This window comes from Marinoscillum pacificum (assembly GCF_024714495.1).
Lineage (GTDB): Bacteria > Bacteroidota > Bacteroidia > Cytophagales > Cyclobacteriaceae > Marinoscillum > Marinoscillum pacificum.
Genome location: NZ_JAMZMJ010000002.1, coordinates 115,344 through 346,029, shown reverse-complemented (window position 1 = coordinate 346,029; position 230,686 = coordinate 115,344). Strand labels below are relative to the sequence as shown.

Below are 230,686 nucleotides of genomic sequence, written 5' to 3'. Positions count from 1 at the left end.
GTAGAAAAAACGGTGAAATACTACGTTGAGAAAACCGGCGAATGGAAATTGGAAGGCAATGATAAATATTGTCTGGATGCCAGGAAGGTTGCCGATGATATTTTGAAAAAGTGATCCTTTATTGCCAAAGCTATCTTTAATAGTGAAGGGTAACCTATTAGAATTTGAGCATGACCGATCGGAGTTGTTAGTTTATACTAATTCGATCACATCATTAAGATACTAATAATTGAAAATGCAAATTGATAAAGCCAGTACTTGCTGGCTTTTTCTATTCATGCACACCCTTTTTTGTGTGGTGTAATTGTCAGTAAGTCAATGTGTTAATTGGTTTTTGGATTTTTGGCATCATAATTGGCTAATTCTACTCGTAATCAAACGTGTAGAGTCATGAAAAGAGCAGTTTTACTTTCGATCCTTTTAGCCATCTTATTCCTACCTAAAAGTAATGCGCAGCATTTCAGTTTTGTGACGTCATTTGGTGTGACCCAATCCTGGGGAATGCCATACGAAGTGGTGCATGCCATTGAGCATGATTATTGGGGCTACGATGTAGTTCATACGAGCAGAATCAATCAGCATGGCAAGCTGTTTTTTGACGTCCTGCTTCAGCGAGGTGATGTGTTTGTGAATGTAAGCATTGGTCGATATGGAAGAATCTATAATCGAGTAATTACTTACGATTATCCATTCTACAATCACGTGTGTAATAATTTCTGTGGATATCACTCAAATTTCTACAGACGGAATGTAGTGGCTTGTGGTAGTCACCATCATCATGGACATAACCATGTGACTTATGTAAGACATCACAACTATTACAGCCATCCTGGAAACGGAAATGCATATGGTCATTACAAAGCCAAAGGCAACAAGCATTATGATACTCATCAGAATAATAGAAAAGACTACAGAGATACCAATTCCTATAAGTCAAGAAAGAATTCTAATGACTATCAAAGTAGATCTTCTTCCAGGTATGTGGTAGAAAACTCTAAAAACAGAGGAAATAATGATGCTTACAGATCTAATAGTACAGGTGGTGGAAATGGTAGAAGCTACAACAGCAGAAGCTCATCGAAATCTGATAATTCTAAGGCTTCAACCAAAAGCACTACCAGGTCAACTGCTTCTAGCAGTAACGGAAGATCATATACCGGTTCTTCTGGGCGAACCAGAGCAAACTAGAATGAATTAAAAATATTGTTTACAGTGTGTGAGTTTTGATTTAAAGCATCCGTCTTTTAGGCGGATGCTTTTTTATTTGAACGGTTAGGTGATTACGTCAGCATAAGGGTATTACTAGAGAAGAGCTATGGAAATTTTGTAGCTTTCAAGAATTTTTAGTGAATTAGTGAAATAACAACCTAGTAATCTTATGAGAAAAATGATCGGGCTATGTGTGTTGAGCATATGGTCTTTAGCTGTCGCGGCGCAGGGTGGAGGTACAAAGACACTCACCTTTCAAACTATGGAGGGGTTTCAAAAGCAAGCTGGAAATTGGCAAGTAGTTGGTGAAGTAGAAATGAATCCAAATGTGGATGTACATCATCAGGAGCCAGTGGAGACAAAGAAAAAGAAGAAGAAAAACCAGCCTGAGCCACCAAAAGCTGTTACGACAGAGCCTGGTACAGGTATCCTGGTGAATCTACCTACTAATGATAAGAAAAGTAACTTGCTGACCACCTGGGAGCATGGTGATATTGAGTTGGATGTAGAAGTAATGCTTCCAAAAGGATCTAACTCAGGCTTGTATTTGCAAGGAAGGTATGAAGTGCAGCTATATGACAGCTGGGGAGTTAAAAATCCTGCTTTCTCGGACATAGGAGGTATTTACAGAAACTGGGAAAGTGCTCCAGAAAAGAGCTATATGGGAAAAGCCCCACTGACTAATGCTGCTAAAGCCCCAGGATTGTGGCAAAATCTGGTAATCAGTTTCAGGGCTCCTAAATTTGATGCTCAGGGTAATAAGATCGCTAATGCACGAATTGTCAAAGCAACTTTGAATGGTGTTACCATTCATGAGAACCTGGAAATTCCATTACCTACAGGTGGACCTGTTCAAAACAATGAAGTTGCCATGGGCCCAATTTTGATCCAGGGAGATCATGGTGCGGTTGCCTTCAGAAACTTCAAGTATAAGTTGATGCATGATTTGGATGCTGAATTGACTGATGTAAACTATGAAGTTTTCCATGGTGATTATGAGTCTTACGAGTTGGCTGAGAAAGCTACCAATGCAGATATTTCTGGTAAGCAGGATTTATTGAACTACGATATTGCTCAGCGTGATAATGGTTTTGTGATCAAGTATACTGGCACGCTTAAGCTAGCTGAAGCGACCGATTATACGTTTAGAGGTTCTTTCGGTGGTCAAGCCTGGCTAAAAGTGGATGGCGAAGAAGTTGGTAGAGGATGGAGAGGTCTCTCTGGAACTAAGAAGTTATCTGCAGGAGATCACAAAGTGGAGATCATGTATTTCAAAACCAGATCATGGGTGGATCCATATTTTGGATTGTTCCTGTCGAGTTCAAACGGACACGAAAAGGCTTTGCATGCTATGAGCTCACATCCTGTGAACGTTTCGTCTGTAGCGCCGATTTTCATTAAGCCACAAGGTAATCAGCCAAGATTGTTGAGAGCATTTTTGGATTTTGAAGGTGATAGAAGTAGAAGAATCACTCATTCTATTGGTGTAGGAATTCCTTCAGGAATCAACTATGTATACGATTTAGCTTCAGGTAATCTTGCTTGTGTTTGGAAAGGTGATTTTGTGAATGCTACTCCTATGTGGCATGATAGAGGAGATGGTTCATTCCGTCCATTAGGGATGATTCAGTACTTATATGAAGGTTCTTCAGTAGCTGGTTCTGTAAAGTCAAAAGGATATACACTGGATACTAAAACTGGCTTACCAACTTTCATCTATGAAGTGGATGGTAAAGAGGTAAAAGACAAGGTTTATCCAGACGCTGATGATACGAAAGTAATCAGAGAAGTAAGCCTGGGTGAAGTTACTGGATCCTTTGAAGTAGCTGAGGCTGCAAGTATTTACCAAATGGATAATGGAATGTATGTGATTGGTGATAAAGACTATTATATAGAGATATTGTCGGGTCAAACACCTCAGATTGTAAAGGATGGCTCAAAGTCAAAATTGATGCTTCCTATTGATGCTAATCCTGTAAAATATTCGATCATCTGGTAATCACTGAAATTATGAAAAATTTAAATTATTTAGCTTTTGCATGTCTTTCACTGATTTCGTTTTTGGGTTATGCCCAACCAGTGGAAGAAGATTATTATCCTATCGTAACTATACCTGCTCCAGAGGGAGTATTGTTGGAAGTAGGCGGGTTAACAACCTTGCCTGATGGTCGAATTGGTTTGTCAACCAGAAGAGGAGATGTTTGGGTAATTGAGAATCCATACATGATCAATGGTGAAGTGCCAAGATTTACACTTTTTGCTTCAGGTCTACACGAATCATTGGGTCTTGCATATTACCAAAATGCCTTCTACAGTGCGCAGCGAGGTGAATTAACTAAGTTGGTAGATAGAAGTGGAGACGGTAGAGCTGATGTATATGAGACTATTTTCTCCTGGCCATTATCGGGTCATTACCATGAGTACTCTTTCGGCCCTAAAATGGACAATGAAGGAAATATGTACGTTACTGCCAATGTTGCATTCGGTGACGAAGAGTGGTGGAGAGGTGAGAGCCGTGTAAAATGGAGAGGTTGGACCATGAAAATTTCTCCTGATGGTGAAATGACACCATGGGCTACAGGTATGAGATCTCCATGTGGAATTGGTATGATAGACGGTGAGATGTTCTACGATGACAATCAAGGAGACTGGATTGGATCGGGAGCAATCTGGCATGTTAAACAAGGTTCATTCACTGGTCACCCAGCAGGATTGAGATGGGCTGATGAGGCGAATTCTCCGATCGAAGTAAATCAAGAAACATTCTACAATACTTTTGATGAGCGTAGAATTAGAAAAGATGGTAGAGCAGTAAAGCCGGCTAACATTCAGGACGAAGAGAATCCGTTGACTATGGTGAAAGCCAAAGAAACATTCCCGGAGATTACTTTGCCTGCAGTTTGGTTGCCACACGCTATTCTTGGTGTGTCCAATTCAGAAATCTTGAAAGATGAAACTGGTGGCGGTTTTGGTCCATTTGCTGGTCAGGTATTCGTTGGAGATCAAGGTCAGAGTAAAATCATGCGTGTTGATCTGGAAGAGGTTAACGGAGAATTCCAGGGTGTTGCCTTTGACTTTAGAGAAAACTTCCAGTCTGGTGTATTGCGTATGACTTTCGGTAAGGACGGTTCATTATTCGTTGGAGAAACCAACAGAGGGTGGGGATCTGCTGGTCCTGAAAACTCAGGATTTGAGCGAGTAGTGTGGTCAGGTAAAGTGCCAATGGAAATGAAAACCATCAAAGCAATGCCTGATGGATTCGAAATTGAGTTTACTAAGCCTGTTGATATCGCTTCTGCTAAGAATCCAGACAGCTACCAGGGACAAAGCTTTACCTATAAGTATCACTCGGTGTACGGTAGTCCAACAATTGAAAATGAGCCTCTTGAAATTAGAGGTGTAAAAGTTTCTGACGATGGATTGAAAGTAAGGCTAGTAGTAGACAATTTGAGACAGTATTTCATTCATGAAATCAATACTCCGGGTATCAAGTCAGCTGAAGGAGAGTTGCCTGTTTTACACCCAAGAGGATATTATACATTAAATAATATTCCAGAGGGCGCTAAGCTTAACGACTCTGAGTTGTCAAAAAGACCTAAGAAAACAGCACAAGCTAAATCTATCAAAGCACCAAAGCCTCAGCCAATGAGAGCTCAAAATGAGGTGTTGTCTTATGAGCAAGTGATGCCTTTGTTGCAAAAGAACACTTGTACTGCTTGTCATAAAGTGAATGACAAAGTGGTAGGACCTCCATTTGCTGAGATTGCTAAAAGAAGATATTCTAACAAGAGAATTGTAGAGTTGATTTACTCGCCAGAACCACAAAACTGGCCGAACTACGCGACTCCAATGGCTCCAATGCCTCAGGTTCCGAAAGAAGAGGCTGAAAAGATTGCAGCTTGGATCAATTCATTGAGAAGTGGTGACTGATGAAGGTTGGAGTTTCCATCTTTTGTGAGTCCACAACCAATATTCTGGAGCAGCAAGTATTTGCTGCTCCAATTTTTTTGTGTGCATTTCTGTAATACTGCCTTCAGGGCTTTGTTTAGGATGCTCTTCTAATAGCTCGAATGTGAGCTCATAATGTCCTCTTCTAGTTTTTACAGCACTTCCATAGATTACAGCGTAGTTGTAGTCTTTGGCATATTTCTCTGCACCGAAGTGAACGGCTGTTTCTTGTCCTAAAAACTGTGTCCAATAGACCTTCTGGTGTTTTCTAGGGCATTGATCTACAGCAAATGTTGTGACCGTAGGTTGGTTTCTATATTGGTCAAAGTAAGATCTTGTCTTCTTTTTGGGGACCAATACTAATCCAAATTTGGAACGAGACTCTGCGAATACCGTTTCCATAAATCGGTTGGTAATAGGGGTGTAAATCCCTAGAAGCTTATGTCTTATTTGTGGATCTGTGGCTACTGCAAAATATTCCCAGTTTTGATAGTGCCCTCCAGTAAGAATGATGCTTCGGTCTTTTAATTGAGCCGACTCGAAGAGTTCGGGATTCACCACTTTGAATCGTTTGATAGCTTCTGACTCTGAGATGCTAAATAGTTTGAGTGACTCCACCAGTAGGTCGCAAAAATGCTTGTAGAACTTTCGTTTGATCGTTTTGCGCTCAATTGAAGATTGGTCTGAAAATACTTTTGCTAAGTTTTCATCTACCACTTTGCCTCTGTAAGGAAGTGCTTTCATAAAGAGAGCAAGAAGGTCTGAAAGGAGGTAGAGTACCGAAAATGGTAAGTGAGAAAGTGGTTTTATAAAAACGTAAAAAATGATTCTGGTCATGGGCGGCACAATCTAATAAAGATCATTATTTTGCCATATGTTTAGAATTGAATTAAATCATAATAGTATGAGAAGTAGTATCCTCGTGGTGTTGACGATCTTTAGTCTCAATGCCTTTGCTCAGTTGCCAGAAATTGATTGGGACGAGCTTAGCAAAACACAGCCCTGGGCAGTTACCGAATTATATAAAGATGTACCAAAAGTGACTCCTGGTGAAGGAGCTTCAGCTCCATCTGATGCTGTTGTTTTGTTTGACGGAAAAGATTTAAGCATGTGGCAAAAGGCGCAGTTTGGATCTCCTGTAAATATGGAAGGATTTGAAGCAATGATTCCGCTTATTGATCCAAATTTCAAGGGAGATGCTGCTGAGTGGACGGTGAAAAAAGGTGAGCTAGAAGTAAAGCCAGGAACAGGTTCGATCGCAACAAAGAAAGCATTTGGTGATGTGCAATTGCATGTGGAATGGTTAGCTCCAGTAATGCCTGCAGATAAAAAAGGACAAGCTGGTGGTAACAGTGGTGTCATCTTTATGGGGATGTACGAAGTTCAGGTTTTAAACTCTTACGAAAATCCTACTTATAGCAATGGGCAAGCGGCTTCTATCTACAAGCAGCATATTCCGTTAGCAAACGCTTCCAAAGCTCCTGAAAACTGGCAAGAGTACGACATCATTTTCATGGCTCCTAAGTTTTCTGAAAAAGGAACGCTGGTAAGCCCTGCTAAAGTTACCGTTATTCATAATGGAGTTTTAGTTCAAAATAATGTGGAGCTTTTAGGGCCTACATGTTTCATTGGAACGCCGTATTACATTGCTCATCCGGAGAAATTGCCAATTATGTTGCAAGATCACAGTGATAAAATGAGATTCAGAAATATCTGGGTAAGAGAACTTTAAGAGAATTAACGGGGGAAATATTTCAAATTGGAGGGTTATTCACCTGCAATCCAATTGTTATTATAATACGTTTATTTTACCTTTATCAGGTGTTCGCTCCGGCTTAGCGGCCGGAATCGCTTCAAATGTCGATGACATTGAGTAACCATTCAACCATCAACCACAATTTGAAGCATTAAAAAAGCAATCCACTTAGTGGATTGCTTTAATTTTTAATTGATTTTTCAACATTAGGCGGTTACCGCCATTTCCTTTCTATAGTGTTTCCTGATTTCCCAAATTTGATTGATATCATCAATCAGTTTTTTCAGTACCTCAGGGGTAATTGATTGCTTTGGATCATCTCCAATACCTTTCTTAGGATCGCAGTGAGTTTCCACGATTACTCCATCAGCTCCATATGCCATAGCAGCCATAGCTGCAGATGGTACATATTTAGCTCTACCTACAGAGTGAGATGGATCCACGATTACTGGAGCCCATGTCTTTTCTTTAAGTAGTGGAGTGATACACTCATCTGGATAGTTTCTATAACCGTCCATGGTAGGAGAGGTACCTCTTGGGCAAAGCATAATGTCTGGGTTTCCTCCAGCGGCAATGTATTCTCCAGCTGCAATGAATTCATTGATAGGACCCATGCCCATTGATCTTTTTAGCAACACTGCGATTTGCTTGTCTGCAGTAGCCTGACCAACTTGCTTCAATAAAGAGTAGTTAAGAGCATTTCTAGCTCCAATTTGCAATACATCCACACCTGCCTCTACAGCGATCATTAGCTGATGCTCGTCCATTACTTCCGTATCTACCGGCAGACCAGTTTGTGCTTTAGCTTCCATCAAAATTTTGATAGAGCTGTCATCACCCTGAAATGAATAAGGCATGGTACGAGGTTTCCAAACACCACCTCTAATAGCTTTTGCTCCAGCTTCTTTCACAGCATGAGCTGACTCCAGGAACAAGTTTGGATTTTTTGGATCTATAGTACAATGTCCAGCAATAATAAAGGGAGATTCCCCTACAATGCTGTCTCCGATTTTGATCTTGTGATGTGCCAGTTCTGAATGTGCATCCATCAGTTTAAATGGCGAATCAACGGCATCAAATCTATCTACATAATCAAGGCCCAATATTCTATTGACCATGATTGTCTCTCTCTCCTCACCTAGAACTGCATAGATTGTTCTATGATGCCCTTCGATAGGTTGGATTCGGCAGCCATATTCTTCTACAATGGAAACTATTTCCTCAAACTGCGCATTTGTTAATTTTGGCTCCTTAGGAATTATCATAACCTAGTAAGTTTGCGTTGAACGAGCAAAAGTAGTGCTCTTGACGTATAACCCAAGGAGATTTCGAAAAATGTGAATTAAAAATTCTGAATATTTAGATTTGGCAAAACATTCGAAGGATAAATTTTACATTTTCATAACTTTTTAAAATTTTATTGCGATGAAGATAACATTAGGACATATAGCAGATGAAGAATATTACGCTGTAAGTGAACAAGGAATTCGTGTGAATATTGATATGCTGGCAGCAGATGAAAAGAAAGCTATGTCTCCAATGCAATTGCTACTTTCTGGAGTAGTTTCTTGTGCGGCCGTTGATCTGGTGGCTATGGTAAAGAAACGTAGAAAAACGATCGTTGAATTTTCTGGTGAGATAGAAGGTATCCGACGTGATGAGATTCCTAAGAAGTTTACAGAGATCAACATCGTTTACCATTTTGTATCTCCTGATCTGCAGGAAGAGGAAGCACAGAAGTTGGTCAATCTAGCAGTAGAGAAATATTGTTCTGTAGCGTCATCACTAGACCCTTCTATTAAAATGAGTCATGGTGTGAAAATAACCAGACCTTAATAATGAGTGAGACACTGAAAGTTGCGTTGGCTCAGATGGCTCCTGTTTGGTTAAACAAGCAGGCTACTCTGGATAAAGTGTGTGAGAAGATTCAGCATGCAGCTGATCAAAAAGCGCAGCTGGTAGTGTTTGGTGAATCATTGGTTCCTGGATACCCGTTTTGGGTGGAGCATACAGAAGGAGCAGTCTTCGAAAGTGCTGTTCAGAAAGAAATTTATGCGCACTATGTGAAGCATGCGGTAGATGTGGATGCTGGTGAGCTAGACCATGTTTGTGAAGTCGCAAAAACAGGAAAAATTGCTGTTTATCTCGGAATAATTGAGCGATCAAAAGAAAGAGGCAATAGTCTGTATTGTTCACTTATCTATATTGATTCTGTAGGAGAGATTCGATCGGTTCATCGTAAAATAATGCCTACCTATGAAGAACGATTGGTTTGGAGTGTAGGTGATGGAAATGGATTAAAGGTGCATGATTTGCCGCCATTCACTGTTGGCGGACTCAATTGCTGGGAAAACTGGTTGCCATTGGCAAGAACAGCACTGTATGCACAGGGAGAAGATCTACATGTTTCTGTGTGGCCTGGAAATTTGCGTAATGTTCAGGATCTTATTCCCGTGATTGCTAAGGAGTCCAGATCATATGTAATAGCTGTGTCAGGATTGTTTGATGAAACGCTTATTAGTGACGACTTGCCACAGGCTCAACTAATGAAAAAGAACATGAAGGGGACATTGGCTAATGGTGGTAGCTGTATTGCTAGTCCTGATGGAAGTTGGTTAGTAGAGCCAATAGTCGACAAAGAAGGTGTCTTCTGTGCTGAATTAACTATCGATAAGGTTCGTGAAGAACGACTGATGCTAAATGTGTCTGGACACTACAGCAGACCAGATATTTTTACTTTGGAAGTATATCAGGAGAGACAGACTATACTCAAGAAAAAATAAAACCCTGACGGTTACCGTCAGGGTTCTTTGATTAAAATACTTTCTATATTAATAATTAAGCAAGCTTAACATCAATTGCATTTAATCCTCGCTTACCTTCTTTAAGGTTGAAGGTTACATCATCATTTTGTCTAACCTCATCAACTAGACCTGAAACGTGTACAAAGTATTCTTTGTCTGTTCCATCTTCTTTAATAAATCCGTATCCTTTCGAATCATTAAAGAATTTTACTTTACCAGTGTTCATTAAAAAAAAGAATAAAATTAAAAATTGTACCAAAGGTACTGAAATAAAATTGTTCCAAATAAAAAAGTGGAACAATGTTTGGTTATACGTAAAAAGAAACCAAATGATTGTGATTATGAAAACTTTATTTACCTCAGTAATATTTTTTAGTTTAATGGTACTTGTCTCTTGTACAGAGACTTATGTTGGTCCGCAGGGTCCTGTGGGACCTCAAGGTCCTCGTGGATATGATGGTGTTGACGGAGTGGATGGGGAGAGTGCCTACGTGTTTGAGTGGACAGGAGTAACATTCAGTGCTCCGGCATATGAAGTGATTCTTCCTTATCCAGATAGTTTTACTGGAGTATCATCTGACGTAACGTTGGTATACTTCCTTTGGGATACCTATGAAACGAATGATGGTGAGTTGGTAGAGGTTTGGAGGCAACTTCCACAGACAATTTTGACTGATGATGGAACGCTTCAATATAATTATGACTTCTCTATGTATGACGTTCGATTATTCATGGATGCAGAATTTCCACTGGATATTTTAGGAGCTATCGATACAGACGATTGGATCGCAAGAGTGGTAATAGTACCCGGTAATATATGGAATGGAGGGCGCGTTGATTTCTCTGATTACAATGAGGTTGTAGAAGCTTTAAACCTTCCAGACATTAAAGGTAATTATACCGGACAACCAGCTAGACGATAAGGTTAAAATCTTATCGGTTGTCACATAGGGTAGGTCATTTGCTGGTTAGCAGATGGCCTTACTTTTTTAAGTTGAGTTCCACAAATTACAATACATTCAGCTATTCATTGTCTAAATAATATGATTTATAACATGCTGATAATTAGGTGTTTAAAATTTCATCATCCGTTCGTGTGTTAATTTTGGCCGTTTGTCGAAATATAATGTCCATTCGCAAACAAATGTGTGTTCTCAGGAGATAGTTATGTACATACATGATCATTAAGTGTTACTTTTACGCTACCAACCCTTTAGGCAGTTTTTAAGCAACCGATTAACCATCAACTTAAAGACAGACCGTTTTGCTAAGAAAAATCGCAGCAGGAGTATTTATTGCTTCTGTTTTAGGCGCCATTGGAGCTATGTTCTGGTGGACAGAAATACAATATTTGTTGCCAACGCCTATACCTGAAGGGTATAGAGAGGTATACATCAATCAAAAGGTATATCCGGGAGATTCTACGTCTACAGAACTTTCCAAGCCTGTATTTTATCACTTCTTCACGACCAATTGTCCGTGTTCAAGATTCAATTTAACGCATTTTAATTCGCTCAGACGCCAATATGGTGATAGCCTTGAATTTGTGGTGGTTATTCCAGCAGAAGATGATATTTCTAAGGCAAGACCATTTTTTGAAGGAGAAACGAAGATTATCAGAGATGTAAACCAGGAGTTTGCGGTTTCCCTAGGAGTATATTCAACTCCACAAGCTGTCATCATTAATACAAATCATCAACTCTATTTCAGAGGAAATTATAATAAAGCAAGATACTGTACAGATCCGCTGAGCAATTTCGCTCAAATGGCTCTGGACTCACTGACTTCAGGTGTTGCTCCGCCTGAATTTGGGCCGCAAGCTACAATCGCATATGGTTGTGGTATTGACTATACACTTAGTATGTAATAAAGAAACTATCATTTACGCTAGACAAAAAAATGCAAAACTTAAAACTATCAAAGGAAGAGGAAGCTAAAGTAATGGCTGACCTTAACAAGAGATCTGATCTTTTCACTTTCAGGTTTCTTATGATTTATTCTGTGTTCGGAATTTTTATTTCGTTCTATTACGACACCTGGCTTATTGGATTCGGAACGGCTGCCTTGGCGCTTGGTTCTTGGTTCATTCTCAAGGCACTGTTGCCTTCAGCAAGTTTACACCGATATGTAGCAAGTGGCTTTTTCGGGGTTTTCGTTGGGACTTTTATTTATCAAATGCATGGGTTGTTTGAGATGCACTTTTTCGCTTTTATCGGCAGTGCTATTCTCATCGTCTACCAAAACTGGAAATATCAAATTCCATTGATCGGATTTGTAGTAGTGCATCATGCGGTGTTTGCATTCATGCAATACACAGGGGTTCCTGATATCTATTTTACTCAGCTAGAGTATATGAGTCTTCATACGTTTGTTTATCATGCTGCTCTTGCACTGACTGTTGTGATCGTTTGTGGGTATTGGGCTCATCACTTTAGAAAGTTGACAATGGACAATGCTATGAAGGAAATTGCTTTGAACAAGCGTATTTCAATGACTCAGCAATTGAATAAGAAATTGGAGTTGGCTACTCAAAAGTTAAAAACTCAGAATAAGGAATTGGAAGATAATAAGTCCAAGTTACTATCATTAACAGAGAAGCAGGCGGCGATGTACGAGAAACTCAGAACTGGAGGGGTAGTATAGAATTAAGCGAAGAAAGCCAGACTTAAGTCTGGCTTTTATTTTTGTTAACAGTTTCCATCTACATCGCAACTGTCTCCCGAGATGGTTTGCAAAGGAGTTGTGGTATTTTCTGCTGACCACTCTCCAAAACTCTTCTCCAGGGTTTGTTGGAATACCTCCGTTTGTTGTGCTCCTGAGATACCATATTTTCTGTTGAAAACATAGAACGGCACTCCTTGTATTCTCAACTGCTGTGCTTCATAAATATCGAAACGAACAGCCTCTTCAAATTCATTTGCATCTAATGATTTTCGAAGTTCTACACCATTCAAACCGATAGATTCTCCTATACCTACAAGTGAATCAGTATCATCGATATTCACACCATCAGTAAAATAGGCTTTAAGTAAAGCTTCTTTAGTTTCCAGTTGTAGCTTTTTTGCTTTTGCGAAATGAAGCATTTGGTGTGCTTTCAAGGTATTGGCAACCACTGCCTTGTCAAAATCATATGTCAATCCCACTTCTTTGGCCATGTTAGTCACATGGTCGCCCATTTGCTTCGCTTCCTGCACGCTGATCCCCTTGTGAGAAGCCAGGTTTTGATGTGCGGATATTTCCGTATTGGTTACTGTGTTTGGGTTGAGCTGAAAGCTTTTATATTCAATTTCTAGTTGATCAATATGGCTGAATTGCTGCAGAGCTTCTTCAAAACGTCTCTTTCCAATGTAACAAAACGGACAAACGATATCACTCCAGATTTCTATTTTCATGTACCTACAATTATGTGATTGTAATGGTAAGTGATAAATCAGTCAATTAGTTCAATAATTTTTTTACTCTGTCCTGAGGTTGTTGGCTGGGTTTATTTGGACGATTTTATTGGTTTGCCATAATATGGCCAGTGTTCCTAAACCTACAGTGATCACTACACTAACAAGAATCTCCAGGCTTCCAATCCCATCACTAAATTTATTGAATAGACGGATCAGTACCAGGTCATAAAACGTATAGGCTACAGGCACTGCGATCACTATAGCTATAGCCCAAAGTTTGAAAAACATCCCTGCCAGCGTTTTCAATAATTGAGAATGATTGGCTCCAAGTATTTTTCTGATAGCGACCTCTTTGGTTCTGTTTTCTGTAGAATAAATGACCATGCCTAGTAGCCCTAAACATGAAACACTAATGGCAAGAAATGCCAAATAGCCGAATATTTTCAGCACTACCCGGAAGAACTCATAAGCCTTTTCTATTTCGTCAGTAAGAAAAGAGGCGGTAAACTGCTCGTTAGGATAAACTTCGTTCCAGGACGTTTCCAGGCTTTCCAGAGTTTGTGCCAGATCACTGGATGTAATGCTGACGAGTGCTAAATGGCAATTCTCGGATAACGATATGACCATTGGGTAAATCCGTGAGTTTAATGGCTCGTGATGATAGTTTTGTACCACTCCGCTGATTCGTGCTGGTCCAGTTATAAGCTGAATCAGTAGGCTGTCACTGTCTGGATTAATGACTCTAATGTCCTTCATAAACGCTTCATTGACGACAACATCAGGAATCTGCTTATTTCTGGGATCAGGCGTATTGCCCCAAACCATCTTAATGTCCATATGCTCAATGAAGGATTCACTAGTTTGAATCGAGTAGAACCGCATGGAGTCCTGAATTGATTTGAAATAGACATATTCTTTATTGGAAATGTCAGTGCCGGGAATACTATTCGTAAAGCTAACATTTCGAACATCAGGATTGGCTAATAAGGTGTTTTTTAGGATGTCCTGTTTTTGATTACTAATAGGAATTACTAAAATATTCTCTTTGTTAAATCCCAGATCATGGGTGAGTGATAGTCGGTATTGTTGGAATAGTGATCCAATTCCTATCATGAATATGAGTGTGAGACTGAATTGTGCAGTTAAAAGTCCTTTTCTCAAGCCTGAGATGGATACTTGCCCCTCAGTCATATTGTTTTTTAAAGCGGACAATGGAGAGATTTTAGCAAAATATAGTGCAGGCACTATCCCTGTAAGTGCGCCAACCAACACCCCAAAAATGATGAAGGCTATACTCATCTGCCAGGTTAGGTCCATCGATAGTGCGGAGCCGTCTGCCAGCGTACTGACAAATTCCCTTTTAATTAGCTCAAATATTCCGACAGATAAGACTGTGGAGATCAGGCATACAATTATGGTTTCTACCAGAAATTGCTCAATAATTTGCTTTCGCTGACTTCCGATTACCTTTCGAATACCAATCTCTTTGGATCTGTGAAGTGCTCTGGCAATTGACATATTGGTATAGTTAAAGCAAGCCGGTAGAAGTATAAGCAGAGCAATGCCAAAGAATAATAAGAATCCACTATGTTCAAAGACTACTCCCAGGTCATCGGATATGTCTTCATTGGGATTTATATCAACAATGGCCTGTAGTTTGAAGGTTGCTTTTTCATTTTGCTCTATGAAATATTCATTTCCTTCTTTTGCCAATTGTGCTATACTGGAAGCAATTTGACTTTTCGTAGAGCCTTCGGCTATTTTGAAGTAAAAGTAGTTCCCATGAAAATCTGTCCATTGATCTGCTAATGATCGATTTTTTGAAGGATTTATTGTAGATGTGCCAGCAAGAACGTCGAATTCGAAATGGGTATGTTTGGGAAATGGTGCTAAAACGCCAGAAACCTTTAGTGGTCCCCATTTTTCTGTAGTGATGATTTGGTTAAGAGCATTATCCGTACCGAATAATTTTTCTGCAAATTCATGTGTAATGATGACGCTGTTGGGTGTTTGAAGTGATGTTTTACTTCCATATGCTAGTGGAAAATCAAATACAGATAGAAACTCACTGGTGGTTATGTAGCCTTGAAATTTGAGATCTCCTTTATTGGTTTGAGCGTTAGCATAAAACTGATCATTAATAGGAATGACTACCTCAAGGTTAGGTAATTGGTCTTTTGCTAGTTTGCCCAATGCGGTAGGAGATGAGGCAAATGTTTCTTTGTTGCCATCATGTTCTACAGTAGTGATCACTCGGTAGATTCGATCTGCGTCAACGTGATGTTCATCGAATTTGAGAAGGTCTACATATACGGCCAGGCACAGTACCATGATACTCATACCCATCGCAAGACCAATTATATTGAGAACGGTGAAGGTTTTTTGTTTTTTCAGGTTCCGTATAGAGATTTTGATATAGTTGCGAAGCATGGATAACTCACGGCTGGTACTGTATGATGTGAGCGTAACGTCTTGTTTTCGTTTTTTCAATGCATAGGAAAAACCTAGCGAAAGGGTGTGCTGCCAATAGATCAGGTTGGCTTTTAATTGACCTTTATTCTGGATGTTTTTTCCATATATTTCATCAAGGTCTCCTCTGAGATCTTCTGCAAATGCAGCTCCACAAAGCTTCTCAAAGAGCCAGGTGGCTAGTTTGGGTGGTTGAGTGCTCATTGGATGGAGAGGTTGATTTTAGAGTTAGCCCATAGTTCATCGCGAAGTGATTTCATATTGTTCAGTTCACCTATTGCTGATTGTGTCAATTCAAAATAGCGCTTTCGTCTACCGCCACGTTCGGAAGTCGGTTCTCCCAAAAAGGATGTGATGTATCCTTTCTCTTCCAGGCGAGTGAGGGTGGAGTGGAGTGCTCCTATGCTCAGTTTGCGATTGGCTCTGATGGTGATGTCTTCCATGATTGCCACACCATAGGCTTCAGACCCAAGGTTGGCAATGGTCAATAAAACGAGCTCTTCAAATTCTCCTATAAACCCTTTCATTTTAATGATTTTAGTTTCTTTCTATTTTTGAGAATATATAAAGTTACGAAGAGGAAATAAATATGTTTCTATTTTTAAGAATTAATGTTGATTATTCTTGAAGTAAACATGAAAAAGCCGTCAATTGATTACTGGTTGACGGCTTTTTTGTTGGTTAAAGTTTTAATTGCTATTCATATCTCAATGAATTCACTGGGTTGGATTTCGAAGCTTTGATGATTTTAAGTCCAATAGAGACCAATGCTATGGAAATAGAGACTAGTCCACCTAGGGCATACAACCACCAGGCAATAGGAGCATTGTAAGCAAAGTTTTCTTCGAACTTCTGATTGAAGAAAAAGGTGATAGGTAAGGAAATCAAGAATGCCATACCAATGAGAATGAGAAACTCTTTGGTTAAAATAGTGCTCAATTGGAACGTATTGGCACCCAAAACCTTCCTTATTCCTATCTCTTTGGTTTTTCTGACAATTGTGAAAGAGATTAAGCCAAATAGTCCCAAGCATGAAATCAGAATGGCTACTACAGTGGCAATAGATGTGAGTTTGGAGGTTTGTCGTTCTGTCTCATAGAATCTTCGAATCGTGTCATCCATGAATTTCACCTCTAAAGGTTCATCAGGATATAGTTCATTCCATGTAGGAGTTATTTTGTCGATGACTGTCTGAATGTTGTCTTTAGAGGCTTTGAAGCTGATTGTTTCTCCATCATCTTTGAAACTAAACATCATTGGCTCTATTTGATGGTGTAGCGACTGAAAGTGATAGTCTTTGATCACACCAACCACAAAGTCATGATTAGCACCCCGGTCAAAATCAAAGGCTTTGCCAATAGCATCGGCAGGATCTTTAATGCCCATTTTCTTAACAAAGCTTTCGTTAACAATGTAGTGGTTCAAGGTGTCATTTGGAATTAATTGATTTCCGGCTACAAAGTCTATATCGTAAAACTCGAAATATCCTTTTTGGATATTTTTCATATGAACACTGTGAGCTGATTCTGAGGTGTCAGTCTTGAAGTTGATGGTTGTAGTCATCATCCCGAATTCGGCAGGCAATTCTCCTTGTACAATATAGTCTTTCACTTCAGGCATCTCGTCCAATTTATTGAGCAGGATTTTCTGTTTTGCTACATCCTCATAGTACGGAGTACTTACTGTCATGATGCCTTCATTAGTAAAACCAAGTTCTTTATCGAGCATGTAGGAGATCTGCCAGGAAATGATGAGCGTTACAAAAATCAAGAGTTGAGAAAAAAGGAATTGTAGTAGGATCAGTGCTTTACGTACAAATACACCACCCAATTTTTGGTTAGAAGTATTTGATTTGAGTGCATTGATCGGTTTGAAAGATGCGATAACCCATGAAGGATAGAGCCCTGCCAGGATGGATACTACAGCCATGATGACGATCAGGGAAATCCAAAACACCGGATTGGAATAGTCCACCGTAAGTTTTGGCGGAAGGAAATCAGCGAAATACTTCAGACCGAAGTGTGCTATAGGAATGGCAAGAAATGTAGAGGCTATCGTGATAATTCCACTTTCAGTTAAAAACCGTCCTAAAAGCAATGATTTGGCGCTTCCAAGTACTTTTCTCACACCTACTTCCTTAGACTTCATGGTGGACTGAGCAGTTTCCAGATTGATGAAATTAAAAATGGCAATAAGCAGTATGACGAATCCCACAACGCCTAAAATGATAAGTGTTTTACGATGAGCGGGACTTCTCTCAGAATTGAAAGTACCAATGCTAGTGTCAAAGTGCAACTTTGGAAGAGGTTGCGCTTTGTAGGATGTAATCCAGCTTCCATCATCGTCTTCATCAAGTGATTTGGCGTGTTTATCAACTTCCGTAAGAAAGTTGTTTAGTTGAGTGATATCTTCTTTTTTGTTTAATAAAAGGAATACTTGTGATGCACTGCTTGTGCTTCCCCATCCCTGGTTGAACTTGTCTTTCAGCCATGTTGCTTCAATAGTCGGGAAGGAGATGAAGTCTGTGAAGTTGAAGTTTGAGTTAGCTTCGTTTTGCTTGACAATTCCCGTAACATCTACTCTCAACGAATCTGAGTAGATCAGTTCTTTATTGAGGATGTTTGACCAGTTTTTGGTTCCAAAGTATTTGTAAGCCTGCTCATCCGTCAGTACCACTGTGTGAGGTTGGTTGAGTGATTCTTTGTTGCCGGCAACCCACTGGTATTGTTGGATGACATCAAAATAACCAGGAGTTGCAAAGGTTAATTTGCGCTCTTTACCCATTTCCTTAATATCCTGCTCGGTCTGCAGTTTTACTTTTGAGGACCAGGTTTTGAAGTAAGCAATTGCTTCCAGGTGTTGGAAATGCTCCTCTACGTAAGGGCCAAGTGGTGCAGCAACTCCACTGTTCGTTCCATTATATGCCCCACTGAAAGATGTATAGATTCTGTAAACACGATCCGCATTTGGAATGTGTTTATGAAAACTAAGTTCATATCTGACAATCGTGATAATACCCAGAAAGGTGGCAATGCCGATGCTTAAACCTAGAAGGTTGATTGCTGACGTAGTTTTATGCTTTAACAGATTGCGCCAAGCAATTTTGAAGTTGTGTTTAAAATGAGTCATGATCTTGAGTGATTTATTTCTATTAGTCGATTTGAGTGCGAAGGAGCGGAAACTACTAATCACCATCCACCAATAAATGATACTGGCTATTGCAGATCCCTTTGCTTCTACCAGGTCCTGATAGACTTCAAATAGATCTCCCTCCAGTTCTTCCAGACGTTCTTCTGTGCAGAACCAGCGAAATAGCTTTAGTGGTAATTTTGGTGGATCCTGGTAACTCATGATAAATGATCAAAAGCTATCGTTGGGATCTGATCGCGTAGACGATTTCTGATATCGTTAGCTTTATCCAGGGCTACTTTGCCTGATTGAGAAATGGTGAATATTCTTTTACGTTTACCGCCACGCTCACTAGTCATTTCTCCCATTCTGGAGTTTAGTAAGCCTTTTTCCTCTAGTCGATAAACAGCCGCATGTACAGAACTCAATGTTACTTTTCTCCCTGTCTGTTTATTCAATTCTTTCTGAATAGCCACACTGTATGCATTGTCATATAAGATGCCTACTGTCAGCAATATCAACTCTTCAAATTCCCCAAGATTCGTTCCTTTCATGTAGTTTTATTTACTTCGTATTTGTAAGTTTAATAAATAAACTTCGTATTTGTAAGTATTATATGGATAAAAAAATAGGCATCCACTTGTGGATGCCTATTTGATGTAAGTTGTTGATTCTTATTTAGATGTGTCTATTTTGGTGTTGTCTTCCAGAATATTTCCTTTTTCATCCACATAGATGATGTCATATCCTAGTCTTGCCAAACCTTCTTCGATACTAGCTTTATCACCTACCACCACGATGTTCATCTGATCATAAGGTAAGTTTTCCTTCGCTAATTCGTTAATGCGATCCACAGTCATGTTATTGATGATCTTATTTTGCTGTTTGACATAATCTGTATCCAAATCATAATGCACTATTCTTCTCAAGAATCCTGTCTTTTGCCATGGGGCTTCATATGACCTGGATTCTCTTTGACCGATAGAATTTTTCATGAATGATAGATCACTTTCATCAATTCCTTTATCAGCATACAGTTTGATCTCATACATGAATTCAGCCACCGCAGAGTCAGTCACATTCGCTCTCACACCTGCACTAGCAGTATATGGACCTGGATCATCATCACTGCTGAAGTAAGATCGAGCTCCATATGTATACCCCTTATCTTCTCTCAGGTTTAGATTGATGCGACTGTTGAATGCGCCACCCAGATTATAGTTCATCAGGTAATTCTCAAAATACTCTCCTGTGGCATCATAAGTCATATCTGTTAAATAACCGATTCTGATCTGTGACTGTGGAGCTGATTCCTTATCTACTAAGAAGATTTTAGTTCTATCAATGTCTGTAGAAGCTTGTGCATCTGGAATAGTTACATTTTTAGCTTCCCAGGATTTTAGGAACTCCAACTTAGGCATGATTTCTTTTTTAGAAACATCTCCCACGATCACCAATTCAGATACAGTAGGTGAGTAGTATTTAGTGTAGAAACTTTTTACATCATCCAATGTGATATTTGATACTGTTTCCTCAATACCAGAAGCAGGCACAGAGTACACGTTGTTATCTCCATAGATCAAACGTCTATACACATTGCTAGCGATAGAAGCTGGCTGTTTTTCTTGAGATTTTACTCCTTCTAATTGCTGCTTTTTCACTCGCTCAAAATCTGCTTCTGTAAAAGCAGGACGTTTTAACACTTCTTCAAACAAAGCGATCGTTTTGTCTAGATTTTTTGTCAGAGTTCTAACAGAAATAGTCGTCGTATTATCATCTGCATAAGCATTAATACTACTACCTAATTTCAGTAGCTCTTCAGATAATTGCTCTGCTGTGTAGTTCTTAGTTGACTCTGTCAGCATGGAAGCTGTCATTGCAGCTAACCCTGATTTATCCAGCATATTGGCTTCTAACTTGTGCCCACCATTGATGGTTAATTCAATTGCCACAGTAGGGATTTCTTTAGATTCAGTACCAATCACTTTGATGCCATTCTTTGTTTCGGCAGTCCAAACTTCGGGTACAGAAACTAATGGGCTTGCGCCTGGAGTAGGCTTTACGCTTCTATCAAAACTGTCCTTAGCTTTATTATAAGTCAGGCCGCTGTAATCAGTCGTTGGGAATGGATTGTCACCTTCTGATTGTGGAGTGAAGTTGTCTGGTTTAGCCGGCTCACCATCTTCAGATGCTAAAACACTCTGGATTACGGCAGGCTTACCTTTGATGTACTTGTTGTACACTCTCATGACATCTTCTTTAGTCACTGCACGGTATTTCTCCAGCTCCTTTTGAATGTAATTAGGGTTGCCAGTGTAGGTTTCATATGCTGCCAATTGAGATACTTTACCACTTACCGTAGCTAGTCCATTCACTGCTCTTGATTCGTATCGAGCTTTGAATTTCTGAATGTCTTCATCTTTTACTCCGTTATTTTCAAACTCCTGAAGTGCAGTTCTCATTTCATCTTCAAACTCGTTCAAGGATTTTCCTGGAAACGGTAAAACGAACATAGTGAACTCACCAGCTAACTCACTCGTGCTGTTGAACACACTTGCTTGAATCGCTTTCTGTGTCTCTACAAATGACTTGTAGAAATAGCTACTTCTTCCTGTACCAATGATTTCTGCCAAACAGTCTAATGCAGGCTCGTCTGGGTGATATTGAGGTACGGTAGGGAAGGTCACAAGAAGTGCGGGGAAGCGAATGTTTTTATCGTAGTAAGAAACATAACGATCTTGGTCAATGGTGACTGGCTCAAGTTTCAATGGTTCTACTTCTGGTCCTCTAGGAATGCTTCCAAAGTATTTTTCTACTAGTTTGATTACTTCATCAACTTCCACATCTCCGCCCACTGTGACAGTGGCGTTGTTTGGTCCATACCATCTTAGGAAGAATTTCTTCAGGTCAGTAACATCTACTCTGTCCAGGTCTTCCAGTATACCGATGGTCAACCATGAGTACGGGTGACCGTAAGGGTACAATGATCGGGCATTGATTTCTCTCCACTGTCCGTAAGGGCTGTTGTCATAATTCTGACCCTTTTCATTTTTAACCGTTTCTCTCTGTACTTCGAATTTCTTCTGAGTCACAGCATCCAGCAGGAAGCCCATGCGATCGGCTTCTAACCATAGCGCTGTTTCTAATTGATTCTTCGGAAGTGTTTCGAAATAGTTCGTTCTATCACGGTTTGTAGTTCCGTTTAGGGTACCTCCCGATTCACTGACTATTTTGAAATGTTCTTCGTCCGCTACATTGTCCGAGCCTTGAAACATCATGTGTTCGAAGAAATGGGCAAAGCCAGATTTGTTGAGCTCTTCACGAGCAGAACCTACGTGGTATGTGACATCTACATGAACTAACGGATCTGATTTGTCTTCGTGAATAATTAATGTGAGGCCATTGTCAAGTTCGTACTTTTCGTAAGGGATGACAATTTTCCCTTCTTTTTGCTCCACCTTCTCTATGAGTTTGGTTTGTGCATAGTTCGTCACTGCGATGGCAACCATCGATGTGATCATGAGTAGTTTTTTCATAAGCTATTTTTGTTAGTTAGTCATTAATGCCTAGAAGGCGTTAATGTTAGGTTTATTTAAAGGCTAACGACAATTTAACTGAAATGTTGAAAGTAGAACTACTTAATTAGTTGGTAGTCAATGGTGGGGTGAACCTGTTTTGCCTCTAACCCTAAAGGGAGCCAGATCCATTTGTTAGATTATTTCTCTTGTTCGCAATGGCGAATTGATTACAGGGTAAAGCGTCATCACGAGTAAAACGAAGTGATCTCACGCAAAGCGAAAAACATCGATTACTTTACTTCCATACTTAAGATTGCTTCACTACGTTCGCAATGACGGGTTAAAGATTTCTCGCTAAAACGTCATGACGAGTGTAACGAAGTGATCTAACCCCAAGAAATGTGTTGGAAGACGGAGATAATTGGACCTGTTTTACCCCTGACCCTAAAGGGAGCCAGGTCCATTATTTAGATTCTTTCTCTTGTTCGCAATGATGGGATAAACATTTACTCGGTAAGCGTATTCAGGAGCAGATCGAAGTGATCCAACGCTAAGTGAAAAGCAACGATTACATTACTTCTATACTTAAGATTGCTTCACTACGTTCGCAATGACGATTTAAATACAGGGTACAGTGTGATTTCGAGTAAAACGAAGTGATCTCACGCTTAGGAGTGAATTGAATTTATAATCAATTGGTGTGCTTTTGTACTTGTATGATTGCATTAGTTCCCAGGCTAAGAAGACTTTGTTTATTCAATCACAAGCGTTAACTTCAATAGTATGGTAAAAGGGGGAGTTGTGTATATTCTTACGAATCATCATCATACTACTTTGTACATAGGAGTAACCTCAGATTTATATTCCAGAATAATGGAGCATAGATTAAAGAGTAACCCCACGAGTTTTACTGCTCGCTATAATTTAAATAAGTTGGTTTACTATGAAGCATTGGCAACAATAGAAGAAGCTATTGCACGTGAAAAACAATTGAAGGCAGGTTCAAGAAAGAAAAAGGTAGATCTAATCAATTCTATCAACCCTGATTGGCGTGATCTTTTTGAAGAAGTGTCTAAATGGTAATTGGTATAATAGTTCAGAGCATAGGGTTATCGAATATTCAGTATCATAATGAGCAGACTGAAGTGATCCAACTTCAAGTGATGGTTACAGATGGCCGTTCTTCTAGTCTTAAGATTGCTTCACTGCGTTCGCAATGACGAATTGGTAATTACTGGGAAAACGTCATCACGAGCAGAGCGAAGTGATCTCACACTTGGAAGTGAGTTGGGAAATGGAGTTAAATGGATCTGTTTTACCCCTGACCCTAAAGGGAGCCAGATCCATTTGTTAGATTATTTCAATTGTTCACAATGACGTCTTGGAATATTTTTGACTAAGTGAACTTTAAGGTAGTCTTTCAGCTGAATGATATTCCTTTCTTCTATACTTAAGATTGCTTCACTACGTTCAATGACGGCTAAGACAACAACTCAATAAAACGTCATCACGAGCAAAGCGAAGTGATCTCATGCTTGGAAGTGAGTTGGGAAATGGAGTTAAATGGACCTGTTTTACCCCTAACCCTAAAGGGAGCCAGATCCATTTTTTAGATTGTTTCAATTGTTCGCATTGAGGACTAGTGAGGCTATAGAATTCATAGAAAAAGCTCCCTCAAGATTGAGAGAGCTTCATTATTCTTACTCGTATTTTAAATTCTTAACCGGGTTTTGTACGGCGGCTTTGTAGGAGATGATGCTCACGGTAAACCAGGCGAGGAATAGCACTAGCATGATTGGTACGACAACCATCAGAAAATTAATTCCGGTTCGATAGGCGAAGTTGTCCAGCCAACCAGACATCAAATAGATGCCAATTGGTAGTGATAAGGTCACTGCAACTAACAATAGCTTGGTATAACCTGATAGTTGTTTCACCATTAGCTGTGGGAGAGAGGCTCCCAATACCTTTCTGATTCCCAGCTCTTTTTTACGCTGATCGGTTGTGAAAGCCGCAAGCCCAAATAAGCCGAGACATGCAATGAAAATCGCTAATCCAGAAAAGATGGTGAAAAGTGTTCCTAGTTTCTGTTCCGAATCATATTTCGCTTCAAATTCCTGATCCATAAAGGTGTACTCAAAAGGAACATTCGCATTGAATTCGCTCCAAAGTGTTTCGAGATGCGCAATAAGATCAGTAGTTTGTTGTGCATCATACCGAATAGCGATATTACCAGTAGAGTTTACATTGATCAGGACCATAGGGTCTATATTGGACTTGAAGCTATCGAAATGAAAATTGTCCATGACCCCAATCACTTTGAATTCCTTCATTCCCCAGACTTGAAACCCATTGATTGTTTTTAGCTGTTGTCCTACTGGGTTTTCAAATCCGAACTTGTCCAATGCAGCCTGATTGAGAATGACGGCATTGGAATCAGTAGCCAGATTTTCATCAAAGTTTCTACCATCGATCAGGTTAATGTCGAGCGTAGGAATATAATCTTCATCTACACCCCAAATTTGTAAACTGACCATTTCTTCTGTTGTTGTTGATTCTTTCGGCAGTAAAGGGGAGTCTGATCTGCTGTTTCCTGTTGGAAGGAAGGAGGTGGTTGTGGCATTGATGACAGAAGGTTGATTTTTAACTTCCTTTTTAAATGCTTCCACTTTATCACCCATTAAGTAGGTGTTTCTGAGGATTAGCACCTGATCTTTGGAAAAGCCTAGTGATTTGCTTTGGATGTATTTTAATTGTGATCCTATTACCACTGCTCCAAAAATGAGAATGATGGAAGCACTAAACTGGACCACTACCAGGGTGTTTCTCATCCAACCGCTCTTAACACCAAGTCGTAATTCTCCTTTTAGTACTTTGAGTGGTTTGAAACTGGATAGGAAAAATGCTGGATAAATTCCTGCTAAAATTCCTACGATGATGGTTCCTCCAATCGCCCAGGGGAATAGGAACAAATCTCCAAAATAGGGATTAGATAAGCTTTTGCCAGTAAGTTGATTGAAGAACGGAAGTAACAGATAAACAGCGATGGTAGCTATCAATGCTGCAACGATGGCATTGAGCAGCGACTCAATCATGAACTGATTGACAAGGAATGATTTTCTTGAGCCGAGTACTTTGCGCATGCCTACTTCTTTAGCTCGTGTAGATGATCGCGCGGTAGAAATATTCATGAAATTGATGCAGGCAATGATCAAGACGAATAGCCCTGCTGCTCCAAATAGAATAATGTACTGAAAGCTTCCATTTGGTTCTATTTCATAAGAGAGGTCTGAGTGCAAATGAATACTTTCTAAAGGCTGTAACTCATAATCTACATAAGAACCGCTTTCCAGAAATTGCTCCCAATTTGTATCACTATGTTCCGCTAGCATCGGACCAAAATACTTAGGATACACCGTCTTGAATTTTTCATACAGCACCTGATAATCCACCCCTTCATGCAGTAGGAAGTAAGTTCTAAAGTTGTTACTACCCCATTCGGTATTGGTGCTGTTTGCCCAATTGGCCATAGAGCCTAACATAGCATAATGGAAGTGTGAGTTCTCCGGAATGTCTTTGTAAACTCCTTTGATGACATAGGTTTGATCATAGAACTTGATCGTTTTGTCAAGGGATTCGTTTACTCCATAAAGTTGTTTTGCAGTACTTTCTGAAACCACCACAGTGTTGGGTTCAGAGAGGTCCAATGTGCCTGCAAGTGTGGTGAACTGAAAAATATTGAAAGCCTCCTGGTCTGCGTGGGCGAAACTGGCCACTTTCACCATTCGCTTGTTGTCTAATTCCAAAATGATATTATCCAAACTTCGCATTCTGGCAGCTTCTTCTATTTCTGGAAAGTCCTTTTCGAATGCTTCCCACATAGGAGCAGGAGAAACAGCCATGTCGAATTGATTGCCCATAAACTTGAGATGTGCCGCAGCTCGATAGATACGGTCCGAGTTTTTCCAGTGCTGGTCATAGCTCATTTCATCTTTGATGAACATGCCAATGAAGAGGCAAGTAGTGATACCAAGTGCAAGCCCGAATATGTTGATGAACGAGTAGAATTTCTCTCGTTTCAGGCTGCGAACCGCAATTTTTAAGTTCATGTTTAACATAGATTGAGTGTTTGATCTTTTAAAAGGTGATTTCAGGGCATACAGTCTGATGAAAAGTACCGGCTGATACCAGTATTTGAGTGTTTTGAATTTTGAGTTTCTTTCGTTGAGACGAAAGCGGTATTCTTCCAGGTCGCCTAGTATTTCCTCAGCAAATCGAGGTTTACAGAGCCACAAAATGAGTCGTTCGGGAAGGGTGGTTTTGTGCGAATTCATCGCCACAACAAAACAGCTTTTAGTCCTTCAAAGCCATAGTCTGGGATTTGGTCCCAAAGATTATTGCGCAAGTCTTTGCTTACTTGCAGCGCATTCTTTCCAGCCAGTGTCATAGAGAAGATGCGTTTGCGTCTTCCACCTCGCTCGGCAGTAGCCTCTGCAAGTTGAGATTCTACAAAGCCTTTTTCTTCCAGCCTATTAAGTGCTGAGTGCACCGCACCAATAGCAGCAGATCTACCAGTTTGCTCCTGAAATCGCTCCTGAATGGCCAAGCCATAGGCATCTTCTTGCATGACTGCAATCAGCAATAAAATGATTTCTTCAAATTCTCCAAGTTGGGATCCCTTCATAGGTTTATCGTTTGGTAATTCAAAATTTTGCCAGTTTGTGATTAGTCAAGACTATTAATTTAAGTGGTCTGTTTTGATAAGGCCTCATCCTGGCCTTACGCTCCTAAATCCTCACTAGCCGTGCGCCTCCTAAAAGAGAAGGACTTTCTATGATGGACTTAAATTAATAGCGAGGCATGAGAAGCTTCCATAGAATCTTCTGAACTGACAGTGCGTTGCATAGTTGTTTCGCTTTTGTAGAATAAGTATACGGAGTGTGTTAGACTTTTGTTCTACAAAGGTGAAATTTGATAAGGAATTACTTTACGAAGGCTATTACTTCAAGTCTTGAGCGCTAAAGGATATGATGGGGTTCAGTCTCAAGTTGTTTTTTTCATACTGACCAAAGTATATAGAGATTCCCTGATCTAGTTCTTTTGCTGATGTTTTTAATTCTTCAACTCTCAGCTCTCGATTTTCGAGAATATCAAAGTTTTGATCTGAACGACTTAATACCGCTCGTCCTCCGATTGGATCATCCGCTGTTGAGATTCCTGAATAAATTCCTTGCAATACTATTGGGTTCTTTCTGTTTCCTATTTTATAGATATGGTGAAAAGTTTTGCCGCTAGCGCCTGTGAATAGAGTAGTTAAACAGCCATTTGAATAGGTGATTTCTCCAGAGTATGTGGTATTCGGACCTCTGAGTTTAAAGTAAGCTTTTGATCCTTCTTCGAAGATTTCAACCGGCGATTGATAAATGATGCCGTCCAGGCTATTTTGACGCACATAAGAAACCCAGGTTCCAAAGCAGCTTTTAAGCACTTCGTGGATTGGGTTTTCAAGAAAGGCTTTATAATCATTATAATTTTTGAACCCTGCAGCATTGAGTAGTGCTTTCTTTCTGTTTTCTTGTATTGTGATAAACTCATCTTGTGTCTTTATGGCCTCACTATACTTAGTGTAAAGGAATTTACTGCTCAGTTTAAATTCCAATTTAGATTCCATATTGTTAAAGCCGGAGTGACTCAGTTCTTCTTTAGTTTTTTCTGAGAGTATTTTAAATAGGTTTATTAGCTCTTCTTTATCCATTAGCCTTTTCTGAAAAGTTTCCGAAATCAAAGTAATGAAATCGGAAATCATCGTCAAGTTTTCGTAACAAACACCTCTTTCTTATTCAGGACTTTTGCTATGCAAGCAACACAGAAAGTCTTGATCCTCTGAAGTGATTCGGGGGAGTTACTCTGAGGGTCAATTCATTTCTGTTCATCCCCTTTTCTGGTCACGCATAGCGTGCACGCTTTCTAAATAGTCAAAATGTAATTGACATGAAAAAGTTGGGGTACTTATTACTTATCCTTTTTGGAACGACGTTCTTATCGAGCTGCTACGATGAAGCAGATGAAATAATGGAAATTGATCAAACATCAATACCAAATTATAATGGTGAAGATGATGATTCAGATCCAATTCCACCACCACCGCCGCCACCACCGTCTGTTGGAGGTTAAGGGGATAGTTATAATAAGAAAGTCGCTATTTGCGACTTTCTTATATTTAACTACCTTAAAGGTGTGGTTCGAAGTGTATTCATAATTATTGTTTTCTTCTTTTCTAAAACCTTTTATTGTTCAGCGCAAGGAGATGAAACGAAAGCTTTGGAATTTTACAGACTTGCTTATGATCATCAGATAAATAAAGCATATGATTCGGCTTTATATTACTATCAGCAAGCTATTCATCAAGCCACAGATCATCGAATACTAGCTCAATTATTGATAAATTCATCAATTATTCAGAAGCAAATAGGGAATTATGAATCAGCTCTGGATAATGCAATTAAAGCATTGAAGTATCTACCTGATACTACTCTTGAAAAGTCAATAGCCCTTGATAATATTGGTTTGATCTATTATCATACCAATGAGTTTAACAGGTCTATTGAATACCATAAAAGGGGCTTGTCGATTAGGCAAGATCTAGAAGCTCAGAAAGAAATATCAAAGAGCTTAAATAATATTGGAAAAGCTTATATAGAGCTGGGAGAACTGGATAGTGCGATTAAAAACTTACAAGAATCTCTATCGATAAAGCTGTCGCTTGATCAAATTAAAGATGCTTCCAAGGTTTATCATAATTTGGGGTGGGCATTTTTAGAAAAAGGAGACTTAGACAAAGCAGAAGAATATATTGACAAAGCATATCGAATAAAGAAAACTAATGATTTAGATGAATCACTTGGTTTTACTGCCAATCTATTAGGTAAACTTTACTTTCAAAAAGAAGACTATGATAGAGTACTTCCGATGATTGAAGAAAGTAAGTCGATAGCAAGAAATTATGGATTGTTAGAGTTACGATCTCACTCTTTGAAGTTGGAAGCAGATTTGTACAGACAAATGAAGTCATATGACAAGCTTTCTGAGGTGCTTGATTCCTACGGGCAAGTTAGAGATAGTCTACTCAACCGAGAAAAAGCTAGGGCTTTGATTGATTTGCAAATGCTTTACGAAACAGAAAAGAAGGACCAAGAAATCGATTATCTACATCAAGTTGAAACACTACGGAAAGAAGAAATTTTACTTCAAAAGAAAATGACCTATTCTGCGTCTATATTGGCTTTGTTTTTCTTAGGGTTGGTTGTATTGATTCTATTTCTTCTTTTCAAAAACAAGCGTAAAAAGCAACACATTGAGGAGTTGAATACAGAGATGCAGCACCGTATCAATAATAATCTGATGCTTTTGTCCGGAGTAATGAAGATGCAATCTTCCGGTGTGGAAAATGCCGATTCAATCGCATTATTAAAACAAACGGAAGCTCGTCTGAATGCCATGGCTATCGTGCATCAGAAGCTTTACGCAAATAAGAATCAGAGAAAGATTAACCTTAACGATTATCTTTCTGAATTGTGTCAATATCTGCAGTACTCTTTTACTAGTGTTCACCATTTGCAGATTAAGGTGGAGGTTAAAGGTCTTAAAATTGATGTCGACCTAGTTGTCTATATTGGATTGATTGTCAATGAACTAGTGACCAATGCCATAAAATATGCTTTTGCGGAAAGTGTCAATCCGCTAATATCAGTGACGCTCAGGCCTCTCACTGGTAAATCTGTTTTTTTGGAGGTTAGGGATAATGGAGTTGGACTAATTGAAGAAAATGCGTCCTCATCTTTCGGAACCAAGTTAATTCAGACTTTGACCAAGCAATTGAAAGCAGAAAAAGTTAATTTTAATCAGAACGGTGCTGTCTTTCAATTTAGCATTCCATTGGCCTATGAAACCTGAAATATTAATTGTAGAGGATGATTTGATCATTGTTGAAACAATAAAAGCTGACTTACTGGAGGCTGGCTATCATGTGATAGCTGTATGTCAGTCAGGTGAAGAAGCTTTGGAAGTGGTAGAGAAAAATTTGCCTGATTTACTGTTAATGGACATCAAGCTTCAAGGGAAACTCGATGGTATTCAAGTAACTGAGAGAATACTTAAAAAATACAGAGTACCTATCATCTACCTTACGGATATAACTGCAAGAGATACAGTGAAGGACGCCATCAGTACCAGACCAGCGAGCTATCTGGTAAAACCATTTCAAACCCATCAACTTTTGATTGCTGTAGAGGCCGCATTATTTAATGGAAATAGCGAATACTTGGGTAACAAAGCAGGATATTTTAGACAAGAGAAAGAGCACATCAAGGTGGTATATGAAGATATACTTTTCCTCAAAGCAGGAGGTGCTTATTGTGAAGTACACACCAAATCGGGAGAGAAAATTCTACTAACCAAATCACTCAATCAAGTGCTCAAGAAGATTCCTTACACAGATCTGATACGTGTACATAAGAGTTATTGCATCAATAAAAACTATGTGGATCGGCTGATGGGGAAAATGCTGTATGTGGGTGAGGAGCGAATCAAGATTGGAGAAACGTATGAGCATGTACTGACAGAACACTTCGATATCATATAATTCTGGTTGGGAAAATGATTGCTAGGGTTAAGAAAATGATATGATCATAGATTACTCCATATTGATACATTTATAAAAATTATATCCACCATTTTGAATACCTACGAATACGACGCTTTTTTATCCTTTGCAGTTGAAGACAAGATACAGGTAGCTAATGAGCTGCATCATAAGCTAGAAGAGAAAGGTCTGAAGGTCTGGTACTCTGGTAGAGAACTTATCATTGGTTCGAGCATTCAGGACAAAGTACGAGAGGGACTTGATAAATCTCAGTTTGGTATTTTACTCATTACTTCAAATTATTTTAAAGCAACCTGGGCACTCAAAGAAATGGGGGTGCTTTGGGGAAAAGAACGAAGTGATAAGAAAGTGATAATTCCTGTATTTCATGATATTACTCCTGAAGAGGTAGGCAAATTCGATCCTGCTTTATCTGAACGATGGGGTGTGAGGACTGACAAAGGGTTGGATCTTGCGGCTGAGCAGATAGTCAAACACATTCGTGGAGGAGAAACTAAGACGCTCGAAGAAACAGAAACTGATAAACCTGATACGGGCCTGAAAAAAATAGTGTCAATTGCTCTGGCTATCATCTGTCTTGTTTTATTGAGTTTTGCCGTTTGGTACTATACCCGAACTGGTTTTTCTGATGAACTGATTATGGCTACCATTGAGGAAAGGATTGAGAGCTTTGAGCAGACAGTGGAGCAAGAGCGCGCTGAGTTGATCAAATTTGGAGCAACAGGCACTGATCAACAGGCTGTTTTGTCCTTTTTAGAGCGATTCCAAGATCTTGATTCTCAATATCGAAATTACTACTTCTTTACTAATGGCTATCAAGATTGGGAGTTTGAAAAGAATGTGAGCCCAGCAAGTGGTGTTGATTTTGATGCTTGGCGGCTTTCTGATGATTATGGATTTAAACATCCTGTAATTAGTGAACTTTCGATATCAAGTGGAAATAGAAAGGATGTTTCCTTCATCTATTTTAATACACAGCCTGTGAGTTTTGAAGTCATTTCCGAGCATGAAGAAGGAGATCGAATGATTGTCACAGTGGCCTATGAACAAGCTATCCGGTTAGCCAACTTTCATTTCGAGTATGGTCCTCAGACCTCCTATAGAAAGCATACTACTTATTCTCTTTTCGGTTTTCGGCCAGAAGAGGAATATGTGTTTGAGGAGAAGCGTGGCAAATGGCAGTTCGTAACAGTGCAGTAAGACTACTTTTATCTGACATCCTTTTCCCAATAAAGTAACTAACCCTTTATCACCTTACAGTTCAGAAAGAAAACTAAGGGGTTAAGAAAACGGATTCCTTAAAACTGTTTGATCTCATGGATCTTGGTAGAAACAATTTTTACCAATGCAGACCTATAAAAATCAAGGAGGAGATTCAAGCATTTCTAGATTTCAGATTGATACAGACGAGCTACTCGTAGAGTTTGATAATGGAGATAAGTATCTCTACAACAGAATTCGCCCAGGAGTGATTCATGTTCGACAAATGCAGCAATTGGCTGAGTTGGGGCAAGGATTGAATTCTTATATCAAACAATATGTCAACAAGAACTTCTACCAAAAACTATGAGGTTCTTACTCTTCTATATACTGCTCTTCTGTTTCACAGGGATAAGTTCACAGTCATTAGCTCCTGTGAGTGTGGCTCAAGGTTCGTTCAAAATCGCGGGACTTACAGAGGAAGAACAGTACTTCGGTTTTGCTGAAGGAGATCAGGTAACTTTCTCATTCCACGAGGAAAAAGGTAAGGACCTTAGAGAGATTGAAGTAATAGAGTATCCAAACACCTCGCGCTACAGGGACTTTAAGTTTAGCAAGGTGAATCATACTTTGATCATACCCAAGACGAGCGTATACTGTTTCAAACTGACCAATGGAGCTATAGGTGGGCGTACATTGAAATATGAAATATCTAGGGTGCCTGCATCTGCAGCTACTGTATCATTCAATACTGTTGTCAATTGGCAAACTCACCATGATACCACTTGGGTGGAGGAAGTAGAAACGTACTTGGCTAGGGATGAGTATGTTCCTCAGGTTATAGTTCCATCATCGGATTTTTATATCAATAGTGGTTCGAATGCAGATTTTAAAGGAGGAAAATCCAGAGTGGTCATTCCAATTAGTATTCCTGAAAATACAGTAAAATGGTACTATTCATTTTCTGCATTTCGTGAGGCTGAACAAGTGGATAATCTGCATGCAACCTTTAGCCTTGCAGGTCAGCTTACACGCATAATTGATCAAACAGGTACACTAGACTTTGGAGTAGAGTTACTTACTCTTCCACCTGGTGCTGACTACTGTGATATTTATCTATTAGACCATAATAATAGTATTCTTTTCACTCGAAAAGAAGCTTACCAATACTTCACTGTAGGCTCGAGAGAAAATCTCAAGAGTGGGATTTCAGAAATAACTGGAGGGTCCGGTCGAGTGATGAATTTAGGACTAAGGAACCCTGATTATCAGTATGGGATCAATGTGGTTCTCGAAGTGGTAGCCATAATACACGAAGAAGAGTATGCTGAAAGGATTATAACATTACCTAAGGTGAATACATATGAAACACCTTTTTTGAATAATTAAACTAAACCAATATGAAACACCGCTTAATCATTTTTATGCTATGCTCGACATTAGTGTCAGTAAGCTACTCTCAGGACAATAAGGCCACAGAGAGTCAATCTAAAATTGACCTATTTACCTCCAAAACAGGTTCAATGATTAAATATCAGGACTTCTCTTTATCAGGACTTCCCCTACTATATGGAACAAGTGCAGAGACTAAGGTTCGTAAAATAGAAAGTAGTGGTCAAATAGGCTTTTTTCTTCAGATATCAAATGAAGGTAAGTACGGAGATAAAAGTGCCTCCATAGCTTATGAAGATGTTTTGGAGATGGTAAAGGCTTTAGAAGCGCTAAAGGCAGAGTCTGCCGCAGACCTACAGAAGAATCCAGAATATCTAGAGAATAAGTTTGTTACTGATGATGGATTTCAACTAGGCTATTACTGCAGCAAGGGTAAACTTCAGTGGTATTTGGTACTTGAAAAATATGGTTCCGGAAACACCATTTTTCCAAGACAACTATCCAGTATTGAAAGTCTTTTATCAGAGGCTAAATCTAAAATTGAATCACAAAACTAAAATATCATGGCAGTTAAGTCTTTTAATATTGAAATTGAAGGTTATTGGAGGGAGAAAAACAAAGGAGGAATAACTCCTCAATCCGGTGTCTACTTTGTTTATGAATGTACCTATAACCAGAATTTACAGAATTTGGCAATTCATAAGCTCATTTACATTGGGGAGGCAGCAAATGTTCGAAAGAGAATTGACAATCATGAAAAAAAGAATGATTGGGAGAAACATGTTAGGCCTGGGAATGAATTGTGCTATTCAACAGGTCCTGTCGGATCGATTGATAGGGAACGAGTGGAAGCAGCTTATATTTTTGAGCATAAACCTCCTGAAAATATAGAATACAAAAACTCATTTCCCTATGATCAAACTTCGGTTATATCATCCGGTAAAACAGCCAAGATTAATACAAATTTCACAGTTTATAAGACAGAGTAATGGAAAAGAAATCTGTACCTGTCCAACCTCACAGAAGGTCTACACCGTCGCCTACACCAAGACCAAATCCGAGCAAACCCAAACCTGGTCCTAAAACGGTGCCAGTAAAGCCACACCGAAGATCACCACCAAAATGAGAACAGGATGAGAATATTAACATTGATAATAGTAATTGTGCTTATTTCCTGCACAGAAACTGAGCCTCCATGCTTCGACACCAACTGTGCAGATTATGAATCTAGAGCAGCCGCTCAAGCGGATTATGAGGCCAACCCGGAGTGTAGATCTGACTTAGATCGCGACAATGATGGTAAGGCTTGTGAAGATTACTTTAGAAGTAATGATGGAGGCACAGGTTCTAATGGCGGAGGATGTCCAACCACTGCCAACTGTGGTTGCTCCAATAAGAAAAAAGCGGATTGTGCATCGGCATGCTGTCAGTGGGTGGTGGGCTCAGGTTGTAAATGTAAATGATATGAGCTTTCGGTATCAAAAGCGAGTAAATCTGGGGAAAGGAGTCGGGCTCAATTTAAGTAGGAGAGGAGTCTCGGCGAGTGCTCGGACTAAGTTTGGTTCAGTAGGTACTAGAGGTTTTTCCATACGTACCGGTATACCAGGACTGAGTTACAGATCCAGTTGGGGAAAGAGCAAAGAGGGAGTAGTTATCCTCCTGGCACTTGGTTTAGTCTACGTAGGAGCTGTAGTCGTCTATAATGTTGCGTTATTCTTGATCTATCTGGTTAAATTAATTTACACAAAACTCACTGTCTAAAATGAAAACACTATTTAAGAGTAAGGCCATTGGTCTCCTGTTTCTTGTTTTAGTAGCTTGTACCGCGGGTTATTCTCAAGACACCAAAGTCTTTGTGACCGATACCGGAGCCAAATACCATCGCGAAACTTGCAGGTACTTAAGACTGTCTAAATCTGAGCTGACACTGGATAGTGCCAAAGAAAAAGGGTACACTGCTTGTAAAGTTTGTAAGCCAGTAACTACTCCTAGTTCGCTAGAGACAGAGAAGACTTCCGTAAGTCCACAAACCACTACTCCAACACGATCGAGTTCATCTACAGGTACTTCCAGGCAATGCAGTGCTATTACCCAAAAAGGAACCCGATGCAAACGAACAACGACTAGCTCCAGTGGGAAATGCTGGCAGCATTTGTGATTATTTGATAGTTAAATGTTTATTACTTGACCAAAAGCTTATTAGTGAGTAAAGATTCAGAAACCAAATCTAATGGTTCAGAAAAGTAAGTGCTTAGGCTATTGTTAATACCATTTTGTTTGATCTACGAATTAAACAGAATAGATATGAAATATTTGATATTAGCCTTAATCACCACCTTGCTTTTTTCTTGTAGCAATCCTCTTGATAAAACAATATTCACTCCTTTAACAGTAGAGCAATTAAAACAAGCGATTGCAGAAGACTCTACTTTTACCGACACCTACAAATACACTAGCCTTGTAGTGGATTCTTTGCTTAAAAGTGAAATTGATAAGGTAAAGTGGCTTGACCTTACTTACCAGAGGCTTCATGACTATGTGAACTTTATAGATGATACTGCTCACTTCAATAAGGTTTATTCAAGGCTCAAAATCGAATGGGATTCGATTTATGGTCCAAACTTGAATTTAGTAGATTCACTTTCGGAGTATTGGAGTAAATATGAATACGATAATTCAATTGACCGGTATTTATTTGTTGAGCCAGTGGAGTTATACAAAGAGCGTTACACCTATTCAAATGAAAACTAAGCTGTAAATATTGGCTTTCGTCTTACACCATTGAAAGGACGTATTGATCAAGTAAGGTTTGGTTATAAGATAGTTTCAAAGCTTCAGGAGGATGATGACTTGTTGTCGACAGCATTGGGCGAATATGGAATGAGTTGGTGTAGGGCGACAACACCTTTTACAAAACCAGTCGTTTTCTATTGGGAGGCAAACTACAAAAATGAAAAACTACTGAAGTACATGACCTTTAGAGAGCTCCTACGTGATTATAATGTACCAGTTAAGTTGGATGAAATAAGAGTGGGTGGGGTTAATATGAGCGATGATGACCTGAATATCCCTGAGTCGATTAAAAAACATTGGAAGTATCAGTATCATGAAAGTTTGAGTGACCTGTATGTAAGTGATGTTTTGAAGGAGTGTATGGATCTTGATCATATGTCCTTGTATCAATATGAGGCTCAACAAGTAGATGAGATTCAGAGGAAACATGATAAGCTTTGCTATGAGTTTTTTAAGTTGGGTCAGAATATCTAGCTCATACAAACCCCACTTTTTCACGTGCCATTCCAGGTTTCCTATGTAAGGTTAGTGTTTATCTGAGGTTTTTTAGAGTGCCTTTGGCACTTCAGAAACCAAATCTACTGGTTCAGAAAAGTAATGAATAGTCTCATAGCTATAATGAGTTCATTTGAAGTACACCAATCTATTTCAAATGTCAATTTTAAATGGCCTAAGTGTCTGGGAGCAAAAGCCAGGCATGAACGGCAATCACCGCCAAACCTCTGAGATAGATCAGAGGACTATCTCCAATAATCAGGAGATATTCGAAACCATCTCTAGAGAGCTGAAAGAAGCTCAGCAGGAAATACTTGTTGTTGCTGCATGGTTTACAGATTCAGACCTTCTTCGCATACTTAAAGAAAAGGCAGAAGCGGGTCTCAATGTTCAAATCATTGTTTCCGATAATGAAGATAACCGTAAGCTCGAGTTTGACAGCTTTCCAGATGCGGAATCCAACGTCCTGAGAGTTAAAAATGTTGGTTATGGAATGATGCATCAAAAGTACTGTGTTATAGATCGAGAAAAGGCTATTCACGGTTCCTATAACTGGACAGTCAATGCGAAGAAGAATAACCACGAGAGTGTCATTATCACTAATCACCAGCAAACTGTGGATGAGTTGGTTAAGAACTTTGAAAACATCAAGCAGCGGTTGAAAGAAATAAGCGAATTGGGACTGGAAGATGCTAAGGCAATTAAAGCTCACTTCAAAAGCTCTGAAGTTTCAGAAGAGACAGAACCCATTGAAACGAAGCGATCATCTGTAGAAGTAATAGATCAGCGCAAGCGTGACTATGAGCAGATCCTGGATACCATGATTGCAGCGGAGGTGAGTCATTACAATCGCTCCGAGATTGCAGCTCAAGGTTATGAACTAGCCAAGACTACCAATGGTGATTATCAGATCTTGGGCAATGCTTTTGATAGTGTGTATTCCTCTTTTATTGCCGATATAGATGCGCTAGAAGACAAAAAGCATCGCTTGCTCAATCGCATCGATGAGCAGCGATCCAAAAATATTCAAAGCCTAAAAGAAAATCAGGAATTGGAGATTAACTCCATTTCTAAAAAGTACGAGACCAAGGAGCAGGTGCAGCAAGCACAGGTTGCTACAAGTAAGGTGTTGATTGCTCAAAATGATTCTAAAATAGATAAGTATCAAACACAGGAACTGGTAGAGATTCAGGAGCAGATAGATTTCTACAAAGAAGAAATCAATAAGCAAGAGCGTGATTTTATTACTCCGGGTATCAAGTGGTTTGAGCTGATTCCTGCTGTGATCATCAATTTGGGATTGTTCATTTACTTATTCCTGTTTTACTCTTCTGCAGCTTATATTTTGATGTTTAGTGAGTTGGATGCCAAGGAAGAACAATTGCGAGGTGATACTTCCCTACCTCCTGAGGTATTTAATCCCAATGCTTTGGGAATGGCGTTTGATAAGGGAGGTACAGCCATTCTGTTCATATTGCTATTTGTATTTGTGCCAATGACCTTGGCTATTGTAGGAAGGTTGAAAGGCAGTAAAAAAGGTTTGCCAGAATGGTCAGTTTGGGTGTTGATTCTAGTTGTGGATGCCTTTATTGCTTTTGTGGTTAGTAAGTCCATTCATGAAGTGGAATATTTGACTGGAAAAGCAGATGAAATATGGCATTGGTTAATGATTTTCGGCAACCCCAATTTCTATTTGGTTTTCATTATGGGTGCACTTGGGTTATTTCTGTTCAAATTTTCATTTGATAAACTAATAGGAATATTCGAAGATCGAAACCCTCAAATTGCGGAATTAAGGAGTAAGAAGCTGATAGAACAGTACCGAGAGAAAATCAAAGAGTACAAAGATACCTATCAACAAAAAGAGGATGAAATTCATCAGCTATCGCTTGCCAATATAGAACACCTAAAAACAGTGCAAAGTGGTGAGTCCGAGATCAATCAGCTTCCAGAATACAGGGAAGCTGAGATTGCCAGACTCAAATCAGAAACCTCCATTATTATAGATGGCATTACACGTATTACGGATGTGTACGTGAGCTACATCGAAAACGACAATTACCTCATCTCTATTCATGCTGTCAAAGACCGAATAAGTACTTTTCTCGAGGGATGGTATCGATTTTTACATGAGCAGTATTCCATCACCAAAGCCAATAATATCACCAAGCTTTCTTATGAAGCAGCAAGTGCTTGGAAGCAAGAAAAACTGGTTTCAAAGAATTTAGATAGCCGAATAAAACAATGAAAATGAAATATTATATCGCCATTTCTGTAGTTGCAATGGCTCTGTTTACAAGCTGTGCCTCTAAGCAAGCAACCTCGGAAAGACCTGTTACAGATACTTTTCAGATCGTTCATTACAATGTGATCATAGCACCAGATTTTTCAAATCGATTGAATAGCAAACTCTATCCGAAACCTGTCAATGACATGGAGATTGTTCAGGATGTATTGGGTAGAATATATCCTGATATTTTGAATGATAAAAGATCAGATAATCAACAAGACGTATTTAGTGTAACGATGATAAACAAAGGCCTTATCAGTTTGTATGATATCGATATGTCTAGGATGACCATTGATTTTAGCAGGTTTGATAAGCAACTCGATCGAATCAACTTTATCAAAGATCGCTCGGATGAAAAGCTAAGTGTGGCCAAAACGGAGTTTTTACAGGAATACAAACGAGTAACCCAAGCATCTATAGCAGATACTCATGGAGCTGATTTGTGGTCTTTCTTTAATTCAGGTTTGAGTGATCTCAAAGTGAAAACTAAGTCTGAATACAAATCTTTCAATGGACGTACTTATGAGCATAAATTTAGAAATATCTTAATTATGCTGACAGATGGTTACATCGAAGCTTCTCTTTACGGTGAGGATGCATGTCTCACCAAAGGACAATGTTACTATTTGAGCTCTCAATCCATCAAAGATTTTAGAAAGGCATTCAAAAAGTCTGGCATAGGAGATATGCAACAATTCTTCCAGGAGGAAGAGTATGGTATTATTCCAGTAAAAAATCCTGTATTGAAGGACGTAGAAGTATTGGTGATGGAAATGTACGATCGTTCATTATCACCTGCTGGAAATGCAACTGTACACCCGACAGATGAAGAGGTACTCCAATTGTTTTGGTCGGATTGGTTAGAGAAGTCCGGGGTGAAAAAGTACGAATTGCACAAGACAGTAAATTCTACAAGAGAAGTGAATCAGGTCATTTCCAGCTTTTTAGGAATTGAAAAATCCGCTAGTTGATTGCATAGTCTTCTACACGAAATAGATAAAACATGAGAACAATAATTTTGAGCTGTTTGCTAGGTATGTTTATATGGGCCTGTGGACCTAGTAAATCTGAGATCGCACAAAGAGAAAAGTTTGTAGCTGATTCAGTGGCAAGAGTTGACTCTATCAAGAGGGAGCAGCTACGTATTCATTTAGAAAAGATCGAAGTAGGGAAAGGAATAAAGGAAAACTATCTGAAGGAGATTTTGGCCCTAAATGAAAAAGAAATACAATTGGCTGAGATGAAACTGAAGAAACTTAATGAATTTCAACTTGGAAGGTCATTGTCCCTAAAAGAGCAGCAATTATCAAATCAACGTTATCAAATTGCAGGTTTGAAGGAGTTGTCAGGCAAAATAGAAAGAGAAATTGCTCAAGTTAAACTTCATCAGAATTTCGACTTCCAGAAAACTCCTAAAGGAACCTTAGAGGCTTTCTTTAAAGCAGCCAATGATGGCGATACAAAAAATATGAGGTATTTATTGGATCCATATGGAGAGTTCTCCAATGATGTAGCGAACATTTGTTTCGTGGAAATTTATCCTAAGGAAGCAATTGCCAATTGGAGGAGAACTTTTGGGAAGGGTAGAATCATGAGTGAACCTAAAATGGAAAATAACCTAGCTCATATTGAAATAGCCTATGGCGAACAATCCAATAAGCTTGAAGAAATGACCATGGTTGAGCGAGAAGGATATTGGTATTTTCTGGATTTTTAGCTCAGTAATAAGTTGGGCTTAGAATAATTGATGTCAGTAATGTGAGAACGTATTATGATCTGAAAAGCGATTAATCTAAGACATAATTCCTAATATTGAAGTAGTCAAATAAAATGTCAGATGCATGGTCAAATATTGAAGTGGAATTGTGTGTCTCGAGTTATTTCGAGATGCTGGAAAAAGAGCTGACTTTTCAGAAGTATTCAAAGGCTGAATATAGACGCAAACTATTGCCACTTTTGACTAATCGATCTGAAGGATCAATTGAATTCAAACATCAAAATATTAGCGCGGTATTAGTAAATCAAGGTCAACCTTACATAAAAGGTTACCTCCCAAGATTTAACTACCAGAAAGCATTAGAAGATAAAGTCATTGAGTATCTCCAATCTAGCTCAACTATTGAAGCGATCATCTCTTCGTTCGTGAGTAAGGAAATTTCAAGTATGAAGTTGAATCCATCCATTTTCACCAAAGCTCTTGTTGATGCTCCAAAGTCAGGTTTTATCAATGAACCAATGCCGCACTATGCTCGAAAACCGATTAAAATCAATTACTTAGAGCGTGAGCAACAAAATTCCAAATTAGGTGAATTGGGCGAACAGTTCATTTTAGAGTATGAAAAATGGAAATTGGTTCAATCAGGTAAAGAATCGCTTGCAGATAAAGTGATATGGGTTTCTAAGGAAGAGGGAGATGGTGCTGGGTTTGATATTCTGTCAAGAAACAGTAATGGAACAGACAAATATATAGAAGTTAAAACCACACGATTAGGAAAAGAAACACCGATTTACTTTTCTAAAAACGAACTGCAGTTTTCCCAACAAAACTCCAGAGATTATCACTTATTCCGTCTTTTCGACTTTGGCGAAAAACCTCGATTCTTTACCAAGAATGGTGTATTGGATGAGATATGCCACTCAGAAGCCGTGAACTTCAAGGGATACTTTTAGCTTACTCCAAACCCCCACTTCTTTCTGTGCCACTTTCATGCTTTTTAAAAGGATACAGGGTTAAGTTGCCTTACTAGTTCCCAAGTCAAATTTTGTCACGAACATCATATTCACGCACATTGACACACCTTTTTTGCTTACTGAATGCGCGCTATGAGTATCTCTTCCTTTTCTGATATACCTTTACTATCCAAACAACTTAGACGCATTAGACAATGAATATCAAATCAATCATCGTTTTTGGAGTAGTACTATTCGCTGCCTCTCAGCTATTTGCTCAGTCTTCTATTGATGTATTACAAAAAAGCAATGCATCGTACCTTGAAGGCATGGAAAAGCAAGGGTATGAGTTTCGTTCTCAAATCGTAACAGAATTCAATGCTGAGAATGCAGAGCAAAATGTGAATATCCGGTTGAAGGAGGGCTTTACCTACCAGCTGGTAGCAATGGGTGATGCTGATGTGACAGTACTTGGAGTAGAAGTGAAGTCTTTCAAAAAATTAGGTTCAAGCAACCTGGAAAGTGAAAAGCCTGCTGACAATCAAGAGTATTTAACTTTTGTACCCGAAAAGTCAGGAAAGTATAAAATCTCACTAAATGTGAAGGATTTTTCTTCAGCTGGAAAAGGTTTTGTAAGCTTCATGGTCTTAAGAAAGTAATAGAAACTATCCAAAATAAATAGTCAAAGTGCGATCTCAAAAGGTGTCATTTCGACTTTGGAGAAATCTGTCTCATTTTATCGTTTATTTATAATCGAAGAAGAGAGATTTCTCTGGTCGAGCACCTCGATACCTCGAAATGACATTTTATGGAGACTTTTGAGATCGTTTTACTTCTCTGAATGAAGTGTCATGTTTTTTAATGAGCTAGTGCCATTTCTGCCGGTACCAGCGCACGCTTCTGCAAGATGTTGACAATCATATCCGTAATTTCATCGATGCTGGTTGTCTCCATGTTATACGTTACGTCGTAAATACTTTCATTTAGTTTACGATCTACAAGGTGTTCTGCCCAGGCTTTTCTATCAGTATCCACTCGTTTTATCGCTTCTTCTGCTTCTGAGATAGAAACTCCTTTCACTTTAGCAATGACTTCAGCTCTGAATTGTACTGGAGCGGTCAGTTTGATGTGTAAGCTGTTCGGTAAGTTCTTAGTCACACCAACACCGCCTCTACCGATGATTACCACGTTGCCTTTTTTGGCGTAGGTGCATATGATGTCTTTTACTTTATCCAGAATCGTTTTATCTCTAATCCGATAATGATGGTTGAAACCAGAGAGCAAATCATTCACTATGTCAGAGTGATGCAATTGTATACGGTGATCTACATCCGTAGCGCTAATGCCGAGTTCGGCTGCAGATTCGTCAAGGATTTCTTTGTCTATATATTTCCATGGATGAGATTTCAAACCTCCAGAACCCAGGTTGTTGAGTTTCTGGATAAGTAGTTTCACCACAGCTTCTTCATCACAACCGTAATTGCGAGAAATAGTGATAACCGGTCCCGCAACTGACTGATGTGCAAGAACTCGCTCACGCTCATCTAGATATGTTTTTAAATTAATCTTCATAATTAAAACTATTAGTGTTGAGAAATCATGAGACAGATCAATTTGATGGGTCTTATGCTTTCATAAATGTTATTGATCAATAGAGCACTCTATCATTATTTTTTAGAGTCATTGATAGAATGTCAAATACATTTTACGATAGCACTCTGAATTTTTTCTGGATTTTTAGTTGATGGAGATATTTTCTCAAGTGAGCCAGCGAACTTTTGAATGAACCGGATAAAAAAAAGCCCACAATTGTGGGCCTTTATGTACTAGAGAGAATAGACTAATTTCTTATTTATCCGGCTGAGGAGTCATTCTCAAATAAGGTTTGATCACTGTGTGCCCTTTCGGGAACTTGCCAGGGATATCCTCAGTCTTTACTGCAGGTGTGATGACCACATCTTGCCCCTGTACCCAGTCAGCAGGAGTTGCCACGCTGAAGTTAGCTGTCAATTGCAAAGAGTCAATTACTCTTAAGATTTCAGCAAAGTTTCTTCCTGTACTTGCAGGATAAGTGATGCTCGCTTTGATCTTCTTGTCAGGTCCTATAAAGAATACAGATCTAACGGTAGCTGTAGCAGATGCATTTGGGTGAATCATGTCATAGGCAGTTGCTACTACTTTGTCCGGATCAGCAATGATTGGGAAGTTTACTTCACAACCTTGCGTTTCGTTGATGTCTTTGATCCATCCCTGATGAGATTCCAAATCATCTACGCTTACCGCCAATACTTTGGTATTTCTTTTAGCAAAATCGGGTGCTAAATGCGCTGTTCTACCAAGTTCGGTTGTACAGACTGGAGTGTAATCTGCAGGGTGAGAGTATAATACGCCCCAGCTATCGCCGAGCCACTCGTGAAAATCTATTTTTCCTTCGGTAGTTTCTACCTGAAAGTTAGGAGCATCATCTCCGATTCGTAATGCCATAGTGTATTTAAATTTTAATTAAAATCTTGAATTATCTGAATATGTGTAACGGAACGGAATGGGGGTTAGTTCGTCTTAAATCCAATAATTTCACCCACTGGAATAATTGTTTGAAGTACGAATGAAATGTGTGGTGACTGGTAGGCCAGGGTGTCTCTAAGCTCCCGCGGTTTTCATTATCTTTTCCAAAAGAAACGAAGCGGCCGGCATGTCGAAGGAGAGTACCTATCTAAAGAGTAGTTTCAAAGTTGTAAAGAGACGTTAATTGCTTCTCCACACTATTAAAATGATCACGGATCTAAGCAATAACGTGTGAGGTAGTTATGCTTATTTAAAAATGGGCATTCGTTCATTTTAGCTTTTCCGGGCTAAAATTGGATTTACGAATAAAAGACTGTCTGAGCCTAGGTTATTGATTTTCCATCGCGCAGGAGTGAATTGGCGAGTTTCTTTTATTCACCAATTTTTGGATTGGAAAAGCGTTAATAAATGAACGCAGCCTTGATTTTTGGCTTCCATTTGCATCAAGGCAAATGGAAGGGCTGAATACTACATGGTCAGAATCTTCATTTCCTTTTCCAAAAGAAAAGGAGCAACCAGCATGTCGAAGGAGACTATATATTAAGGAGATCGTGTCAAAGTTGTAAAGGGACGTTAATTGCTTCTCCACACTATTAAAGTGATTACGTATCTAAGCAATAACGTATGAGGTAGTTATCCTAATTTAAGGATGGGCATTCGTTCATTTTAGCTTTTCCGGACTAAAATTGGATTTACGAATAAAAGACTGTCTGAGCCTTGGTTATTAATTTTCAATCGCGCAGGAGTGAATTGGCGAGTTTCTTTTATTCACCAATTTTTGGATTGGAAAAGTGTTAATAAATGAACGCCGCCCTTGATTTTTAGCTTCCGTTTGCATCAAGGCAAATGGAAGGGCTGAATATGGTCAGAATCTTCATTTCCTTTTCCAAAAGAAAAGGAGCAACCAGCATGTCGAAGGAGACTACATATTCAGGAGATCGTGTCAAAGTTGTAAAGAGACGTTAATTGCTTCTCCACACTATTAAAATGATTACGGATCTATCCAATAACGTATGAAGTAGTTATCCTAATTTAAGGATGGGCATTCGTTCATTTTAGCTTTTCCGGGCTAAAATTGGATTTACGACTAAAAGACTGTCTGAGCCTTGGTTATTGATTTTCCATGGAGCAGGCGTGAATTGGCGAGTTTCTTTTATTCACCAATTTTTGAATTGGAAAAGCGTTAGGAAATGAACGCCGCCCTTGATTTTTGGCTTCCGTTTGCATCAAGGCAAATGGAAGGGCACGACACCACATGGTCAGAATCTTCAATTACCCAATATGCATACTGTAACATCCAAAGCTGCTTTTTGAAAGTTAAATTGGATTACTCTCGGGTTGATCGAAGAAAGTCCAGGCATTGGATTTCCTGTTAAAAAAGAAAAGCGCTCCAGGATGAACATCCTAAGAGCGCTTTCACACCGTCAACATATGATTTTTCAGGTTGCAATGATTTTAAAAGAAGTGGTGTGTCGAACCCGCCAAAATCCGACTACACCAAATCACCGCAACACAATTTACATTTATGCTTATCGTCTATAAGCTGTTGTATCTGATCAACGAGACATCTACTCGTTTAGTATTCTCGTTTGATAGTAGAACGGTAAAAAACTCTTTACCCCTACCGTATGGGTTAGTTATTTTTTGAAAGGGTCCGACCATTGTTCTGCAGTGTAAACATTTGTTCCCGATAAGGTCTTGATGAATGCGCTTAATGCTGCTATTTCTTCATCAGTCAAGTTCAACTGCTGAGGGATGCCATTGGCCATAAGCCGTCTGTCCAGGTTATTGTTGTCATTGGATAATTCAATTTCATTGTAGTGAGCAATTACTTCTTCTAAACTCATATCTCCAGTGTGCATGAGTGGCCCATTTAATTTTCCGGTATCATTGAAAATATCCCGAAGAGATGGAGCCCTGGTTACGTCCGTATCTATATCCCCAGCGATGGAATGTATCACGCCATTATTTCTGGTATCTGGATCAATATCAAACTCTGGTGCTCTATGGCATCCATCACATCCTGCTCCACCCCCAATGCGAACACCATTGAGGTCAAAATCCGGTCTGGCCGTGAATAATTGTTTACCCATATTTTCTTCTTCAGTGAAGTTTGGAAAGGATTGATTGTTTGTGTTGACCTGAGCTCTTCCTACATCATACTTACTGTCAAATGACTGAATGCTACGGATAAACTGAGCAAGCGCTAGTTGGATTCGCTCTTCAGTGATTTCTGAGTCACCATAGACCAATTTGAAAAGCTCTTGATAATGTTCTATTGCTTCTAGTTTCTCTATTAATCCTTCAAAATCCTCGTTTCCTTCTTCTCCACTAAAGCCCATTTCTGTGTGATCTTGTATAGGTTGGGTAGTTTGTTCTTCAAGGCTCAATGCTCTTTCATCCCAGAAGAAATTTTCCTCATCGGCAAATCGAGAGTTAACTAAGCGCATTGAGTGTCTTCCTGTAGAACCATTCACCCCACCGGATGCTTGCAAGCCATCACTAAAGGCAAAGGACTGTTGATGACACGAAGCACAGGCCACAGAGTTGTCTATAGAAAGCTTCACATCATAGAATAATACCCTGCCTAGCGTAGCACCTTCATTGGTTATGTTATTGCTTCCCGTATTGTCTTTATTGATGTATGCCGGAATCGTAAGACTCTCATAGTCGAATAAATTGTCTAGATCTATGTTGTCACCAAAGGATGCTGCGATGACATCTCCATTTACTGTTGTGTCTGTATCAATCTCCTGATCTTCAGATTCGGTGCATCCATAGAATAGAATGGTCGCAAGTATTAATGCTTGATATTTCATAATCACTGGGTTTTCATTTAAACGGGTTGATAGAGGATTACCCTACCTTAATGCTTGACTATCAGGTGATGTGGTTGTAACTTCAGGATATTTGAATAGGTAATTATGAAACGGATCCAATTATTTGAATTTGAAGATTTTTCCTGGTTTCCTGATTTTCTCAGAATCTGTATGACTAATTATATAGCGACATTTCATCGATTGCTTGACTCGGCATCTCATTTGGCCGCATTGTTGAAAGAGGTAATGGATCGAACAGGTACAAGACAGGTAGTGGATTTGTGTTCTGGTGCAGGAGGGCCAATGCCTATGGTGCATCAGCTATTGGCAAGTCAATATCCCCAACTGGAGTTGACATTGACCGATTTGTATCCAAATGCGAGTGCCATAGCTCAAATTGGTCAAAGTGGGCCTATACACTATCAACCAGAATCAGTAAATGCCGCGCATGTGTCTAAGGAAATGACTGGAATCCGAACGATGATTTGCAGCATGCACCACATGACTCCAGATGTCTTGCGAGCAATTCTTGCTGATGCGCAAAGTTCCAATCAGCCATTTTTGGGCTATGAAATCAGTGATAATTCATTTCCTAAATGGATCTGGTGGATTGCATTTCCTATCAATATCCTCACGGTGTTGTTTGTGACACCTATGGTTCGCCCGATGAGCTGGCAACAATTGGTATTCACGTACTTGATCCCGGTTTTGCCAATTTTCATTGCCTGGGATGGAGCAGTCAGCAATGCCAGAACATATACTTTAGAAGATATGGGTTTAGTGCTGTCAGGTCTTCCAGAGTCATTGTATCAATGGGAAAAGGGAGCCCTCGCTGGAAAAGGTGGGAAGAAACTTTATTTGAAAGGTATACCTTTTTAGGAAGTTCTCACCCCAATCATCACTCCGGTTGACCAACCTGCCATGTGTGTGAAGTTGAAGTTAGGAAGCCCTTTTAAGTAGTTGATTAGGTTTGCGGCTTTTTGGGCATGTCCTTCTGGCCAGTTAGGTTGTTCATCCAGATCGTCGATGATATAGAAACCACCTACTTTAACCATATTCAAAACCTCATCGAGGTGATTGTACTTTCCTGGCCAGGTGTCTGCAAAAATCAAGTCAAACTGTTGGTCTTTGTGTTCGTCTATCCATGATTCCCCATCAGTGCAGTGGATAGTCACATGATCGTTGTTTGGATAGAAAGATTTAACGATTGTGGTTAATTCCTCATTATTATCAAGACTAACTAATGAAGATTTGGAATCCATGCCGTCCACGAGCCACGCAAAGGATAACCCAATTCCAGTTCCAAGTTCCAGGAATTGACCTCCTGATTTAGAGGCAATCAGTGTTCTTAACAAATAGCCAATTGCTCTGTCAGAGGGTTGAGTAAAGCCAACTTCCTGACATTTCTCTTCCAGAGCAATTAGGTGTTTCGGTAAAGTCTGATCTGACATTAGCCTAATAGGAATGCTTTGAATTCGTCGTAGCTGTTTCCAATTTTAGTCGCTACTTTTTCTTTTGTCATCAAGTCAGATACAAAGTCTGGAAGATCCATCTTTTGATCCAATGCTTGCTCTACAGTAGATAAGAACTTACTATAGTGAGCGGTTTCTAAGAAAACACCAGTTTCTTTCTTTTCTAGTTTTTCTTTCAAAGCCTGATAGCCAATAGCACCATGAGGATCAAGGATGTATTGATTGCTAGCATAGCAAGATTTCATCACGTCCAAAGTCTGTTGGTCGTTTATGGTGAAGCCTTGAGTATGCTTGATGATGTCTTTGAAATTTTGTTCGTGAAGCTCCAGCATTCTAGGATGATTGCTAGGATCACTTACATCCATGGCATTAGATAAAGTTGGTACCGTAGGTTTTACCTCATAGTTGCCATCTTTCAAATATCTAGGCACCGTATCATTTGCATTTGATGCCGCAATGAATCGGTGAATGTCCAAGCCCATTTTCTTAGCTAGCATACCGGCCGTGATATTGCCATAGTTTCCAGAAGGAACAGCCACAACAAGTTTCTTAGCATCTTTCAGTTGCTTATATGCTTCAAAGAAGTAGATAGATTGTGGCAACCAACGAGCAATGTTGATCGAGTTGGCTGAGCTCAAGTTTAGTTTGGAATTGATGTCAGCATCCAGAAAAGCCTGTTTTACCATCGCTTGACAAGCATCAAAATCTCCTTCTACTTCCAAAGCGGTAATATTGCCTCCAAGTGTAGTCAATTGCTTTTCCTGAAGATCACTCACTTTTCCGGAAGGGTAGAGGATCACTACATTCACTCCAGGTACATTGTGGAAACCAGAAGCAACCGCTCCACCAGTATCACCTGATGTAGCTACCAAAATGGTAACTTCTTTATTTTCGGTTTCATTAAAGTATCCCAGACATCTAGCTAGAAATCTCGCTCCAACATCTTTGAAAGCATAGGTAGGTCCATGGAATAACTCCAATGTATGAATATTCTTCTCAACCTCTTTAACCGGAATCTCAAAGTCCAGAGCTTCATGAAGAATTTCATTCAGCTTTTGTTCTGGAATATCTTCTTTAGTGAATTGTCTCAAAACCTCCATTCCAATCTCGGGAAGAGAATAGTAGTCGAGGGTTTCAAGGAATAGATAATCCAATTCTGGCACTTCCTCAGGGAAGTAAAGTCCTTTATCAGTTGGTAAACTCTTGATCACTGCTTCTCTGAATGAAACAGCTTCTGATTGTTTATTAGTTGAATAGAATTTCATATAGCTATAGACTGTCGATTAGATAACCTGACAGCCGTTAGGATTAATTCGTGATAAATTAAGCAAGACACGAAGGTCAGCTTTTTGATAGATTTTTTCTACTTCAGTCATGCAAGCTTTTGCGGCATCAGCACTTCTGAATAGTGCAAACATACTTGGTCCTGATCCTGAGATATTGAATCCTACTGCTCCATGATCCAAAGCATATTGCTTCACCTGACCATAGTGCGGAATCAATTTCTTTCTAACTGGTTCAGCAATTCGGTCAGTGATCGCGTGACGCATTAGTTTATAATCTTCAGCATGCATGGCATGAATCAAAGCTCCTACATTTCCCCATTGCTCTCGAGCATCTTTTACTGATAGCTCTTTAGGAACCAATCCTTTAGCTTCAGAGGTCTTTACTTCTACATCTGGGAAGATGATCAGAACTCTTAAGTCCTCAGGAGTAGGAATTCGGAATAGCTCCAAAGGCTCATAACTTCTTACCGCTTGAAAACCTCCAAGTAGGGAAGGAGCAACATTGTCTGCATGGATCATTCCTGAAGCAAGAGCTTCACCTTCTAAAGCGAATTCTAATAGTTCTTCGTCTCTGTATGGTTCACCCAATAGTTTATTGGCAGCATATACAGCACCTGAGGCACTGGATGCACTGCTTCCAAGTCCACTGCCTGGTTTGAACAATTTTTTGATGTGTACATCAAAACCCTGCTCACTTTCTAAGCTGTCAAGTAGTGCTTTGATTGCTACTGTAGCAACGTTTTTCTCTGGATTGGTTGGCAAATCTGCACCTTCACTTTTTAGAATGTTCAGCTTGCTGTCATTCCTTTTGGTCAAAGTGATGATGTCACCAAGACGCTCTATCGCAAATCCAAAGGTGTCGTATCCCGGTCCCACGTTCGCTACGGAGGCCGGCGCAAAAACCTGTACTTTTTCCATTTAGATATCTGATTGAGAAAGTCTTAAAACATCAGCAAATATTCCCGATGCAGTTACTTCTGCACCAGCACCAGCACCTTTGATCACCATTGGATGATCGTTGTATCTGTTCGTGTAGAACAACACGATGTTGTCTTTACCTTCCAGGTTATAGAACGGATGCGTTGCATCAACTGCTTCCAGTCCTACAGAACCATGTCCGTTTTTATATTTTGCAACAACTTTTAGTCTGGAGCCTTTAGCCTGAGCATCATCGTACAATTTCTTGAAATGAGCTTCTTCAGCTTCTACTTTCTCATAGAAATCTTCGATGGTTGTGCTTTCCATACAGCTTTGTGGCAAGAATGAGTTCAACTCAATATCATCATACTCACAGGTGTAGCCACTCTCTCTGATCAGAATCAAGATCTTACGCTTCACATCAGATCCGAATAGATCCAGACGTGGGTCTGGCTCAGTAAATCCAAGCTCTTTCGCTTTTTTGATCACGTCTACAAACTTGGTAGTGCCATTGTATTCATTGAAGAGGAATACCAGTGTTCCTGATAATACCGCTTCAATTTGATGAACCTGATCACCACTTCTTACCAGATCGTTCAAGGTAGAAAGTACCGGTAATCCAGCGCATACGTTGGTTTCAAATAAGAATCGGCTACCAAATTTCTTGCTCATAGATTTCAGGTTCAGGTAATCTACCTGAGGTCCTGTAGCAGCAATCTTGTTTGGTGTTACTACCGAAATACTCTTCTTCAGTATTTCTGGATACAATGCAGCGATTTCATCAGATGCAGTGATATCTATGAAAATACTGTTGCGAAGGTTCATCTCGTACATGTGACGTAAGAAATCCTTCTTATCGAATTTGGCTCCATTCGCTAAAGTTGATTCCCATTTAGAAAGTGGCGTGCCATCCTTCTCGAAAATCATCTTTTTGGAATTGGCCATTCCGATGATCTTAATATTCAACTGGTGGTTTTTCTTCAGGTAAGTGAACTGCTGCACCAATTGATTGATAAATGCTTTACCAACATTACCTGTTCCGATGATGAATAGGTTAATGCGTTTAGTAGCGTAAAGGAAGAAGCTTTCATGAAGCACGTTTAGCGCTTTACTCAAATCATCTTTAGAGATTACCGCAGAGATGTTTCTTTCTGAAGATCCTTGTGCGATGGCTTTGATGCTTACACCATTTTTACCCAGTACGTTAAACATCTGGCCACTAACACCCACTTGATCACGCATGTTGTTACCCACCAATGCGATGATGGACAAATTCTTCTCTACCAGAATTGGATCTATGTGGTTACTTGCTATTTGCTCAGTAAACTCTTCTTTTAGCGCTTTTAATGCTGGATTAGCATCCTTCGCATCGATACCGACAGTAATCGAGTGCTCAGAAGATGCTTGAGTGATCAAGATCACATTTACTTTAGCAGTTGACAAAGCTCTGAAGAAACGATATGAGAACTTCGGGATACCTACCATTCCGCTACCACTCAATGTTACCAATGCAATGTCTTTGATGCTGGATATACCACGTATCAATTGCTTGTTGTCATCCCATTCCTTCGTGATCAAAGTTCCTTTCTGATCAGGTTTGAAGGTGTTTTTGATAGTCATTGGAATACCTTTTTCCAATGCAGGCTGAATACTAGGAGGGTAGATTACTTTCGCTCCAAAGTGCGATAGCTCCAAAGCCTCTTCATAGGAAACGTGTTCGATGAAGTTAGCACGCTTCACCATTCTTGGGTCAGCAGTCATCAAACCATCTACATCTGTCCAAACTTCAAAATGGTCAGCCACTAATACACCTGCAAGGATAGCTGCTGTATAGTCAGATCCTCCTCTACCAAGAGTAGTGGTTTGGTTGTCTTCTGTAGAAGAGATAAAACCAGGGAAAAGGCTTACTCTAGTGAAAGAAGCCTCAGCTTCTTTAATTTTTTGTGTCGTCAATTTGAAGTTCACATTGGCATGACCAAAGTGATCATCTGTTTTGATGTATTGACGGCTATCGAAAAGGGTAATATCAATTCCTTCTGTTCGGAAAAATTCGGAAATGATCAATGAAGAAAGACGCTCACCGATACTCAAAATGTAATCGGAGCTACGCGTAGTTAATTCACGAAGTAAGAATACACCTTTACAGATGTCTTCAAACTCCTCAATAATCTTATAAAACTTGTCGTCAGGCTTGTTTTCAATCAAGTTATAGTAAAGTTGCTCGTGTTGCACTTTTACTACTTCGAAGTGCGAAATGTACACCTTGTCACCAGAGGCAGCTACTTCACCAATTTTTACTAATTGGTCCGTTACTCCACCTACGGCGGATGTAACTAATACTACCTGATCGACTTGAGACTGAACAATTTTCGCGACTTGTCTGATAGCTTCTTCACTACCAACAGACGTTCCTCCAAATTTTAATACTTTCATCGCTTATTTTTTCGCGTGGTTAGATTTTAGGCTTCCGAACTGCAAACCTACTTTTTATGTCCTAAAAAATTCGATTCTTTAAATGATGTAACCGAAAAGGTCGGGTTTTTCATTGAGATACTCACCTAAAAAGTTTCTTTCTTTCATTCTCGTGAGTAGAGGCTGGAAGTCTTCCTTAGACTTGAGCTCAATCCCAATTAGTGCAGGACCTTGTTCACGAGACGTTTTCTTGGTGTACTCAAAGTGTACGATATCATCATCTGGTCCCAGTACTTCAGCTACGAACTCTTTAAGGGCACCGGCACGCTGAGGGAATCGGATAATGAAGTAATGCATGAGTTCTTCATACAATAGAGAACGTTCTCTAATTTCTTCAGTTCGGGTAATGTCGTTGTTGCTGCCAGAAAGTATACATACTACGTTTTTGCCTTTGATTTGGTCTTTGTATTGATCCAAAACGGCAACGGATAGTGCTCCAGCTGGCTCCAGAACAATTCCGCTTTCATTGTACATGCTGATGAGTGACGAGCACAGCTTGCCTTCGTCTACTAGCGCTACCTCGTCAAGGTTTTCTTTGCAAAGAGGGAAAGTCGTATCACCCACTTTTTTGACGGCAGCACCATCAACAAACTTGTCAATTTTTTCAAGAGTCACCACCTTGTTTTGTTGGAATGACTCATACATCGCTGGAGCTCCTGCTGGCTCTACACCGATGATTTTTGTTTTTGGACTTAGGAGTTTCATTACGCTGGAAACTCCTGCAGATAATCCGCCACCACCAACAGGTAGGAATAGATAATCTATTGAGAATTCAGCATCCTTAAATAACTCCAATCCTACAGTTGCTTGTCCTTCTATGACTTTAGGGTCGTCAAATGGATGAACAAACGTACTGTTGTTGGCATCACGGTATTCCATAGCCGCTTGATAGGCGTCATCAAAGGTGTCGCCTTTCAGAACTACTTCTACCTGGTCTTTGCCAAACATCTTTACTTGCTGCACCTTTTGTTTGGGAGTAGGTGCTGGCATGAAGATCACACCTTTTACTCCTAATTTGAAGCAAGAAAATGCTACGCCTTGTGCGTGATTTCCTGCACTAGCACATACCACACCTTTTGAAAGTTCTTCCTCGGTAAGACTGGTAATCTTGTTGTAAGCACCACGAATTTTGTATGAACGCACGATTTGGGTGTCTTCACGCTTTAGGTGAATGGACGCGCCATATCGTTCACTCAAGTTGAAACTGTACTGAAGTGGTGTCTGATAGATTACCTTGCTCAGATTGTTATGAGCTTTCTTGACGTCTTCTATCTCTGGACGAAATGTGGTTTGAACTGCCATTATGAAATTGAAAATTGATAATGTAAAATGGAGAATGAATTTTCATTAATCATTTTCATCTTTTGCCCTTTAATTCCCTAAAGGGAAGATGAAAAAAATCAATTTGGCACCCTTTAGGGACGGGGTAAATCAAATTGATTTTGTTTCTTAATAACTATGTTTCATTCTCCATTATCAATTATTTGATTAGTTGTTTTCTGGTCTAAGCTTTCTAACAGCTTTACCTGCTTGCCACATTTCAGACTCTTCAAGCTCTTTCAATTCAGCTTCAAGTTTCTCTCTGTAGTCAGGTTGTGAGTTAGAGTCAATAGACTTTTGAGCTTCCACACCGTCGATTACTGACTTGTATAGTTGCGCAAATACTGGCTTAGTAGCTTCGTAGAATGGTCCCATCCAATCCAATGCACCTCTTTGTGCAGTAGTAGAACAGTTTGCATACATCCAGTCCATACCATTTTCAGCGATCAATGGATACAAAGACTGAGTAGCCTCTTCCACAGTTTCGTTGAATGCTTCTGATGGAGAGTGACCATTTTCTCTCAATACTTCATACTGAGCTCTGAATAGACCCTGGATAGCACCCATCAAAGTACCACGCTCACCTGTAAGGTCAGAAGATACTTCTTTGTAGAAGTCTGTTTCGAACAAGTAACCTGATCCAACTCCGATACCTAGTGCGATTGCTTTTTGACGAGCATTACCTGTAGCATCCTGGTGGATAGCGAAACTTGAGTTCAATCCTTTACCTTCTACGAACAATCTTCTTAGAGATGTTCCAGAACCTTTAGGAGCAACAAGGATTACGTCCACATCTTCTGGTGGTACGATACCAGTTTTCTCTTTGTAAGTAACACCGAATCCGTGAGAGAAGTAAAGTGCTTTTCCAGGAGTTAAGTGTTTTTTTACTGTTGGCCAAAGAGCAATCTGACCAGCGTCTGATAGAAGGAACTGAAGAACTGTACCTTTTTCGCAAGCTTCTTCTAATTCGAAAAGAGTCTCGCCCGGCACCCATCCGTCAGCTACGGCTTTGTCCCAAGTTTTAGATCCTTTTCTTTGTCCAACGATTACGTTGATGCCATTGTCTTTTAGGTTTAGTGCCTGACCTGGGCCTTGTACACCATATCCAAGAACGGCTACAGTCTCGCCATTTAGGACTTCCTGTGCTTTTGATAAAGGAAACTCTTCTCTTGTTACTACTTCCTCTTCTACGCCTCCAAAATTGATTTTTGCCATTGTTTTAATTGGTTTGAAAAAATGTATTTAGAATTCTTTTATGCTTAATAAATTAGACTCAGCGTCTTCCAATTGCTTGATGAATGCTTCTGTCTTACGTTTTGATTTAGATATTGCCACTCGGCCAGATCTCACAAATTCCAACAAGCCATGTGGCTCCAGTTTTTTGTATAGATCATGAGTTTCTTCCTTGTGACCAGTCTTCTCGATGATGATATGATCCTTTTCTATCACTAGTATTCTAGCTCCATTGTTACGGACCAAATCTTCGATTTTACTGCCATTTAGAAAGACCTGAGTAGGCACTTTGTACAAAGCAATTTCCTGATAGTAGATGTCAGTTTCGTCATAGACAAACGCGCCAAGTACATCGATTAGCTTTCTGATTTGCTTTACCACCTTTTCGATTCTTTCTCTGGTACTCGTAAGTACAATAGTGAATCGAGAGACACCAGCTACCTCCGTAGTAGAGACATTTAAGCTGGTAATGTTGATCTTTCTTCTGGTGAAGATGATCGTGATGTGATTGAGCAAACCTGCTTTATCTTCAGTCAATACCGATAGGGTAAATTCCTTTTCTACCTGATCGGAAGTGTCTTCGCTATATAATGATTTCGTCATTAGTTCTTTCGGTTTAAGGTTCCAATCGGATATTAGATACAGACTCCCCGGTTGGTACCATAGGGAACACGTTTTCTTCTTTTTCTACCAGTACTTCCAATAGAGCAGGACCATCGCTGCTTAACCAGCTCTCGATCGCCGCATCCAGATCAGCTCTTTCAGATACTTTATTAGTTGCAATGCCGTATCCTTCAGCTATTTTCTGGAAGTTTGGATTGGTCAATTCAGTGAAACTGTAGCGACGATCATGGAAAAGTTGCTGCCACTGTCTTACCATTCCTAAGAAGTTGTTGTTCAGCACCAAAATCTTCACAGCGATATTGCTCTGGAAGATGGTGCCCAATTCCTGAATGGTCATTTGGAAACCTCCATCACCAATTACAGAAACGACTGTCTTATCGGGTCTTCCCATTTTAGCTCCCATAGCTGCAGGAAGGGAGAATCCCATGGTGCCCAGACCACCTGAAGTTACATTCGCATCGGTATCTTCAAAGGCATAGTATCTAGATGCGATCATCTGATGCTGCCCAACGTCTGTAACCAGAATCGCTTTACCTTCTGTTTTGTCAGAAATCCTGCGGATTACCTCAGCCATTCTGATCTCACCTTCGGTTGGGTATTTCTCTGGTTGAATGACTTTTTCGTCTTCTACCTTATCCAGTGCTCTAAATTCCTGAACCCAGTCTTTGTGACTGTTTTCAGAAGTTTGTTTGATCAATGAACGCAATGCTTGTTTCGCATCCGCGTTGATGGCAACTTCCGTTTTCACATTCTTATCGATCTCAGCTGGATCAATCTCAATGTGAATCACTTTTGCCTGCTTCGCATAGCGTTTCAAGTCACCAGTTACCCGGTCATCGAAGCGCATACCGATCGCAATCAATACATCACATTCGTTGGTTTTGACGTTTGGTGCATAGTTCCCATGCATTCCCAAATAACCAACATATAGTGGGTGACTAACTGGCACAGCTGAAAGTCCCATAAGCGTAGACGCCATTGGTATTCCTGCTTTTTCGGCAAAGTCAATCAATTCTTTTTGTGCTCCAGAAAGCAATACTCCATGACCTACCAGAATGAATGGCTTTTTCGACTCGTTGATCAGCTTAGCAGCTGCTGTTACTTTGTCTTCTTCCAATTCCGGGTATGGGTGGTAGCTTCTGATTTTGGTACATTTCTCATAGGTGTACTCAAATTGCTGTAATTGAGCATCTTTAGTGATGTCTATCAATACAGGTCCAGGTCTTCCAGACTTTGCAATGTAGAATGCTCTAGCCATTGCCTCAGGGATTTCCTCAGCACGGGTTACCTGATAATTCCATTTGGTTACCGGCATGGAGATGCCAACCACGTCCGTTTCCTGAAAAGCATCAGTTCCCAAAAGGTGAGAAGCTACCTGGCCAGTTACTGCCACCATAGGAGTGGAGTCTATCTGAGCATCAGCTAGTCCTGTAATTAAGTTTGTGGCTCCTGGGCCAGATGTTGCAAAACAGACACCTGTACGGCCAGTGACTCGTGCATATCCCTGAGCAGCATGTGCAGCACCCTGCTCATGTCTTGTAAGGATATGCTCTAACTTGTCAGTGTAGCCATATAGTGCATCATAGATCGGCATGATTGCGCCGCCAGGATACCCGAATATGACGTCTACACCTTCTTCGATTAAGCATAGTAATACCGCCTCAGCTCCCGATACCTTGATCGTGGCTTCTTTTGGCTTCTTTGCTACCTCTAGCGTGGATGTATTCATATTCTTATTCATCTGTTACGCAGCCTTCTGAGGCTGATTTTACGGAGTTGATGTACTTCTTTAATATGCCTTTTGTCGCTTTGTAAGCTGGTTGTACCCATGCTTTGCGACGAGCTTCCATTTCTTCATCGGAGATCAGAACTTCCAGCTTGTTTTCAGTCGCATCTATTCTGATGATGTCTCCATTTTTGATTAATCCAAGTGGTCCGCCTTCCTGTGCTTCTGGAGTAATGTGACCTACTACGAATCCGTGAGAACCACCAGAGAAACGACCATCCGTGATTAGTGCCACATCTTTACCAAGTCCAGCACCCATCACAGCTCCGGTTGGTTTCAGCATTTCTGGCATCCCTGGAGCTCCTTTCGGACCAGATTGGCGAATCACAATTACTTCACCTTTTTGAACTTCTTTTCCGATTCCTTCTATTGCTGAGAATTCATCTTCATAAATTCTTGCAGGACCTTCGAAGACCTCACCTTCTTTACCAGTGATTTTAGCTACTGCACCTTCTGGAGCAAGGTTCCCATATAGAACCTGTAAGTGGCCTGTTTTCTTGATAGGTGTGTCGAAGGAATAAATCATTCCTTTGTCATCTGTTAAGTCAGGGACAGCTTCCAGATTTTCAGCGATGGTTTTACCTGTTACGGTCATACAGTCACCGTGAAGGTAACCATGATTTAGCATCAGCTTCAACACTCCAGGTACTCCACCGATTTTGTGAAGGTCTTCCATGAGGTATTTGCCTGAAGGCTTCAGGTCAGCTAAGAATGGTGTCTTGTCACTGATTCGTTGGAAATCATCCAAGGTGATGTCCACATCAGCAGCTTTCGCCATTGCGATTAAGTGTAGTACTGCATTGGTAGATCCTCCTAAGATCATTACTGTTGAAATCGCATTTTCAAACGATTTCTTGGTCATGATGTCACTAGGAAGGATGTTTTTCTCCATCAGATTTCTGATAGCAGCACCCACTGTCTGAATTTCTTGTTGTTTCGGATCACCCTCTGCAGGGTTTGACGAACTGAAAGGTAAGCTCATACCCATCGCTTCGATTGCAGAAGCCATGGTGTTGGCTGTGTACATACCGCCACAAGCACCTGGTCCAGGGATCGAGTTCTTGATGATGCCTTTGTAGTCTTCATCAGAGATGTTGCCACCAAGCTTTGCACCATATGCTTCAAAAGCAGAGACGATGTTGAGGTCTTCACCTTTCCATTTTCCTGGCTTAACTGTTCCTCCGTAAACCATGATAGACGGTCTGTTGAGGCGAGCCATTCCAATGATAGAACCCGGCATGTTTTTATCACAACCTACTACTGCTACGATTGAGTCGTAAAACTGCGCCTGAGCTACTGTTTCTATAGAGTCAGCAATGATATCTCTTGAGATTAGAGAGTATTTCATTCCTGTAGTTCCGTTGGACATTCCGTCACTTACCCCGATGGTGTGATAGATCAATCCTACCAGATCAGATTCTTTGACACTTTTTTTAACCTGATGTGATAATATATTAAGGTGCATGTTGCACGGGTTTCCTTCGAATCCTGTGCTAACAATTCCTACTTGTGCTTTTTTAAGGTCATCCTCAGTAAGTCCTAGTGCATATAGCTGGGCCAATGATCCAGCCTGACTTTCATCCTGAGTGATTGTTTTACTGTACTTATTCAGTTCGTTCGCCATCTTATACTATAGTGAGTCCGCGGTACTCGTCAAACATTACTTTTTGCTGGTAGACTTCCAGTAGGTTATGTCCTATGGAGTCGTCCCATTTCTTCTTAAATTTTTCTCCGTTTACTGAGCTGATGTGTGTGATTTCTGTAGCTGTTCCACAGAAAAACGCATGATCGGCTTTGTAAAACTCTTCTGGGGTAATGTCTTTTTCAGTTACTTTCACTCCAAGTTCATCGCAGATTTCCATGATGGTGCTACGAGTGATTCCTGGAAGGATGTTGCCGAGTTTTGGGGTAAATAACTCACCGTCTTTTTCATAGAAGATGTTGCTTCCTGGACCTTCAGATATATGTCCGTCGTGATCCAAAAGGATTGCTTCATCAAAACCTAATTTCTTAGCTTCAGCGGATGCTAATGTGTTTGCAGAGTAGTTTCCGATGATTTTAGCTTCTACTGGTGTAGACTTAGGGCTTGGCTTTAGGTATGAAGAAATCATGGTATTGAGGGGTTCGAAACCAGGATACTTCGCCCATTTCCAGGCCGTCATGAAAAAGTGTGATTCTTTAGAAGGAGCCAAAATCATGTTGGGTCCAGCAAATACCAATGGCCTGATATAGGCATTGGTTAAGTTATTTCTATCGATCAGTTCGTAAGCAATCTTGGTCAGGTCTTCAACTGAGTAGGGTACATTCAGGAAAACCTTTTCCGCAGAATCTTTCAAGCGCTGAAAGTGAACGTGTGGTTTGAAAATATTAAAACCATTGCCGTTGTTATAGGAGCGAAGGCCATCAAAGACCCCGGTTCCATAATGAAGTGTTTGGGCAAATAAGCTGACTTTTGCGTCTTTAGCCTTGACCCACTCTCCATCCAAGAAAACCTCTGTGCGATCGTCGTAATACATAATTTTAATTTGGGTTAAAAAAAAGCGCCATTCTGTTTGGAATGGCGCTTATAGTTTCTTTTCTATTTTAAGCTAAATACAGCCATTCCCTTCTCCTGTCATAATAATGACTAGAATAATAATTGGTGTAATGACAATATTTGCAAGGATTCTTTTCATCTGTGATTCAAAGCTAATAGATAACCCTTCAAAAGAACAACTAACGTCTGTTAAATTTTAACAATAATGGTAATTATTACGATGTGTAAGAGTTTTGAAGTTCAGTAATTGCAATAAATAGCCGTTTTTAAATCGTTTGCTGCATTTTTTAATTACGATGGCTAAGGGTTGCTGACTAAAATTCTAAACGTCATTCCTCGAATCACGTGTACTTGTCGCAATGCTTAAGAGTTAATTCTTATGTGATTATAGGGGAATCTCACTTTGACGATTAGTTCTGCTTCATGTGATTCCTGCCCTACCTCGGCAGGCAGGCTCCGCAGGAATGACGAATTCGGCTAATGTATTTTAGGTATGCTTTAATTTGAGTCGTCATTACGAAGGAACTGAAGCAATCTTACCTATTGAGTTGGTTATGCTTGTTTGTAAGATCACTTCGCTGAGCTCGTGATGACGGTTGGGTTCAATTATGCTTCTTGGGCATGGAGCTTGATGGGATTCCTGCCCTACCTCGGCAGGCAGGCTTCGCAGGAATGATGTTTTGTCTCTTACCGTCATTCACTGAATTCCTTCAAGAATAAGATTCCTTTGGGTGATTAGAATGGAATTATAGGGGAATCTCATTTTGACGTGTAGGTCTGCTTCATGGGGTTCTTGCCCTGCCACGGCAGATTTCGCAGGAATGGCGATGGATTAGGTCGTCATTGCGAAGGAGCTGAAGCAATCTTACCTATTGAGTTGGTCAAGCTTGTTTGTAAGATCACTTTGCTATGCTTGTGATGACGGTTGGGCTCAATAATGCTTGTGGGGAATGTGGCTTGATGGGATTCCAGCCCTGCCACGGCTGGCAGGCTCCGCAGGAATGACGATGGATCAGGTCGTCATTGCGAAGGAACTGAAGCAATCTTAAGGAATGAGTTGGCTAAGCTTTATTGTAAGATCACTTCGCTGCGCTCGTGATGACGGTTGGGCTTAATAATGCTTGTGGAGAATGTTTGAGGTAGAGGATTTGATAGATGTGATTCCTGCCTCCGCAGGAATGACGTTTTAATAATCCGTCAGTAGATTGCCGCGTCTAGTTAAAAAAGCTAGTCTCGTAATGACGTATAGGGAGAATATAAATAAAACTTTCATGATATGGGATGTCACTAACCTTGCATGAAAGTCGTATAAATATTAGAGGTCGACTTTTTTTGGTGTCTTAGAACCCGTGAATAAAACTGATGGCAGAATTTAAGAACAAACCATTGGTGCCATAGAGCCCGAACAGAAAATTTTACTCTTTAAGTAAATCCTAGCAGTTCATCATTCGAGACTTTCACAGAAAAAAGGCTGCCAATTGGCAGCCTTTATATGCATCTGAATTTATGACTTAAACGTTAAGCCAAAACTTCTTTTACTCTTTCTGCTGCATCTTTCAATACAACTGCTGAAACTACTTTCAAGCCAGACTCATCAATAATCTTTGCTCCTTCTTCAGCGTTAGTTCCTTGAAGTCTTACAATAATAGGTACATTGATTTCACCAATGTTTTTGTAAGCTTCTACAACTCCGTTTGCTACTCTATCACATCTTACGATACCACCGAAGATGTTGATCAAGATTGCTTTTACGTTAGGGTCTTTCAAGATGATTCTGAAACCAGCTTCTACCGTTTGTGCGTTTGCTCCTCCTCCTACGTCTAGGAAGTTTGCAGGCTCACCACCAGATAATTTGATGATGTCCATAGTAGCCATTGCCAAACCAGCTCCGTTTACCATACATCCTACGTTACCGTCTAGTTTCACGTAGTTCAATCCGCTTTCGCCAGCTTCTACCTCCAAAGGATCTTCCTCTGTGATATCTCTAAGCTCAGCTAGATCTTTATGTCTATAAAGTGCATTGTCATCCAGATTTACTTTTGCATCTACAGCAAGAATCTTGTTGTCAGATGTTTTCAACACTGGGTTGATCTCAAACTGAGAACTATCTGTAGCAACGTATGCTTTGTATAGAGAGAAGATGAACTTCACCATGCCTTTGAATGCTTCGCCTTCCAAGCCAAGAGCGAATGCTACTTTTCTAGCCTGGAAACCTTGAAGACCTACTGCAGGATCGATCCACTCTTTTACGATTTTCTCTGGAGTTTCTTCTGCAACAGTTTCTATGTCCATTCCACCTTCGGTAGAAGCCATGATTACGTTGCATCCTTTAGCTCTATCTAATAGGATAGATAGATAATATTCTTTTGGCTCTGAATCACCTGGATAGTATACATCCTGAGCGACCAATACCTTATTTACTTTTTTACCTTCTGGACCTGTTTGGTGTGTTACCAAAGTTCCGCCAAGAATAGCTTCTGCTTTTGGTCCTACTTCGTCAAGGCTTTTAGCCAATACTACACCATTAGAACCAGTCTCCTGAACTTTACCTTTTCCACGACCACCAGCATGGATCTGTGCTTTTACCACATACCACTCAGTGCCGGTTGCTTTGTTTAATTCTTTTGCCGCTTCTACAGCCTTTTCAGGGGTGTCAGCTACGATACCCTCCTGGATAGTTACACCATAGCTCTTTAGTACTTCTTTCGCTTGATATTCGTGGATGTTCATGCTGTCAAAATTTTTGTGCGAATCTACTGTAAAAGGCTTGTTTAATCAACCTTTCTGTGTTAGAAGTTCTTAACAATGTGTAGATACAATCGTTTCGTTAACTTCAGGGTATTCAGTTCGTTTTTGATTCTATATTTGCGACATGCTAAAAGCACAAGGTATTTTAAAGGCTTACGGGACTCTTCCCGTATTAAAAGGAATAGATCTTGAGATAAAAGAAGCAGAAGTAGTTTCTATAGTGGGAGCTTCTGGTGCTGGTAAAAGTACCTTGCTGCATGTGTTGGGAACATTAGATCATCCAGATAGTGGTGAGATTTTACTTAACAATACCAGTATCTTCAAATTGAGTCAGCAGAAGTTGGCAGCCTTTCGTAACGATCACATTGGTTTTATTTTTCAATTTCATAATCTCCTGCCTGAGTTTACGGCATTGGAAAATGTGATGATTCCTGGTTTGATAGGAGGGAGAAATTCCAATGAAGTAAAAAAACGTGCCTTGGAATTGCTTCAAATGCTTGGGATGCTTGCTCGTAAAGATCATAAGCCATCGGAATTATCTGGGGGAGAGCAGCAACGTGTTTCTGTTGCCAGAGCACTAATTAATGATCCTTCTATTGTATTTGCCGATGAGCCAAGTGGAAATCTTGACTCGAAAAATGCAGAAGAATTACACAATCTATTTTTTAAGCTACGAGATGATTTAAAGCAAACTTTCGTCATTGTAACTCACAATAAAGATCTGGCAGAAATGGCAGATCGTAAATTGGAGATCGCTGACGGAGTAATCGTAGCTTAATGTCTAAAGGAGTACAATACATGCTCTTGGCGACCTTTATGTTTACCTTGATGAAGGTGAGTGTGAAATTGGTTCCACATATTCCTGCCATAGAGGTCATTCTTTTTCGATCCGTTATATCCCTGGTGATCAGTGTTTACTATCTGCAGAGGCAGCGTGTAAGTGTTTGGGGAAATAATAAGCCCATATTGGTGATGCGTGGTGTGGCTGGGGCTATTGCTTTAATTACCTATTTCAGCTTATTGCAGCAGATCCCACTAGCGACAATGTCTACGTTGCAGTATCTCGCTCCAATTTTCACAGCAATTCTTGGAATCTTTTTAGTGAAGGAAAAAGTAAGGCCTTGGCAATGGGTATTTTTTGCTATCAGTTTTGCTGGAGTGCTGGTTGTTCGTGGATTCGATGACCGTATCTCTGTGCTTCATTTAGGAATGGGAGTAGGGGCCTCCTTATTTATGGGATTGGCTTATAATTTCATTCGCATGCTCAAAACTTCGGAACATCCATTGGTCATCATATTTTATTTCCCTCTGGTATTGATGCCGATTGCTGGTGTTTGGTCAGCTATGGTTTGGGTGCAGCCTCAGGGTTGGGATTGGCTGGTGTTGCTTGCTGTAGGGCTATTCACACAGATAGCTCAGTTCTTCATGACTAAATCCTACCAGGCAGAGGAGCTCTCCAAGGTTTCGATTCTTACTTATATCGGGTTGATCTATGCGATATTGTTCGGTTGGTTCTTATTTGATGAGACGTTTAACTGGATGACTTACGTGGGTATGGGGCTTGTGATACTGGGAGTCGCTCTGAATGTCATTTCGAAAAAAGTAAAACTCTAATATTTATTTGGTCTTTTTTGAAATGGAGGCTATGTCGGGAAAGTGTCATGCATTGCCGGGAAAATAGGAGCTAATCTTCTTCTTACTAATTAATTTGCTTCATAATTTCTTTAAATGATCGTAGAAGGGTCTTTTGCTTGTTTCTAGTGAACGTCTTTAATAGTGATTTTTTCATCTTCATTTGATGGTAACGTGTAATTCATGAATTCATCGCTAAATATAACGGCTGATAAGCCATCATTTATTTTTCAACTGACTTCTAAACTGTTAGTTGCTACGGTTTGGAGTAGTGCCATGCTTTTTGGTTTATACATATTAGCGTTTTACTTCATCGCTCTTATTCAGGGAAATACCACTCAGTGGAATGAGATTTTGCCTGGATTGTATGATGAGCAAACAAGGGGAGCAACTGCCGGAATAGGGCTTCACTTTGCCGCAGGAGGGATCATTCTTATTCTTGGCTGTATTCAACTGCTGGATGGTATCCGAACAAAGTATCCAGTCTTTCATCGCTGGGTAGGTAGAGTGTATGTGGTGGCTTCTATTATTACTGCCTTAGGAGGCCTAGCCTTCATTTTCTTGAAAGGTACTATTGGAGGTCTCTGGATGAATGTTGCCTTTACAGGCTATGGGGTGTTAACTTTTCTTGCAGGAGTTTTTGCCATTAAATATGCGCGTTCTGGTGATTTTGAAAAGCATCGAGTCTGGGCTATTCGTTTGTTTGCCTTAGCAATTGGATCTTGGTTGTACAGAATGGAGTACGGTTTTTGGTTTCTGATTATGGATCGTGCTGGACATGCTAGTGATTTTACGGGACCGTTTGATTACTTCATGGATTTCTTTTTTTACATCCCAAACCTCTTAATTGCGCAATTATTTATCAGTAGAAAAAAGCTTATTCAGAATCGGTATGTGGAGGGTATGGCGGTGATTGTTTTGCTTTCAGTAACCATGTTTCTTGTCTTAGCTACATACTTCTTTACTAAAAAGTATTGGGGTCCTGCTATTCTGGAGGTGTTTATATAAATGTGAGTTCTGATCAAGTGAATATTCCTTAATTAGCTGTCCGTATTTTTTGGGAGGGTATTTAATAGGTGGTTTTCGTTAGTTATATTAGACTTAAATCCCTGCAGAGATGATCCAGAGAAGAACCTTCAGTAAATTGAAATCAATTGTTGCGCTTGTTGTGGTATTCTTATTGGTTTTGGCCACCAACCTGATGGATAAGCAACATTTTGAAGTTGTGGAGCGGGCGCTAACAACAGTGTATGAAGACCGATTATTGGTTAAAGACTACTTGTTTAAAATTTCCAGACAACTTCAAAAGAAACAGGAAGCACTGCATTTGGCCGAGTTAGCGGAAATTCAACAGACCAATAATTTATCAAATACGGCTATTGATTCATTGATTGGAAAATTTGCTTCGACAGCAATGGTTGCACATGAAGAGTCCTATTTTGAGCGATTGAAACGGGAGTTAGCGGTTCTTGAAAAGTATGAGTCTGAACTGCTTGTGAGTGATAATCAGGGTGTAAGTTCTGAATATATTCGACAGTTGGATGAACAACACTTGGAGGTGAATGAAATTCTCGATGTTTTATTTGAAATACAAATCAAAGAGGGGAAGAGGCAAATTGACTATTCTAATCAGGCAATTGACCGAAGTAATTTGATGACTAAATTGGAGATCGGAGCTTTAATTGCAATAGGGTTAGTTATTCAAATTATTCTGCTGTACCGGAGCAAATAAAAAACCCTGACGAAATCGTAACGGGTCTTGAATGTATTCAGAATGTTTTTAGATTATTTATTCCGCTTGATGATTCGCTAATTGTTGTAGGTACTTAACTATATAGATAATGAGAAAAATTGGCTTCTGCTTAGTGTATCAGCTCATTTGTAGTAATTCATTTGTGTTTATTCAAACACTGTAAATTCTGAATTTTACTTTGTTGGACAATGTACAAGAAGTAGTATTTATAAATGAAGTTTCGAGGGGTATTGATGGACATAGTGAGATTTTTTATGCTGAAAAATTAACATTTTATAAGTTCGTTATTTTTGCTTAGTTACCAATCTACTCATGGTACGTTTCGGCTTATGATCTCATTGTTTAGTAACAAGTGCTTTTCAATCCTATTTAGTTTTTCAATTCTGTTGCTGGTAGTTATACTCGATGTGCAATCTCAGGTAAGAGATGGGCTTGTGTATTATCAGGGAGAAAAAGAACTCTCTCTTGAGGGGGATTGGGAATTTTATTTTGATACCTTATTTATCAAGCTACCTGATGGCTTATCTCCTACAGGTTTCATTACTGTCCCCGGGAAGTGGTCTGCACATGGTTATCCTTCTACGGGTAAAGGGTGTTACAGGCTCATTATAACGACAGATGATGTGTATGATGACTTGGCTGCTGCCGTACCTGAAACACACGGTGCTTCTGAGCTCTATCTCAATGGGAAGAAAATAAGCAGTAGTGGTGAAGTGCACGCTGATCCTAAGCGTACCAAACATAGGTGGGTGCCAGAGGTGGTTCCTCTTAGGCTGCAAAAAGGGGGGAATGAGCTGGTGTGGCAGGTAGCTAATTACAAGCACAGCAAAAGTGGAATGAACAAGGCGATTCGCATAGGACACTTTGATCGACTTTTTGATGAAAGGGAGCTACAGGTGATTACCACTATTTTTTTGATGGGAAGTGTTTTGGCTTTGAGCTTGTTTTTCTTCGGGATGCATCTATACTGGAAAAAGGATCCACCTACATTGTATTTGTCATTAGCGTTTTTGAGTTATGGGTTGAGATTTGGTTTGTATGATCTTCACTTGATCAATAAGGTTTTGGATGATGTGCCGTGGATATATCTGGTGCGGGCGGAATACATCACGACCTATTTGTCGTTTTTCTTCTTCATTCTATTTTTTCGTTCCATGTTTCCTAATGAAATGGGGCGGAAGCTTTACATTTCTTTAATATCCTATTTTGGGCTGGGCATGGTGTTTATTCTTCTTGCTCCCGTTTATTACTTTTCTCAGATGCACAAATTTACCATTGTGGTCATGTTGGTGTCATTGATGATTATACTATGGATAATCTTCTTGGCCTATAGAAGGAATAAAATCAAATCTCACCTTGCGTTATTATTTGTGATATTTTTTCTATTTGCACCACTCCCTGCCATTTTTTTCTATTTAAACTGGATACCTTATGTGCCCTTTGTTGAAGACCTGAGTACGCTGGGCATCATGCTTACACTTGCTTTTATGATGGCGGTGAGGTTTGTGGGTTTGTTTAATCAGGTGGAAGGTCTGCAAATTCAGGCGGAAAATCAACGAGAAGTAATAGCCAAATCCCTACAAGAAAAGGAAGTGCTATTGGGTGAAATTCATCACCGAGTCAAAAATAATTTACAGACAATTAATAGCCTTTTGTTATTACAGTCTAAGTCGATTAAAGACGAAAAAGCTGTAAATGCCATTCAAGAGAGTCAATATCGTATTCAGACGATGGCGCTTGTACATCAGAAGCTCTACCAAACCAATGACAAGGGAATGGGAGTAGATGTGCAGAATTATTTCGAGGATTTGGTGCAAACTATTGTACAATCTTTTGATACCACTCGTCATGTAAAGGTTAGGCAAGAGATTGATGATTTTGTCCTCGATCTTGATACCATTATTATTCTTGGCTTAATCACTAATGAGTTAATCGTTAATTGCTTAAAGTATGCTTTTGATGACACCATTTCGGAACCGGAAATTCGATTGAAACTGACAAAAGAAAAAGACAATCTTTATCTGGAAATCATGGACAATGGTCTGGGCTATGACATTAATAATCCTGCCAGAGATAGTAGTTTTGGATTAAAACTTGTGAGTTCGCTCAGTCGAAAACTCAAATGTAAACCAGAAACTCAGTCGGCTTTAGGTAATGGTACAAAGACCTCATTTACAATTAAAAAGTACACTGTAATAGATTGATGGCATATAAAATACTTATAGTAGAGGATGATCCACTGATAGCAGATTCGCTGGAAGTCATAGTGGAAGAAACTAACTACACATGCTGCGGCAAGGCGGAGAGTGTGACAGAGGCACTGAACCTGATATCGGATACCACTCCTGACCTGCTTTTGCTAGACATCAATCTTGATGGAGCAAACGAGGGAATAGAATTGGCGGAGATCGTACAGAAGCGAGAAAAAATTCCGGCTATTTTCATCACAGCATACTCAGATGAAAAGACCGTTGATCGCGCATCGAAAACGAATCCTTTGGGGTATTTGATTAAGCCTTTTCGTGAGGCTGAGGTTCGTGTGGCGTTGAAGCTGGCTTTTGCCGCCATTGAGCGGGAGCAGTCTAACATGGAGAATTTAATGGATGCTGATGGTACCGTATATGTGAAAGATCGCAATGGTTACCTCCGGGTCAATATTCCAGAGATTATGTTTATTCAAGCCAATGATGTGTACTCTCACGTGATTACGAATAATATCAAATGTATGATCAGTAAACCACTTAAGCAGGTTGAAGAAATTGTTAAAGCTTATGGATTTATGCGAGTTCACAAATCGTATGTAGTCAATAAAAAAGCGATCCAACAGATAAAAGACCAGCATATAATTATAGGGGAGCATGCCATCCCAATAGGTCGGGTTTACAGAGAGGAGCTGATGCAGCAGTTGAGGCTCCTTTAGTTTTTCCTTCGAAAAAGCATCTTCTAATGAAGTCAGCGACCACCGTTGGATTTTTTTCTGTCGTTTACCTAGTTTCTGATGTCGTTCACTGATTAGCGATTGTGGTCACCAGTAGACATGGATACTTTCGGTTATTCCTTGTTAAAGATAATCTAAAGTCAACATGAAAAAACTATTACCACTTATCCTGTCATGTGTGCTCACTGGGTCGCTGTATGCTCAGAGGGCATTTATAACCACTTGGCAGACCACTACGGAAAATGAGTCCATTACCATCCCCACGAGAGGTAGCGGATATGCCTACACGGTGGACTGGGGTGATGGTACTGATGCCACTACGCATGTAGGAAGTGCCACCCATACTTACACGGATTCAGATACCTATACAGTGAGTATCATTGGAACCTTCCCACGCATCTATTTCAATAACGGTGGATCAAAAGACAAAATACTCACCATAGAGCAATGGGGTGATATCCAGTGGACGAACATGAACCGTGCCTTTAAGGGATGCTCAAACCTGACGATACCGGCCACTGATGCTCCAGATCTGAGTAATGTGACTGATATGTACGATATGTTTTTCGGTGCTTCGAGCATGAATTCCGATATAGGTCACTGGGATGTCAGTAATGTGGAAAACATGCGCGGAGTGTTTTTGCTCGCATCATCATTTAACCAGGATATCAGTAGCTGGGATGTGAGTAACGTTACATTCATGGAGTTCATGTTTGATAAAGCAAGCTCCTTTAATCAGGATATCAGTAGTTGGGTTGTGAGTAAAGTAACTTCTATGAAGGGTATATTTCAGCTAAGTTCCGCTTTTGATCAAAATTTGGGAGCATGGAATATTGAGAAGGTAGAGAATATGAGTTTGATGTTTAATGAAAGTGGGATGTCAACTGCGAACTATAATGCGACTTTGAATGGCTGGGCAGATGACAATGGAGGTACTGAAAGCATAAACACTGATGTGGAGGTGGGTGTAAGTGGCTTACACTATTCATGTGAGGCCGTAGAAGCTAGAAATATACTGGTCAATACCTATGGTTGGACATTTAATGGTGATCAAAAGCAATGTCCGGCTATCATCCAGTTTCAGCTAGATGAAGGCATCACAGAGCCGGTGATCGATGAGATAAACCAGACGGTGTACTGTGAAGTAGATTTTAGCACCTCTCTTAATGGTTTGGCTCCTGATTTGGAAGTGTCGGCAGGCGCGAGCCTTTCTCCGGCCAGCGGCATGGCCTTGGATTTTACTACGCCTCAGGTATACACTGTAACCTCCGAAGATGAAACTTTAGTGCGCGAGTGGACAGTGAACATCGTATACCCATCTGATTCTGCCGCAGCTATTACCAGCTTTACACTGCCCGGTCAGATAGGTGAGACAGTCATCGATACAAGTGCGCATACCATTACCATCATTATGCCTAAAGGGTTAGATTTGACTTCCATCGCCGCGGAGATTGCTACTTCCCCCGGAGCTTCTGTGTCACCTGCCTCAGGGGTGGCTAATGATTTTTCTACCCCTGTAACATACACAGTCACGGCATACAATGGTGTCACCCAGCAGGATTGGGTAGTTAGTGTAAATCAATTTACCCCTTTTGTCACGACGTGGCAGACCACCTCGGATGATGAGTCTATCACTATACCTACGTATAATGAAGGGTATAGCTACACCGTGGATTGGGGTGATGGCACTACCGATGCTACTACATATGAAGGAAATGCCACGCATACTTACACTGACGCCGGCATACACACCATTAGCATTATTGGAGACTTTCCGCGTTTTAGATTTTATGATAAAGCAGATAAAGACAAAATACTCACTGTGGAGCAGTGGGGAGATATAGAGTGGGAAACCATGTTTTTGGCTTTTGGTGGGTGTTCCAATTTGACCACAGTACCTGAGGGTGAGGCTCCTGATTTGACTAACGTAACCGACCTTAGGAATATGTTTTATAAGGCCACATCTTTTAATAGTGACCTTAGTGCGTGGGATGTAAGTAATGTGACAAATATGTCCGACATGTTTCAAGAAGCTTCTTCCTTTAATGGTGACCTCAATAGCTGGGATGTGGGTAATGTTACCGTCATGTCGAGAATGTTTAGGTATGCATCTTCTTTTGACCAGGACCTTGGAGCATGGGATGTTGGGAGCGTTACTGATATGTCCTATATTTTTGATGAAAGTGGAATTTTAACTACCAATTATGATGCTACGCTAACTGGCTGGGCAGATGACAATGGAGACACCCAAACCATACCCACTGATTTGGAGGTAGGCGTAAGTGGCTTGAATTATTCGTGTGATGGCAATGAGGCTAGAAGCATATTAGTCAATACTTATGGTTGGACTTTTGATGGTGATTCTCGGTTAGGTGAGGACCCTCCGGTGCCGGATGAGGATGTTTTACCGGCAATCACGCTCGTATGCGAATCGCTAAGTGCTCTTGAGGCTCCTACTGCTACAGGCGAATGTGGAGAAACGATCATTGGAACCCACGATGCAGCCTTCCCTATCACGGAAAGTACCACAGTCACCTGGACTTATACAGATGATGCAGGAAATGAGGACACTCAGGTGCAGGAAATAATTTGGGAGTATGCACCGCCAGAGTTGGCGGCTGTTGCCGATCAGACAGTAGACGAAGGTTCACTACTCACCTTTACGGCTTCTTCTACACCATGTGCTCAATCTGAAGGTGTGACTTACGTCCTTGATCAAGTTTCTTTGGATAAGGGGATGACCTTAAATGATGCAACCGGAATATTTGAATGGACGCCATCTGCGGAGCATATTGGTGAGCATGAGGTGACCATCACTGTTGTGGAAAATGGCGATACGGATTTTACCGATTCGCAAGTCTTCACCGTAGTGGTTAATGATATCAACTGGCCACCCGTTATTTCAGCTCTTACTGACCAGTCAGTTTTAGGATATTCGGAGTTTGCAACTACTATTGAGGCTACAGATGCTGATGGCGATGCCCTGGTCTTTTCGATAGATGATGTTTCGGAGAGCAAAGGGATGCTCATAGACGAAAGTCAGGTTTTGCGATGGACGCCCACTTTCATTCATCAGGGAAGCCATGCTGTGGAAGTAGTAGTGATGGAGGAAACGGATCATGAGTTAACCGATACGCTGAGGTTTACTGTTGATGTAGAAGAGATGAGGGTGTGGGATGGTAATGCCTGGAGCATTGTGAACTACAACAGAGTACACGTGATAACGGGTGCATATGACACGGATGCTCATGGTGCACTTGAAGTTGAAAGGGACTTAATTGTGGAGGCATCAGGTAGTTTGCATATTGGCGCAGGGTCTCCGGTAGCTGTGTTTTCTGCGGATGTTTATAACTATGGCGAAGTTCTTGTCGCCCCAGGAGGTGAGTTGATTCCTTTCGGGGGGACGTTTTATGGTGATAACTATATCGTCGAACGCAATACTACATTTGATCAGTCCACAGGACAGTACAGCATGATTGGTTCGCCAGTGAAGGATGCTTCCTTTGATATGCTCGGAGAAAACGCATTGGTTTATTTCTATGACGAGTCAGAGGCTTATGACCCTGGGGGTACAGAGGGTCTCAATCGATTCAAAGATCCATTGGCTAATGGAATGTCAGTAATGGAGGCTGGAGTAGGCTATTTCAGTGCGTTTACCGGAGATGAAGATGGGCTGGTGACGTTTGTGGGTACTCCATATAGTAGCCAAATCACCCGAGAGTTGACCTCTACAGATCATGCTGCAAATGAAGATGCTTATGAGGGCTATCACATTCTGTCCAACCCATTTACCGTGTCATTATCCATATATGAGTTTCTCTCAGAAAATGAAGACCTGGAAGGAGCTGTCTATGTATGGGATGATAATGGCTCTGATGAGGGCAGGGGAAGCAATTCAGATTATATAATCCATAATGGAGACGTGGCTGTGCAAACCTCACCTGGAGGACGCTCCTCAGAGTTGGAAGGTCTTTCTACCGGGCAAGGTTTTTTTGTAAAAATGAAAGAGGGTGTTCGGGAAACTGAGGTTGTTTTGAGTCCTGAGATGTATGGTGATGCGGATAACGAGACTTTCTTCCGTCAATCATCCCAAGCCATAGCGCGGCTGAATCTTACTGGATCTGACGGTTTTTTCAGGCAAACTGTGATTGGTTGGGTAGACGATATCAGTATGAGCCAGGCAGACCGAAACTATGATGCACCAGTGTTTGATCCAGCATCGGCCAATTTGCTCTACACGTTCAAAGATGGTAAAGAGCTGGCCATTCAGGGAGTGAACCATACCGCAGATCGGATTCCAGTAGGAGTGCATGTGTCTGAGGCGGATACGTATACCTTTTCTCTGGATACCGAGGAATCTCCAGGGTACTACTTATATCTTCATGACCTACAGACCGGAGCCTATCAGCTATTAAATGATCAACCTTACACGTTTACCACGAGTGCTGGAAAGTTCTCGGGCAGGTTTGAACTCGGCGTAGCGTCAAGTATCCTCAATACACTTGATTTTACCGACATGATATATGCTCACGGAAAAACGCTGAAAATACGACGTGGACGTGGTGGCAAAGGAAATGGTAGAGGCCAACGTGGCTATCGTTTGATGAGCCTGGATGGCCGTCAGGTATGGAGCGGTGAGGTGGCTGATGAGCTTTCAGTGACTTTTGATCATCTTCCTGTGGGAGTTTATATCATCACTGACGGATCATTTTCCAAGAAAATATTACTCAAATAAAAATTCAATCAAGAGCTATATCAACAGAAAGCTCTTGAATTCTATAACCGAAAGAAATTATGAAAGAATTAATCGAACGAACAGTTTTAGTTGTATTGGTTTTACTAGTAGCTATGCCCGTGATGGCTCAAGGGGCACCTCCAGCCACGCCAATAGATGGTGGGTTGTCCATTTTATTGGCAGCCGGTGGAGCCTACGGCATTAAGAAGCTCAGGGATAGTAGAAGATCTTAGTTGACTATCAATTTGGCGGTGCAAAGGGGGGCTATCGAGGCTCCTTTTTTAGTCTAAAGTATCTTGCTTGTATTTGGGTGTAACGTTTGGTTGAAAATCAGCACAATAGAAGAGAGATTTGTAAAATAGACTTGAAACGTGGGTCTTGGAACGGTTAACAATTGTTTGACTATTCTAAGTCAGGCAATTGATCGAAGTAATTTGATGACTAAATTGGAGATCGGAACTTTAATTGCAATAGGGTTAGTTATTCAAATTATTGTGCTGTACCGGAGTAAATAAAAAACCCTGACGAAATCGCCAGGGTTTTCAAATTCTATGCTTTGTATGGAATTAACCTTTAGCAGCGATGAACTCAAGAAGCTCAACTACTTTAGTAGAGTAACCCCACTCATTGTCATACCAAGAAACAACTTTCACGAAAGTTGGAGTCAACTGGATACCAGCACCCGCATCGAAGATAGAAGTTCTAGAATCACCTAAGAAGTCAGTAGAAACTACAGCATCTTCAGTGTATCCAAGCACACCTTTCAATGCACCTTCTGAAGCTTCTTTCATTACTTTACAGATCTCCTCGTAAGAAGTTTCTTTTTTCAACTGTACAGTCAAGTCAACTACAGAAACGTCTGGAGTTGGAACTCTGAATGACATACCAGTTAATTTACCGTTCAACTCAGGAATAACTTTTCCTACTGCTTTAGCAGCACCTGTAGATGAAGGGATGATGTTTTGGCCAGCGCCACGTCCACCTCTCCAGTCTTTCATAGAAGGACCGTCTACTGTTTTCTGAGTAGCAGTAGTAGCGTGAACTGTAGTCATCAAACCACTTTCGATACCGAATGTATCATTCAATACTTTTGCGATAGGAGCTAGACAGTTAGTAGTACAAGAAGCATTAGATACGAAGTTCATATCTGTAGTGTACTTCTCCTGGTTTACACCCATAACGAACATTGGAGTATCGTCTTTAGATGGACCAGTCATGATTACTTTCTTAGCGCCAGCGTCCAAGTGTCCTTGAGCAGAGTCTTTAGTAAGGAAGATACCAGTAGCTTCGATTACGTACTCAGCACCTACATCACCCCATTTAAGGTCTGCAGGGTTTCTTTCAGAAGTAACGCGGATTTCTGATCCGTTTACTACAAGTTTACCGTCAGTTACTTCAACAGTTCCTTTGAATTGTCCGTGAGTTGAGTCGTACTTAAGCATGTAAGCGATGTACTCAACATCAAGTAGGTCGTTGATACCTACGATTTCGATATTTTCTCTTTCGGCAGCTACACGGAATACCAATCTTCCGATACGTCCGAATCCATTGATTCCGATTTTGACTTTTGACATGTTATTTGGTTTTTTACGGATTATTCAAAATAAATCTCTGCAAATCTATAACTAGATTTTTTGGAAGCAAATATGTTGTAGGTTTAGTTTGTCAGGGATTGAACAATTATTAATGACTTTTGTCAATCAGCGATATCCATCCACTTCTTATTCCCTCCATTCATGTAAATGGATTCTATATTCTTTTAATTCCCGTCCAACTAAATTTTCTTTAACTTCATATTAGCTTAAATCAAATAAACTCTAACAACTAATGAAAAACTTGAAATTAGTGGTTGTGTTATTGGTTGCTGTGATCCTCGGATCATGTGGCCAGACAGAGCCCAAAGAGGAGAGTGCAAAGCTCTCTGTTGATTTTGAAAAGTACCAATTGAGTAATGGTCTTGATGTGGTACTTCACGAAGATCATTCTGATCCTATTGTGGCGGTTTCGATCGTGGTGCATGTAGGATCTAACCGTGAAAAACCAGGGAGAACTGGCTTTGCTCACTTCTTTGAGCACATGTTGTTCCAAAAATCAGAAAATGTGCCTGAAGGTGGATTTTTTAAGAATATCAATGAGTGGGGTGGAACCTTCAATGGAGGAACTTCTAATGACTTCACTATTTACTTCGAGACGGTTCCTAAAGATGCGCTGGAGAAAGTGCTTTGGATGGAGTCTGATAGAATGGGCTTCTTTATTAATGCGGTTTCTTTAACTGACCTGGAAGGTGAAAAGCCTGTAGTGCAGAATGAAAAGCGTCAGCGCGTGGATAACCAGCCTTACGGTCATACAGATTATGTAATCAGAAAAGCTTTGTATCCAGAAGGTCACCCTTACAACTGGACAGTGATTGGAGAACTTGAAGATTTGCAAGGAGCGACCATTGAAGATGTGAAGGAATTCTACGACAAGTGGTATGGTCCTAACAACGCAACCTTGGTGATTGCTGGAGATTTCAAGTCTGAAGAGGTAAAAGGACTAGTTGATAAATACTTTGGAGAAATTCCTTCAAGAGGGGATGATCAGCCAATGAAGCCGATGCCAGTTTCTCTAGATGAAACGAAAGTTCTTTATTACGAAGATAATTTTGCGCAATTGCCAGAAATCAGAATGACGTTCCCGACTGTAGAGCAGTACAATGCTGATCAGTGGGCTCTAGATGCACTGTCTGAGATTTTAACAGACGGTAAGCGTGCTCCTTTGTATAAAGTATTGGTTGAAGAGGCTGAAGTAGCGCCAGAGTCTGGTGTAAGTGCATGGCATAGCGCTAATGAATTGGCTGGTACTTTCACATTCAGGGTGAGAGCTAATAAAGGTGTAGATCTAGATACGGTAAGAACCTTAATTGGTCAGGCGCTGGATAAGTTTGAAACCGAAGGATTCTCTGAGAAGGATTTGGAGCGTATCAAAGCTCGTCAGGAAACCAATTTCTACAATGGTATTTCAAGTGTATTCAATAAATCACTTCAGTTGGCATTCTATAATGAGTACACTGGTGATCCAGGTTACATCACAAAGGATATCGAGAATATCAAAAATGTGACAAAGGATGATGTGATGCGTGTGTATCAGAAATACATCAAAGGTAAGAATAGTGTAGTGACCAACTTCGTTCCAACAGGAGCTGCTGATTTGGCACTTTCTTCAGCTATTCCTGCACAGATCAAAGAAGAAGGATTGAATGAGTTCAAGCCATCTGAAGTAATGGAGCAAGAAGGTGATTTCACTTATACAAAAACTGAATCATCATTTGATAGAACAGTGGAGCCGGAGTTTGGCGAAGATCCGTTAGTTACTCCCCCTACAATCTGGACATCAAAAACTGCTAATGGTATTGATGTTTATGGCATCGAAAGAGATGAATTGCCTTTGGTGCAGTTTAGTTTCAGAATCATGGGTGGTTTGTATCTTGATAATCCAGATAAAGTAGGTGCCGCTAACATGATTACCGATCTAATGATGGAGGGTACAGCTACAAAGACTCCTGAAGAGTTAGAAGATGCGATTGGTCAGTTAGGTTCTTCTATCAATATGGGTACTTCTGATGAGTATATTACCATTTCTGGTAACTGCTTGGCCAGAAACTATGCAGCTACTATGGATCTTGTTTCTGAAATCTTATTGGAGCCAAGATGGGATGCGGCAGAGTTCGAAAGAATTAAAAGTGCTACTATTAACACCATTCAACAGCGGGAGGCCAATCCAAATGCGGTAGCAAGTACTGTGAGAAATAAGCTATTCTACGGAAAAGATCATATTTTATCACATCCAATTGTAGGATATACTGAAACTGTAGAGGCTATTACCCTGGATGATATCAAGGCTTACTATGAGAAAAACTTCTCTCCATCGGTAACAAATTATCACGTTGCTGGAGCTGTGTCTCAGTCGGCTGTGATGAAGTCATTGGAAAAGCTGAGTAGCTGGGAGTCTAAGCAAGTGGTAATGCCGGAATTCGACGTACCTCCTGTTCCAACTGAACCTCAAGTGTTCTTTGTGGATATTCCAAAAGCGAAGCAGTCAGTAATCAATATTGGTCGATTGGCTGTGGATGGGAGTGATCCTGCATTTAATCTAATCAACATCGCTAATGACCGTTTAGGTGGTGGTTCTAGTGGGCAGCTTTTCCAGGTATTGAGAGAGGAAAAGCAGTTTACTTACGGAGCGTATTCTTTTGTTTCTCGTCAGTCTTACGATCCAGGTATTTGGATGGCTTCTTCTAGTGTGCAGTCTGCTGTGACGGCTCCGGCTTTGGAAACATTCAAAGAAGTGATTGGAAACTATGCTGCTAACTATACTGAAGAGGATTTGAGAAAAACTCAAGTGTCTATGATCAAAGAGAATACTCGAAGATTTGAGACCTTGTTTAGTTTGATCGGTATTCTTCAGAATATCAGTACTTATGACCTTCCTCAGAACTATCTGGATGAAGAGCAACAAGCTGTGAAAGATATGACTGTTGAGAAAGTTCAGGCGACTGTTAATGAGTACATGAACCTTAATAACATGATTTACCTAATTGTGGGTGATAAGGAGACTCAGTACGAGCCACTGAGAGTAGATGGCCCTGGGGATCCAATATTAGTTGATAAATACGGTGAGCCGGTAGCGCAATAAACTGTTAAGAATAGATAGAAAATTTAGCCTCGGAGACGGGGCTAATTTTTTTTGCAAAATTTTTCTTCCAGTATTTGGGATTGTAAAAGTCGGTGTTATATTTGCACTCCCAAACACAGAGAGGCGATCAAAAGTTTCTCTTTGGAAGACAAAATGGTCCGTTCGTCTAGGGGTTAGGACGCCAGGTTTTCATCCTGGTAACAGGGGTTCGATTCCCCTACGGACTACACCAAAAAGGCTCTTTAGCGTTAAGCTTCAGAGCCTTTTTTCGTTTGGCAATAGGGAGGTCTTCCCTGTATTTTCGCAACTCGCTATTTTTTTTAGACACTTTTTAAAGAGTATTTGCGATTGTGAAAGGGGATGTTATATTTGCAAACCCAAACACCAAAAGGCAGTATTGCTTTGATGATGTTAGAACAAATGGTCCGTTCGTCTAGGGGTTAGGACGCCAGGTTTTCATCCTGGTAACAGGGGTTCGATTCCCCTACGGACTACACTCAAAAGGCTCTTTAGCGTTAAGCTTCAGAGCCTTTTTTCGTTTGGCATTTGGGGAAGCCCTCCCTGTATGCTTGCACCTCACTAAAAACCTTTCACTGGAAGGTTTCTGGACGTTCGGTCGTCCTACGGACTACAAAGCCTGATTCACACATGAATCAGTTTTTTTGTTTTTAAGCAATTTTCAAATTGATTATAGTAATTCCTTACTGAATTCTGGAGTCTTGCAATGCGTGCTTTTTCTAATTCTTAATCATAGACAAGAGACTTTAAACCCTACCTAATTAGACAAGATGGTCCGTTCGTCTAGGGGGTATGGGCAGCCGGCCAGGCACGCCAGGTTTTCATCCTGGTAACAGAAGCCCTCCCTACATGCTCGCACCTCACTAAAACCTTCCACTAGAAGGTTTCTGGACGTTTGGTCGTCCTACGGACTGCACTAAAAGGCTCTTTAGCGTTAAGCTTTAGAGCCTTTTTTCGTTTTTGCAGTAGGGAAGGTTTCCTGTGCAGCGCAGTATCAATACTTCAGGTAAGAAGCTTGTTTTATCAGTGGTCGTCCTTCGGAATTATGTTGTAAAGTGCTTGAGTGTTGGGTTCTAGAGATGTATTATGCTTCGATTGTAATTATCTGTTTGTCTTAAGTGGTGAAATTATCACAATTAGAATTTGCTCAGAGTCTTTCTTGATCCTGAGAGTCAATGAGTAATATGGTTAACAAAGCAATCTGATGATGTGCTCCTTGCTTCGTCTAGGGTAAATATTCCTTTTAGAAGGACTGAATTATTCATTTGATAAATTGAGGTGACTGGTTTGGATTGGTTGACCAGTTGTATATTTTTTGTGATAGCATCTCATTTAACTGAAATATTGATATTTTATTTATCCCTTCATTAGGGGTTGAATTAATCAATAGATTGCTATTACTTCTATGAAAAGTATAACATAATTCGCTAATTATTAAAATTATGGTAATGTAAGTTTGTTGCTTGGTCTTCTATATCATTTTATGATTATTTAAAAATAATGTTAAAGTTTTGAGAAAATAATAATTTGTAATAAATTGGTCAACCAGTTGGTGGTTTACTAATTATACATTGAGCTGCATGGACTTATTAAATAATTTTAGAGAAATAGTAATAGAGAAACCTGGTGACAAAATTATTAAGCAGATCAAGGAGTTGATTTCTTCTGGTCAATTAAAGCCTGGTGATAAACTCCCATCTGAGCGCATGCTCAGTGAGCGGTTTGGTGTTGGTAGGACGTATGTTCGTGATGCTATTAGAAAACTGGAGTTTTATGGTATTCTTAAAACCCTACCACAAAGTGGAACTGTTGTAGCCGGTTTTGGTATTGCAGCTTTGGAAGGTCTTATTTCTGATGTATTAGAATTGGAGGGAAATGATTTCCATGCGTTAGTAGAGACCAGAGTGCTGCTGGAAGTTAATTCTGCACGGTTTGCTGCTATGAGAAGGTCTAATCAAGATATTGTGTCTATTGCAAATGCGTTGACAGATTATGAAAATGCAGTGTCTGCAGGTAAGGATACAGTAGAATGTGACTTACTATTTCACTTGAAAATTGCTGAAGCTAGTAAGAACCCAGTCTTGAAATCTTTAATGTTGATAGTTACTCCTGATATTTTGACTTATTTCAAAGAAAACAATGTCTGTGGAGGGGAGCGTCCTGTAAGCGCACTTGACGAACACTATCAAATATTAGACTTTATAGAAAAAAGAAGTCCAGATGAAGCAGCAGATGCTATGAGGCACCATCTGAGTGATATTTTGAACTTTTCCGTTAAAAACAATAAAACAAATGATGAATCTGATGATGCAGAAAAAAAAGTGAGTTAGCGAAAGCTAACTCACGGAGACTCATTGCTAGGAAATACATTCAATCGGCAAACTGACCTGTATTTTCCCAGTAACTGTTCTGATCTACAAATATAGAGTAAATCTGATTTCTTCAGAACAATACCTCCATTTCCGCTCTATTCAGGATACCCTAACAAAAATGATGATTATGAAAAACTGTTTACTGATTAAGCGGGCAGGTTTGCGCTGCTTGTTTTCAGTGGTAACACTGATGCTATTGTACGCACAAGTACATGCGCAGGAAAACCAGTCCTATACTGGGCAGGTTACCTCAGCTGAAGGGGAAACTCTTCCAGGGGTAACTGTGATGGTGAAAGGTACCACTAACGGTACAATTACTGACATGAATGGTAATTTTAATGTAAAAGCAACCTCTGGAGATGTGTTGACTTTTTCATTTGTAGGATTTTTGACTCAAGAAATTGAAGTTGGGAGCCAGACCTCTCTTAATGTAAAAATGAACCTGGATTTAAAGCAACTCGATGAAGTTGTGGTTGTCGGGTACGGAACACAAAAGAAATCCTCAATCACAGGTTCCGTATCTAAGGTGGTCAATGAAGATTTGGATCAAATGGCTGTTTCCAGAGTGGATGACGCCTTAATTGGTCAGGTGTCCGGAGTGAATATTCAAGCTACGGATGCTGAGCCTGGAGCAGCCCCTACCATTACGGTGAGAGGGTTTGGGTCTGTTACGGCTGATTCAGGACCTGCCGTAGTTGTTGATGGTGTCATTGTGAATTCGGACTTCCTTGGGAATATGAATATGAATGATATTGAATCCTTTGAAGTGCTAAAAGATGCTGCTTCCGCTGCCATTTATGGAAGTGAAGGCGCGAATGGAGTGATTATCATCACCACAAAGAATGGAAAAAAGGGAAAACCATCCTTTAGTTATGAAACTTTCTTCGGACGCAAAGAAGCTTTTGGAAGTGAAGAATATAAGAAGGATCTCACAGATTGGGCGGAGTTGGAAGCCGCTGCTAATGATGGACAATTAAGTGATGGTACATTACAGGCTCTGGCTATTTCAGAAGCGTTAGGAGGTTTGGATCGTGATTGGCAGGACGTATTTTTTAATGGTGGAAATATTGTGAGTCATTCTGTATCTGCTAGAGGAGGCACTGATAAAACTGATTACAGTGCTTCATTGAAATACCTTCATGATGAAGGTGTGGTGATATTTGATGATTATAAATTATACACTGGATCAATTAAAATAAATACAGAATTAATTGATGGTCTTAAATTCGGTGTTAATGCTACTCCATCATACGTAAAAAGAAGAACCTTACCCACTTCAGTTCACAATCCCATAAGACAATCTCCATGGCTGCCTATATACCATACGGAAGAAACGTTACAATTCATTGATAGAGAAGAATTTCCAGACGTGCAAGTGGGGGACTACTTCAATGAAGATCATCTTCTAAGTGCTGATTACAATGGAGATGGTTCCACAGGTAGAGCAAGGACAACCGGAGATATGAATCCTTATGCACAATATGCAGAGAGGGAGCACTATGAGTATCAGACGAACTTATTGAGCTCTACATATTTAAGTTATGATATTTTGGAAGGGCTGACTGTTAGAACTTCACTTGGTCTTACACTGGAGCAGCGTAAGCGGACCAGATGGGATGGTACTAATCATCATTCTGCTGGTAATAGTAGGGCACAGTATAATCTTCAGAATAGGTTCAGAACCAGAGTAATTTCAGATAACACAGTATCATACAATAAAACTTTTGGAGATCATGACCTTAGTCTACTGGGAGGGGTTACAATTCAGAGAAGAACATCCGAAGAGAGTACCATTACAGGAAATGGTTACACAAATGATCTCTTGAAAAATCTAGAAGGTGCCACCAATATAGCAGAGTTTGCAGAGATCAATATTCTTCGAAAGAAGATAGGGTACTTTGCTAGGGTAAATTATGCTTATAAGGATAGATACCTATTCAATGCTTCTTTCAGACGAGATGGAAGCTCAGTGTTCGGTGTAGATTCCAAATGGGGAAATTTCCCAGCCGTATCAATAGGTTGGAACATGCATAACGAGGGTTTTTTAGCTAATAATGATCTTTTGAGCATTATAAAATTAAGAGCGAGTTATGGTCTCACCGGTTCAGAAAACTTTAGTGTAGGTGACGATATCATCAATACCTGGCCTTATCTGGCTTTGCTGCAAAACTCTAATTACATCAGTGATAACAGTGTTGTTCCAGGTGTTTCGCCATTGAATATTGCTAATACGTTGTTGCAGTGGGAAGCTTCTTCGGAATTGACTGTAGGTGTTGATTATGGACTATTCAAAAACCGGGTTACAGGTTCCATTGATTTTTATAGAAGAGTGAGTGATAATCTCCTTTTAGAAAACCCTGTATCTTATATTACTGGTTTTAATACAGGTATTGTCAACCTTGGAGAAGTCGAAAACCGAGGTTGGGAATTTGAGTTGAGAACAATCAATATAGATCAAGATCCTTTCAAATGGAGTACAAGCTTCATAGCATCTACTAATGAAAATGAATTAACTGCTTTTGGGGATTCGGATGGAGCCTTATTGGAAGATACTTATGGACGGAATTCTCAATATATCAACCTGGTAGGTAACCCTATTTCTTCGTTTTATGGATATGTGGTTGATAGATCAAAATCTGTTCCAAATGAATATGTAACCACTCCGTGGCAGACGATTAATGGGTTTGCTGAAGATGCCATTGTGCTTGATCTCAATGGAGACGGTATTATAACTAATGAGGATAAAACAATACTGGGCGACCCATATCCAGATATTATTCTGAGTATAACTAACGATTTTGCTTATGGACCATTTGACTTATCGTTTATGGTTCAGGGAAGTTTTGGTGCTGAAGTTAAGAATATTGGTGATCAGTACTTCTACACATGGTGGCAAGGAACAACGACCAATCCTCAGGATCTGGTAGATGCAGGAATTGTACCTCATCAAAGTTTCTTGCAAGAGAAAGTACTTACCGATGAAGTTGTACAATCTGCCAGTTATTTGTCCTTAAGAAATGTCAATATAGGCTACAATCTACCAAAAGCAACGGCAGCTAAGTTTGGTCTTTCCAATGTTCGACTTTACGTTTCTGGTCAAAACCTAATCTACAGAACATCAGATGAGTATTCTGGATTTAATCCTGAATTTATCGATGACGACAATCCAAGAAAGTACGGAGAACAACGAGCAGGAACACCGCTGTTCCGCACCATGACAGTAGGTCTTAATGTTAACTTTTAAAACTCAAAAAAATATGAAACCTATTAAAATAATGATCATGGCCATTTTTGGGTTGGTTGCCAGTTCATGTGATGATGAATTTTTAAACCCATTGCCTGACTCATCGGTAACAGTTGATGCATACTTTGATTCAGATGAAGATGTGTTGGCGGGAATCATTGGAATATATGATGCCATTCAGGGAGTAAACGAAAACACAGAAACCAATGATACGGATTTCAATAGAGGAGTGCAATTTGAATATCTGTTGACTGAACACCGGTCAGATAATACAAGAAGTGCTACTTTGGAAGGGTCGAGAGCTGATTTTCACAGATATATTATTGATCCCAATAATGTGCAATCTGAAGATTATTGGGCGTCTATGTATGAGGTGATTTTTCGAGCGAATAATATCATGAATTATATGGATGTAGCCAATCCGGGAAATGTAGCTAAGTACACTGCAGAAGCTAAGTTTTTGAGAGCCTATGCTTATTTCAATTTGGTTAGGTTATATGGTGGAGTACCTTTAGTCACAGAGGTTGTAATAGCAGAAGAGACAGATAAGTTATTCACCAGAGCGTCTGTAGATGATATCTATAGTCAAATCATAGAGGATCTTCAGGAAGCGATATTGTCTCTGGATTACTCTCACAAAGCAAGAGCTTCAAAAGGTGCCGCTCAAGCACTACTGGCCAAGGTTTATTTGACTCAGTCTACCCCTAATTACGAGGGAGCTCAACAGTTATGTGAGGAAATTATCAACAGTCAGGAATATTCACTTGAGGATAATTTCTATGATGTATTTTACTCTGAGCTGAATAACGAAATCATATTCGCTATACAGTATCAATCTGGTAATTCAGAAGAGAGTCAGGGCTTTTCAGCGGAGTTCACTTCTACTATTAGAGCTGGTAGACAAGATGGGTTGAATATTCCGGAAAACAATCTCATTGCAGATTTGCAAGCCTTCGGCGGAAATAGAACGGATGTTTCGCTTACCAATGTATTAGGTAATTATGAAGTTGGTAAGTTTTTACCAGATGGCTTTGACTGGACTCAGAATTATGGAACTAACACCGGAGATGCTGGAAATGACTGGATAGTTTTGAGATATGCAGACGTATTGTTGATGCATGTTGAAGCAATTCTTGCAGGTACTCCATCTACAGGTAATGCCAATGCACTGAGTTCATTTCAGGCAGTTCGAAATCGTGCTGGGATAACCAATCCGGTTACATCTATTTCAGTAAATGATTTATTACTAGAAAGAAGAGTGGAGTTTGCATTTGAAAATCATCGTTTTTTTGATTTAGTGCGTTTCGGAGTAGCAGATGCTGTTTTGAGTGGATATGCAGATGATAATGGCTATACATTCACAGGAACGGACCTTTTGTTGCCAATACCTTCAAGGGAAATCAATTTGAGTGGAGGTGTTTTAAATCAAAACCCAGGTTATTAATCAAAAAAAACCCAAATGATGAAGACAATTAAACAAACATATTTTTCCAGGTTAACTTCATTCTTGATAGTGCTTGGTTTATTAGGTGGAATAGTAGGTTGTGAAGAAGACCTACCTGGAGCCAACTCCAAAGAGGATACTATTCCCCCAGAGGCAGGTTTTTCCTATTCATCAGATATTGATGATTTTCGGACTATTCGTTTCACCAATCTATCTACAGAGGCCACTGACTTTTTGTGGAACTTTGGAGGTGATAATACTTCTACTGAGGAGCACCCAACATTTGTATTTGAAGCAGGTGAGGGAACCTATAGTGTTTCACTCACTGCATCTGACAAGTTAGGCGCCACCAATACCTATACACAAGATGTGTTAGTAGAAGAGGGGCCTTTTCAACCAGTTATTTTAGAAGCGGGCTTTGAGGATAATGAACTACCTGATGGTACAGGAGATGGTCGTGATTCCTGGAGAAATAATGATTTAGGAGGTGTTATTCAAATTACTTCTAGTCCTGTCGTTAATGGCTCTCAAGGAGCTAAGCTTACCGGGTCTGTAAGTGATCAGCGTATAGGCTATCAGGAACTTATGGTAGAGCCTGATGCTAACTATGATGTCAATTTCTTTTATACCTTGTTAAGTACCCCATCAGGATACTTAACTGTAGACATACTTGACGCATCTGATGGAACCATTACTTCGCATGAGCAGGCACAGGGACTAGTTTTAGGATCTGTAACAGTGAACAACCAGGAAGATCCTGATGCTTTTGTTTCAGCAACGGTGTCTTTCAACTCTGGTACAAGTGACAAAATAGCGATCTATTTCTATAATGGAGGATCTGTAGAGGCGAGGTTAGATGATTTCAGTATAGATATTGGTAGTGGTGGAGCTATTCCACCTTCTGTGGGTTTCACTGCTAAGCAAAGCGAAACCAATTATTTGGAATATAGCTTCACTAATAGTTCAATTAATGCAGATTCCTACTTGTGGGATTTTGGTGATGGCAATACCTCTACAGAACAAAATCCAACATATACTTATGCAGCGGCAGATGTGTATACGGTTACTTTAACAGCAAGTAGTGATGGAGGGTTAAGTAGTGAGCTTAGTACTGTAATTGACATTCAAGCCCCTGTTACCGCTGCTTTTAGTTATGAGATAGATGCGTCAGATTATCAGACATATTCGTTTACGAGTATTTCTGAAGATGCAGTGTCATTAATGTGGGATTTTGGTGACGGTTTCCAGTCTACATTAGAAAGCCCAATGCACACTTATGCAGCAGATGGAGAATATACGGTGACGCTCACTGCAACTAGTATTACCGGCGCTACCGACATAGCAACGGAAAATATTGTGGTTGCACAAGGTTTTGTTCCTATAATACTGGAAGGCGGTTTTGAGGATGGACAGTTGGATGGTGGTACTGGGGATGGCCGTGATTCATGGAGAGTGTCTGGAGGAGATCGGCCAGATGGCATGGGAGGAGTGATACAAATAACTTCAAGTCCTGTGAAATCTGGTGGACAAGCTGCTAAGTTTCCGTCAGATAACACAAGAGCAGCATATCAAGAAGTACAGGTAGAGGCTGGAAAGAACTATACAGTGGATTTTTGGTACACATTAAAAGACAGTCCTTCAGGCTCATTGACGGTGGCTATTTTAGATCAGCCGGTAAGTGATCCAGCTAATATAGCCGGAGCAACTATTGCTTCCACCACGGTAACAGATCAAACAGATCCTGAGACATACGTCAATTCCAGCGTTTCCTTCAATTCAGGAACGAGTGAAACAATCGTTATTTATATAACTAATACAGACGTAGAAGCACGAATAGATGATATTTCTATTGTAGAAAACTAAGATGAAGATGTTTAAGCGAAATAGTATTGATTACCTGGCTTTTAAGCCAGGTAGTTTCTTCTTTCAATTATTGTTATTAGTCTGTGTAATGTCCGCATGCAGTTGTAAAGAGCAATTGCCCGATGGGCCACCTGTATCAACGATTAATGATGATGAAAAAGAGGATGAACCACAGGAGCCTGTTGGTGAGACCAATTATGTTTTACCTAATATTGACCTTAGTCATTGGAAGGTTACCATTCCAGTAGGTGGGCCAATGGAAGTAGAGCCTCCTGAAATACTGGATTACGCTACGAATGAAGATCTTAAGCCATTTATGTACAACGACTCAACAGATGGAGGATTAGTATTTTATACTTATCCAGCTAGCTCTACGGCTAACTCATCTTACTCCCGCTCAGAACTAAGAGAGCAGATGGAGCCTGGTAGCAACTCTGTTAACTGGACATTTAAAGATGGAGGCAAAATCAAAGGTAAACTGTCGGTTCCAGAAGTTTCTCTGGATTCAGAAGGAAAGGAGCACAGAACGATCATTATGCAAATCCATGGTCGACTTACCAATGAACAACGTGATTTAATTGGTGAAGATGATAATAACGCGCCTCCAATTTTGAAAATCTACTGGGCATTTGGAAAAGTACGAGTAAAAACGAAAGTGCTAAAGAACCTGAATTCGACATACGAAGAAATGCTGCACACCGACGCTTGGGGAGATGATGAGGGTGTTTACTTTCAAGAAGAAGTCGGTCATGATCCATTTACTCTTGAAGTCAATGTGTCGGAAGGTCGAATGACTGTTACTCTAAATGATGACGAAACATTGGTCTACGATGATATCCATATGGAGAAATGGGGCGTTTTTGAAAACTATTTTAAAGCTGGTAATTATCTGGCTAGTACAGAGGCGGGTGCTTATGCAAAAGTGAAATACTATGAGCTTGAAGTTTCTCACTAAAAGAAAGTAACAATTACATGCATATAACATTAGGTAAGGATAATATTCGATTTAATTATTTAAATATCTTCTTCATACTTCTTGTAATCTGTGCTTGGGGGATGTCTTGTACTGAGACTCCCCCGGGTATAGTAAAGAACGTTGATGAGTTCAATATGGCCATTCAAAATGCTACTCCTGGAGATGTGATCACTCTGGCTAATGGTGAATGGGAGGACGCAGAGATCAAATTTGATGCGAGAGGAAGTGAGGCCGAATGGATAAGGGTAAAGGCTGAAACTCCTGGTCAAGTGGTGTTTACAGGTCAATCTTATTTAGCTTTTTCGGGTGAATACATCGAGATATCAGGATTAGTGTTTAAAGATGGTTATACTCCTACAAGTGAGGTGATTTCTTTCAAAACCAGCAAAACTTCATTGGCTAATCACTGTCGTGTGACTAACTGTGTGATAGACAATTACTCCAACCCAGAGCGGTTTGACTCTGACTACTGGGTAGGCATGTATGGAAAAAACAATCAATTTGACCATAACTCACTCATAGGAAAGAGCAATGTGGGAGTTACTATGGCTGTTCGCTTACCAACTGAAGCAAGTCGCGAGAACGGTCACATTATAGAATACAATTACTTTGGCCCGAGAGGTGTATTAGGGTCCAATGGAGGGGAGACGCTTCGTATAGGAACGAGTCACTACTCTAGAACCTATTCTAATACCATCGTTCGAAACAACTATTTTGATCGGGTCAATGGCGAGCATGAGATTGTATCCAATAAGTCTTGCGGCAATTTGTTTGAAGGGAATGTATTTTTTGAATGTCAGGGTACCCTTACCATGCGTCATGGACATCATACCACAGTTCAGAACAACTATTTTCTCGGTAATGGAAAGCCAAATACAGGGGGTATACGAATTATCAATGAATATCAGACCGTGAAAAACAACTACCTATACGGTTTGACAGGCCACCGCTTTAGAGGTGCATTGGTGATCATGAATGGTGTCCCTAATTCACCAATCAACCGATACAATCAGGTGGTAGACTCTAAAATGGAGAATAACCTGGTAATCAACAGTGATTACATTCAGTTGTGCGCAGGAAGTGACGAAGAGCGATCCGCAACACCAGTAGGAACCACTTTCAAAAACAATTTAATCCTTGGCGAGACTAACCTGCAACCATTTACGATCTATGATGATGTTTCTGGAATTGAGTTTGCTGGAAATGTCATGAACGAGTCAGCTGAAGCTCCTTTCGATCAGGGTTTTCAAAAAGTGCCGTTGCAACTTTCTAAGAACGAACATGGATTGATTGTGCCGTCAGAAGAGCTGTTAGATCAGATCGGTTTTGGATCTGTGAAATTACCAGTTAGCAAAGAAGAAGTAGGAGCAAGCTTCTATCCGAAAGACGGAGGTGAGCGGTCTTTTGATACTGGCGAGTTAATCAAAGTGGCAGCCGGTGAAGATGCCCTGATCCAGGCGATTGAATCAAGCAATCCTGGGGATGTACTCGAACTGGAAAATGGAGGGACTTATCTAATGACCAAATACGCTTTTGTTCATCACCCTATCACTATTACGTCACCTGCTGGTGAAAAAGCGGTTATTCTTTCTGAAAAACAGAGCTTTTTCAAAATAGAAAATGGTGGAGCCTTACAATTGATGAACCTCTTGTTTGATGGAGCAGAATCCCCAGACTATGCTGGTAATAATGTAATTAGCACAAGCAAGTATTCTATGAATCAGAACTATGCTCTGGTGGTGAAGGATTGTGAAGTAAAGGATTTGGATAAAAACCATTCTTTCGACTTTTTGAAATCATACAAGCACACGTTTGCTGACTCCATTATTATCGATCAATCACAATTTACCAATGTGACGGGTGCTGTAATGACGCTCGATATGGAAACTGAAGACCTGGGTGTTTACAATGTAGAGAATATCAAAATCCAGAATTCCACCTTTTCTGATGTTCAACACGAGGTGGTTAATGTATACCGTGGAGGGACTGATGAGAGCACCTTTGGGCCAATGGTATTGATTGAAAATGTATCGATATCCAACTCAGGTAAAGGCAAAAGGAATCAGTCAGGTGCTGTGTTGAGATTCCATGGAGTGCAGCGTTTGACTGTTAATCAGGTGAATATTTCAGATAGCAAAGGCATAGACTTGTATATGACCAATGGAGAACCTATTACCAGTTTGTCCAATATTCAATTCGTCAATTCTGCAGGTTTGAATACCAACAATGAGCCCTTCGAGCAGCAAAACATCCAAAACCTGAGCAAGTGAATAAATATCTGATCATAGCGTTCATATTGATGACTCATTTGGTGTCAGGTCAGGATCATCCTGGTTTGATACTTACACCTTCTGCAGTCCGAGAAATGAATAGCGCACAAGCCCCGCTGTTTGAGAAGTCTTTGCAAGAAGTGGTTGATGAAGTGGCTGTGGAGATGCAAAAGGGAATAGATGTACCTGTACCCAAAGATCTGGCAGGAGGCTATACCCACGAAACGCATAAGCGAAATTTCTTTACCATGCAGAAGGCCGGAGTGCTTTTTCAAATTACTGGAGATGAGAAGTATGCGGTGTATATCAGAGATATGCTACTTCAATATGCACGAATCTATCCTACTCTCGGTAAGCACCCAGCTACAAGATCCTATGCTCGTGGTAAGTTTTTCTGGCAGTGTTTAAATGACGCCAACTGGTTGGTTTACACTAGTCAGGCATATGATTGCATTTATGATTGGTTGGATAAGCAGACGGTTAAAAAACTCAATAAGGAACTTTTTAGGCCATATGCAGAATACATTTCTATTCAGAATCCTCAGTTCTTCAATCGCATACATAATCACAGCACTTGGGGTAATGCCGCAGTAGGCATGATTGGTTTGGTCATGCAAGATGCCGAACTAGTCAATTGGGCACTCTACGGTCTTGATGTAGACGATTTGCATCAGCAAGAGAAGGATAACGATGGAGGCTCTCTGGACTTGAAGACTCAAGGTGAAGCTGGTTTTATTGCTCAAATTGATCATTCGTTTTCACCTGATGGCTACTTTACCGAAGGTCCATATTACCAGCGCTATGCCATGTATCCATTTTTGATATTTGCCCAGGCATTAGCTAATAAGAAGCCTGATCTGGATATTTTGAAATACCGGGACAGATTATTAATTAAGGCGGTTTATGCCTTGATTAATCAAACCAATGGCTTAGGGGAGTTCTTTCCATTCAATGATGCGCAAAAAGGCATGTCATTGGCTTCTCGCGAATTGGTTAACGCAGTAAGCATGGCTTACTTTTTCGGTGACCAGGATCCATCATTACTATCGATTATTGAAAAGCAAGATCGGGTACCGCTAAACGACGCTGGTTTATCTGCTGCCAGTGCCATAGCCCAGGGGTTATCACAGCCCTTTGATTACAAGAGTCTAGAGCTTAGTGATGGTGCAAAAGGTGATGAAGGAGGTATAGGTATTTTGAGAGCAGATGATATGACGCTGGTAATGAAGTATGCTAAACACGGAATGGGTCATGGACATTTTGATCGATTAGGGTTTATGCTTTATGATGGAGGCGATGAAGTCATTCAGGATTACGGATCTGCCCGCTGGGTAAACATAGACCATAAGGATGGTGGTGGTTATTTGAAAGAGAATCACAGCTGGGCCAAAGAAACAATTGCCCATAATACGCTTGTGGTAAATAAAGATTCTCATTTTGATGGTAACGTGCAGGCTGCAGACTTGACTTCAGGAACTCGTTATTCGTTCACATCAACGGACAGTGTGAGTATAGTGAGCGCACGAGAAGAAAACGCCTATAAAGATGTCAAAATGCAGCGTACCATGGCACTACTGACCATTGAGGAACTTGAACGACCACTAGTGCTTGATTTACTTACTGTACAGGCTCCAATGGAGACCAGATATGATTTACCACTCTATTATCAGGGCGAGTTAATGAGTGTGAATCAACAGATAGAAGCAAACACTACACTTAGTCCTATGGGGCAGGAGTCTGGGTATCAGCACTTGTGGGCTGAAGGTCAAGCGGCGGTAAATGGAGACATGTTTCAAATGACCTGGTTTAATGGTAAGCACTTTTATACGGTTACTTCTGCCACCACAGAGGGTGATGAAATGATTTTTACCAGAATAGGAGCTAATGATCTAAAGTTTAACCTCAGGCGAGATCCTGGTTTGATTCAGAGACGAGTTGGAGGAAATACAGTGTTTGCCAGTGTTTACGAAACCCATGGTTTCTACAGCTATTCAGATGAAATTCCACTCAACTCATTTACATCCATCAGTGATCTATCGGTAGATCATAATTCTGAAGGTTACGTGGTGGCAGCTATTGAACTCACCTCAGGTAAGGTTTATCGCTTTGCATTCTCCCTTAAGGACAATGATCCAAATCACGAACATTCAGTAGAGACTTCAAAAGGCGAGATAAAGTGGAAAGGTATTTATGATTTTAAACGGAAATAGAATAACAGAGATATGAACAGAAAAAGCGAAAAATACATTTTGACCGAGCAAATGGATTGGGAAGAACTTGGAGGAGGAGTGTCCCGCAAAATTCTCGGTTGGGACAATCAGATTATGATGGTCAAAGTCAAGTTTGAGAAGGGAGCTAAGGGCGCACCTCATCAGCATTTTCATACACAAGCTACCTATTGTGTTTCAGGAAAGTTTGAGTTTGAAATAGATGGAGTCAAGCAAATAGTGAATGCTGGAGATGGCGTTTATATGGAGCCTAATCTACTTCACAGTGCTGTATGCCTGGAGGAGGGAATGTTGATTGACACATTCAGTCCTATCAGAGAAGATTTTATAGATGGCTCAGGCGTGTCTTATTTCGGAGATCAAGACGACTAATGCTATATAACATTTGGTAAACCATATAAATATATAGCAATGAAATTAAAAGGTTTGAGGTGGTGGGTGATTGGCTTAATCTCACTGGCCACCATCATCAACTATATTGACAGGCAGACATTGAGTGTACTCTGGCCGCAAATAGCAGAGGATCTCTTTCCGGAGAAATCCCTGGATGAGCGAAAAGAGCTATATGCGAACATCACGATCATTTTCATGTTTTCGTATGCTTTTGGTCAGGCTGTATTTGGCAAAATTTTCGACTGGATAGGAACCCGATTTGGTTTCGCACTATCTATTGGTGTTTGGTCGATAGCCACTGCACTTCATGCTTTGGCTAGCTCATTCGTCAGTTTTTCTTTGTTTAGAGCCATATTGGGAGTGTCTGAAGCGGGCAATTGGCCAGGAGCTTCTAAGGGTAATGCAGAGTGGTTCCCTACAAAGGAGCGAGCTTTTGCTCAAGGGTTGTTTAACTCTGGTGCTGCCATAGGTGGGATCGTTTCCATTCCCACCATATCCTATCTAGCTATTACTCTACAGAGCTGGCAAGCCATTTTTGTAGTGGTAGCGGCTTTAGGTTTTATCTGGCTTATTCCCTGGCTAATCATCGTGAAGGCACCACCTAAGTATCATGCTTGGATTACTGAAGAAGAACGAGCTTATATACTGACAGGACAGAAAAGTCCATCTAGTAATGGAGACGAAGATGACGGATACAACCCATCAACTGGAAAACTACTATCACATCGCCAAAGCTGGGGAGTGATTATAGCTTCAGCAGCGATAGATCCTATCTGGTGGCTTTTCATTTCCTGGATACCTATCTATCTGTTTGAGGTATATGATATGGATGTAAAGGGACTTTTGATTTATGGCTGGGTACCATATGTAGGTGCTATGCTGGGTGCCTGGTTTGGAGGACTATTAGCACAAAACAGGCTAAAGTCTGGCTGGACAGTAGATCAATCCAGAAAGCTGGTTATCACTATTGGTTGTCTCATTATGCTGCCTTCTCTGCTGGCATTGTCTAATCCAGGAGGACCGATTACTGCAGTATTAATTATGGCAGTTATTCTATTTGGATTTCAGACAGCTATTGGAAATATACAAACGCTTCCAAGTGATTTTTTCAGTGGAAAAACAGTGGGAACGCTGGCTGGATTTTCTGGAATGGCAGCTAAACTGGCCGCTGCAGGCTTAACCTTCTTTGTACCGTGGTTGACCAGTGGGGGTAATTACAATCCTGTCTTCTTTATCGGTGCCACTCTTGCTTTGGTAGCCTTGGTAGGTGTGTGGGTACTATGCGGAAAGATAGAGCCGCTGGAAGCAAAATCATGAACTAATTAACGAATAATAACTCTAATAAGAATAAAATGAATTCAAGTGAAAAAATAGCGATCGTAACAGGCGCAACAGGAGGAATAGGTTTTGAAGTAGCCAAAAGACTAGGAAAGGATGGCTATAAGGTTATGCTGAATGGCATAGAAGATGAAGCTGGAGCAGACAGAGTAAAAGAGCTTCAGGCAGAAGGCATCACTGCTGAATATTATGGTTTTGATGTGACGAAAGAGGATGAAGTCTCTGCTAATATCAAAACTATCGGTGAAAAATATGGCAAAATTGACGTCTTGGTAAACAACGCTGGTGGGTTAGGTGGTAGATCTCGATTTGAGGAAATGACCACTGAGTTTTACCGGTTTGTAATGGCTCTTAATTTGGACTCTGTCTTCTTTACATCTCGTGCAGCTATTCCATATTTGAAAAAGAGCGAGTATCCTTCTATTATCAACTACACTTCCAATGCTGGGTGGAATGCAGGTGGCCCTGGAGCTGGAATTTATGGCACTTCCAAGGCTGGTGTTCATGCGATTACGCGGGCCCTGGCAAAGGACCTTGCAGAGTACGGAATCAGAGTGAATGCAGTTTCTCCGGGAACTATTGACACACCTTTCCATGCACAGATCAAATCAACTAAACCTGAAGTATTTGCATCTTGGAAAAACAACATCCTATTAGGAAGATTAGGAGAGCCTGAAGAAATAGCTTCTGTCGTTTCATTCCTTTCGGGAAAAGACGCTTCTTTCATTACTGCTGAGACCATCCAAATAGGTGGAGGTCAAGCGCTAGGTATTTAACATTTTTAAAAATCACTAATTCATTAGAAGATAGATTAATGAAGTTAACAGGAAAAGTAGCCATTGTAACAGGCGGATCAAGAGATATAGGACGTGCTATATCAGTTAAGCTTGCCAAAGAAGGAGCTAAAGTTGTAGTTAATTACCTTAATAGTAAAAAAGACAGTGATGAAACCTTAGCTGAGATCAAAGCCGTAGGAGGTGAAGCTATTGCTGTATATGGAGACGTAACCAAACAGTCAGATATAGATAATTTAGTTTTAAAAACTACCGAGGCCTTTGGTAAGAAGGTAGATATTCTAGTGAATAATGCTGGTGGATTATTTGCTAGAAAAACGATTGAGGAACTAGATGAGGATTTTTATCATCTGGTAATGAACGTCAATCTCAAAGGAACGGTTTTTGTGACCCAGGCATTCAAACCACTGATGCCATCAGGTTCTGCTATTGTAAACATAGCTTCACAAGCCGGTAGAGACGGAGGCGGTCCTGGTTCGGTAATTTATGCGGCATCCAAAGGAGCCGTTATGACTTTAACTCGCAATTGGGCGAAGGAGTTGGGACCACAGGGAATTAGAATAAACGCCGTGTGTCCGGGGTTGATCGGGACTAAATTTCATGATGATTTTACCAAAGATGATGTAAGGGAGAAGGTTGCGGCCAATACTCCTCTACGTCGTGAAGGGAGAGCAGAGGAAGTGGCTGATTTAGTGGCTTATTTAGCTGGTCCTGAATCAAGTTTTCTAAATGGCAACAATGTCGATATTAATGGCGGTTTAGCCTTTTCATAAATTAATTGAGGAAGTGAGCGTATTGAATAGGTTTTTTAGGATTTTCAGAATTAACAATACGCTTATACTTCCTTTCATAGAACTATGTCAGTAATTACGTGCTTTGGAGAGATCTTACTTCGGCTGTCTACTCCAACTAATCAACTTTTTTGTCAATCAAATAGTCTGGATATTCATTTTGGTGGTTCGGAAGCGAATGTAGCTGTGAGTTTAGCTAAAATGAATCAGTCGGCCAGGATAGTTTCCAAATTACCGGAGCATGACCTTAGCGATGCTGCCATCACTACTTTTAAAAGTCATGGAGTAGATACGAGGTTGATTACTCGAGGAAGTGGTCGGTTTGGTCTTTATTATTTAGAACAAGGAGCTTCTGTGCGAGGAAGCAAAGTCATATATGATCGTGATGGTTCTTCTTTTGCTAATATTTTGAGGGAGGATATCAACTGGGGAGAAGTATTCTCTGGTAGTAACTGGTTACACTTATCAGGTATCTCGCCAGCAGTTAGTCAATCAGCAGCTAATGTATGTCTAGAGGCAGTAAAAGTGGCAAAATCATTTGGCATGAAAGTATCAATGGATTTGAACTTTCGAAAAAACCTTTGGAATTATGGTAAAAAGCCACATGAAATAATGCCTACTATTTTGGGGTATGTGGATGTTTTGCTTGGCGATCCTGCTACGTTTAATTTAATGACTGGGACTAAAGTTCCTGTGAAAAACTATTACCAGGATGCTACAGAATTAGCAGAGTCCTATCATGCTATACATCGGGAATATTCTAACCTGGAATATATAGCAATGACCCTTAGAGATGTTATTTCCGCGGATCATAATGTAGTTGGGGGTGCATTGTATCATAATGGTGAGATGTATAGTGCCAAAAAACAAGAAGTTACTTCTATAGTCGAGCGAATAGGTGGGGGAGATGCTTTTATGGCAGGCCTCATCTATGGTATATCTAACAAAAAGTCTAATGATTTTATAGTGAATTACGCTACAGCCGCTTCGGTATTGAAACTCACGATTCCAGGGGACTTTAGTTTGTTCAATGCTAGTCAGATTGAGAGTGTAATGCTACATAAGCATCAAGGAAAAATAGAAAGATAATGAAAATAGATAGTACAAGATTTATCGAGGTTGTGTCTGATAACAAGGTTGTTCCTGTATTCAATCATGACAATAAGGATGTTGCGTTGAATGTTTTAAGAGCATGTTATGAGGGGGGGATTAGATCGTTCGAATTTACGAATAGAAGTGCTCAGGCCGTAGATGTATTTAAATTTTTGAGTAGTATGCGATCTGAGTTTCCAGGTTTGCTCCTTGGAGTTGGGTCCTTAGTGGAAGTAGAAACAACCAAAAAGTATCAGGATTTAGGAGCTGACTTCTTTGTAAGCCCTATTATTGATACTGAAATGGCCGCATACTGTAGTCAGAATGATTTAGTATGGGTGCCTGGATGTGGTACACTCACTGAGATTGTGACAGCAAAACGTATGGGTGCAAGTTTGATGAAAGTCTTTCCTGCGGATGTTCTTGGACCCAAATTTGTCAAAGGAGTACTTGGTCCATGTCCTGAACTTAAACTAATGCCTACTGGAGGTGTGCTACCTACCAAACAAAACCTGGAAGAATGGTTTACAGCTGGGGTAACTTGTGTAGGGATGGGAAGTCAACTAATTACCAGACAGCTCATTGAAAATGAGGAATATGACCAGCTAAAGCGTAAAGTGGAAAATATGATGGAGTATGTACAATCCATTTAATTAGGAAATACGCTTAAGCCATTGAAAATGAAAAGTCTTTCAAATTTAGTTCGTGGATTTGGGCCTGGGATATTTGCTATAGGTTATACTATTGGGACTGGTAGTGTTACCTCAATGATTGTAGCGGGGAATTCCTTTGGGATGGAATTATTGTGGGTTTTGGTTTTGAGTTGTTTGTTTACCGGTACCCTCATTTATGTTTCTGGAAGTTATTATTTGTTGACCAACGAGACCCTCCTTTATGCATTGAAAAAGCATTTGCCGATAGGTAAATTTGTCGCCATCGCAATACTGGTGAGTGTAGCTGTTGGTCAATGGAATTCCCTGGTTGGAATATTAGGAATTACATCAAATGTCATATTTGAGTTAATGGCGATTTACTTTCCTCAATTACAAGGATATTCTTACCTCATAGTACTTGGTTTAGCCATTCTAATTATCGGATCATTTTATTACCTAATGATCAGGGGAAACTACTCATCTTTTGAAAAAGTACTGACGGTATTCGTTTTCATCATGGCTATTTCATTTCTGTTTACTTTAATTTTTGTTTTTCCATTACCATCCCAAATTATACTAGGCCTCATTCCTGAAATCCCTAATGTGTCTGGAGCTGGGGTGCTTGTAGCTGCTTTTGTAGGAACTACCATGGCTTCAGCTACATTCGTATCCAGACCGATGTTTGTTCAGGGAAAAGAATGGACCATTGATGAATATGCAAAGCATCGTAAAGATTCGATAACTGCTGCGATACTCATATTTGTAGTGAGTGGAGCCATCATGGGAGTGGCCAGTGGCAGTATGTTTGGGCAGGAGAGAGAGATTAACAGCGTGCTGGATATGTCAGCGACCTTAGAGCCAGCAGCTGGGAAGTTTGCGGTGAGCATCTTTTTTGCAGGGACTTTATGTGCAGGGCTTTCTTCTATTTTTCCATGTTTGATGATTGTTCCACTCATGATTGGGGATTTTAGGGCTGGTAAGTTGGATGTGTCATCTGTTCGATTCAAGGTAATTACAGCAATAGCGAGTGTCTTAGCTCTTAGTATTCCACTTTTTGGATTTAATCCTATCAAAGGTCAAATTTTCACTCAAGTGATCAACGTATTCGCGCTGCCTCTGGTGATATTGAGTTTATTGATACTTTGGAATAGAAGAAGTGTTAGAGTTCCAGGGAATCGATGGGGAATTAACGTTATTATGTTAGGTGCATTGATTTTTGCTTTAATCATTATGTACAATGGCCTTGTGAACATCTTTAGTTGATTGAATCATGATTTATATTGTTTGTGGAGTTGCTGGAACAGGTAAGTCTACAGTTGGGAAATTATTAGCTGATAGATTGAAGTTGCCATTTTACGATGCCGATGATTATCACTCTGAAAAGAATATCCAAAAAATGGCAGATGGGATTGCTCTGAATGATCATGATCGCGTGACGTGGTTGAAACAATTGTCTACTCAAATTTGCAATTGGGAACGAAAGGGTGGTGCCGTTTTAGCATGCTCAGCTTTGAAAGCGTCTTACAGAGAATTATTGGTTTCCTGTACTATTTCGAATATACAATGGATTGCCTTGGAAGGCAGTGAAGATTTGATTTTGAGCAGATTGAATAGCAGGACAGGACATTTTTTCTCAAAGGAATTATTGGGCTCTCAACTGCAAATTTATGAACGCCCTAAGGAAGGTTGGTGTTTTGATGTTTCTCATACTGTACAGGATATTGTGAATTCTGTAACCAAAAAACTCATTCATCCATAGTAAAAGATTAAAAGAACCCCATGAAAGTAGGGGGTGTAGGTGCTTTCGGAATGTCTACATCAATACTTTCTCATATTTCTGATTTCAGCCGCCCAGTTATTCTGGGCGGTTTTTTTGTTGTCTGTGCTTAGCTAATTGATTTATCTTAAAATTGGGATAGTCGGATAACTTTAAGAAACTACATTTTGAACGTGTGTTTTGCCGAATCAACACTACTTTTCTGAAGTGCCAGGATTTCTTATTTCACTAAAATGGTCATTTTGTAACAGAGTATTTTATCCAGAAACCTGTGATGGATTTTTCCCAAATTGTTTTTTAAAACTAGTAGCAAAATAATTCGGATCAGAAAAGCCAGTTTTATAGGTTACTTCGCTGACTGTAAGTTTTTCTTTTGCAAGCATCTCATATGCCATATTTAACCTATTGGTTTTTAAATAAGCCATGGGAGTGATTCCTGTCAAGCTTTTTACCTTTCTAGTCAAACTAGATTTACTGCAGCTCATCTCATCTGCTAGTAATTCAATGTTTAAATCAGGGTTAGTTATGTTGTTATTAATGAAATCCTTTAGTTTGATCATGAATTGTTGATCCTGAGGTGTTATACTTTCTTCTTGACCATTAAATTTTTGTAATCCCTGAAATTTCTCTCGTAATTTTTGGCGGTTGGCTAATACTGAATTAACTGAAGCAATCAGGAATTCGGTTTTGAATGGTTTAGTGATGTAAATATCCGCACCATATGACATCCCTTTTATTTGTTTGTCCAAAGAACTATTTGCTGTCAATAGAACCACTGGAGTATGTGAGGTCTCCAGGTTGGATTTTATTTGTTTACAGAATTCATAACCATCCATTTTCGGCATCATTACATCACTAATGATTAGATCTGGAGATTTTTTTTGTATGAGTTCCATTCCTTCTGCTCCATTGAAACAAGTTTCTACCCTGAAATCTCTTTCGAAAACCTGCACTAGAAATGCATTGAGTTCAGGATTATCCTCACAAATAAGAATTTTTGGGAGGTTGTATTTAGTAGAAGCAGGTGGTGAAGATATTGTATGAGTTGACTGAATGGGTGGAAGATATGAATAATTGCCATTTGGTTTTTTGATCAATTCATCTTCTGAATAGTGATTCTTAGTTGCCGGTAAAACTATTCGAAAAGTTGAACCGAATTTCGGTTTTGAAACTACTTCAATGATTCCTCTATGGCTTTCAACCAGTCCTTTGACAATGGCCATGCCCAGGCCAGTTCCAAAATCCTTATTTTCAATTTCATGCCCAGTTTGATAATATCTGTCGAACAGTCGATCTACCTCATGTTGCGTCATGCCTCTTCCTGTATCAGTCACCTGAAGAAATAACTGGTCATTATGTAACGTACTGATTATTGTTATTTGGCCATTGGAAGGGGTGAATTTGAGAGAATTGGATAGAATGTTCCAAAGAATTCGTTTGACCTTTTCTATATCTATAAAAACCGGATCATGCGAATGATTTTCTAGAGTTAAGGTGATTCTTTGCTGTTCGCATGCGGCGTAAAAAGAATCATAAATGTCTTGAAGAAACCTGCTCATGTCTGTTTGAGTGATGTTTAGCCTCATCGAGTCGGAGTTATTAATTTTTCTAAAATCTAGAAGATCAATAATCAAGTGATAGAGTCTGTCAGAGTTTCTTTTGATTAGGCGTAGGTTACTTATTCCCTTTTCATTGATAGTTGAATCCTGAAGAAGTTCTTCAAGAGGAGCAGAAATTAGGGTGAGGGGTGTTTTAAAATCATGAGTAATATTCGTGAAAAATTGTAGTTTTTTCTCATTTAGATCACGGGTGGTTTGGAGCCTGAATTCAGAAAACTCAAGCTCTTTGAGCATATGGGTTCTATTAAGCATTATGATGTAAATCAGATAACCAAGACCAAAAGCACTAATGATATAACTTAGATATGCCCACCAAGTCATGTACCAGGGAGGGGAAACAGAAATGGTTAATCTAGTAGGAGAGGTGTTTTGGATGCCATATTTATTGGATGAACTAACTTCAAATTGGTAAGTACCCGGAGATAAGTTGGTATAAGTCGTTTGGGTGTTCTCATTCAGGTTAATCCATTCTTTTTCTAACCCAAGCATGCGATATTTGAATTTATTGAGCTTAGGTAATGAATAGTCATCATTGAAAAAGTGAATCGTAAAAGAATTGTATTTGAATGGAACTTTCAGTTGAGCTAAAGACTCAATCGGTTTGTTAAGCTCTATTTCATCAACTGACTTGATACTCCTGTTTTGAAAAGTAATGTCTGAAATGATTGTAAAAGGCGGACTAGATGTAATCGGTGATACAGTGGTATTTGCTAATACAAAACCTTTTACTGTTCCAAAGAGTAAATTGCCGTTATGGAGTATGGTAGAAGTAAAAGGTGTAAATTCTCTTGATGGAAGTCCGTGTCTATGATCATACACGGTAATTAATTGGTCAGCATCAATCTTACAAAGTCCAGAGATACTACTAACCCATAGGTTGGAGGAGTTATCCTTTTCAATTCGTAATAAAAAATTGGATGGAAGTCCATCATTAGTGTCGTACTGCTCAATTAGTCCACCATCTAAAGACGACAATAAAAGCCCTTTACCTCTAGATGCCAACCAAATGGTGTTATCCTCATTTAATCTAAAATCATTAATAGGTGTGTCTGGTTTGAATACCTGCTCTAATACGGCAGCAGATGTGTTTATTTTGTATATGGACTTACCAAAAATATAGGCATAAAGTGCACCACCTTTCTTTCTTATTGCTTGTACGGGATATTTAATTATAGAATCACCATTTTCCTTCAAAAGTATGGGTTTACTTGAGCCTTTATTGAGGTCAATAATGGACATTCCATGATACATGGAGCTAACCAATACCTTGTTGTTTGTTAAATTGAAGATAAATGAAATGTTTTGTTCTGCTTTCTCATTGTCGAAAGGATAAAAAGTTTGTATAAAATTTAAGTTCTTATCAAAATAGCCAAGTCCTCCATCATATGTTCCAACTAATATGTGATGATCTTGTGTTTCGGAAAATGCCAACACTTTTGTTCCACCGAGTAGTGATTTACATTGATCAAATCCTATTTCTTCTTTTTCATTGGTAGAAGGGTCAATTCTCACAAACCCACCTGGAGTACCTAATAAGAGGCGGTTGCTATGATCCTGGTAGGATGCCGTGGCACTTTCTGTTAAATTGACCAATTCAGTATGATAAAGGTCGGCAAGGTTATTAAATTGATGGTGACTTGAAGATAGAGCATAGATGCCTGCATCATAAGTACCTATCCATATGTTTTCCTCATCAATTGGAAGTATGCTCTGAATATTATTACTACCAATTAAATTTTTAAACCCTTGTCGGTGTGCAAGATGAGTATTGATTTTTCCTAGAATAAATACGCCATTTCCATCTGTACCAACCCATATTTTGTTTTGATGGATTGTAATGTCTTTTATCGGATGACTATTTTGCAAAGTGATTTTATGGAGTTTATCTTCTTTTATTTGGTATAATTCTCCGTCAGAAGTTCCTACCCAGGTTTCATTATTAATCACTCGCAAACAGGTAATGACTTTGGTTTTCAGCCATTGCTCTCTAATTAAAAAACGATCATTTTGTACTTCACCTTTTATAATTCCATCATGCTTGCCTAAGCCAAGAAATAAACTCTCATCATTCTGAGCTAGCTGACGTAGGTATAACTCATCTTCGATATCGTAGCCTAGAAGCTGATTTTCTTCTTTCGTCAAAGAATACAGTTTCTCTCGAGTTATAAAATAAATTAACCCTGATTGTGCTCCAATATGACGAATATCTCCTAAAGATTTTTTGTGAAATTGATCTTTGATTCGGTCATAAAGAAACAGACCAGAATGAGTGCCAACCCATAGGTCATTGTTATTTGATAAGAATAATGTGGTAATCTCAATTCCATCTAGGTTAGCATACGAAGTAAACTCATAACCATTGTACTTGGCAATGCCATTTTGAGTGCCTATCCATATATAACCGGTAGTGTCTTTTACAATTGATTTGATTTTGTTCTGTGGAAGACCGTCTCTGTCAGTGATATTTGACGCAAGAAAATCTCCTTGTCCAAAGACAGTTTTTTGCCATAAAACAAGGATGAATAAAAAGCTGAATTTCAGTATTGATCGGATGAGAATCATGTTGGACAATATAGATGAAACAGGTTGATTTTTTGCCTTTTTAATAAGTTGAAGTGGTTTTTAAGGCGCATATTGCGATTTTCTCAAAGATATATGCGGTTTTTTTAAAGATGGAAATGGGCGGATAGTGATTGCTTTGTAGAGATGATTATTCAAGAGAATTAATGTCTTGATCAACCTACCAAAAATGATGTATATGAAAATATTAAAACGATGTTGGATTGTCTTAATGCTTCTCTTTCTTGGAGGAATTGAGGTACTCGCGCAAGTCAGAGTGACGGGCAGAGTTATCTCTGCTGAAGACAATGAACCACTTGTTGGCGTGACCATACAAGAAAAGAATACCATGAATGGTACCATCACTGATGTGGAGGGTAATTATTCTATGTCAGTTACTTCAGATGATGCTGTGTTAGTCTTTAGTTATATAGGATTTCAGTCGGATGAAGTGATGATTAGCGGGCGTACCCAGGTGAACACTTCTTTGCAGGTAGATATGTCTGAGCTTGCAGAAGTAGTGGTGGTGGGTTACGGTATACAAGATAAAAAGGATGTGACTGGTGCTATTTCTTCTATCAAAACCGAAGACATTCAGAACCTGCCTCTCAGAAGTGTAGATCAGGCCTTGCAGGGTAGGTCTGCGGGAGTGTTTTTTGTGCAAAGCTCGGGCATGCCTGGAGCCGGTGCGTCAGTGAGGATTCGTGGAGGTAACTCGATCAACGGGAGCAACGAACCGCTTTATGTCGTGGATGGAGTGCCTATTTCCTCTGGTCAGGGTGATGCCAATTCATTAAATCCACTCAATACAATCAACCCCAATGATATTGAGTCAATTGAAGTACTGAAAGATGCTTCGGCTACTTCTATCTATGGCTCCAGAGGAGGCAATGGAGTAGTACTCATTACCACCAAGCGTGGCAAAAGTGGCGAGGGTAGAGTGAGCTTCAATGCTTACTATGGATTCCAAAAAGAGACCAACCGATATGACTTGCTGAATGCCAAACAATTTGAAGAGTTGGCCAATGAAGCCAGTCTGGCAGATGGAGGGCCATTACTGTATGATCCTAGCCTTAATCCAGTCTCTACTGATTGGCAGGATGCGATGATCACGGATTTGGCACCGATGAGCAACTACAATATTTCAGCAACAGGAGGTACCAATGGAACGAACTATCTGATGTCATTTGATTATTTCAACCAGGAAGGAATTATTAAAACATCTGATCTGGACCGATATTCATTCAGACTGAACCTGGATAAGGATATTAAGCAGAATCTTAAAATAGGAAATAGTCTGACAGCTAGCTATGTAAAAACTAATCGTGCGAACAGTGGATCTATTTTCTCTATGCTGACCACAGCTCCTAACCTGCCAATAAAGCAGCCGGATGGTAGCTATACGGAGTATAACAATCAGGGAGTTGGTTTTAACAACCCCATAGCCCTACTGGATGGGTACCAAAACCTGAATAAGACATTCAGAACTATTGGAAATGTGTACGCTGCATGGGAGATAGTAGAGGGGCTCACAGCCAGAACTTCTTGGGGTTTAGATGCCAGTTTCAACAAAAATGATACTTATATTCCTCAGACGGTCTTTTCCGGAGCTCAGGTAGGAGGAGACGCATCGGTGTTTTCGGGGCAGACGTTCACATGGTTGAACGAAAATACGATTAATTATAAGAAGTCCGTGGGACAGCATAGTTTTGATATCCTGGGAGGATTTACCCAGCAATCTTCCCGGTACGAAGCTATTGGTGCTTCAGCTCAGGGATTTCTCAATGATGTTACAGGCACCTATGATTTAGGCCTGGGAAACCCGGATGCTGCGCAGCTTCCGAGCTCGCAGGTAGCCAACTGGGTGATACATTCTTACATAGCACGAGTTAACTACGGATTTAAAGATCGATATCTTCTTACTCTTACCGGCAGAGCCGATGGTTCTTCCAGGTTTGGAGCTAATAACAGGTTTGGCTACTTTCCTTCTGCTGCACTGGCATGGCGAGCCATCGAGGAGTCTTTCATCCAGGACCTTAATGTATTCACTGATCTGAAAGTACGTGCCAGCTATGGTATCACTGGGAATCAGGATGGCATAGGCAACTATCCTTCTCTTGATCTATGGGATGGTACCAAGTACGTCTTTGGTGACCGGATTGTAACCGGAATCACACCCTCTCAGGTAGGAAACCGAAACCTTAAGTGGGAACGTACTACGCAGGCAGATGTAGGATTGGAAATGGGTTTCTTTAGAAATAGACTAACCTTCGTGGCAGATGCTTATTACAAAGAGACAAATGACCTCTTGCTTAGAGTGACTATTCCTACCACGTCAGGTTTTAGTTCAGGGATGAAAAATATTGGAGCAGTGGAAAACAAAGGTCTTGAGTTATCCGCCAATGGGGTGATTTTCGATGGAGGGTTTAAGTGGACTTCTGGCCTGAATATAACTTTCAATCATAACAAAATTACCAGTCTCGGGGGTGAAGATGAGATTATTCCAGCCTCTTCTCCTACAGTACTTCGGGTAAATGAAAGCTTGGGTACATTCTACGGATATGTCTCAGACGGGTTGTTTCAGACCACTGAGGAGATAGCTGTATCAGCCCAGCCTTCCGCCAGGCCTGGAGATGTGAAGTTCGTTGACTATGATGAGAATGGAGTGATCAATGAAAATGACCGACGAATTATCGGGAATGCTCAGCCACAGTTTTTCGGAGGATTCAACAACACGTTCTCTTACAAGGGGTTTGACCTCTCAGTGCTTCTTCAGTATGTCTATGGCAATGATCTCTATAACCTAAACCTACGTACGCTGGAAAACCTTACTGGACTGCAAAACCAGCGCACCACAGTGCTGGATCGTTGGAGTCCAGAAAACACAGATACTAATGTGCCGAGAGCAACAGCCACTAAGCCTACCAATGTATCCTATGATAGATATGTGGAAGACGGCTCTTATCTGAGGGTGAAAAACGTTCAGTTGGCCTACACTATTCCTTCTGACGCCTTGAGCAAAATAGGCATTGAGGTGATGAGAGTGTATGTGAATGCTCAGAACCTTTTCACTTTCACCAACTACACGGGTCTTGATCCCGAGGTGAGCAGGTACGGTTCTGACAACATCAGCCAGGGTTTTGATTCGGGAGCATATCCGAATACAAAAGTATTCACAGCAGGTTTCAATCTATCATTTTAATAGAGCAAGACGATGAAAAAAATATTCTATACGATAATCACGGCTATCACTCTAGTGGCATGTTCTGACCTGGACATTAAGCCAGATGGTATCAATACAGCGGAAAACCTATTCGAAACGGAGCAGGATGCGGAAGCGGCGGTCAATGCCATGTACGCTTCCATGCAGACGCATGACGTGTATAACCAGTTTATGGAAGTAGTGCAGTCTCAGGGTACGGATGATGCTGAGTGGGGCTACGGGCGCAATACCAGTAATGTGAACAAGCTGCAGATGGACAAATTTCAATTTGATGCTTCTTCAGATCTGATTTATCGGTTTTGGGAAAATCACTACAAAAACATCAATAGAACCAATATTGTCTTAGATCGGGTGTCTGAGATGAGTATTGATAATGAGATCAAGTCCAGATTTCTGGGGGAAGCTCATTTTTTGAGAGCCATGATGTATTTCAATATGGTTCGTCTATTTGGGAAAGTACCTTTGGTGACCGAACCGACCACTGCATTGGAGGGACTGGAAGTGTCAAGAACTTCGGTGGACTCTGTATACCAATTGATCATTAATGATCTGATCGTCAGCGAAAGCAGTTTGCCAGCTCAGTATAGCCCGGAGGACTATGGCAGGCCAACAAGTGGTGCAGCTACCGCATTGCTGGCTAAAGTATATCTTACTAACAGGGAATATGGCAAGGCCAAAGAAGCTGCTTCGGCAGTGATGGACTTGGGATTATATGAGCTTTGGCCATCTTATGATCAGGTTTTTGATATAGCCAATGAAAACGTTGGTGAGTCAATCTTCGAAATCCAGTTTGTGGGTACCGGCGGAACAGACGCTTCTGTAAGTTCCTCTTATCAGGGCTTTTTCAAGCCACCTGCTTCTGTGCAGGCGCCAGAGGAGGGTGGCTTTGCAGGCTTTGGAGACAACCCTGTTACAGAGAATCACTATAATATCTATGCTGAAGGCGATGAGCGTAGAGATGTAAATGTACTGTACGTACCAGGCGCCCCTTCATCTGTGCAGTTTCCTTATTATGTCAATAAATATCAGGATCCGCAGGCAACCACAGTAGCTGATGGGGGTAACAACTATTACATTCTCAGGTACGCAGATGTCCTGTTGATGTATGCCGAAGCTGAAAACGAACTGAATGGTGCATCAGTAGAAGCTTACAGTGCCTTCAATCAGGTTCGCAGAAGAGGTTTTGGTTATCCAATAGAGGTGGCGTCTCCTGCTGATTTAACAGCGGGCTTGTCCAAAGAGCAATTTAGAGATAGCCTGATGGTAGAGCGTAGACGTGAGTTTGCCTTTGAAGGCCAGCGAAGATTTGACCTGCTGAGATGGGGTAAACTAAAAGAGGCTATGGCTGTCCAGGATCCAAGTATTATGGTGTTGGATAAGCATGTGCTATTTCCAATCCCTGAGCAGGAGCGACTGGTAAATGAGCTTTTGGATCAAAATGATGATTACTGATACCCAAATATGAGAATGATGAAAAACATTAGATATGTAATAGCGTGGGCTTTAGCACTGTGTGTGATGGCAGCCTGCGACACTGAATTAATTGAGGAGATTGGCAATTCTGAATTTTATGTGGATGTGCCACCTACTGCTCCTGAAACAGCGTTTCCAAATAAGCAAATAAATTTTCCAATAGAAGTATATGCAAACGCAGGATTGGAAAAAGTTGAGTTGAAAACAGATTTTCAGACTATTACTGGTTCGGAGGTCACTTCGTTTGAAAACCCTAAAAGTTTTCAATATCAGTTTTCTTACACACCAACTAACGCGGAGCTGGGGAGCACGCTGGAGTTTTCAGTGGTAGCGCATGATAAGCGAGGGTTCACCTACAATGCCATCTACTCGGTAGAGATCGTGCTGGAACCAGTAAATATGGAGTTTGTTTTGCCAGAGGTATTGCCGGATACTTTAGAAGTTGGGGATACCTTGGACTTTGAGGTGCAAATAGCATCAGAAGATGAACTGGACAAAATAGAAACACTACTCTACGATAGCCCGATAGAAGGCCTTACAGTGACCTCTTTCGAGAATCCTTTTAGCTATACTTACCACTTCGAGTACGTGTTGGTGTCAGAGGATGGGGGCAAGGATGTAACCTTCTCGTTCAAAGCCACAGATGATGAACTGAAGTCTGATGCAGTAGACTATACACTATATGTGATAGGCGAACGAGTACCTCTGCCAATTGATACCCATGTCGATGTAGTGATGGGAATGCAAAGTAATTCTGACGTAGGGCCTTTTATTGATTTGTCTGAAAATATAGTTTACTCGGTTCCAGACGCAAAGGCCAATAGCGCATATGTGGATATGGGGACATTCAGGAGTGGCTCCAGTGGTATCAATATTTTTGCTCCAATTTATAGCAATGCTGCCCAATTCATCTATAACACAACTAACTGGGGAGATGACTGGCTGGGCTCATGGACAGTAAGAAACAATACAGAGATCAGGAGAGTAGCTGCCGAGTTTATGACTGCAGATGATTTCTATGCCATTGAAGATGATAAGCTTATCCTAGAAGCATTTGAGGCTAGTGAGCCATCCGCAGAAAACATTACCAAAACAGAAGAAGGTGAAATCATAGCTATCAAAACGGTCAATGAAGAGTATGCTTTGATATTGGTGAAAACCATAGTCGCCAGCTCTTCTGGCTCTATCACATTCGACTATAAGGTGCAACAATAAATCAATATGGAGGGGAGCTTTGGGCTTCCCTCATACTTACGAATTTTATGAAATTAGATAACCAAGTTATGTTTCGATTAAAAACAGCTTCCTTAAGGTGGGTTGCATTCATTGGTCTCACAATGATCAGTATCGGTGCTTTTGCTCAGTATGATATCTGTGTATATGGAGAAACTTCGGCAGGAGTCACTGCAGCTGTGCAGGCTGGCAGAATGGGCAAGAATGTGGTGCTTATTTCCAATACCAGTCATGTAGGGGGGACCACCACCTCTGGGCTTACTGCCACAGATATCAATTCACACCTTTCTATTGGAGGGCTCTCCAGAGAATTTTATCAGCGAATATATCAGTATTACTTACAGCCTGCAGCCTGGAAAAATCAGGATCGCGAGGAATACTTTGAGTCAATCGTGAAACGAGTCTTTCAGGGCAAGCGTGACTCTCTCACTATGCAGTGGGTATATGAGTCGCATGTGGCTGAAGAGATCATGCGTACCATGCTGCTGGAGGCAGGTGTAAAGGTAGTTTTCAATCAGCGCCTGGATTTAGATAAAGGGGTGTTTAAAAATGGTAAATCTATCGAACGCATCAAAATGGAGACTGGTGAGGAATATAACGCCAAGGTATTTATAGATGCTACTTATGAAGGCGATCTGATGGCCAGAGCGGGCGTTACTTATACTTACGGCAGAGATTCAAACAAAGATTTTGATGAAAAGTACAATGGGTTTAGACTCAATGACGTGATCGGTCTGCAAAGCGAAAGTGGTGAGATTTCTGTGGACCCCTATGTGAAACCGGGAGATCCTTCGTCAGGTTTGCTACCTTTTATTGAGAATAACCCGGATATTGAGCCGGGCAGCGCTGATAAAAGAATGCAATCTTACTGCTACAGGCTTACTCTCACAGATGATCCTAATAACATGGTGCCAATTGAAAGGCCTGAAAACTATAATCCTTTGTGGTACGAAGTACAGGCCAGGCAGCTAGAGCTTGACCCGAATATTCCGCTGCGGAAAAAGCTCATCACCCTGACACCAATGCCAAATAGGAAGACCGATACCAATCATCTGGATTTTGTAGGGGCCAATTATGACTATACAGAAGGGGGTTATGAAACACGGGAAAAGATTGCAGCCATGCACAAAGACTATGCGCTGGGCAAGCTGTGGTTTTTAGGTAATGACCCTAGAGTGCCGGAAAACATTAGGGAGGAAATGAAGAACTGGGGTCTAGCAAAGGATGAGTTTGTCGATAATGCAAATTTCCCACATCAGCTCTATGTTCGGGAGGCACGTCGTATGATGAGTGATTATGTGATGACGGAGCACAATTGTCGTGGAAAGGAAATAGCTCCAGAATCTGTAGGGCTAGCTACATACTGGCTAGACTGTCACTATGTATCATCCATTGTTGATGAAAAGGGTCAGTTGAGGAGAGAAGGCACTTACTGGATGGGTACACCTAACTACCCTATCAGTTACAAGTCTATCAGGCCAAAGAAAAAAGAATGTGATAATCTGTTAGTCCCTGTTTGTCTGTCAGCTTCGCACGTAGCCTTTGGCTCTATTCGTATGGAACCTGTCTATATGGTACTAGGGCAGTCAGCAGCTACTGCAGCAGTATTGAGCATAGATAATGGGCAGAGCGTACAGGAAGTACCCTATGAGCAGCTGGAAAAGCAGTTGATCAAAGACGGTCAGATTCTTAGACGATAGTTTGTTAACATTGGGTAATTAGAATATTGGTAAATCCTTTTAATGTCCTTTTTCATGAATAAAGTTGTTGTCATACTATTGTTAATGCTGAGCATTGCTAGCCAGTTCTTGGTCAGTTGCAAAGAGGAGCAGATGGAGAAGGGGCCAGAGCCAGATGATGCTGGTGTGGAGTATCCGGTGGATGGTCCTGTAAAAGCAGAAATTATTTATGAAGGGGAGATTCCTCGTCTTTATCGCAATGGTCAGCCATACTTTATCAAGGGAGCGGCTTACAATAATTTCATTGATTTGGTGCCTGAATATGGAGGTAACTCCATTCGAACCTATGGCGTGAGCGAAGATACCCAGTCTGTTCTGGATAGTGCACTGGAGCATAAACTAACCGTTTGCCTTGGCATCTGGGTCAATCGTGAGACCGATGGCTTTGATTATGACAATGAGGAGAAAGTAGCTGAGCAGAAAGAACGAATCAGGCAGGAAGTATTACAGTTCAGGGATCACCCGGCTGTGATTATGTGGGGAATTGGCAATGAAGTTGATTCACGGTATACCAACTATAAGGTTTGGAATTTTATTGGGGAGGTTTCGGATATGATTCACGAGCTGGATACCAACCACCTCACCACTACCGTGCTGGCAGGAGCAGATCCTACGGATATAAAGGAGATTGCAGAGCGTGCCCCTTCACTGGACATTCTGAGTGTCAACTCTTACAATGCAATCAGTCAGGCTCAAGGCAAAATTGCCGGAGCTGGCTGGACCAAGCCATATATGATTACAGAGTGGGGGCCAAATGGTACCTGGGGCAATGTAGCAGGTACTCCCTGGGGAGGGATTTATGAACTGACGAGCACCCAGAAGGCACAAGTTTATATTGATAGGTATTCTCAGGACATTGCCGCCAATATTAACAAAGGCTGCATTGGGTCCTACGTATTTCTGTGGGGGTATCAGACACATGGTGTCGTAGCTACCTGGTATGGATTATTTACGGCGAAGAAAAAACCGCTGGCAGCCGCACAGGCCATGTATTACTCATGGAAAGGTGGATACCCGGCCAATAGAGCTCCCAGGATTGAGTCATCAGCTGATATGACGTTGAATGGTCAGATAGCTACAGACGATATTGTGGTGAAGGTAGGGCAGGAGAACTATGCGAGTATCAAAGCAGTAGACCTTGAAGGTGATGCACTTTCATTTGAGTGGCAGGTGGTTCGCGAGGGGCTTGTCATTGATTCCGGGCAAAATTTCGAAGGGTCGCTTCCTGGTTTAGATGGAATCTTCACTTCCAATGATCAGAAATCAGTTCAGTTTACCATGCCCGGAGAGGGCGAATACAGATTGTATGCCTTTGTGCATGATAGCCATGAAAACGTTGCGTTTTCGGCCATTCCATTCAAAGTAGAAAAATAAGATATAAATATGTTGAAGCGTTTTAAAGTTGTGCTCCCATTTGTCTTGATGGTGTTATGTGCAATGAATTCACTGAATAGCTGTCAGCCTGCAGAGGGGCATCAAAAAGTTAGTTATTTAGATGCTCAGGCTCCCGTTGCAAACCGGGTAGAAGACCTTCTTTCTAAAATGACCCTGGAGGAAAAAGTAGGGCAAATGAGCCAATATGTCGGGCTGTTTCACCTTCAGAAATCTGCTGATCTCAATACACCAATTGATTTAATGGCAGATGATGCCAATGCGTTCTATCCGGGACTGAGCGGTAAAGATCTCTACGATCTCATCAAGACTGGTAGAATAGGATCGTTTCTACATGTACTCACAGCCAAAGAAGCAAATGAGTTACAGAAAGCCGCTCAACAAACGAGGCTAAAAATTCCATTGCTTATAGGAATTGATGCCATCCACGGCAATGCACTATATGAAGGAGCTACTGTTTATCCCACTCCATTGAGTCTTGCTTCAACCTGGGATACCCTTCTAGTGAAAACTATAGCGCAGCAGACAGCAAGAGAAATGAGAGCTACTGGTTCACATTGGGCGTTTTCTCCTAATGTAGATGTAGCCAGAGATCCTCGCTGGGGTAGAGTTGGAGAAACTTTTGGAGAGGATCCTTTCCTTGTTGGTGAAATGGGTGTGGCAATGGTGGGAGGATTGCAGGGTGATCGTTTTGAAAACCCTGACAATGTGCTGGCATGCATAAAGCACTTTGTGGCAGGAAGTGAACCGGTGAATGGACTCAATGCATCCCCAATGGATGTGAGTGAGCGTACTTTGAGAGAAGTGTATTTTCCACCATACCAAAAAGCGATAGACGCAGGAGCTTTTACTGCGATGGCTGCTCACAATGAAATCAATGGAGACCCATGCCATGGGAGTAAATATTTGCTTACAGATATTCTTAGAAATGAAATGGGATTTGAGGGATTCGTGGTAAGTGATTGGATGGATATAGAACGTCTCAAGACCGTTCACCGGGTGGTTGACTCCCAGAAGGAGGCTTGCTATCTCACTGTAGATGCTGGAATGGATATGCACATGCATGGACCTGATTTTCTTGAGCCTGTTATGGAGTTGGTGCAAGAGGGACGGTTGAGTGAGGAGCGCATCAACCAATCCGTTCGCAAACTTCTGGAAGCCAAGTTCAGGCTGGGGCTTTTCGAAAATCCGTTTGTGCAGGAGGACCAGATAGCGACATCCATCCGTACAGAAGCGCATAGATCTACGGCACTGGAAGCAGCGCGAAAATCCATCGTACTTTTAAAGAATGACAATCTTTTGCCGGTAAAGGGTGATGTGAAAAACATTCTGATCACTGGGCCCAATGCCAATAACCATACACTCATGGGAGACTGGAGTTTTGAACAGCCAGAGGAGAATATCACTACCGTGGTAGAGGGGTTTGAACAGGTGAAGCCTGCCAAAGTAAAGCTTAACTACCATGATATGGGAATGCAAGTCACAGAAATCACGAGCCAGCACATCAGCGAGGCTGTCGCCAAAAGTAAAGACAATGACTTGATAGTGGTAGTGGTTGGTAGCAACTCTCTCAGGTACCAAAGTAAGTTTAAGACAAATGGTGAAAATATAGCCAGGGATAATTTGGATCTGGTGGGTCGCCAGCAGGAATTGGTTGAAGCACTTCATGCTACAGGCAAACCGGTAGTAGTAGTGCTAATCAATGGTAGACCGCTGGGCGTGGAGTGGATAGCAGAGAACATTCCAGCGGTGGTTGAAGCCTGGGAGCCAGGCAGCGAAGGCGGTCAGGCAATAGCAGAAGTTATTTTTGGGAAGGTAAATCCGTCCGGAAAACTCCCTATCACCATTCCTCGAAATGTTGGTCAGATACCATCTTATTACAATCATAAGCGAGCACATTATGTCAAGAAATATAAGTGGTCTAAAACAGGCCCGCTTTACGCATTCGGTCATGGGCTTTCTTACAGCCAGTTTCAATATGGAGAGCCAGTGTTGTCAGATTCGATTATCAAGTCAGCAGATACAGTTCAGGTTACTGTGGAAGTAACGAATAGCAGTAAACTGGCTGGAGAGGAAGTGGTGCAGCTTTATGTGAGAGACCTTTATAGCTCTGTTACCAGACCCATGAAGGAGTTGAAAGGATTTGCGCGGATTAGCCTGCTACCTGGAGAAACCAAAAATGTTACTTTCCGGCTTGATGCAGAAGCTTTCTCTTTTTACAACCTCAACATGGAGCAAACTATTGAGTCAGGAGAGTTTTGGATATCTACAGGAAGCTCCTCTGCCAATGAAGATTTGAAAACCACTAAACTGACTATCCAATGAAACATCGTATAATTACTTTGCTCATTGCTCTAAGCTCTATTGTAGGGGGCTGTAATCGATCCGAGAGAGCGCATGATTCCTACGATCTGGTCATTTACGGGAGTACTTCATCTGGGATTATAGCTGCCTATACAGCTAAGATGAAAGGCCTCAACGTCTTACTAATTTCACCGGATAATCATTTGGGAGGTTTGACCTCCGGGGGATTGGGGTACACTGATATAGGGAATAAATATGCTATTGAATGGCTGGCCAAAGATTTTTACAGACGTATTGGTTCCGAATATGGGGTATTCGAACGCTGGATCTTCGAGCCAGGTGTAGCGAGTAAGGTGTTTGGTGATTACCTGAAGGAAGCGGATGTACAGGTGCTCTATGGATACAGGTTGAAGGGTGTTTCCAAAGATGGAAAGTCTATTAGGGAGGTTTCTCTTTTTCAAGATGGGGTAGATCAATCTATGACAATTAGCGCAAGTGTATTTATAGATGCCAGTTACGAAGGTGATCTGATGGCTAAGTCTGGAGTATCCTATATTGTTGGAAGAGAAAGCAATGAATTGTACGATGAAACTTACAATGGCGTGCAGCTGAGGGGGAAGCATCAGTTTCCTGATTTTATAGATCCCTACATAATCAAAGGTGATTCTTCCAGCGGTTTGCTGTGGGGGATCAGTCCTGAAGAGGTGTCTCCTGATGGTACTGGGGATGAAAAGTTACAAGCGTATAATTTTCGAATTTGCCTGACCAATGAGCAAGGAAATCAAGTACCTATTACTCGGCCGGAAGGTTACGATTCATCAAGGTATGAGCTGCTGTTGAGATTATTTGAGGCTCAGTCAGAAAATCGGTCACTGAATGATTATTTTATCTGGAGCAAAATGCCAGGAGGCAAAACAGATATTAACAATCGGGGAGGCTTTTCCACGGATATGATTGGCATGAATTACGCGTATCCTGAGGCTTCTTATGAAGAGCGAGCCGCCATTGTAAAGCAACATGAGATCTACACGAAGGGATTGCTGTACTTCTACAAAACTGACCCACGTGTTCCGGAGGAATTAAGGAAAGAAATGCAGCAGTGGGGTTACCCCAAAGACGAATACACGGAAAATAACAATTGGTCTCCTCAGCTTTATGTCAGAGAGGTGCGGCGCCTGATCGGCCAAACGGTAATGACTCAGCATCACTGTCAGGGCAGGGAAGTCGTAACTGACCCAATTGCCTTAGCGGCTTATACGATGGATTCACACAACTGTCAGCGAGTGGTAGTGCAAAAAGAAGGTGTTGCTATGGTCAAGAATGAAGGTAATGTGGAGATTGGAGGATTTGGTCTATATCCGATCGCTTACGGTGCTATAGTGCCGAAGAAAGAAGAATGTGACAACCTCTTGGTTCCCGTTTGTCTCTCTGCCAGTCACATCGCTTATGGTTCCATCAGGATGGAGCCTGTATTCATGGCTCTTGGTCAGGTGGCAGCACTAGCGGCAGCTGAGGTAATGAAGGGGAGTAAGGCCGTACAAGACTTGGACTATAAAGTGCTAAGACATTCACTAATGACAGACCCATTGTCAGATGGCACCGATCCTGAGATTCTTATCGATAACTCACATGAGAGTGTTGAAGTAACTGGCGAGTGGAAAAAAGTAACTAAGGATTGTTTTGGACAGAACGCCTTACAACTTCAAGGGGTTGGTGAAGTGGCGTTTCCGATCCGAGTGACAGTAGACAGGTCTTATGAAGTATTTGTTTATTTCAGTAAGGTGAATAATGTATCACCTTCCACTAAAGTGAGCTTACAAATAGGCTCGGATAAAATGGAACAGGAGGTGATAGCTGATGAGGTGGAGGTGATAGGCCAAACTGCTGGTGAATGGATTTCTGTAGGAGTTTATTCATTGACAAATGCAGAAGAGAATAAGCTGGTCATTCATGCAAATGAGGAGGGAATAGTTCGTGCTGACGCTGTGCTGCTTGTTCCTCAGAAAACCGCTGGTTCATGAGGTTAGCATTTTGGATAGTGATCCTTTGTTGGATCTTATTTGGATGTAATCCGGAAGTTAATAGGAAAAGTGTCGGATCTTATAATCACCAAATCGACTCACTCATTCAGGAGATGACCTTGTATGAAAAAGTGGGTCAGATGTATCAGTGCTTGGGCAGAGGGCATGCGCGTGTTGGAGACGGACAAAAAGCCAGAGACCTCATCGAGCTTGTAAAGGCTGGTGGTGTAGGGTCTATTTTGGTGCCAGGAGAAGTAGATGATGTGGAGGAAATGCAACGCTTTGCTGTGGAAGAGACTCGTCTTGGGGTCCCTCTCTTTTTCAATTATGATGTAATTCACGGATTTAAGACAATTTTTCCAATCCCGTTAGCTATGTCATGCAGTTGGGATACGGCGATGGTTCGTCAGTCACATGCTGTTGCAGCATTAGAAGCAGCTAGTGCTGGTATCAGTTATAACCATGGTCCCATGCTGGATGTGTCAAGAGATCCCAGATGGGGTAGGGTGATGGAAGGCAATGGAGAAGATCCTTACCTGTCATCTCTGATGACTAGGGCGGCGATTCAAGGATTTCAAGGAAATAATTTAAAGGATCCCGCTACCATTATCGCTTGTGCCAAACACTTTATTGGCTATGGTGCCGTAGAGGGCGGACGTGATTACAATACTGTGGATTTTGGAAATGAGACTTTATACAATATTCACTTGCCTCCGTTTATCGCAGCTATTGAAGAAAATGTAGGTTCGGTTATGACTTCATTTAATGTGGTAGAAAGTGTGCCTACCGTAGCGCATCAAAAACTTTTGAAGAACCTATTGCGAAATGACTTAGCTTTCGATGGTATAGTTATTTCTGATTTTGGAAGTGTAGGGGAGTTGATCAAACATGGATACGCAATGGATAATTCCCAAGCAACTTCCCAGGCGATATCGGCTACTGTAGATATTGAAATGCAGTCCAGAAATTATCATCAACATATCAAGCAGTTGGTAGAGAAAGGTGTTATTGATGAAGTCTTAATTGATTCTGCGGTTAGACGCATCCTTCAAAAAAAGTTTGAATTAGGGTTGTTTGATAATCCTTATCGTTTTTCTACACCGGGCAAAATCCAAAATATTACTCTTTCACACTCCCATCGCAAAAAGGCAAAAGAATCAGCGATGAGATCAATGGTTCTATTAAAGAATAATGGGTTATTGCCGATTAAGGAAGAAGTTAAGAAAATTGCTGTTATTGGGCCTTTTGCTAATAGCAAGGATATTCTGGGACGCTGGTCTGCCAAAGGAGACACGATCTATGCCGTAAGTTTGGTAGATGGCTTAAAGGACCAGTTTCCAGGCTGTGAAATTAATTTTTTAGACGTGGGGGATTTTTGGGATGACAAACAACTCCCTGAAAACAGAATCAAACGTCTGGCAAATTCAGCGGATTTGGTATTGTTAGCTCTAGGAGAACCTAAGGAAATGTCTGCGGAAGCTGCAAGTAGAGCAAATTTGACCATACCTGGTAACCAGGATCGGATAGCTGAAATAGTGCAGCAAGCCGGTAAACCCATAGCCTTAGTGCTTTTTAATGGGAGACCTCTCACCATTGGTTGGTATCAAGACCATGTTGATGCTATTTTGGAGGTTTGGTATCCAGGCACTGAAGGAGGTAATGCCATAGCACAGGTTTTGGCCGGTGAATACAATCCATCTGGTAAGCTTACCATGACATTCCCTCGAGCAGTCGGGCAGATACCTATTTATTACAATCATTATAATACTGGCCGACCAGCCTCATCCTCTAGTTATTCATCAAAATACATAGATATTACCAATGGACCTCTATATCCTTTTGGTTTCGGACTCAGTTATTCAAGTTTTGAATATTCTGATATATCCCTAACTAAAAATGAGCTCAATTCATCTGATGAAATAACTGCTACAGTAAATGTGATGAATACTGGAGATTATGTAGGTGAGGAGGTTGTTCAGTTGTATATAAGAGACCATGTTGGTGAAATCGTTCGACCGGTAAAGGAATTGAAAGGGTTTAGAAAAGTCTCACTAAATCCGAGTGAATCGAAAGAGATATCCTTTAAAATAAATTCTGAAATGCTGAAGTATTGGTCTCCAGTTAGTAAGGATTATGTATTGGAATCAGGCACTTTTTCTGTCATGATAGGACCGAATAGTTCACAGTTAGCCAATCAAACATTTGAATTAACCTTAAAATGATATGATCACACTTTGTATTTCAATAGTAGTCTTGATTGTAGGGTACTGGATTTACGGAAAAGTTATTGAAAGGATTTTTGGCGTGCAGCCTGAGCGGCCCACACCGGCAGTAGCCAAGTCGGATGGAGTGGATTTTGTCCAGTTACCTACGTGGAAGATTTTTCTAATTCAGTTTCTAAACATTGCTGGTCTCGGACCAATCTTTGGAACAGTAGCTGGTGCACTATGGGGACCTGTAGCTTTTCTATGGATTGTTCTGGGCAGTCTTTTTGCAGGTGGCGTTCACGACTACTTCTGCGGAATGCTTTCCATAAGACATGGTGGAGAAAGTGTGTCTGAAGTGTCGGGGTATTATTTAGGAAGTTGGATCAAGCAGTTTATGCGCGGGTTTACTGTATTACTAATGATTATTGTGGGAGCGGTGTTTTTGCTTGGTCCAGCAAAGATTTTGGCAGGTATGACAGCAGGCTCTGTGAGCCTGCTGGGTTGGACAGTCATCATCCTGGTTTATTACATTCTCAGTACCATTTTGCCAATTGATAAAGTTATAGGGAAGTTGTATCCTATTTTCGGGCTCGCTCTGCTTTTTATGGCTTTTGGTTTATTTGTGGCCATGTTTTGGCAAGATATGAGTGTTCCTGAGTTGTCTCTCAGTAGTTTTTCTAATCTTCATTATCAAGCGGAATCATTTCCTGTTTTTCCAATGCTGTTTGTTACTATCGCATGTGGAGCGATATCAGGTTTTCATGCCACACAGTCTCCTTTAATGGCACGGTGTATTACCAATGAAAAGCAGGGAAAACAGGTGTTTTTCGGAGCGATGGTCACCGAAGGTGTAGTGGCGCTGATTTGGGCAGCTATAAGTATGAGTTTTTTTGGCGGGGTGACGGAACTGAATCAGACCATGTTAGCTAATGGTGATAATACCGCATTAATGGTCAATGAAATATCCAACGGTGCACTTGGCACATTTGGAGGATTTCTCGCTATACTCGGGGTAGTTGCCGCACCTATTACCTCTGGAGATACTTCCTTTAGGAGTGCCCGGATCATAATAGCAGATTTTATGAAATCAAGTCAGAAGTCGATCAAAAACCGGTTGCTAATCAGCGTACCTCTTTTTATTGTCGGCTATTTATTAACACTTGTCAATTTTGGAGTGATTTGGCGCTATTTCGCTTGGACCAATCAGACACTGGCAACAGTCGTCCTATGGACAGTCACTGTTTATCTCATTCGCGAAGGAAAAAACTTCTGGATCGCTCTGGTGCCCTCAGCATTTATGTCTGCAGTGGTAGTCTCCTACATACTACTAGCCCCGGAGGGATTCTCTTTGCCTGTAGATTTATCGGTAATTGTTGGGGCAACTGTAGGGGTCCTGTTGATGATTTTCACATTGTTTCGATCCAGGCAGATTATTAGACTAACCACCGATTAAAATACTTCTTTAATACTACCAGTCAAAGAGCACGGATTATCCGTGCTCTTTCTATTAATAATAATCTTCAAGTATTACTTGCCTCTATTTTCATGAATTCTGACATTTATTTCAAGATGATTTAATCATTTATTGGATTGATTTGGACTTACCCAATTCAATAAATGATGAAAAAATTTTTACTGACATTCGGAGCAATGTGCTCTTTATTGTTCACTTACGCCCAAGGTGTAGAGGTCTCTATTCAAGAAAGTGGCGGTTCATTTCAGCTATATCGAGATGGAAGTCCTTATTATGTCAAAGGTGCCGCATATAGTGGGCATTTTCTGGATTCACTGGCTACATATGGTGGCAATTCCATTCGTACCTATTCTACGGACTCGTCTACTCTAGAGCTGTTAAACAGAGCAGACTCACTTGGTATTACCGTCACCATGGGGCTGTATGCCGGGCGCGAAGAGGACTTCTTCAATTATAATGACACAGCGGCTGTTAATGCGCAACTGGAAGAGTTTAGACACTATGTGCAGATGTACCGGGACCATCCTGCGGTTCTCATGTGGTCAATTGGGAATGAAGCAGATGCCGGCTACACGAACTATCGCCTTTGGAACGCTGTTAATGACATTGCAGCCATGATTCATGAGGAGGATACATTGCATCCAACTATGACGGTTTTGGCATCTGCGCATGATGTAGATATCATAGAGATTAAAGCGCGAGCACCGGAAATAGATGTGCTGGGAATTAACGTATACAAGACTTTGGATAATTTGGAGCATCAGCTTACTTCCAATGGCTGGACAAAACCTTACATTGTTACCGAATGGGGTGTGGATGGTACCTGGCAAACCAATGAAACTGCCTGGAATGCTCCAATAGAACTGTCCAGTACCAGCAAGGCATATATTTACAGAACCCGATATAACAATTACATAGCAGCAAATCCAATGGGGCAGTGCATCGGCTCATATGTTTTTGTTTGGGGGCATCAAAATCATGGCGAAGTGGAAACATGGTACAGCTTATTTACTGTAAATGGCGAATCTTCTGAAGTGGTGGAAGCCATGCAGTATTCATGGACGGGTAGTTATCCCACTGAGCGTGCTCCACGAATTACACAGATGGTGCTTAATGGTCTGGAGGAAGATGATGACGTGCGGCTTACTGTTGGGTCTGCCAATTGGGCTACTGTAGATGCTTATGATCCTAATGGTGATGGACTAACCTATGAGTGGTATATCGTAAAGGAAGGTTATGATCTTGATGATGCGTCAGGGGGAGAAATCCTTCCGGGTATTGGAGGGCTCATTTTGCATCAGGACGGGGATAGTATCGCTTTTTCTGCTCCTGGGGCAAAGGGGGCTTATCGTCTTTATGTCGTAGTACGGGATGGTCATAGTAAAGTAGCACTGATGAATATTCCTTTTCAGGTTCAGTATGCTACCGACCTGTTAATGGACTATGAAGGTACTGGAGCGCTTATATTGGATTCTTCTGTTGGCACCTATAGTGTAATTGCAAACCCACATCAGGAGGAGAGCAACTGGACTGACTCAGTAGGGAGATACACAGCACCTGGTACAGACCCATACGATAAGTTCTCATTTTTCAGTGGAGTGGCCATAGAAGATGCTGGCAAGTTTAAAAGTGGAGATTTTATTGTGAGAATGGAACTGTACACCAATGCGCCGGTGGGCACGCCACTACAGCTCAACTTCCACAATGCGGCTGCAGCATCTGGTAGCTATCCTTCTGGCAGAAACAGTGTTTATAAAACGACAGTTCCAGCTCAGAATGAATGGCGAACAGTCTCATTCGGCTTTTATAATATACCAGATCCATCCGTAGGAGATCATCTGGTAGATGAGCTCGTTTTTGCTTTCGATGCAGGCTCAGCTTCTTCCTATACCTATCACTTTGATAATATTAGGGTTGAGAAGGTTTCTGAGGATAAATTGTCTTCTGATATAGTTTTTGAAAATTATGAAACCACCAGTGAAATATCTCAGCTCAGTGCCAGTGGTGACTATTCTGTGGTAGCGAATAATTGGATAGAAAGTGTCAACAAAACAGACTCTACATCCAGGTATATCCGGAATGGGGCAGCCACATATGATGGATTGACTTTCATCAATGAATCAATAGATGATGCTTCCGATTATGAGTCTGAGACTAAGGTTTTTGCTATCAACTTACGTACAGCCGCTCCTGTGGGTACTTTGATGCAGATTCAACTTAGAAATGATTCTATGTTGGGTGGGTCTCCTGCGGGTAGACACAGTATTTATGAAGCGAGAACCCTAAAACAAAATGAGTGGCATAGAGTGCTTTTTAATCATGTTAGTTCTCCGGATGCCAGTGTGCCGGATGATCAAGTAGATCGCATGGTCTTTTTGATGTCTCCTGGAGTAGCTACTGCTGATACATTCTATATCGACAATATTCGAGCTATTGGAGTAAATGCGACTGTTCCGGCCTTGCCAGAGCCATGGGGTAATACAGATATTGGGTCGGTAGGGCTGGCTGGAAGTACTGTAGATCAATATTCTGGAAAGGTATTCATCGTTCAGGGTTCGGGTAGCAATATTTGGGGTGCTGCCGACGAGTTTCAATACGCCTATCAACCATTTTCTGGGGATGGAGAGATCGTTTGTCAGATATCCTCTATATCTCCAGATGTTGATGATTACATGAAGGCTGGACTTATGTTCAGAGAGTCATTGACAGCCAATTCAAAAAACGCCTTGGTCTACATCACTCCTGAAAATGGGAATGCATTCCAATTCAGGCAAACAACTGGTGGCAGCTCAGTGAAATCATCAGACGCGGGAAGCATTGATAGATGGCTGAAGCTGAAGCGTACAGGAGATTTGTTTGAAGCGTTTCAGTCCAATGATGGCACCACCTGGGCACTACTAGATAGTTCTACTCTTACAATGTCCAATGATATTTATGTGGGGTTGGCAGTTACGTCGAATGACAATTCCAGGCGAGGTAAAACAACTTTCAGAGATATAGCAATTAGTGCAATAAGTAGTGCAAGAAGTACAGATTATACTCCTAAGAAGGTGCCTGTTTCAGTAAGAATGTATCCTAACCCAGCAATCGATAAAGTTAGAATTGAATCAAATGAAGAAGTGTATTCTATAATTATATATTCACTGCAGGGAGAGAAGTTAATGATTAGGAATCAGGTTTCAAATCGTATAACAGAGTTAGATGTGAGTAATTTAAATAATGGAGTATATGTTGTGAGTATCCAAATCAACGATAAAATATTTAATGAATATTTTATCAAGGAAAATTGATAGTAGAATTCAATTCTCCTTCTAAACGAAAAGTTGGATAAAAATATCGAACTTTTCAAGGTTTACACAAAGCCTGATTCATAAAGGAGTCAGGCTTTGTATTTTTAAACAATTTGCAGCTTGGTCTCAGTTGGTCCTTCCTGAATTCAGGAGTCTTTTCCCAATATTTAAACATAGACTAAAGACATCAAGCGTTACTTTAAGACAAAATGATCCGTTCGTCTAGGGGTTATGGGTGGCCAGTCAGGCACCCTAGTTTTGTCGTCCTAAGATTGCCTTCTAGTTTTTATTTTCTGTGTAGATATAATCAACCAAGGCGTATAGGGTACTAATGCCCAACCAGATACTAGTTTTCAGAAAAGTCATACAGGTTCAGGAAGTTCGGATATCCGGCACTTTCGAAGTGTTTTTCTTCAAGCAATTCGGCTTCCTTTATCATAATGTCCTTGATTTCTTCTACAGATAACGTAGGATTCATTTCGGGTCTATAACCGGTAAATAGGAACCACACTCTATGCTTGCCTTTGAGTGGTTCAAGGTCCTTTGCATATTCTTCGGCGGTAATGGTGTATTCATATGTTCCTAAGATATAATCCCTGATCCCGTACTTGGGACCATAATAGCTCATGTACAGATCTCCCGAGCCAAGCACGTACAATGCATCGCCGTGTTGTTTGTGCTCATTGTAATAGGAAAGCATTTTTTTGACCGGCTCAGATTCGATAGGGAGGCTGCTCACTCCTAGAATCACTATCATAACCGATGGAATTACCAACATCATGGCTATCGTGTTTGTCAGCCAGGGTCTGGCCCAACGGGTCTTCGTTTGTAGAAAAGCCAAACCGATCAGGGGTAATAATAGGAAGGGCCACAAGCCATAATAGGCCATTCTGCCTCCCATTGGTAAAATGTAAAACCCTACCAGGCCAATCATCATGATCACCGGGAGAGAGAGGATGAAAAAATCGAATCGTTTGTGTTTGATTAACGCGTAAAGGGTGATGAGAGATAGCAGTAGGAGAATGATACTTCGTGTTACCACAATGGGATTGTTGGCACCAATTACTGTTAGGAAATCCCCAAGGTTTAAAGTCAATTGCTTCGGGAAAAATAGGATATATTCAATCACCCCAGTGGGAGGAAGTATTTTGGAATGATGCGCTGCCATGGCGATGGCCACATCAGGTGAAATAATGAACTTCGCATAGACGATATTCCAAATTCCGCCAACTAACCACAATGCAACTAAGGGTAGGTACTTGCTTATCGGAACCTCTTTCATCTTCAAAAAGAAAATTGCTGTCAAAGCCATTACAAACACGCTTGCAGGAAAGGAAGCGGATGCTCCCAGAAATCCAATTAGCCCGTAAATCCAAACCTCTTTTTTAGAAAGGGTACGATCCAGAATGGTGAGACCAACCCAAACAAAGAACATTAAAAACAGGATGTCTCCGGTGTAAGGTTTGGCGTTGAACGACTGCCACCACGGTCCAAGAGCAGTGGCCATGAAAAACACAGCGAGCACTAGTTTGGTGGCAGTCAGAAATTTCCTGGCGATCAAATAGAATAGCCATAAAGCAAAGATTGAACCAACAAAAGGGTAGAGGCGAAAAGCCATCTCGGTACTGCCTATTAATGAATAGGAGAGCTTTTGGATTACATAAAATCCAACAGGTGCCACCTGATTGTAATCGGGCTGTTGGGTCATTAGCTCCCAAAAGGTCATGTTTTCAATGTTGACTACAGAGAATAGCTCGTCTTTCCACATGGATGGTTCAGCGAAGAACTGAAAAGCACGAGTGGTAAGGCCAAGTAGAAAGGCAATGGCAAGAAAAATTTTAACCGCTAACGAATGATGTTTCATGAGTTTTTTGAATAAAATGGAAACTCAAAATTGTATTTGAACACCTTCTGTTAACTATTGGTAATGTTGCATTCCGTTGCAACCTCGTCTCATGATGTTGCGCGGGATATCAATTATGTTGTATCACACAAGTGAATTGTAATTTCCCAGGTTCATGCGGGAGAGTAACTTGAGAAATTCAGGGTGGGTGTGAAGGAATTGAAAATGGAAGTCATACTTGATTTTACTCAAATCCATCAGTTTTTGATCGTAGGCTTTGTTTAGCCACATCAATGTTTGTTCTTCATCATTTATGAGAGCATACGCCTTGGCAATCAAATAAGCATCTGCCCACTCTCCACTTTGCTTGATCATTTCATCAACGATGAACTGGTAGACGCTACCAAGCCCGTCTGTTTGAAACGTTGCCAAGACGGTGTCTTTATGGCTTAATCCTGCTTTTTCGCAATAGGTTGCAAGAGCGTCAATGGCCAGAGCCATTTTCTGCTGTTTTTGATAAACGATGGAGGCATACCAATAACTACTCGCTTCATTATTGTCGATTTCAATGGCTGAGGCCAATTCAGTGAGTGCCTGCTCATAGTTGGCTAGGGCGATGAATTGTTCTGCTGATAAGAGGTAGTGGTAAATGAATAGGGGACAGTCTAATTTTGCATTTTCTATCAGTGTTCGAGCACTGTTGAGGTCTCCAGATACGAAAGTTTGATAGTGGCTGAAATAAAACTGTGCGACACAGTTGTTGGGATCATTTTTCAATGCCAACTGAAATTGTTCTGCTGCAGCTTCCCAGTGCCAGTCACACTGGTAGTAGATCATGCCTAAAATGCGATGACCTTCCGAAAAACCTGGCTCAATATCCAGTGCTTGACGAGCGTGTTTTTCGGCTTTTAGAGATTTCTCTTTAGAGATGCGTGGGTAGCAACTGTAGTAGTTGATTTCAGCCAAGCCTATATAGCTCGGAGTGTAGGAGGTGTCAATTGTCAGGCTTTGGTAGTAGTACTCAGTGGCTTTTGTGAAGCTCTCTGGTGTGAACCGATACATAAGGTGCTGCCCTTTGGTATAGGTCGCTTCTGCTTCCTTTGCGGATGTATGCTGCTCGTCTGGCTTATTGGTTGATCCAGTAAAGTAGAAGGCAGATACAATGAGTAGTAAAATGAATGCAGCGATACTCAAAAGAACCGGTTTGCTGAATTTTTCAGATTTTGGACTACTAAGAGCAGGTTCTTCCTGATTGGAGGCTCGTGATTCACCTGGGGTGCGTCCGTAATGGTCTTTGTAACACGCATTAAAATAAGCAGGACTTTTAAAGCCCACCTGGTAAGCAATCTCAGCAACTGTTAAATCTGTGGAGCTAAGCAGTTTTTGTGCCTGTAGCAATCGGTGTTCTTTAATGAGCTGACTGGCGGACTTGCCGGTAAGCGCATGCACCTTGCGATGCAACTGTGATCTGCTCAAGCATATTTCAGCGGCCAACTCCGTAACACCGAAGTGCTCATGAGAGGCATGTTTATTCAGTATCGCCTCAACTCGCTCTAAAAAGTTTACTTCGCCCATTCATACATAAAGGTAGCATAACTCCAATACATGCAGCGGTTTAGTTGGAATGGGGGTGGGTTCTGGTTTTTTGAAGTAATCTATTGTTTGTTGGAGATGCTTGTTCTGATTGTAGAGTCAGTGAACTGTTTAAGACAAATACAAAAGACGTGACTATTAGTAATATGTATTTTCAGCATTTTTTAGCGATATTCATTCAAAAAATCTATCGTCTCTCTGGTAATGAAATTTGTACGATATAGAGTCTGATTGATGGGTTTGTAAGATTAAATTGTTGTCGTTTAATTGTTTGATGGCATTTACTTCTTCCAATTTCAAAAATGAGTTGAAACGTTCTTTCTTTTCTGTTGGAGTTCTATGTATAACTATAGTTGAGTCACTCTTCACTTCCCAACGATACATTCGTTTTATACCTTCTTCAAGCTCTGTTAATGTTCCATCGTTAGAAAACCTTAATCGAACATCAGAATCGCCAAGTTCTTGACGCTCCTTGGTCTGTTCACTGTCGTTAATCGTTAAAATACCATGTAATCCCCATACATTGGAAGTTAGCTTTTCCCTAATGCTTTGTGAAGATTGTGCATGAAGGTTGAATAGTATAATGGTTGAAATTAGAAATAAAAATTGAATCTTCATTAGTTCCGGCATTATCGCTAGCGCTTGTTATTCTTCGTCTTTATTGTTCGCAGGTTATACATTCCATCAATTTGATTGTTAGTTGTGTCTTCAACAATTACTCCTTCTCTTTCAGTGCTAGGTATCCAAAGAATTCCTTCCTTGATTCCTGTAAATCCCATGTAAGAAAGTATTTGTTGTTCGTATCCTTTATGATACCTCATGCGAGGGCTTTTGAATTCGAGGATTACCTTCTCTTTTCCTTGTTCGATAAGCATATCAATCCTGTAAGGTCTTGATCCATTTTCAATTTTGACTTCACGATTAACTTTTATTGTGTCAGTTACAACATCAAGAAAAGCTTCAAACATTCCAATCAGTTCAATTTCTAAATGAGTATTGAAGTCCTTGTCAGTTGATTCAAGAAACAACATTATCCAAGCAGTAATCTTCTCTTTTAAGTCTAGTTTTTCATCAGATGCTACTTGGCGAATTTTCTCTTTCTGTTTTTTCTGTTTGGCAAGTTTTTGTTGTTCGACCTTATAGGCAAGTTTCTCAATGATTTGGTTGATCAGAAGATATGTGTAAGCTGAAACGTTTCCAATTGCTAAGAATGCTTCGCTTTCACTGAAGAATAATTTGAAGTCATGAGTTGATTTATTCCTCCATTCTTGTCTGTAGTTCGTAAAATGATGCAGAACCCTGTCATGAAATATTGAATTATTTGCGATGTAATCTTCAATGTCTACTGTTCTTTTTTTGTTAGCCTTTTCCTCTGTTTGATCTGCCAGGATCATGTAGGCCGTTCGTAAGCTACCTTCGAATGCTTGGTTTGTTCGATAAATAACATCAGTGAAAAAGTGTTCATCACCTTTCCTTTTACCTTCATTAAACAAGTGTTCGGCTCGTTCGATATGTGTTACAATTGGATCAAGTGAAATCTCAGGTGAAATTCGATTTATTTCTGCGAGTTGGTTTCTTATGAGGTCAAGGACATCCATTTGCGAAGAGTGAGTGAAGCATATCGTCCAACTATCATCCGTAAGCTAGACTTTTCAAATATCTACTAAAGTATCTCATCGCACCAGCCTTTGCAAATAGCTCAGTTAGCTTATGGATCATAGTGCATGTTATGCGCTTTTAGAATAAGATCTTCTCACAATATTCAATTGCTTCTGGGCATTGAACCTTAATCGTTGAGTTGGTTGGCACGTTTGAAAACCAAATGAAGCGATATTCTTCTTGATGTGAATATTTTTTATGTTTTGCAAATAACTCCATTCCTTGGGTTAGTTCGTTCATCAAATGATCCATCTTATATTTGCTTAATTCTTCAATAGTTTTCAAAAGGTTATCAGTTCTCAATTGCTTTTCTAGGAATTTGCTTCTATGTTCAACATAGTCGCACAAACCTTCAAGTCCAGAAGTTACGAATGGAAGCTTTTTTGATAGTTCTAATGCGAACAGTGTTGGGTGATTAATTTTAATTGCGCATGTTCCTTTAAAGTCATCAATAACCTGATCGTTCAAGTTTACAGTGGTTGACATGATAAATGCATTTATTCCAGCTTCATAAGTAATAGCATGCATGTTTTTATCATCTCCATCAAATATGATAGCTGCTTGACCTTCATATTTATCTCCTTGCATTTCGTCTTTATAGGATCGAAACTTGGAAAATGTGCTTAACTGAATTTCACCAGTATCAAAGAAGTTGTTCAGCCAAGCCACGTTATCCAGAATTCGGTAAACTGGAAATCTCTTAATTCTCCAATCTATAACCTGTTGAAGTGATGTTGGACTATATTGTATCATTAAGGAGAATTAGTAATTATTTCTGTTGTGGAATCTTAATCCAAATTGAGTTTTAATAGCTTTTCTATTTTTCGCTCGTATTTATTTATTTGATCGAAATCTGGACTTGAGATTGTGTTAGAAAGTCCTATCATACTTGATGAGGCATTGATAACATCTATTCTTTTTGGAATCAAGCCCAATCTAAAATAAAAGTTGTAAAAGCTTATTTTGAAAACAGTTCCTCGAAGTTTAGCTGAGAGATTTCTTAAGTCAAATGAGAGTGTCTTGAGTTCTTCACCGTTGACCTTCGGATATCCAAATTTGTTGGCATTTATGATCAGATAGGTAGCAATTTCACCTCTCAGATTATTCAGTTCAATAATTGGATCAACCTGAAATCGTTCTATAACTTTAGTTAGAGCGAAGATGGTTATTCCTCCAATAATCGTTAATCCAGATGTTAGTAATATTTTAAAGAATTCGTTCATGGTGCGGGTTTTGCGCATAACAATCAGATATGTGACAACCTGTCACGTATCCGCCTTATCAATTCATTTATAAACGTTAAAATACGGATAAGCACTTTTATTATCTCCAAAATAACGGAATCTGTTAAGACATCCAAGGATTCAGTATCACCTTAAAAGTTGGATTCTTTTAAATCAAAAAAGAGGCTGTAGCAAATGCTACTTTCATTTGTTATTTCGAAGTAACGAGGTGCTTGACAAGAGAAATCTTACTTGTTAGATTGTCAGTATGTTAAGATTTAAGGTGGATTTCTCCAAAGTCGAAATGACACCTTTTGAGACGGTCATTTATGAAAGGCGATTTTAAGTGTGTTCGCTATTGCTTGTCGCCCTGGTAATATCTTACTTGTTTTTAAGCAGCACCATTTTTTATTAGATCAGGCCTTTTTCTTCCAGTTCTTTTTTTAAGCTATGATATGACTTCAGCTTGGCTTGAAGCACTAGGTCTTCTGAATCCTGTGCAACCATTTTATGGGGAGGATCTGCTTCCTCAAACTCCTCGACTTCAATGAGAAGTTTATCACCTAATTTCAACTTCATTACCAGCCATCTAAGGTGCTGATTAATTTCTTTATCCAGCCCTCCTGTATGAATGTCTATTTCGTCTCGATCTTCCAAAAGAACACGAGTGAGGTTGATCGAAGTAACTCCTTTTGGGATACCAACCTTGATGGTTTCGTTATTATAGGTGAGCTTAAAGCCAATCATTCAATGATTCATTTATTTATACCCAAGATAATACAGTTCAAACTCGGTTATGCAAAACCAGCCTTTGGTTCGGCCAATTGCAGTGGATGTAAAGCCTTTACGTAAATTGCCATCGTTTCCCAACTCACTCATCATTTGGTCTTGTTTCCAATGCAGAGAAGAGTCCGACTATTGTTCATGAAGAGGAGATATCTTTATTTCTAATGATGTCTAAAGGATAATTGCATTTAAGCATTTACTTGTCTTTGATATTCTTTTGGTGTTACTCCGAATTCTGCCTTAAAGCACTTGGAAAAATATGAAGCACTGGAAAAACCCACTTTGTACATGGTTTCAGATACGTTTCCTTCATTGTTTTTCAAGAGCAATGACGCCTTTTTAATTCTATATTTTTTGATGATATCCTGAGCAGATAGCCCGGTTTGCGCTTTGAGTTTACGGTACAAGTGAGTGCTACTCATGCCCACCTCTTTACTGATTTGTTCAACACCAAAATCCGGGTCACTGATGTTGACTTCTATCAGGTCGATGACCTTTTTCAGGAATTTGTTCTCACGGTTGTCTTCAGCATCGGGAGCCTCCTGTAGAGTTAGGAATTCAGACCTTATATAAGAAGTAAGTTCTTTCTTTCTGGATATGAGATTGCTGATATGCGCATCCAATAAAGGTATTTCGAAAGGTTTGGTTAGGTATACATCAGCTCCATGGCGTACACCTTCCAGCTTATTGGATTCCATACTTTTAGCAGTTAGCAGAATCAGCGTAATATGACTTGTTTTCGGGTTGCTTTTGATTTTCTTGCACAATTCGAGTCCATCCATTACCGGCATCATGATGTCTGAAATGATTAGTTCGGGCATGAAGTTATTAGCTTTTTCAATCCCCTCGGCACCATTTTCCGCTGTTACAAAATTGTATGAGTGTTCCAGGCTTGTTCGAATAAAGTCAATGACATCACGGTTGTCCTCAACCAAAAGAATTGTTGGTTTATCAGTGTCTAGATCCAGTTGGTAGGTTTTGTTTTCCTGGTTTTTGGGGTATATAGAACGAGTTGCTCTTAATTCGACAGATGTTTCCGACTGAGAATCTATAGGTAAGTGAGACTTGCCAAGAGGCAGCCATACAGTGAAGGTAGTTCCCTGGTTAACCTGAGAATCGACTTTAATCTCTCCATGGTGTAATTCAACATATTCAGATGCCAGAGTCAGTCCAATACCACTGCTAGAGTCAAGTTTCTTGCCTTCTTCAGCTTGATAAAAGCGATCGAAAATCTTTTTTTGATCTGAACTGGAGATTCCAACGCCTGTATCCTTTACAGCGATTAAGATAGCTCCTTCTTTAAAATGCGCTGAATCTAAACTTATTTCCAGCGTTATACGGCCATTTTCTTTAGTGAATTTGAATGCGTTGGACAGAAGGTTGAAAAGAATGGTTTCTACCTTTTCTATATCAACCCAAACCATTTGACTTGCTATGTTATTTGTAAACTCAAATTCAATTTGATGCCTATTTGCCTGATCAATAAAAAGATCAAATACCTCTTTGCAGAATTGGACCAATTCAACTGGAGCAACTTTGAGCTGTAGCGTCTCACTTTCTAGTTTGTTGAAGTCTAGAATTTGATTAACTAGTTTCAACAGCCGCACACTGTTTTTCTCTGCTAGTGAAATAAGGCGCCGGCTCTGGTCATCAAGTTTGCCATGATTTTGTATTTCATGTATCGGAGGTAGAATTAAGCTAATAGGAGTCCTAAGCTCATGAGAAATGTTAGTGAAAAACAGCTCTTTGGTTTGCTCCAGCTCTTCTGCATGGTCTTTTTGCAGCCTGGTAATGCGCAGTTCGTTCTGCAGTCTGACCCTTGATGAATAAAAGCGCAAACCAAGGAAGGTGATTACTGCAGCAAGTAGCATGTATAGTATAATGAAGGATTTGCTGAGTAAGAGTGGTGGGTTGATAGTGATCGATAGGGAAGTAAGCTGATCAGACATTACGCCATAATTGTTGCTCCCCTTCACTTGAAAGTTGTAAGTTCCCGGTTGAAGACTTGAGTAGACTGCAAAGTTTTTTCTGCCTGACACATATTTCCAGTCCGTGTCGACTCCCTCGAGCATGTAGGCATAAACATTCATGTCTGGCTGCCAAAAATGTAAAGAGGAAAACTCTAATGTGACAGATCGCTGATCATACTCAAGTTCTATGGCATCAGTAAAACTGATATCCTTTGTCAGAACTGGGCTGTTATTCAAACTATCACCCACATTGATTTTCGTATTATTGATTTGCAGGCTGGTAATATAGACTGATGGTTCATAATCATTCGGTTGTGCTTTGGATGGATCAATTGAGATATACCCATTGTCTCCACCAAATAGTAGCTCTCCAGTGCTGTTTCTTGCCGCACAGCCGTAATAAAAACTTTTTAAGGGCAAATCTTTATCCAATGGGAAAATGGTCAGCTCTCCGGTAGGAGATAATCTGTGAATAGAGGTATTGGAGGTGCTCCAGATATTTCCAGCATGGTCTTCTATGATACTACTGACAATTACATCAGAGCCTGTGAGTACTTGATGGAATTTACTTAGATGAGTGTTGGTGTTATATTCTATCAATCCATTTAGTGTGCCAGCCCATATGGAACCACTGGATGAATAATACAAGCTGTAGATCATTTGTTGTTTGGCAACTTCTGTAAATGAGGATACTAACTGTCTTTCTTTGGTTTTTTCGTCCACACGATACAGTTGATCAAACTCAATGAGCCAAATGGCATTACCTCCATGGACTACTTTTTCTGAAACATTGCTAATTTCTGCGATGGATTCAAATTGAAGTTCATTTGGTTCATGAAAATCACCATTAACTTCGTACAAACCACCTTCCCAAGCACTTACCCATATTTTTCCTTCCGGCGATTTAGTTAGGTGAGCGATGTAATTACTACTCAATCCATTTTGGGAACTAGCAGTGATGGAATACATTTTTTTTAGCTGCTCATCCCAAATGTTGATCCCACCAGCGGAGCCTATCCATATTCTGTGTTGTTCATCTTCCTCCAGAGCAAAGACATTATTTAATAGCAGTTGTCTTTCGTTGCTAATGTTGGAATCGAAAATGACTTGTTCGCCGGTCTCAATGTCCGTTTTAATGACACCTCCTTGTGTTCCAATCCATAAATTGTCTTGAGAATCGGATAATATGGCCTTGACTTGATTGCCAATTAATTGATCTCCGGAAAACCTGGAGACTTCATGATACGTGTAGAAATTTCCATCAAGGTTCATTCTACTCAATCCATTAGAGGTAACAAACCATAGGACCCCAGATCGATCTTTAAATATTTGCCATATCACATTATTGGCAATGGAATAGCTGAGTTTAGGATTGTGAAACTGGGTTGATATTGAGTTGTCCGATGGAGAGTACACATTCAGGCCAAAGTCTGTCCCTAACCACAGGTTTTCTTTTTGATCTTGATAGATGCATTTGATTACCTGATTGCTAAAGTTGGCTTTTACTTTTTTGAATGACTCCCTCTCCGTTCCTTGAAATAACCCAACCTCTGTTCCAAGCCAAAGTTGATCTTTTGATTGCTTAATGTCTAATACCAGCAGGTTGTCCGGACCGTCTGAATCATCACGTGGCAGTGTGATTTGTGTGAATTTAGCAGAATCTTTAGTTAGCAGATTAAGTCCATCATAGGTTCCCACCCAAAGATTACGATCTTCATCTTCATGTAGAGATCGTACGGTGTTATGGCTGAGATTACTGGAAGCGGTGGTGTGTTTGGTATAAGTGTTATGATTGAGATCATATTCAAACAAACCAGAATTGGTTCCTATCCAAAGTTTGTTTTCTGATTTGAGTAGGGTTCTTATCGCCACATCTCCACCCAAATCAATGCGTGTGATCTCGAAGGTTTTGATATTCATTTGGCATAGGCCGTGCCAGGTGCCTACCCACAGTACGTCATCATCGGCAAGTAGCGTGCTGAGTTCATTGGATGGCAAACTGTTAGCAACGGCTTCTTTCTTAAACGTAAGAAATTCATAACCGTCAAATCGTGATAGTCCACTTCCAGTACCTACCCAAATGAAGTCGTATTGATCTTGCTCGATACATGCAATGATGTTTGAAGACAAGCCATCTCGTACGGTTAAGTTGGTGAAAAATGTAGACGTTTCTTGCGCAAAGAGGACTCCTGAGGTTAGGAGCCATATCACGGAAAAAGTCAATTTTATGTTTGTCTTCAGCCTCATGTACCGATTGGAGGAATTTTTAAAACCAAGTGAGCTATTACTTCAAATTTGTAAATAAATATGATTTAAATAGCTTAAAATAATTGATTTTGATACCAATGTAAGATTTGTGCTAGTCCGTGTAAGATAATTGTCCTTTGATAATTATCTCCCTACCTACTTTTATCACCACATTTCAAACCTAAAATATTGCAACAGAATACCAAATGATGGCTTATGAAAAAGTATACTTTATTAATTGCCCTTTCTTTGATGAGTTGCAGTTGGCTTTTGGCCCAACGGCAGATATCAGGTAAGGTTATTTCTTCAGATGATAACTTCCCACTTCCAGGAGTTACCATTCTGCAAAAAGGAACCACTAATGGAACCATCACGGACATAGAGGGTAATTATACCATCTCTGTGCCGGAGGATGGAACTACATTGACTTTCTCTTTTGTGGGATATCAAACCCAGGAAGTGATAGCGGGTAGCAATTCAGTCATCAATGTGACATTGAATCTGGATCTTACTGAATTGAATGAAATTGTAGTAATTGGTTATGGTCAGGTTGAGAAAGAAGATCTTACCGGAGCAGTAGCTACAGTAGATTCCAAAGATTTCAATAAAGGTGTGTTGTCCTCTCCGCAGGATCTACTTGTAGGTAGAGTGGCTGGGGTGCAGGTAACCTCCAACAGTGGAGCACCAGGCGCAGGAGCAACCATTAGAATTAGAGGTGGTTCTTCGATCAGTGCTAACAATGATCCACTGATAGTTATTGATGGATTCCCTGTGGACAATAGCAATGTAAGTGGCACATCTAATCCACTTGCTACTATCAATCCCAATGATATTGAAACCTTCACGGTGCTCAAAGATGCATCTGCGACGGCTATCTATGGAGCAAGAGCTTCTAATGGTGTAATCATCATTACCACCAAAAAAGGACAAAGTGGAAAGCCAAAGTTCAATTACAATGCGAAAGTATCTGTAGCTCAGCCGATAGAATATGTAGATGTATTAACTGGTGATGAGTACAGAGAACTTGTAACTGGACTCAATGAGCAAGGGTTTAGTGGTATCAACCAGGATGCGGTAGACTTACTTGGCAATGCAAATACCGATTGGCAAAGTGAAATCTTCAGAACTGCGATTTCACATGATCACAACATCAACGCTTCAGGTGCAGTTGCAGATGTCCCTTATAGAATTTCCTATGGATATACAGATCAACAGGGTGTTTTGGAAACAACTTACACTAAACGTCACTCATTCGCTGTTAATCTTAACCCAGAGTTCTTCAATAAGTCATTGAAGGTGAACTTAAATGCCAAACAAAGTTTCTCTAAGACCAATTTTGGAGACCCTGGTGCGGTAGGGTCTGCAGTAGGTTATGATCCTACTCAACCTATTTATAGCGGAAACGATGAGTTCGGTGGGTTCTTTGCCTTTACCGATGCTGACGGATTGCCAATCACCTTTGTGAGTAACCCGGTGGCTATGTTGGAGCTAAGAAATAACGTGGCAGACTTGAATCGATTCATCGGAAATGTGCAGCTTGATTATACTTTGCCATTCTTCAAAGATTTGAGTGCTAATCTTAATGTTGGGCTTGATAAGTCAAGTACAGATGGTATAGATGATGCACTACCAGGTATGACCTGGACTTATAGAGACTATGCAGGCGGGAATGGAAGACTACTGGATTACACCGCGGATAATTCTTCTGAATTACTCGATTTCTATTTGGCCTATAAAAAAGAAGTGGGTGATCATAATGTGCAATTCACTACAGGTTATTCCTGGCAGCATTTTTCTAGAGAGGGAAGTACATTTGATAGAAATGGAGACGAAACTCAGGTACGTCAAAACACTCAGTTCAAAAATGAAAACTATCTGATCTCTTTCTTTGGAAGGTTAAATTACGTTCTTGCTGATAAATACCTCGTAACAGCAACCTTGCGAAATGATGGTTCTTCCAGATTTATTGGTGACAATCAATGGGGATTGTTCCCATCTCTAGCGCTAGGATGGAAAATCAATCAGGAAGCATTTATGTCTAGTGCCACGGTTGTTTCAGACCTGAAACTTCGTGCTGGATATGGTATCACTGGCCAGCAAGATGTAACCTCTAATCAATACCCTGCGCTTCCGGTATACCGTGAGAGTACAGGAGGTGCATCATACCAGTTTGGCAATGAGTTTATATCTACTTTAAGACCTGATCCATACGATGCCAATATCAAATGGGAGGAAACAACTACGATCAACGTAGGTCTGGATTTCGGGTTTTTGAAAGACCGGATTTATGGTTCAGTGGAAGTGTATCAACGAAACACCACAGACCTGATCAATAGAATTCCTATCGCTGGTGGAAGCAACTTCTCCAACTATTTGGTGACCAATGTTGGTAACATGGAAAACAAAGGGTTTGAAGTTAGCTTGACTGGAGTACCTGTTTCTACTAAAGATTTTACCTGGAATGCAGGAGTAAACATTACTAGAAATGTGAATGAGATTACTAAGTTGACTAAAACGGATGATCCTGATTATCAGGGAGTAGCTGTTGGTGGGATCAGTGGTGGAGTAGGTAATAATATACAGATCCACACGGTAGGTTATCCAGCTAATTCTTTCTATGTATTCCAGCAGGTTTATGAGAGCAATGGAGATCCAATAGAAGGCTTGTATGTGAATAGAACAGGCGGAACAGGAGAGGTGATCAGTAGCGAGCTTAACAAGTATCACTACAAAAGCCCGGCACCTGATATGTTGATTGGAGTGAATTCAAGAGCGAATTACAAGCAATTTGATTTCTCCTTCTCTGGTAGATTCAGCCTTAACAATTATGTATACAATAACGTGCAGTCTGGAGCGACGCTTTCAGGTCTGTATGTTAGTACAGGATATTTCACTAACATCAATTCAGCGGCAGCTGAGCGTGGTTTTGTGAATCCACAATACTGGTCTGATATGTTTATTGAGAACGCATCATTCTTCAAGATGGACAATATTAGTTTAGGGTACACCTTCACTAACCTGGGGCCAATTGAAGCCCGAGTAAGTGCCACTGTTCAGAATGCCTTTATTATAACCAACTATTCAGGAATTGATCCAGAGGTAAACGGTGGAATAGACAATAACATCTACCCTAGACCGAGAACATTCTTATTGGGTGTAAATCTGAACTTCTAATCCAAAAGTGAAACGAATCATGAAAAAATATTTAATACAACTAGTGTTGGTATTCACGCTCATTTCCTTATCAGGATGTTTGAATGATTTGGATGTGGAGCCAATAGATCCGAATTTGATTACTTCTGCTAACGTTTATGAAACTGTAGAAGATTACAAAAAAGGATTAGCAAAACTCTATGCTACGTTTGCACTGAGTGGCCAGCAAGGACCAGCAGGGCAGCCAGATATTGAAGGTATTGATGAAGGATTTGGAAACTACCTGAGACAATACTGGAACTGTCAGGAATTGACTACTGACGAAGCAGTACTTTCATGGAATGATGCCACCATTAAAGATTTACATTGGCATACATGGACAGCAACAGATGTGTTCATTGCAGCGATGTACTCAAGAATTATGTATTCCGTGGCTTTGTGTAATGAATATATCAGAGCAACTGCGGGAAATGATGATCCGGATATTTCCAAGTTTCATGCAGAAGCTCGTTTGTTGAGAGCACTTGCTTATTATCATGCAATAGACATGTTTGGCAACCCATCGTTTGTTACTGAAGAAGATCTGCCTGGAGCATTTTTCCCAGAGCAGATTCAGAGAGCTGACTTATTTGCCTATATCGAATCAGAACTGGTAGCAATAGAAAGTGATTTGGGGGATCCTCAGTTTGAGTATGGTCGTGCAGATAAAGCTGCTTCATGGATGATTTTAGCTAAGCTTTATTTAAATGCTGAGGTGTATATCAATGAACCGAAGTATACTGAAGCAATTGCAGTTCTGGACAAAATCAATAATTCAGTCTACAGTTTAGCTCCTGATTACATGCACAATTTTGTAGCAGATAATCAGACGAGTCCTGAAATGATTCTGCCAATTACCTATGATGGTATCAATACGCAAACCTATGGAGGAATGGTGTATTTACTACATGCACAGATCGGTGGCTCCATGCCCACTTATGACTTGATGGGCACAGGAGAAGCATGGGCTGGTTTGAGAACCACCTCTGCTTTGGTCAACAAGTTTGATATGGATAACGATGGACGAGCTTTGTTCTGGACAGACGGCCAGTCATTGGAAATCAATGATATTGGATTGTTTACGGATGGCTATGCCATTACCAAATTCAGAAACAGAAAGTTGGATGGAACTCCATCGGATAGTGATCAGCCAGTGATGGTAGATACAGATTGGCCGATGTTCCGATTGGCGGATGCCTACCTGATGTATGCTGAAGCTGTTTTGAGAGGTGGAACTGGTGGATCTACTGCACAGGCTCTAACTTATATCAATGCATTGAGAGAAAGAGCATTTGGAGATGGGTCAGGAAATATTACGGCAGGTGAGTTGACTCTTGATTTTATTTTAGATGAACGTGCAAGAGAGTTGTTTTGGGAAGGTCATAGAAGAACTGACTTGATTCGTTTTGGAGTATTCACAGGAGGTGATTACTTGTGGCCATGGAAAGGTAATGTGCAGGAAGGAGCACCTTCTGCAGCTCATAGAGATCTTTTCCCAATTCCAAGTACAGAAATTGGTGCAAACCCGAACCTTGAGCAGAATACTGATTACTGATTTTAACCCATTTAGATTATGAAACTGATTAATTATATAAAAGCATTTGTCTTGCTGTTAGTGACATCAATCATTGGGATGTCATGTGAGGAGGACTTTGAGAAAATTACTATTAAAGATGAGGTAGCAGCCAATACGTTGGCCAATACCTCTGCTGATAGCTATGTATTCACTTTTGAAAGTAGATCAGAGGTGTTTAATGAGTTTTCCTGGGATGCACCAGATTTCGGATTTGAGGCATCGATAACTTATACCTTGCAAATGGATTTAGGAGCAGGAGACTTTTCTGCACCGACAACTATTGCTACCACGCAGGATTTGACTGCAGCACCCACTATTCAATCGTTGAACAATACTTTACTTGGATTGGGTTTAGAGCCAGACGTAGCATCAGAAGTTAAGTTTAGAATTCGGTCAGCGGTGAATGCAAATGTTGAGCCTGTTTATTCCAATGTGGTAACAACATCTATCACTCCTTATTTGGCGGTATTTCCTCCAATATACATCATTGGTGATGCCCAAGGTTGGGTGCTAGGTGATGCGCTTGAGGTAAGCAGCACTGGACCTGGCACTTATGAGGCTGTTGGTATGTTTGTCAATGGAGGTAAATTCCGAATGTTTGCAACTCCTTCATGGGATGCTGAGCAATGGGGATATAGCTATTTTGATGGAGGAACTCTACCATCCACTTTAATTGATGGAGAAGATGGCGATTCCAACTTTATTTTCGATGGCACTTCAGGAGTTTATAAAATTTCAATAAATCTAAACGCCAAAACCATCACCATGGAAGAAAGTGAGCTTCCTACCTTATATGTGATAGGAGATGGTCAAGGTTGGGATTTACAACAGGCAGCATCCCTTGAGTTTTTAGGTGGTGGAAAATATGAAGGAACAGCCGTATTGCAAAAGGATGGGTTTTTTAGATTTTTTGAGAAAGCCGACTGGAATGCAACACAGTTCGGGTATGGTTATTTTGCTGAAGGAAGCTTACCTGAAAGCTTTACGCAAGCAGGTGACGGAGATGATAACATCATTTTTGCTGGTGAAACAGCCGAATATCTGGTAACTGTGGATTTAGATGACTTTACAGTAACTATTGAAGTAGCATCGGCATATCCGACTTCACTTTATTTAGTAGGGGATGATCAAAGCTGGACGTTTGCCAACTCTCCAACATTCACAGACTTAGGAGGGGGAACATTTGAAGCTACTGCAGATTTTACCAATGGGGCTACTTTCCGATTTTTTGAAGAATTAGACAATTGGTCTGACGCTTATAATTTTGATTATTTCACTGAAGTAGATAGTGATCTTGGAGCAGTTGGTGATGCAGATGGCAATTTCTCCTTCAATGGAGCAACAGGAACTTATACCATCACAGTGTCATTTAGTAATAAATCCGTGATTGTGGAGCCTTACTCAGCTTATCCTGCCGCATTGTACCTGGTTGGGGATGATCAGAGTTGGACATTTGGCAATTCACCAGCTTTCACTGATATGGGTAATGGAGTGTTTGAGGCCACGGATGTAACCTTTACAAATGGTGCTACCTTCAGGTTCTTCGAGGAACTGGATAATTGGACAGATTCATTTGGTGCCAGTTATTTCACTGGAGGACTTGATGAGCTGTTATCCGCTGTTAATGACAATGATGACAACATGAGTTTTGATGGAACAGACGGAACTTATAAGGTCACAGTTGATTTGGCAAACAAAACGCTCTCTTTAGAATAAATCAAAGATTAGGCAGGTTTTTAGGCGATTATTCGAATCGCCTAAAAACCTTTAAATACAAAAAATAAATGGTCAGAAAGCACATGTTGTATTCATTGATTTTCTCATTATTTTGGTTAGTAGCTTGTGAGGATGAGCCAAGAAGAGGGGTGAACCCTGAGGATGACGATGATTCTTTAGTATCCGTAGATAAATTTTATTTTGGAGCGGATTTGTCGTACGTCAATCAGATTTTGGATCATGGAGGTGTATATAAAGAAGAATCAACAGAAAAGTCACCATATGCAATATTTGCTGATCATGGCACCAATTTAGCTCGGTTTAGACTGTGGCATAATCCCGCATGGACTCAGGAAGTTTATGAGGACGGTTCCCAGCTTTACAATGACTTATATGATGTAGAAAAGTCCATTCGCTTGTCCAAAGAACAAGGCATGGAGGTGCTACTTGACTTTCATTATTCAGACAATTGGGCAGATCCTGAAAAACAACAAGTACCTGCAGCATGGACAGAAATTACTGACATAGATGTATTAGCTGATTCCGTCTACAATTACACTTTTTCCGTTTTGAGCTATCTGGAGAGCAAAGGTTTAATGCCTGAAATGGTGCAGATAGGAAACGAATCCAACTGTGGGATGATGCTTTCTGGTGGTAATGCCAATTTCCCGGACATGAACGTGTGCGAATCTGGTTGGGCCAATATGGGTTTGGTTGTTAAAGCTGCAATTCGAGCGGTGAATGAGGTTTCAGAAACATCATCTGTAGATACCAAAATAGCCTTTCATGTGGCTGATCCGGTGAATGTGGAGTGGTGGTTTGATAAGATGATCGAGCAAACCACAGATTTTGATTTCATTGGGATCTCTTATTATCCACTTTGGCATACTGGAGTTTCTTTCAATCAATTAGAGAATAGAATCAAGGGGTTTAAGGAGCGTTTCAATAAGGAGATCATAATATTGGAAACCGCCTACCCGTGGACTACTGATGGTGCGGATAACTACAACAACCTTTTTGGTGGAGAGACACCAATATCGGGCTATCCGTATACACTAGACGGACAGTCTCAATTCCTGATAGATCTAACTCAAAAATTAGTCAATGCTGGTGCATCGGGTGTGGTGTATTGGGAGCCTGCATGGATTACTTCTCAGATGAAAGACCAGTGGGGTACAGGATCATCATGGGAAAACAATACTTTTTTTGACTTTGAAGGCAATGTGATGACCAATATTGACTTCATGACTTACGAATACACTTCAAATGAATAACATACTAAGAGCTGTCTTCATACTTCTTTTGTTGGCGACTGTATATGGGCTGAATGCCCAGCAGTCCCAACGAAAGAGAATCAATATCGACAAGGGATGGAAGTTTGCACTGGGGCATGCCGCTGATCCCAAAAAGGACTTTAACTACGGAATTGCCAACATATTCTCAAAATCGGGTAAAACAGAAGATACTCCGATGAGTAAAGATTTTGTTGATACCACCTGGAGAGAACTGAATGTGCCTCATGACTGGGCAGTAGAATTGCCGTTTGTGGAGGTAGATAATTTTGATGTGCAATCCCATGGCTATAAGCCAGTTGGTGGATTATTTCCAGAAACAAGTGTGGGCTGGTACCGTAAGGAGCTTGCATTTGCAAAAGCAGATTCTGGAGCACATTATGCGGTTACATTCGATGGAGTGTATCGTGACGCACGTGTTTGGTTGAACGGTTTTTACCTGGGCAATAATGAAAGTGGCTACATGGGAGTCACCTATGACATAACCAATTACATTCAGTTTGATGAACCAAACTATTTGGTCGTTCGGGTAGATGCTTCACAATATGAGGGATGGTTTTATGAAGGAGCGGGCATTTACAGACATGTTTGGCTGGAAGAATACAATAACCTTCATTTCAATAATGATGGAGGAGTTTTTGTGCACACCGATATTGAGGGTGAGACTGCTAGCATATCTGTAGAAACTGAGCTGGTCAATGAAACGCTTCAGGAAGCCAAGGGAGAAGTATATGTGTCAGTATTGAATAGAGAAGGAAAGGAACTGACTCGATCAGATTCTCAGCCATTCAAGATAGCGACCAACAAGAAATCATCTGCTTCTTTTCGCCTAACATTAGAAAACCCGAACCTATGGGATTTGGACAATCCGTACCTCTACAGAGTGAAAGCGGTATTGGTATCAGAAGGAAAAGTGGTTGATGATAAAATTGAAAAATTTGGTATTCGTACCATTGAAATTGACAACAAACGTGGGGTGTTACTCAATGGTAATCCGATAAAAGTAAAAGGCACCAACAATCATCAGGATCACGCCGGTGTAGGTAGTGCTATGCCTGATTACTTACAATATTACCGAATCAGGTTATTGAAAGAAATGGGTTCAAACGCCTACCGTGCGAGCCACAATCCACCAACTCCAGAGTTATTGGAAGCATGTGATAGTTTGGGTATGTTAGTGATGGACGAAACTCGCTTGCTGAACAGTAGTCCTGAGCACATGGATCAGTTTGAAAAACTGATTAGAAGAGATCGAAATCATCCGTCCATTTTTATGTGGTGTATTGGTAATGAAGAAGGATGGATTCAACAAACAAGTGTTGGAAAGCGTCTGGCATTAACGATGCTGGCTAAGCAGCAAGAGCTTGATCCAACCAGAACAAGTACCTATGCCGCTGACTTAGCCAATGTGTACAATGGAGTGAATACCGTGATACCGGTTAGAGGATTCAATTATCGCGAATTTGGGATGGTTCCTTATCACAAGGATCATCCAAACCAGCCAATCATTGGAACAGAAATGGGGAGTACCGTCACGACTCGTGGAAGTTATCAGGTAGACAGTATCAAGGGGTATTTGCCAGATCAGGATTTGAGCCATCCGTGGTGGGCATCACTTGCTGAGGACTGGTGGCCAATAGCTGCGGACAATGACTGGTTACTCGGAGGCTTTATTTGGACGGGTTTTGACTATAGAGGCGAGCCTACACCGTTTTCATGGCCAAATGTGAACTCGCATTTTGGTGTAATGGATGTGTGCGGATTCCCTAAAAACCTCTATTACTACTATCAATCATGGTGGTCAGATAAAGATGTGTTACACATCTCACCACATTGGAACTGGTCAGGTAAGGAAGGTGAGAAAATTGATGTTTGGGTCAATAGCAATGCGGATAAGGTGGAGCTTTTCTTGAATGGTAAGAGTCTTGGGACGAAAAAAATGAAACGAAACAGTCACTTGCAGTGGGAGGTCGTTTATCAATCTGGTGAACTGAAAGCAGTAGCAACCAAAGGGAAAAGAACTTTTGAAACGTCTCAAATAACTACAAGTTCACCAGCCCAAATTAAGATGGTGTTTGATCGGAAAGTTTTATTGGCGGATGGTACAGATGCCACGGTGGTGAATGTAGTTGTTGTAGATAAAAATGGGAGAGAGGTTCCTGATGCGAACAATCCGATCCGATTTGAGATATCGGGAGATGCTGACATTATAGGTGTTGGTAATGGTGATCCAAGTTCTCACGAGCCCGATAAGTCGTATAGAAGATCATTGTTTAATGGTAAAGGGCAAATGATTTTACAGGCCGGGGAATCTGCCGGAAATATTGTCGTGAAAGCCACTTCTCCAGGATTGAAAGAGCATACGATTACCCTAAGACAAGTCAATGAAACTAAATCTTTGATAGGAAAACAATAATGAGAAAAGTCATAGTAATTGCAATGCTCCTGCTCATGGGGCCAGGGATTGGTATATCCTTTTCACAGTCTGGAGTTTATGCTGATGAGTCAGGTATTATGCGATGGAAGGACTCGAAAAAGGAGGTGCAGGGGTTTGGCGTAAACTATACTGTTCCTTTTGCTCACGGCTATCGCTCTGCAAAAAAGCTCGGAGTTGATCCTAAAGAGGCTATCGACAAAGATGTTTATCACTTTGCTCGATTGGGATTCGATGCTTTCCGGGTTCACGTTTGGGATACTCAAATCAGTGATTCATTGGGTAACCTTATTGAGAATGAGCATTTAGACGTTTTTGATTACATGTTGAAAAGCATGCAAGATCGAGGAATGAAGATGTTGATTACACCTATTGCTTTTTGGGGCAATGGGTGGCCAGAAAAGGATACCTATACTCCTGGATTTTCTCACAAGTATGGCAAGGATAACTGTTTAACGAATGAAGATGCTATTAAGGCTCAGGAAAATTACCTTGCTCAATTTCTTAATCACATCAACCCATACACTGGTCTCGCTTACAAAGACGATCCGAACATTGTTGCTTTCGAAGTAAGCAATGAACCACATCATAGACAGTCTCCTGACTCGGTGAAACGATATGTAAAGAAGATGGTCGATGCGATGAGAAGTACAGGGTGTGATAAGCCGATACTGTATAACATTAGTCATGGCATCAATTACATGGATCAGTATTTTGAAGCGGGGATCGATGGAGGTACCTTCCAGTGGTATCCTACGGGATTAGGAGCAGGCGAGGAGTTAAAAGGTAATTTTTTGCCCAATGTTGACAACTACGAAATCCCATTTGCAGATCACAAGGACTTTAAAAATGGTGTGAAAGTAGTTTATGAATTTGATGCGGCAGATGTAGGTAGATCCTATATTTATCCAGCCATGGCCAGAAGTTTTAGAACTGCTGGTATTCAATGGGCTACACATTTTGCTTATGATCCAACTTATCTGGCATACACCAATACAGAGTATAACACGCATTACATGAACTTGCAGTATACTCCACAGAAGGCATTGGCATTAAAAATTGCTGGAGAAATCTTTCATCAGGTACCAACTTACAGCGATTTTGGAAGATATCCTGCAAATTCTACATTTGGTGATTTCCTAATCAGTTATGAGGATGATTTGGCTGTCATGAATAGCGAAGAGCAATTTATTTACACCAACCACAATCATGAACAACCTAAAAACCTTAAAAAACTGAAAAGTATAGCAGGTTGGGGTAACTCGAAAGTAGTTCGCTATGACGGTACTGGTGCTTATTTTTTGGATGAAGTGTCTAAGGGTGTTTGGCGTTTGGAAGTGCTCCCAGATGCTGCATGGGTACAAGACCCTTTTGGGAAAAATAGTTTGGATAGAAAACTGTCTGAAATCATTTGGCAGACCAGAGAAATGTCTATTTCTATTCCGTCACTGGGTCAGGAATTTAGCATTACACCAATAAATGAAGGGAATTCGAAGGTGCCAGAAGTTTCAGGAAATACCTTTTCAGTGGCCCCAGGAACCTATTTGTTGGTGAAGAATGGGATGAAGCTCAAAATTGCTCCCGATTCAAAATGGGGTAATATCAAGCTAAATGAATTTGTTGGTAAGCCAGAGACGATTGAGCAGAACTATGTTTTACACGAGCCTGCAGAGTTTGTCAACTCAGGCGGGCAATTGATGATACGGGCACAGATTATAAGTTCGGAGCGACCTGAGTCAATATACGTCTTGGCTTATGATGGTTGGAAACCAGTAAAAATTCCAATGGTTAGAAATCATGGCTTTAACTATTCCGCTGAGATTTCAGGTGGTTTAGTTCATAAAGGAATATTGAAGTATTATATATTGGTAGATGATCAGGTGTTTCCAGAAGGTATAACAGCCTCTCCTGGTGATTGGGATTTTGATTCGGCGCCATATGAAGTTGCTGTGGTAGCGAATGAGCAGCCGTTGTTTATTTACAATGCCATCACGGATGAGGAGGAAGTATCTCGGCAATGGATGCCTGGTTCAAGAATATTGCCTTCTACTCAAACAGGAACAGGTGAATTGGTGCTAAAAATTGATGAACTATTCACAGTAGATCCAGAAAATCCCGCAGGTACGCCTGTTTATGATTACTCCATGCGATACCATTTTGGGGATCGTGTGGATCAAAGAGTTTCGTCATTAGGCGATTATTCGAAAGTAGTAGTGTCTGCAAGAAACGTTAATGAAGGAGAATTGCCTATTCAAATAGTATTGATAATGAAAGACGGGTCTGCCTATGGTGGTTTGATCAATGTAAGCAAGAAAGGTGATTATTCTATTTCATTAGCCGATTTGAAGCCTGTGTCAATAGTGACTCTGCCAAGACCTTATCCTTCATTTTTACCCTATTATTTTAACGGAAGTGGAGTTTCTGATTTCGACATTCAAAATGTAGAAACCTTGCAGATTTCTATTGGGCCGGGTTTATCGAATCAAGAGCAAAAAGCATCTTTCGAGATAGGTATAGAAAGCGTAAGGTTGGAGTAATCTAGCGTCTATACCCTATGCATGGAATTTTGAAAAGCCATAACCAGTGATTATATGCTGGTGATGGCTTTATTTTTTTGAGAACTTATAAGATCATTTCCGAGGTGGGAGCAGTGCCTGTTAACCTGCTTTGATATGTCCTCTCTTGAACAATTTACCATGTCTATCTTCAATGGAATAGCTGATTTCATCATCAATGTTTTACCTGAGTATCTAAGGAATAATTACCTCTTAGAATGTTTGAAGCTCCTTGTTGATAGTAAAAATTGCGTTTTTGCTTCATATGACGATTCATTCAACTTGTATTACTGTTCACTGACAGTCTAAATCAATGGATTCACCGATTTTCACCTGTTTTCGTTCATTGACAAAGTTTGCTAGATAACTGGTAGTTATTATGAGTTTGTTGGTAATGAGATGTCTTAAAAACGCTGTTTAAGGCTGTTTTTAAGCGTTTTTGACCGGATATGGTATTTCGAAATCTGGCTTCAAATGGCGATTTTTGTATTGTCAAATACTATTTGATAAATCACTATTTGAAACTTTGAATCTATCGTCATGCTCAAAATTGGATTACCATTAGTATCGATATTCCTACTTTATACGGTTGGTATCGTAGAAGCTCAGACTTCATTGGGCGTTAATACCAATTCTCCGAACTCTAATGCTGTTTTGCACCTGGTATCCCCGTCTGGAAATCAAGGGCTTTTGATTCCAACACTCAGCACTTCTCAACGCTTAGGTATGGATCTTGGAGCCAGTGATAACGGCTTAATGGTTTACGACCTTTCAGAGACTCAGTTTTACTTTTGGAACGGGTCTGATTGGTCCACATTTGTCCAGTCAAGTGATGCCGATCCTGAAAATGAACTACAAAGTCTCCTATTCAATTCTAATCAGTTGACTTTATCCGATGATCCGGGATCTGTAGTGGTAGACTTTAGTGGTTGGGATATGGATGCATCGGATGATTTTGATGGAGATTATGCGAGCTTGGTCAACAAGCCGACCATACCAACGAACACTAGCGAATTAACCAATGATTCAGGATTTGTAACCAGTGCAGATGATGCGGATGCTGATTCTAGCAATGAGCTACAGGGTTTAAATTTTAATTCCAATCAGTTGACTTTATCCGATGATCCGGGGTCTGTAGTGGTAGATTTTAGCGGTTGGGATATGGATGCATCGGATGATTTTGATGGAGATTATGCGAATTTGGTCAACAAGCCCACCATACCCACCAATACGAGTGAATTAACGAACGATTCAGGATTTGTAACCAGTGCAGATGATGCGGATGCTGATTCTAGCAATGAGTTACAGGGTTTAAATTTTAATTCCAATCAGTTGACTTTATCCAATGATCCAGGATCTGTAGTGGTAGACTTTAGTGGTTGGGATATGGATGCATCGGATGATTTTGATGGAGATTATGCGAGCTTGGTCAACAAGCCGACCATACCAACGAACACTAGCGAATTAACCAATGATTCAGGATTTGTAACCAGTGCGGATGATGCGGATGCCGATTCTAGCAATGAGTTACAGGGTTTAAACTTTACTTCTAATCAACTAACCTTGTCAGACGATCCGGGATCTGTTGTGGTAGATTTTAGCGGATGGGATATGGATGCATCGGATGATTTTGATGGAGATTATGCGAGCTTGGTCAACAAGCCCACCATACCAACAAACACTAGCGAATTAACCAATGATTCAGGATATGTAACCAGTGCAGATGATGCGGATTCCGATTCTAGCAATGAGTTACAGGGTTTAAACTTTAGTTCCAATCAGTTGACTTTATCCGATGACCCAGGGTCTGTAGTGGTAGACTTTAGTGGTTGGGATATGGATGCATCGGATGATTTTGATGGAGATTATGCGAGCTTGGTCAACAAGCCCACCATACCTACAAATACGAGTGAATTAACCAATGATTCAGGCTTTATAACCAGTGCAGATGATGCGGATTCCGATTCTAGCAATGAGTTACAGGGGTTAAACTTTACTTCTAATCAACTGACCTTGTCAGACGATCCAGGATCTGTAGTAGTAGATTTTAGTGGATGGGATATGGATTCATCGGATGATTTTGATGGAGATTATACTTCACTAACCAGTTTGCCTACATTAGGTACACTTGCGGGGCTTAACACCGTTGGGACAACTGAAATAAGTGATGGAAGTGTGACATCTGATAAGCTGGCTGATGTAGTTACTGCCAATACTTATACAATCGTAATTGGTGGAGATATAACATATAACAGTAAAGGTCAGATAATAGCAACAGGAACTTCTGATCAACGACTTAAGAAGGATACTGTTCGAATTCAGAATGCTTTGAGCAGACTGAAAGGAGTTAAAGGGTATACTTATTTCTGGAAAGATGAAAGTTTACCTCTCATTCAACATGGGTTCATGGCTCAGCAACTAGAAGCTTATTTTCCTGACCTGGTGCGTACCAATGTTAGTGGGATGAAGTCGGTTAACTATACAGGTATGATTCCTGTGTTGGTAGAAGCATTGAAAGAGCAACAGCAGGAGATCGAACAGCTCAGAAATGAGTTGGAAGAGAAAGATCACTCCATTTCATCAATTGAATCAAAATTGAATAAACTCGAAGCTGCTCTAAGTCTAATGGAAAATCAAATCAAAACAGTAAATCAATGAGATTGACTTGGTTCTGTATGTTATTGATTTGTATGCATCAATCTTTGGCTCAAATCATTCTATTGGAGTCATCTGCTCATTTGCATTTAGATGAACAGACAACTTTATATGCTGAAGGTGAAGTATTCCTAAGTGGTACGCTGGACAATCAAGGAGAAATTGCTTTTGAGCAGCATGTAGATTTTGGTTCGAATAAAGAGTTGGGAACAATCAATTTTACAGGAAATGAAAACCAGACAGTCAGTGGTGATTCATTGAACGTACAAAAATGGCGAATGAATAACTCTGGACGAGTAGATGTCTTCAGTCCTTCTGTTTCCATTAGTGGAGAGTTAGATCTTGAGTCAGGGGTCATATCGACCCAGTTTACAAGGTTCATTGTGTCTGGGATAATCAAAGGTGGTAGTCATTTATCTTTTGTAGATGGGGCTCTTACGGTAAATACACGTACGGGAGTGGAGACTTTATTTCCGATGGGATACCAGGGGGAATATTTGCCTTTGACAATTGCTGATGCAGGTGAGTCCATTTTAACTATTTCATTAAATCCAGCTGAAGATCATGATCAAATAGTCCCCTCAGATTCTTTAGTAGGAGTAACCAATGATATTATTTGGACCATTAGTCAAAGTAAAGGAGCTCCGATTAAAAGCAAGGTATCATTAAGTTATTCGAATTTCGATTTTATGGATTTGTCTGGAGAGTCTGAGATAAAAGCGGAGAGTTATTCTCCTGTGATTGTGAAACGACAATCTGATAGCTCTTATGTATCTCTTGGGATTGGTGAAGGTAGTGATTTGGATCAATTGTCCTCTGGGAATTTGTTTTCACTTCAGGAGTTTTTTATGGACAGTGACACTGTTCAATTTGCAGTTGGAGTATTGCCACGAGTCTCTGGACTCAAGCTTTTTGTACCTACAGCATTCACACCGGGATCATCAGATGAAGCCAATAATTTATTCAGACCGTTTATAAACGAATTGGACATTCGCTCTTTAGATCTAAAAGTTTGGGATTCCAATAATGCCAAAGTGTTTGATAAGTTCTGGATAGACTCACCTCTAAATGAGACAGGTTGGAATGGACAATCCAATGGTCGCGATGTTTCTCAAGGAATTTACTATTATCAATTCAAATTGATTGCAGGAAATGGACAGGCATTTAATCAATCAGGTACCGTAATGTTGATAAGATGAAAAAAGTAATAAAAGGTCTAATTGTACTATGTTCATTTGTTATTTCGGTAGCTTCAGCACAAGAAACACAGTTTTCTCAGTTTTTTGCTACTTCGGCTTTTCTTAACCCAGCGTATGTAGGGATATCAGGTAGTGCAACTTTGGATCTTAATTATAAAACACCTCTTGGAGATGGCGTTAATTCCTTGAACAGTCTAATGCATGCTACAGTGTCCATGCCTATTCAGCGAGTCACTACACTTGCAAGTAATGCTGCTGGAGTGGGGCTTACCTTTGTAAAGGAAAGTAGGGGTTATGAAGGAGTACACCAGATTACCAATGTCCTGTTGGCCGGGAGTTACAATATTCCGCTTTCTTATTCAGGTCAAAGTTTCATTTCATTGGGCTTGCAAGGAGGTGTTATTCAAAACAAACTAGATAATGATCAGCTTCAGTTCGGGTCTCAGTACAACCCATACCTTGGTTATGACAGTAGTTTACCTTCCGCTTCATTGCAAAATGCCAACAGAATTGTTCCAACATTTAATACCGGAGCTATACTCCACATAAACGATCATCACAACCCTATTCTTAGCAAAAAGTCGCTTTGGATGGGAGTATCGGCGCATAGCGTGAACAGACCTAAATATGGGTTTTATGATATGGATAGAAAGCCTATCCAGCTAAAACTATTCATGGTTTCCAGAATTAGAGCAGCTACTAAAGCGTCACTTCATCCCTCAGCATATCTGTTGAAGTATGGAGAAGCGTATCAAGTCAATGCAGGCTTGTATTTGTCTAGGTACCTGGATCGTCAATTAACTTCTGTGTTGCAGATAGGTTCATGGTATCGGGTAAACGATTCATTTATTTTTCTTGTAGGTTTGAAACATCAGCAATGGAAAGCTGGAGTTAGTGTAGATTTAAATAGTCAAACATTCAATTCCAATGAGATAGTAACAGGAAATACTATTGCTACATATGAAATTTCATTTTCATATAACTTTTCATTGAGGAATGTAATTGTAGATGTAACGAACCCACTATTCTAAATGCGCTATAGCTTTGGCGTCTTACTAATTTGGCTTTTTTGTAATGCCAGTGGTCAATCCCTTGAGCAAATAGAGGCTCTGGGAGATGATTATTACAAGGCCGGACAATACCAGCAGGCAGCTGAGTATTTCCAATACGTCTATGATAGTAAGGGTAATGATCGTGCTGTTCAGGAAAAACTAGCGCTTAGTTTGATGCATTCTCTGGAGCTTAAAAAAGCGCTTAGCATGTTTGAAGGGTTGGTCAACGAAGGTGCAAGCTCTGATAGCATTTTTTATTTTTATGGATATTTATTGAAAATAAATGGGCTTTACAGTAAAGCGGATTCCATTTTCGGGATCATACTTGAAGATCCAACTCTATCACCCGATCTCCGTGAAGTAGCTAGTTTTCAGCGTGAGGGTTGCCTACTTGAAGCTCGTTTTTCACAAACTCGTAGCAACTATGAATTAGCGCCATTGGATCAGGTCAATTCTTCGGCTCATGATTTTGGACTGATTAACTATCAGGAGAAGTTCATCCTTTCCTCCACTCGAAATACCAAAGAAAAACAATATTATGATGGGCAGTTTGGTGGATTGCTTCCAGATATTATTGCTTATGAACAGCGAGAGACTGGTTTTGAACAAATTTCGGACTACAAAAAATTAAATTCCCCCTGGTCTGAGGGAGTTGGTTGTTTTTCGGGTGATGATTTTTATTATACCTATTGCGAGGGAGGAAAAGATTGTCAGATCATAAAAAGTGTGATGGTCGATGGAAAGTGGAAATCAGAGCCACTAGGAGAGAAAATAAATAAGCCTGGGTATGACTCTAAGCACCCAAATCTAAGCCAGACAGGCGATACACTTTATTTTATATCCAATAGGCCTGGAGGTCAGGGAGGAACTGATCTATGGATGAGTTTTAAAATGTCAGAGACTGAATGGGGACCAGCTGTGAATCTTGGAGCTGCAATCAATACAGCTGGAGATGAGATGAGCCCGTTTTATCACTCTGGTGTTGGGGGATTAGTTTTTGCAAGTAATGGGCATGTGGGGTATGGTGGCTTTGATTTGTATATTGCTAAAGGTAGCTCCATTCTGGTTGCTCAAGTATACAATCTGGGCCCTCCTTTCAATAGTAGCTATGATGACTGTTACTTTACCACCACCGAATCTCAAGCTTTTATCAGTTCGAATAGGGTCAATAATCAATTCGACGTTTTTTTTCTTCAGCATTACAATGACATGGAGTTAATGAATAGCTTCCTGGCTGAAAAGGGAGAAGTCGGTGTGAAGGTTGCTGGTTTGGTCTCCATGGATTTGTACTCTTTCAGATTTGAGGAGTATGAAGGGTATCACATACTACATCCAGAGGCGAGCATTGTTATGAACAAAAAGCAGCAGAGCACCGAATTCGTCGCGTCAAGTTCAACTGGGGGCTTTCAGATGGTAAGTGGTTCTGGTACACCTGGGTCTCCGCTTAAGGTTACTTATTCAGACTCAATGCAAATTGAGGCTCAAGTGGATGAGAATGGTCGTTATCTCGTAAAGATGATACCAGGTAATGCGGTAGATATCAAAGTTTCAGGTGATAATGTGTCCTTCCCAATAGTGCAGCCCATGTCTTTTGATGGCTATGAGTATAACTTTGATCGACTGTATTTTGATTTTAACTCTGTAGATCTTAGGCGTGAAGCTAGAGAGGTTTTGGATGAACTCATTCAGTTATTTGTAGACGATGATTTGGTGTTGATTGATATTAAATCACATGCAGATCAGGTAGGAGATGACACTTACAACTACCGGTTAAGTGAAAGGAGAGGGGCATCTATTTTGCAGTATTTATCCAGTCGAGGAGTGGATGAATCTAAGTTAAGAATTACTCCAAAAGGAGAAAAAGAACTTTTGTCTAATCAAAATAGCTGGTACACGAATTTGTTTAATAGACGCGCAACCATCGTTGTTTACACAAATGAACTGGTAGACTTTGCGAGACCAGAAGTTTTTATCGTACGAAGGACAATTACGGTGCCTAGTGCTGCTCAAATGCTGGGTGTAGATGCTGGTAAATTAAGAGTATGGAATAAAATTCCTCCAAATCAGCGTATGATTCCTCCAGGTGAGGTGCTTCGAGTTTTTGATCCTGTTTATTTCTCTCCCAACTATTATTTTATCATTCCTGAGGAAATGGTTGGAAAGCAATTAATTACATATGTTGTGAGGAACGGAGAGACGCTGGAAGAGATTGCATCTCGTTTTGGTGTTGTAGAGGAGGTAATTGCTGAAATGAACCATTTGGGCACCAGAGTTGAAGCTGGTAAAGAATTGGTTATCTATAAATATTAGCTCTGAGTAATTAGTGTAAAGGCTCCCCAGTCCATTGGGTTTTTCTTAGTTTCTCTGAACATTTTTTGGGTAGTGAAGAAGGCTTGTTGGATATCTCCGGATTGAAGAAAAGCACTGTAAAATGTCTTCATAAATTCAAGTGTCACAGCATCATCAATTTTGAAAAGGGAAATGATTAGATTGCTTGCTCCTGCCACTAGAAAGGCCCTTTGAAGCCCATATACGCCCTCTCCATTGTGAATTTTACCCAAGCCTGTTTCACAGGCAGATAGCGTGACCAATAAGGTGTTGTCCAGATTCAAATTCATGGCTTCATAGGCGGTGAGTTTGCCATCTTCGCTTTTCATTGCTTGGGATAGATAAAGTCCTGAATTAATCAGCGGATTGTCATGGTTTTCATTGAAAAACCCATGAGTAGCGATGTGTAAAATGCCTGGATTTTCAATGACCTTGATGGTGCGTTCGGTAGCCTCTTTGCTAACCATACTTTGGGAAAACCAGTTTGATTCTGACAGAAATTGAGCAATTTCAATAGATTCTTTCTTTGCGCCGGGAAGTGAATCCAATGCTTCAGTTTGATGGGCAGAAAAATCAGGATCACCAATTACTATGGCATTATTGTTCCACTTCAGCTGCTTTTCATTTAGTAAGTCTTTGCTATTGGTGATATTGATAATGTCATATTTGTCCAATACATAGTGCTCATCTTCAAAATCGTAGATTACTCTAGGGTTGATTTTATGCCACCCACCATCGGGAGAAAGATACACCTTGTTATAACCTGTGAGTTCTTTGTCAATAGGTTGCCAGAGAGAACTGTAGCTTCTGGTGTTTGGAATGTTGTATTTGAGTGCGTTCCGGTAGTAGTTGAATTCTTCATTAAAGTCCACAGTGGAATTCCACTTAATCCTGGAGATCTCTCTATTTGGTTTGATAATGAAAGCAACATAGGTAGATTGTTGTTCGACAAACCCTTGTTTAATTCCCGTGGAGTCGATCAAAAGACGGTAGGGCGTGTATTCTATGATGTCTACCAGAGCGGATGTTTCATTTAAATGATCAGATATTTCATGCCAATGTGTACTGCCATCTTTTGTCGGGTGGAAGCTATTCACTCGTTGAGCAAGTCTCTTTTCTATGTTGTAAAATTCTTCTTCTAACTCCTCTATGGAGATGCCTTTCGCAATTCGCTCTTTTTCGTTGAGCAAGTAAGCACTTGCCAGTTTCGTATTTGTACGCTTCCATAGCAGGTATAATCCTTTCACTTGTAAGTCTTCCGTTTTACCGATTCTCTCGTGCATTTTGCCCGATGCGTAAAATAGAATTCCCTTGGTGTTGATGGTGTGATTAATGGCTTTGTCTGCCCATTCAGAATAAAAATATTTCCCATCCAATGAGATGGCCGTAAACCGTCTTAAGTTCTGTCTTATTTGGCTGAACGCGAGTATGCGTTGCTCTTCTGTCAGCACAGGTAGTATTTTTCTGATATGCGATATATTTATTTGTAAAGCACTATCAAAGGACTGAAGGGCTGCTAAGGTGTCTTTATTGGCCAGTTGCATCAAGCCTAAATCATCAAAACTTTTGGCTAATAAGTGATGATGGTTTCCAAGTGATTTCTTCTTGATAGCGTTTGATTGTTCGGCCAAAGACTTAGCCATCTGCAGATAGCCCATTTGCGCATAAACGTGCGCTAGATTGGTGAGGCTAGTTGCTTGTCTTGTGTGCTCAGCGCCGTAAAGCAATTTATCCAGTTCCAATACTTGGGTATATAGCGATAAGGCACTTTCATATTCTCCCTGACGATGTTTGGTAGCAGCAAAGTTGCTGAGTGCATTGGCGTAATCTTGATGGTATACACCAAATAACTCTTCGAAGTATTTGGTGGCGTCTCTAAAGCACTTTTCTGCTTCGGGAAGTTTATTCTGTTGTAAATAAATAGACCCCAGATTATTGATGCCATATGGTTTGGCTTCCTTGTAAGCGGCAGAAATATTAATCACTTCTTTAAAGTATTCTTCTGCCTTAGTGAGGTCATTGATTCTGAAGTACAGACAACCTAAATTGTTGAGAGACTCAAGAAGAATGATCGAGTCCTTAGGGAAGTTTGACTTCTTGAAGCTAATATTTGACAACAGGCTGCCTTCGGACTGTGATAAATTGCCATCTTCCATCAACAATTTGCCCATTCTGTCTACGGCTCTTGAATACAGGTAAGGACTGGATTCTTTCAATAAATCGATCGCATCCTCTAGTTCCTGCTCAGCAAGATCTATTTTTCCCATGATGGTGTGGAGTGTGGCAGATTCAATCAATACACTTCCTTTGATAGAGTCTGAAATTCCTAGCTGGTTAGATAAATTTTTAGCAGTAGACATGTAGATCTCGCTTGTTTCTAACTCACCAATGTCCTTATGAAATGTCCCTCTTTTCGTTTGATAGGCAATTTGAGCGGTGGTTTTCCAATTATTTTTTTGAAGAAGCCTACCCTCTATGGATAGAAAGATTTTTGCAGAGTCAAACTGCTGGTTACGTCGATAGTAATTAAACAGGTTCTCGTAAAATGGTAATAGATTCACGGATAAGGAATCATACTTCTTTAATTGATACTTTAATCCAAGTGTTAAGTGCCACAGGGCATCATTTTTCTGCTTTAGTTTTTCATAAAGTACCCCTGTGTTGGTAAGTATGTCAGCGATTTCACTGCTTTGAGCGCAGTTGTTTTGAGCAATTTGAATGGCTAAAGAATCGAGAATCTCTAAAGATTTACTGGGTTGATTAGCTTCAAAGGCATATGCTTGAGCCAACATCTCTTTACAATCCTGAGAGTATGCTAAATAGCCCGCAACGAACATTGCGATACTTAGTAAATATTTGCTCATAGTTTCATTTCAGTGATTAGGTAAAAATATCTTGTTGTGAGGGCTGTGATTGGATATTGTCGACGATTGACGCTTTTTACCTGTTTTTTGGTTGAATGATAACTGGTGTGAATGATGAGGAGGAGGGAGCTATACTAGATCTAATATTGATGTGAGGTGTTTCCGTGTTATTCGCTTGTTTTGATATAATTGGATATGACTAATTGGTTAATATTGAGAATATTCATGCCATTTGTCCCAGGGCTTTTTAGGATTTGATTGGTCTATTCGATTAATATTTATAATCAGTGGAGGAAGTTGTGAAAATGATCAATAGCTGAGATTTAATATTTATACGAGAAATCAATAAACTCCTTACATAACCCTTTCTTGTGATACTTTGTATGATTCGATGTTTAATTTAAGGTGTCCTTTGATGTATATATTTAATAATACATCAAGAAGACTCTTTTTTTTTGGATTTAATACTTGCGAGTAATTGCCAATGGAATCGATAGATTAAAATTGAAAATTTCTAATTTCGCAACAATCAAAATAAAAGATCAGCTATGGCATTGTTGAAACTGAAGGGAGTCGTACAGAATTACGCATGGGGAGGAACCGAATACATTCCCAATCTAATAGGTGAGGAAGTAACTGGTGATAAGTGTGCTGAATACTGGATGGGAGCACATGATAAAGCACCTGCCACGATCACTTCCTCTGGTCAGAAGTTCAATGATTACATTGCTGCAAATAGCCAGGATCTTTTAGGTAAACCGGTTTATGATGCTTTTGGGAAGCTTCCGTTTCTCTTCAAAGTTTTGGATGTAAATGACATGCTGTCTATTCAGGTACATCCTACGAAAAAGGAAGCTGTAAAAGGATTTGCACATGAAAATGAGCTGGGAATTCCATTGTCTGCGCCTCATAGAAACTACAAGGATGATAACCATAAGCCTGAAATTATGGTGGCATTGGGAGAGTTTTGGTTACTGCATGGTTTCAAACCAGAAGCTAATTTAATTGCTACATTAAGTGAAACGCCAGAATTGAGTCAGCTCGTAGAGGTGTTTAAAACTTCAGGCTATAAAGGATTATATCAGTTGGTCATGGAGGAGTCAGCAGATGAAACCAATCAAGTACTTAAGCCGCTTATTGATCGAGTATTACCTCTTTATAAAGAAGGAGCTTTGGATAAATCGAGCCCGGATTATTGGGCGGCGAAAGCTTATCTAACTTTCTGTCCAGAAGGTGATTTGGATAAGGGCATCTACTCAGTTTATTTCTTCAATATTGTGAAAGTGAATGCAGGAGAAGCCGTCTTTCAGGATGCAGGGGTACCGCACGCTTATATGGAGGGACAAAATATGGAATTGATGGCTAACTCGGACAATGTGCTTAGAGGAGGTCTTACACCAAAGCATGTAGATGTGCCGGAACTATTGAAGCATGTTGCTTTTGAAGAAACCATTCCAAACATCCTGAATGGTGATGCGCAACCTGATGGGTTAGAGAGAATTTACAAGAGTCCAGCTCCAGATTTTGAGTTAAGTAAAGTGTCTGTTCAGTCAGGAGCTACTTATCAGTCAAATGCTGATACGGTAGAAGTTATCATCGTTTTAGAAGGGAATGTGAAGGCAACTTCAGGAGATGAATTGTTGGACCTAACCAAAGGAGAGGTCTTTTCTGTTAGTGCAGGAGATAGTTACAAAATAGCAGCATCTGATGAAGCTATTTTGTATAAAGCGAAGTGCCCTGTGAAGTAAGAGTAGTATGTTATTAATTTATAGAAATCAATAAATTGTAGATGTAAAAGCCTGACCAACATTACTGTAGTCAGGCTTTTGTATTTAGGAGTTGACAAGAAGTCTTTTTTCCTTATTCTTTGATTATTCTATAAGTTTTGGAGACTTCTCCCTGAATGGTCACCATATAAATTCCGGCTTTTAAGTGTTGTATGCTCAATTGATTTTCACCTGCTTTTAATTGCTTATTAAGTACCTCTTTTCCTGAGAGGTTTCTAATGCTTACAGTGTTGTTGCCTTCGTTTTTCAGTTGAATGTTCAAAAGATCATTAGTAGGATTAGGGAAGAGTTTGATGTCTGCCTGCTTTTCAACAGTGTTCAATAGCTCTTCTACTCTGGCGGTGTTAGGTACGGTCACTAACTCCCACTGAGCATTAACGTGTCCGGTATTGGCGTACTGGTTGACATTTGCACCATTGGTGGTGTATCCATAGCCATCGAGATATAAACCTGTTGCTCGATTTTGAACACGGTAATAGATACCATCATACTGCTGTAAAGCCCAGTGTGCATTTTGACTGCCTGTGTCTTCATATTGGCCACAAGCATCTCCATTGGTGGTACGTCCCATGCCATCCAAAAGCAAGCCGGTGCCTCTGTTTTGAAGTTTATAATAGTTTTGATCTACCGGAATTAGCTCCCATTGTGCATTTGGGTCCGAGGTATTGGCATATTGTCCACAGTCAGCTCCATTAGTTGTGCGTCCCATTCCGTCCAGGTACAAGCCGGTGTTGCGGTTTCTGAGCTGGTAATAATTGGAAGAGGAGGTACCCAGTACTGCTATGTCAAAGGCAGATAATTCATGATTGTAAATTCTGAAGTCATCAATTCTACCATTAAAAAGTGGGTCAGGATATTGGCTTCTTCCTATGTAATTGGCAATAGGTTTGAAATCATCCGGAGAAATGGAAAAAGAACTCGATTCATCCACTAATTGACCATTGAGATACATTTTTGCTATGTTACCGCTGAGAGTGATCGCCACATGATTCCAGGTGCCTGTGCTTAGTGCTGGTGCATTGAGTACTTGCTCTGCTCCTCCATCTTTGATGGCAAAACGCAGCTCACCACTTCCTGCGCTTGGTGTTAGGAATAAATATTCCGATTGGTCATTACCAAAATCAAAGATCCTCTGCCATGCTCCACCACCGTTCCAGTAGACCCAGGTAGCGATGGTGATTTCAGCTGAACTTGTCACGTTCACTGGTAATTGTAAGAAATCGTCCGATCCATCAAGTCCTATAGCTCCGCCAATGGTGCCTGAAGCATTAGCGGTCCCGAAAGTTGCGGCATGGTTCAGGTTGCTGCTTATATCTTGCGTGTTATTGTCAAAAGTATAGTGAGCGACCAGACCATCTTGTGCAGAAGTGCTGCCAGTGACTGTGTTGGAATAGTTGGACCTGTTTAGTGATTGATCAATTGCCTTTACGGAATAGTAATAATTATTGCCTTCCAAAGCAGTATTGTCCACAAAAGTGGTTCCATTCACATTTTGTGCAATTGTATTGAAAGGTGCAGATGGACTATCCGCACGATAGATATGATAACCCGCAACGTCGGATGATGAGCTGGCTGTCCAGTCTAGGCGAACAGAAGCATTGTTGGCAACTGTAGAAAGACTACTTGGTGCGGATGGGGCTGTAAACTCTATAGGAGCTCCTGCAGGAATCAGTCTCCATTGTTGAGCGGCATTGCCAGTTTTGTCCCATTGCTCCACGTTCGATCCATTAATTTGCAGACATTTTGCGTTGAAGCGGCTTCTGATATAAAACCAGCCATCCTCGGCATATTCCAGATACCACTGTTGATTTTCTCCTTGGGTATCGTCCCAAACTACAATGTTGCCACCATTGTCTAGTGAATAGTTGTAAATATCGGGAGCCAGGTTGTTTTGTGCATTGTTGATTGTGAAGTAGCTAAAGTCTCCACCTATTCTAGCATCAACAGGTATTACATTCCATTGTTGATTAGTTGCTCCTGTGCTGGATCCAGCTTCAAGGTTGGCACCTGCAGTAGATGAGCCTCCATTGATTTGGATGACATTGCCATTGCTGCGATTGACGAGTGTATAAGTTCCGTTAATTACCGGCTGAATATCGTCTCCCCAGGTAATGTTGATGACACGCTCTGCATTAGGTGTATTTTCCCAATAGGCGGTACCACCCGGCATCTCTAGTACAAATTCTCTTTGTGGGCCTAATCCGTCATAGTAGACATCTCGTTCTTTGGATACAAATCGGAAAGTAGTGGTTATTGCCTGGCGTTCCGATTGACCAGCGAAAGCTTGTATTTCTCCATCTGTGTTTCGGTATACTGAAGCAGCACTCCAATTGGGTCTGTGTTCCGCGTAGCCCAGTCGGGTGCCATCACTTGCCTGTACAAACTCACCACGAGCATAATTGGCAGTTCCCCACCAGATGCCGGTTTGCATTCCGTATTCTGCACCTACCATCGCTTCCATGACATTGTGTAGCTCATCGTTGGTGCCGTGATCTCCGTTGGCTTGAATAGATTGGTGTAACGTAGCGTAGTTGTCAAAACTCCCTGCTAGCTGATGTGTGTTGCCTTCGTCTAACCGATCACTGAGATAGTTATACCAGGTAACTCCAGCATCAGTGCTGAGTGTATTGCCTCCAGATATACGCACACCATCTAGTGTAGAGAAGCTCTGCCTGATTTCTCCAGCTATATTATAAAAGTCAGCCATGTCTCCCTGTCCCCAGCCATAGTCAGGTTCATTAAATGGCGAAACAGTGACGATGGAATGTCCTGCGTTTTTGTGATGTGTTGCCGTTACATCAATGAGCTGTGCCCACCGATATGCATTGGTAGTGCCGTCTGCATTCTTGTACCAGTCGGATACGCTAGGGTGATCACAGTTGAGTGTCAAAGGCATATTTCCTAACCAGGTACTGATGATGTTGATGCGTTGGTTCACTATATCCAGCTCTGCTTGCGGTAAGTCTCCATTGATCAGTGCTGCAGTGGGTGTAAATGACGACCTGACTATATCTACATTTTGCTGTTCCATAAAGGCAATACCCCTACGAATATTGCCTTCACTAAGCCAGGCCAGGTCCAGTCCCCAGGTGATTGGCTTGGATTCACCCAGATCTGAAATGGCGAATGGGACAGTACGATCTGCGATTGGCTGTGCTTTCAGGTAATCGCTGCTACTTGCAGTTTGGGCATAGACATGACTCCATGTGAGGAGCATGAGCATAGCAATGCCATGAATGATAAGTTTTCTCATTTTTAAAGAATTTAATGTGTTAATAAAGGTTGGATAGTCCCATACTCCATGCACGAAGGGTGGAAGGCAACTTGAGTAGAGGTTGGGGATTATCTTGAAGTATCAAGTAATTCAATAATCATCAGATCCTACGGGGCCTCATTCTGCTAAGCGGGGGGAGGTATCGATTTTATAGATAAGTACTGTGCAGGGTCGCACGTCGTATCAAGGTTTTTACCATCTATGATGTGCTCAAATAATGAGTGTTGAACCTAAGTTGGAATTTGTGAAAAATGCATTTTATTCAATCTGAGCCTTTGTTTTTAGTAAAAATAAAATTGCAGGATTAATAACACCCCCTTTATTGAATGATTGTCACCTCTGTGAGTAAAGTAGTTTAAAGTTACTTGCGTTACACAAGCTGTGCTATGAAGTCAACCTAGAAGATCTACTAGCCTGGCTAACCTAAAACTTTAACTAAACATGAAGATGATGATTACAATTCTACCTGTAAGAATTGGTCGGAAGTATCAGATGCTGATAGCACTGATACTGGCGATCATGATTACGCCTCTACACTCGATGGCGGTAGAGGTGTTGGACTATCAGACGGATCAATCCTATGTCCTAAAAGGTACCATAAAAGATGAAAATGGCGAATCCCTTCCAGGTGCTACAATAATGGAGAAGGGTACTCAAAATGGTACCGTTACAGATATTGATGGTAAGTTCCAACTGAGAGTGATGGAAGGAGCTGTACTTACGGTTTCTTTTGTGGGATACATGACACAAGATGTTACTGTAACAGGTCAAAGCGATCTGACGGTAAGCATGAAAGCAGATATGGAAAATCTGGAAGAAGTGATTGTAGTAGGATACGGTACACAAAAGAAAGAGAACCTAACAGGAGCTGTCAGTAATGTGAAATCTGAGGACCTGGTCAGGTCTACTTCTACAACTACAGCAGGAGCTTTGGCAGGACGCGTACAGGGTGTTACAGTCAGAGCCAAGGATGCCCGCCCGGGCAGAGGAGCAGCTATCGAAGTTCGTAACATGGGTAGCCCACTCTATGTAATAGATGGAGTTCCATATGGAGGCGATACAGGCAATGACTGGGTGCAGTCTTCGAATGTGTCAGGTGCCGATATCTTCAACTCATTGAATATGGAAGATATCGAGAGCATTACCATACTCAAGGATGCCTCAGCAGCAATCTACGGTATGAGAGCCTCTAATGGCGTGGTATTGGTGACTACCAAAAAAGGGAAAAAAGGAGAGTCTACACGTGTCAATATAAATGGATACTATGGTTGGCAAAACCTCACTCGTTTTCCAGAACTGGCTGATGCAGGTTTGTACTGGAGAGGACGCGTGGAAGCCGCTCAAAACCAGGGGCAGGATCCAAGTAGTGTATTGACACCAGAGGAATTGTCTAAGTGGCAGGCAGGTACCGAACCGGGGTACCAAAGCTATGATTACTATGACCTCACTATGAGAAGTAATATTCCTCAGTATCACCTCAATGCAAATGTGACCGGAGGTACTGATAAGACCAACTACTACTTGTCTGTTGCCAAGACTGGTCAGGAGGCATTGATGGAAGATTTTAATTATAACCGAATCAACATACAAGCCAATTTGGAAACCATGGTTTCTGACAGGCTAAAAATTGGCTCTCAGATCAGTGCCAGAAATGAAAAGACTGAAGATGTAGGACTGCCTGGAGGAGATGGTTATTTCTCATCCATCCTGGGGATGTTTAGCAACCTACCGACTGATGGTCCTTATGCTAACGACAATCCTGATTATATCAACCATACGCGTGATTACTCCAGAAACCCCGCTTTGTTTTCACGAGATGTAGCAGGATATAAAGACAACCTTAACAAGAATGCAAACATCAACCTGTATGCTAATTACGACTTTGATTTTGGCCTAAGAGCTAAAGGGACGGTTTCTTACAACTACAGCATTAATAAGTTTGATGGATTCCAATATACCTATGATGTCTACAGCTACAATGAAGTAGAAGATACTTATAACCGCACTGGTGGTGTAGATGGAGGGTGGAGATACCAGACAGAGCGTGAAGTAACAGCTAGGTATGCTCAATTCCAGTTGGATTATGAAAAGGAAATAGGCAAGCACATGTTCTCAGTAATGGGGGGGTATGAGCGATCTGACTACAACAAGGAATACCTTGCATATGGATCCAACCCATCTAATAACTACCTGCCTTTAGTCGAATTTGATAAGATGAACTCCTTTAACGACAGCTGGAATTATGAGGCTCGAGCAGGATTCATTGGTAGAGTAAATTATAACTATGACGATAAGTATTTGCTAGAAGTGCTGGGTAGATATGATGCTTCCTATTTGTATCCTCCAGGTCACCGTTGGGGTTTCTTCCCGGGTGTGTCCCTAGCATGGAGAGTGTCCAATGAGTCATTCTTCGAAGGTGCAAGAAACATCATAAGCAATTTAAAACTTAGATCATCGTTGGGACAGACTGGTCTGGAGCAAGGTGTTGGCCTATTTGGTTATCTGGGTGGCTATACCTGGAACGATGGAAATGCCGTTCTAGATGGAACATTCACTACTGGTGTCAGACCTAGAGGATTGCCAGTTACTAACCTTAGCTGGGTAAAAAACACCACTTCCAATATTGGTGTAGATATTAACTTCTTCGAGGATAAGCTGAAATTCACTACTGACATTTTCAGAATCAGAAGAACAGGGGTGCCTGCAGCTAGATACGATGTGTTGCTGCCGAGTGAAGTGGGGTATAGTTTGCCAAATGAAAACCTGAACAAGAATGGATACAATGGTATAGAAGGAAGTCTTTCTTATACCAGCTCTGCGGGAGAAGTAGATTACCACGCAGGGGTAAACTTTACTTATTCTCGATACAGAAATATAGAGTCTTACAAACCTCGGTTTGGAAACTCATGGGATGAATATCGCTACTCATCTGAAGACAGATGGGGTGGAGTCTGGTGGGGCTACCAGGTAGTTGGTAGGTTCGAATCAGAGGAGGATATCCGTAACCATGCAGTAGATATAGATGGTCAGAATAACCGTACGCTACTTCCAGGAGACCTTATTTACAAAGATGTAAACGAAGATGGAATTATCAACTGGATGGATGAGCGTCCTATTGGATACCCTACAGGATGGTCACCGATGATCTCATTTGGTGGAAACCTTGGAGCGAGCTGGAAAGGGATTGACTTGAATATAGATTTGGTTGGTGGAGCTATGCAGTCATGGTTTCAAGACTATGAGTTGAGAAATGCCTTCCACGCAGGTGGTAACTCGCCTGCATACCTTTTGGAAGACAGATGGTACCAGGCTGATCCTTATGATCCAGATAGTGAGTGGGTGTCTGGTTATTACCCAGCTATCAGAAATGGTAACACAGGACCCAACTGGAGAAATAGTGACTTCTGGTTGACCAACGTGAAGTACTTAAGAGTGCGAAATCTGGAATTGGGGTACACCATTCCAAGTCAGATCACTTCCAAAATCAAGATGCAAAAAGTAAGGGTGTATAGTAACGTGTCTAACCTGATCTCAATTGATAATGTGAGAAAATTCCAGATAGACCCTGAGATTGAAGCCCGCGCTGCGGTGGTATACCCTACGCAGAGAACAATAGTTGTTGGATTCAATATCACACTTTAAACCAAGCGACAACATGAAAAATTTATATATCAAACTAACTTTCATCTGCTGCCTGTTTTTGATGGCATGTGAGAATGAGGAGTGGTTAGAAAGACAACCGCAGAATATCATTACCGACGAGCAACTCTGGAATGATCCTCAGCTGATCAAGTCTTTGCTAGCTAATTATTACAATAGAATTCCTACACTTCATGGAGTGTTCAATACCGGAGGTATGGCAGAGTTGGATGATGCCATGTGGTCTGGTCACCAGGATCAAAACTGGAGAAATGACTTTCAGTTTGGTGATGATTATGGGCGTTATTGGGACTACACTTACATTCGTGAGATTAATCTGGCTATCGAAAATATAGATCAGTATAGTGTAGAACTATCTGATGAAGAAAAGGACCTGTTTAAGTCTGAACTTAGATTCATTAGAGCTTTTATCTACTTTGAGTTGGTGAAGCGTATGGGCGGAGTGCCGATTATTACAGAGCAACTGATCTATGATTTTAGTGGAGATCCTTCCTCTCTACAGATCCCAAGAGCAACAGAGCAAGAGGTGTATGATTTCATTTACAATGAGATGGAAGCGATCAAAGGTTTGCTGGATGCCAATAGTAGCAGTCAGACAAGAGCCAATAAGTTTGTGGCATTAGCACTGGAAAGCCGTGCGATGTTGTACGCAGGATCTATTGCTAAGTACAATGCAGAGATGGGGAGCCCAATTTCCACAGATGGTGGTGAAGTTGGTATACCTTCCGGTTTGGCCAATGAATACTTTGCTAAATCTCTGGCTGCAAGTGAAGAAATCATCAATAGCGGTGGTTATGAGATCTACAATGAAAATCCTGATAAAGGCGCTAACTTCTATGAGCTATTTATGCAAAAGGGGAATAGTGAGATCATCTTCGCTAAGGATTATACCTTGAGTTTGAAAATTCACTGGTTTACCTATGACAATATTCCAAGAAGCCTAACAGAGGATAATGAGTCATCTTCAAATCTATCACCGTCACTAGGATTGGTGGAAAGCTATGATTATCTGGATGGTTCAGAAGGAACACTCAGATATCAGACAGCTGGTGGCGACTACATAGCATATGACAATATAGAAGACATTTTTGCTAATAAGGATGCACGACTTTATGGTACCATTGTGTATCCGGGTACTACCTTCAAGAGTGCTCCTGTGAGTATTCAGGCCGGTATTGCTGTATGGAATGGAGATACCTATGAGTTTAGAAATGCTCCAAATCTGGGTGATAACTATGATGATGGTCAGCTGTGGACTGGTTTTGATGGACCTCAGGATAATGCGCGTGATGTAAGTAATACCGGATTTTATATGAGAAAATTTGTCAGTGAGGCACCAGGTGCCAGCACCAGAGGTGTTGCTGCAGAGAACTGGTGGCCATGGTTCAGACTTGGTGAGATTTATCTTAATGCTGCAGAAGCGGCATTCGAACTGGGGCGTGGTGAAGCTGTAGGTTACATTAATACATTGAGAGAGCGAGCAGGCTTCCCAGCCAACAGCCTTAGTGCTCTGACTACTGAAATTATCCGAAAGGAAAGAAGGGTGGAGCTAGCCTTTGAAGATCACCGATATTTTGACCTAAAAAGATGGAGAATAGCGCATGAAGTTTGGAATGGTAGTGATACCAATGAAGATGCTTTGGTTTACGGCCTTTATCCATACAGAGTGGTGAGAGAAGGTCACGAGGATGATGGTAAATATATCTTCAACAAGGTACGACCAACCAGATTTAGACAGCCTAGGTTCTTTAGAATGGCGAACTACTATTCGTCAATTGATCCAAACGTGCTCAATAATAATCCTAAACTGGTTAGAAACCCATTCCATTAATTCATTAAGGGTTGAGACTACATGGTCTCAACCTGTTTGAAAAACATAAAAAGTACTAAAATGAAAAATTACATCATATATATATTGCTTGGTACAGCTCTCGTGTTTGGAGCTTGCGAATATGATAATTATGAAGAACCTCAGGCTATACTTTATGGTCAGGTGGTTTATGATGGTCAGGCGGTAGGAGTAAGGACCAATGGCCCGCAGTTGGAACTGTGGCAAGATGGATATGAGCTATCCAAGAACATACCGATTTTCATTGCTCAGGACGGCACATACTCAGTCTCTTTATTTGATGGAGAGTATAAGCTGGTGCGTAAGGCAGGTGCTCCGTGGCTAGCAGAACTTAGCGATACAATTATTGTCAATGTAAATGGACATACAGAGTTTGACGTGCCTGTTACACCATACTTTAGTTTGCATGATGAAACATATCAGGTTGGGAACAACACAGTGAGTGTTACTTTCACTATTGATCAGGTGGTAGACGCTGCTGCTATACAGGAGGTCAACCTTTATCTCGGTTACGCGGTGTTGACTGATCAGAATAAAAACGAACACATAGCTGGAGCTGATATTTCCAATATTACATTAGGTGGCCAAAATACCATTCAAGCAACTATTCCTGAACACCTGAAGGACGAAGAGTACTTGTTTGTGAGAGTAGGGGTAAGGTCCAATATGTCTGGGGAGTTTTCCTATACCGAGGTGCAAAAACTAGACATTTAATTACTGAAAAATATACCAGACCATGACCCAGAAAGATTTTTGGGTCATTGGTCTTTGTATGCCTTCTGATTAATTATTTCCACAATAAGCTCAACTGTCCTCAGTAGAATGCGGCAGGTAGAGTTGTTAATTCAAGGATTTTGAGAACAATATCAAAAATCATCGTCATCTGCTATGTCTGTTTCTCCTGTGCAGGAACAACGGTAGACACCAGTTCGAGTAGCGCTAACCCTGTCTATACTTATGTAGTCAACGAACAGAAGACCTATCAGACCATTGAGCACTTTGGAGCATCAGATGCCTGGTCTTGTCAGTTTGTCGGCAACTGGCCAATACCTAAGAAAAACGCCATGGCGGATTTGCTCTTTAGTCAAGAGATGGATGGTAAGGGCAACCCAAAAGGAATTGGCTTATCTATCTGGCGGTACAATTTAGGAGCCGGTAGTGCTGATCAGGGAGTCGGTAGTGGTATTGGTGATGCATGGCGTAGAGGACAGTCTTTCCTTCAGGCTGATGGTAGCTATGATTGGTCAGCTATGTCTGGCCAGGTGTGGTTTGCAAAAGCTGCCAAAGAGCGAAATGTAGAAAAGTTGTTATTGTTTTGTAACAGCCCACATGTAAGTATGACCAGAAATAGGAAGGCTTACAGCGATAGCGGATCCACATCTAATTTAGAGGAATCCAGGTATGATGATTTTGCGGACTATCTGGTGAAATCAGTGGAGGGAATGTCTCAAATGGGACTGGAAGTTGACTATATCAGTCCGGTCAACGAACCACAATGGGATTGGGCAGATGGAGGACAAGAAGGCACTCCGTTTTGGAATCACGAAATAGCAGGTATCGCCCGAGTACTCAATCAGCAATTACAAACTAAAGATCTCACGATCAAGATAGATATAGCAGAGGCAGCACAACTCAACTTCCTCTACGAGCAAGCCGATAAACCGGGACGCGCATCACAGCTAGGAGCCTTTTTTGATTCAAACTCAGAGAATTATCTGGGTAACCTTTCCCACATTAGTAAAGCTGTTTCTGGTCATAGCTACTTCACTACTTCGCCAAAGGACAAGCTTTGGTCAGTTCGAGAGCAACTTTCGCAAGCCAGTACAGGAGTTGATTTTTGGATGTCCGAATATTGCATCTTAGGAGGTAATGATGGCGAAATTGACGGTAATGGTCGAGACCTGGGAATGACTCCTGCTCTGTATATGGCTAAGGTGATTCATGCAGATCTCACTGTGGCCAATGCGGCTGCCTGGCATTGGTGGTTAGCGATATCTCCTTATGACTATAAGGATGGTCTTATTTACATAGATAAAAACCAAAACGACGGAACATATTCCGAAAGTAAGATGCTCTGGACTTTAGGGAATTATAGCAGGTTTGTTCGTCCAGGTTATGTTCGAATGGATGTGCAGACCAAAAATAGTCCATTGCTTGTTTCAGCTTATAAGTCACCTGATGGCAATAAGTCAGTTGTGGTGGTCATTAACACTACACCCCAAGCCCAAGAAGTTGACTTTACAATTCCAGGTAAGAACTTGAGAGAAGTTTATGTGACTTCAGATACCGAGGATTTAGCTTTACAAACGCTTGAAAATGATGAGCAACTTTCCATATCTGCACGTTCGGTTACTACATTTATATTTGAATAAATAATGATCAAATTGAAATATACTTTCATTTTTATTTTCCTGTTTGGTGGTCTGATGACTGCCATTGCTCAGAGTTCTATCTCCGTAAAAAGTCCTAATGATCAATTGGCGGTAGTATTTAACCTCAATGACGGTACACCAACTTATAGAGTTTTATTAGCTGGAGAGCAATTCTTGCAAGACTCTCCTCTGGGACTTTCTACTTCTATAGGAGATTTTACTTCAGGTTTGACACTCTTTGATCACACGATCAAGAAAGTGAGTAAATCCTATGATATGACCAATGCCAAGGTGAGTCATGTGGATTATGAAGCCAATGAATTAGATGTTACACTGCTCAATGAGCAAGAAGATACTCTTCATATCTATTTGAGAGTGGCTAACCGAGATGTGGCATATAGTTATCAGGTTGCTACTTCAAAGCACAAACACATCAAGATAATGAGTGAGGTATCAGGCTTTGATTTGCCAGATGATGCAACGACTTATATATCTCCTCAAGCTTTACCCGCAACAGGTTGGGAAACAACCAAGCCGTCTTATGAAGAAGATTATACGTTGAGTGCCGATTTAGGTACTCCATCTACAATCGGTGTTGGCTATGTTTTTCCTGCACTTTTCAAAATAGCAGATCGAGGTTGGGTGTTGATTTCCGAAACAGGTGTGCGTAGTACCTATGTAGGCTCAAGGCTTAGCGAAGGAAGTAAGGAAGGATTATTTACCATTGAGTTTCCTCAGAAGGGTGAGAACAATCATATAGGTGACAACTTTCCATCTATGGCTATGCCTGCCAAAACTCCGTGGAGAACAATTACAATTGGAGAGACACTCAAGCCAATCATAGAGTCTACGGTAGCTTTTGATTTGGTCGATCCGCTGTACGAACCATCTCAAGCGTATCAAATGGGACGTTCTACGTGGAGCTGGATTATATGGCAAGATGGTAGTATCAATTACGAAGACCAGAAGAAATTTATAGATCTGTCTGCAGCACTGGATTTCGAATATGTGCTGATTGACAACTGGTGGGATCAGCGCATAGGTCGTGATCGCATGGTAGAGTTGGTAAACTACGCAGCAGCAAAGAACGTGAGTATCATTCTCTGGTACAACTCCAATGGCTGGTGGAACAATGCACCACAAACACCACAGGATATAATGAACACCGCACCTGAACGCCAAAAGGAAATGGCCTGGTTGCAAAGCATAGGTGTGAAGGGAATTAAAGTGGATTTTTTCGGTGGGGATAAACAGGAGACAATGAAACTCTATGAGGATATCCTCACGGAGGCTAATCGATATGGTATTGCGGTAAATTTCCACGGTTGTACATTGCCAAGGGGCTGGCAGAGAATGTTTCCAAATTACGTCAGTTCAGAAGCCGTGTTGGCTTCAGAAAATTTGGTTTTTCAGCAATCCTTTACAGATAATTATGCCAGAACTGCTACCATCATGCCGTTTACTAGAAACGCCGTTGGCGCTATGGATTTTGGACCTGTTTTTTTAAATAAAAGACTTTCCAAAGATCAAAAAGGAGGGTCGATTCGCAGGACTACAGAAGCCTTTGAGTTGGCAACAGCAGTGTTATTGTTCTCTCCAGTGCAGCATTTTGGATTGACTCCAAATAACCTGGATGAGCAGCCTGATTTCGTGCTCGACTATTTGAGAAAGGTTCCTACCGTATGGGATGAGACGGTATATATTGGTGGACAGCCAGAAGATTACTGTGCGATAGCCAGACGTAATGGTGACAACTGGTACGTGGCGGTGGTCAATGGTACTAAGGAGAAGCGTACCATCAAACTAGACTTGCCAATGCTAGCCGGTAAAGAAGTGCAGTTGCTTAGCGATGAAAAAGATCGCTCTGTTGGCAATAACTCGAAGCAGGTCAAAAAAGATGGAACGATCAGTGTTGATGTACTGGGAGAAGGTGGCGCTGTGTTAGTGTTTGGTGAGTAATCTATGTGTTAGTCATTTTGTGAGAAAATTAATTAACTTATAAGAAGAGCAATTGAGAAGGCAGATGAGTACATGGGACAAGTATTTAGTTATTCTAATCTTAGGATTTATACTTAACCATGGTGCTGCTCAAGACAAGCTTTTCAAACAATATAAGTTTCATCGGTTGGATGAATCTCATGGACTCAGTAATAATGTAGTCAATGATATCATCCAGGATTCCTTGGGGCAGATTTGGGTTGCGACCAACGAAGGACTGTTTCGTTATCAAAGTTTTGGGTTTCAACAATTTTTAAAGGCTAGAGACAAGACGCATTTGTTGCACAACAACTTCGTGGAGCGTTTATATCTAGATGGTTCCAATAATGTTTGGCTCATGACCGATGATGGTGTCGGGAAGTACAGCTACCAGAGTGATGTGGTGAGTAGGTATCTTCCTGATCAAATCAATGGACGCATTAGCAGTATTGCGGAAAGTGAAGATGGTACCCAATATTTTGGTAAATATGATTCTGGTATCCTGCAGGTGAAGGACGGACAGGTTACTGAACTGAATTTGCTAGATAAGAGTTCTGGTCTCAATTTTAGTGAATTTAGTATTCTGTATTTGACTCTCGATGGTCAGTATTTGTGGGCGTTGGTCGGTACCATAGGAGTCATTAGGTATGACTTGGTTTCGGAGAAGATAGTTTATTTCAGTGCCATGGACCTGGCCAATAGAGGTAACCTTCAGCAGTTCGAGTTTTGGCTCGATGATGATGGCCGGGGCTGGTTAACTACTGAGGTAAGTGTTTATGGTTTGGAGGTAGCAGCAGATGATTCTACCAAAATCATAGATAGAGGTCTGGAGCAAGTGCTGCCTGTTGATGACTATCTAACCATCTATATCGACGATCAGAAGCAAATGTGGTTGGGGTCCAGGTTTCAGGGGTTTTTCACCGTGGATATTCAAACCAATAATTATCATTTACTCAGCCACTACACCAATAGACCTGATGAGTTTGGAACCTCCAGCAACACCATTAGCAAGATATACAAAGAGCAGAAAGGTAACTTTTGGCTCGGTACGCACAATGGTGGGATCAATGTTTTCAATCCAGATGGGGAAATAATTAGGGAGTCTACCGAACAGTATTATGAATCTGATTTTTCACTGGCTTATAATAGGGTTTGGGGAACAACCGAGTTAAATGATGGAACTATACTGGTCGGAACCGATGGTGCTGGTGTGAGTTTGTTTGACCCTGCTTCCGGGCATATTCAAAACAATATTTTCCCAGAGCTTTCCGATAAGGCGATTCTTGCAGCTACGCTGGATTCAAAAGACAGACTATGGCTGGGAACCTACGCCCATGGAGTTTATGTTTATGATCAAAGCTTCCGACTTATTCACCATTTTAGCATTAGTTCTCCTAATTCCATTATGATTGTCAATGACATTCGATGCTTCTATGAAACAGAGAATGGGATCATGTACATAGGGACCAATCAAGGTGGACTATACTACTATGATGAAAGCAACCAAGGGTTGGTTTTGGCAACAGCTATTCCTAACTGGGACATCAGATCCATTACTTCCGTTGGTGATGGGATCATGTGGTTAGGAACCTATAGTCGTGGGGTAATTAAATACAATTGGCTTAGCGATAAAGTCTTAGATTCTCACTGGAGTAAGGATGAAGTGCATGCCAAGGATGTGGTATTTGATATGTACCTGGATCAGGATACGCTTTGGGTAGCCACGCGACACAATGCAGTGGTTGCATTTGATATACATCAGGATAAGTTTTTAGAGTTGCCAGAGCTTGATTTTATGGCGGGACGTACCGTTTCTGCTATTCAAAAGGACGCACAGGGCAATCTGTGGATGACGCTCAATACAGGAGTGGTTTGTTTCAGCCCATCTAGAAAATTAGTTTGGCAGTTTAGTTCTGAAGATGGCTTCCAAAGAGGACACTTCAACTTTGGTTCAATCCTTTTATCAAATGCAGGATTTTTAGTGTTGGGAGGTATTCATGGGATGAACACCTTCTATCCAGAGGATTTACTCAACAACAAGAGCAATAATCAAATCATACTTAATCAGTTAAAGGTCTTTAATCAGGTGGTGAATCCTGTGAATTCAGAGATTTTCCCTGATGGGGAGAGTATTTTTCTTACCGACAGAATCAAGCTGAGTCATACAGATAATATTTTTTCGATTCAGTATTCCTATCCTGGTTTCACAGCACATCGAGAAAATGATTTTGTGTACATGCTTCAAAATTATGATAAGAAGTGGCAATATGGTGCTGAGTCCAATGAGGCTACTTACCGAAATGTGCCGCCGGGTAAATATATCTTCAAGGTGAAAAGTGTGGAAACTGGTGTTGAGCGATCCTTAGCAATCACTGTGGATCCACCACTTTGGAAGACATGGCAGGCCTATGTGTTGTATTTATTGGTGTTGATACTTATAATTTGGAGGCTTAACAGATTTAGTCATAGTCGTTTGGCATTGAGGCAAAAGCTGGAATTCGAACAAGAGCTTCGAGAGAAAGAAAGTGCCGCTATGCAGGAGAAATTAAGGTTTTACACCAATTTTTCTCATGAGCTAAAAACACCACTAACCTTAATACAAGGTCCTGTTAATGACCTGATGCAGACAGCAGAGAGTCCACAGCACATCAAGTATTTGCGATTGATTAAGAAAAATACCAACGTAATTCTCCGGTTTATTAATCGTATGTTGGAGTTTAGGAAGATTGAGATGAATAAGACCACTCTCAATGTTGGGTATCATGATATCAAAATTCTGGCTCAGGAAGAAGCGGAGAGCTTTGGTTATTTGGCCAAAGAGAAAGAGATCAAGTTCGGTTTTTATTGTCAGAATGAATTGGAGGTGTGGATAGATCTGGAGAAAATTCAAATAGTGATGAACAACCTCCTTTCTAATGCATTTAAGTTCACTCCTGTAGGAAAGGCTGTCAACTTCGGTGTTTTTGAGGAAAATGGCTACATCATCATTGAGGTAAAAGATCAGGGAGTTGGTATTGCCAATGAAGAATTGAAAAATATATTCTCGCCATTTTTTCAAGCCAGCAACTCTTACAGTAGTGGCGGCACAGGAATTGGTTTGGCGTTGAGCAAAAGCTTTGTAGAACTCCATGGAGGCACCATTGAAGTGGAGAGTGATCTCAATGTTGGAACTGTCATTACAGTAAGAATACCTCGGGGTAAGGAGAAATACGATCAGATGACCAACGTGCGATTTATTGACTCAGCCAAGAAAGAAGCAGAAATTTTGGATGCAGGCCAATTGGACGAAGAGGAGGTAATCTCTTTGAAACAAAAAGAGAGTGAGAAAATGATTTTGGTGGTGGATGATAACAAAGACATTGCTGCTTATATCGAATCCATTTTTGAGAGTGAGTATAATGTGGTGAAGGCTGAAAATGGCCTGGAAGCTTATGATCTGGCCATCAAAAACACACCAGACGTAATAGTCTCAGACCTGATGATGCCGGGAATGGACGGACTAGAGTTTTGTGAGAAAATTAAAGCCAATATTGCTACGAGCCATATTCCGTTGATCATGGTTACTGCCAAAGACTCCAAACACGACAAGGTGAAGGGGTATGAAGTAGGAGTGGACGGGTACATTACCAAGCCGTTTTCTTCGGAGGTTTTATTCGCTAGAGTGTCTAACTTATTGAAAAACAGAGAACTGCTAGAGATCCGGTATGAATCTAATGATCTCATTGATATTGAGAGCACCAAGAGTACACGGGAGGCTGAGTTTGTCCTCAATGCAGAGAAGATTACACTACAGATGCTTGAGCAATCAGAGTTTAGCGTGCCACAGCTATGCAAAGAACTGGGTATGAGTCAGAGTGCGCTATATCGCAAGATCAAGTCTCTAACGGGAGTTTCTATTCAGGTATTCATTCGTAAAATTCGTATCAAACGTGCTGCACAATTGTTATTGTCAGAAGATATGACGGTCACTGAAGTAGCTTTCTCGCTAGAGTTTGCGGATCTCAAGTACTTCCGCAAGTGCTTCAAAGAACAGTTTGGTAAGAGCCCATCAGAATATAGAGCAGAGCAGCTGGAAAAGGCCGAAGATGCTGTAGATTGATAGAGTTGCTTTCTTTTGTTATTTGTTGGTTTTCATGTGCTGGAAGCACTTTTGATCAATAATACCCTCCCCTCTGAATGATGATGCCCTGATGGTTTGAGAGGTTTACACGGATATTTGAATTGGTTAAAGATTACCAAAAGTTAGATATCCTAAATCGCAAAGAATGAACAAACTATTGGCATCACTTTCATGTGGATTGCTTGCCTGCTCGATGGCTTTCGGCCAGACAGCCAAAAACGAATGGGAAAACCCCTCAGTTTTCGAACGAAATAAATTGGAAGGTCGTGCGGACTTTATTGCCTATCCGGATAGGGAAAGTGCCAGGGAAGATGCTTTTGACTCTCCATATTTCCAATCTCTAAATGGTAACTGGAAGTTTCATTTTGTAAAGAAACCATCAGATCGTCCAACCAACTTTTATGAGGTAGCGTTGGATGATTCCCAATGGAGTGACATTACTGTGCCAGCCAATTGGGAAATCGAAGGTTTTGGTCTGCCTATCTACACGAATGTCGTTTATCCTTTTCCGAAAAATCCTCCATATCAGGATGAAAACTATAATCCTGTGGGAACATACCGGAAGACGTTTAACCTGAAAGATGACTTGCTTGGCAAAGAAGTTATATTGAATTTATCTTCTGTGTCAGGATATACCAAAGTCTTTGTTAATGGTCAGGAAGTTGGGATGACCAAAGTGGCTAAGTCTCCTTCTGAGTTTGATGTCACGCCTTACCTGACTAAAGGCGAAAATCTAATTGCCATGCAGGTTTTTAGATGGCATGATGGTAGTTACATCGAAGATCAGGACTTTTGGCGATTGAGTGGCTTGGAGCAGGATGTGTTTCTGTACGCCCTGCCAAAACTCACTGTTTGGGACTTTTACCTGGAAGCAGGATTTGATGCCAATTACCAACACGGAGAGTTTAGCGCTGCCATTGATCTTAAGTCTTTTGATGATAAAGCACCCAAATCAGGTAGTCTAAAAGTAGAGCTACTCCCTGTAGGACAGACAAAAGCTATCTATACTTCTGAGCAGACATTTACTGATGTAATTTCTCCTATGCTGTTTGAAGGCCAGATTAAAGATGTAGCCAAATGGAGTGCAGAGACTCCTAATCTCTACGATTGTGTCATTACCTTGAAAGACGCCAAGGGTGCCATAACTATGGTAACCAGTGAGCAGGTTGGTTTCCGCACGGTAGAGATAAAAAACGCACAACTGATGGTCAATGGCCAACCGATTTTGGTCAAAGGAGTGAATTTGCACATTCATGACGATGTGTTGGGACATGTGCCTAGCCGAGAAACCATGATGAAAGACATTCGGCTTATGAAGCAAAACAATATCAATGCCGTGCGTACAAGTCACTACCCGCAAAACCCTCTTTGGTACAAGCTGTGCGATCAGTACGGTTTATACCTGGTAGATGAGGCTAACATAGAGACGCATCATATGGGAGCAGAGCTGCAGGGCTGGTTCGATAAATCGGTACACCCAGCCTATCTGGAGGAATGGGCTCCAGCACATATGGACCGAATTCAGCGTCTGGTAAAGCGAGATAAAAACCATCCATCTGTAATCCTTTGGTCTATGGGAAATGAGTGTGGTAATGGTCAGGTGTTTTATGATGCTTATGAATGGATAAAATCTTTTGACCCTTCCAGACCAGTGCAGTTTGAACAGGCTGGAGAAAATAAGAATACGGACATTGTCGCTCCTATGTATCCTTCGATTGACTATATGAAGCGATATGCGAGTTCAGAAGCTGAGCGACCATTCATCATGTGTGAGTACTCTCATGCCATGGGCAATAGCAATGGCAACTTTCAGGAATATTGGGATATCATCCTGGGCAGTCCTCACATGCAGGGAGGATTTATCTGGGACTGGGTAGATCAGGGTTTGAAGACGGAAGATGAAAATGGTGTTTTCTGGGCGTATGGTGGAGATCTAGGTGGTCTCAACTATCAAAATGATGAGAACTTCTGTGCCAATGGAGTGGTAGCTGCAGATCGTACTCCGCATCCTGCCCTTGCAGAGGTCAAAAAAGTCTACCAAAACATACTATTTGATTTTGACTCGAAAAGTCAGGTTTTAACAGCTAAGAATTACTTCGATTTTACTAACCTTAATCAATTCCGTTTTGAATATGAATTACTTGGGAATGGTAAGTCGATAAGTCGAGAGGAAATAAAACTAGCAGCTGACCCTCATCAGCAAGTAACGAAAAAGATCAAACTGGCGAAACCGGAGAGAGGTGTTGAGTATGTGCTGAATGTATATGCATATACCAAAGAATCAACGGATGTGGTGCCTGCTGGTCATGAGATTGCCAGAGAACAATTCTTATTAAGTGACTATGGTTTTGAAGCTGAAGTAGCCAATGGTTCACTGCTAGTGGAAATAGATGGTGATCAAATCAAGTTTAGTTCCGGGGTGGTTTCTGGAGTATTCCACAAAGGATGGGGCGTCTTCACTCAATACAAAAATGATCAGATTAGTTTCCGGAGGCTACCGGAGCCTTATTTCTGGAGAGCACCTGTGGATAACGATTTTGGAAATCAGATGCCTTCACGATTGGGTGTTTGGCGAACTGCTCATGCTAATAGAAAGCTACAATCTGTAGTGGTTGGGGAGCAATCCAAATCAGGACTTCCGATCACTGTAACCTATGAGCTTACCGATGTTCATGCTCCGTATACCATTGCTTACCTGATCGCCAATGATGGATCCATATCGATTACTTCCACACTGGATATGTCAGGATTGGAGTTACCAGAGCTACCAAGATTTGGGATGCGTATGGATGTGCCTGGTGCGTATAATAACCTGGAGTACTATGGTCGTGGGCCGGAGGAAAACTATTCAGATAGAAATACTGCTGCTTTTTTGGGTGTTTATCAGTCAAAAGTCAATGAGCAGAAAATGCCCTACATCCGACCACAAGAATATGGCTACCATACTGATACACGTTGGGTACGCTTGACCAATGAATCAGGAAATGGACTATTGATTTCTGGTGCTCAGCCGTTAAGTTTCAGTGCCCTAAATTTGAAGACAGAGGATTTGGATCCCGGCTTAACCAAGAAACAGCAACACCCCACAGATCTTAGATATAAGGATCAGGTAACACTTCACATAGATCTGGCTCAGCGAGGTTTGGGAGGTGATAATAGCTGGGGTATGTATCCGCATAAGGCTTACTTATTGACAGATGATCATTATGTGTATTCTTATAAACTAGAAATTATAAATCCCTAACCATCTATTATGAATTACAAAACGATACTATCAGGTATTTTATTGGTGTCATTGCTTATCGGCTGTGGACCTAAAGACCCTGAATACACGGGCTACCTTTTTGCATATTTTACAGGCAATGGCCCAGGTCAGGAGCAAGTACATTATGCGTTAAGTAAAGATGGTTTTTCCTATTATGCACTCAATAACAACGAGCCAATCATCGATTCTAAGTCCATCAGTAGGAGTGGCGGAGTACGTGATCCACACATTCTCAGAGGTAAGGATGGCTGGTTTTACATGGTGTTGACTGACTTGTATGTGCCAGAAATGGGATGGCAAAATACAGCTATGGTCATGCTTAAATCAAAGGATCTGGTGAGCTGGGAACATACCGTTATTGATATACCAGAAACGTATACAGAGACTTTTGGAGACGTCTTTAGAGTATGGGCACCGCAGACTATCTATGACGATGCTGCTGGTAAGTACATGTTGTACTGGTCGATGCTGCAGCCTGGTGGTCGTGATATTATTTACTACGCTTACGCCAATGAAGACTTTTCAGGTTTAGAAGCAGAGCCAAAGCAGTTACTGTACAAAGAAGGAGCTTGCATTGATGGAGATATCGTGAAGAAAGACGGCAAGTTCTATTTGTTTTTCAAAAATGAAGACAATGATGCGAAAGGTATAATGCTGGCCATCTCCGATAAGATCAATGAAGGCTATGAAGTGCAGGAAGGATTTGTAGATCAGACAGAAAGTGCGGTAGAGGGATCGGGTACTTTCCAACTCAACACTACTGGTCAGTACATTCTCATGTACGACATGTACACCTCTGGTAAATACCAGTTTTGTGTGAGTGATGATTTGAAGACATTCAAAGTTATTGATGAGGATATCAATATGAATTTCCATCCGCGTCATGGTTCGGTTATTCCGATTACTCAGGAAGAAATGGATCGATTGATGTCTAAATGGGGAAAGCTAGGAGGACTGACTTACGGTACCAATAATCCAGCAGCCAAATCCAATAATTTTGAGATTACGGATCAAGAAATCATCATTCCTGTGAAGCCAGGGACAGATGTGAGTCAGTTTGACCCACAACTTGATGTTTATCCCGGAGTGGCCGTTTCACCAACTGAATCACAAGATTTTAATAATGGAGCAGTGACCTACACCTTTAGTATGGGAGATGTGTCTCAGGAGGTTCAAGTTTCTGTCCCTGCATTGGGCAACCCTGTGTTAGATGGATTTTATGCAGATCCTGAAATCATTTATTCAGAGCGTGAGCAGAAGTACTATCTGTATCCTACAAGTGACGGATTTCATGGGTGGTCGGGCAAATATTTTGAGGTTTTTGAGTCTCCTGATCTGATGAATTGGACAAACAAAGGAAAGATCATAGACTTGACTACTGATGTAGAGTGGGCGGATAGAAATGCCTGGGCACCTTGTGCTATTGAGGTAAAAACCGGTGATGCCTATCAATACTTTCACTACTTCACAGCGGCCCAAAAAATAGGTGTAGCTATAGCTAATAATCCTGATGGACCTTTTGTAGATTCTGGAAAAGCACTCATCGACTTTAGACCAGAAGGGGTAAAAGGAGGTCAGGAAATAGATCCAGATGTGTTTCATGATCCGGTTTCTGGTAAGAACTATCTGTACTGGGGTAATGGCTACATGGCAGCCGTAGAACTAAATGATGACATGGTTTCTATCAAAAAGGAAACCCTTACTGTGATGACTCCAGATCAGACTTTTCGAGAAGGCACGGAAGTGTTTTATAGAGAAGGGGAATACTACTTTATGTGGTCAGAAGATGATACCCGTAGCCCTAATTACAGGGTGAGATATGCAACAGCAGATTCACCGTTAGGCCCACTGAATATTCCTGAAGATAACCTTGTAATTGAGAAGGACCCTTCGCAAGGGATCTATGGTACAGGGCATAACTCCACTGTTTATTCGAAAGAAAACGATCAATGGTACATCGTTTATCATAGATTCAATAAACCCAATGGAATTAAAATGGGAGATGCTGCAGGATTCAATAGAGAGGTATGCATTGATGAGATGAATTTCAATGAAGATGGATCTATCATCCAGGTAAAACCAACCCTTTCGGGAATATCGCTTTAGTCAATGATCACGAGAATTTGTATGAAGTTATTTCTTGGAGCATTCCTTGTATTTACCTTTTGTCTTTGTAGTTATGGACAATCACCGCAGTTTGATAATCCATTGGCCGAACAGCGAGCAGACCCGTGGGTAATCAAGGAAGACGGTACCTACTATTTAATAGCAACTGTGCCAGAGTATGACCGTATTGTCATTAGACAAGCTCCGACCATCAATGGTTTGAAAGATGCTGAGGAGAAAGTCGTATGGGAGAAACATGAGTCAGGAGTCATGGGAGCTCATATTTGGGCTCCAGAGCTTCATCGCATAGATGGCAAATGGTACATCTACTTTGCGGCAGGAGAAACAGAGAATATCTGGAATATAAGAATGTGGGCATTGTCCAATTCGTCTGAAAACCCTATGAAAGGAAGTTGGAAAGAGGAGGGTAGGATTAAGACACAGCGAGAGTCTTTTTCGCTAGATGCTACCACTTTTGAGCATAAAGGCAAGCGCTATATGATTTGGGCCCAGTCTGTGATGGAAGATAGAGGAGGTACTGGTTTGGTTCTTGCTGAAATGAAAAACCCAACTACTTTGACAGGGCCTGAGGTGACGATCACTGTGCCAGAGTTTCGCTGGGAGACGGTGAAGTATAATGTCAATGAAGGGCCTGCAGTTCTGAAGAGAAACGGAAAGATTTTCGTGGCTTACTCTGCCAGCGCTACCAATCAAAACTACTGCATGGGCTTGCTTTGGATAGATGAAAATGCCGACTTACTCGATGCAGCCAATTGGCAGAAATCTCCTGGCCCAGTGTTTTATACCAACGAAGAACTGAAGCGATATGGTCCAGGTCACAACTCTTTTACCGTAGCAGAAGATGGAGAGACAGATGTCATGATCTACCACGCCAGAGATTATAAAGAAATACAAGGTCACGAACTGTCAGATCCAAATAGAGCTACTCGGGCGCGGGTTGTAGAATGGACGGAAGCTGGTTTCCCCGACTTTATGCAAGGAATCGAAGATTGATCTTCATACTTTTCTAGTTAGTTTGAAGCCCTTTTGAAGTTTTCTTAAGGGCTTTTTTAGTCGAAATGGTTTGATAAGCTTAGAATTGAATGGCTGAGAAAGTAGAGGCATTAATACTATGAATTATCATGACGGCTTTGGAGTATTTCTATTTTCTCACTTATCAAATTTATAGTTATTGTATTGTTGAAACTGAAAGGGGTTGTACAGAATTACGCCTGGGGAGCAACCGAATTCATTCCTAACCTGATAGGTGAGCAAGGAACCTGAGAATGATGTGAAATGAAGGATTGCGAATGATAATCTAATATAATGGAAGCGTATTAGGCTTTTTCAAGTTCGAATATGGTGATTTCAGGTCTTACATTGAACCGCACTTGCCATAAATGACCTACTGCTCTATTGATGTATAACGTTCGACCATCTTTTAAGTCGATTTCTCCTTGTGAATAGTCTTTATTTACAACCGGGAGTAATGGGGCATCTAAAAATGGTGGTTTGCATTGTCCTCCATGGGTATGTCCTGATAATATCCAGCCCTTATAGCCATTCCAAACATCTAAATCGCAAACATCTGGATTATGACATAATACAAGATTTGCTTTGGCTTCATTATAACTTTTCATCACTTTGTCAGGTGCGAAATTTAAAGCCCAATAATCATCAAACCCGATGATGTTCAAGCCTTCACTATTGGCTTGGGCATTTTTGAGCATTCGGATACCAGCATTTTCTAATTGGTGAGAGATTTGATCCGCTACATGTTGTTCTGCCCAATTCTTACCGTAATCGTGATTTCCTAGAATCCCAAAGGTCCCGATTCTTCCTTTAACTACATATTTAAGCACTTCATCAAGTTGTTTGTATTGATGTTCGTTTTCGTAACTGACGTAATCACCTGTATAAACAACAAAATCAGGATTTCTAGCTTGTGCTTTTTTAAAAGAATCGATGATATAACTATAGTCAAACCGGTTTCCAATGTGGACATCACTGATTTGCATTAGTGTTTTTCCTATGAGATGATCAGGCAAATTGGCAATTGGCATTTTACGTATGACAAACTCCAACCAAAATGGTTCAACCTGCCAGGTATATAGTCCGGTCAAAGCTCCGATTCCCACTGTTCCAAATACGGTTCGTTTGATGAATTTTCTTCTGATCATTTTAACAAGTTATAAGAACACTTCTATAGTCAGCGATCAAGTTTGAAACGCGTAAATTCCCATCAGCATATAGTTACGCTAGAGAATAATGGTAATTACTTCTGATATTTTAATATTCAAACCTAAGATCAAATACTTCAACTTCAGCACTCTTTTTATCAGAAAGTCCTTCTCCATCCACTTGTGTTGTCTTTTGAATAAATAGACTTATCACTTGTTGATTTTTCCAAAGCCAAGGATCCAAAGTAGGTTCCCAGGCATCGTATCCAGCAGTTGAGTAATCAGTAATTGACCAATCTTTGTTGAAGGGTAATTGATTCAGGGCAAGGGAGACTTTATTGTCTCTTTCTGCATCACGGAAAATGACAAGGACATCCTTTTCAGAAACCACTATTTGTGGTCGTGAAATCGGTATTTGTTTGGTGCCCATTCCACTCAGGCTGAATGGAGTTTTTCTGAAATCAAGATTTTCGTGATGCCATTTGTTTTTAGATACATAGACTATCTGGAATTGTGGAATAGCTGATCCTTGAGGTTTCCAATAGCTCACAATAAATGGATTGCCCTCTTGATCGGTGGTCATAGAGGTCTGATTGATCAACTCACTTTTTTGAGGGATTTGCTGAATCACCTCTGCAGAGGATTTAGTGATAGGTAAGTTGTAAATCCCGTTTTTTGAATTCATCCAGGTTTTTCCACCATCTACTGATTTGGCATAGCACAGATCATTGTTACTGGCAACATCGGGACTTTCTCGCCAAACCCAGGAAATATGAATGGCTCCCATATTATCTATGGTAGCTTGCCAGTACGCATTTCTTTGTCCTTCACCATCTATTAAGTTGGTCTGGACTCTTTCCCAGGTTTGGGTATCAGGTTTATATTTATTAATGACCATGTTGCCATTTCCTGATCCTCCATCACGATAAAAGAAATACAAGTCACCTTCTGGTGATTTATAGAATTCGGGATAAGAAACCACATTTTCTTGCTTGCCAACCATGGATATCTTAGAGCCGAGTTCTAGTGAACCTGGAGTGGTGCCTCTGGCATATCGAAGCGCGTTGTTATGATGATCCCATGAGACATGTAAGTACCCGTCTTGATCAAGTTCAATGCTGGCAGAATTGTGAGCGTCTCTTACATTTCCCTTGTATTGGGTGGTGTTGATTTCCCATTCTTTGGAAGCGTGTTTCCGTTTGCCCAATACTAAAAATCCGTCAGGATCATAATATGCTATGAATTGCACACTATCATTGGAAGTGAGCGAATTCTTTCGAAAGATTACAGTATTGATGGAGTTCTTCGCCCAGCCTTCACCTACGTAGGATTTTAGAGGTTTTAAAGCAGTCTGTGCAAACAGCGAATTGCACCACAAAACCAACAGGCTTATACAAGTCTGACTTATCAAACGCATTCCTACTTACTTTAGGTTTTGGTATCTTTTTAGAGCTTCTATATAGTAGTAATCAGCATAGCTAAGAGGAACATCAACCTCAGTTCCATTTGGCATATGCCCCACACTATGTTTTAATAGGAATCCTCCAATTTCTCCTTGGTTAGCGAGATAGTCTTGATTGGATAAGGTTTTAAGCATCGTCTCTGCTACTGTTAAGTATTCATCGCTCAAAGGTTGATCCACATATTCACTCAATTCTAGTAATGCGGAAGCTATAATAGCCCCAGCTGAAGCATCCCTTTTGGTGTTTGGAATATCTGGAGCATTGAAATCCCAATATGGTACTTTGTCTTCCGGTAAATTAGGATGGTTTAAAAGGAATTTGGCAATACTTCTCGCTTGATTCAAATAAGTTTCATCTTTTGTAAAACGATACATGATTGTAAAACCATAAAGCCCCCAGGCTTGTCCTCTCGCCCATGCAGATTCATCCGCATAGCCTTGTGAAGTGTTTCTTTTTTCTACTTCTCCGGTGATGGTGTCATAAGAAATGACATGATAGCTGCTAAAATCTTCTCGGTAGTGATTTTTAAGCGTGGTATTAGCATGTGTTTTAGCAATTTCGGCAAAGGTGGAATCATTGAATTCTTCTGCTGCCCATAGAAGCATTTCCAGATTCATCATGTTGTCGATGATTACAGGATATTGCCATTGATCATTCCAGGGTGCAGCGTCCCAGGATCTGATACATCCAATTGTCGAGTCAAATCGCGTGATTAAAGATTTGGAGGACTGATAGATGATTTCTTTATAGGTAGGGTTGGATGTGATTCGATAGGCATTTCCAAAACTGCAAAACATCATAAATCCCAGGTCATGAGTTGTGGTATTGTATTGTTCTTTTTCCAACTCCAATAGTTTCTCAGTTGCAAGATTGAGCAATGCAGAGTCTCCAGTTTCTTCAAAGAGGTAGAGTAATGTCCCTGGATAAAAACCAGAACACCACCAGCCAGAACCACTGGTTTGTACTTTGTTGTTTTCAAAAGTTTTGGGGAATTGATTCGTTGAAATATTGGAAGCCAGTTTTTGGTACTGCGAACCTCCCAGGTCATAAATACTCTTGATTTGATCATTAAATGTTACTTCTGAAGACTGTTCAGAACCAGAACATGCAGCCAAAAGTGCGCAGAATAGAAAAGCGAGTTGGTTGATTTTCATTTTTAGTAGAGTTGTTGTTGAAAAATTGCCTCCAGTAAAAATAGAAAAGTAAAGTCTTAATGAAGTTGAGAAACTGACTTAATCTGAAGTGGAATGAGTATAAATGTGAAAAGCAGCCAAATGGCTGCTTTTCGTAACTCGATAACGAGTATTCAAGGAAGTAATTATTTGTTAAGCCGCTTCTAATTCTGCGCCTTTTTTAGCTTGTAATGCTTCAGCGTAATTTTTATACACTTCACCTTCCAATTGGAATAATTTTAAAAGAAGCCTTGCAGAACCTCTAGTGACTATGTTATCAGAGATCACATTCACTTTTCCCAGTTTTCCTTCTAGAGAGTTCATGAATTCTATCCATTCTTTTCTTGCAGCTAAATCAAACCCAGACATTGAGGTGCAGTCCCAGATAAAGTTGAATGGAGCAAGTGAATTGCTGAATTTCAATTTGAATTCTTCTACCGCTTCATGACAGGCCTGAGTGGTGAATTTGCCTTGGAATGTGAATTTGATGCAGTTTTTTGATAGTAAGTGATCTTGAGTTATATCTACTTTGTTAAGCATTTCTATAATTGGTTAATGTTATTAAACAATGTATTTCATTAAGTTATGTTAGGCGCTGATTCGTCCTTTTTCTTTTAATAACCGCTCGTTGATTTCTGTCTGCTTCTTGGTGATTTCTAACAAACGCTCTTTTGAATTCTGAAGCTCTTGATTGGATATTTGAAGAGCTTTTTGTGTTTTCTCCAGTTGTTGTGTTTTTGAAACTAATTTGGTGTTCAGTTTTCTAATCATGTCATTAGAAGAAACCAATTCGTGCTGAGCTTCCTGACTTAACACTACAAAGAAATAAACCAAGGCAAATACTACTGAGCTGATAATAACCGCATTCAATGCAAGGAATCCGAGTGATACATCAGATAATGGCTCCGGTTTAAACTGATAGAAAACATCATCATACAGGTAAAGAAATACCGTTCCCGTTACGAAAAGTACTAACCAGATCATTGCATATCGCATCTTTTCGAATGATAATGAAGCTAACAAGGCAAGTATTGACCATAGCATCACCATTCCCGAAGGTAAGAATCCACCTAAGCTGGCTTGCAGCATAAAAGGAAGAGCCATTGATATGAAAATTTGGACAACTCTGGCTACTTTAAAATTCTTAGAAAGTTTGAATCCTAAAATATTGATAATACTAATTAACACATATCCATAAGGAATAAAACTCGGGTAGATGATGTCATAAGAAACCAAAAGTGTTCCCCAGATGATACCACCCATGCTCATGAAGGTAGCTAAGAATACTAGGAAACTCTTTTGAACTTTGATTTCTTCAGAGTCACCTAGTTTGTGTCCTATACTTGAGAAGTACTTAATTGAATTTGTCATGTTGTTCTGTTAAGGCGAGGTTGATTATGATGCGAAATAACGATGAATACTGAGCCCAAAATCAATAAAGTCGTTGAAATGAAATAGAATCTAGTTCAGTTATTGATAAATCTCGGCAAGAGAATAAGTGATTTACCTAGATGGGATTTTAGGGGTTTGACGTGCCAAAAATCAGTTAAACGGTTTATTAAACTCACTTAACGTGTAAATCGATCCTGTAAACGATATCAAATGTGCGTGATTTAGTGCTTTATTACTTTTACATCAGATTTCATTGAACAGTGGTTAGGGTTTAATGAGATTTTTTGGCGGAACGGCCTGGATGATTTTCATCCAGGCTTTTTTTATTTTCTTCCGATTGTAGAATCTAATGATTGCGTTCATTACCTTGTAATTGCGAACATTTAGATAATGAAATTACCCCCAGTGCCTAAAAACGAAGCTGAGCGACTGCAGGCTCTTCATTCTCTCAATATTTTGGATACCCTTCCAGAAGATGAGTTTGATTCGTTGACAGAGTTGGCATCTTACATTTGTGGTGTTCCTATTTCGCTTATTTCGTTCATTGATGCAGACCGGCAGTGGTTTAAGTCTGCTAAGGGATTTGACAAGTCTGAAACCAGTAGAGAAAGCTCCTTTTGTGCTCATGCGATAAATTCTCCGGATGAATTAATGGAAATTAATGATGCCGATAAAGATGAGCGCTTTGAAGATAATCCTTTAGTGACAGGTGATCCCCACATAAAGTTCTATGCAGGTGTGCCAATTCTTGATGAGAATAAGTTACCATTAGGTACCATCTGTGTCATAGATACGAAACCGCATAAGCTCAATAAGAAACAAAAGAGAGCTTTAAGTGCACTTGCCGTGCAAGCATCTACATTGGTGCAGTTAAGATCTCAAAGTATTGCCTTTCGTCAAAATCAGTTACGCTACTCAGATGTATTAAATAGTGTAGATGATATCATTTTCGAATTGACTAAGGATTGGCAATTTGAATTCGTGAACAAAAAATTCACTGATCTGGCAGGTTACACTCCTGAAGAATTAAGAGATATTTTCTATTGGGATCTAATTAAGAAAGGTCATAAATCCAGGGTGATTGAATATTACCGTCAGCAACTATTAGAACAAAGAGAAACCAGTTATCTGGAATTTCCTTTTGTAAACAAACATGGTGACGAGATTTGGGTGGGACAGAATGTGGTGATGAAATATGACAAGAAGGGGAAGGTTATTAGAATCATTGGTGTATGTAGAGATATAACCACTCTTCGAGCCGAAAAACAGGCTCTCAAATTGCTTTCAGAAAACACTAAAGATCTGATAGGTCTACATCAGCCCGATGGTACATATATCTACGTTTCCGACTCTGTAAAGGACTTGCTAGGGTATGAAGTGGAAGAAATGATAGGGAAAAGTCCCTATGAATTTATTCACCCTGAAGATGTGAAATATTTGGAATCAGAGGCTAGTCTCAATCATATTCAAGGAGAAGGTTTTAATGGATTAGAGTTTAGATATAGGCATAAGAATGGAAAATATATATGGTTTGAAGCGTACACGAAGCTCATACAGGATGACCAAGGCGAAGTAACTTCTATTCAAACCAGCTCGAGGGATGTAACATCGAGAAAAGATGCTGAAATGCTTCTCCAGACACATAAAAACAACCTTGAAGCCACTATTGAAAATACGGATGCGGCTATTTGGTCAATTGATCATAATTTTAGAAACGTCGTTTTTAACAAGGTTTATGCAGACATATATACAAGTATCGTAGGTTCTAAGCCCCGAGAAGGGGATTATAGTATATATCCTGATCATAAGTTCTTAAATCTTGAGGCCGAGTATAAACGAGCATTAGCGGGGGAGAGGTTTTCAATAGAGGAAACAGCAGTTATCTACAGTCAAAAGAAGACGTTCAGGAATTACTTTAATCCGATAAAAAATGCCACAGGTGTCGTTGTAGGAGTATCTATATATTCCCGAGATATTACAGAAGAAATTGCTGTAAGAGATCGTGCTGAACGCTATAAAGAAGGCTTAAAGCTGCTAAATGAAATCTCAACTAATAACTACCTAAGTGAGAAACTACGGATACAGAAAGCACTTGAGTTATCGTGTTTTTACCTGAAGATGCAGTTGGGTTTATTAACCTTTTCCAATGAAGGTAATGTCTTGATTAAACATTTGCATGATGAAATGCAGACAGGCATTATCGAGGGAATGAACATCCCATATGAAGATTCATTTACTGCATATGTTCAATCGAAAAACAAAGCAGTAGCAATAGGGGAGCTTGATGGCCGACGAATGCAAAAGAATCATATGTTTGATTCTTTAGGAGTAAAAAGTATAGTTGGGGCACCATTTAGAGTGCATGGTAAGGTAAAAGGTACCTTGATTTTTGCTTCTTTTCAGATAAAAACATTTGATGCGAATGATCTGGATTTTTTGAATTTGATGGCTTCATGGATAGGCTCTATGCAGGAGCGTTCGGTCTATGAAAAGCAGCTTGTATCAGAAAAAGAAATATTAAGGGAGTTTGTGCGGTCAGCACCTGCGGCAATTGCAATGTTTAATACTCATATCGAATATGTGGCGGCCAGTGCCAAATGGAGTGAAGATTATAACCTGGGCGATACTCATATACTTGGTAAAAGTCACTATGAGGTCTTTCCTGAAATAGGAGAGGATTGGAAAACTATTCATAAGCGAAGTGTACAAGGTGAAGTCATAAGTAAAGAGCGTGATCTTTTTGCTAGAGGTGATGGAACTCATCAATGGATCAAGTGGGAAGTTCGTCCCTGGTATGAAAGTCGGAATGAGGTGGGAGGAATCATTATGTTCACTGAAGATGTATCAGAGCTTGTCAAGCAGGAAGAAGAATTACTTCAGGCAAAAGAAGTGGCAGAATCTGCAGCCAAGGCAAAGGAAACCTTCCTTTCTACCATGTCACATGAGATTCGTACACCAATGAATGCGATTATTGGCATATCTAATTTGCTACTTGGAGATCAGCCAAGACCTGATCAGTTAGAAAACCTCAATTTGCTAAAGTTCTCTAGTATGAACTTATTAGCATTGATCAATGATATTCTGGATTTTAATAAGCTAGAATCCGGGAAGATGATTTTAGAAAAGATTGATTTTGATTTAAAAAATCTGGTCAATAGTGTATGTGATACACTACGCTTGAAACTTGAGGAGAAGAATCTGGAGCTCATCTATGAGTATGATGAAAAACTGCCTCTTTACTTCAAAGGAGACCCTGTTCGTCTCAATCAGATATTGACGAATCTTCTATCTAATGCTATCAAGTTTACTGTTAAAGGCAGTGTGGAAATTCGTATAGAATACATTGAACAATATGATGAATACTATAACATTAAGTTCTTCGTAAAGGATTCAGGAATAGGGATTGAAGAAGAAAAACATGAAAGTATATTCGAAAATTTCACTCAAGCGAGTTCTAGTATTACCAGAGAGTATGGTGGGACTGGGCTTGGATTAGCCATCACTCGGAAGCTGCTCAACATAATGGATAGTGACATCTACGTCAAAAGTGAATTGGGGAAAGGAGCGGAATTTTGGTTTTATTTATTTTTACCAATCGGTGAAGAGGTTTCTGGCTCACCGGTAAATGAACCTACCTTGAATACGGAGCAAGCGCAGCATAATCAATGTATTAATCTCTTGATTGCAGAGGATAATAAAGCAAATCAGACGGTGTTATCTAAGTTTTTGGATCGCTGGTCGTTCTCATACGATTTTGCCGACAATGGACAGGAAGCATTGGATTTGGTTAAGTCAAAGCAGTACGGAATGATCCTGATGGATATTCAGATGCCGGTAATGGATGGGTATGAAGCTGTGAAGAAGATTCGTCGATTAGAGGATTCGTACTTTAAGGAAATTCCAATCTATGCGTTGACAGCATCCGTGCTTTTAGGAGTAGAAGATGAGGTAAAGAAGGCTGGTATGAATGGTTATATAGGTAAACCATTTGAGCCAAGGGAGCTTTATGACAAAATCATTGAAAATGCCAAACAGGTTGTCTTGAATAAGGCTGTTTGGCTAGAGGACCTAGACCCAAAGGTAATTCTTGGTGATAGTCAGTTTTCTCGTGCAGTTATCGAAGCACTTGAAGAGGAATGTTTACCTGTTTTGAGAAATCTCGCCGTTGCTTTAGATGATAGTCAGTTAGATCTTGCTTCAGAACTTTTTCAGAAGATTCAAAAACAAGGTTTGGTGTATAGTATTGCTGTTTTGCAGCCTTTATTTAGATTAAATTTTGAAGAATTTATGTATGCAGAAAGAAAGTATTTTCAATCATTTATTGCACGTTTAAAATGATTTTTCATTTGCCTTGTGAATTGGTCAACTTAACGTGGATATTGGTATCATTCAACGAGTAGGGATTATCGATCAAAATGGAAAATTCTACATTTGAATATTGTAATTTCATCGATTAGTGGGAAAGAGAACGCAATTAGAAAAGACGTATTTGAGACAAAATGTTCAGTTCATATTTTGTGAATTGAATGGTAAAATTACGTACAGTTCTGATACGTTTTTTGAAATCCCACGTGGAGAGCTTTGGAGTGAAACAGCCCTGGTAAGTAAGATCCCATTGGTGAATAGTGCTGATTTGCAATACATTGGAGAGGATATGTACTTCATCCGTGTGGAAACACAGGCAGATCAGATACTGGTTAAACTTGAGAAAATTCCTTCATCGCAGAAGGCCATTGATCCGAAATCCAAGATTTTCCATATTCAGGAGCGCATCAATTTTCTGAACTTACCTGCCTCTTCAGCAAAGAATCTGCTGAGCAATTATTTTGAGGAGATTTACAGTGATGATGAGCTATTAGGAACGAATGTTCCTCACATTCCATTTAAGTTGGAACATATTGCTGAAGCTCTTCGGATAGTCTTTCATGATCCTTTAGCACCTCAGTCAAAAAACATCCAATTTCAATTAGGCTTTACAGCGAAGTTTTTAGTAGGAAACCGAAACCGTCTTTTGACAGAGTTATTGTTGAAATGTAATGAGCTGTATTTGAAAGACTCTTTAGACCCCATAGTTGTCGTTTGTAATTTTGATACTGAAGAGGATGATTTACAAGTCATCATAAAAAATGCAGGACATTATGCAGATGCATCCTGGCAGCAGACTGTCAATGATCTGGATATATTCATTACATTACCTTGTGTAGTCATTGGTTCCCCTATTGCACCAGATCTCGTTCATTCTGTAGAAGATGATTTTCCATACTTGTGTGACATTACTGGCGGAGATCCAGATATGGTCATTGATATTCTACAAACTATCATTGATACTCTGGATGCTGATATCGATTTACTGGCCAAAGCTCACCAAAAGAGAAACTGGAAAGATCTCGAAAGGTTGCCACACAAAATGAAACCAAATTTTAAAAGTTTAGAAAGAGATGATTTGTCTAAACAGCTCCAAAAAATGGAAGAATTTGCCATTGCTCGGAATATGAAGGCTTTTGATCAGGCGCTAGATGTGTTTTTAGAAGAAGCAACCGCGGTTACAACCAAGCTAAGAAGCTACAAGAAAGCCTAATCTTTCGTAAAGTACCGTTGGTCGAATTTCACTGTTTATTTGGTCTTTATTGGGTTAACTTCAATCTAAATTAAATCTATTGCTCGTATTTGTGTTTTGAGATTCAAACTTAGGATAAGTGAGAAAATAAGCGCGATTAATACTTATATTTGTATGCCCGTATCGCTTGTCCAGATTGATTAAACTAATTACCACAACACTTAAAATTAGTTAAATGGAAAAGTATACTTGCATTGCAATTGACGATGATGTAGTAGCACTAAAAATTATCAGTTCGCTAGTTAATAAAGCTGAGCAACTAGAATTAAAAGGGACTTACAGTGACGCAGTTGCTGGAGCAGGCGCCATTATGAGTTTGCAGCCAGATATTGTGTTTCTGGATGTTCAAATGCCCGATTTATCTGGGTTAGAAATACTAAAAAATCTTACGAGTAAGCCGGAGATTATTCTTGTTACCTCTCAGGAAAAGTTTGCTTTAGAAGCATTTGAGTTTGATGTAACCGACTATCTACTAAAGCCTATTGAGAATTTTGCTCGATTTCTAAAAGCAGTAAATAAAGCTACTGCCAACTTGTCGAGTAGATCGAAACCATCCAGCAATGCTTCTTCTGGATCGACCAATATTTTTATCAAGTCCGATTCGCTACTAGTGAAGCTTGATGTAAGCTCCATTACGTACATTGAAGCTTATGGAGATTATGTGAAAATACATACCGATGAGAAGACTCATCTGGTTTACTCTAAATTCAAAACAGTAGAAGATAAACTTCCCGAAGACGGTTTTGTGCGTGTGCATCGCTCTTATATAGTGAGTATTGATCGTATTAAAAACATTGATCAGAGCAATTTACAGATAGGAGATAAGATCATCCCTATTAGTAATTCCTATCGACCAAAACTATTGGATCGCATTAAAATGCTGTAGCATTTATCAATCTTATAATCAGCTGGTTTTAATGGTGGAATAAGTCAAATACTTATCAGTTAGTGACTTATACTTGATTGTGGGTGATAATTTGGTTTACCTTTGCAACTCATCCCGTCATAATAACTATGAAACCAGCTACTCAATACACCAAAAGTGGGCGTATTAATATTGCCTATCAGGTCTTCGGTTCGGGACCTGTAGATCTCGTATACATACCCGGATGGGTAAGCAACATCGATTGGATGTGGGCTTGCCCTGATTTAGTGAGTTTCCTAACTGAATTAGGAAAGATCGCTCGTGTAATCTTATTTGATAAGCGTGGGACCGGTCTTTCCGATCGTGTGGTTGAGCTTTCTACACTTGAAGAACGTATGGACGACATACGTGCTGTAATGGATGCTGTGGGTTCTGAAAAAGCAGTACTCTTTGGCCATTCTGAAGGAGGCTCCGTATCTGCCTTATTTGCGGCTACTTATCCTAACAGGACCATTTCCCTGATCACTTTTGGCGTGTTTGCCAAGCGTAAGTATTCTGATGATTACCCCTGGGCACCTACTGATTCAGAGCGTCAGAAGGTGTATGATATGATTGAAAATAACTGGGGTAGTGGTGAAATGAAACTGGAAACGCTCGCTCCATCTAAAGCCAATGATTCCGAATTTATGGATTGGTTGGCAAATTATTTCCGATCTGGAGCCAGCCCAAGTGCAGCTATGGTATTGACCAAAATGAATACGCAAGTTGATATTATTGATATTTTACCGTCCATTAAAGTCCCCACTTTAATGATGCAGCGTACCAATGATATCGATGTGAAAATTGAAGAGGGAAGGTTCATTGCTCAGCGTATTAAGACTGCTCGATTTGTAGAGTTTGATGGAGACGATCATTTGTTTTGGGTAGGCAATACGCAAGAGGTGCTTGATGAGATGAAAACCTTCATTCTCAATGTCAACCCTGTCAGGACCTATGAAGAGCAACTTTTTACCATTGCTGCTGGTCGAATGACTCAAAAGGGGACACTCAATGGAAGTTTTAAAGAGGTTATTCAGCAGTTTATTTCCAGATATCGTGGGCGGATCATTCAGTATCAGGAACCTAATTATTTTGTCGCCATATTCGAAGGTCCTAGCAAGGCTGTTCACTGTAGTTTAGATTTGGTAGACACCATGAAAAAGATGAATGGGCACCTTGCTGTGGGTATTCATATCAAAGAAGCTTCGGTTGATCAAGCACACTTTATTACTTCAGAGACTGCAGCATTCATGGATGATATGATTGGAGTGGTGAAACCAGGAGATGTTATGGTTACTCAGACTGTGAAGTACCTGTTGTCTGGTGCAGGTCTTAGTTTCAATCGATCTCATGCATTGCTGCAATCCAATAATGGAGAGTCATTGGGATTGTTTAGCGTTTTTGATCAGTCTGGTATAGATGAAGCTCTTTCCAGTCTTCCGAAGATCAGTCCTCAAAACGACTCTTTTTTGGAAAACGTATTACAGATTATCGATAAGTATCTTCCAGATGAGCAGTTTGGTGTAGAAATGCTCTGCTTGGAGATTGGTATTAGCGAACGCCAATTGCAGCGGAAACTCAAGGCAATTACGAATAAATCTCCGAACCAGCTGATTTCATCAGTGCGATTACACAGGGCCAAGGAACTTATCATTGGAAAGGAGCTCAATATCTCTGAAGTAGCCTTCAAAACAGGTTTCTCCAACCCCTCTTATTTTTCGAAATGCTTCAAACGTGAATTTGGATTGAGTCCATCTGACGTTTAAATGATACAATTGTCGGAAATGTGATAACCTTGGACAAGAATCATTGAGAGGTGTCGGTTATTTGATATTTATTGACGGAAAGGTGATAAATTGATTGCATTATGTGGGTATAAATTTGCACTTATATAATAACTGCTAAGTCTAAACCCGTCATAATAATGTTAACACAAAGCAGATCATTCTTCCCATTCTTTGAGCTATTAAAGGAGGGAATGAGCAAATATCATTTTGATCAATTATCCCATGAGGGATTTTTCAATCACTTAATTGACCAGGAGTTTCATTACCTAACTAATAGTGAAACCTATCTGGATTATGCTCAAGCCACCGTATATCCGGCATCGGTATTGAAAACACATATGGAGTCCTTGCTATCTGCTAATCACATGGTTGGTAAGAATTCTTCCGGATTTATGCGGTCTGTGGTCAATACCAAAGAAAGTGTATTGAGGTTTTTTAATGCACAGGATTATCACTGTTGTTTTACTAAGGGATTGGAGGATTCGCTGAATTTGGCAACCAAACTTTATCCGTTTACCGGACTAAGTAGGGCTCTTTTTCTCGCGGATAATCAAAATACTTATCAATCAACAGCAGGCGAACTGCAAGAGCAGGTTCAGGTGGCTCACTCCATACTTAGTGCGGATTATACCATTGATGCCAAATACTTACAAAGAGAGTTTGATAAATGTGAAACTCAAGGAAACCTCTTCGTCATGCCTGCGCAATCATCGGTGACAGGTGTTGTGCATGATTTGGGAATCATTGAGCATGCTAATCAAAAGAATTGGGATGTTTTCCTGGATGCAGATCATTTATTATCCACTTCAGCACTTGATTTGAGTAAAGTGAAGCCATTGTTTGTTGGATTTTCTTTTGCGAAGATGTTGGGTTATCCTGCTGATTTGGGATGTCTTTTAATCCATAAGTCTTTCCTGTATGCAAATGCCATAGATGAACAGCTTGCTGCACGAGAATGCCTCAATGGTCAGGCGATTTCAGCAGTGAAATATGGGCTCAATTTTTTGAGTGAAGTAGGTGTGAAACGTGTGGAGGGAAGATGCAAATCAATGATTCATTACCTGATGAAACACCTCGGCAAACTCAAGCATGATTCTGGTCACGGTGTGGTTCAGTGGATTGGGACGAATCACTTAGATAATGGCTCCAATACGTTGCTAATCAAAATTAGAGATGTAGCGGGAAGGGAGTTTAAAAGAGAATTCATTCAAAAAAGAGCTCAGAACCAACAACTGATACTTGGTTTGGAAGACCATCAGAGTTACGCTGTAAAGTGGTATTTGCAGTTGGTAAACAATGCCCTTGATGGCTCTTCATTTATGCAGGAAGCGAGTATGCACAATGACATGGTGCGGCAGCATAATGAATTACAACATACTGTTAGAATTTCAGTTGGAATGGCAACTAGAAAACAAGACTTGGATGCAGTGATTGCTTTTGCAGAATCATTCAGCAATCAGATAGCTGAATAACATTCTAAATCCATAAGAATCTCATAAGTGTAGAATTGGTTAGGAAGGGACCTATTATAGGGCGGGGACCTTTCTGCCTGTTCTCAAATTTTTTAAGGTGGGCAACATTCCGAGGTTGGTGGAATGGGAGAGGTGGCAGGTCTTGTCACCTCTTTTTTAAACGAATAATCAAATCAATTATAAAATGAAGTATCTGATAATGTGTGCGTTATCCGTGGTGTTGTTTGCATCAGATGCGCATAATGATCAAAAAGGGCCAGCGTATAAAAATCGCAAACCTTGTAAAGGAAATAGACAAGCCAGCCAAGTAATGGCTTTAGTCCGTAATGAGTTGAAGGGGCCTGAGATTAAGAACAGGAAACCCTGGTCAGAAGAGACTTCTCAGGTTCCAATGATAAGTTCAACAAGGGATGATCTGAAAGGTCCGGCAGCCAAAAATTACATGCCATACAAAAGGACATCAAGCAAATCTGGCTTCATGGCCAATGGTAAAAAATAATCTGAAGTAGTTAGTTTCCTCTTTTTAAAAACCACTCTCCATCATGGAAGTGGTTTTTTTATCTTTATCCCTGCATTAGATAGACTGCATTATGGACGAAGTAGACAAACCCATCTCATCGCTGATCGAAATTTTGCCTCAAAAAGGTACGCTGGAGTGGATTGGTATCCGAACGGAACGCAAGCAACCGCTCACGAGTGTGGAAAGCGTAGCGGTAGATGAAACCTCAGGACTGGTAGGAGATCACTACAAAGCCAAAAGTGCGAAAAGACAAGTAACACTGATCCAGCAAGAGCATCTGGAAGCGGTATCGTCGTTCCTAGGAAAAGAAGTAACACCCTTTCTGACACGCAGAAACCTGATGGTGAAGGGTATCAATTTGTTTGCACTTCGTAACAAACAGTTCCAAATAGGAGAGGTGATACTGGAAGGTACTGGTTACTGTCATCCGTGCTCACGAATGGAAGAAAACCTGGGTCCTGGTGGCTACAACGCCATGCGCGGACATGGAGGTATTACGGCTAAAGTGATCAAAGGCGGGGAGATTAAGGTTGGGGATTTGGTGGAGTTAATTGGTGGTTAGTGATTCGTCTATAGAAACAGTTAACATTTAAGGGAATGTCTGCAGTGATGAGTAAAAGCACGACACGAGCTACAAGATCGCTATTGAAAGCGAATTGAATGCTTTATTTAGAGTAAAATAATGATGGATCTTGAACTAGCTAGTACGATTAATGCCCTAATTTGTGGCATTCCAGGATATATTATGTTTAACAACAGTATTGTAAAACATAATATATGGTATCAAAAAATTGAATACCTAAATGGTGAATTGAAAAATGTTTCAACACAGGAATTCTCAAATTTTAGAATTACCTGTTTTAAAGAATTTAGATTTAACTCAAAGATTAGCATATCTGATTTTCCTAGAATATATAAACCGAATTTGATGAATCTAGAGTATAATGAATATGCTAGATTAATAAATTCAAGATCAAGGGAGTTGACGAAAAAAATTAAAAGTCTGGTTATTATTTACTTAGTAAGTCAGTTGATTATCTCCATTATCTATTTTGATGGATTAAAATCTTTTTTTCCATAATTAGTGTCTGTCTGGAATGCAAAAAAAAGCTGAGAAGAAGGTACAAGCTGCAAGCCATCAATGGCAGGAATGACTTGACACGTGTGCCGGCATGGAGAAAACAGGGCTCAATTTCTCAATTAGAATTTCTCAAGTGCTCATTTAAATGAGAAATAGATGAAGAATCAACATCTGCATCTCTGTTGCTCTTCGGGATTTGTAATCCCGGAGTACTGAGAGTTAGGATTTATAATCCGTTAGTGTGCTTTGGAATTACAAATTCCAGAACTCTTTCATTCGGATTGCAAATCCGAATGAGCGGGGGTAAAATACTATGCTATGGCAATAGGTAAGTGTAAGACGCTGGTCAAATTGGATGGTTTTTTATTTTAGGTTGTTTAGTTCTTTAACAAGTCTTTTCGTATTCTGCTTAATTATGAGAGTATTAATTAACTGACGTACATGCGTTAAAAGTTTTAAGTAGAGAGAATCAGATTTATTCAATTTTTGGTAGCGCTTATATTAGTCAGAAGACATCTCATTAAAAACATCTCGAAAATCACCTGAATATAAATCTACATTGTAATAGGTTTTAAATGGTAGTATCTAAAAAACTGTGTAATTGAGGTCTGGGGTATAAACTCAGACCTTTTTATTTATCTTCATTACATAGTTGAAATGAAACCAGCCTACGCGGCGCGGAAGATTTTATCAATGATGCTTTCCTTAAGCAGTTTAAGGATGGTAAAGAGTTTATGTCCTTCATGGACCAGATGTACAAGCGCGGTGTTGAGAAGATGCTTGAAGGAGAGCTTGATGCACACTTGGGATACGAGAAGCATGATAAAGTGAAGAAAGAGACTCCCAACTCTAGAAATGGCTACTCAGATAAGTCAGTAAAAACTGAGTATGGAGAGCTGAGTATCAGAGTGCCCAGAGACCGAGATGCGAGTTTTGATCCGCAAATACTGCCTAAACGGAGTAAGATGTCTGAAGGGGTGGAAAAGCTTGTTATCTCACTCTATGCTAAAGGAATGTCCAATTCTGATATCGAAGAGCAATTAAGAGAACTGTATGACTTTAGGCTACCACCGTCTACTATCTCTACGATAACAGCCAGAGTATCAGAAGATATAATAGCATGGCAAAATCGACCTTTAGATCCACTTTACTTCATTGTGTGGATGGATGGAATTGTCTTCAAAGTAAGAGACAATAGTAAAGTGATTAATAAGACTATTTATTTGGCAGTAGGCCTTAATAAAGAAGGTAAGAAAGAAGTTTTAGGACTTTGGTTAGGCAAAAATGAGAGTAGTTCCTTTTGGATGACCGTGCTTACCGATTTGCAGGCTAGAGGTGTTGAGGATATCTTAATCACTTGCACTGACAATCTAAATGGCTTTACCCAAACCATTAAATCAGTCTTTCCTCAATCTACTACCCAAATATGCGTGGTACATCAGATCAGGAATGCAGGCAAATATGTGGTGTGGAAGGATAAGAAGCAATTCTCAGCTGATATGAGACTCATATACACTGCACCAACCAAGCAAATGGCAGAAGTAGAACTCACTCAGTTTGAAGAAAAGTGGAATAGTAAATACCCATATGCAGTCAAAAGCTGGAAAACTAACTGGGATGGGCTGACGGTCTTTTTTGACTTCCCGCTGGAAATTAGAAGGATTATTTACACTACAAACCTGATCGAAAACCTTAACGGGAAAATTAGGAAGTATACCAAAAACAAGATGTCATTCCCCACAGATGATGCCGTGAAAAAATCAGTCTACCTGGCACTAATGGAAGCAACCAAAAAGTGGACTATGCCCGTAAGACATTGGCCAATATTGTTAAACCAGTTTATGGCTATATTTGAAAATAGGGTTAAAGTCTGATGCCCTAACCCTTGATCTCATTTACACACTTAACTGGATACTGTCTTTTAAATAAATATGCGAGTTGAAAAGGTGTTTCTATTTCTATTATATATTCTTCAGTGAAGAGGAAGTTTAGATTCTTTTCATTTATTATTTTAACTAAGGACCTAATCTTTTCTTTGGCCGTCGAATATGAAGTAGCAATATCTAACTCTTGAGTTAAATTTTTAAGGTATTGTTCTGATATATAATTATCTGAGAGAACCTTGTTTTTATAATGATTGACTTGATCCCAATATGCCATGATTGTTAATTGTGTAGAAATAATCGCCAACTCAGCTATGATGAGTGTTGATTAGAAAGCACTAACCTCTCTTTTCACACATGGCCACACCTACGTAGCCCGGTCTTGGTTTAAATTTAAAACTAGCGACGGACTTTTTAACCCTGTTGCTCTTCGGGATTTGTAATCCCGGAGTATTGAGAGTTAGGATTTATAATCCGGTACCATTTATGGAATTACAAATTCCAGAACTCTTTCATTCGGATTGCAAATCCGAATGAGCAGGGGTTGGTGTCTTAAGGGGTGATTAATATGAGAGTATTAGGATTAAGCAGAATTCAATCTGTCAATTAGAATTTCTCAGGTGTTCATTTAAATGAGAAATAGAAGAAGAATCAATATCTGCATCTCCCCAAAGAATTTCTTCACCATGAGGAAAGTTGTCGATCATCTTGATCTTTAGGAATTTTGCTATGACCCCACCATCTTTAATCATTGAGCTTTTGCTGCCAAAATCTCTAATTCTGATAGGATTCGCGTTTTCAATATTCAATTCAAGATGATACATTTCGTCTGAATCAGTTTGGATTTTATAGTTTATTTCTACTGTCCTAATGTTGTCAAGTCGACATAGCCGTTTGTCGTTAAGATAAAGCTCATTTAATTGCTTATCAAAATGATATCTCTGTCCGGTGATGAATACTTTAATTCGTTTAAAAAGCTGGAACACAATCACAATTGGAGCTAGGTAAACGAGCTTTATTTGTGGATGAGTATCCGCTAATTCTGAGGTTGCGAATTGGTGAACAATAAAGAACGCGAGTAGTACTCCAAATAGCTCAAACAATGCTTTCCTTCCAGCTCCAAATGGCGTAAGTGAAATGGTGAGGTGTTTTTCGTCTAACTTAATTCTTGAGTCTTGGAACATGTGATTAAAGGTAGCATTATTCTGCCTTGATTGGTGTTATCACGAATCAAGACTTCCGACTCATATGCAGAAGTTAAAGATAAAATGATAGACTATTGGATTATGTGAGAGGCACATCCGTGCGCCTGCTTTGGGATCATGCGTTTCAGTAGTTAAAAACTACTCCTAGGAGTTTTCGTTCATTTTAGCTTTTAAATCAGCCAATCCCTCTTGGCCAGCTAGTGTTCCTTTTAATCTTCTAATTGCCGTGACTGGATAAAGGTTATTCGGTCCTTTAAATTCCCATAGTTCGATAATGCCTTTTTTTTCAAGCAGATTCACCAAATCATAACTTGTTCTATAATCGTAACCCTGTGAACCTAGATAGTTCGTGACAAAATGTTTTAAGCTGACAAAATTATCTCTTGTCTTTGATGCCCATTTCTCAGATTCATCTAGTTTCTCTAATAGCTTACTTTCGGAAATCACATCATAGGCTGCAAAGTTTTGCGTTATATTTTCTTTGATTAAATCTCTTTCATCTACACTAAATGATATGTCATCAATAGTTTCATTCGCGTCAGCAATAATATTAAACAGTTCTTTTGATAAGTCGTCAGCTCTATCAAGGTCTTTTGCCGTGAATAAGTTATTGTGGGCTACTTTATGCCTGATTTTCTCAAGTTCTTCCCATTTCTGTTGAAATGATTTATCCTTAAAGGTGTCCTTGAAAAATTTAGTATAGTTACTTTCTAGTTCAATTTTCAAGTTCTTAATGGCTTCTGGAGTTTCTTCCAATTCTAGAACTTTAGTTGCAATGTCATCTCTGCTTAAAAAGCCAGAGGACTGTGAATGTACAATTTTTCCAAGTTCATTGAAATCAATTAGATAAGCCTTGTTGTCAATATATTCTGAGAAATCTGTTTCATTATTTTTCCGCTGGATAACTTTCTTCTTCATTTCAGCGTCCGCGGTTACATTCCACCAGCTTACTCCAAGTTTAGTAATGAAGAACTTGATAAGATATTTCCTTAATTGATTTTCAACTTGGTTAATTTTTGGATAAATCTCACAGGAAATTTTTGCTGATACGTCATCTGATAAGATGTAAAGATGGTTGTATCCCTGATTTTTTAAATGAGCCAAAATTCTTAATCTAAATACCTCCAAAGGTTCAAAATCTCCTTTGCACTTTATTAAAAAGGTGTTTTTTAAACTGATATCGCTTTCTTCTTCTCTACTGAGTTGTTTGATTCCTAAGGTCAAATTTTGTTTGTCATCTGAAATTGAAGCGTCACGTTGTTTCGGTTCGATCCACAAATCACCGTTGGCCATTAATGAATAGGCGAGATTTTTCTCATTCTTGATTACTGATTTTTCAGATGAATCCAGACAAAGAATTTCAAATACATAGTTTGTTTTCATGGTGGCAGTTTTAATTCTAAGAATCTAATCCTAACAACTGGCTCCTTTCATTTATAGTCCAAAATACCCCTTTCTCCACTTTAAATCAAAACGTTACGTCAGATGCAGGAAATCAATAGACGAATGCGTTATCTTCTACGTTTAAAAAGGAAGTGGTTTTGGATGAAATGCTCAATAATGAAACTGTAAGAGATTAGTGACTAATCATCTTTCAGCTTCAAACCTGCAGTTTTGAGGTTTCTCACTACAGAAATAATCCCAAACTTGCGTGTTTGGGCTTGTCGCCAGGTGAAATAGCTCCAAAACTCCAGATTTGGGCCTCTGCGGACCTGACATAATCCCAAAACTCTGGAAATGGACGTCTGCGGACTTGAAATACGTCCAAAACCATAGAAATGGGCTTATGCGGAACTGCGACAAGCAGAAAACTCCAGTTTTGAGTGTTTCTGGCGTTTAGATTAGCCGAAACATGTAGGAGTGATGAGATGGACTATAGATCTGACTGGTTTCGCAAACCTGTCAGATCTGTTTTTTCAAGAGCTTGTAAGGAGAAGGGCAGGAGATCAGGTGCTTCAAGGATTGACAAATTCCATGACTCTTTACATTCGGATTGCAAATCCAAATGGACAAAAAAGACAATTTCTTTATTCTAATTTTAGCTTCTCTGGATTTTGTCTGCTGTCCCAGATAGTGAGGATGAAGATAGCTGATTCAGTATATTCATAAAACAATAAGTAATCGCGGACAATCTTAACTCGGACATGAGGATAATCGGTTAATTGACCAATATTTGGGTGTTTCGCCAGAAGGTTGGCTGCTTGAATAAAAAGCTTGTTGAGTTTACGGCTATAGTCCTTGGACTTATTTCTCTCAATCCAATAGAGGAGAATTTTTTTTCTTTTATGCTGAGCTAAGGGAGACCAAATTACTTTTCTAGCCATTCATCTATTTCACTATCCGCGATGCTCGAGTCAATTCCTTTGCCTTGTTTTACTTGTTCTTTCGCAAGGTTGATCTCATTTCTTTGTTCCTCACTCAGTTGGTAGATAGACTCATCCACATCTACTTCCAGTAGTCGAAGTACCTCATCAATAACTTCTTTATCCTTGATAGAATTGATTTTTTGAATCAGTATTTCTTTATCCTTTGCCTCTATCATACGACTAAAGATACGCAATCTTCGCATTTCTGTTTGGGTGGTCGGGGCTGAGGTGCTTGAAGGTATTCATGCATTATCAGATTTACAGTATATTTGTACCATATTGGTACACGAACTATTGAAATCATGTTAGTCATAAGCAGTCGGGAATTCAGACAGAATCAAAAGCTCTATTTTGAAAAGGTAGATCAAGGGGAACAGGTGATTGTGCAGCGCGGAAACGACAAAGCTTATGCATTAACGCCTATCAGTGAAGACGACATGTACTTCAATGCGGAGATGATTCAGAAAATAAAAGCTAGTATCAAAGAAGCCAAGAAAGGAGAGGTGAAGAAAATAAGTTCTTCTAAAGAGATTGATGAATTGCTCGGATTATGAGTTATGAATTAGTCTTTACCAAAACGGCATTAAAAGATATAGAGAAGCACAAGAAGTCCGGAGATAAGGCGACTTTGAAAAAGCTTCAGCAATTGCTCAATGAACTGATAGAACATCCATTTTCAGGTACAGGTCAACCAGAGCTGTTAAAGCATGAACTGGCGGGATTGTATTCTCGTCGGATCAATAAAAAGCATCAGTTAGTCTATTCAGTAGAGGAGGAGCAAGTCATTGTCTATGTCTTGAGTGCCTGGTCGCACTATGGAGATAAGTGAGAACTAAAAGCTTGATTTCTTTGAGAAATTAATAGTTCTTAATGGTTACTCTTCGTTATTGAGTAGGTTGTACAGTTTGAGATGTGAACTTCAATCAAACTCCTCTGTTCGAGTGCTGCTGTCATGATCTTATCGTAATGAACACTAATGAATGCTTTATGAAAATAAAATATCCATTCGCTAGGTACTATATGAAATTGAAAGGATGAAAAAACTCAGAATCATTGAGCAACAAAAAGAAATATCAGATATGAGTGATTTTGAAAAAATCGAAACTGATTCTAATATTCTGTTTCCTGATACTCTAAAAAAGTTTCTATTAGTTTATGAAGGAGCGTTTCTTGGTGGTTTATATTATCAAGAACGTTATAGTATTAAAGAAATCCTTTTTATATACAAAAAGCCTGATTTTCCTTCGATTGAGGCTATTCTAGAAGGTCATAATGATTTTGAAATACAAGGATTCATTCCATTTGCCATTGATTCTGGTGGATGGGATTATAACTTTTCTGTTAATGAAGAATCCTATGGTCAAGTATGGGTGAATAAATTTGATAGTGGAGAAGAAAATCCTATGGAATTTGTTTCCTCTTCCTTTGAGGATTTTATTAACGGCTTAGAAGCAGAGGAATAATTTTGATTTAGATAATAGTCTCCGAGCATCTCTGAAATAATCTAGAGAATAAGAATCCTGGAAACAAAAAAAAACATTGCTAGAGAGGTGAATGCATCTCTAAATCCTCACACCAAACCCATGCAGCAATACCAGCCGCAACCCAACATAAAAGACCAGAATCGCCGTAAGCACACCAAGAAAACGAAGGTTGAATCGTTTGTTGGACAAGTAGGAACCCAGGCCTCCACCAAGCACCACGGCAATTACTAATTTGAAGACCAGGCTTTCATTGAATTGGAAGGTGCCAGCAACAGTTAATCCTACTAATCCTGCGATCGAATTGACCAGGATAAAGAAGGAAGCTAAAGCTGCTATTGTTCTCGTGTTTTGCCAATTGAAGAGATTGAGTACGGGTGATAAAAAGATGCCACCGCCAATGCCTGAAACACCTGACAGAAATCCGATAAACCCTCCAAAGCCTAGCTTTTTAGCAAAGCTGAATTCTTGAGACTCCATTTTGGAGCGAATAAATCTAAGCAACAAAAAAGCGCCTGATAGAATCAGTGATGATCCTAGAATGAGGAAAAATACCGTTTGCGATAGCCTCAGCTGAGCACCAAGATAAGCCAGTGGAATACTGGAGACGAAGAAGGGCCAGAATAGCTTGAGATTAAAGACTCTGCTACGAATGAACATAAACGTCCCGATAGAAACCACGCAGATATTCAGGATCAACGCCGTTGAGCGGATTTCATAAAACTCAGTGAAAAACAAGCTGAGAATGGCCAAATAACTGGACCCACCACCAAAACCAACGGAGCTGTAAAACAGTGCAATGAAAAAGAAGATGATAGGTAGGTAATCTATGGACATGAGAAATCAGCTAGTTTACTTTTAAAGTTGTCACCTCGACGCAAGGAGGGGTCTTTCTTCTAATGATGTTGATGTCATGTGTTAGGAATTGCATGGTCTTGGCAGTGAGATATCTCCATTTCATTGCGATATGTCAACTTTAAAAGTGAAGTTCACAACACAATACATTTAACCACATCACCTTTTTGATATTGCCCCGGCTGCAAAAATGCCAGCGCATTGGCATTGGCCAGCGAATGAATCATGGAAGAACCTTGTCCATCCAGGATGGTTACTTCGCTGTAGTCGAGCTTTGCCTTTAGGAAAGCAGGACGATCACCTTTGAGCTCAAAACCTTGAGCCAGTTTGGATGCTACTCGTTGCAGGCCTGTTTCATTGGCTCCACTCATACGCTGAAGCAACGGCAGGACATAGATGTGAAAACAAGTAATCGATGAAGCGGGATTGCCAGGAAGTGCAAAGACATATTGCTGTCCTTTCTTGCCAAAGTATAGCGGCTTGCCCGGCTTTTGAGCTACTTTGTAAAACACTTGCTTTACACCGATTTCTTCCAATGCTTTTTTCACAAAGTCATAATCTCCAACAGAGATTCCTCCAGACAATAACAAGATATCTACTGATTCCAGATGTTTGGAAATAGCTTGTTTGGTGGATTCGTAATCGTCCAAAACGTGTTCTTTTTCCGCACAAGCAAATCCATATCGCTGAAGTGCGGAATCAATAGCAATGCTGTTCGATTCATAGATTTGGCCCTCTTGGAGTGTGGTTCCTGGCTTCACCAGTTCGTTGCCAGTAGAGATCAAACTGATGGTTGGTTTTTGACCAACTATTACCATATCCTTCCCCAGTGAGGCAATCAATCCAGCCGTAGCGGGATTGATGTATTTACCCGTTGAAAAGACGTCTTGATTCAGTGAGAGTTCGCCGCCTTTTCTCCGGATATTTTGGTTTTCCTTTAGCTCCCCAACAATAGTTAAGGAACCTCCATTAACTTCCGTCTTTTCTTGCATTACCACAGCGGTAGTGTTCTCAGGAACTTTGCCGCCGGTGAAAATGCGCATGGCTTTTCCATCAGTTAATTTCTTGTTGGAGGTATCACCAGCGGCTACTTCGCCTATGATTTGGTACTCAGAATATAGTCCACACAGCGCATAGCCATCCATGGCTGAGTTGTCAAAAGGAGGCAACTCAAGTGGAGAGACAATGTCCTCAGTGAGCCAGTGGCCTACTGACTGATCGACTGGAACAGTAGTTTTTAATACGGAGACTGGTTGCGCATGAACCAGTTGGAGTGCTTCGTCTATTGTGATCATTTAGCCACCTATTGAGGTCATTGTTCGGTTGTTCTCGTACTGCGAGGCATCCATTTTTACATCCATGCCATCACGCGAGTATTTCTTTTGTTGGATCGTTTCCAAGATCAGCTTTTCAAGATCTTCACGATTTCGATGTGGAGTGAGTAGGTCTGTTTCTGCATTGGCAAACAGACAGTTTTTCATCTTGCCATCCGCAGTAAGTCGTATGCGGTTACAGTCTGCGCAGAATGGGTTCGTAATGGTGCTGATAATCCCAAATGAGCCTTTGTGTTCCTCGACTTTAAAGTTCTGAGAAGTGCTGTGTTTCGGGTTGTCAAGAGCAGTCACCTTACCATATTTTTCACTGACTATTTTTAGAATTGTTTCATGACTGATTCCTTTGGACCAATCCCATTTATTGCCTTTAAACGGCATGAATTCAATGAATTTGATGCCAATGTTTTGATCTTTGGTCAATTCAATGAAATCGTTGATTTCTTTATCGTTCACCCCTTTGATGAGCACAACATTGAGCTTGATCTGAAAGCCCATTTCCAATGCTTGCTGGATGTTGCTCATGATGCGATCGTAGTAATCTCGCTTGGTGATAAACACTGATTTGGCTTTGTCCAATGTATCAAGACTGATGTTGATCTTCTGGATACCAATCTTTTGGAAATGCTCTAGGTGTCGGTCCAACAAAATGCCATTGGTCGTGAGTTTGACGGCCAATCCCAGATTCCTCATTTCTTCCACCAGGTAATCAAAATTCTTTCGGATCAAAGGTTCACCACCTGTCAAACGAACAGTGTCTACACCCAGTTTTTGGAAGGTACTGGAAATGCTAATGATCTCTTCCAAAGACATGATGCTGGGCTTATCCATTAGCTCGATCCCTTCTTCCGGCATGCAATAAAAACATCTCAGATTGCATCTGTCGGTGAGGGATATCCTCAGGTACGAGTGTGGTCTTCCGAACTTGTCTACAATTTGAGAGTTCATGGTTTGTTAGTTAAATGATTCTTTTCGTTGTTTTGGGTGAATGAAAGTTGTTTTTATTTGGTTATGGCCTTGTCCATTAATCGTGTCTTTTTCCTGTTAATACATGAAATACGTGCAAAAGATGAGGGAAAATCGCATCCATGCATTCTCTAGCTCCATTGGATGATCCTGGCATGGCCAACACCACTTTGCCGTTTTTAATTCCTGCCACCGATCTGCTGAGCATCGCAAAAGGTGTTCGGTCCTGACCGTATTTACGCATTTGTTCTTCTACACCGAGAAGGGTTGTATCTAATAAAGGACGAATCGTGTCAGGTGTGTTATCTCTTGGTCCAACACCTGTTCCTCCTGTAAAGATCAATAAGTCCGTTGATTGCTCGATGACTAATTTCTCAATATCTGAAGGTTCATCAGGGATCACCAAATAGTCGGTAGTTAAACCTAATGCTTCCAGTTTCTCAACAATGATCTTACCTGCTCGGTCTTCTTTTTCTCCTTTGCTAATCGTATCCGAACAAACCACTACCTGTGCACTCAAGTTACCTCCATGTGCCTTGTAGGAAGATTTGCCACCTTTCTTCTTCAGCAGTTTTATCGTGCTGATTTCTACCCCTTTGTCCACTGGCTTCAGCATGTCGTACATTGTCAGCGCTACTACACTGGCGCCGTGCATAGCTTCTACTTCCACACCGGTTTTATAGATGGTTTTGACCGTCATCTTGATGATAATATCCAGATCATCAATCTCGTATTCAATACCAGTATACTCAATAGGCAGCGGGTGGCAATCCGGTAGCAAGTCAGGCGTTTTCTTTACACCCAACAATCCGGCTGCTTTTGCCATCTCAAACACATTGCCTTTCGGAATCTCATTGTTCTGAATCTTGTCAATCGTTTCCTGACTGCTTGTCTTCACAATAGCCTGTGCTACTGCCTCTCTTAATGTATTGCTCTTATGCGTTATATCTACCATTTCGGTTTGTAGGTATTCGGTTTGTAGGTATTCGGTAAGCCGGTTTATTTGGTGACTAGTAATTAGTTGACTGGTGATTAGTAGAATAGTGATTCGTTACTAATAAGACTAATCACTAATTACATATAACTAATCACTAAATATTCACTTTCCACTGATGCGTTTCGTCTTCAAATACTTCTTTACCGAAGATCGGAACCTTGGCTTTGATCTCTTCCACCAAATAGCTACAAGCATCCGTTGCTGCTTTGCGATTAGCAGATGATGTAAACACAAACAAGCAGATTTCGCCAGCTTTCACAGGACCAAGACTGTGGTAGATGTGCATGCACGTCAGATCAAATTTCTCAAATGCTGCCTCACGTATATTGTAAAATTCCTTCTCTGCCATTTCCTCATACGCCGAGTAGTCGATGGCTTGTACCGTCTTACCGTCGATCTCATCGGCGCGTACCTGACCTAAGAAGATGCTGTGAGCACCGATATTGGTTTTGCTCTGATGATTGGCAATAGAAGTCGCTATTTTTTCAGGACTGATAGGTCCTTGCTGGAAAACTTTCTTCGGTTTCTTTTTCTCACTCATTTCAATATGCTTTGAATGCCTCCTTCCACGTTGATCAGGTTGTTGAACCCTTGTTCGCGAAGGAAATTGATTGCTTTTTCACTGCGAATTCCTGATTGACAATATACATGAATGTCAGTCGAATTCGGGATTTCCTCATAGCGCAAGGCTAACTCGGCAAGAGGTATTTTGATAATGTTTTTATTGTTGGGTTGCGGCTGCTCATGTAGCTCTCGTACGTCTAGATAAGTCTTCGACTCATTGTTTAGAGAGCAACTAACACTTTCTAAAGCCAGCGCCTTATCCGTTACTTCCGCAATTCGTTCTTCCACACGTTTGAAAGAGATAATTCGCTCTTGCATGGTCAACGTATGGATGATTTTTAACTTGCCACTTAGCACTTCACCAATTCTGAGAATGATCTTGATGACTTCCGTAGCTTGATAGACACCAAAAATACCTGGAAGTATTCCCAGAACTCCGATTTCTTCACAGCTCAAGTCCTCTTGAGGTGCTTTTGGGAATAAGCAGCGATAGGAGGGGCCATTCTGGTAGTTGAAAACAGAAAGTTGTCCTTCAAATTTGAAGATGGAAGCATATACCCATGGTTTATTGGTCTGCAAGGCAGCATCATTGATTAGGTACTTGGTTTGGAAGTTATCCGTACCATCCACAATCACATCGTAAGTCTTGAATAGGTCCGTGCAATTATCAACAGATAGACTAAAATTGTAAGTGTTGATGATGACCTGATCATTGATTCTGTGTAGGGCTTTTTTAGCTGCTTCAGCTTTATAACTCCCTACATCTTCCAGCCCAAAAAGGATCTGGCGGTGGAGGTTGGTTTCATCCACTTTATCATGATCCAGCAGTCCAATGGTGCCAATTCCAGCGGCAACCAGATACTGCGCAGCTGGGCATCCAAGACCGCCAACTCCAACCAATAATACTTTGGCTTGAGCAAGTTTCTCCTGACCCTCCTGACCAACTTCAGGGAGTTTGATTTGTCTGCGATATCGTGTGTATGAGCTAATCATAGTTTATCCTCCTGCAAACGGGGGCAAGAAAGCGACTTCATCTCCTTCTTTCAACGGTCGTTTCAATCCTAGTTCCTGATTGATGGCAATCTGCAGTGTGCCATCATCGGTAATCTGATAAGTAGAGAGACAATGCTCTTTCAAGTCTTGAAAATCAGAACCGATAGTCGATAGATCCAGCTCTTCCTCCGTCTTGCCTACTTTTTCGGCTATTGCTCCAAAATATCTGACAGTAACTTTCATTCTGCTGACTGTTTCAATGCGTTTAATTGTTCTATATCTTCTTCGGTATCAATATCGATGCTTCCTTTTTCAAAAACGATCTTTTTGACTACTTCTTTATGCCTCATCAATACAGGCTTGGCTCCTTTATCTCCGGTTAGTGTTGCGAGTTCGTCGAAATACTTCTTCGAAAAAATAGCTGGTACACCTAACTGCCACTTGTATTCACAAGCCGTTATTTCTTCATGAACTTCCATTAGTTCCTCTATCAACGTTGAGGTGATAAATGGTTGATCAGAAAGAAGAAATAGTAAATGCTGAATTTTTGGATTGGATGATGCTTTTTGAATGGCCAATTGAATGCTACCCGATAATCCATTTTGCCAGGATTCATTCAGGTAACTCGTAAAGCCCTTTAGGTTTGTCAAAGGTAATATCTTCTCTGAATTAGCACCAAGAATGATGTGCTTAGCTCCAAAACTTAACTTTTCACAGCAATCAATGGCATGCTGTAAAAGTCTTTTGCCTTCATGCTCGACTAACTGCTTAGGTCTACCTAGTCGACTAGAAGATCCAGCAGCCAATATCACAACTCCTATGGTTTTTGGGCTAATCAAAGGGTCGTTACTTTAAAGTTCATGTTTGCTTTGTCATGAATTGGGCCTTGCTTGTCTCGAAGAGCAATTCCTGATCCGCCAGAAAGCACCATTTGTATCTCAGAAAGAATTGATAACCCAATTTCTGCAGGAGTTTCTGCACCTAGGTTTAGGCCAATCGGAGCAAAAACCCGAGCCAGTTGATCTTCTGTAGGAATAATTCCCTCAGTGCTCAAGTCATCCAGCATTCGGTTAAATTTCTTTCTTGGTCCCAGCAATCCAATGTAGGGAATCTCAGAGAGTGGCAGCAACAATTTTAGAATGGCTAAATCATATAGGTAATTGTGACTAATAAGTACGAAAACAGTGCGTTCACTTAGTTGAATGTTTTTCAGCACATGCTCAGGTTTAGAAACCACAATCTGGCACGAACTGACAAATCGTTGTGCATTGGCGTGTGTTGGTCGTCCATCGGTAACCACGACATTCCAACCCAATTGATCCGCCATTTGAGCAAGTATTTGCGCATCATTTCCAGCTCCAACTAGTACAATGGTAGGAGGTGGGTTGTAAAACTCCAGGAAGGCATGCTGCGCTTCCAACTCAATCATGTATTCTCCAAAATGATCGTGTTGTTGGTTGAAAACCAGTGCAGCGTCTTGTTTCAATTTATCAATCAATTGCTCATGTTCCAGGCTGCCAATTTTTAGGCCCTGCTCATCAAATACCAACTGTGTTCCAAGCTGAGGTTTAGACTTATCCAAATTGAACAATGAGGCGATAACCAATTTGCTTTTTGACGATGCGATCTGTTTGAGAATGGCAATTGGATTCAATTCCTTCCCGAAATCTATGGGTTCAAACAAAACCTGGATAACACCATTGCAGCCCAGTTGAGCTCCAATTATGGCATCATTTTCGTCGCTGGTATCGTAAGTGACTAGCTTGTTTTCATTCTTGTGCAGTGCATGCAGAGCTTTACGAAGCGCATCGCCTTCCAGGCAACCACCACTGATGGCTCCGGTCATTTGCCCATATTCATCCACAAGCATTCTAGCGCCAGCTTTGCGGTAGGAGCTGCCTTCCACATGGACTACAGTTGCTAGCACACATTCGGTTTCATTCGCATGTGCTTGTTCAAAAGCTTCTATGATCAAATCCAATTCTCTCATAATGCGGATGTTTTTAATTGACTTATCCCTCGTTTAATGCTTTTTATCGCATCAATTACCTCCATACGAGTGGTCATTCTTCCCAATGCAATTCTCATGGATGCTAATGCTTTCTCATCAGAGTGTCCAAGGGCTTTTAAGACATGAGACGGCTTGATGGTATTGGAGCTACAGGCTGATCCCTGTGAAATTGCCAGGTTTTTCATCACTCGTAGTAGACGACTTCCGTCTATTCCGTCAATGGATACGCTGGTCATGTGAGGCAGTCTGATCGATTGATCGGCATTAATGCTGACTCCTTCGATATCGAGCAATTCATCTTCGATGGTTTCAATCAGTTGTCCGAGCCGATTTGCTTCGGTTCTCATTTCCTGATGACAGATTTCGCATGCCTTTCCAAATCCTACAATGGCAGGAACATTGAGTGTACCAGGTCTTAGTTTTCGTTCTTGTCCACCTCCGTACAAAATAGGGTCTACGGCGATTCCTGATTTGACAAACAAAGCCCCAACACCTTTTGGTCCATACAATTTGTGCGAAGAAAACGTTGCAATATCTACGCCGGATTTGGTCACGTCAAAAGGGATTTTACCTACGGACTGAGTTGCATCAGTCATCAAGAGAATGTTTTGCTTTTGCGTAATTCTCGAAATCTTAGCTAGAGGATGAATGGTTCCAATTTCATTGTTAGCATGCATCAGACAGACTAAAATCGTTTTCCTGGTAATTGCACGCTGCATATCTTCTACATCGATTCCTCCTGAGTTGTCTACCGGAAGGTAGGTAACTTCAAATCCTTCTGCTTCTAGTTGATTGCAAGTGTCCAAAACAGCTTTGTGTTCCGTTTGACAGGTAATGATATGGTTGCCTTTTTCTCTATAGGCCCTACATACCCCGAAAAGTGCGGTGTTCACTGCTTCAGTTGCTCCAGAAGTGAAATAGATCTCGTTGTGTTTGGCTCCTACAAGTTTGGAAATACGCTCTCTGGCAAGCTCTACTCCCTCTTCTGCATCCCAACCGTACACATGAGAGACGCTGGATGCATTGCCGAATTTTTCGGTGAAATAAGGAAGCATTTCCTTCACCACCCGTTCGTCAGTAGGGGTTGTAGAGTTGTAATCCAGATATATCTTCTTTTTCACTGCCATTCACCAATCGATATGTATTCTGTTATATATCGTAAGATATGAAATTATGTTCTTCGTTTGCAACGATAATCTATGGAAGGTTATAGAAGTTTGATAAGTTCCTCGTCTGCGGAGATGACGGTAGAGATCTGGTAGATTAGATTTTGATACGCCTTCAGAACATCTTTACCTTTCTGTGTAAGTTCAGCTCCACCACCTTTTTGTCCCCCTTTTTGGGAAATAACATAAGGTTCACTGCCTTTAGCGTTCAGCGTGCTTACCAGGTCCCACGCTTTTTTGTAAGACATGTTCATTTTTTTGGCTGCTTTGGCTAGGGAGCCTTCTTCATCTATGTAAGCTAACAGTTGTGCCGGACCAGGTCCAAAGAATTTTTCGCCTTCATCATCTACCCAACATCTAAATCGAAGCTCTTTCATGACTCCATCAATTCATCTAGTTCCAATCCGGTCAATTTATGAACATTTGCTGTGATTTTCTCAATCGGCCAATCCCACCATTTCAATTGGAGTAGTTTTTCTTTAGTAGGTTCATCAAAGCGATATTTGATAACCTGGGCAGGGTTTCCTCCAACAATAGAGTAGGGAGGCACGTCTTTGACGACTGTGGCGTTTGTTGCAATAATGGCTCCATCACCTATGGTAACTCCCGCCATGATGGTTGCATTGTAGCCGATCCAAACATCATTGCCGATGATAAGATCTCCTTTTTGAGGATAAGTTCTACCTTCCATGGCTTTCTCCCAGCCATTACCAAATATGGCAAAAGGATAAGTCGTGATTGCGTCGGTTAAATGATTGGCCCCATTCATAATAAATTTCACGTCGGAGGCAATCATGCAGAACTTTCCAATGATCAGTTTGTCTCCGGTAAAATCGAAATGATATTTGACGTTTTTCTCAAAGTTTTCTACGGGTTCAAAATCGTCGTAATAGGTATAGTCCCCAACGATGATATTCGGGTTGGTGATGATGTTTTTAAGGAAACAGAGGCGGTCATAGTTGGCCAGTGGAAATTTGACGGTAGTATCTGGTCCAGTCATAAAGATGATTTTGGTTGATTGGTTTGTGGTTTTATACTCTAGTTAAAGATAAAAAGTTCTAAAAAACAAGAGCCGGACCCTAGGCCCGGCTCTACCGATCTATAATCAAACAACTACCTGTGTTTGCAAGCTAATTTGAGATGTTACATCTCTGCTAATGGTCAAGTGGACTTAGTCCACTCGACCTCTTTAGCTGGTAGTCCTCTTATTTAGATAAGAGATGCTTTAATGTGCTCCTTGCAATGTTTCCTGAATTTCAGTGTTCAGTTCATCTTTTGGAGTTTCTTTCAATTCAATTTTTGACTCTTCATTAAGACCAAATTTTTCAAGAATTCTATCGAAGATGTAATACACTACTGGTACCACCACGAGTGTTAAAAACATGGAACTGGTCAACCCTCCAATAAGCACCCAAGCCAATCCATTTTTCCATTCGGCACCTGGTCCACTAGCTAAGGCAATTGGCATCATACCAATTACCATCGCCAAAGTGGTCATTAGAATTGGTCGAATTCTTACCTGAGTTGCACGTATCAAAGCGTCTTTTACTTTTAGTCCGGCCTCTTTCAACTGATTGGTAAAATCAACTACCAGGATGGCGTTTTTAGCTACCAAACCGATCAGCATGATGATCCCAAGAATAGAGAAAATACTCAATGAACTCTGAGACAGAGCCAATGCTAGTAGAGCACCTATGATTGCCAACGGCAAAGAGAACATCACTACAAATGGATAGACGTAACTATCATATAGTGCTACCATGATTAGGTATACCAATATTAAGGAAGTAAGTAATGCTACTCCAAGGCTACCGAATGCTTCAGACTGATTTTCTAAATCACCACCCATAGCATAACTCACACCAGTTGGTACGTCTAGTTCAGCCATTTTTGCCTGAATTTCTTCACCTACCGTACCTACGGGTCTTCCCAATACCTGTGCTGAAATGGTCACTGTAGGTACTTTGTCTCTGCGTGTAAGTTGTGTCGGACCCGTGCTCTCTATGATCTTAGCAAATTGATCCAATCTGATTTGTTCACCACGTGAGTTCATGATGGTAAAAGAGGCAATGTCTTGTGAATTGTTTCTGTCAAATTCATCAAACACCACATTGATATCGTATTCGGAATCACCATCTCTGAATTTAGTATTTTGAACGCCGTTAAATGCTGTACGTAATGCACCACCAACCATTTGAACTGATAAACCCAGACGAGATAGTTTGTCTCGGTCTACTTCTACTTTTATCTCAGGGCTACCACCTTCTACACTACTTTCAACTTCCGCAGTTCCTTGTACAGAGCTAACGAGCGATTTTACCTGATTGGAAAACTCGGTGACCTTATCTAATTCCGTACCACTAAGTACTACCTGAATCGGAGCCTCAGACCCGCTTCCAACCAGAGATGCCGGTATGGCTTTGAATTTTACACCAGGAATCTCTTCTTGTAGTTCTATTTGCAGGCGTCTTGAGAAAATCTGGGTACTCACGTCTCTTTTCTCAGCAGCAACCAGTACCACGGAGATCTCTCCCATGTAAGGCGTACTTGAGGTGGTCATTCTACCAGATGACTGTCCAATGGTAGATGCTACTCTGATAACCTCTGGATACTTGCTGATTTTTTGTTCAACCTGTTGAGCTAATAAATTGGTTTGTCGTAGGGTGCTTTTCTTCGGAAGCTCCATTTGCATAACGAATTCTCCACGATCTCCCTGGGAGGCAAATTCACTACCAATGAAACCTAATCCTACCAACATGAAAGACCCGAAAAACAATACGATAGTTAATACTAGCACAATGATTTTGTGACTAAACGACCATTTCAAAGCATTGGTCATGCCATCTTCAAACCCTTTTACTCCTTTTTCGAACCACGTGATAAATTTTCCAACCAGTCCTTTGTCTTTGATATGAGACAGTTTAGAAAACCTGGACGCTAACAGTGGAATCATCGTAAAGGCAACCAATAAACTGAGCATGGTACTAATAGCTACAGTCAAAGAAAACTGACGAAGCAAGTTTCCGATAATGCCTCCTGTCAATGAGATAGGGACGAATACAGCCACAATTACAAGTGTAATGGAGATTACAGTAACTCCGATTTCACGGATACCGTCATAGGCTGCCTGAAATTTTGATTTACCCATTTCCATGTGACGATAGATGTTTTCTATGACCACAATGGCATCATCCACGAGAATACCCACTACTAGTGAAAGAGCTAACAAACTCATCAAGTTCAAAGTGAAGCCCATTAGCATCATAGCTGTGAATGTGGAGATGATTGATGCTGGAACAGCAACCATTACAATGACCGCATTTCTCAAACTGTGTAAAAAAAGAAGCATTACGATCGCCACTAGAATTACCGCGAAAACCAAATCGTGAATTACCGCATCAGCTGCTTCCAAGGTAAACTCAGAGTTGTCTGAAGCGATTGAGAATTTCAGGTTATCGCCTGAATAGTCTTGCTCAATCTCTGTAATAAGTTTTCTTGTTTCTTCACTTACTTCCACTGCATTGGCATCACCTTGTTTTCGGATATTTAGCCCAATTGCAGGTTCGCCATTTATTCTACTTAAAATCTCCGCTTCTTTTTGAGTATCCTGTACTTCAGCAATGTCAGATAATCTTACGGGAGACCTGTCGGATTGTACACCTACAGTCAGCTTTCTTATCTCATCCAAGGAAGTGTACTTACCTGCCAGTCTGATCAATGTTTGCGAGTTGTTATTTTTGATTTTTCCTGCAGGGATATCCATGTTGGCATTTTCTATCAGTGAGCTTAACTGGAGCAGACTGATCTTATATACTTCCATTTTATCCGCGTTGAGATTGATACGGATCTCTCTAGGTTGTCCACCTAACACATCTACATCTGCTACACCTTCTATCTTGGATAGCCTTGGTTTTATTTGCTCATCTATCAGGTCATACAATTCTGTGTCTGATATGTCAGCAGAAACGCCGAGTTTCATAATGGGAAGATCATTGATGTCATATTTCCCGATGGAAGGCTGCTCTGCGTCATCTGGCAAGTCATTAAGCATTGCATTAATATTCCGCTGTGCCTCCTGCAGAGCCTGATCAGGATCAACATCCTGTTTCATTTCTACGGTGACTACTGAGACACTTTCCATAGAGGTACTGGTGATTCTATCCAGTCCTTCCAGCGTTGCTACTGCATCTTCTATTTCTTTGGTTACTGATGTTTCTACCTCACTTGGTGAAGCACCAGGATATACTGTAGAGATCGTAAGCACAGGCACACTCATATCGGGCAGTAGCTCGTAGCCCAGCATGGTATAACTGAAGGCCCCTGCACCTATCAGTATGGTAAAGAGCACCGTGACGATGGTAGACCGAGTGATGGATACTTTAGTTATTTTCATTGTATGATTTCTTAATTATCGTTAAGTCCGGATATCGGAGATGACTTGAAATTATTAGATTAAAGCACTTTTACTTTGGTGCCTTCTGTCAGGTTGATCTGTCCGGATTTTACCACCTTGTCGGAAGTAGATAGTCCACCAAGAACTTCAATTAAATCGTCATAGATTTCACCGACTTTAATGTCTTTTAGTGCTGCTTGACCATTTTCCACTACATATACTTGTGGATTTTGAATACTGCCTATGAGTGCATTTCTATCTAGATAGGTAGACGCTGCAGCTGAATTAAAATCAAAATGAGCAGTAGCGTACATCCCAGGTTTCAACGTTTTGTCTCCTTTGTTAATCAATTCTATTTCAACATTGTACTTCAGAGACGGGTCAGCTTTTACGGCTATTGATTTGATTTTACCTGTAAACTCACTTCCCGGATAAACAGAAGTAGTGATGCTGATTTCATCTCCTTCTTTTACCTGCAATACCTGATTGGCGGTAAGCTTTACATTCAGTTTCAGTTTGCTGATATCTACAATGTCATAGAGTTTAGAACCACCGGCAATAAATCCACCTTCTTGTAAATAATCTTCGTTGATCGTTCCGCTTGTTGTAGCTCTTATGTAAGTGTTGTCCAGATTTTTCTTGGCTGACTTGTATTGTGCTTCAGCGTTTTTTACGCCAATTTTCACTTCTTCCAGCTGGCGCTGCGTCACTGCATCACTTTCAGCTAGTTTCGTAAATCGACTCAGGTCACTTTGAAGTTTTTGCAGATTAGCATCAGCTGCATCCACTTGAGCACTTAGTAGATCATTTTCCACCTGAGCGAGCAAAGTTCCTTTCGAAACGGTCTCTCCTTTTTCTTTGTATATTTTGATAACCTTACCTTGTGTTTCGGATAGAATTGTAAGATCCGTTTTGGCTTCAAAAGTGCCATCAGCAGTTACCTGTAGGTTTAGAGATTTCTTTTGCAAAGAAGTTGTTTCTACCGGAATGGATTCGCTTGTAACTTCAGAGAGCTTCGCATTCTCTTCCATTTCTTTTTTATTGCCGTATAGCGTATAGGCAATCAATGCAATTACAGCCAGGCTTATTACGGTTATGATTAATTTTTTCATTGTCTGTTGGTCTTATTTAGATCTTATTAGTCTATTAATGTTTTGAGTTGTCCTTGTGCCTTTAGAAGGTCCAATTCTGATTTTCGGAACTTGAGCACTTCGTTGTAGTAATTATTTTGGGCGTCTCTGTAGGCTTGTTCTGCGTCTAGTAGGTCTGTCAGGTCAGCTACTTCTTCTTTGTATAGCAGTTGAGTTTCATCATACACCTCGCGAGCCAATTCCTTGTTTTCTTTCTGTACTTCTACAGATGCCAGACTGTTGGAAAGTTGCTTTTGAGCATTGTCGTACTGCATGTCCAACTGTCTTTCAGCATTGGTTTTTTGCAGTTCTACTTTGGCAATGTCCATTTTGATTTGCTCTATCTGGAAATGTTTCTTTCGCCCATCAAAAATGGGTACATTCAGTTGCAGACCTATTACTGTCTGCTCAAACCAAGGTTGATCACCATCAAAGAAATTGAACTCATTGCGTTGTGCCTGCCATGATTGTTGTCCAAATAATGCCAGTGTAGGGTAATAGCCTGCTTTGGTTACTTTTTCATTTAGCAAGTGTAGAGATTGCTGTTTGTCCAAAATCTGCAGATCAATTGGATTTTCTTTTTGAAAACTCAAACTGCTCAATGAAACTTCTTGCAAGTCAGGTGATTCTTCTAGAATGAGACCTTCTTCTATTGGCATTCCCATCAGGAGTTTCAAATAGTTCTTTTGTTGTTCGAATCCGGTTTTAAGGGACTGCAACTGTGTTGACAGGTTTGCCTTCTGAACTTTTACCCGAGAGTAACTAGTCTTAGTGACCACATCGTTTTCGTACTGAACCTTCATCAGGTCTTCCAGCCTTTGAAGCATCACCATGTTGCTGTCCAACACTTTGATTTGCTCTTGAAGTTGGAGCGTCTGATAATAAGCATCGGTAATCTGATATATGACATCCTCTTCAGATTTGATTTTCATCAATGCGTAGAGTTCTCTTGAGCTTTTTGCCGCTTTTAAGCCAGTAAAGAACTCGTGACTATAAAGAAGTTGAGAGATTTCCAGAGTTCCGCTGGTGGTATACTCTGTACCAAATTGGACTGGGATTTGAGTGCCAGGTTGACCCACGATCTCACCAGGTAAGAGCTGAGTAGGTAAGTTCGGGAAATTTTGAAATTGCCCTGAACCTGTTATTTGTGGTAGTCCACTGCTTCTTACTTCTCCTATTTGATATTCGGCTTGCTCTTGATCAAGTACTGCTTGACGTAGTGTTAAGCTATTTTCTAGTCCGTAGCTCACTGCTGCTTTCAGATCAAAATGATGTTCAGCAGATTGAGCCCGAACTTCCCTGACACAAGAAAGCCCTATAAGGGTGAAGAGCATAAATATGCTTCTATTTCTCATTGTTATTAATAATTAAGTAAAGTATAGTTAATAGTGATTGGTTCTGTATTAAAAGAACTAAGTGGGTAAATTTTTTTATTCCCTGTTTTCTTGCCATTCAGCGTAGATAGTGGGTAATTTTTTGGTCACATATCTCATGAAACTAATAATGTCTTTAAGGTTCTCGTTAAAATCAACAGTGTGTTGAGGCCTGTTTTCTAGAATCTCTTCTAGCAGGTCTGCACCACGTTCTAGTTTGTGAAAGCTTTGCTGAATAGATTCCTTCCATGATCCAATGCGATTTTTAAAATAGCGTTTACGGTCTCCAGACTTAGTGATATAATCTATTCGATCTGTGTTCATTAGCATGTTCAGTGCATTACTTGTAGCACTTTTGCTTAGATTTAAGGTTTCACGGATCTGATCAAATGTAAGTTCTAGTTCTGGCGAAATCATCAGCAGGGCCATAATTCTGGCAGGAGCAGGTGGCATACCTTCTTTTTCAGTATTCACACCTAGTTTTTCAACTAGTTGTTTCTGCTTCTCTGTAAGATTGATTGCTTCCATCATTGAGACTGTTTACGCTGCAAAACTATAAAGGTTTTTTTAGTTCTCAAAAAAGAGAACCAAATTATGTGATTTTATTTTCAGACACGTTGGATTTGTCGATAAACAGTCGGTTTTAAGTACTTAAATACAGAATACTGAATAGAGTAGCCCTGTGATTCCGATGATTTCGGCGCGTTTAAAGACCGTTCTGAAGCTTTGAAGGGCCAAGGTAAGATGGGCTTCTACAGTTTTCACAGATATACCCATTTCTATTGCAATTTCTTTATTACTAAAACCTCGATATCTGGAGAGTTCGAACACGAGCCTTCGTTTTTCAGGAAGGTTTCTTAACGTTTCTGCAATGATTTCCTGTAGCTCATTATAATTCACACTATTTTGGGTGTGATTTTCTGGTTGTAATAATCTTAATTGGTAATCTTCCGCTGCCTTCTGTTTTATTCTTCTTTTGAACTCATCCAACATGGTATTCTTGGCAATGGTGTAGAGGTAGGATTGTATGTTTTTTGATGGATCTAAATTCTTTCTGGAACCCCAGAATTTCACAAAAACTTCCTGAACAATTTCCTGCGAATCCTCATCGTTAAGACCGTTTTTTATACAAAAGAAGTAGATTTTTTTGTGATACATTTCGAATAACTGATCAAAACCTCTTTGATCATCATTTTTCATCATCTGTATCGCTTTTTTACACATCATTTTCTTCTGGTCTGGAGGACTAATCTATAGAAAACGTTGAACCATGTGGGTTTTCGTATTTATATTTTTCGTTGGAATTACGCTTATTAAAATGCGAATATTTTAAGTAATTGCTTGTTAAAATGAATAATATTCAATGAAAACGATATTTTATCATTGTGAATGAAAAATTGTTTTTCTGATATAGGGTTGATCGCTCCATATGGGTATTAATGAGTAAAACAGAGAGAAACTTGAAGTCTGAACTACTACATAAATTTTTCCGCGGAGAGTGCACACCTAAGCAGGCACATGAGGTGTTGGTATGGATCAATTCTGATGAAGGTAAAGCCGAGTTTGAAAAATTATTTGATTCGTTCAGGGAGGAGCAGTCTGGTTCATCTTTAGATAGCGAGAAAATGCTGTCCAACATTCATAAACGTTTGGCGGAGGAGTCACTGGTTAATGATGTAATTAGTCAGGAAAATGGAGCAGCGTTTCAGGTTAGTCCTGGTGGAAAGTCACCACAATGGAAGAGTATTTGGAAAGTTGCAGCGGCTGTAAGTCTATTAATTGTTGCTACGGTATTGACATTACTACATGGTGAACTTTCATTTTTTGATCAAACTTCTGAGCAGGTTGCTGAGATAGTAACTAAGCGTACTGAAACGGGGCAGAAATTGACCATTCATTTATCAGATGGATCAGTGGCTATTCTTAATGCACATAGTTCCATTTCATACCCTAAGGAGTTTTCAGATACACTTCGAAGTGTTCAGGTGGCAGGTGAAGTATTTTTTGAAGTGACCAAAAACAAAGACAAGCCATTTGTAGTGACTACTACTCAACTCCGTACCACTGTGTTGGGAACTTCATTTAACGTCAAAGCCCGAGAAGATCATTATCAGCAAGTGAGTCTGCTAACCGGAAAGGTACAAGTAGATGCATTAGAAAAGAATGAAACAGCTTATCTGGTGCCAGGGGAAGAAATCACTTTTAGTAACAATCAAATTACAAAAGGAACATTTGACAGGAAAACCAAAGCATTGTGGAAAGATGGTATTATCTATTTTGAAAACACTCCACTTTCGGAATGTTTTGAGACTCTTGAGCTATGGTATGGAGTGAAAATTAATGTAGAGAATGATCGCTTGATAGCGGATAAAAAAGTGTCAGGACGATTTGATAAAGACTATTTAGCTAATGTATTAAACAGTATAAGCTATGCACATGAATTTGAATATGAGATCAATAAAGAGCGGGTTTACATAAGATTTACCCAGTAAGTAAAAAGGCTCTCCCGATATGCGCCAACAGATCACAGAGAGCCTCAAATGCAATTTAGACTTAACTAAATCCAAACAAATCTATGAAAAATAAACATTACTACTATTTAGTGATGCTTGGAAAGTATGCAATCTACACGTATGTATTCAGCACTGTGCTGTTTACCGTAGCCCTGGCCAGTAATGGTCATGCGCAGGGGATTGTGAGCGTCAAAAAGGCGACCATAAGCCTTGATGTTTCTGATGCCCAATTGACAAGTGTGTTAAAAGCAATTGAAGACAAAACAAACTATGTATTTGTCTATGATCCTGCTCAATTAAAGGATTATGGATCTGTGAACATCAAATCAAAAAGAAATACCGTAGAGGAAGTTCTTTTAGAGATTTCGAGACAGACCAAAGTAGGGTTTCGGCAAGTAAACGATCGCATTAGTGTGAAGGTAAACGCTGGTCGCAATTCTAGTGAAATAGAAGTAATAATTGAACAAGACCGTATCACTGGACAGGTTCTGGATGAAAACGGTGAAGCCCTGCCTGGTGCTACTGTAATGGAAAAAGGAACAACCAATGGAACCATTACAGGTATGGATGGCAAATTCACACTAAATGTAACTAGCGGAGCCACGTTGTTGATTTCATTTGTTGGATACATTTCTCAGGAAGTGAAGGTCAGCGATCAGTCTAACCTTACCGTCCAAATGGAGCCGGATTATACCAGCCTTGAGGAGGTAGTGGTTTTGGGCTACGGAGTACAAAAGAAGGCTAGCGTGGTAGGATCGGTTGATCAGGTGACTGCAGAAAAGCTGGAAGGTAGACCCAATGCCAACATGACTCAGGCTCTTCAGGGAGTTTCCCCAAACCTAATTGTTCAACAGACCAACCAGGAGCCAGGTGCTCAAATGAACTTAAACATTCGTGGTATCAGCACTTTGGGTAATAACAGTCCTCTGGTGGTGATCGATGGAATAGTTGGTGGAGATATTAACCTTATTAACCCTTCAGATATTGAAAGTATTTCTGTTTTGAAAGACGCAGGAAGTGCCGCCATTTATGGATCTCGAGCTAACAATGGTGTGATCCTTGTGACCACCAAAAAAGGTAAGAAAGGTAGAGCAATGAGCTTGACTTACAATGGCCTGGCTGGTGTGAATACCCCGCACTTTTTTATGCAGCCAGTAAGCGGTTATCAAAATGCGATACTTAGAAATGAGTCTGCAGCCAATGCTGGTAAAAACTCGGTAGTTTATACTCCAGAGCAGATTCGTCAATTTAAACAAAATGGTGATGAGGAATGGTTTGCCGATGAGATCACCAAGCCAGCGTGGCAGCAAAACCATAACTTAAGCCTTTCCGGAGGAAATGATCAGTCTACCTATTTTATCTCCATGGGCTATGTGGATCAAAATAGCAACTTCGTAGGTCCGGATAAAGGTATGCAGAGATACAACTACCGTATCAATATGACCAATGAGTTTGGTCGCTTCAAGATGACTTCAATGCTCAATTATGTGCGTAGAGAAATTGATGACCATTCCAGTTCCACAAGTACACTAATGGTAGACGCTAATCGCGTGCCTTTGATTTACAAGCAGAGAGATTCTCTTGGTAGATTCGTGACCAATGATGTACTTCAGGAATTTAACTCTCTTGGTATTTTGGAAGAAGGTGGTTTCAGAAGGTATGAGGATGATAATGTTTTTGGAAATCTTCAAGGAGAGTTCGAAATATTGGACGGATTGAAAGCTAAAGCGGTGTTTGGTGGAGCGTTATATTCTAATCATCAGTATGCACGTACTAAGCAAGTAAACTTCTACCCTAAAGGAACTTATGGTGGAGATCGTATCACCTATGATGAAAACAGTAAAACCATCGATCTCAACACACAGCTCATGTTGGACTATTCCAAAACATTTGCCAGTCACCATGATGTGGGAGTGTTGGTTGGGGTGTCCAATGAGAACCATACCCGCAGAGCAACGAGCATAAGATATCGATTTACGGATCCAGACCTGGGCACTCCAACTAGTGAAAGTGTTATCGATGAAGGTCAAACCAATACGTCAAACGGGGATGCACAGGAAAACAGCTTAAATTCTGCGTTTGGTCGGGTTTCATACTCTTTCAGTGATAAGTATTTTGCTGAAGTGAGCTTTAGGTATGACGGATCTTCCAAATTCAATGAAAACAACAGATGGGGATTTTTTCCTTCTGCTTCCGTAGGGTACCGTTTGACTCAGGAGGCATTTATGGGCAACTACCTGCAGCAGGTTGGTGGGATTAAGTTGAGAGCTTCTTATGGTGTCTTGGGTAACCAAAACGTGGGCAATTATCAATACCAAACCACATACTTTACCTACCAAAATGCCTATGGATTTAACAACAATCCGGTATCCGGTACAGGTTACAACTTTGCTAATCCAAACTTGAGATGGGAGAGAGCTGCCACCTTCAATATTGGAGCCGATCTGGATTTCTTTGATGCAAACCTGACAGTTTCATTGGATTACTTTAACAAAGTGACTTCTGATATTTTAGTGCCTCCGGCAGTTCCTGGGGTATTTGGAACAAGTCTACCAGATTTCAATGCCGGTAAAGTGGGTAATCAGGGTTGGGAAGTTGTCGTTTCTTACGTTCACAGAACCAATGATTTTACGCATACATTTTCTGGAAACCTAGCCGATTCACAAAATGAAGTTTTAGACTTCCAGGGACAAGAGCGGCTCGTAGGAAGAGAAGAACTTCAGATTCTTTTGCGTGAGGGGTATCCATTCAATTCATACGTTGGTTTGAAAAGAGATGGCTATTTCCAAAACATGGAAGATGTGCAAAACAGTGCCAAACCAGAAGGGTTGACCAATCTATATCCTGGAGATAACAAGTATGTAGACTTGGATGGTAATGGAGTGATAAATGATGACGATAAGGTTGTTTTCGGCAATCCGTTCCCACGATTGACTTATGGTCTTACGTACAACGTTCAGTATAAAGGATTTGACCTAAATATATTCCTACAAGGTGTGGGTAAACGTACCATGATGCTAAGAGGTGAGCTGGTAGAACCATTCCATTTTAACTATGGTATGACCATGTATGAGCATCAGCTTGATTACTGGACACCAACGAACACAGATGCGGCGTTTCCAAGATTGGCTGATAATGGTAGCCAGTCCAATACCAACAACTTCCGCAGAGGGTCAGATATGTACCTATTTGATGCATCGTATCTGAGAGTGAAAAATGTGCAGTTGGGCTACACAGTGCCACAATCCCTTTCACAAAAAGTAGGAGCACAGAAAGTTAGAGCGTATGTGTCCGGTCAAAACCTGTTTACGCTTTCCAAGCTCAAGTTTGTGGATCCAGAGCTTTCAGAGTTCAACAACAGTTTGGGAAGCTCAGGAGCCAACAGTGGCCGTGCTTATCCTACCATGATCTATTATGGATTCGGTTTAGATGTAACTTTTTAATCAGAACTAATTATGAAAAACATATATACTTTCGGATTATCAGTCCTCTTGACCATTGCACTTATTGGGTGTAAGGAGTTGGATTTAGCTCCGGAAAACTCATTTACAGATCTGACCTACTGGACTTCTGAAGCCAAGGCTCAGACCGTGTTAAATACTGCTTATTCTCAAATGTTTGGGGCCAATTACTTCTTTTACAATGAAGCATTATCTGACAATGCATTCAATGGAAGAGGTGACAATATGGGGGCAGCATCGCTTGCTGCCGGTACTTATGATCCATCATTGCAGAGATTGAAAGATGAATGGGGTTTTCACTATCAAGGTATCAAGACATGCAACATCCTTTTGGATAATATTGACAGAATTCCTGATATCGACGAGGCGAAACTCCAGCAAATGAAGGCCGAGGCCAGGTTCTTAAGAGCGTTTAAACACTTTCAATTAATGACCTGGTGGGGTGATATTCCGCTATTGGATTCAGACATTGATATTGAAACCGCCCAGTCAATGAGTAGAACACCACGAGCTCAGGTTTTGGAGTTTATTCTTTCAGAATTGGAAGAGGTTGCACAAATCTTGCCTGCCAACACTGAGTATGCTGAAGATGAGAATGGAAAAATTACAGCTGGAGCTGCGGTAGCTTTGAAAGCTAGGGTTCAACTTTATGAAGGTAATTGGGCAGGAGCGGTCACAGAGTGTGAGCGATTAATCAATGGAACAGAGTTTGGCACTTATTCACTTCATGCTTCATACGAGCAGTTATTCCTTCCAGACTATGAGAACAGTGATGAGGCTATTTTGAG

General features: G+C 40.5%; 162 protein-coding genes and 2 tRNA genes (2 of these 164 only partly in view). 100 read left to right on the top strand and 64 right to left on the bottom strand.

The window, feature by feature from the left end; translation table 11 throughout:
* From NXS00_RS08310 to NXS00_RS08295, 4 genes are all read left to right on the top strand, one after another.
* Nucleotides 1–114, top strand: partial view of a hypothetical protein gene (locus tag NXS00_RS08310; protein ID WP_258098698.1) — the final stretch only. The gene continues 210 nt to the left of window position 1, outside the view; 114 of the gene's 324 nt are visible here — the last part of the coding sequence; its start codon lies off the left edge, out of view; its stop codon occupies nt 112–114.
* 276 nt (nt 115–390) lie between these two features.
* Nucleotides 391–1,188: a hypothetical protein gene (locus NXS00_RS08305; protein ID WP_258098697.1), complete on the top strand. Its 798-nt coding sequence runs from the start codon at nt 391–393 to the stop codon at nt 1,186–1,188.
* 190 nt (nt 1,189–1,378) lie between these two features.
* Complete coding sequence (locus NXS00_RS08300) at nt 1,379–3,208, top strand: 3-keto-disaccharide hydrolase (RefSeq protein ID WP_258098696.1); 1,830 nt, start codon at nt 1,379–1,381, stop codon at nt 3,206–3,208.
* 11 nt (nt 3,209–3,219) lie between these two features.
* A complete protein-coding gene (locus NXS00_RS08295) occupies nt 3,220–5,139 on the top strand; it encodes a c-type cytochrome (protein ID WP_258098694.1) in 1,920 nt (639 codons plus the stop codon).
* On the opposite strand, the gene NXS00_RS08290 is transcribed toward NXS00_RS08295, so the two are convergent.
* Nucleotides 5,119–5,994, bottom strand: coding sequence for a lysophospholipid acyltransferase family protein (locus NXS00_RS08290; protein WP_258098693.1), 876 nt, complete (start codon nt 5,992–5,994; stop codon nt 5,119–5,121). The two genes, NXS00_RS08295 and NXS00_RS08290, sit on opposite strands and share 21 nt — an antisense overlap.
* A gap of 67 nt (nt 5,995–6,061) precedes the next feature.
* On the opposite strand from NXS00_RS08290, the gene NXS00_RS08285 reads away from it, so the two are divergent.
* Complete coding sequence (locus NXS00_RS08285; RefSeq protein ID WP_258098692.1) at nt 6,062–6,889, top strand: 3-keto-disaccharide hydrolase; 828 nt, start codon at nt 6,062–6,064, stop codon at nt 6,887–6,889.
* 230 nt (nt 6,890–7,119) lie between these two features.
* On the opposite strand, the gene NXS00_RS08280 is transcribed toward NXS00_RS08285, so the two are convergent.
* Nucleotides 7,120–8,178: a hypothetical protein gene (locus NXS00_RS08280; RefSeq protein ID WP_258098691.1), complete on the bottom strand. Its 1,059-nt coding sequence runs from the start codon at nt 8,176–8,178 to the stop codon at nt 7,120–7,122.
* Between the two features lie 160 nt (nt 8,179–8,338).
* Here NXS00_RS08280 and NXS00_RS08275 point away from each other — a divergent pair, with 160 nt between their 5' ends.
* Both NXS00_RS08275 and NXS00_RS08270 read left to right on the top strand, forming a co-directional pair.
* Nucleotides 8,339–8,749: an OsmC family protein gene (locus NXS00_RS08275; protein WP_258098690.1), complete on the top strand. Its 411-nt coding sequence runs from the start codon at nt 8,339–8,341 to the stop codon at nt 8,747–8,749.
* 2 nt (nt 8,750–8,751) lie between these two features.
* On the top strand, nt 8,752–9,696 hold the full coding sequence (locus NXS00_RS08270) for a carbon-nitrogen hydrolase family protein (RefSeq protein ID WP_258098689.1): 945 nt from the start codon (nt 8,752–8,754) through the stop codon (nt 9,694–9,696).
* 55 nt (nt 9,697–9,751) lie between these two features.
* Here NXS00_RS08270 and NXS00_RS08265 read toward each other — a convergent pair whose 3' ends face one another.
* Complete coding sequence (locus tag NXS00_RS08265) at nt 9,752–9,943, bottom strand: cold-shock protein (protein ID WP_258098688.1); 192 nt, start codon at nt 9,941–9,943, stop codon at nt 9,752–9,754.
* Between the two features lie 115 nt (nt 9,944–10,058).
* Here NXS00_RS08265 and NXS00_RS08260 point away from each other — a divergent pair, with 115 nt between their 5' ends.
* The 3 genes from NXS00_RS08260 to NXS00_RS08250 all read left to right on the top strand — a co-directional run bounded on the left by NXS00_RS08260 (nt 10,059) and on the right by NXS00_RS08250 (nt 12,360).
* The gene (locus NXS00_RS08260; RefSeq protein ID WP_258098687.1) at nt 10,059–10,640 is read left to right on the top strand and encodes a collagen-like protein; all 582 of its coding nucleotides are present in this window, start codon (nt 10,059–10,061) and stop codon (nt 10,638–10,640) included.
* A 341-nt stretch (nt 10,641–10,981) separates the two neighbouring features.
* Nucleotides 10,982–11,584, top strand: a complete 603-nt coding sequence (locus tag NXS00_RS08255; RefSeq protein ID WP_258098686.1) for a TlpA family protein disulfide reductase — start codon at nt 10,982–10,984, stop codon at nt 11,582–11,584.
* Nucleotides 11,585–11,616: 32 nt separating this feature from the next.
* Entirely contained in the window at nt 11,617–12,360 is a 744-nt protein-coding gene (locus NXS00_RS08250; protein ID WP_258098685.1) for a hypothetical protein, read from the top strand.
* Between the two features lie 44 nt (nt 12,361–12,404).
* Here the strand turns inward: NXS00_RS08250 and NXS00_RS08245 are convergent, their stop codons facing one another.
* The 6 genes from NXS00_RS08245 to NXS00_RS08220 form a co-directional block, all read right to left on the bottom strand.
* Nucleotides 12,405–13,109, bottom strand: a complete 705-nt coding sequence (locus NXS00_RS08245) for a DsbA family oxidoreductase (protein ID WP_258098684.1) — start codon at nt 13,107–13,109, stop codon at nt 12,405–12,407.
* 63 nt (nt 13,110–13,172) lie between these two features.
* Nucleotides 13,173–15,785 (bottom strand): FtsX-like permease family protein, encoded by a 2,613-nt coding sequence (locus NXS00_RS08240; protein WP_258098683.1) that lies wholly within the window; start codon nt 15,783–15,785, stop codon nt 13,173–13,175.
* Nucleotides 15,782–16,108, bottom strand: coding sequence for a PadR family transcriptional regulator (locus NXS00_RS08235; protein WP_258098681.1), 327 nt, complete (start codon nt 16,106–16,108; stop codon nt 15,782–15,784). Before NXS00_RS08235 ends, NXS00_RS08240 begins: the two co-directional genes overlap by 4 nt.
* A gap of 169 nt (nt 16,109–16,277) precedes the next feature.
* The gene (locus NXS00_RS08230; RefSeq protein WP_258098680.1) at nt 16,278–18,932 is read right to left on the bottom strand and encodes an FtsX-like permease family protein; all 2,655 of its coding nucleotides are present in this window, start codon (nt 18,930–18,932) and stop codon (nt 16,278–16,280) included.
* Nucleotides 18,929–19,264, bottom strand: coding sequence for a PadR family transcriptional regulator (locus tag NXS00_RS08225; protein ID WP_258098679.1), 336 nt, complete (start codon nt 19,262–19,264; stop codon nt 18,929–18,931). Before NXS00_RS08225 ends, NXS00_RS08230 begins: the two co-directional genes overlap by 4 nt.
* A gap of 120 nt (nt 19,265–19,384) precedes the next feature.
* The gene (locus tag NXS00_RS08220) at nt 19,385–22,246 is read right to left on the bottom strand and encodes a M16 family metallopeptidase (protein WP_258098678.1); all 2,862 of its coding nucleotides are present in this window, start codon (nt 22,244–22,246) and stop codon (nt 19,385–19,387) included.
* Nucleotides 22,247–23,011: 765 nt separating this feature from the next.
* Between NXS00_RS08220 and NXS00_RS08215 the strand changes: the two genes are divergently transcribed.
* The gene (locus tag NXS00_RS08215; protein ID WP_258098677.1) at nt 23,012–23,311 is read left to right on the top strand and encodes a GIY-YIG nuclease family protein; all 300 of its coding nucleotides are present in this window, start codon (nt 23,012–23,014) and stop codon (nt 23,309–23,311) included.
* Nucleotides 23,312–23,928: 617 nt separating this feature from the next.
* On the opposite strand, the gene NXS00_RS08210 is transcribed toward NXS00_RS08215, so the two are convergent.
* The 3 genes from NXS00_RS08210 to NXS00_RS08200 form a co-directional block, all read right to left on the bottom strand.
* A complete protein-coding gene (locus NXS00_RS08210) occupies nt 23,929–26,337 on the bottom strand; it encodes an ABC transporter permease (RefSeq protein WP_258098676.1) in 2,409 nt (802 codons plus the stop codon).
* 221 nt (nt 26,338–26,558) lie between these two features.
* Nucleotides 26,559–26,912 (bottom strand): PadR family transcriptional regulator, encoded by a 354-nt coding sequence (locus tag NXS00_RS08205; protein WP_258098675.1) that lies wholly within the window; start codon nt 26,910–26,912, stop codon nt 26,559–26,561.
* Nucleotides 26,913–27,227: 315 nt separating this feature from the next.
* Complete coding sequence (locus NXS00_RS08200; protein ID WP_258098674.1) at nt 27,228–27,983, bottom strand: hypothetical protein; 756 nt, start codon at nt 27,981–27,983, stop codon at nt 27,228–27,230.
* Nucleotides 27,984–28,219: 236 nt separating this feature from the next.
* On the opposite strand from NXS00_RS08200, the gene NXS00_RS08195 reads away from it, so the two are divergent.
* The 18 genes from NXS00_RS08195 to NXS00_RS08110 all read left to right on the top strand — a co-directional run bounded on the left by NXS00_RS08195 (nt 28,220) and on the right by NXS00_RS08110 (nt 42,389).
* Complete coding sequence (locus tag NXS00_RS08195; RefSeq protein WP_258098673.1) at nt 28,220–28,402, top strand: hypothetical protein; 183 nt, start codon at nt 28,220–28,222, stop codon at nt 28,400–28,402.
* A gap of 63 nt (nt 28,403–28,465) precedes the next feature.
* Nucleotides 28,466–30,181 (top strand): tetratricopeptide repeat-containing sensor histidine kinase, encoded by a 1,716-nt coding sequence (locus NXS00_RS08190; protein ID WP_258098672.1) that lies wholly within the window; start codon nt 28,466–28,468, stop codon nt 30,179–30,181.
* Complete coding sequence (locus tag NXS00_RS08185) at nt 30,171–30,869, top strand: response regulator (RefSeq protein ID WP_258098671.1); 699 nt, start codon at nt 30,171–30,173, stop codon at nt 30,867–30,869. Before NXS00_RS08190 ends, NXS00_RS08185 begins: the two co-directional genes overlap by 11 nt.
* Nucleotides 30,870–30,962: 93 nt before the next feature.
* On the top strand, nt 30,963–32,090 hold the full coding sequence (locus NXS00_RS08180; RefSeq protein ID WP_258098669.1) for a toll/interleukin-1 receptor domain-containing protein: 1,128 nt from the start codon (nt 30,963–30,965) through the stop codon (nt 32,088–32,090).
* A gap of 145 nt (nt 32,091–32,235) precedes the next feature.
* Complete coding sequence (locus tag NXS00_RS08175) at nt 32,236–32,460, top strand: hypothetical protein (protein ID WP_258098668.1); 225 nt, start codon at nt 32,236–32,238, stop codon at nt 32,458–32,460.
* Nucleotides 32,457–33,479, top strand: coding sequence for a hypothetical protein (locus tag NXS00_RS08170; RefSeq protein WP_258098667.1), 1,023 nt, complete (start codon nt 32,457–32,459; stop codon nt 33,477–33,479). Before NXS00_RS08175 ends, NXS00_RS08170 begins: the two co-directional genes overlap by 4 nt.
* Nucleotides 33,480–33,490: 11 nt before the next feature.
* Nucleotides 33,491–34,039: a hypothetical protein gene (locus NXS00_RS08165; RefSeq protein ID WP_258098666.1), complete on the top strand. Its 549-nt coding sequence runs from the start codon at nt 33,491–33,493 to the stop codon at nt 34,037–34,039.
* 6 nt (nt 34,040–34,045) lie between these two features.
* A complete protein-coding gene (locus NXS00_RS08160) occupies nt 34,046–34,471 on the top strand; it encodes a GIY-YIG nuclease family protein (RefSeq protein ID WP_258098665.1) in 426 nt (141 codons plus the stop codon).
* A 144-nt stretch (nt 34,472–34,615) separates the two neighbouring features.
* On the top strand, nt 34,616–34,945 hold the full coding sequence (locus NXS00_RS08155; protein WP_258098664.1) for an excalibur calcium-binding domain-containing protein: 330 nt from the start codon (nt 34,616–34,618) through the stop codon (nt 34,943–34,945).
* A gap of 1 nt (nt 34,946) precedes the next feature.
* Nucleotides 34,947–35,243: a DUF4236 domain-containing protein gene (locus NXS00_RS08150; RefSeq protein ID WP_258098663.1), complete on the top strand. Its 297-nt coding sequence runs from the start codon at nt 34,947–34,949 to the stop codon at nt 35,241–35,243.
* Nucleotide 35,244: 1 nt separating this feature from the next.
* A complete protein-coding gene (locus NXS00_RS08145; RefSeq protein WP_258098662.1) occupies nt 35,245–35,640 on the top strand; it encodes a hypothetical protein in 396 nt (131 codons plus the stop codon).
* 146 nt (nt 35,641–35,786) lie between these two features.
* Nucleotides 35,787–36,233, top strand: a complete 447-nt coding sequence (locus NXS00_RS08140) for a hypothetical protein (RefSeq protein WP_258098661.1) — start codon at nt 35,787–35,789, stop codon at nt 36,231–36,233.
* A gap of 30 nt (nt 36,234–36,263) precedes the next feature.
* Nucleotides 36,264–36,749 (top strand): hypothetical protein, encoded by a 486-nt coding sequence (locus NXS00_RS08135; RefSeq protein ID WP_258098660.1) that lies wholly within the window; start codon nt 36,264–36,266, stop codon nt 36,747–36,749.
* Nucleotides 36,750–36,927: 178 nt separating this feature from the next.
* Nucleotides 36,928–39,018 (top strand): phospholipase D-like domain-containing protein, encoded by a 2,091-nt coding sequence (locus tag NXS00_RS08130; protein WP_258098659.1) that lies wholly within the window; start codon nt 36,928–36,930, stop codon nt 39,016–39,018.
* Between the two features lie 2 nt (nt 39,019–39,020).
* Nucleotides 39,021–40,031, top strand: a complete 1,011-nt coding sequence (locus tag NXS00_RS08125) for a hypothetical protein (protein WP_258098658.1) — start codon at nt 39,021–39,023, stop codon at nt 40,029–40,031.
* A gap of 32 nt (nt 40,032–40,063) precedes the next feature.
* On the top strand, nt 40,064–40,777 hold the full coding sequence (locus NXS00_RS08120; protein WP_258098657.1) for a hypothetical protein: 714 nt from the start codon (nt 40,064–40,066) through the stop codon (nt 40,775–40,777).
* 113 nt (nt 40,778–40,890) lie between these two features.
* Nucleotides 40,891–41,730, top strand: coding sequence for a protein NO VEIN domain-containing protein (locus NXS00_RS08115; RefSeq protein WP_258098656.1), 840 nt, complete (start codon nt 40,891–40,893; stop codon nt 41,728–41,730).
* A gap of 215 nt (nt 41,731–41,945) precedes the next feature.
* Nucleotides 41,946–42,389, top strand: a complete 444-nt coding sequence (locus NXS00_RS08110; RefSeq protein ID WP_258098655.1) for a hypothetical protein — start codon at nt 41,946–41,948, stop codon at nt 42,387–42,389.
* Between the two features lie 199 nt (nt 42,390–42,588).
* On the opposite strand, the gene NXS00_RS08105 is transcribed toward NXS00_RS08110, so the two are convergent.
* The 3 genes from NXS00_RS08105 to NXS00_RS08095 all read right to left on the bottom strand — a co-directional run bounded on the left by NXS00_RS08105 (nt 42,589) and on the right by NXS00_RS08095 (nt 47,114).
* Nucleotides 42,589–43,302: a cytidylate kinase-like family protein gene (locus tag NXS00_RS08105; RefSeq protein ID WP_258098654.1), complete on the bottom strand. Its 714-nt coding sequence runs from the start codon at nt 43,300–43,302 to the stop codon at nt 42,589–42,591.
* A gap of 276 nt (nt 43,303–43,578) precedes the next feature.
* Nucleotides 43,579–44,214, bottom strand: coding sequence for a peroxiredoxin (locus NXS00_RS08100; protein WP_258098653.1), 636 nt, complete (start codon nt 44,212–44,214; stop codon nt 43,579–43,581).
* Nucleotides 44,215–45,932: 1,718 nt separating this feature from the next.
* The gene (locus NXS00_RS08095; RefSeq protein ID WP_258098652.1) at nt 45,933–47,114 is read right to left on the bottom strand and encodes a cytochrome-c peroxidase; all 1,182 of its coding nucleotides are present in this window, start codon (nt 47,112–47,114) and stop codon (nt 45,933–45,935) included.
* A 105-nt stretch (nt 47,115–47,219) separates the two neighbouring features.
* Here NXS00_RS08095 and NXS00_RS08090 point away from each other — a divergent pair, with 105 nt between their 5' ends.
* Nucleotides 47,220–47,993 carry a hypothetical protein gene (locus tag NXS00_RS08090; protein ID WP_258098651.1) on the top strand — a complete coding sequence of 258 codons (774 nt, stop codon included), beginning with the start codon at nt 47,220–47,222 and terminating at the stop codon, nt 47,991–47,993.
* On the opposite strand, the gene NXS00_RS08085 is transcribed toward NXS00_RS08090, so the two are convergent.
* The 11 genes from NXS00_RS08085 to sucC all read right to left on the bottom strand — a co-directional run bounded on the left by NXS00_RS08085 (nt 47,990) and on the right by sucC (nt 63,491).
* Entirely contained in the window at nt 47,990–48,565 is a 576-nt protein-coding gene (locus NXS00_RS08085) for an O-methyltransferase (RefSeq protein ID WP_258098650.1), read from the bottom strand. The two genes, NXS00_RS08090 and NXS00_RS08085, sit on opposite strands and share 4 nt — an antisense overlap.
* The gene (thrC, locus tag NXS00_RS08080) at nt 48,565–49,851 is read right to left on the bottom strand and encodes a threonine synthase (RefSeq protein ID WP_258098649.1); all 1,287 of its coding nucleotides are present in this window, start codon (nt 49,849–49,851) and stop codon (nt 48,565–48,567) included. The genes NXS00_RS08085 and thrC overlap by 1 nt, the downstream gene beginning before the upstream one ends.
* 18 nt (nt 49,852–49,869) lie before the next feature.
* A complete protein-coding gene (locus NXS00_RS08075) occupies nt 49,870–50,790 on the bottom strand; it encodes a homoserine kinase (RefSeq protein ID WP_258098648.1) in 921 nt (306 codons plus the stop codon).
* Nucleotides 50,791–53,223 carry a bifunctional aspartate kinase/homoserine dehydrogenase I gene (thrA, locus tag NXS00_RS08070; RefSeq protein ID WP_258098647.1) on the bottom strand — a complete coding sequence of 811 codons (2,433 nt, stop codon included), beginning with the start codon at nt 53,221–53,223 and terminating at the stop codon, nt 50,791–50,793.
* 78 nt (nt 53,224–53,301) lie between these two features.
* Nucleotides 53,302–54,564: a threonine ammonia-lyase IlvA gene (ilvA, locus tag NXS00_RS08065; protein ID WP_258098646.1), complete on the bottom strand. Its 1,263-nt coding sequence runs from the start codon at nt 54,562–54,564 to the stop codon at nt 53,302–53,304.
* Nucleotides 54,565–54,750: 186 nt separating this feature from the next.
* Nucleotides 54,751–55,797 (bottom strand): ketol-acid reductoisomerase, encoded by a 1,047-nt coding sequence (ilvC, locus tag NXS00_RS08060; protein WP_258098645.1) that lies wholly within the window; start codon nt 55,795–55,797, stop codon nt 54,751–54,753.
* Nucleotides 55,798–55,824: 27 nt separating this feature from the next.
* On the bottom strand, nt 55,825–56,418 hold the full coding sequence (gene ilvN / locus NXS00_RS08055; RefSeq protein ID WP_258098644.1) for an acetolactate synthase small subunit: 594 nt from the start codon (nt 56,416–56,418) through the stop codon (nt 55,825–55,827).
* A gap of 13 nt (nt 56,419–56,431) precedes the next feature.
* Nucleotides 56,432–58,180, bottom strand: coding sequence for a biosynthetic-type acetolactate synthase large subunit (gene ilvB / locus NXS00_RS08050; protein WP_373418661.1), 1,749 nt, complete (start codon nt 58,178–58,180; stop codon nt 56,432–56,434).
* Nucleotides 58,173–59,849, bottom strand: coding sequence for a dihydroxy-acid dehydratase (gene ilvD, locus NXS00_RS08045; RefSeq protein ID WP_258098643.1), 1,677 nt, complete (start codon nt 59,847–59,849; stop codon nt 58,173–58,175). The genes ilvB and ilvD overlap by 8 nt, the downstream gene beginning before the upstream one ends.
* A 1-nt stretch (nt 59,850) precedes the next feature.
* Nucleotides 59,851–60,741 carry a branched-chain amino acid transaminase gene (locus NXS00_RS08040; protein ID WP_258098642.1) on the bottom strand — a complete coding sequence of 297 codons (891 nt, stop codon included), beginning with the start codon at nt 60,739–60,741 and terminating at the stop codon, nt 59,851–59,853.
* Nucleotides 60,742–62,279: 1,538 nt separating this feature from the next.
* Nucleotides 62,280–63,491: an ADP-forming succinate--CoA ligase subunit beta gene (gene sucC, locus NXS00_RS08035; RefSeq protein ID WP_258098641.1), complete on the bottom strand. Its 1,212-nt coding sequence runs from the start codon at nt 63,489–63,491 to the stop codon at nt 62,280–62,282.
* 142 nt (nt 63,492–63,633) lie between these two features.
* Here sucC and NXS00_RS08030 point away from each other — a divergent pair, with 142 nt between their 5' ends.
* The 8 genes from NXS00_RS08030 to NXS00_RS07995 all read left to right on the top strand — a co-directional run bounded on the left by NXS00_RS08030 (nt 63,634) and on the right by NXS00_RS07995 (nt 74,800).
* Nucleotides 63,634–64,287, top strand: a complete 654-nt coding sequence (locus NXS00_RS08030; RefSeq protein ID WP_258098640.1) for an ABC transporter ATP-binding protein — start codon at nt 63,634–63,636, stop codon at nt 64,285–64,287.
* A complete protein-coding gene (locus tag NXS00_RS08025) occupies nt 64,287–65,123 on the top strand; it encodes a DMT family transporter (RefSeq protein WP_258098639.1) in 837 nt (278 codons plus the stop codon). Before NXS00_RS08030 ends, NXS00_RS08025 begins: the two co-directional genes overlap by 1 nt.
* A gap of 201 nt (nt 65,124–65,324) precedes the next feature.
* A complete protein-coding gene (locus NXS00_RS08020) occupies nt 65,325–66,149 on the top strand; it encodes a DUF2306 domain-containing protein (RefSeq protein ID WP_258098638.1) in 825 nt (274 codons plus the stop codon).
* Between the two features lie 109 nt (nt 66,150–66,258).
* Nucleotides 66,259–66,873: an MCP four helix bundle domain-containing protein gene (locus NXS00_RS08015; protein WP_258098637.1), complete on the top strand. Its 615-nt coding sequence runs from the start codon at nt 66,259–66,261 to the stop codon at nt 66,871–66,873.
* A gap of 407 nt (nt 66,874–67,280) precedes the next feature.
* Nucleotides 67,281–69,098, top strand: coding sequence for a histidine kinase dimerization/phosphoacceptor domain -containing protein (locus NXS00_RS08010; RefSeq protein ID WP_258098636.1), 1,818 nt, complete (start codon nt 67,281–67,283; stop codon nt 69,096–69,098).
* Nucleotides 69,098–69,814, top strand: coding sequence for a LytR/AlgR family response regulator transcription factor (locus NXS00_RS08005; RefSeq protein WP_258098635.1), 717 nt, complete (start codon nt 69,098–69,100; stop codon nt 69,812–69,814). Before NXS00_RS08010 ends, NXS00_RS08005 begins: the two co-directional genes overlap by 1 nt.
* A 163-nt stretch (nt 69,815–69,977) precedes the next feature.
* A complete protein-coding gene (locus NXS00_RS08000) occupies nt 69,978–74,567 on the top strand; it encodes a BspA family leucine-rich repeat surface protein (protein WP_258098634.1) in 4,590 nt (1,529 codons plus the stop codon).
* A 59-nt stretch (nt 74,568–74,626) separates the two neighbouring features.
* Nucleotides 74,627–74,800 carry a PID-CTERM protein-sorting domain-containing protein gene (locus NXS00_RS07995; RefSeq protein WP_258098633.1) on the top strand — a complete coding sequence of 58 codons (174 nt, stop codon included), beginning with the start codon at nt 74,627–74,629 and terminating at the stop codon, nt 74,798–74,800.
* Nucleotides 74,801–75,133: 333 nt separating this feature from the next.
* On the opposite strand, the gene gap is transcribed toward NXS00_RS07995, so the two are convergent.
* Entirely contained in the window at nt 75,134–76,141 is a 1,008-nt protein-coding gene (gene gap, locus NXS00_RS07990) for a type I glyceraldehyde-3-phosphate dehydrogenase (RefSeq protein ID WP_258098632.1), read from the bottom strand.
* A gap of 253 nt (nt 76,142–76,394) precedes the next feature.
* On the opposite strand from gap, the gene NXS00_RS07985 reads away from it, so the two are divergent.
* The 18 genes from NXS00_RS07985 to NXS00_RS07900 all read left to right on the top strand — a co-directional run bounded on the left by NXS00_RS07985 (nt 76,395) and on the right by NXS00_RS07900 (nt 100,476).
* A complete protein-coding gene (locus tag NXS00_RS07985) occupies nt 76,395–79,241 on the top strand; it encodes a M16 family metallopeptidase (protein ID WP_258098631.1) in 2,847 nt (948 codons plus the stop codon).
* 155 nt (nt 79,242–79,396) lie between these two features.
* A tRNA-Glu gene (locus tag NXS00_RS07980) sits at nt 79,397–79,468 on the top strand.
* Nucleotides 79,469–79,663: 195 nt separating this feature from the next.
* A tRNA-Glu gene (locus tag NXS00_RS07975) sits at nt 79,664–79,735 on the top strand.
* 1,104 nt (nt 79,736–80,839) lie between these two features.
* Complete coding sequence (locus NXS00_RS07970; RefSeq protein WP_258098630.1) at nt 80,840–81,589, top strand: FadR/GntR family transcriptional regulator; 750 nt, start codon at nt 80,840–80,842, stop codon at nt 81,587–81,589.
* A gap of 169 nt (nt 81,590–81,758) precedes the next feature.
* Entirely contained in the window at nt 81,759–84,875 is a 3,117-nt protein-coding gene (locus NXS00_RS07965; protein ID WP_258098629.1) for a SusC/RagA family TonB-linked outer membrane protein, read from the top strand.
* Nucleotides 84,876–84,888: 13 nt separating this feature from the next.
* Nucleotides 84,889–86,319 carry a RagB/SusD family nutrient uptake outer membrane protein gene (locus NXS00_RS07960; RefSeq protein WP_258098628.1) on the top strand — a complete coding sequence of 477 codons (1,431 nt, stop codon included), beginning with the start codon at nt 84,889–84,891 and terminating at the stop codon, nt 86,317–86,319.
* A gap of 15 nt (nt 86,320–86,334) precedes the next feature.
* Entirely contained in the window at nt 86,335–88,182 is a 1,848-nt protein-coding gene (locus tag NXS00_RS07955; protein WP_258098627.1) for a PKD domain-containing protein, read from the top strand.
* A gap of 7 nt (nt 88,183–88,189) precedes the next feature.
* Nucleotides 88,190–89,137, top strand: a complete 948-nt coding sequence (locus NXS00_RS07950) for a polysaccharide lyase family 7 protein (RefSeq protein WP_258098626.1) — start codon at nt 88,190–88,192, stop codon at nt 89,135–89,137.
* A gap of 17 nt (nt 89,138–89,154) precedes the next feature.
* On the top strand, nt 89,155–91,428 hold the full coding sequence (locus tag NXS00_RS07945; RefSeq protein ID WP_258098625.1) for a polysaccharide lyase 6 family protein: 2,274 nt from the start codon (nt 89,155–89,157) through the stop codon (nt 91,426–91,428).
* Nucleotides 91,425–93,638: an alginate lyase family protein gene (locus NXS00_RS07940; protein WP_258098624.1), complete on the top strand. Its 2,214-nt coding sequence runs from the start codon at nt 91,425–91,427 to the stop codon at nt 93,636–93,638. Before NXS00_RS07945 ends, NXS00_RS07940 begins: the two co-directional genes overlap by 4 nt.
* Before the next feature lie 12 nt (nt 93,639–93,650).
* Nucleotides 93,651–94,028 carry a cupin domain-containing protein gene (locus NXS00_RS07935; RefSeq protein ID WP_258098623.1) on the top strand — a complete coding sequence of 126 codons (378 nt, stop codon included), beginning with the start codon at nt 93,651–93,653 and terminating at the stop codon, nt 94,026–94,028.
* 39 nt (nt 94,029–94,067) lie between these two features.
* Nucleotides 94,068–95,366, top strand: coding sequence for an MFS transporter (locus NXS00_RS07930; RefSeq protein WP_258098622.1), 1,299 nt, complete (start codon nt 94,068–94,070; stop codon nt 95,364–95,366).
* Between the two features lie 35 nt (nt 95,367–95,401).
* Entirely contained in the window at nt 95,402–96,163 is a 762-nt protein-coding gene (locus NXS00_RS07925) for an SDR family NAD(P)-dependent oxidoreductase (RefSeq protein ID WP_258098621.1), read from the top strand.
* A 38-nt stretch (nt 96,164–96,201) separates the two neighbouring features.
* Nucleotides 96,202–96,954: an SDR family NAD(P)-dependent oxidoreductase gene (locus tag NXS00_RS07920; RefSeq protein WP_258098620.1), complete on the top strand. Its 753-nt coding sequence runs from the start codon at nt 96,202–96,204 to the stop codon at nt 96,952–96,954.
* Between the two features lie 84 nt (nt 96,955–97,038).
* The gene (locus NXS00_RS07915; RefSeq protein WP_258098619.1) at nt 97,039–98,061 is read left to right on the top strand and encodes a sugar kinase; all 1,023 of its coding nucleotides are present in this window, start codon (nt 97,039–97,041) and stop codon (nt 98,059–98,061) included.
* The gene (gene eda / locus NXS00_RS07910; protein WP_258098618.1) at nt 98,061–98,717 is read left to right on the top strand and encodes a bifunctional 4-hydroxy-2-oxoglutarate aldolase/2-dehydro-3-deoxy-phosphogluconate aldolase; all 657 of its coding nucleotides are present in this window, start codon (nt 98,061–98,063) and stop codon (nt 98,715–98,717) included. The genes NXS00_RS07915 and eda overlap by 1 nt, the downstream gene beginning before the upstream one ends.
* Nucleotides 98,718–98,744: 27 nt before the next feature.
* Nucleotides 98,745–99,980, top strand: a complete 1,236-nt coding sequence (locus NXS00_RS07905; protein WP_258098616.1) for an NRAMP family divalent metal transporter — start codon at nt 98,745–98,747, stop codon at nt 99,978–99,980.
* A 7-nt stretch (nt 99,981–99,987) separates the two neighbouring features.
* On the top strand, nt 99,988–100,476 hold the full coding sequence (locus NXS00_RS07900) for a gluconokinase (protein ID WP_258098615.1): 489 nt from the start codon (nt 99,988–99,990) through the stop codon (nt 100,474–100,476).
* 275 nt (nt 100,477–100,751) lie between these two features.
* Here NXS00_RS07900 and NXS00_RS07895 read toward each other — a convergent pair whose 3' ends face one another.
* A complete protein-coding gene (locus NXS00_RS07895) occupies nt 100,752–104,675 on the bottom strand; it encodes a hybrid sensor histidine kinase/response regulator transcription factor (RefSeq protein ID WP_258098614.1) in 3,924 nt (1,307 codons plus the stop codon).
* A gap of 196 nt (nt 104,676–104,871) precedes the next feature.
* Between NXS00_RS07895 and NXS00_RS07890 the strand changes: the two genes are divergently transcribed.
* The 10 genes from NXS00_RS07890 (at nt 104,872) to NXS00_RS07845 (ending at nt 125,028) form a co-directional block, all read left to right on the top strand.
* The gene (locus tag NXS00_RS07890) at nt 104,872–107,874 is read left to right on the top strand and encodes a SusC/RagA family TonB-linked outer membrane protein (RefSeq protein ID WP_258098613.1); all 3,003 of its coding nucleotides are present in this window, start codon (nt 104,872–104,874) and stop codon (nt 107,872–107,874) included.
* 12 nt (nt 107,875–107,886) lie between these two features.
* Nucleotides 107,887–109,347, top strand: coding sequence for a RagB/SusD family nutrient uptake outer membrane protein (locus NXS00_RS07885; protein WP_258098612.1), 1,461 nt, complete (start codon nt 107,887–107,889; stop codon nt 109,345–109,347).
* A 15-nt stretch (nt 109,348–109,362) separates the two neighbouring features.
* Entirely contained in the window at nt 109,363–110,583 is a 1,221-nt protein-coding gene (locus NXS00_RS07880) for a hypothetical protein (protein ID WP_258098611.1), read from the top strand.
* A gap of 68 nt (nt 110,584–110,651) precedes the next feature.
* Nucleotides 110,652–112,301, top strand: coding sequence for an FAD-dependent oxidoreductase (locus tag NXS00_RS07875; RefSeq protein ID WP_258098610.1), 1,650 nt, complete (start codon nt 110,652–110,654; stop codon nt 112,299–112,301).
* A gap of 54 nt (nt 112,302–112,355) precedes the next feature.
* The gene (locus NXS00_RS07870) at nt 112,356–113,714 is read left to right on the top strand and encodes a glycoside hydrolase family 2 TIM barrel-domain containing protein (protein ID WP_258098609.1); all 1,359 of its coding nucleotides are present in this window, start codon (nt 112,356–112,358) and stop codon (nt 113,712–113,714) included.
* 9 nt (nt 113,715–113,723) lie between these two features.
* Nucleotides 113,724–116,057, top strand: a complete 2,334-nt coding sequence (locus NXS00_RS07865; RefSeq protein ID WP_258098608.1) for a glycoside hydrolase family 3 N-terminal domain-containing protein — start codon at nt 113,724–113,726, stop codon at nt 116,055–116,057.
* On the top strand, nt 116,054–118,057 hold the full coding sequence (locus NXS00_RS07860; protein WP_258098607.1) for an FAD-dependent oxidoreductase: 2,004 nt from the start codon (nt 116,054–116,056) through the stop codon (nt 118,055–118,057). The genes NXS00_RS07865 and NXS00_RS07860 overlap by 4 nt, the downstream gene beginning before the upstream one ends.
* A complete protein-coding gene (bglX, locus tag NXS00_RS07855; RefSeq protein WP_258098606.1) occupies nt 118,054–120,279 on the top strand; it encodes a beta-glucosidase BglX in 2,226 nt (741 codons plus the stop codon). Before NXS00_RS07860 ends, bglX begins: the two co-directional genes overlap by 4 nt.
* A 1-nt stretch (nt 120,280) precedes the next feature.
* The gene (locus tag NXS00_RS07850) at nt 120,281–121,717 is read left to right on the top strand and encodes a carbon starvation CstA family protein (RefSeq protein ID WP_258098605.1); all 1,437 of its coding nucleotides are present in this window, start codon (nt 120,281–120,283) and stop codon (nt 121,715–121,717) included.
* Between the two features lie 164 nt (nt 121,718–121,881).
* Nucleotides 121,882–125,028 (top strand): T9SS type A sorting domain-containing protein, encoded by a 3,147-nt coding sequence (locus NXS00_RS07845; RefSeq protein WP_258098604.1) that lies wholly within the window; start codon nt 121,882–121,884, stop codon nt 125,026–125,028.
* A gap of 346 nt (nt 125,029–125,374) precedes the next feature.
* Here NXS00_RS07845 and NXS00_RS07840 read toward each other — a convergent pair whose 3' ends face one another.
* From NXS00_RS07840 to NXS00_RS07805, 8 genes are all read right to left on the bottom strand, one after another.
* On the bottom strand, nt 125,375–126,892 hold the full coding sequence (locus NXS00_RS07840; RefSeq protein ID WP_258098603.1) for an ArnT family glycosyltransferase: 1,518 nt from the start codon (nt 126,890–126,892) through the stop codon (nt 125,375–125,377).
* Between the two features lie 123 nt (nt 126,893–127,015).
* Nucleotides 127,016–128,446, bottom strand: coding sequence for a helix-turn-helix domain-containing protein (locus NXS00_RS07835; protein ID WP_258098602.1), 1,431 nt, complete (start codon nt 128,444–128,446; stop codon nt 127,016–127,018).
* Between the two features lie 192 nt (nt 128,447–128,638).
* A complete protein-coding gene (locus tag NXS00_RS07830) occupies nt 128,639–129,082 on the bottom strand; it encodes a hypothetical protein (protein ID WP_258098601.1) in 444 nt (147 codons plus the stop codon).
* A gap of 17 nt (nt 129,083–129,099) precedes the next feature.
* Nucleotides 129,100–130,062 (bottom strand): GxxExxY protein, encoded by a 963-nt coding sequence (locus NXS00_RS07825; protein ID WP_258098600.1) that lies wholly within the window; start codon nt 130,060–130,062, stop codon nt 129,100–129,102.
* A 139-nt stretch (nt 130,063–130,201) separates the two neighbouring features.
* Nucleotides 130,202–130,876, bottom strand: a complete 675-nt coding sequence (locus NXS00_RS07820; RefSeq protein ID WP_258098599.1) for a hypothetical protein — start codon at nt 130,874–130,876, stop codon at nt 130,202–130,204.
* Between the two features lie 35 nt (nt 130,877–130,911).
* Nucleotides 130,912–131,346 (bottom strand): hypothetical protein, encoded by a 435-nt coding sequence (locus NXS00_RS07815; protein WP_258098598.1) that lies wholly within the window; start codon nt 131,344–131,346, stop codon nt 130,912–130,914.
* A 411-nt stretch (nt 131,347–131,757) separates the two neighbouring features.
* The gene (locus NXS00_RS07810) at nt 131,758–132,093 is read right to left on the bottom strand and encodes a hypothetical protein (protein WP_258098597.1); all 336 of its coding nucleotides are present in this window, start codon (nt 132,091–132,093) and stop codon (nt 131,758–131,760) included.
* A 227-nt stretch (nt 132,094–132,320) separates the two neighbouring features.
* A complete protein-coding gene (locus tag NXS00_RS07805; protein WP_258098596.1) occupies nt 132,321–136,313 on the bottom strand; it encodes a hybrid sensor histidine kinase/response regulator transcription factor in 3,993 nt (1,330 codons plus the stop codon).
* A 252-nt stretch (nt 136,314–136,565) separates the two neighbouring features.
* On the opposite strand from NXS00_RS07805, the gene NXS00_RS07800 reads away from it, so the two are divergent.
* The 10 genes from NXS00_RS07800 to NXS00_RS07755 all read left to right on the top strand — a co-directional run bounded on the left by NXS00_RS07800 (nt 136,566) and on the right by NXS00_RS07755 (nt 156,330).
* Entirely contained in the window at nt 136,566–139,523 is a 2,958-nt protein-coding gene (locus tag NXS00_RS07800; protein ID WP_258098595.1) for a SusC/RagA family TonB-linked outer membrane protein, read from the top strand.
* Between the two features lie 19 nt (nt 139,524–139,542).
* Nucleotides 139,543–141,096: a RagB/SusD family nutrient uptake outer membrane protein gene (locus NXS00_RS07795; RefSeq protein ID WP_258098594.1), complete on the top strand. Its 1,554-nt coding sequence runs from the start codon at nt 139,543–139,545 to the stop codon at nt 141,094–141,096.
* 18 nt (nt 141,097–141,114) lie between these two features.
* A complete protein-coding gene (locus NXS00_RS07790) occupies nt 141,115–142,833 on the top strand; it encodes a SusE domain-containing protein (RefSeq protein ID WP_258098593.1) in 1,719 nt (572 codons plus the stop codon).
* Between the two features lie 68 nt (nt 142,834–142,901).
* Nucleotides 142,902–144,107, top strand: coding sequence for a glycoside hydrolase family 53 protein (locus NXS00_RS07785; RefSeq protein ID WP_258098592.1), 1,206 nt, complete (start codon nt 142,902–142,904; stop codon nt 144,105–144,107).
* Complete coding sequence (gene galA, locus NXS00_RS07780; RefSeq protein ID WP_258098591.1) at nt 144,100–146,541, top strand: beta-galactosidase GalA; 2,442 nt, start codon at nt 144,100–144,102, stop codon at nt 146,539–146,541. Before NXS00_RS07785 ends, galA begins: the two co-directional genes overlap by 8 nt.
* Nucleotides 146,541–149,096: a cellulase family glycosylhydrolase gene (locus tag NXS00_RS07775; RefSeq protein ID WP_258098590.1), complete on the top strand. Its 2,556-nt coding sequence runs from the start codon at nt 146,541–146,543 to the stop codon at nt 149,094–149,096. Before galA ends, NXS00_RS07775 begins: the two co-directional genes overlap by 1 nt.
* 558 nt (nt 149,097–149,654) lie before the next feature.
* Nucleotides 149,655–151,772 (top strand): phage tail-like protein, encoded by a 2,118-nt coding sequence (locus NXS00_RS07770; RefSeq protein WP_258098589.1) that lies wholly within the window; start codon nt 149,655–149,657, stop codon nt 151,770–151,772.
* Nucleotides 151,769–152,968: a T9SS type B sorting domain-containing protein gene (locus tag NXS00_RS07765; protein ID WP_258098588.1), complete on the top strand. Its 1,200-nt coding sequence runs from the start codon at nt 151,769–151,771 to the stop codon at nt 152,966–152,968. Before NXS00_RS07770 ends, NXS00_RS07765 begins: the two co-directional genes overlap by 4 nt.
* Complete coding sequence (locus NXS00_RS07760) at nt 152,965–153,999, top strand: PorP/SprF family type IX secretion system membrane protein (RefSeq protein ID WP_258098587.1); 1,035 nt, start codon at nt 152,965–152,967, stop codon at nt 153,997–153,999. The genes NXS00_RS07765 and NXS00_RS07760 overlap by 4 nt, the downstream gene beginning before the upstream one ends.
* Nucleotides 154,000–156,330, top strand: a complete 2,331-nt coding sequence (locus NXS00_RS07755; RefSeq protein ID WP_258098586.1) for an OmpA family protein — start codon at nt 154,000–154,002, stop codon at nt 156,328–156,330.
* On the opposite strand, the gene NXS00_RS07750 is transcribed toward NXS00_RS07755, so the two are convergent.
* Nucleotides 156,327–159,212 carry a CHAT domain-containing protein gene (locus NXS00_RS07750; protein ID WP_258098585.1) on the bottom strand — a complete coding sequence of 962 codons (2,886 nt, stop codon included), beginning with the start codon at nt 159,210–159,212 and terminating at the stop codon, nt 156,327–156,329. The two genes, NXS00_RS07755 and NXS00_RS07750, sit on opposite strands and share 4 nt — an antisense overlap.
* A gap of 548 nt (nt 159,213–159,760) precedes the next feature.
* On the opposite strand from NXS00_RS07750, the gene manA reads away from it, so the two are divergent.
* On the top strand, nt 159,761–160,960 hold the full coding sequence (gene manA, locus NXS00_RS07745; protein ID WP_258098584.1) for a mannose-6-phosphate isomerase, class I: 1,200 nt from the start codon (nt 159,761–159,763) through the stop codon (nt 160,958–160,960).
* A gap of 112 nt (nt 160,961–161,072) precedes the next feature.
* Here manA and NXS00_RS07740 read toward each other — a convergent pair whose 3' ends face one another.
* Nucleotides 161,073–164,252 carry an RICIN domain-containing protein gene (locus NXS00_RS07740; protein WP_258098583.1) on the bottom strand — a complete coding sequence of 1,060 codons (3,180 nt, stop codon included), beginning with the start codon at nt 164,250–164,252 and terminating at the stop codon, nt 161,073–161,075.
* A 468-nt stretch (nt 164,253–164,720) separates the two neighbouring features.
* On the opposite strand from NXS00_RS07740, the gene NXS00_RS07735 reads away from it, so the two are divergent.
* The 9 genes from NXS00_RS07735 to NXS00_RS07695 all read left to right on the top strand — a co-directional run bounded on the left by NXS00_RS07735 (nt 164,721) and on the right by NXS00_RS07695 (nt 184,636).
* Nucleotides 164,721–167,915 (top strand): SusC/RagA family TonB-linked outer membrane protein, encoded by a 3,195-nt coding sequence (locus NXS00_RS07735; protein WP_258098582.1) that lies wholly within the window; start codon nt 164,721–164,723, stop codon nt 167,913–167,915.
* Between the two features lie 13 nt (nt 167,916–167,928).
* Nucleotides 167,929–169,764, top strand: a complete 1,836-nt coding sequence (locus tag NXS00_RS07730; RefSeq protein WP_258098581.1) for a RagB/SusD family nutrient uptake outer membrane protein — start codon at nt 167,929–167,931, stop codon at nt 169,762–169,764.
* 60 nt (nt 169,765–169,824) lie between these two features.
* The gene (locus NXS00_RS07725; RefSeq protein WP_258098580.1) at nt 169,825–170,496 is read left to right on the top strand and encodes a DUF3823 domain-containing protein; all 672 of its coding nucleotides are present in this window, start codon (nt 169,825–169,827) and stop codon (nt 170,494–170,496) included.
* Nucleotides 170,497–170,636: 140 nt separating this feature from the next.
* Complete coding sequence (locus tag NXS00_RS07720; protein WP_258098579.1) at nt 170,637–172,154, top strand: glycoside hydrolase; 1,518 nt, start codon at nt 170,637–170,639, stop codon at nt 172,152–172,154.
* Between the two features lie 3 nt (nt 172,155–172,157).
* Nucleotides 172,158–174,113: a glycoside hydrolase family 97 protein gene (locus tag NXS00_RS07715; protein ID WP_258098578.1), complete on the top strand. Its 1,956-nt coding sequence runs from the start codon at nt 172,158–172,160 to the stop codon at nt 174,111–174,113.
* A 64-nt stretch (nt 174,114–174,177) separates the two neighbouring features.
* Nucleotides 174,178–178,230 carry a hybrid sensor histidine kinase/response regulator transcription factor gene (locus NXS00_RS07710; protein WP_258098577.1) on the top strand — a complete coding sequence of 1,351 codons (4,053 nt, stop codon included), beginning with the start codon at nt 174,178–174,180 and terminating at the stop codon, nt 178,228–178,230.
* A 166-nt stretch (nt 178,231–178,396) separates the two neighbouring features.
* Nucleotides 178,397–181,495, top strand: coding sequence for a beta-galactosidase, LacZ type (lacZ, locus tag NXS00_RS07705; RefSeq protein ID WP_258098576.1), 3,099 nt, complete (start codon nt 178,397–178,399; stop codon nt 181,493–181,495).
* A gap of 9 nt (nt 181,496–181,504) precedes the next feature.
* Nucleotides 181,505–183,622: a glycoside hydrolase family 43 protein gene (locus NXS00_RS07700; RefSeq protein ID WP_258098575.1), complete on the top strand. Its 2,118-nt coding sequence runs from the start codon at nt 181,505–181,507 to the stop codon at nt 183,620–183,622.
* 21 nt (nt 183,623–183,643) lie between these two features.
* Complete coding sequence (locus tag NXS00_RS07695) at nt 183,644–184,636, top strand: glycoside hydrolase family 43 protein (RefSeq protein ID WP_258098574.1); 993 nt, start codon at nt 183,644–183,646, stop codon at nt 184,634–184,636.
* Nucleotides 184,637–184,959: 323 nt separating this feature from the next.
* Here the strand turns inward: NXS00_RS07695 and NXS00_RS07690 are convergent, their stop codons facing one another.
* The 5 genes from NXS00_RS07690 to NXS00_RS07670 all read right to left on the bottom strand — a co-directional run bounded on the left by NXS00_RS07690 (nt 184,960) and on the right by NXS00_RS07670 (nt 189,808).
* Entirely contained in the window at nt 184,960–185,802 is an 843-nt protein-coding gene (locus NXS00_RS07690) for a metallophosphoesterase (RefSeq protein ID WP_258098573.1), read from the bottom strand.
* 109 nt (nt 185,803–185,911) lie between these two features.
* Nucleotides 185,912–187,219, bottom strand: coding sequence for a BNR repeat-containing protein (locus NXS00_RS07685; RefSeq protein ID WP_258098572.1), 1,308 nt, complete (start codon nt 187,217–187,219; stop codon nt 185,912–185,914).
* 6 nt (nt 187,220–187,225) lie between these two features.
* Nucleotides 187,226–188,419 (bottom strand): glycoside hydrolase family 88 protein, encoded by a 1,194-nt coding sequence (locus NXS00_RS07680; protein ID WP_258098571.1) that lies wholly within the window; start codon nt 188,417–188,419, stop codon nt 187,226–187,228.
* A gap of 171 nt (nt 188,420–188,590) precedes the next feature.
* Nucleotides 188,591–188,977, bottom strand: coding sequence for an STAS/SEC14 domain-containing protein (locus NXS00_RS07675; RefSeq protein ID WP_258098570.1), 387 nt, complete (start codon nt 188,975–188,977; stop codon nt 188,591–188,593).
* A 48-nt stretch (nt 188,978–189,025) separates the two neighbouring features.
* On the bottom strand, nt 189,026–189,808 hold the full coding sequence (locus NXS00_RS07670) for a coiled-coil domain-containing protein (protein WP_258098569.1): 783 nt from the start codon (nt 189,806–189,808) through the stop codon (nt 189,026–189,028).
* A gap of 411 nt (nt 189,809–190,219) precedes the next feature.
* On the opposite strand from NXS00_RS07670, the gene NXS00_RS07665 reads away from it, so the two are divergent.
* The 8 genes from NXS00_RS07665 to NXS00_RS07630 all read left to right on the top strand — a co-directional run bounded on the left by NXS00_RS07665 (nt 190,220) and on the right by NXS00_RS07630 (nt 203,084).
* A complete protein-coding gene (locus NXS00_RS07665; protein WP_258098568.1) occupies nt 190,220–194,167 on the top strand; it encodes a PAS domain S-box protein in 3,948 nt (1,315 codons plus the stop codon).
* A gap of 118 nt (nt 194,168–194,285) precedes the next feature.
* Nucleotides 194,286–195,407, top strand: coding sequence for an Hpt domain-containing protein (locus NXS00_RS07660; protein WP_258098567.1), 1,122 nt, complete (start codon nt 194,286–194,288; stop codon nt 195,405–195,407).
* 214 nt (nt 195,408–195,621) lie between these two features.
* Complete coding sequence (locus tag NXS00_RS07655; protein WP_258098566.1) at nt 195,622–196,332, top strand: LytR/AlgR family response regulator transcription factor; 711 nt, start codon at nt 195,622–195,624, stop codon at nt 196,330–196,332.
* A 128-nt stretch (nt 196,333–196,460) separates the two neighbouring features.
* On the top strand, nt 196,461–198,116 hold the full coding sequence (locus NXS00_RS07650; protein ID WP_258098565.1) for an alpha/beta fold hydrolase: 1,656 nt from the start codon (nt 196,461–196,463) through the stop codon (nt 198,114–198,116).
* Between the two features lie 158 nt (nt 198,117–198,274).
* A complete protein-coding gene (locus tag NXS00_RS07645) occupies nt 198,275–199,609 on the top strand; it encodes an aminotransferase class V-fold PLP-dependent enzyme (RefSeq protein ID WP_258098564.1) in 1,335 nt (444 codons plus the stop codon).
* A gap of 184 nt (nt 199,610–199,793) precedes the next feature.
* Entirely contained in the window at nt 199,794–200,108 is a 315-nt protein-coding gene (locus NXS00_RS07640) for a hypothetical protein (RefSeq protein WP_258098563.1), read from the top strand.
* 91 nt (nt 200,109–200,199) lie between these two features.
* Nucleotides 200,200–200,691 carry an MOSC domain-containing protein gene (locus NXS00_RS07635; RefSeq protein ID WP_258098562.1) on the top strand — a complete coding sequence of 164 codons (492 nt, stop codon included), beginning with the start codon at nt 200,200–200,202 and terminating at the stop codon, nt 200,689–200,691.
* 1,208 nt (nt 200,692–201,899) lie between these two features.
* Nucleotides 201,900–203,084: an IS256 family transposase gene (locus tag NXS00_RS07630; RefSeq protein WP_258098913.1), complete on the top strand. Its 1,185-nt coding sequence runs from the start codon at nt 201,900–201,902 to the stop codon at nt 203,082–203,084.
* Nucleotides 203,085–203,695: 611 nt separating this feature from the next.
* On the opposite strand, the gene NXS00_RS07625 is transcribed toward NXS00_RS07630, so the two are convergent.
* The 4 genes from NXS00_RS07625 to NXS00_RS07610 all read right to left on the bottom strand — a co-directional run bounded on the left by NXS00_RS07625 (nt 203,696) and on the right by NXS00_RS07610 (nt 206,867).
* The gene (locus NXS00_RS07625; protein WP_258098561.1) at nt 203,696–204,277 is read right to left on the bottom strand and encodes a hypothetical protein; all 582 of its coding nucleotides are present in this window, start codon (nt 204,275–204,277) and stop codon (nt 203,696–203,698) included.
* Between the two features lie 165 nt (nt 204,278–204,442).
* Nucleotides 204,443–205,681, bottom strand: coding sequence for a HEPN domain-containing protein (locus NXS00_RS07620; protein WP_258098560.1), 1,239 nt, complete (start codon nt 205,679–205,681; stop codon nt 204,443–204,445).
* A gap of 644 nt (nt 205,682–206,325) precedes the next feature.
* The gene (locus tag NXS00_RS07615; protein ID WP_258098559.1) at nt 206,326–206,622 is read right to left on the bottom strand and encodes a type II toxin-antitoxin system RelE/ParE family toxin; all 297 of its coding nucleotides are present in this window, start codon (nt 206,620–206,622) and stop codon (nt 206,326–206,328) included.
* Nucleotides 206,607–206,867 carry a hypothetical protein gene (locus NXS00_RS07610; RefSeq protein ID WP_258098558.1) on the bottom strand — a complete coding sequence of 87 codons (261 nt, stop codon included), beginning with the start codon at nt 206,865–206,867 and terminating at the stop codon, nt 206,607–206,609. Before NXS00_RS07610 ends, NXS00_RS07615 begins: the two co-directional genes overlap by 16 nt.
* A 99-nt stretch (nt 206,868–206,966) precedes the next feature.
* Between NXS00_RS07610 and NXS00_RS07605 the strand changes: the two genes are divergently transcribed.
* The 3 genes from NXS00_RS07605 (at nt 206,967) to NXS00_RS07595 (ending at nt 208,127) form a co-directional block, all read left to right on the top strand.
* A complete protein-coding gene (locus NXS00_RS07605; protein WP_258098557.1) occupies nt 206,967–207,218 on the top strand; it encodes a type II toxin-antitoxin system Phd/YefM family antitoxin in 252 nt (83 codons plus the stop codon).
* On the top strand, nt 207,215–207,493 hold the full coding sequence (locus NXS00_RS07600; protein WP_258098556.1) for a Txe/YoeB family addiction module toxin: 279 nt from the start codon (nt 207,215–207,217) through the stop codon (nt 207,491–207,493). The genes NXS00_RS07605 and NXS00_RS07600 overlap by 4 nt, the downstream gene beginning before the upstream one ends.
* 205 nt (nt 207,494–207,698) lie before the next feature.
* Nucleotides 207,699–208,127 carry an SMI1/KNR4 family protein gene (locus NXS00_RS07595; RefSeq protein ID WP_258098555.1) on the top strand — a complete coding sequence of 143 codons (429 nt, stop codon included), beginning with the start codon at nt 207,699–207,701 and terminating at the stop codon, nt 208,125–208,127.
* A gap of 99 nt (nt 208,128–208,226) precedes the next feature.
* On the opposite strand, the gene NXS00_RS07590 is transcribed toward NXS00_RS07595, so the two are convergent.
* From NXS00_RS07590 to NXS00_RS07510, 17 genes are all read right to left on the bottom strand, one after another.
* Entirely contained in the window at nt 208,227–208,982 is a 756-nt protein-coding gene (locus NXS00_RS07590; protein WP_258098554.1) for a sulfite exporter TauE/SafE family protein, read from the bottom strand.
* Between the two features lie 152 nt (nt 208,983–209,134).
* Nucleotides 209,135–210,295: a molybdopterin molybdotransferase MoeA gene (locus NXS00_RS07585; RefSeq protein WP_258098553.1), complete on the bottom strand. Its 1,161-nt coding sequence runs from the start codon at nt 210,293–210,295 to the stop codon at nt 209,135–209,137.
* Nucleotides 210,296–211,279, bottom strand: coding sequence for a GTP 3',8-cyclase MoaA (gene moaA, locus NXS00_RS07580; protein WP_258098552.1), 984 nt, complete (start codon nt 211,277–211,279; stop codon nt 210,296–210,298).
* A gap of 76 nt (nt 211,280–211,355) precedes the next feature.
* Nucleotides 211,356–212,252: a bifunctional molybdenum cofactor biosynthesis protein MoaC/MoaB gene (gene moaCB / locus NXS00_RS07575; protein WP_258098551.1), complete on the bottom strand. Its 897-nt coding sequence runs from the start codon at nt 212,250–212,252 to the stop codon at nt 211,356–211,358.
* 136 nt (nt 212,253–212,388) lie between these two features.
* A complete protein-coding gene (locus NXS00_RS07570; protein ID WP_258098550.1) occupies nt 212,389–212,835 on the bottom strand; it encodes a molybdenum cofactor biosynthesis protein MoaE in 447 nt (148 codons plus the stop codon).
* A complete protein-coding gene (locus tag NXS00_RS07565; protein ID WP_258098549.1) occupies nt 212,832–213,851 on the bottom strand; it encodes a HesA/MoeB/ThiF family protein in 1,020 nt (339 codons plus the stop codon). Before NXS00_RS07565 ends, NXS00_RS07570 begins: the two co-directional genes overlap by 4 nt.
* Nucleotides 213,852–213,854: 3 nt before the next feature.
* Complete coding sequence (locus NXS00_RS07560; protein ID WP_258098548.1) at nt 213,855–214,094, bottom strand: MoaD/ThiS family protein; 240 nt, start codon at nt 214,092–214,094, stop codon at nt 213,855–213,857.
* Nucleotides 214,091–214,690, bottom strand: a complete 600-nt coding sequence (locus NXS00_RS07555; protein ID WP_258098547.1) for a nucleotidyltransferase family protein — start codon at nt 214,688–214,690, stop codon at nt 214,091–214,093. The genes NXS00_RS07560 and NXS00_RS07555 overlap by 4 nt, the downstream gene beginning before the upstream one ends.
* Entirely contained in the window at nt 214,687–215,841 is a 1,155-nt protein-coding gene (locus NXS00_RS07550) for an XdhC family protein (RefSeq protein ID WP_258098546.1), read from the bottom strand. Before NXS00_RS07550 ends, NXS00_RS07555 begins: the two co-directional genes overlap by 4 nt.
* A complete protein-coding gene (locus tag NXS00_RS07545) occupies nt 215,838–216,983 on the bottom strand; it encodes a cysteine desulfurase family protein (protein WP_258098545.1) in 1,146 nt (381 codons plus the stop codon). The genes NXS00_RS07550 and NXS00_RS07545 overlap by 4 nt, the downstream gene beginning before the upstream one ends.
* Before the next feature lie 86 nt (nt 216,984–217,069).
* Nucleotides 217,070–217,405, bottom strand: a complete 336-nt coding sequence (locus NXS00_RS07540; RefSeq protein WP_258098544.1) for a winged helix-turn-helix domain-containing protein — start codon at nt 217,403–217,405, stop codon at nt 217,070–217,072.
* Nucleotides 217,402–218,028, bottom strand: coding sequence for a CatB-related O-acetyltransferase (locus tag NXS00_RS07535; RefSeq protein WP_258098543.1), 627 nt, complete (start codon nt 218,026–218,028; stop codon nt 217,402–217,404). The genes NXS00_RS07540 and NXS00_RS07535 overlap by 4 nt, the downstream gene beginning before the upstream one ends.
* Nucleotides 218,029–218,253: 225 nt before the next feature.
* Nucleotides 218,254–221,421: an efflux RND transporter permease subunit gene (locus tag NXS00_RS07530; RefSeq protein ID WP_258098542.1), complete on the bottom strand. Its 3,168-nt coding sequence runs from the start codon at nt 221,419–221,421 to the stop codon at nt 218,254–218,256.
* A 59-nt stretch (nt 221,422–221,480) separates the two neighbouring features.
* Nucleotides 221,481–222,533: an efflux RND transporter periplasmic adaptor subunit gene (locus tag NXS00_RS07525; RefSeq protein ID WP_258098541.1), complete on the bottom strand. Its 1,053-nt coding sequence runs from the start codon at nt 222,531–222,533 to the stop codon at nt 221,481–221,483.
* Nucleotides 222,534–222,559: 26 nt separating this feature from the next.
* Nucleotides 222,560–223,906, bottom strand: a complete 1,347-nt coding sequence (locus NXS00_RS07520) for a TolC family protein (RefSeq protein WP_258098540.1) — start codon at nt 223,904–223,906, stop codon at nt 222,560–222,562.
* 75 nt (nt 223,907–223,981) lie between these two features.
* The gene (locus NXS00_RS07515; protein WP_258098539.1) at nt 223,982–224,455 is read right to left on the bottom strand and encodes a GbsR/MarR family transcriptional regulator; all 474 of its coding nucleotides are present in this window, start codon (nt 224,453–224,455) and stop codon (nt 223,982–223,984) included.
* 120 nt (nt 224,456–224,575) lie between these two features.
* On the bottom strand, nt 224,576–225,151 hold the full coding sequence (locus tag NXS00_RS07510) for an RNA polymerase sigma-70 factor (protein WP_258098538.1): 576 nt from the start codon (nt 225,149–225,151) through the stop codon (nt 224,576–224,578).
* 212 nt (nt 225,152–225,363) lie between these two features.
* Here NXS00_RS07510 and NXS00_RS07505 point away from each other — a divergent pair, with 212 nt between their 5' ends.
* The 3 genes from NXS00_RS07505 to NXS00_RS07495 all read left to right on the top strand — a co-directional run.
* Entirely contained in the window at nt 225,364–226,416 is a 1,053-nt protein-coding gene (locus NXS00_RS07505; RefSeq protein ID WP_258098537.1) for a FecR family protein, read from the top strand.
* An 83-nt stretch (nt 226,417–226,499) separates the two neighbouring features.
* Nucleotides 226,500–229,880, top strand: coding sequence for a SusC/RagA family TonB-linked outer membrane protein (locus NXS00_RS07500; RefSeq protein WP_258098536.1), 3,381 nt, complete (start codon nt 226,500–226,502; stop codon nt 229,878–229,880).
* A 12-nt stretch (nt 229,881–229,892) separates the two neighbouring features.
* Nucleotides 229,893–230,686, top strand: the start of a protein-coding gene (locus NXS00_RS07495) for a RagB/SusD family nutrient uptake outer membrane protein (RefSeq protein ID WP_258098535.1). 835 nt of this gene lie beyond the right edge of the window; the window shows 794 of its 1,629 coding nt (coding positions 1–794); it begins with the start codon at nt 229,893–229,895; its stop codon lies beyond the right edge, outside the window.

What these genes read in the sequence shown, in the direction of transcription:
- NXS00_RS07835 (WP_258098602.1), bottom strand. Translation starts at nt 128,446, where the DNA reads ATGGGCGAAGTAAACTTTTTAGAGCGAGTTGAGGCGATACTGAATAAA.
- NXS00_RS07640 (WP_258098563.1), top strand. Translation starts at nt 199,794, where the DNA reads ATGAAGTATCTGATAATGTGTGCGTTATCCGTGGTGTTGTTTGCATCA.
- NXS00_RS07820 (WP_258098599.1), bottom strand. Translation starts at nt 130,876, where the DNA reads ATGATACAATATAGTCCAACATCACTTCAACAGGTTATAGATTGGAGA.
- NXS00_RS07520 (WP_258098540.1), bottom strand. Translation starts at nt 223,906, where the DNA reads ATGAGAAATAGAAGCATATTTATGCTCTTCACCCTTATAGGGCTTTCT.
- gap (WP_258098632.1), bottom strand. Translation starts at nt 76,141, where the DNA reads ATGTCAAAAGTCAAAATCGGAATCAATGGATTCGGACGTATCGGAAGA.
- NXS00_RS08210 (WP_258098676.1), bottom strand. Translation starts at nt 26,337, where the DNA reads ATGAACTTAAAAATTGCGGTTCGCAGCCTGAAACGAGAGAAATTCTAC.
- NXS00_RS07615 (WP_258098559.1), bottom strand. Translation starts at nt 206,622, where the DNA reads ATGGCTAGAAAAGTAATTTGGTCTCCCTTAGCTCAGCATAAAAGAAAA.
- NXS00_RS07505 (WP_258098537.1), top strand. Translation starts at nt 225,364, where the DNA reads ATGAGTAAAACAGAGAGAAACTTGAAGTCTGAACTACTACATAAATTT.
- NXS00_RS08215 (WP_258098677.1), top strand. Translation starts at nt 23,012, where the DNA reads ATGGTAAAAGGGGGAGTTGTGTATATTCTTACGAATCATCATCATACT.
- NXS00_RS08250 (WP_258098685.1), top strand. Translation starts at nt 11,617, where the DNA reads ATGCAAAACTTAAAACTATCAAAGGAAGAGGAAGCTAAAGTAATGGCT.
- NXS00_RS08000 (WP_258098634.1), top strand. Translation starts at nt 69,978, where the DNA reads ATGAAAAAACTATTACCACTTATCCTGTCATGTGTGCTCACTGGGTCG.
- NXS00_RS07840 (WP_258098603.1), bottom strand. Translation starts at nt 126,892, where the DNA reads ATGAAACATCATTCGTTAGCGGTTAAAATTTTTCTTGCCATTGCCTTT.
- NXS00_RS08185 (WP_258098671.1), top strand. Translation starts at nt 30,171, where the DNA reads ATGAAACCTGAAATATTAATTGTAGAGGATGATTTGATCATTGTTGAA.
- NXS00_RS08130 (WP_258098659.1), top strand. Translation starts at nt 36,928, where the DNA reads ATGTCAATTTTAAATGGCCTAAGTGTCTGGGAGCAAAAGCCAGGCATG.
- NXS00_RS08145 (WP_258098662.1), top strand. Translation starts at nt 35,245, where the DNA reads ATGAAAACACTATTTAAGAGTAAGGCCATTGGTCTCCTGTTTCTTGTT.
- NXS00_RS07710 (WP_258098577.1), top strand. Translation starts at nt 174,178, where the DNA reads ATGAGTACATGGGACAAGTATTTAGTTATTCTAATCTTAGGATTTATA.
- NXS00_RS08075 (WP_258098648.1), bottom strand. Translation starts at nt 50,790, where the DNA reads ATGGAAAAAGTACAGGTTTTTGCGCCGGCCTCCGTAGCGAACGTGGGA.
- NXS00_RS07675 (WP_258098570.1), bottom strand. Translation starts at nt 188,977, where the DNA reads ATGCTTAACAAAGTAGATATAACTCAAGATCACTTACTATCAAAAAAC.
- NXS00_RS07690 (WP_258098573.1), bottom strand. Translation starts at nt 185,802, where the DNA reads ATGATCAGAAGAAAATTCATCAAACGAACCGTATTTGGAACAGTGGGA.
- manA (WP_258098584.1), top strand. Translation starts at nt 159,761, where the DNA reads ATGGCATTGTTGAAACTGAAGGGAGTCGTACAGAATTACGCATGGGGA.
- NXS00_RS07950 (WP_258098626.1), top strand. Translation starts at nt 88,190, where the DNA reads ATGTTTAAGCGAAATAGTATTGATTACCTGGCTTTTAAGCCAGGTAGT.
- NXS00_RS07740 (WP_258098583.1), bottom strand. Translation starts at nt 164,252, where the DNA reads ATGAGAAAACTTATCATTCATGGCATTGCTATGCTCATGCTCCTCACA.
- NXS00_RS07715 (WP_258098578.1), top strand. Translation starts at nt 172,158, where the DNA reads ATGATCAAATTGAAATATACTTTCATTTTTATTTTCCTGTTTGGTGGT.
- NXS00_RS07775 (WP_258098590.1), top strand. Translation starts at nt 146,541, where the DNA reads ATGAGAAAAGTCATAGTAATTGCAATGCTCCTGCTCATGGGGCCAGGG.
- NXS00_RS07625 (WP_258098561.1), bottom strand. Translation starts at nt 204,277, where the DNA reads ATGTTCCAAGACTCAAGAATTAAGTTAGACGAAAAACACCTCACCATT.
- NXS00_RS08015 (WP_258098637.1), top strand. Translation starts at nt 66,259, where the DNA reads ATGATCCAGAGAAGAACCTTCAGTAAATTGAAATCAATTGTTGCGCTT.
- NXS00_RS07600 (WP_258098556.1), top strand. Translation starts at nt 207,215, where the DNA reads ATGAGTTATGAATTAGTCTTTACCAAAACGGCATTAAAAGATATAGAG.
- NXS00_RS07965 (WP_258098629.1), top strand. Translation starts at nt 81,759, where the DNA reads ATGAAAAACTGTTTACTGATTAAGCGGGCAGGTTTGCGCTGCTTGTTT.
- NXS00_RS07795 (WP_258098594.1), top strand. Translation starts at nt 139,543, where the DNA reads ATGAAAAAATATTTAATACAACTAGTGTTGGTATTCACGCTCATTTCC.
- ilvA (WP_258098646.1), bottom strand. Translation starts at nt 54,564, where the DNA reads ATGGCAGTTCAAACCACATTTCGTCCAGAGATAGAAGACGTCAAGAAA.
- NXS00_RS07670 (WP_258098569.1), bottom strand. Translation starts at nt 189,808, where the DNA reads ATGACAAATTCAATTAAGTACTTCTCAAGTATAGGACACAAACTAGGT.
- NXS00_RS08260 (WP_258098687.1), top strand. Translation starts at nt 10,059, where the DNA reads ATGAAAACTTTATTTACCTCAGTAATATTTTTTAGTTTAATGGTACTT.
- NXS00_RS07970 (WP_258098630.1), top strand. Translation starts at nt 80,840, where the DNA reads ATGGACTTATTAAATAATTTTAGAGAAATAGTAATAGAGAAACCTGGT.
- NXS00_RS07570 (WP_258098550.1), bottom strand. Translation starts at nt 212,835, where the DNA reads ATGAGTGAGAAAAAGAAACCGAAGAAAGTTTTCCAGCAAGGACCTATC.
- NXS00_RS08235 (WP_258098681.1), bottom strand. Translation starts at nt 16,108, where the DNA reads ATGAAAGGGTTTATAGGAGAATTTGAAGAGCTCGTTTTATTGACCATT.
- moaCB (WP_258098551.1), bottom strand. Translation starts at nt 212,252, where the DNA reads ATGGTAGATATAACGCATAAGAGCAATACATTAAGAGAGGCAGTAGCA.
- NXS00_RS08195 (WP_258098673.1), top strand. Translation starts at nt 28,220, where the DNA reads ATGAAAAAGTTGGGGTACTTATTACTTATCCTTTTTGGAACGACGTTC.
- NXS00_RS08205 (WP_258098675.1), bottom strand. Translation starts at nt 26,912, where the DNA reads ATGAAGGGATCCCAACTTGGAGAATTTGAAGAAATCATTTTATTGCTG.
- NXS00_RS08100 (WP_258098653.1), bottom strand. Translation starts at nt 44,214, where the DNA reads ATGGCATTACGAATCGGAGATGATGCTCCTAACTTTCAGGTAGAAACT.
- NXS00_RS07870 (WP_258098609.1), top strand. Translation starts at nt 112,356, where the DNA reads ATGAATAAAGTTGTTGTCATACTATTGTTAATGCTGAGCATTGCTAGC.
- NXS00_RS07935 (WP_258098623.1), top strand. Translation starts at nt 93,651, where the DNA reads ATGAACAGAAAAAGCGAAAAATACATTTTGACCGAGCAAATGGATTGG.
- NXS00_RS07845 (WP_258098604.1), top strand. Translation starts at nt 121,882, where the DNA reads ATGATGAAAAAATTTTTACTGACATTCGGAGCAATGTGCTCTTTATTG.
- ilvD (WP_258098643.1), bottom strand. Translation starts at nt 59,849, where the DNA reads ATGGCGAACGAACTGAATAAGTACAGTAAAACAATCACTCAGGATGAA.
- eda (WP_258098618.1), top strand. Translation starts at nt 98,061, where the DNA reads ATGAAAATAGATAGTACAAGATTTATCGAGGTTGTGTCTGATAACAAG.
- NXS00_RS08160 (WP_258098665.1), top strand. Translation starts at nt 34,046, where the DNA reads ATGGCAGTTAAGTCTTTTAATATTGAAATTGAAGGTTATTGGAGGGAG.
- NXS00_RS07800 (WP_258098595.1), top strand. Translation starts at nt 136,566, where the DNA reads ATGAAAAAGTATACTTTATTAATTGCCCTTTCTTTGATGAGTTGCAGT.
- NXS00_RS08025 (WP_258098639.1), top strand. Translation starts at nt 64,287, where the DNA reads ATGTCTAAAGGAGTACAATACATGCTCTTGGCGACCTTTATGTTTACC.
- NXS00_RS07565 (WP_258098549.1), bottom strand. Translation starts at nt 213,851, where the DNA reads ATGATTAGCTCATACACACGATATCGCAGACAAATCAAACTCCCTGAA.
- NXS00_RS08150 (WP_258098663.1), top strand. Translation starts at nt 34,947, where the DNA reads ATGAGCTTTCGGTATCAAAAGCGAGTAAATCTGGGGAAAGGAGTCGGG.
- NXS00_RS07730 (WP_258098581.1), top strand. Translation starts at nt 167,929, where the DNA reads ATGAAAAATTTATATATCAAACTAACTTTCATCTGCTGCCTGTTTTTG.
- NXS00_RS08095 (WP_258098652.1), bottom strand. Translation starts at nt 47,114, where the DNA reads ATGAAATATCAAGCATTAATACTTGCGACCATTCTATTCTATGGATGC.
- ilvN (WP_258098644.1), bottom strand. Translation starts at nt 56,418, where the DNA reads ATGACGAAATCATTATATAGCGAAGACACTTCCGATCAGGTAGAAAAG.
- NXS00_RS07915 (WP_258098619.1), top strand. Translation starts at nt 97,039, where the DNA reads ATGTCAGTAATTACGTGCTTTGGAGAGATCTTACTTCGGCTGTCTACT.
- NXS00_RS07995 (WP_258098633.1), top strand. Translation starts at nt 74,627, where the DNA reads ATGAAAGAATTAATCGAACGAACAGTTTTAGTTGTATTGGTTTTACTA.
- NXS00_RS08225 (WP_258098679.1), bottom strand. Translation starts at nt 19,264, where the DNA reads ATGAAAGGAACGAATCTTGGGGAATTTGAAGAGTTGATATTGCTGACA.
- NXS00_RS08120 (WP_258098657.1), top strand. Translation starts at nt 40,064, where the DNA reads ATGAGAACAATAATTTTGAGCTGTTTGCTAGGTATGTTTATATGGGCC.
- NXS00_RS08230 (WP_258098680.1), bottom strand. Translation starts at nt 18,932, where the DNA reads ATGAGTTACCAGGATCCACCAAAATTACCACTAAAGCTATTTCGCTGG.
- NXS00_RS07685 (WP_258098572.1), bottom strand. Translation starts at nt 187,219, where the DNA reads ATGCGTTTGATAAGTCAGACTTGTATAAGCCTGTTGGTTTTGTGGTGC.
- NXS00_RS07590 (WP_258098554.1), bottom strand. Translation starts at nt 208,982, where the DNA reads ATGTCCATAGATTACCTACCTATCATCTTCTTTTTCATTGCACTGTTT.
- NXS00_RS08280 (WP_258098691.1), bottom strand. Translation starts at nt 8,178, where the DNA reads ATGATAATTCCTAAGGAGCCAAAATTAACAAATGCGCAGTTTGAGGAA.
- NXS00_RS07540 (WP_258098544.1), bottom strand. Translation starts at nt 217,405, where the DNA reads ATGAAAGAGCTTCGATTTAGATGTTGGGTAGATGATGAAGGCGAAAAA.
- NXS00_RS07755 (WP_258098586.1), top strand. Translation starts at nt 154,000, where the DNA reads ATGCGCTATAGCTTTGGCGTCTTACTAATTTGGCTTTTTTGTAATGCC.
- NXS00_RS07895 (WP_258098614.1), bottom strand. Translation starts at nt 104,675, where the DNA reads ATGATTCTCATCCGATCAATACTGAAATTCAGCTTTTTATTCATCCTT.
- NXS00_RS08110 (WP_258098655.1), top strand. Translation starts at nt 41,946, where the DNA reads ATGAATATCAAATCAATCATCGTTTTTGGAGTAGTACTATTCGCTGCC.
- NXS00_RS07960 (WP_258098628.1), top strand. Translation starts at nt 84,889, where the DNA reads ATGAAACCTATTAAAATAATGATCATGGCCATTTTTGGGTTGGTTGCC.
- NXS00_RS08165 (WP_258098666.1), top strand. Translation starts at nt 33,491, where the DNA reads ATGAAACACCGCTTAATCATTTTTATGCTATGCTCGACATTAGTGTCA.
- ilvB (WP_373418661.1), bottom strand. Translation starts at nt 58,180, where the DNA reads ATGAATAAGAATATGAATACATCCACGCTAGAGGTAGCAAAGAAGCCA.
- NXS00_RS07790 (WP_258098593.1), top strand. Translation starts at nt 141,115, where the DNA reads ATGAAACTGATTAATTATATAAAAGCATTTGTCTTGCTGTTAGTGACA.
- NXS00_RS07920 (WP_258098620.1), top strand. Translation starts at nt 96,202, where the DNA reads ATGAAGTTAACAGGAAAAGTAGCCATTGTAACAGGCGGATCAAGAGAT.
- NXS00_RS07850 (WP_258098605.1), top strand. Translation starts at nt 120,281, where the DNA reads ATGATCACACTTTGTATTTCAATAGTAGTCTTGATTGTAGGGTACTGG.
- NXS00_RS07765 (WP_258098588.1), top strand. Translation starts at nt 151,769, where the DNA reads ATGAGATTGACTTGGTTCTGTATGTTATTGATTTGTATGCATCAATCT.
- NXS00_RS07985 (WP_258098631.1), top strand. Translation starts at nt 76,395, where the DNA reads ATGAAAAACTTGAAATTAGTGGTTGTGTTATTGGTTGCTGTGATCCTC.
- NXS00_RS08020 (WP_258098638.1), top strand. Translation starts at nt 65,325, where the DNA reads ATGAATTCATCGCTAAATATAACGGCTGATAAGCCATCATTTATTTTT.
- NXS00_RS08295 (WP_258098694.1), top strand. Translation starts at nt 3,220, where the DNA reads ATGAAAAATTTAAATTATTTAGCTTTTGCATGTCTTTCACTGATTTCG.
- NXS00_RS07930 (WP_258098622.1), top strand. Translation starts at nt 94,068, where the DNA reads ATGAAATTAAAAGGTTTGAGGTGGTGGGTGATTGGCTTAATCTCACTG.
- NXS00_RS07890 (WP_258098613.1), top strand. Translation starts at nt 104,872, where the DNA reads ATGAAAATATTAAAACGATGTTGGATTGTCTTAATGCTTCTCTTTCTT.
- NXS00_RS07550 (WP_258098546.1), bottom strand. Translation starts at nt 215,841, where the DNA reads ATGAGAGAATTGGATTTGATCATAGAAGCTTTTGAACAAGCACATGCG.
- NXS00_RS07880 (WP_258098611.1), top strand. Translation starts at nt 109,363, where the DNA reads ATGATGAAAAACATTAGATATGTAATAGCGTGGGCTTTAGCACTGTGT.
- NXS00_RS08105 (WP_258098654.1), bottom strand. Translation starts at nt 43,302, where the DNA reads ATGAAGATTAATTTAAAAACATATCTAGATGAGCGTGAGCGAGTTCTT.
- NXS00_RS07885 (WP_258098612.1), top strand. Translation starts at nt 107,887, where the DNA reads ATGAAAAAAATATTCTATACGATAATCACGGCTATCACTCTAGTGGCA.
- NXS00_RS08085 (WP_258098650.1), bottom strand. Translation starts at nt 48,565, where the DNA reads ATGTCAGATCAGACTTTACCGAAACACCTAATTGCTCTGGAAGAGAAA.
- NXS00_RS07785 (WP_258098592.1), top strand. Translation starts at nt 142,902, where the DNA reads ATGGTCAGAAAGCACATGTTGTATTCATTGATTTTCTCATTATTTTGG.
- NXS00_RS07875 (WP_258098610.1), top strand. Translation starts at nt 110,652, where the DNA reads ATGTTTCGATTAAAAACAGCTTCCTTAAGGTGGGTTGCATTCATTGGT.
- NXS00_RS08300 (WP_258098696.1), top strand. Translation starts at nt 1,379, where the DNA reads ATGAGAAAAATGATCGGGCTATGTGTGTTGAGCATATGGTCTTTAGCT.
- NXS00_RS07650 (WP_258098565.1), top strand. Translation starts at nt 196,461, where the DNA reads ATGAAACCAGCTACTCAATACACCAAAAGTGGGCGTATTAATATTGCC.
- NXS00_RS07725 (WP_258098580.1), top strand. Translation starts at nt 169,825, where the DNA reads ATGAAAAATTACATCATATATATATTGCTTGGTACAGCTCTCGTGTTT.
- sucC (WP_258098641.1), bottom strand. Translation starts at nt 63,491, where the DNA reads ATGAACATCCACGAATATCAAGCGAAAGAAGTACTAAAGAGCTATGGT.
- thrA (WP_258098647.1), bottom strand. Translation starts at nt 53,223, where the DNA reads ATGAAAGTATTAAAATTTGGAGGAACGTCTGTTGGTAGTGAAGAAGCT.
- NXS00_RS08290 (WP_258098693.1), bottom strand. Translation starts at nt 5,994, where the DNA reads ATGACCAGAATCATTTTTTACGTTTTTATAAAACCACTTTCTCACTTA.
- NXS00_RS07500 (WP_258098536.1), top strand. Translation starts at nt 226,500, where the DNA reads ATGAAAAATAAACATTACTACTATTTAGTGATGCTTGGAAAGTATGCA.
- ilvC (WP_258098645.1), bottom strand. Translation starts at nt 55,797, where the DNA reads ATGGCAAAAATCAATTTTGGAGGCGTAGAAGAGGAAGTAGTAACAAGA.
- NXS00_RS07830 (WP_258098601.1), bottom strand. Translation starts at nt 129,082, where the DNA reads ATGAAGATTCAATTTTTATTTCTAATTTCAACCATTATACTATTCAAC.
- NXS00_RS08245 (WP_258098684.1), bottom strand. Translation starts at nt 13,109, where the DNA reads ATGAAAATAGAAATCTGGAGTGATATCGTTTGTCCGTTTTGTTACATT.
- NXS00_RS07770 (WP_258098589.1), top strand. Translation starts at nt 149,655, where the DNA reads ATGCTCAAAATTGGATTACCATTAGTATCGATATTCCTACTTTATACG.
- NXS00_RS08220 (WP_258098678.1), bottom strand. Translation starts at nt 22,246, where the DNA reads ATGAAAAAACTACTCATGATCACATCGATGGTTGCCATCGCAGTGACG.
- NXS00_RS07525 (WP_258098541.1), bottom strand. Translation starts at nt 222,533, where the DNA reads ATGAAAAAATTAATCATAACCGTAATAAGCCTGGCTGTAATTGCATTG.
- NXS00_RS07860 (WP_258098607.1), top strand. Translation starts at nt 116,054, where the DNA reads ATGAAACATCGTATAATTACTTTGCTCATTGCTCTAAGCTCTATTGTA.
- galA (WP_258098591.1), top strand. Translation starts at nt 144,100, where the DNA reads ATGAATAACATACTAAGAGCTGTCTTCATACTTCTTTTGTTGGCGACT.
- thrC (WP_258098649.1), bottom strand. Translation starts at nt 49,851, where the DNA reads ATGAAATTCTATTCAACTAATAAACAATCAGAAGCTGTTTCATTCAGA.
- NXS00_RS07905 (WP_258098616.1), top strand. Translation starts at nt 98,745, where the DNA reads ATGAAAAGTCTTTCAAATTTAGTTCGTGGATTTGGGCCTGGGATATTT.
- NXS00_RS07695 (WP_258098574.1), top strand. Translation starts at nt 183,644, where the DNA reads ATGAAGTTATTTCTTGGAGCATTCCTTGTATTTACCTTTTGTCTTTGT.
- NXS00_RS07585 (WP_258098553.1), bottom strand. Translation starts at nt 210,295, where the DNA reads ATGATCACAATAGACGAAGCACTCCAACTGGTTCATGCGCAACCAGTC.
- NXS00_RS08115 (WP_258098656.1), top strand. Translation starts at nt 40,891, where the DNA reads ATGTCAGATGCATGGTCAAATATTGAAGTGGAATTGTGTGTCTCGAGT.
- NXS00_RS08305 (WP_258098697.1), top strand. Translation starts at nt 391, where the DNA reads ATGAAAAGAGCAGTTTTACTTTCGATCCTTTTAGCCATCTTATTCCTA.
- NXS00_RS08200 (WP_258098674.1), bottom strand. Translation starts at nt 27,983, where the DNA reads ATGGATAAAGAAGAGCTAATAAACCTATTTAAAATACTCTCAGAAAAA.
- NXS00_RS07645 (WP_258098564.1), top strand. Translation starts at nt 198,275, where the DNA reads ATGTTAACACAAAGCAGATCATTCTTCCCATTCTTTGAGCTATTAAAG.
- NXS00_RS08170 (WP_258098667.1), top strand. Translation starts at nt 32,457, where the DNA reads ATGAGGTTCTTACTCTTCTATATACTGCTCTTCTGTTTCACAGGGATA.
- NXS00_RS07635 (WP_258098562.1), top strand. Translation starts at nt 200,200, where the DNA reads ATGGACGAAGTAGACAAACCCATCTCATCGCTGATCGAAATTTTGCCT.
- NXS00_RS08040 (WP_258098642.1), bottom strand. Translation starts at nt 60,741, where the DNA reads ATGTATTACGACGATCGCACAGAGGTTTTCTTGGATGGAGAGTGGGTC.
- NXS00_RS07815 (WP_258098598.1), bottom strand. Translation starts at nt 131,346, where the DNA reads ATGAACGAATTCTTTAAAATATTACTAACATCTGGATTAACGATTATT.
- bglX (WP_258098606.1), top strand. Translation starts at nt 118,054, where the DNA reads ATGAGGTTAGCATTTTGGATAGTGATCCTTTGTTGGATCTTATTTGGA.
- NXS00_RS07610 (WP_258098558.1), bottom strand. Translation starts at nt 206,867, where the DNA reads ATGCGAAGATTGCGTATCTTTAGTCGTATGATAGAGGCAAAGGATAAA.
- NXS00_RS07665 (WP_258098568.1), top strand. Translation starts at nt 190,220, where the DNA reads ATGAAATTACCCCCAGTGCCTAAAAACGAAGCTGAGCGACTGCAGGCT.
- NXS00_RS07760 (WP_258098587.1), top strand. Translation starts at nt 152,965, where the DNA reads ATGAAAAAAGTAATAAAAGGTCTAATTGTACTATGTTCATTTGTTATT.
- NXS00_RS07945 (WP_258098625.1), top strand. Translation starts at nt 89,155, where the DNA reads ATGCATATAACATTAGGTAAGGATAATATTCGATTTAATTATTTAAAT.
- NXS00_RS07515 (WP_258098539.1), bottom strand. Translation starts at nt 224,455, where the DNA reads ATGATGGAAGCAATCAATCTTACAGAGAAGCAGAAACAACTAGTTGAA.
- NXS00_RS07925 (WP_258098621.1), top strand. Translation starts at nt 95,402, where the DNA reads ATGAATTCAAGTGAAAAAATAGCGATCGTAACAGGCGCAACAGGAGGA.
- NXS00_RS08270 (WP_258098689.1), top strand. Translation starts at nt 8,752, where the DNA reads ATGAGTGAGACACTGAAAGTTGCGTTGGCTCAGATGGCTCCTGTTTGG.
- NXS00_RS07680 (WP_258098571.1), bottom strand. Translation starts at nt 188,419, where the DNA reads ATGAAAATCAACCAACTCGCTTTTCTATTCTGCGCACTTTTGGCTGCA.
- NXS00_RS07655 (WP_258098566.1), top strand. Translation starts at nt 195,622, where the DNA reads ATGGAAAAGTATACTTGCATTGCAATTGACGATGATGTAGTAGCACTA.
- moaA (WP_258098552.1), bottom strand. Translation starts at nt 211,279, where the DNA reads ATGAACTCTCAAATTGTAGACAAGTTCGGAAGACCACACTCGTACCTG.
- NXS00_RS08175 (WP_258098668.1), top strand. Translation starts at nt 32,236, where the DNA reads ATGCAGACCTATAAAAATCAAGGAGGAGATTCAAGCATTTCTAGATTT.
- NXS00_RS08155 (WP_258098664.1), top strand. Translation starts at nt 34,616, where the DNA reads ATGAGAATATTAACATTGATAATAGTAATTGTGCTTATTTCCTGCACA.
- NXS00_RS07530 (WP_258098542.1), bottom strand. Translation starts at nt 221,421, where the DNA reads ATGAAAATAACTAAAGTATCCATCACTCGGTCTACCATCGTCACGGTG.
- NXS00_RS07825 (WP_258098600.1), bottom strand. Translation starts at nt 130,062, where the DNA reads ATGGATGTCCTTGACCTCATAAGAAACCAACTCGCAGAAATAAATCGA.
- NXS00_RS07510 (WP_258098538.1), bottom strand. Translation starts at nt 225,151, where the DNA reads ATGATGTGTAAAAAAGCGATACAGATGATGAAAAATGATGATCAAAGA.
- NXS00_RS08275 (WP_258098690.1), top strand. Translation starts at nt 8,339, where the DNA reads ATGAAGATAACATTAGGACATATAGCAGATGAAGAATATTACGCTGTA.
- NXS00_RS07560 (WP_258098548.1), bottom strand. Translation starts at nt 214,094, where the DNA reads ATGAAAGTTACTGTCAGATATTTTGGAGCAATAGCCGAAAAAGTAGGC.
- NXS00_RS07865 (WP_258098608.1), top strand. Translation starts at nt 113,724, where the DNA reads ATGTTGAAGCGTTTTAAAGTTGTGCTCCCATTTGTCTTGATGGTGTTA.
- NXS00_RS07900 (WP_258098615.1), top strand. Translation starts at nt 99,988, where the DNA reads ATGATTTATATTGTTTGTGGAGTTGCTGGAACAGGTAAGTCTACAGTT.
- NXS00_RS08265 (WP_258098688.1), bottom strand. Translation starts at nt 9,943, where the DNA reads ATGAACACTGGTAAAGTAAAATTCTTTAATGATTCGAAAGGATACGGA.
- NXS00_RS08140 (WP_258098661.1), top strand. Translation starts at nt 35,787, where the DNA reads ATGAAATATTTGATATTAGCCTTAATCACCACCTTGCTTTTTTCTTGT.
- NXS00_RS08240 (WP_258098683.1), bottom strand. Translation starts at nt 15,785, where the DNA reads ATGAGCACTCAACCACCCAAACTAGCCACCTGGCTCTTTGAGAAGCTT.
- NXS00_RS07620 (WP_258098560.1), bottom strand. Translation starts at nt 205,681, where the DNA reads ATGAAAACAAACTATGTATTTGAAATTCTTTGTCTGGATTCATCTGAA.
- NXS00_RS08285 (WP_258098692.1), top strand. Translation starts at nt 6,062, where the DNA reads ATGAGAAGTAGTATCCTCGTGGTGTTGACGATCTTTAGTCTCAATGCC.
- NXS00_RS07955 (WP_258098627.1), top strand. Translation starts at nt 86,335, where the DNA reads ATGATGAAGACAATTAAACAAACATATTTTTCCAGGTTAACTTCATTC.
- NXS00_RS07700 (WP_258098575.1), top strand. Translation starts at nt 181,505, where the DNA reads ATGAATTACAAAACGATACTATCAGGTATTTTATTGGTGTCATTGCTT.
- NXS00_RS07750 (WP_258098585.1), bottom strand. Translation starts at nt 159,212, where the DNA reads ATGAGCAAATATTTACTAAGTATCGCAATGTTCGTTGCGGGCTATTTA.
- NXS00_RS07535 (WP_258098543.1), bottom strand. Translation starts at nt 218,028, where the DNA reads ATGACTGGACCAGATACTACCGTCAAATTTCCACTGGCCAACTATGAC.
- NXS00_RS08090 (WP_258098651.1), top strand. Translation starts at nt 47,220, where the DNA reads ATGAAACGGATCCAATTATTTGAATTTGAAGATTTTTCCTGGTTTCCT.
- lacZ (WP_258098576.1), top strand. Translation starts at nt 178,397, where the DNA reads ATGAACAAACTATTGGCATCACTTTCATGTGGATTGCTTGCCTGCTCG.
- NXS00_RS07810 (WP_258098597.1), bottom strand. Translation starts at nt 132,093, where the DNA reads ATGATTGGCTTTAAGCTCACCTATAATAACGAAACCATCAAGGTTGGT.
- NXS00_RS08005 (WP_258098635.1), top strand. Translation starts at nt 69,098, where the DNA reads ATGGCATATAAAATACTTATAGTAGAGGATGATCCACTGATAGCAGAT.
- NXS00_RS07735 (WP_258098582.1), top strand. Translation starts at nt 164,721, where the DNA reads ATGATGATTACAATTCTACCTGTAAGAATTGGTCGGAAGTATCAGATG.
- NXS00_RS07605 (WP_258098557.1), top strand. Translation starts at nt 206,967, where the DNA reads ATGTTAGTCATAAGCAGTCGGGAATTCAGACAGAATCAAAAGCTCTAT.
- NXS00_RS07595 (WP_258098555.1), top strand. Translation starts at nt 207,699, where the DNA reads ATGAAAAAACTCAGAATCATTGAGCAACAAAAAGAAATATCAGATATG.
- NXS00_RS08125 (WP_258098658.1), top strand. Translation starts at nt 39,021, where the DNA reads ATGAAATATTATATCGCCATTTCTGTAGTTGCAATGGCTCTGTTTACA.
- NXS00_RS08030 (WP_258098640.1), top strand. Translation starts at nt 63,634, where the DNA reads ATGCTAAAAGCACAAGGTATTTTAAAGGCTTACGGGACTCTTCCCGTA.